Source organism: Mesorhizobium loti (assembly GCA_014189435.1).
GTDB classification, from domain to species: Bacteria; Pseudomonadota; Alphaproteobacteria; order Rhizobiales; family Rhizobiaceae; genus Mesorhizobium; species Mesorhizobium loti_G.
Genome location: CP050293.1, coordinates 924,924 through 1,154,103, shown reverse-complemented (window position 1 = coordinate 1,154,103; position 229,180 = coordinate 924,924). Strand labels below are relative to the sequence as shown.

The 229,180-nt window shown below is 63.8% G+C and carries 213 protein-coding genes and 25 pseudogenes (1 of these 238 running past the window's edge); 111 read left to right on the top strand and 127 right to left on the bottom strand.

Annotated elements, in window-relative coordinates; all coding sequences use genetic code 11:
- Together HB777_05605 and HB777_05600 are read right to left on the bottom strand one after the other, a co-directional pair.
- A protein-coding gene (locus tag HB777_05605; protein ID QND63435.1) for a hypothetical protein crosses the window boundary here: on the bottom strand, window positions 1-101 show its 5' portion. It extends 340 nt beyond the left edge of the window; 101 of the gene's 441 nt are visible here — the first part of the coding sequence; the start codon lies at window positions 99-101; its stop codon lies beyond the left edge, outside the window.
- The gene (locus HB777_05600; GenBank protein ID QND63434.1) at window positions 98-352 is read right to left on the bottom strand and encodes a hypothetical protein; all 255 of its coding nucleotides are present in this window, start codon (window positions 350-352) and stop codon (window positions 98-100) included. Before HB777_05600 ends, HB777_05605 begins: the two co-directional genes overlap by 4 nt.
- Window positions 353-565: 213 nt before the next feature.
- Here HB777_05600 and HB777_05595 point away from each other — a divergent pair.
- Window positions 566-1,310: pseudogene (locus HB777_05595) on the top strand (helix-turn-helix transcriptional regulator).
- Window positions 1,311-1,325: 15 nt separating this feature from the next.
- Here the strand turns inward: HB777_05595 and HB777_05590 are convergent.
- The gene (locus tag HB777_05590; protein QND63433.1) at window positions 1,326-1,997 is read right to left on the bottom strand and encodes a GntR family transcriptional regulator; all 672 of its coding nucleotides are present in this window, start codon (window positions 1,995-1,997) and stop codon (window positions 1,326-1,328) included.
- Window positions 1,998-2,138: 141 nt separating this feature from the next.
- Between HB777_05590 and HB777_05585 the strand changes: the two genes are divergently transcribed.
- From HB777_05585 to HB777_05530, 12 genes and pseudogenes are all read left to right on the top strand, one after another.
- Window positions 2,139-2,726, top strand: coding sequence for an amino acid synthesis family protein (locus tag HB777_05585; GenBank protein QND63432.1), 588 nt, complete (start codon window positions 2,139-2,141; stop codon window positions 2,724-2,726).
- Complete coding sequence (locus HB777_05580; protein QND63431.1) at window positions 2,719-4,503, top strand: alpha/beta fold hydrolase; 1,785 nt, start codon at window positions 2,719-2,721, stop codon at window positions 4,501-4,503. Before HB777_05585 ends, HB777_05580 begins: the two co-directional genes overlap by 8 nt.
- Window positions 4,504-4,508: 5 nt before the next feature.
- Window positions 4,509-5,567 carry an LLM class flavin-dependent oxidoreductase gene (locus tag HB777_05575; protein QND63430.1) on the top strand — a complete coding sequence of 353 codons (1,059 nt, stop codon included), beginning with the start codon at window positions 4,509-4,511 and terminating at the stop codon, window positions 5,565-5,567.
- On the top strand, window positions 5,564-7,042 hold the full coding sequence (locus tag HB777_05570) for an aldehyde dehydrogenase (protein QND63429.1): 1,479 nt from the start codon (window positions 5,564-5,566) through the stop codon (window positions 7,040-7,042). Before HB777_05575 ends, HB777_05570 begins: the two co-directional genes overlap by 4 nt.
- A gap of 83 nt (window positions 7,043-7,125) precedes the next feature.
- On the top strand, window positions 7,126-8,145 hold the full coding sequence (locus HB777_05565) for an ABC transporter substrate-binding protein (GenBank protein QND63428.1): 1,020 nt from the start codon (window positions 7,126-7,128) through the stop codon (window positions 8,143-8,145).
- Window positions 8,146-8,215: 70 nt separating this feature from the next.
- Window positions 8,216-9,076 carry an ABC transporter permease gene (locus HB777_05560; protein ID QND63427.1) on the top strand — a complete coding sequence of 287 codons (861 nt, stop codon included), beginning with the start codon at window positions 8,216-8,218 and terminating at the stop codon, window positions 9,074-9,076.
- A 1-nt stretch (window position 9,077) separates the two neighbouring features.
- A complete protein-coding gene (locus HB777_05555; GenBank protein QND63426.1) occupies window positions 9,078-9,878 on the top strand; it encodes an ABC transporter permease in 801 nt (266 codons plus the stop codon).
- Window positions 9,875-10,951, top strand: coding sequence for an ABC transporter ATP-binding protein (locus HB777_05550; GenBank protein QND63425.1), 1,077 nt, complete (start codon window positions 9,875-9,877; stop codon window positions 10,949-10,951). Before HB777_05555 ends, HB777_05550 begins: the two co-directional genes overlap by 4 nt.
- A gap of 302 nt (window positions 10,952-11,253) precedes the next feature.
- Window positions 11,254-13,239: an acyltransferase gene (locus HB777_05545; GenBank protein ID QND63424.1), complete on the top strand. Its 1,986-nt coding sequence runs from the start codon at window positions 11,254-11,256 to the stop codon at window positions 13,237-13,239.
- A 172-nt stretch (window positions 13,240-13,411) separates the two neighbouring features.
- Entirely contained in the window at window positions 13,412-13,597 is a 186-nt protein-coding gene (locus HB777_05540; protein QND68667.1) for a type II toxin-antitoxin system Phd/YefM family antitoxin, read from the top strand.
- A gap of 84 nt (window positions 13,598-13,681) precedes the next feature.
- Window positions 13,682-14,318, top strand: a pseudogene (locus HB777_05535) (DUF4433 domain-containing protein).
- 13 nt (window positions 14,319-14,331) lie between these two features.
- The gene (locus HB777_05530) at window positions 14,332-15,366 is read left to right on the top strand and encodes a macro domain-containing protein (protein ID QND68666.1); all 1,035 of its coding nucleotides are present in this window, start codon (window positions 14,332-14,334) and stop codon (window positions 15,364-15,366) included.
- Between the two features lie 91 nt (window positions 15,367-15,457).
- Here the strand turns inward: HB777_05530 and HB777_05525 are convergent, their stop codons facing one another.
- A complete protein-coding gene (locus tag HB777_05525; GenBank protein ID QND63423.1) occupies window positions 15,458-16,051 on the bottom strand; it encodes a hypothetical protein in 594 nt (197 codons plus the stop codon).
- Window positions 16,052-16,422: 371 nt separating this feature from the next.
- On the opposite strand from HB777_05525, the gene HB777_05520 reads away from it, so the two are divergent.
- Both HB777_05520 and HB777_05515 read left to right on the top strand, forming a co-directional pair.
- A complete protein-coding gene (locus tag HB777_05520; GenBank protein QND63422.1) occupies window positions 16,423-16,704 on the top strand; it encodes a DUF982 domain-containing protein in 282 nt (93 codons plus the stop codon).
- 108 nt (window positions 16,705-16,812) lie between these two features.
- Window positions 16,813-17,121 (top strand): DUF982 domain-containing protein, encoded by a 309-nt coding sequence (locus tag HB777_05515; protein ID QND68665.1) that lies wholly within the window; start codon window positions 16,813-16,815, stop codon window positions 17,119-17,121.
- Between the two features lie 296 nt (window positions 17,122-17,417).
- Here the strand turns inward: HB777_05515 and HB777_05510 are convergent, their stop codons facing one another.
- Together HB777_05510 and HB777_05505 are read right to left on the bottom strand one after the other, a co-directional pair.
- Window positions 17,418-18,095 carry a GcrA cell cycle regulator gene (locus HB777_05510; GenBank protein ID QND63421.1) on the bottom strand — a complete coding sequence of 226 codons (678 nt, stop codon included), beginning with the start codon at window positions 18,093-18,095 and terminating at the stop codon, window positions 17,418-17,420.
- Between the two features lie 110 nt (window positions 18,096-18,205).
- Entirely contained in the window at window positions 18,206-18,622 is a 417-nt protein-coding gene (locus HB777_05505) for a hypothetical protein (GenBank protein ID QND68664.1), read from the bottom strand.
- 74 nt (window positions 18,623-18,696) lie between these two features.
- Between HB777_05505 and HB777_05500 the strand changes: the two genes are divergently transcribed.
- A complete protein-coding gene (locus HB777_05500; GenBank protein ID QND63420.1) occupies window positions 18,697-19,401 on the top strand; it encodes a helix-turn-helix transcriptional regulator in 705 nt (234 codons plus the stop codon).
- A 270-nt stretch (window positions 19,402-19,671) separates the two neighbouring features.
- Here HB777_05500 and HB777_05495 read toward each other — a convergent pair whose 3' ends face one another.
- Complete coding sequence (locus HB777_05495; protein QND63419.1) at window positions 19,672-19,974, bottom strand: hypothetical protein; 303 nt, start codon at window positions 19,972-19,974, stop codon at window positions 19,672-19,674.
- Between the two features lie 186 nt (window positions 19,975-20,160).
- Between HB777_05495 and HB777_05490 the strand changes: the two genes are divergently transcribed.
- Window positions 20,161-20,523, top strand: coding sequence for a hypothetical protein (locus tag HB777_05490; GenBank protein QND63418.1), 363 nt, complete (start codon window positions 20,161-20,163; stop codon window positions 20,521-20,523).
- 388 nt (window positions 20,524-20,911) lie between these two features.
- Here the strand turns inward: HB777_05490 and HB777_05485 are convergent, their stop codons facing one another.
- The 5 genes from HB777_05485 to HB777_05465 form a co-directional block, all read right to left on the bottom strand.
- Window positions 20,912-21,928 carry an ABC transporter permease gene (locus HB777_05485; protein ID QND63417.1) on the bottom strand — a complete coding sequence of 339 codons (1,017 nt, stop codon included), beginning with the start codon at window positions 21,926-21,928 and terminating at the stop codon, window positions 20,912-20,914.
- Entirely contained in the window at window positions 21,925-23,487 is a 1,563-nt protein-coding gene (locus HB777_05480; protein ID QND63416.1) for a sugar ABC transporter ATP-binding protein, read from the bottom strand. The genes HB777_05485 and HB777_05480 overlap by 4 nt, the downstream gene beginning before the upstream one ends.
- Before the next feature lie 237 nt (window positions 23,488-23,724).
- A complete protein-coding gene (locus HB777_05475; protein QND63415.1) occupies window positions 23,725-24,672 on the bottom strand; it encodes a substrate-binding domain-containing protein in 948 nt (315 codons plus the stop codon).
- A gap of 290 nt (window positions 24,673-24,962) precedes the next feature.
- The gene (locus tag HB777_05470) at window positions 24,963-26,879 is read right to left on the bottom strand and encodes a diguanylate cyclase (protein ID QND63414.1); all 1,917 of its coding nucleotides are present in this window, start codon (window positions 26,877-26,879) and stop codon (window positions 24,963-24,965) included.
- 137 nt (window positions 26,880-27,016) lie between these two features.
- Window positions 27,017-27,580 carry a dienelactone hydrolase family protein gene (locus tag HB777_05465; protein QND63413.1) on the bottom strand — a complete coding sequence of 188 codons (564 nt, stop codon included), beginning with the start codon at window positions 27,578-27,580 and terminating at the stop codon, window positions 27,017-27,019.
- 127 nt (window positions 27,581-27,707) lie between these two features.
- Here HB777_05465 and HB777_05460 point away from each other — a divergent pair, with 127 nt between their 5' ends.
- On the top strand, window positions 27,708-28,406 hold the full coding sequence (locus tag HB777_05460) for a RibD family protein (protein QND63412.1): 699 nt from the start codon (window positions 27,708-27,710) through the stop codon (window positions 28,404-28,406).
- An 82-nt stretch (window positions 28,407-28,488) separates the two neighbouring features.
- On the opposite strand, the gene HB777_05455 is transcribed toward HB777_05460, so the two are convergent.
- On the bottom strand, window positions 28,489-29,379 hold the full coding sequence (locus tag HB777_05455) for an SDR family oxidoreductase (protein QND63411.1): 891 nt from the start codon (window positions 29,377-29,379) through the stop codon (window positions 28,489-28,491).
- Window positions 29,380-29,457: 78 nt separating this feature from the next.
- Here HB777_05455 and HB777_05450 point away from each other — a divergent pair, with 78 nt between their 5' ends.
- Window positions 29,458-30,303: a helix-turn-helix domain-containing protein gene (locus tag HB777_05450; protein ID QND63410.1), complete on the top strand. Its 846-nt coding sequence runs from the start codon at window positions 29,458-29,460 to the stop codon at window positions 30,301-30,303.
- Window positions 30,304-30,314: 11 nt separating this feature from the next.
- Here HB777_05450 and HB777_05445 read toward each other — a convergent pair whose 3' ends face one another.
- On the bottom strand, window positions 30,315-30,761 hold the full coding sequence (locus HB777_05445; GenBank protein ID QND63409.1) for an SRPBCC domain-containing protein: 447 nt from the start codon (window positions 30,759-30,761) through the stop codon (window positions 30,315-30,317).
- A gap of 160 nt (window positions 30,762-30,921) precedes the next feature.
- On the opposite strand from HB777_05445, the gene HB777_05440 reads away from it, so the two are divergent.
- The 4 genes from HB777_05440 (at window position 30,922) to HB777_05425 (ending at window position 34,317) form a co-directional block, all read left to right on the top strand.
- The gene (locus tag HB777_05440) at window positions 30,922-31,674 is read left to right on the top strand and encodes an rRNA pseudouridine synthase (GenBank protein QND63408.1); all 753 of its coding nucleotides are present in this window, start codon (window positions 30,922-30,924) and stop codon (window positions 31,672-31,674) included.
- 327 nt (window positions 31,675-32,001) lie between these two features.
- Window positions 32,002-32,748 carry an SDR family NAD(P)-dependent oxidoreductase gene (locus tag HB777_05435; GenBank protein ID QND63407.1) on the top strand — a complete coding sequence of 249 codons (747 nt, stop codon included), beginning with the start codon at window positions 32,002-32,004 and terminating at the stop codon, window positions 32,746-32,748.
- A 42-nt stretch (window positions 32,749-32,790) separates the two neighbouring features.
- Window positions 32,791-33,837 (top strand): RNA polymerase subunit sigma-70, encoded by a 1,047-nt coding sequence (locus HB777_05430; GenBank protein ID QND63406.1) that lies wholly within the window; start codon window positions 32,791-32,793, stop codon window positions 33,835-33,837.
- Between the two features lie 78 nt (window positions 33,838-33,915).
- Window positions 33,916-34,317 carry a VOC family protein gene (locus HB777_05425; GenBank protein QND63405.1) on the top strand — a complete coding sequence of 134 codons (402 nt, stop codon included), beginning with the start codon at window positions 33,916-33,918 and terminating at the stop codon, window positions 34,315-34,317.
- Between the two features lie 162 nt (window positions 34,318-34,479).
- Here HB777_05425 and HB777_05420 read toward each other — a convergent pair whose 3' ends face one another.
- Window positions 34,480-35,061 (bottom strand): histidine phosphatase family protein, encoded by a 582-nt coding sequence (locus HB777_05420; protein QND63404.1) that lies wholly within the window; start codon window positions 35,059-35,061, stop codon window positions 34,480-34,482.
- Window positions 35,062-35,266: 205 nt separating this feature from the next.
- Between HB777_05420 and HB777_05415 the strand changes: the two genes are divergently transcribed.
- From HB777_05415 to HB777_05405, 3 genes are all read left to right on the top strand, one after another.
- On the top strand, window positions 35,267-35,716 hold the full coding sequence (locus HB777_05415) for a universal stress protein (GenBank protein ID QND63403.1): 450 nt from the start codon (window positions 35,267-35,269) through the stop codon (window positions 35,714-35,716).
- Window positions 35,717-35,822: 106 nt separating this feature from the next.
- A complete protein-coding gene (locus HB777_05410) occupies window positions 35,823-36,098 on the top strand; it encodes a DUF1778 domain-containing protein (protein QND63402.1) in 276 nt (91 codons plus the stop codon).
- Window positions 36,095-36,613: a GNAT family N-acetyltransferase gene (locus tag HB777_05405; GenBank protein ID QND63401.1), complete on the top strand. Its 519-nt coding sequence runs from the start codon at window positions 36,095-36,097 to the stop codon at window positions 36,611-36,613. Before HB777_05410 ends, HB777_05405 begins: the two co-directional genes overlap by 4 nt.
- Window positions 36,614-36,627: 14 nt before the next feature.
- Here HB777_05405 and HB777_05400 read toward each other — a convergent pair whose 3' ends face one another.
- Together HB777_05400 and HB777_05395 are read right to left on the bottom strand one after the other, a co-directional pair.
- Window positions 36,628-37,377, bottom strand: coding sequence for a sulfite exporter TauE/SafE family protein (locus HB777_05400; protein QND63400.1), 750 nt, complete (start codon window positions 37,375-37,377; stop codon window positions 36,628-36,630).
- Window positions 37,378-37,398: 21 nt separating this feature from the next.
- Complete coding sequence (locus tag HB777_05395) at window positions 37,399-37,602, bottom strand: hypothetical protein (GenBank protein QND63399.1); 204 nt, start codon at window positions 37,600-37,602, stop codon at window positions 37,399-37,401.
- Window positions 37,603-37,738: 136 nt separating this feature from the next.
- Between HB777_05395 and HB777_05390 the strand changes: the two genes are divergently transcribed.
- Window positions 37,739-38,614, top strand: a complete 876-nt coding sequence (locus tag HB777_05390) for a LysR family transcriptional regulator (GenBank protein QND63398.1) — start codon at window positions 37,739-37,741, stop codon at window positions 38,612-38,614.
- 42 nt (window positions 38,615-38,656) lie between these two features.
- On the opposite strand, the pseudogene HB777_05385 reads toward HB777_05390, so the two are convergent.
- Window positions 38,657-39,567, bottom strand: a pseudogene (locus HB777_05385) (AraC family transcriptional regulator).
- A gap of 93 nt (window positions 39,568-39,660) precedes the next feature.
- Between HB777_05385 and HB777_05380 the strand changes: the two are divergent.
- The 9 genes and pseudogenes from HB777_05380 to HB777_05340 all read left to right on the top strand — a co-directional run bounded on the left by HB777_05380 (window position 39,661) and on the right by HB777_05340 (window position 48,321).
- Window positions 39,661-40,398: an SDR family oxidoreductase gene (locus tag HB777_05380; protein ID QND63397.1), complete on the top strand. Its 738-nt coding sequence runs from the start codon at window positions 39,661-39,663 to the stop codon at window positions 40,396-40,398.
- A 111-nt stretch (window positions 40,399-40,509) separates the two neighbouring features.
- Window positions 40,510-41,010 carry an Lrp/AsnC family transcriptional regulator gene (locus HB777_05375; protein QND63396.1) on the top strand — a complete coding sequence of 167 codons (501 nt, stop codon included), beginning with the start codon at window positions 40,510-40,512 and terminating at the stop codon, window positions 41,008-41,010.
- Window positions 41,007-42,170 carry a saccharopine dehydrogenase family protein gene (locus tag HB777_05370; protein QND63395.1) on the top strand — a complete coding sequence of 388 codons (1,164 nt, stop codon included), beginning with the start codon at window positions 41,007-41,009 and terminating at the stop codon, window positions 42,168-42,170. The genes HB777_05375 and HB777_05370 overlap by 4 nt, the downstream gene beginning before the upstream one ends.
- 104 nt (window positions 42,171-42,274) lie before the next feature.
- On the top strand, window positions 42,275-43,063 hold the full coding sequence (locus tag HB777_05365) for an amino acid ABC transporter substrate-binding protein (protein QND63394.1): 789 nt from the start codon (window positions 42,275-42,277) through the stop codon (window positions 43,061-43,063).
- 105 nt (window positions 43,064-43,168) lie between these two features.
- A complete protein-coding gene (locus HB777_05360) occupies window positions 43,169-43,840 on the top strand; it encodes an amino acid ABC transporter permease (GenBank protein QND63393.1) in 672 nt (223 codons plus the stop codon).
- Window positions 43,837-44,511 (top strand): amino acid ABC transporter permease, encoded by a 675-nt coding sequence (locus HB777_05355; protein QND63392.1) that lies wholly within the window; start codon window positions 43,837-43,839, stop codon window positions 44,509-44,511. Before HB777_05360 ends, HB777_05355 begins: the two co-directional genes overlap by 4 nt.
- A 41-nt stretch (window positions 44,512-44,552) precedes the next feature.
- Window positions 44,553-45,281, top strand: a complete 729-nt coding sequence (locus tag HB777_05350; protein QND68663.1) for an amino acid ABC transporter ATP-binding protein — start codon at window positions 44,553-44,555, stop codon at window positions 45,279-45,281.
- Between the two features lie 630 nt (window positions 45,282-45,911).
- Window positions 45,912-48,089, top strand: a complete 2,178-nt coding sequence (locus HB777_05345; GenBank protein ID QND63391.1) for a S8 family serine peptidase — start codon at window positions 45,912-45,914, stop codon at window positions 48,087-48,089.
- 127 nt (window positions 48,090-48,216) lie between these two features.
- Window positions 48,217-48,321: pseudogene (locus HB777_05340) on the top strand (polar amino acid ABC transporter ATP-binding protein).
- Between the two features lie 23 nt (window positions 48,322-48,344).
- On the opposite strand, the gene HB777_05335 reads toward HB777_05340, so the two are convergent.
- From HB777_05335 to HB777_05275, 13 genes are all read right to left on the bottom strand, one after another.
- On the bottom strand, window positions 48,345-48,860 hold the full coding sequence (locus HB777_05335; GenBank protein QND63390.1) for a GNAT family N-acetyltransferase: 516 nt from the start codon (window positions 48,858-48,860) through the stop codon (window positions 48,345-48,347).
- A 27-nt stretch (window positions 48,861-48,887) separates the two neighbouring features.
- Window positions 48,888-50,129: an arsenite efflux MFS transporter ArsK gene (arsK, locus tag HB777_05330; GenBank protein ID QND63389.1), complete on the bottom strand. Its 1,242-nt coding sequence runs from the start codon at window positions 50,127-50,129 to the stop codon at window positions 48,888-48,890.
- On the bottom strand, window positions 50,122-51,552 hold the full coding sequence (locus tag HB777_05325) for an NAD(P)-binding domain-containing protein (GenBank protein QND63388.1): 1,431 nt from the start codon (window positions 51,550-51,552) through the stop codon (window positions 50,122-50,124). The genes arsK and HB777_05325 overlap by 8 nt, the downstream gene beginning before the upstream one ends.
- A gap of 43 nt (window positions 51,553-51,595) precedes the next feature.
- The gene (locus HB777_05320; protein QND63387.1) at window positions 51,596-51,916 is read right to left on the bottom strand and encodes a helix-turn-helix transcriptional regulator; all 321 of its coding nucleotides are present in this window, start codon (window positions 51,914-51,916) and stop codon (window positions 51,596-51,598) included.
- 63 nt (window positions 51,917-51,979) lie between these two features.
- A complete protein-coding gene (arsC, locus tag HB777_05315; protein QND63386.1) occupies window positions 51,980-52,402 on the bottom strand; it encodes an arsenate reductase (glutaredoxin) in 423 nt (140 codons plus the stop codon).
- Window positions 52,399-53,085, bottom strand: coding sequence for an aquaporin family protein (locus HB777_05310; protein ID QND63385.1), 687 nt, complete (start codon window positions 53,083-53,085; stop codon window positions 52,399-52,401). The genes arsC and HB777_05310 overlap by 4 nt, the downstream gene beginning before the upstream one ends.
- Window positions 53,086-53,090: 5 nt before the next feature.
- Window positions 53,091-53,597: an arsenate reductase ArsC gene (locus HB777_05305; GenBank protein ID QND63384.1), complete on the bottom strand. Its 507-nt coding sequence runs from the start codon at window positions 53,595-53,597 to the stop codon at window positions 53,091-53,093.
- A 16-nt stretch (window positions 53,598-53,613) separates the two neighbouring features.
- The gene (locus HB777_05300; protein ID QND63383.1) at window positions 53,614-53,946 is read right to left on the bottom strand and encodes a helix-turn-helix transcriptional regulator; all 333 of its coding nucleotides are present in this window, start codon (window positions 53,944-53,946) and stop codon (window positions 53,614-53,616) included.
- Window positions 53,947-54,020: 74 nt separating this feature from the next.
- Window positions 54,021-54,719: an RES family NAD+ phosphorylase gene (locus HB777_05295; GenBank protein QND63382.1), complete on the bottom strand. Its 699-nt coding sequence runs from the start codon at window positions 54,717-54,719 to the stop codon at window positions 54,021-54,023.
- The gene (locus HB777_05290) at window positions 54,713-55,123 is read right to left on the bottom strand and encodes a DUF2384 domain-containing protein (protein QND63381.1); all 411 of its coding nucleotides are present in this window, start codon (window positions 55,121-55,123) and stop codon (window positions 54,713-54,715) included. Before HB777_05290 ends, HB777_05295 begins: the two co-directional genes overlap by 7 nt.
- A gap of 306 nt (window positions 55,124-55,429) precedes the next feature.
- Complete coding sequence (locus tag HB777_05285; GenBank protein ID QND63380.1) at window positions 55,430-56,863, bottom strand: aldehyde dehydrogenase family protein; 1,434 nt, start codon at window positions 56,861-56,863, stop codon at window positions 55,430-55,432.
- A 142-nt stretch (window positions 56,864-57,005) separates the two neighbouring features.
- The gene (locus HB777_05280; GenBank protein QND63379.1) at window positions 57,006-57,389 is read right to left on the bottom strand and encodes an ACT domain-containing protein; all 384 of its coding nucleotides are present in this window, start codon (window positions 57,387-57,389) and stop codon (window positions 57,006-57,008) included.
- Between the two features lie 15 nt (window positions 57,390-57,404).
- Window positions 57,405-57,884, bottom strand: coding sequence for a GNAT family N-acetyltransferase (locus HB777_05275; protein ID QND63378.1), 480 nt, complete (start codon window positions 57,882-57,884; stop codon window positions 57,405-57,407).
- Window positions 57,885-58,201: 317 nt separating this feature from the next.
- On the opposite strand from HB777_05275, the gene HB777_05270 reads away from it, so the two are divergent.
- The gene (locus tag HB777_05270) at window positions 58,202-58,792 is read left to right on the top strand and encodes a cation transporter (protein ID QND63377.1); all 591 of its coding nucleotides are present in this window, start codon (window positions 58,202-58,204) and stop codon (window positions 58,790-58,792) included.
- A 148-nt stretch (window positions 58,793-58,940) separates the two neighbouring features.
- Here HB777_05270 and HB777_05265 read toward each other — a convergent pair whose 3' ends face one another.
- From HB777_05265 to HB777_05245, 5 genes are all read right to left on the bottom strand, one after another.
- Complete coding sequence (locus HB777_05265; GenBank protein ID QND68662.1) at window positions 58,941-59,510, bottom strand: flavodoxin; 570 nt, start codon at window positions 59,508-59,510, stop codon at window positions 58,941-58,943.
- A gap of 61 nt (window positions 59,511-59,571) precedes the next feature.
- Window positions 59,572-60,561 (bottom strand): aldo/keto reductase, encoded by a 990-nt coding sequence (locus tag HB777_05260; GenBank protein QND63376.1) that lies wholly within the window; start codon window positions 60,559-60,561, stop codon window positions 59,572-59,574.
- Window positions 60,562-60,576: 15 nt separating this feature from the next.
- Window positions 60,577-61,572, bottom strand: a complete 996-nt coding sequence (locus HB777_05255) for an aldo/keto reductase (GenBank protein ID QND63375.1) — start codon at window positions 61,570-61,572, stop codon at window positions 60,577-60,579.
- Between the two features lie 50 nt (window positions 61,573-61,622).
- On the bottom strand, window positions 61,623-63,035 hold the full coding sequence (locus HB777_05250) for an MFS transporter (GenBank protein QND63374.1): 1,413 nt from the start codon (window positions 63,033-63,035) through the stop codon (window positions 61,623-61,625).
- 17 nt (window positions 63,036-63,052) lie between these two features.
- On the bottom strand, window positions 63,053-63,448 hold the full coding sequence (locus tag HB777_05245; GenBank protein QND63373.1) for a cupin domain-containing protein: 396 nt from the start codon (window positions 63,446-63,448) through the stop codon (window positions 63,053-63,055).
- A gap of 155 nt (window positions 63,449-63,603) precedes the next feature.
- Between HB777_05245 and HB777_05240 the strand changes: the two genes are divergently transcribed.
- The 6 genes from HB777_05240 (at window position 63,604) to HB777_05215 (ending at window position 71,253) form a co-directional block, all read left to right on the top strand.
- Window positions 63,604-64,503: a LysR family transcriptional regulator gene (locus tag HB777_05240; protein QND63372.1), complete on the top strand. Its 900-nt coding sequence runs from the start codon at window positions 63,604-63,606 to the stop codon at window positions 64,501-64,503.
- 221 nt (window positions 64,504-64,724) lie between these two features.
- Window positions 64,725-65,717: a carbon-nitrogen hydrolase family protein gene (locus HB777_05235; protein ID QND63371.1), complete on the top strand. Its 993-nt coding sequence runs from the start codon at window positions 64,725-64,727 to the stop codon at window positions 65,715-65,717.
- A 188-nt stretch (window positions 65,718-65,905) separates the two neighbouring features.
- Window positions 65,906-68,230 (top strand): hypothetical protein, encoded by a 2,325-nt coding sequence (locus HB777_05230; protein QND63370.1) that lies wholly within the window; start codon window positions 65,906-65,908, stop codon window positions 68,228-68,230.
- A 166-nt stretch (window positions 68,231-68,396) separates the two neighbouring features.
- A complete protein-coding gene (locus HB777_05225; GenBank protein QND63369.1) occupies window positions 68,397-68,783 on the top strand; it encodes a SnoaL-like domain-containing protein in 387 nt (128 codons plus the stop codon).
- Between the two features lie 142 nt (window positions 68,784-68,925).
- On the top strand, window positions 68,926-69,981 hold the full coding sequence (locus tag HB777_05220) for a YeiH family putative sulfate export transporter (GenBank protein QND63368.1): 1,056 nt from the start codon (window positions 68,926-68,928) through the stop codon (window positions 69,979-69,981).
- Between the two features lie 210 nt (window positions 69,982-70,191).
- Complete coding sequence (locus HB777_05215; protein ID QND63367.1) at window positions 70,192-71,253, top strand: dienelactone hydrolase; 1,062 nt, start codon at window positions 70,192-70,194, stop codon at window positions 71,251-71,253.
- 49 nt (window positions 71,254-71,302) lie between these two features.
- Here HB777_05215 and HB777_05210 read toward each other — a convergent pair whose 3' ends face one another.
- The 3 genes from HB777_05210 to HB777_05200 all read right to left on the bottom strand — a co-directional run bounded on the left by HB777_05210 (window position 71,303) and on the right by HB777_05200 (window position 73,550).
- On the bottom strand, window positions 71,303-71,800 hold the full coding sequence (locus HB777_05210) for a GAF domain-containing protein (protein QND63366.1): 498 nt from the start codon (window positions 71,798-71,800) through the stop codon (window positions 71,303-71,305).
- Window positions 71,801-71,978: 178 nt separating this feature from the next.
- A complete protein-coding gene (locus tag HB777_05205; protein ID QND63365.1) occupies window positions 71,979-72,293 on the bottom strand; it encodes a GYD domain-containing protein in 315 nt (104 codons plus the stop codon).
- Between the two features lie 378 nt (window positions 72,294-72,671).
- On the bottom strand, window positions 72,672-73,550 hold the full coding sequence (locus HB777_05200) for an AraC family transcriptional regulator (protein QND68661.1): 879 nt from the start codon (window positions 73,548-73,550) through the stop codon (window positions 72,672-72,674).
- Window positions 73,551-73,765: 215 nt separating this feature from the next.
- On the opposite strand from HB777_05200, the gene HB777_05195 reads away from it, so the two are divergent.
- The 3 genes from HB777_05195 to HB777_05185 are packed head-to-tail and all read left to right on the top strand — an operon-like array spanning window position 73,766 to window position 75,425.
- On the top strand, window positions 73,766-74,512 hold the full coding sequence (locus HB777_05195; protein ID QND63364.1) for an SDR family oxidoreductase: 747 nt from the start codon (window positions 73,766-73,768) through the stop codon (window positions 74,510-74,512).
- A 31-nt stretch (window positions 74,513-74,543) separates the two neighbouring features.
- Entirely contained in the window at window positions 74,544-74,843 is a 300-nt protein-coding gene (locus HB777_05190; GenBank protein QND63363.1) for a hypothetical protein, read from the top strand.
- Window positions 74,844-74,855: 12 nt separating this feature from the next.
- Window positions 74,856-75,425, top strand: coding sequence for a DNA-3-methyladenine glycosylase I (locus HB777_05185; GenBank protein QND63362.1), 570 nt, complete (start codon window positions 74,856-74,858; stop codon window positions 75,423-75,425).
- 19 nt (window positions 75,426-75,444) lie between these two features.
- Here the strand turns inward: HB777_05185 and HB777_05180 are convergent, their stop codons facing one another.
- The 3 genes from HB777_05180 to HB777_05170 form a co-directional block, all read right to left on the bottom strand.
- A complete protein-coding gene (locus HB777_05180; GenBank protein QND63361.1) occupies window positions 75,445-75,603 on the bottom strand; it encodes a hypothetical protein in 159 nt (52 codons plus the stop codon).
- Window positions 75,604-75,751: 148 nt separating this feature from the next.
- The gene (groL, locus tag HB777_05175; protein ID QND63360.1) at window positions 75,752-77,383 is read right to left on the bottom strand and encodes a chaperonin GroEL; all 1,632 of its coding nucleotides are present in this window, start codon (window positions 77,381-77,383) and stop codon (window positions 75,752-75,754) included.
- Between the two features lie 99 nt (window positions 77,384-77,482).
- Window positions 77,483-77,812: a co-chaperone GroES gene (locus HB777_05170; GenBank protein QND63359.1), complete on the bottom strand. Its 330-nt coding sequence runs from the start codon at window positions 77,810-77,812 to the stop codon at window positions 77,483-77,485.
- A 249-nt stretch (window positions 77,813-78,061) separates the two neighbouring features.
- Between HB777_05170 and HB777_05165 the strand changes: the two genes are divergently transcribed.
- Together HB777_05165 and HB777_05160 are read left to right on the top strand one after the other, a co-directional pair.
- Window positions 78,062-78,316 carry a hypothetical protein gene (locus tag HB777_05165; protein QND63358.1) on the top strand — a complete coding sequence of 85 codons (255 nt, stop codon included), beginning with the start codon at window positions 78,062-78,064 and terminating at the stop codon, window positions 78,314-78,316.
- The gene (locus HB777_05160; protein ID QND63357.1) at window positions 78,313-78,579 is read left to right on the top strand and encodes a DUF1488 domain-containing protein; all 267 of its coding nucleotides are present in this window, start codon (window positions 78,313-78,315) and stop codon (window positions 78,577-78,579) included. The genes HB777_05165 and HB777_05160 overlap by 4 nt, the downstream gene beginning before the upstream one ends.
- A gap of 31 nt (window positions 78,580-78,610) precedes the next feature.
- Here HB777_05160 and HB777_05155 read toward each other — a convergent pair.
- From HB777_05155 to HB777_05140, 4 genes and pseudogenes are all read right to left on the bottom strand, one after another.
- Window positions 78,611-78,833: pseudogene (locus HB777_05155) on the bottom strand (hypothetical protein).
- 52 nt (window positions 78,834-78,885) lie between these two features.
- Window positions 78,886-79,077, bottom strand: a complete 192-nt coding sequence (locus HB777_05150) for a hypothetical protein (GenBank protein ID QND63356.1) — start codon at window positions 79,075-79,077, stop codon at window positions 78,886-78,888.
- Between the two features lie 5 nt (window positions 79,078-79,082).
- Complete coding sequence (locus tag HB777_05145) at window positions 79,083-79,289, bottom strand: hypothetical protein (GenBank protein ID QND63355.1); 207 nt, start codon at window positions 79,287-79,289, stop codon at window positions 79,083-79,085.
- 170 nt (window positions 79,290-79,459) lie between these two features.
- On the bottom strand, window positions 79,460-80,536 hold the full coding sequence (locus tag HB777_05140) for a sensor domain-containing diguanylate cyclase (protein ID QND63354.1): 1,077 nt from the start codon (window positions 80,534-80,536) through the stop codon (window positions 79,460-79,462).
- A gap of 634 nt (window positions 80,537-81,170) precedes the next feature.
- On the opposite strand from HB777_05140, the gene HB777_05135 reads away from it, so the two are divergent.
- The 5 genes from HB777_05135 to HB777_05115 all read left to right on the top strand — a co-directional run bounded on the left by HB777_05135 (window position 81,171) and on the right by HB777_05115 (window position 87,636).
- Window positions 81,171-82,214: a LacI family transcriptional regulator gene (locus HB777_05135; protein ID QND63353.1), complete on the top strand. Its 1,044-nt coding sequence runs from the start codon at window positions 81,171-81,173 to the stop codon at window positions 82,212-82,214.
- Window positions 82,215-82,277: 63 nt separating this feature from the next.
- Window positions 82,278-83,525 (top strand): sugar ABC transporter substrate-binding protein, encoded by a 1,248-nt coding sequence (locus HB777_05130; protein QND63352.1) that lies wholly within the window; start codon window positions 82,278-82,280, stop codon window positions 83,523-83,525.
- A gap of 333 nt (window positions 83,526-83,858) precedes the next feature.
- Complete coding sequence (locus HB777_05125) at window positions 83,859-84,785, top strand: sugar ABC transporter permease (protein ID QND63351.1); 927 nt, start codon at window positions 83,859-83,861, stop codon at window positions 84,783-84,785.
- A complete protein-coding gene (locus HB777_05120; GenBank protein ID QND63350.1) occupies window positions 84,785-85,642 on the top strand; it encodes a carbohydrate ABC transporter permease in 858 nt (285 codons plus the stop codon). Before HB777_05125 ends, HB777_05120 begins: the two co-directional genes overlap by 1 nt.
- Before the next feature lie 14 nt (window positions 85,643-85,656).
- On the top strand, window positions 85,657-87,636 hold the full coding sequence (locus tag HB777_05115) for a glycoside hydrolase family 127 protein (GenBank protein QND63349.1): 1,980 nt from the start codon (window positions 85,657-85,659) through the stop codon (window positions 87,634-87,636).
- Here the strand turns inward: HB777_05115 and HB777_05110 are convergent.
- The 3 genes from HB777_05110 to HB777_05100 all read right to left on the bottom strand — a co-directional run bounded on the left by HB777_05110 (window position 87,576) and on the right by HB777_05100 (window position 90,748).
- Window positions 87,576-88,781, bottom strand: coding sequence for an acyltransferase (locus tag HB777_05110; GenBank protein QND63348.1), 1,206 nt, complete (start codon window positions 88,779-88,781; stop codon window positions 87,576-87,578). The two genes, HB777_05115 and HB777_05110, sit on opposite strands and share 61 nt — an antisense overlap.
- Before the next feature lie 226 nt (window positions 88,782-89,007).
- On the bottom strand, window positions 89,008-89,727 hold the full coding sequence (locus HB777_05105; GenBank protein QND63347.1) for a gamma-glutamylcyclotransferase: 720 nt from the start codon (window positions 89,725-89,727) through the stop codon (window positions 89,008-89,010).
- Between the two features lie 130 nt (window positions 89,728-89,857).
- Window positions 89,858-90,748, bottom strand: coding sequence for an AraC family transcriptional regulator (locus tag HB777_05100; protein QND63346.1), 891 nt, complete (start codon window positions 90,746-90,748; stop codon window positions 89,858-89,860).
- Between the two features lie 139 nt (window positions 90,749-90,887).
- Between HB777_05100 and HB777_05095 the strand changes: the two genes are divergently transcribed.
- The 7 genes from HB777_05095 (at window position 90,888) to HB777_05065 (ending at window position 97,749) form a co-directional block, all read left to right on the top strand.
- A complete protein-coding gene (locus tag HB777_05095) occupies window positions 90,888-91,652 on the top strand; it encodes a phytanoyl-CoA dioxygenase family protein (protein ID QND63345.1) in 765 nt (254 codons plus the stop codon).
- A 231-nt stretch (window positions 91,653-91,883) separates the two neighbouring features.
- Window positions 91,884-92,906, top strand: a complete 1,023-nt coding sequence (locus HB777_05090; protein QND63344.1) for an ABC transporter permease — start codon at window positions 91,884-91,886, stop codon at window positions 92,904-92,906.
- Window positions 92,907-92,951: 45 nt separating this feature from the next.
- Window positions 92,952-93,920, top strand: coding sequence for a substrate-binding domain-containing protein (locus HB777_05085; protein ID QND63343.1), 969 nt, complete (start codon window positions 92,952-92,954; stop codon window positions 93,918-93,920).
- A gap of 59 nt (window positions 93,921-93,979) precedes the next feature.
- On the top strand, window positions 93,980-95,497 hold the full coding sequence (locus tag HB777_05080) for a sugar ABC transporter ATP-binding protein (GenBank protein QND63342.1): 1,518 nt from the start codon (window positions 93,980-93,982) through the stop codon (window positions 95,495-95,497).
- Between the two features lie 11 nt (window positions 95,498-95,508).
- Window positions 95,509-96,459: a ribokinase gene (locus tag HB777_05075; protein QND63341.1), complete on the top strand. Its 951-nt coding sequence runs from the start codon at window positions 95,509-95,511 to the stop codon at window positions 96,457-96,459.
- The gene (rbsD, locus tag HB777_05070) at window positions 96,456-96,917 is read left to right on the top strand and encodes a D-ribose pyranase (protein QND63340.1); all 462 of its coding nucleotides are present in this window, start codon (window positions 96,456-96,458) and stop codon (window positions 96,915-96,917) included. Before HB777_05075 ends, rbsD begins: the two co-directional genes overlap by 4 nt.
- Window position 96,918: 1 nt before the next feature.
- The gene (locus HB777_05065; protein ID QND63339.1) at window positions 96,919-97,749 is read left to right on the top strand and encodes a ketopantoate hydroxymethyltransferase; all 831 of its coding nucleotides are present in this window, start codon (window positions 96,919-96,921) and stop codon (window positions 97,747-97,749) included.
- A gap of 30 nt (window positions 97,750-97,779) precedes the next feature.
- Here the strand turns inward: HB777_05065 and HB777_05060 are convergent, their stop codons facing one another.
- Entirely contained in the window at window positions 97,780-98,688 is a 909-nt protein-coding gene (locus tag HB777_05060) for a LysR family transcriptional regulator (protein QND63338.1), read from the bottom strand.
- Window positions 98,689-98,824: 136 nt separating this feature from the next.
- Between HB777_05060 and HB777_05055 the strand changes: the two genes are divergently transcribed.
- The 3 genes and pseudogenes from HB777_05055 (at window position 98,825) to HB777_05045 (ending at window position 102,212) form a co-directional block, all read left to right on the top strand.
- Window positions 98,825-100,015 carry an MFS transporter gene (locus HB777_05055; GenBank protein ID QND68660.1) on the top strand — a complete coding sequence of 397 codons (1,191 nt, stop codon included), beginning with the start codon at window positions 98,825-98,827 and terminating at the stop codon, window positions 100,013-100,015.
- A gap of 113 nt (window positions 100,016-100,128) precedes the next feature.
- Window positions 100,129-100,821 (top strand): DUF2270 domain-containing protein, encoded by a 693-nt coding sequence (locus HB777_05050; protein ID QND63337.1) that lies wholly within the window; start codon window positions 100,129-100,131, stop codon window positions 100,819-100,821.
- 158 nt (window positions 100,822-100,979) lie between these two features.
- Window positions 100,980-102,212 (top strand): annotated as a pseudogene (locus HB777_05045) (DUF763 domain-containing protein).
- Between the two features lie 163 nt (window positions 102,213-102,375).
- On the opposite strand, the gene HB777_05040 reads toward HB777_05045, so the two are convergent.
- The 7 genes from HB777_05040 to HB777_05010 form a co-directional block, all read right to left on the bottom strand.
- Window positions 102,376-102,519: a hypothetical protein gene (locus HB777_05040; GenBank protein QND63336.1), complete on the bottom strand. Its 144-nt coding sequence runs from the start codon at window positions 102,517-102,519 to the stop codon at window positions 102,376-102,378.
- 260 nt (window positions 102,520-102,779) lie between these two features.
- Window positions 102,780-103,472 carry an ABC transporter ATP-binding protein gene (locus tag HB777_05035; protein QND63335.1) on the bottom strand — a complete coding sequence of 231 codons (693 nt, stop codon included), beginning with the start codon at window positions 103,470-103,472 and terminating at the stop codon, window positions 102,780-102,782.
- Window positions 103,469-105,184, bottom strand: coding sequence for a branched-chain amino acid ABC transporter ATP-binding protein/permease (locus HB777_05030; GenBank protein ID QND63334.1), 1,716 nt, complete (start codon window positions 105,182-105,184; stop codon window positions 103,469-103,471). Before HB777_05030 ends, HB777_05035 begins: the two co-directional genes overlap by 4 nt.
- Window positions 105,171-106,040, bottom strand: coding sequence for a branched-chain amino acid ABC transporter permease (locus tag HB777_05025; GenBank protein ID QND63333.1), 870 nt, complete (start codon window positions 106,038-106,040; stop codon window positions 105,171-105,173). The genes HB777_05030 and HB777_05025 overlap by 14 nt, the downstream gene beginning before the upstream one ends.
- 151 nt (window positions 106,041-106,191) lie before the next feature.
- Window positions 106,192-107,376: an ABC transporter substrate-binding protein gene (locus HB777_05020; protein QND63332.1), complete on the bottom strand. Its 1,185-nt coding sequence runs from the start codon at window positions 107,374-107,376 to the stop codon at window positions 106,192-106,194.
- A 38-nt stretch (window positions 107,377-107,414) separates the two neighbouring features.
- Complete coding sequence (locus HB777_05015) at window positions 107,415-108,494, bottom strand: GTP-binding protein (protein ID QND63331.1); 1,080 nt, start codon at window positions 108,492-108,494, stop codon at window positions 107,415-107,417.
- Window positions 108,481-110,145: an amidohydrolase gene (locus HB777_05010; protein QND63330.1), complete on the bottom strand. Its 1,665-nt coding sequence runs from the start codon at window positions 110,143-110,145 to the stop codon at window positions 108,481-108,483. The genes HB777_05015 and HB777_05010 overlap by 14 nt, the downstream gene beginning before the upstream one ends.
- A 217-nt stretch (window positions 110,146-110,362) precedes the next feature.
- Between HB777_05010 and HB777_05005 the strand changes: the two genes are divergently transcribed.
- The 8 genes and pseudogenes from HB777_05005 to HB777_04970 all read left to right on the top strand — a co-directional run bounded on the left by HB777_05005 (window position 110,363) and on the right by HB777_04970 (window position 116,265).
- Window positions 110,363-111,139: an IclR family transcriptional regulator gene (locus HB777_05005; protein QND63329.1), complete on the top strand. Its 777-nt coding sequence runs from the start codon at window positions 110,363-110,365 to the stop codon at window positions 111,137-111,139.
- A 266-nt stretch (window positions 111,140-111,405) separates the two neighbouring features.
- Window positions 111,406-111,849, top strand: coding sequence for an SRPBCC family protein (locus tag HB777_05000; GenBank protein ID QND63328.1), 444 nt, complete (start codon window positions 111,406-111,408; stop codon window positions 111,847-111,849).
- Window positions 111,850-111,975: 126 nt separating this feature from the next.
- Entirely contained in the window at window positions 111,976-113,124 is a 1,149-nt protein-coding gene (locus HB777_04995; protein QND63327.1) for an amidohydrolase, read from the top strand.
- Between the two features lie 80 nt (window positions 113,125-113,204).
- A pseudogene (locus HB777_04990) lies at window positions 113,205-113,401 on the top strand (DUF599 family protein).
- On the top strand, window positions 113,398-114,447 hold the full coding sequence (locus tag HB777_04985; protein ID QND63326.1) for a malate/lactate/ureidoglycolate dehydrogenase: 1,050 nt from the start codon (window positions 113,398-113,400) through the stop codon (window positions 114,445-114,447). Before HB777_04990 ends, HB777_04985 begins: the two are co-directional and overlap by 4 nt.
- A 297-nt stretch (window positions 114,448-114,744) precedes the next feature.
- Window positions 114,745-115,227 (top strand): VOC family protein, encoded by a 483-nt coding sequence (locus HB777_04980; GenBank protein QND63325.1) that lies wholly within the window; start codon window positions 114,745-114,747, stop codon window positions 115,225-115,227.
- An 83-nt stretch (window positions 115,228-115,310) separates the two neighbouring features.
- A complete protein-coding gene (locus HB777_04975; protein ID QND63324.1) occupies window positions 115,311-115,574 on the top strand; it encodes a hypothetical protein in 264 nt (87 codons plus the stop codon).
- Between the two features lie 55 nt (window positions 115,575-115,629).
- Complete coding sequence (locus tag HB777_04970) at window positions 115,630-116,265, top strand: outer membrane lipoprotein carrier protein LolA (GenBank protein ID QND63323.1); 636 nt, start codon at window positions 115,630-115,632, stop codon at window positions 116,263-116,265.
- 713 nt (window positions 116,266-116,978) lie between these two features.
- On the opposite strand, the gene HB777_04965 is transcribed toward HB777_04970, so the two are convergent.
- Both HB777_04965 and HB777_04960 read right to left on the bottom strand, forming a co-directional pair.
- Window positions 116,979-117,980, bottom strand: coding sequence for an NADP-dependent oxidoreductase (locus tag HB777_04965; protein ID QND68659.1), 1,002 nt, complete (start codon window positions 117,978-117,980; stop codon window positions 116,979-116,981).
- A gap of 67 nt (window positions 117,981-118,047) precedes the next feature.
- Window positions 118,048-118,863 carry an oxidoreductase gene (locus tag HB777_04960; GenBank protein ID QND63322.1) on the bottom strand — a complete coding sequence of 272 codons (816 nt, stop codon included), beginning with the start codon at window positions 118,861-118,863 and terminating at the stop codon, window positions 118,048-118,050.
- 103 nt (window positions 118,864-118,966) lie between these two features.
- Between HB777_04960 and HB777_04955 the strand changes: the two genes are divergently transcribed.
- On the top strand, window positions 118,967-119,533 hold the full coding sequence (locus tag HB777_04955; protein ID QND63321.1) for a TetR family transcriptional regulator: 567 nt from the start codon (window positions 118,967-118,969) through the stop codon (window positions 119,531-119,533).
- 128 nt (window positions 119,534-119,661) lie between these two features.
- Here the strand turns inward: HB777_04955 and HB777_04950 are convergent, their stop codons facing one another.
- Both HB777_04950 and HB777_04945 read right to left on the bottom strand, forming a co-directional pair.
- Window positions 119,662-120,597, bottom strand: coding sequence for a sigma-70 family RNA polymerase sigma factor (locus tag HB777_04950; GenBank protein QND63320.1), 936 nt, complete (start codon window positions 120,595-120,597; stop codon window positions 119,662-119,664).
- Entirely contained in the window at window positions 120,594-121,352 is a 759-nt protein-coding gene (locus HB777_04945; protein QND63319.1) for an SDR family oxidoreductase, read from the bottom strand. Before HB777_04945 ends, HB777_04950 begins: the two co-directional genes overlap by 4 nt.
- Window positions 121,353-121,483: 131 nt before the next feature.
- On the opposite strand from HB777_04945, the gene HB777_04940 reads away from it, so the two are divergent.
- The gene (locus HB777_04940; protein ID QND63318.1) at window positions 121,484-121,756 is read left to right on the top strand and encodes a hypothetical protein; all 273 of its coding nucleotides are present in this window, start codon (window positions 121,484-121,486) and stop codon (window positions 121,754-121,756) included.
- Window positions 121,757-121,834: 78 nt separating this feature from the next.
- On the opposite strand, the gene HB777_04935 is transcribed toward HB777_04940, so the two are convergent.
- Both HB777_04935 and HB777_04930 read right to left on the bottom strand, forming a co-directional pair.
- Complete coding sequence (locus tag HB777_04935) at window positions 121,835-122,032, bottom strand: hypothetical protein (GenBank protein QND63317.1); 198 nt, start codon at window positions 122,030-122,032, stop codon at window positions 121,835-121,837.
- Between the two features lie 121 nt (window positions 122,033-122,153).
- Window positions 122,154-122,405, bottom strand: coding sequence for a hypothetical protein (locus tag HB777_04930; protein ID QND63316.1), 252 nt, complete (start codon window positions 122,403-122,405; stop codon window positions 122,154-122,156).
- Window positions 122,406-122,817: 412 nt separating this feature from the next.
- On the opposite strand from HB777_04930, the gene HB777_04925 reads away from it, so the two are divergent.
- From HB777_04925 to HB777_04910, 4 genes are all read left to right on the top strand, one after another.
- Window positions 122,818-123,822: a substrate-binding domain-containing protein gene (locus tag HB777_04925; protein ID QND63315.1), complete on the top strand. Its 1,005-nt coding sequence runs from the start codon at window positions 122,818-122,820 to the stop codon at window positions 123,820-123,822.
- Window positions 123,819-124,820: an ABC transporter permease gene (locus tag HB777_04920; GenBank protein ID QND63314.1), complete on the top strand. Its 1,002-nt coding sequence runs from the start codon at window positions 123,819-123,821 to the stop codon at window positions 124,818-124,820. The genes HB777_04925 and HB777_04920 overlap by 4 nt, the downstream gene beginning before the upstream one ends.
- Window positions 124,817-125,581 carry a sugar ABC transporter ATP-binding protein gene (locus HB777_04915; protein QND63313.1) on the top strand — a complete coding sequence of 255 codons (765 nt, stop codon included), beginning with the start codon at window positions 124,817-124,819 and terminating at the stop codon, window positions 125,579-125,581. Before HB777_04920 ends, HB777_04915 begins: the two co-directional genes overlap by 4 nt.
- A 63-nt stretch (window positions 125,582-125,644) precedes the next feature.
- Window positions 125,645-126,730: a Gfo/Idh/MocA family oxidoreductase gene (locus HB777_04910; GenBank protein QND63312.1), complete on the top strand. Its 1,086-nt coding sequence runs from the start codon at window positions 125,645-125,647 to the stop codon at window positions 126,728-126,730.
- Between the two features lie 69 nt (window positions 126,731-126,799).
- On the opposite strand, the gene HB777_04905 is transcribed toward HB777_04910, so the two are convergent.
- The gene (locus HB777_04905; GenBank protein QND68658.1) at window positions 126,800-127,075 is read right to left on the bottom strand and encodes a hypothetical protein; all 276 of its coding nucleotides are present in this window, start codon (window positions 127,073-127,075) and stop codon (window positions 126,800-126,802) included.
- A 147-nt stretch (window positions 127,076-127,222) separates the two neighbouring features.
- Between HB777_04905 and HB777_04900 the strand changes: the two genes are divergently transcribed.
- Window positions 127,223-129,244 (top strand): amidase, encoded by a 2,022-nt coding sequence (locus HB777_04900; GenBank protein QND63311.1) that lies wholly within the window; start codon window positions 127,223-127,225, stop codon window positions 129,242-129,244.
- A gap of 372 nt (window positions 129,245-129,616) precedes the next feature.
- On the opposite strand, the gene HB777_04895 is transcribed toward HB777_04900, so the two are convergent.
- The 8 genes and pseudogenes from HB777_04895 to HB777_04860 all read right to left on the bottom strand — a co-directional run bounded on the left by HB777_04895 (window position 129,617) and on the right by HB777_04860 (window position 138,577).
- The gene (locus tag HB777_04895; GenBank protein ID QND63310.1) at window positions 129,617-131,110 is read right to left on the bottom strand and encodes an aldehyde dehydrogenase family protein; all 1,494 of its coding nucleotides are present in this window, start codon (window positions 131,108-131,110) and stop codon (window positions 129,617-129,619) included.
- A 17-nt stretch (window positions 131,111-131,127) separates the two neighbouring features.
- The gene (locus tag HB777_04890; GenBank protein ID QND63309.1) at window positions 131,128-131,772 is read right to left on the bottom strand and encodes a hypothetical protein; all 645 of its coding nucleotides are present in this window, start codon (window positions 131,770-131,772) and stop codon (window positions 131,128-131,130) included.
- A 41-nt stretch (window positions 131,773-131,813) separates the two neighbouring features.
- Window positions 131,814-132,836: an LLM class flavin-dependent oxidoreductase gene (locus tag HB777_04885; GenBank protein ID QND68657.1), complete on the bottom strand. Its 1,023-nt coding sequence runs from the start codon at window positions 132,834-132,836 to the stop codon at window positions 131,814-131,816.
- Window positions 132,837-132,906: 70 nt separating this feature from the next.
- Entirely contained in the window at window positions 132,907-133,794 is an 888-nt protein-coding gene (locus tag HB777_04880; protein QND63308.1) for an ABC transporter permease, read from the bottom strand.
- Window positions 133,791-134,750: an ABC transporter permease gene (locus HB777_04875; protein QND63307.1), complete on the bottom strand. Its 960-nt coding sequence runs from the start codon at window positions 134,748-134,750 to the stop codon at window positions 133,791-133,793. The genes HB777_04880 and HB777_04875 overlap by 4 nt, the downstream gene beginning before the upstream one ends.
- 7 nt (window positions 134,751-134,757) lie before the next feature.
- A complete protein-coding gene (locus HB777_04870; protein ID QND63306.1) occupies window positions 134,758-136,395 on the bottom strand; it encodes an ABC transporter substrate-binding protein in 1,638 nt (545 codons plus the stop codon).
- A 33-nt stretch (window positions 136,396-136,428) separates the two neighbouring features.
- A pseudogene (locus HB777_04865) lies at window positions 136,429-137,204 on the bottom strand (DUF427 domain-containing protein).
- Window positions 137,205-137,218: 14 nt separating this feature from the next.
- Window positions 137,219-138,577 carry an LLM class flavin-dependent oxidoreductase gene (locus HB777_04860; protein ID QND63305.1) on the bottom strand — a complete coding sequence of 453 codons (1,359 nt, stop codon included), beginning with the start codon at window positions 138,575-138,577 and terminating at the stop codon, window positions 137,219-137,221.
- A 189-nt stretch (window positions 138,578-138,766) separates the two neighbouring features.
- On the opposite strand from HB777_04860, the gene HB777_04855 reads away from it, so the two are divergent.
- The 4 genes from HB777_04855 (at window position 138,767) to HB777_04840 (ending at window position 145,233) form a co-directional block, all read left to right on the top strand.
- A complete protein-coding gene (locus tag HB777_04855; protein ID QND63304.1) occupies window positions 138,767-140,575 on the top strand; it encodes an ABC transporter ATP-binding protein in 1,809 nt (602 codons plus the stop codon).
- A gap of 199 nt (window positions 140,576-140,774) precedes the next feature.
- A complete protein-coding gene (locus HB777_04850) occupies window positions 140,775-141,197 on the top strand; it encodes a hypothetical protein (GenBank protein ID QND63303.1) in 423 nt (140 codons plus the stop codon).
- Window positions 141,198-141,481: 284 nt separating this feature from the next.
- The gene (locus tag HB777_04845) at window positions 141,482-143,341 is read left to right on the top strand and encodes an ABC transporter ATP-binding protein (GenBank protein ID QND63302.1); all 1,860 of its coding nucleotides are present in this window, start codon (window positions 141,482-141,484) and stop codon (window positions 143,339-143,341) included.
- Window positions 143,341-145,233: an ABC transporter ATP-binding protein gene (locus tag HB777_04840; GenBank protein QND63301.1), complete on the top strand. Its 1,893-nt coding sequence runs from the start codon at window positions 143,341-143,343 to the stop codon at window positions 145,231-145,233. Before HB777_04845 ends, HB777_04840 begins: the two co-directional genes overlap by 1 nt.
- A gap of 26 nt (window positions 145,234-145,259) precedes the next feature.
- Here HB777_04840 and HB777_04835 read toward each other — a convergent pair.
- The 8 genes and pseudogenes from HB777_04835 to HB777_04800 all read right to left on the bottom strand — a co-directional run bounded on the left by HB777_04835 (window position 145,260) and on the right by HB777_04800 (window position 153,661).
- Window positions 145,260-146,037: pseudogene (locus HB777_04835) on the bottom strand (ABC transporter ATP-binding protein).
- A gap of 10 nt (window positions 146,038-146,047) precedes the next feature.
- Window positions 146,048-146,857: an ABC transporter permease gene (locus HB777_04830; GenBank protein QND68656.1), complete on the bottom strand. Its 810-nt coding sequence runs from the start codon at window positions 146,855-146,857 to the stop codon at window positions 146,048-146,050.
- Window positions 146,858-146,939: 82 nt separating this feature from the next.
- Window positions 146,940-147,947, bottom strand: coding sequence for an ABC transporter substrate-binding protein (locus HB777_04825; protein QND68655.1), 1,008 nt, complete (start codon window positions 147,945-147,947; stop codon window positions 146,940-146,942).
- 200 nt (window positions 147,948-148,147) lie between these two features.
- Window positions 148,148-149,446: a hypothetical protein gene (locus tag HB777_04820; protein ID QND63300.1), complete on the bottom strand. Its 1,299-nt coding sequence runs from the start codon at window positions 149,444-149,446 to the stop codon at window positions 148,148-148,150.
- Window positions 149,447-149,555: 109 nt separating this feature from the next.
- A complete protein-coding gene (hutC, locus tag HB777_04815; protein ID QND63299.1) occupies window positions 149,556-150,287 on the bottom strand; it encodes a histidine utilization repressor in 732 nt (243 codons plus the stop codon).
- Window positions 150,288-150,319: 32 nt separating this feature from the next.
- Window positions 150,320-151,345: an alcohol dehydrogenase catalytic domain-containing protein gene (locus tag HB777_04810; protein QND63298.1), complete on the bottom strand. Its 1,026-nt coding sequence runs from the start codon at window positions 151,343-151,345 to the stop codon at window positions 150,320-150,322.
- Window positions 151,346-151,360: 15 nt separating this feature from the next.
- Window positions 151,361-152,683 (bottom strand): histidinol dehydrogenase, encoded by a 1,323-nt coding sequence (gene hisD, locus HB777_04805; GenBank protein ID QND63297.1) that lies wholly within the window; start codon window positions 152,681-152,683, stop codon window positions 151,361-151,363.
- A 204-nt stretch (window positions 152,684-152,887) separates the two neighbouring features.
- The gene (locus tag HB777_04800; protein QND63296.1) at window positions 152,888-153,661 is read right to left on the bottom strand and encodes a 3-oxoacyl-ACP reductase FabG; all 774 of its coding nucleotides are present in this window, start codon (window positions 153,659-153,661) and stop codon (window positions 152,888-152,890) included.
- 148 nt (window positions 153,662-153,809) lie between these two features.
- On the opposite strand from HB777_04800, the gene HB777_04795 reads away from it, so the two are divergent.
- Window positions 153,810-154,895 (top strand): histidinol-phosphate transaminase, encoded by a 1,086-nt coding sequence (locus tag HB777_04795; GenBank protein ID QND68654.1) that lies wholly within the window; start codon window positions 153,810-153,812, stop codon window positions 154,893-154,895.
- A 143-nt stretch (window positions 154,896-155,038) separates the two neighbouring features.
- Here the strand turns inward: HB777_04795 and HB777_04790 are convergent, their stop codons facing one another.
- The 5 genes and pseudogenes from HB777_04790 to HB777_04770 all read right to left on the bottom strand — a co-directional run bounded on the left by HB777_04790 (window position 155,039) and on the right by HB777_04770 (window position 160,415).
- Window positions 155,039-155,722 (bottom strand): SGNH/GDSL hydrolase family protein, encoded by a 684-nt coding sequence (locus tag HB777_04790; protein QND63295.1) that lies wholly within the window; start codon window positions 155,720-155,722, stop codon window positions 155,039-155,041.
- 91 nt (window positions 155,723-155,813) lie between these two features.
- Window positions 155,814-156,767 (bottom strand): ABC transporter permease, encoded by a 954-nt coding sequence (locus tag HB777_04785; GenBank protein ID QND63294.1) that lies wholly within the window; start codon window positions 156,765-156,767, stop codon window positions 155,814-155,816.
- Between the two features lie 3 nt (window positions 156,768-156,770).
- Window positions 156,771-157,733 carry an ABC transporter permease gene (locus HB777_04780; protein QND63293.1) on the bottom strand — a complete coding sequence of 321 codons (963 nt, stop codon included), beginning with the start codon at window positions 157,731-157,733 and terminating at the stop codon, window positions 156,771-156,773.
- Between the two features lie 8 nt (window positions 157,734-157,741).
- A pseudogene (locus tag HB777_04775) lies at window positions 157,742-159,254 on the bottom strand (sugar ABC transporter ATP-binding protein).
- Between the two features lie 81 nt (window positions 159,255-159,335).
- Entirely contained in the window at window positions 159,336-160,415 is a 1,080-nt protein-coding gene (locus HB777_04770; protein ID QND63292.1) for an ABC transporter substrate-binding protein, read from the bottom strand.
- A 344-nt stretch (window positions 160,416-160,759) separates the two neighbouring features.
- Between HB777_04770 and HB777_04765 the strand changes: the two genes are divergently transcribed.
- The 9 genes from HB777_04765 to HB777_04725 all read left to right on the top strand — a co-directional run bounded on the left by HB777_04765 (window position 160,760) and on the right by HB777_04725 (window position 169,100).
- Window positions 160,760-161,410 carry an SGNH/GDSL hydrolase family protein gene (locus HB777_04765; protein ID QND63291.1) on the top strand — a complete coding sequence of 217 codons (651 nt, stop codon included), beginning with the start codon at window positions 160,760-160,762 and terminating at the stop codon, window positions 161,408-161,410.
- Window positions 161,411-161,467: 57 nt separating this feature from the next.
- On the top strand, window positions 161,468-162,562 hold the full coding sequence (locus HB777_04760; protein ID QND68653.1) for an ROK family protein: 1,095 nt from the start codon (window positions 161,468-161,470) through the stop codon (window positions 162,560-162,562).
- A 143-nt stretch (window positions 162,563-162,705) separates the two neighbouring features.
- Entirely contained in the window at window positions 162,706-163,398 is a 693-nt protein-coding gene (locus HB777_04755; protein QND63290.1) for a helix-turn-helix domain-containing protein, read from the top strand.
- 3 nt (window positions 163,399-163,401) lie between these two features.
- Window positions 163,402-164,481, top strand: coding sequence for an extracellular solute-binding protein (locus tag HB777_04750; protein QND63289.1), 1,080 nt, complete (start codon window positions 163,402-163,404; stop codon window positions 164,479-164,481).
- Window positions 164,482-164,505: 24 nt separating this feature from the next.
- Complete coding sequence (locus HB777_04745) at window positions 164,506-165,414, top strand: ABC transporter permease (GenBank protein ID QND63288.1); 909 nt, start codon at window positions 164,506-164,508, stop codon at window positions 165,412-165,414.
- An 11-nt stretch (window positions 165,415-165,425) separates the two neighbouring features.
- Window positions 165,426-166,214 carry an ABC transporter permease gene (locus tag HB777_04740; protein ID QND63287.1) on the top strand — a complete coding sequence of 263 codons (789 nt, stop codon included), beginning with the start codon at window positions 165,426-165,428 and terminating at the stop codon, window positions 166,212-166,214.
- A gap of 1 nt (window position 166,215) precedes the next feature.
- Window positions 166,216-167,322, top strand: a complete 1,107-nt coding sequence (locus HB777_04735) for an ABC transporter ATP-binding protein (protein ID QND63286.1) — start codon at window positions 166,216-166,218, stop codon at window positions 167,320-167,322.
- Window positions 167,323-167,351: 29 nt separating this feature from the next.
- Window positions 167,352-168,734, top strand: coding sequence for an FAD-dependent oxidoreductase (locus HB777_04730; GenBank protein QND63285.1), 1,383 nt, complete (start codon window positions 167,352-167,354; stop codon window positions 168,732-168,734).
- 9 nt (window positions 168,735-168,743) lie between these two features.
- On the top strand, window positions 168,744-169,100 hold the full coding sequence (locus HB777_04725) for a DUF861 domain-containing protein (protein QND63284.1): 357 nt from the start codon (window positions 168,744-168,746) through the stop codon (window positions 169,098-169,100).
- A 250-nt stretch (window positions 169,101-169,350) separates the two neighbouring features.
- On the opposite strand, the gene HB777_04720 is transcribed toward HB777_04725, so the two are convergent.
- From HB777_04720 to HB777_04675, 10 genes and pseudogenes are all read right to left on the bottom strand, one after another.
- Window positions 169,351-169,608, bottom strand: coding sequence for a BrnA antitoxin family protein (locus tag HB777_04720; GenBank protein ID QND63283.1), 258 nt, complete (start codon window positions 169,606-169,608; stop codon window positions 169,351-169,353).
- Window positions 169,609-169,977: 369 nt separating this feature from the next.
- Window positions 169,978-172,826 (bottom strand): annotated as a pseudogene (locus HB777_04715) (molybdopterin-dependent oxidoreductase).
- Window positions 172,827-172,829: 3 nt separating this feature from the next.
- Window positions 172,830-173,159: a nitrite reductase small subunit NirD gene (gene nirD, locus HB777_04710; protein ID QND63282.1), complete on the bottom strand. Its 330-nt coding sequence runs from the start codon at window positions 173,157-173,159 to the stop codon at window positions 172,830-172,832.
- A 5-nt stretch (window positions 173,160-173,164) separates the two neighbouring features.
- Window positions 173,165-175,614: pseudogene (locus tag HB777_04705) on the bottom strand (NAD(P)/FAD-dependent oxidoreductase).
- 4 nt (window positions 175,615-175,618) lie between these two features.
- Window positions 175,619-176,416, bottom strand: a complete 798-nt coding sequence (locus HB777_04700; protein QND63281.1) for an ABC transporter ATP-binding protein — start codon at window positions 176,414-176,416, stop codon at window positions 175,619-175,621.
- 10 nt (window positions 176,417-176,426) lie between these two features.
- Window positions 176,427-177,317: a nitrate ABC transporter permease gene (ntrB, locus tag HB777_04695; protein QND63280.1), complete on the bottom strand. Its 891-nt coding sequence runs from the start codon at window positions 177,315-177,317 to the stop codon at window positions 176,427-176,429.
- A gap of 70 nt (window positions 177,318-177,387) precedes the next feature.
- Complete coding sequence (locus HB777_04690) at window positions 177,388-178,704, bottom strand: ABC transporter substrate-binding protein (protein ID QND63279.1); 1,317 nt, start codon at window positions 178,702-178,704, stop codon at window positions 177,388-177,390.
- A gap of 353 nt (window positions 178,705-179,057) precedes the next feature.
- Entirely contained in the window at window positions 179,058-180,296 is a 1,239-nt protein-coding gene (locus HB777_04685) for an ABC transporter substrate-binding protein (GenBank protein ID QND63278.1), read from the bottom strand.
- A 2-nt stretch (window positions 180,297-180,298) separates the two neighbouring features.
- Window positions 180,299-180,901 carry an ANTAR domain-containing response regulator gene (locus HB777_04680; GenBank protein QND63277.1) on the bottom strand — a complete coding sequence of 201 codons (603 nt, stop codon included), beginning with the start codon at window positions 180,899-180,901 and terminating at the stop codon, window positions 180,299-180,301.
- Between the two features lie 84 nt (window positions 180,902-180,985).
- Entirely contained in the window at window positions 180,986-183,055 is a 2,070-nt protein-coding gene (locus tag HB777_04675; GenBank protein ID QND63276.1) for an NADH:flavin oxidoreductase, read from the bottom strand.
- Window positions 183,056-183,331: 276 nt separating this feature from the next.
- On the opposite strand from HB777_04675, the gene argE reads away from it, so the two are divergent.
- Window positions 183,332-184,498, top strand: a complete 1,167-nt coding sequence (argE, locus tag HB777_04670) for an acetylornithine deacetylase (GenBank protein QND63275.1) — start codon at window positions 183,332-183,334, stop codon at window positions 184,496-184,498.
- A gap of 39 nt (window positions 184,499-184,537) precedes the next feature.
- Here the strand turns inward: argE and HB777_04665 are convergent, their stop codons facing one another.
- From HB777_04665 to HB777_04625, 9 genes are all read right to left on the bottom strand, one after another.
- Window positions 184,538-185,494: a LysR family transcriptional regulator gene (locus HB777_04665; protein ID QND63274.1), complete on the bottom strand. Its 957-nt coding sequence runs from the start codon at window positions 185,492-185,494 to the stop codon at window positions 184,538-184,540.
- A 151-nt stretch (window positions 185,495-185,645) separates the two neighbouring features.
- Complete coding sequence (locus HB777_04660; GenBank protein QND63273.1) at window positions 185,646-187,136, bottom strand: aldehyde dehydrogenase; 1,491 nt, start codon at window positions 187,134-187,136, stop codon at window positions 185,646-185,648.
- 21 nt (window positions 187,137-187,157) lie between these two features.
- Window positions 187,158-187,832, bottom strand: a complete 675-nt coding sequence (locus tag HB777_04655; protein QND63272.1) for a DUF1028 domain-containing protein — start codon at window positions 187,830-187,832, stop codon at window positions 187,158-187,160.
- Between the two features lie 5 nt (window positions 187,833-187,837).
- Window positions 187,838-188,254 carry a RidA family protein gene (locus tag HB777_04650; GenBank protein ID QND63271.1) on the bottom strand — a complete coding sequence of 139 codons (417 nt, stop codon included), beginning with the start codon at window positions 188,252-188,254 and terminating at the stop codon, window positions 187,838-187,840.
- A gap of 55 nt (window positions 188,255-188,309) precedes the next feature.
- Window positions 188,310-189,584 (bottom strand): NAD(P)-binding domain-containing protein, encoded by a 1,275-nt coding sequence (locus tag HB777_04645; GenBank protein QND63270.1) that lies wholly within the window; start codon window positions 189,582-189,584, stop codon window positions 188,310-188,312.
- Window positions 189,585-189,786: 202 nt separating this feature from the next.
- On the bottom strand, window positions 189,787-190,488 hold the full coding sequence (locus tag HB777_04640; protein ID QND63269.1) for an ABC transporter ATP-binding protein: 702 nt from the start codon (window positions 190,486-190,488) through the stop codon (window positions 189,787-189,789).
- Complete coding sequence (locus HB777_04635) at window positions 190,481-191,233, bottom strand: ABC transporter ATP-binding protein (GenBank protein QND68652.1); 753 nt, start codon at window positions 191,231-191,233, stop codon at window positions 190,481-190,483. Before HB777_04635 ends, HB777_04640 begins: the two co-directional genes overlap by 8 nt.
- A 29-nt stretch (window positions 191,234-191,262) precedes the next feature.
- Window positions 191,263-192,438 (bottom strand): branched-chain amino acid ABC transporter permease, encoded by a 1,176-nt coding sequence (locus tag HB777_04630; protein QND63268.1) that lies wholly within the window; start codon window positions 192,436-192,438, stop codon window positions 191,263-191,265.
- Window position 192,439: 1 nt separating this feature from the next.
- Complete coding sequence (locus HB777_04625) at window positions 192,440-193,357, bottom strand: branched-chain amino acid ABC transporter permease (GenBank protein QND63267.1); 918 nt, start codon at window positions 193,355-193,357, stop codon at window positions 192,440-192,442.
- Window positions 193,358-193,549: 192 nt separating this feature from the next.
- Between HB777_04625 and HB777_04620 the strand changes: the two genes are divergently transcribed.
- The 6 genes from HB777_04620 (at window position 193,550) to HB777_04595 (ending at window position 200,359) form a co-directional block, all read left to right on the top strand.
- A complete protein-coding gene (locus HB777_04620; GenBank protein ID QND63266.1) occupies window positions 193,550-194,680 on the top strand; it encodes a branched-chain amino acid ABC transporter substrate-binding protein in 1,131 nt (376 codons plus the stop codon).
- On the top strand, window positions 194,604-195,863 hold the full coding sequence (locus tag HB777_04615; protein QND63265.1) for an ABC transporter ATP-binding protein: 1,260 nt from the start codon (window positions 194,604-194,606) through the stop codon (window positions 195,861-195,863). Before HB777_04620 ends, HB777_04615 begins: the two co-directional genes overlap by 77 nt.
- Window positions 195,860-196,759 carry an ABC transporter permease gene (locus HB777_04610; GenBank protein QND63264.1) on the top strand — a complete coding sequence of 300 codons (900 nt, stop codon included), beginning with the start codon at window positions 195,860-195,862 and terminating at the stop codon, window positions 196,757-196,759. Before HB777_04615 ends, HB777_04610 begins: the two co-directional genes overlap by 4 nt.
- On the top strand, window positions 196,756-197,544 hold the full coding sequence (locus HB777_04605) for an ABC transporter permease (protein QND63263.1): 789 nt from the start codon (window positions 196,756-196,758) through the stop codon (window positions 197,542-197,544). The genes HB777_04610 and HB777_04605 overlap by 4 nt, the downstream gene beginning before the upstream one ends.
- A 103-nt stretch (window positions 197,545-197,647) precedes the next feature.
- Window positions 197,648-198,685, top strand: coding sequence for an extracellular solute-binding protein (locus tag HB777_04600; GenBank protein QND63262.1), 1,038 nt, complete (start codon window positions 197,648-197,650; stop codon window positions 198,683-198,685).
- Window positions 198,686-198,739: 54 nt separating this feature from the next.
- Complete coding sequence (locus HB777_04595) at window positions 198,740-200,359, top strand: alcohol dehydrogenase (protein ID QND63261.1); 1,620 nt, start codon at window positions 198,740-198,742, stop codon at window positions 200,357-200,359.
- 44 nt (window positions 200,360-200,403) lie between these two features.
- Here the strand turns inward: HB777_04595 and HB777_04590 are convergent, their stop codons facing one another.
- The 17 genes and pseudogenes from HB777_04590 to HB777_04510 all read right to left on the bottom strand — a co-directional run bounded on the left by HB777_04590 (window position 200,404) and on the right by HB777_04510 (window position 212,263).
- On the bottom strand, window positions 200,404-201,708 hold the full coding sequence (locus tag HB777_04590) for an HlyD family type I secretion periplasmic adaptor subunit (GenBank protein QND63260.1): 1,305 nt from the start codon (window positions 201,706-201,708) through the stop codon (window positions 200,404-200,406).
- Entirely contained in the window at window positions 201,708-203,453 is a 1,746-nt protein-coding gene (locus HB777_04585) for a type I secretion system permease/ATPase (GenBank protein ID QND63259.1), read from the bottom strand. Before HB777_04585 ends, HB777_04590 begins: the two co-directional genes overlap by 1 nt.
- 28 nt (window positions 203,454-203,481) lie before the next feature.
- On the bottom strand, window positions 203,482-204,327 hold the full coding sequence (locus HB777_04580) for a hypothetical protein (GenBank protein ID QND68651.1): 846 nt from the start codon (window positions 204,325-204,327) through the stop codon (window positions 203,482-203,484).
- 99 nt (window positions 204,328-204,426) lie between these two features.
- A pseudogene (locus HB777_04575) lies at window positions 204,427-204,801 on the bottom strand (hypothetical protein).
- A 39-nt stretch (window positions 204,802-204,840) separates the two neighbouring features.
- Window positions 204,841-205,206: pseudogene (locus HB777_04570) on the bottom strand (hypothetical protein).
- Between the two features lie 12 nt (window positions 205,207-205,218).
- Window positions 205,219-205,545: pseudogene (locus HB777_04565) on the bottom strand (hypothetical protein).
- Between the two features lie 9 nt (window positions 205,546-205,554).
- Window positions 205,555-205,713, bottom strand: a pseudogene (locus HB777_04560) (hypothetical protein).
- A 66-nt stretch (window positions 205,714-205,779) separates the two neighbouring features.
- Window positions 205,780-206,040 (bottom strand): annotated as a pseudogene (locus HB777_04555) (hypothetical protein).
- A 177-nt stretch (window positions 206,041-206,217) separates the two neighbouring features.
- Window positions 206,218-206,337 (bottom strand): annotated as a pseudogene (locus HB777_04550) (hypothetical protein).
- Between the two features lie 12 nt (window positions 206,338-206,349).
- Window positions 206,350-206,679, bottom strand: a pseudogene (locus HB777_04545) (hypothetical protein).
- A 24-nt stretch (window positions 206,680-206,703) separates the two neighbouring features.
- Window positions 206,704-207,096, bottom strand: a pseudogene (locus tag HB777_04540) (hypothetical protein).
- 60 nt (window positions 207,097-207,156) lie between these two features.
- Window positions 207,157-207,582 (bottom strand): annotated as a pseudogene (locus HB777_04535) (hypothetical protein).
- A 3-nt stretch (window positions 207,583-207,585) separates the two neighbouring features.
- A pseudogene (locus HB777_04530) lies at window positions 207,586-208,131 on the bottom strand (hypothetical protein).
- A 252-nt stretch (window positions 208,132-208,383) separates the two neighbouring features.
- Window positions 208,384-208,782 (bottom strand): annotated as a pseudogene (locus tag HB777_04525) (hypothetical protein).
- A 120-nt stretch (window positions 208,783-208,902) separates the two neighbouring features.
- Window positions 208,903-209,505 (bottom strand): annotated as a pseudogene (locus HB777_04520) (hypothetical protein).
- A gap of 216 nt (window positions 209,506-209,721) precedes the next feature.
- Window positions 209,722-211,986 (bottom strand): annotated as a pseudogene (locus HB777_04515) (hypothetical protein).
- Window positions 211,949-212,263: a hypothetical protein gene (locus tag HB777_04510; GenBank protein QND63258.1), complete on the bottom strand. Its 315-nt coding sequence runs from the start codon at window positions 212,261-212,263 to the stop codon at window positions 211,949-211,951. The pseudogene HB777_04515 and the gene HB777_04510 overlap by 38 nt, the downstream one beginning before the upstream one ends.
- A gap of 687 nt (window positions 212,264-212,950) precedes the next feature.
- On the opposite strand from HB777_04510, the gene HB777_04505 reads away from it, so the two are divergent.
- From HB777_04505 to HB777_04465, 9 genes are all read left to right on the top strand, one after another.
- Window positions 212,951-214,000 carry a PilN domain-containing protein gene (locus tag HB777_04505; GenBank protein QND63257.1) on the top strand — a complete coding sequence of 350 codons (1,050 nt, stop codon included), beginning with the start codon at window positions 212,951-212,953 and terminating at the stop codon, window positions 213,998-214,000.
- 2 nt (window positions 214,001-214,002) lie between these two features.
- Window positions 214,003-214,602 carry a general secretion pathway protein GspM gene (locus tag HB777_04500; GenBank protein ID QND63256.1) on the top strand — a complete coding sequence of 200 codons (600 nt, stop codon included), beginning with the start codon at window positions 214,003-214,005 and terminating at the stop codon, window positions 214,600-214,602.
- Window positions 214,599-215,165 (top strand): hypothetical protein, encoded by a 567-nt coding sequence (locus HB777_04495; GenBank protein ID QND63255.1) that lies wholly within the window; start codon window positions 214,599-214,601, stop codon window positions 215,163-215,165. Before HB777_04500 ends, HB777_04495 begins: the two co-directional genes overlap by 4 nt.
- On the top strand, window positions 215,162-216,082 hold the full coding sequence (locus tag HB777_04490; protein QND63254.1) for a general secretion pathway protein GspK: 921 nt from the start codon (window positions 215,162-215,164) through the stop codon (window positions 216,080-216,082). Before HB777_04495 ends, HB777_04490 begins: the two co-directional genes overlap by 4 nt.
- Window positions 216,079-217,722, top strand: a complete 1,644-nt coding sequence (locus HB777_04485; protein ID QND63253.1) for a type II/IV secretion system protein — start codon at window positions 216,079-216,081, stop codon at window positions 217,720-217,722. Before HB777_04490 ends, HB777_04485 begins: the two co-directional genes overlap by 4 nt.
- Window positions 217,722-218,939, top strand: coding sequence for a type II secretion system F family protein (locus HB777_04480; GenBank protein ID QND63252.1), 1,218 nt, complete (start codon window positions 217,722-217,724; stop codon window positions 218,937-218,939). Before HB777_04485 ends, HB777_04480 begins: the two co-directional genes overlap by 1 nt.
- The gene (locus HB777_04475) at window positions 218,936-219,409 is read left to right on the top strand and encodes a prepilin-type N-terminal cleavage/methylation domain-containing protein (protein ID QND63251.1); all 474 of its coding nucleotides are present in this window, start codon (window positions 218,936-218,938) and stop codon (window positions 219,407-219,409) included. Before HB777_04480 ends, HB777_04475 begins: the two co-directional genes overlap by 4 nt.
- Complete coding sequence (locus HB777_04470) at window positions 219,406-219,765, top strand: prepilin-type N-terminal cleavage/methylation domain-containing protein (GenBank protein ID QND63250.1); 360 nt, start codon at window positions 219,406-219,408, stop codon at window positions 219,763-219,765. The genes HB777_04475 and HB777_04470 overlap by 4 nt, the downstream gene beginning before the upstream one ends.
- 62 nt (window positions 219,766-219,827) lie before the next feature.
- Window positions 219,828-220,502: a general secretion pathway protein GspJ gene (locus HB777_04465; protein ID QND68650.1), complete on the top strand. Its 675-nt coding sequence runs from the start codon at window positions 219,828-219,830 to the stop codon at window positions 220,500-220,502.
- 10 nt (window positions 220,503-220,512) lie between these two features.
- Here the strand turns inward: HB777_04465 and gspG are convergent, their stop codons facing one another.
- The 6 genes from gspG to HB777_04435 form a co-directional block, all read right to left on the bottom strand.
- On the bottom strand, window positions 220,513-220,983 hold the full coding sequence (gene gspG / locus HB777_04460; GenBank protein ID QND63249.1) for a type II secretion system major pseudopilin GspG: 471 nt from the start codon (window positions 220,981-220,983) through the stop codon (window positions 220,513-220,515).
- Window positions 220,983-221,477: a prepilin peptidase gene (locus tag HB777_04455; GenBank protein QND63248.1), complete on the bottom strand. Its 495-nt coding sequence runs from the start codon at window positions 221,475-221,477 to the stop codon at window positions 220,983-220,985. Before HB777_04455 ends, gspG begins: the two co-directional genes overlap by 1 nt.
- A complete protein-coding gene (gene gspD, locus HB777_04450; GenBank protein ID QND63247.1) occupies window positions 221,474-223,597 on the bottom strand; it encodes a type II secretion system secretin GspD in 2,124 nt (707 codons plus the stop codon). The genes HB777_04455 and gspD overlap by 4 nt, the downstream gene beginning before the upstream one ends.
- 270 nt (window positions 223,598-223,867) lie before the next feature.
- Window positions 223,868-224,131, bottom strand: coding sequence for a hypothetical protein (locus HB777_04445; protein QND68649.1), 264 nt, complete (start codon window positions 224,129-224,131; stop codon window positions 223,868-223,870).
- 385 nt (window positions 224,132-224,516) lie between these two features.
- The gene (locus HB777_04440) at window positions 224,517-225,743 is read right to left on the bottom strand and encodes an FAD-binding oxidoreductase (protein ID QND68648.1); all 1,227 of its coding nucleotides are present in this window, start codon (window positions 225,741-225,743) and stop codon (window positions 224,517-224,519) included.
- A gap of 7 nt (window positions 225,744-225,750) precedes the next feature.
- Window positions 225,751-226,515, bottom strand: coding sequence for an HpcH/HpaI aldolase/citrate lyase family protein (locus HB777_04435; protein ID QND63246.1), 765 nt, complete (start codon window positions 226,513-226,515; stop codon window positions 225,751-225,753).
- Between the two features lie 118 nt (window positions 226,516-226,633).
- Here HB777_04435 and HB777_04430 point away from each other — a divergent pair, with 118 nt between their 5' ends.
- Genes HB777_04430 through HB777_04420 form a run of 3 tightly spaced genes read left to right on the top strand, consistent with a single transcriptional unit; the run spans window position 226,634 to window position 229,140 of the window.
- Entirely contained in the window at window positions 226,634-227,524 is an 891-nt protein-coding gene (locus tag HB777_04430; GenBank protein QND63245.1) for a 2-hydroxy-3-oxopropionate reductase, read from the top strand.
- 4 nt (window positions 227,525-227,528) lie between these two features.
- Window positions 227,529-228,341, top strand: coding sequence for a shikimate dehydrogenase (locus HB777_04425; protein QND63244.1), 813 nt, complete (start codon window positions 227,529-227,531; stop codon window positions 228,339-228,341).
- On the top strand, window positions 228,334-229,140 hold the full coding sequence (locus HB777_04420; protein ID QND63243.1) for an SDR family oxidoreductase: 807 nt from the start codon (window positions 228,334-228,336) through the stop codon (window positions 229,138-229,140). The genes HB777_04425 and HB777_04420 overlap by 8 nt, the downstream gene beginning before the upstream one ends.
- Window positions 229,141-229,180 lie beyond the last annotated feature (40 nt).

Sequence of the window (229,180 nt, the reverse complement as noted above, 5' to 3'; positions counted from 1 at the left end):
GCGTCGTATCCGTCTGGCAGACCCGAGCGCAGTTTGACATATTTGTAAGGGATGGAGACGGCGTGTTTGCTGCCGGCGCGAAGTCTGGGAAACAGGCTCAAGAGGCACGCTTGGCTCGCGGCGTCGGGCTCCCCGTGGCCGGGCTGTCCGATACCCTGGCCTCCCGACCAATCGGCAACCCGGCATGCTCCAGGCTTGCGAGCTTGCATTTCGTCTGTTCGGCTGCCGCTCCGACAAGGCAATCGATGGCGAACATGGCACCGGCATGGTCGCTCGCCGCGACCGCCTGGCGTATCTTGCACAATTGCGCCTGCGTGTAGTCCAGAAGCTCGACCAGGTCGGTATGATCCAAACCGCCCTCCATCATACGATGTCGAGTGGCCGATGGGAGGTCGCTCTTGGTATCGAAATACGCCCATTCACACGGCTTGCATAGCAGGACCGTACGAAATCGTACAATTTGTGTATTGTCCGAAGGTCCATCTTCGCACCGCCGCCACGGCATGCAAAATATATTAGCTATAGCTTGGATAATGGTTCGTACGTCAGTCGCGGGGGCGATGTCGTGCCTATTCGCGAGAATCTCGCCGCCAATCTCAGGCGGCTGATCCAGCGCCACGCTTCCGTGAGCGCGGTGTGCCGTGAGCTTGGCATCAACCGCACCCAGTTCGAACGCTACCTGCAAGGCAAGGCCATTCCCAACAAGGCCACCGCTAGGCTGATCTGCGATTACTTCAAGATCGACGAGAATGAGCTGTACCGTGAACCTGCTGCCGGAGCAGTCGGGGACGACGGCCACGCATCGCTGCGCCAGACGCTGTATGAGAACATGGTGCGTCCCCCCTCGCCCGCCATCGCCGGCGGCACCTATTTCACCTATTTTTCGATCCCCGACCGCCCCGACCTTCTGATGCGCTCGGTCACCTTCGTGCGGCGCGAGGCCGAGCTGGTCACCTTCAGGCGGGTGACGCGGTGGGCCCCGGGCGACGGACAGGGCGGAGCGAGGGTGCCCGGCAACCATTACGGCGTGGCGATCTCACGCCTGAACTGGATCTATTTCAGCGGCATCAACCGCCGCCAGACCAGCGAACCCTCGATCATGACCGTGCAGTGGGCCCCCCATCTCTGAGCCGGTTCTGGTCGGCCGGGCGATCGTCCTGACCGGATCGGGGCCAGCCTTCGTATCGGTCATCATGCGCCAGGACGTCACCAGGATCAGTATGAGACGGGCGATGCAGATGGCGCATGTCGTCAGGCTCGACGACCCCGGCGTCGATCAGCTGGTGGCCAGTCTCGCGCGTGAGGCTTGATACACAGGTCGCGGATCAGCCAAGGCGAAGCGTGTTGCGCGCGATCTGCCAGGCGGATTCGACATGCCGCCTGGCCGCCGCCTCCGCCTCGTCCGGCTTGCGCGACCGGATGGCATCCATGATTTCGGTCATTTCGGCGATCGCCGGCTCGCGGCGGTTTTCCGACGCGATGGTCATCGAGCGGAGCTGGTTGATGCGCACATTCAGCCCGGTCACGATTTCCCAGGCAATCTGCTTGTCGGCCGCCCCGAACAGCGTTTCGTAGAACTTGGTCGTCGCCCGCATCACCTCGACCGGCGCGCCTGATGCCCAGGCGTCGAGCAGGTTCGTCAAGGCCGCATCGAGCGAGGCGATCTGCGCATCGGTGGCCGACAGGGCGCAAGTCCGCGCCGCGATCCCCTCCAGCAGCGCGCGCAATTCATAAATTTCATCGGTGCGGCCGAGATCCGGCTTGGCGACGGCCGGCCCATGACCCGGGATCATCTGCACCAGCCCTTCCGCCTCCAACTGCCGCAACACCTCGCGCACCACGGAACGGCTCACCCCGAGCTGATCGCAAAGCGGCCGCTCGACCAGCCTTTCACCAGGCTGGAAGTGGAAGCCCATGATCGCATCGCGCATGCGTTCCAGCGCCAGCGTCCGCAACGTCTTGGCGGAACGGTCGATCCGCAGCGTGTCGTCTGACATTTTCTCTCTGCCTCCTCGCGCCGCCACAAAACAGATTCCACAGCCGATTGACAAGGTTCTTGGCGCTCCATAGCATGGTATACCATAAGACGATACAGGGATGATGGCGCCGCACAGCACCATCGCGACCAAGGACTGCTGATGAAACCGACCATTCGAAAGACCGTCACCTACATCGAGAACACGCTTATCGAGGGCGGCAAGGCCGCACCCAGGCCGTTGCGCCTGATCGGCGTTGCCGCGGTGCTGACCAACCCCTGGGCCGGCCGCGGTTTCACCGACGATTTGTCTCCGGAGATCCGCGCCGTCGCTCCCGTGCTCGGCGAGCTGCTGACGCGCGAGATCATCGCCGTCGCCGGTTCTGGCGAAGCGATCGAAGGCTACGGCAAGGCCGCCATCTGCGGCACGGCGGGCGAGATCGAGCATGCATCGGCGCTGATCCACACGCTGCATTTCGGCAACCACTATCGCCGCGCGGTCGGCGCCAAGACCTATCTCGCCTTCACCAATCTACGTGGCGGGCCGAACACGCCGATCATGATCCCGCTGATGGACAAGAACGACGAGGGCCGCCGCTCCCACTATCTGACCGTGCATTTCCAGATCGGCGATGCGCCTGCCCCCGACGAACTGGTGGTGGCGCTTGGCGCTTCGATCGGCGGCCGCCCGCATCACCGTATCGGCGACCGCTATCAGGACCTCAAGGAGGTGGGAGACCTGCATGGCTGATGTCGCCGCCCCCGCCTGGGTCCGCAACACGGCGCCGGACGGCACCGGCTTCATCCGCGCCGGCTCCGGCGCGCCGGTTCTGCTCATCCACGGCGTCGGCATGAACGCGGCGATCTGGCGCGATCAGATTGCGGCGATGAAAGACCGCCACGACCTGATCGCCATCGACATGCTCGGTCACGGCGTTTCACCCCTGCCGCCGGAAAATGCCGCCCTGTCGGATTTCGCTGAGCAGGCGCTGCGCCTGTTCGACCATCTCGGCCTCGCCTCGGTGTCGATCGTCGGCCATTCGATGGGCGCACTCGTCGCCCTGGAAATCGCCCTTCGCGCGCCGTCGCGCGTGCGCTCCATCGTCTGCCTCAACGCTGTCTTCCGCCGCCCCGAAGCCCTGGCGCGGGCCGTGCGCGAGCGCGCGGCGGCCCTCGGCTCGCATGGCGATCCGTCCGCCATTGCGGCAACGCTTGCCCGCTGGTTCGGCGACCCGCTGCCGCAGAGCCTGGCCAGCGCCGCCGCAAACGCACGCGCGGCCCTTGAAGGCGTCGACCCGCAAGGTTACGCGCGCACCTATCGCCTCTTTGCCCATGCCGATGCCGAGCATGCCGATGCCCTGGCCGGGCTGGCCGCACCAGCGCTGTTCATGACCGGGTCCGACGACGGCAATTCGACCCCTTCCATGTCGGCGGCGATGGCGAGGCTCGCGCCGCACGGCCAATGCCTGGTGCTTGGCGGAGAAAGGCACATGATGGCAATGGCTTCACCCGAAAAAGTGACTCACCACATCAGCGCCTTTCTCGATGCCGAAGCCGCGACGCCTCAGGCCGATCCCGCCTTCGACAGCGGCGAATTCCGGCGCGCGCTCGGCTCCTTCCTGACCGGCGTCACCATCGTCACCACGGTCAGTGCGGAAGGCGAGCCGCGCGGCTTCACCGCCAACTCCTTCACCTCGGTCTCGCTCGAACCGCCGCTGGTGCTGGTCTGCATCGCCAAGAAGGCGCTGGGACACAGCGCCTTCTCGACATCGAAGGGCTTTGCCATCAACATCCTGTCGGAGAGCCAGAAAGCCCATTCCGGCATCTTTGCCTCCAAGGCCGCCGACAAGTTCGCGAGCGTGACCTGGCAACCGGGCCAGACCGGCAATCCGTTGATCGACGGTTCCGTCGCGGTGTTCGATTGCGCCATGCAGCAGCTGGTCGACGCCGGCGATCACTCGATCCTGATCGGCCGCGTCCGCGATTTCAGCCACAACGGAGCACAGCCGCTCGGCTATTGCCGGGGCACCTATGTGACGCCCGGCCTCAGCCAGGAGGCTCTGGCGGCCGCACCTCATGGGACCGAAGTCGGCGCCATTCTCGAAAATGAAGGCCGCGTGCTGTTCTTCGAAACACCGGACGGTTTCCACGAATTGCCGGCAGGTCGCGGGCTGGGCTCGCCAAAAGATGCCCGCAGCCTCAAAGGATGCCTTGCCGCCAAGGCTGTCGATGCACAGCTCGGCTTCCTATTTGCGGTGTGGGACGACGCCGCCGATACGTCGCGTTCGCACGTCTACTACCGGGGATCGGTCACTGCCCCCAGTCCCGGCGATCGCCAGACCCGGCTTGTCGACATAGAGCAGATAACCGATCTCAGGATCGCCGATCCGGCGGTACGGTCGATGCTTGCCCGCTATGTTCGCGAACGCACGGAAGATGCATTCGGCGTCTATGTCGGCAACGAGGTCGAAGGCGAAGTCCGGCCGCTCGCCAAGCCTTCGCCAGTTCTTCTGTCCGGCCGCGGGTGACGCTGATGAAATTCTCGTTGTTCGTCCACATGGAGCGTTCGGATCTGGCCAAGCCGCATTCCGAGCTTGTCGGTGAGCTGGAAGAGCTGGTCGTGCAGGCCGAAGAGGCAGGCTTCGAGACCGCCTGGATCGGCGAGCATCACGGCATGGAATTCACCATCTCGCCGAACCCGTTCATCAACATCGCCTGGCTCGCCGCCAAGACCAGACGCATCCGGCTCGGCACAGGAACCATCGTCGCGCCGTTCTGGCACCCGATCAAGCTTGCCGGCGAAGCGGCGATGGCCGACGTCATCTCCGGCGGCCGACTCGACATCGGCATTGCGCGCGGCGCCTACGCTTACGAATACCAGCGGCTGTTCCCCGGTCTGGAAGCATGGGGCGCCGGCCAGCGCATGCGCGAGATGGTGCCGGCGATCCGCGGCCTGTGGGATGGCGATTTCGAACTCTCCGGCGAGTTCTGGTCGTTTCCCTCGACCACCTCGTCGCCCAAGCCGCTGCAAAGGCCCTATCCGCCGATCTGGGTGGCCGCGCGCGATCCGAACTCGCACGACTTCGCGGTCGCCAGCAAATGCAATGTGCAGGTGACGCCGCTGGCCTCGGGCGATGGCGAGGTGACCAGCCTGATGGAGCGCTTCAACACCGCCTGTGCAGCCAACCCCGAAATAGCGCGGCCGGAAATCATGCTGCTGATGCATACATTCGTTGCCGAGGACGCCGCCGATGCCGATCGCCTGGCGCAGGACCTGTCGCAATTCTACTGCCAGTTCGGCGCCTGGTTCCAGAACAAGAAGCCGGTGCGCCAGGGCATATTGGAGCCGCTGACCGAGGCCGAGATCGCGGCCATGCCGCACTATGCGCCCGACAAGATCCGGCAGAATCTCGTCATCGGCGAAGCCGACGAGGTGATCGCCCGGCTGAAGGCCTATGAGGCGCTCGGCTACGACCAATATTCGATATGGATCGACAGCGGCTTGTCTCACCAGCGCAAGAAGAAATCGCTGCAGCTCTTCATCGACAGGGTGATGCCGGCTTTTGCCGAACCGAAAGCGGGATCGCGATGAGCGCCGCTCAATTCAGGAACTATATTGACGGCAGCTTCGAGGACGCGGCAGCGAGCTTCGACAGCATCGATCCGTCGACCGGTGCGGCATGGGCAAAAATGCCCGCCGCATCGGTTGATGACGTCGACCGCGCCGTCGAGGCCGCTCACCTTGCGCTGCGCTCCGGCCCATGGGCGGCGATGACCGCAACGGCGCGCGGCAAGCTCCTGGTGCGGCTCGGCGACCTTGTCGTCGCCAATGCCGACCGGCTGGCGGAACTCGAGACGCGCGACACCGGCAAGATCATCCGCGAGACCCGCGCCCAGATCGCCTATGTCGGCGATTACTACCGCTATTATGGCGGGCTGGCCGACAAGCACGAAGGCGCGTTCGTCCCCATCGACAAGGCGGATATGGAAGTGACGATCCGGCCCGAACCGATCGGCGTCGTCGCCGCTGTTGTGCCGTGGAATTCGCAACTCTTCCTGTCCGCCGTCAAGCTCGGCCCGGCGCTTGCCGCAGGCTGCACCGTCGTCCTCAAGGCATCGGAAGATGGCCCCGCCCCGCTGCTCGCCTTCGCCGAACTCGTCCATGAGGCCGGCTTTCCCGCTGGCAGTGTCAACATCCTGACCGGCTTCGGCCATGATTGCGGCCACCGCCTGACCAGTCATCCGCTCGTCGCCCGCGTCGCCTTCACCGGCGGCCCGGCAACCGCCCGCCAGATCGTCAGGAACACGGCTGAAAATCTCGCCTACACGACGCTCGAACTGGGCGGCAAAAGCCCGGTCGTGGTGTTTGCCGATGCCGATCTCGACAGTGCCGCCAACGCCGTCGTCGCCGGCATTTTCGCCGCCACCGGCCAGAGCTGCGTCGCCGGTTCGCGCCTGCTGGTCGAGCGTTGCGTGAAGGACGAATTCCTCGCCAGGCTCAAGCTCAAGGCCGAAGCGATCCGGATCGGCGACCCGCGGGATCCCGCAACCGAAATGGGGCCGCTGGCCACCGCGCGCCAGCGCGACTGGATCGAGAAGATCGTTGCGGCAAGCCTTGCCGCGGGTGGGCGGCTGGTCACCGGCGGCGAACGGCCTGCCGGCCGCGAAAGCGGCCTCTATTACGCACCGACGATCATCGATGCCAATGACAACACCGGCCTGCCCTGTGTGCGCGAGGAGCTGTTCGGTCCGGTGCTGAGCGTGCTCGCCTTCGGTACGGAAGCCGAGGCGCTCGCGCTCGCCAACGACACGCCGTTCGGCTTGGCGTCCGGCGTCTTCACCACCAATCTCGCCAAAGCCCACCGCATGGCGCGCGGCATCCATGCCGGCGTGGTCTGGATCAACACCTATCGGGCCGTCTCGCCGCTGGTTCCGTTTGGCGGCTATGGCCAGTCGGGCCTCGGCCGCGAAGGCGGCATGGACGCGATCCGCGACTACACGCGTTCGAAATCTGTGTGGATACGCACTTCGGACGACCCGATTCCCGATCCTTTCGTCATGCGGTAGCCGCCGCTGGCCGGGGAAATGCGATCAAGGCGAAAACGCCGGTCGCAAACAGCAAACAACGAAAACAAACAGAGGAGAACGACATGAAACTGATCACCGCCGGCATTCTGGCCGGATTTCTCGCAACGACACTTCTGGCAACGACGGCAGCAAGGGCCGAGGACATGGTGTTCACTTCCTGGGGCGGGACGACCCAGGAAGCGCAGACCAAATCCTGGGCCGAACCGTTCACCGCCGCATCCGGCATCAAGGTCATGCAGGACGGTCCGACCGACTACGGCAAGCTGAAGGCGATGGTCGACGCCGGCAGCGTCAACTGGGATGTCGTCGACGTCGAGATGGATTTCGCCATCAAGGCGGCCAAGGATGGGCTGCTCGAGCCGATCGACTTCGCCGCCGTGCCGAAGGCCGATCTCGATCCGCGCTTCACCACCGATCATGCCGTCGGCAGCTTCTACTATTCCTTCGTGCTTGCCTGGAACAAGGGCGCCGTTTCGGGCGAACCGGCCGGCTGGGCCGACATGTTCGACACCAAGAAATTCCCGGGCAAGCGGACCTTCTACAAATGGTCGGCGCCCGGCGTCATCGAGATCGCGCTGCTCGCCGATGGCGTGCCGGCCGACAAGCTCTATCCGCTGGATCTCGACCGCGCCTTCAAGAAGCTCGATACCATCAAGTCGGACATCGTCTGGTGGGGCGGCGGCGCGGAGTCGCAGCAATTGATCGCGTCCGGCGAAGCGACCTTCGGCCAGCTGTGGAACGGCCGCGTCTTCGCGCTGGAGAAGGACGGCGCCGATGTCGGCGTCTCCTGGAACCAGAACCTGACCGCGGCCGACGTCCTGGTGGTGCCGAAGGGCGCCAAGAACAAGGACGCCGCGATGAAGTTCCTCGCCGCGGCGAGCAGCCCGGCCGGCCAGGCGAAGTTCGCCGAAGCCAGCGGCTATGCGCCCATCAACACCAAGGCCAAGGCCGAGATGCCCGCCGATGTGGTGAAGGGGCTGCCGGACGCCCATGTCGACGGACAGATCAACCTCGACATGAACTACTGGGCCGAGCACCGCGACGAGATCGCCACGCGCTGGTATGCCTGGCAGGCGAAATAAGCCTGCTCCTTGAACAGCAATCGACGAGGCGGCGCGCGCCGTCTCGTCCCGTAGCCCCCGGTCCGCTGCCATGTCGGTCGAAACACGCCAGAGCCTACCAGGATTTCGGATGCCGGCAGGCTTCAACGGCCTGCTGCCGGCGCTGGTCCTGATCGTGCTGTTCTTCGTCGTCCCGGTCCTCGCCCTGCTCTTGCGCAGCGTCACCGAGCCCGAGCCCGGCCTGCAGAACTACGCTGCACTGCTGGGTGACGGCACCTATGCGCGGGTGTTCTTCAACACTTTTCTGGTTGCCTCGGTGGTCACAGCAGTCACCGTCCTCGTCGCCTTTCCGGTTGCCTGGATGCTGGCGATCATGCCCTCGGCACTGGCCTCGATCGTCTTCGGCGTCATCATCCTGTCGATGTGGACCAATCTCCTGACCCGCACCTATGCCTGGATGGTGCTGCTGCAGCGCACCGGCGTCATCAACCGGACGCTGATGGCCACCGGGATCATCAACCAGCCGCTGCCGCTCATCAACAACCTCACCGGCGTCACCATCGGCATGGTCTACATCATGCTGCCCTTCATGATCCTGCCGCTGGTCGGCACGCTGCGCGCGATCGATCCGATGACGCTGCGCGCGGCGGCATTATGCGGCGCCAGTCCCTTCCAGGCCTTCCGCCGCATCCTGCTGCCGCTGTCGCTGCCCGGCATCGCCGCCGGCGGCCTGATGGTGTTCGTCATGTCGCTCGGCTACTTCGTCACACCGGCGCTGCTCGGCGGCACATCGAACATGATGCTGGCCGAAATGATCGCGCAGATGATCCAGTCACTGCTCAACTGGGGGCTGGGCAGTGCGGCCGCCTTCATCCTGCTTGTCGTCACCATGGCGCTCTACGCGCTGCAGCTACACCTCGTCGGCGCCAGGCGCATGAGTGGAGGCGCCTGAGATGCTGCTCGACTATGACCGCATGGGCTGGCTGAAAATTGCCCTGCTCGGCTTCACAGCACTGGTTGCCGGCTTTCTCCTGTTGCCGGTGGTCTTCATCGTCCTGCTCTCCTTCGGCTCGTCGCGCTGGCTGGCCTTTCCGCCGCCTGGCTGGACACTCAAATGGTATCAGGAACTGTTTGCCGATCCGGCCTGGCTCGACGCCGCGCTGACCAGCGCCAAAATCGCCACCATGACGGCGATCCTGTCCGTGGTGATCGGCCTTCTCGCTTCCTTCGCTTTGGTTCGCGGCAGTTTCCGGGGGCGTGAGATCCTGCGCGGCCTGCTGCTGACGCCGATGGTGCTGCCCGTCGTCGTCTTCGCTATCGCCATCTACGCCTTCTTCCTGCGCCTTGGCCTCGGCGGCACCACGATCGGCTTTGTCATCGCCCACACTGTGCTGGCCCTGCCCTTCGCCATCATCCCGATCGCCACGGCGCTGGAAGGCTTCGACAAGTCGATCGAGGACGCGGCCATCGTCTGCGGCGCCAGCCCGCTCGAGGCCAGGCTCAGGATCACCTTGCCGTCGATCCGCATCGGCATCTTTTCCGCCGCGATCTTTTCCTTCCTTGCCTCCTGGGACGAAGTCGTGGTGGCGATCTTCATGGCGAGCCCCAGCCTACAAACCCTGCCCGTCAAGATCTGGGGCAGCCTGCGCTCGGATCTGAGCCCGGTGATCGCCGCCGCCTCCAGCCTGCTGGTCGGGCTGACGCTGGCCCTGATGGTGGTGACGGCGCTGCTGCAGCGAAAGGTCAAGACATGACCCAGCCCTTCCTCTCCATCCGCAATCTGCGCAAGGCGTTCGGCGCCATCACCGCCGTGCACGACGTCACCCTCGATATACCCAAAGGCGAGTTCCTGACCTTCCTCGGGCCTTCAGGCTCGGGAAAGTCGACGACGCTCTACGCCATCGCCGGCTTTCAGGATCCGAGTTCCGGCAATGTCGAGCTGGAAGGAAAGTCGCTGCTTGCAGTGCCTTCGCACAAGCGCAACATCGGCATGGTCTTCCAGCGCTACACGCTGTTTCCGCACCTGACTGTGGCCGAGAACGTCGCCTTCCCGCTGCGGGTTCGCCGCCGGCCGGAGGCCGAGGTGAAGAAGAAGGTCGCCGACATGCTGGCCCTGGTGCGGCTGGAAAGCTTCGCCCAGCGCTTGCCGGGCGCCCTGTCCGGCGGCCAGCAGCAACGCGTGGCACTGGCCCGGGCGCTGGCCTACGATCCGCCGATCCTTTTGATGGACGAGCCGCTGTCGGCGCTCGACAAGAAATTGCGCGAGGAAATCCAGGGCGAGATCCGCCGCATCCATCGCGCGACCGGTGTCACCATCCTCTACGTCACCCACGACCAGGAGGAAGCGCTGCATCTGTCGGACCGGATCGCGCTGTTTAGGGACGGCCGCATCGAGCAGACCGGCAGCGGCGAAGACCTGTATCTGCGGCCGGCCACCGATTTCGTCGCCGGCTTCATCGGCAATTCGAACTTCCTCGCCGCCGAACATCTCGCCACCAAGGATGGCACGGCAACGATCCGGCTGGCCGACGGTTCGGTCGTCGCCGGCGTCAGGGCCAACGGCACGTTCGGCAACGGCCAGAAGACCAGGCTGATGATCCGGCCGGAAGCTTTTGGCATGGAGCGGAGCCCGGCGAGCGCGGAGCTCAACGTCGAGATCGTCGATGTCGCCTTCTATGGCGAGCGCCGGCGCATCGTCGCGCGTACCGCGGGTGGCGAGGGGGTCGACATCAGGCCGACTTCCGCCGCCATGCAGGCGCAGGACCTGACGCCTTGCAGCCGGCAGGTCTTTTTCGATCCGGCGGCGGCGTTCCTGTTTCCCGCCTGACGTGCCGGTTGATTGATTGGCTGGAGCGGATCGGAGCGGCCTGGAAGGCACTGACGCCGGACGGCCAGACCGCGATGATGAAGGCCTGCGAAGACGAGGCCAAGGACGCCAAGAGGCATCGCCGTGGCCACCCTGTCAAGCTGTGGCCAAGAACGTTTTGGTGAACCTCGCCAAACCGGACCGTCTCCTCTCCGGCACCGTCCCATTCTGGTCATGTTGCACTGCGATAGATTTGTTGCGTTGCGACATCAGCCCGCCCGGCCGACATTGGCAACGGGTCGGGCTTACACGAAGGAGCCTCCGTGGCAGCATCGTTCCGGCCGGACATACAGGGATTGCGCGCGCTCGCCGTCGGCGGCGTCGTCGCCTACCATTTCGGCCTCACAGCACTCCCCGGCGGCTTTGCCGGCGTCGACATCTTCTTCGTCATCTCCGGCTGGCTGATCACAACCCACCTCATGCAGGAGATCGGCGACACCGGCCGGCTCGATCTCTGGCGCTTCTATGCCAGGCGCGCCCGGCGGCTTTTGCCGGCAGCCTTGTTCGTCATCCTGGCGACGCTGGCCGCCGGCTATTTCATCCTGGCGCCGCAGGAGCAGGCGCTCTATTCGCGCGGCGCCATGTTCGCGTCCGCCTATGCCATCAATCTGTGGCTGCTGCGCTGGTCGTTCGACTATTTCGCCGCTGATGCCACCGCCAATCCCTTCATCCACTTCTGGTCGCTGTCGGTGGAGGAGCAGTTCTATCTGGCCTGGCCAGCGCTGCTTTTGCTGGCTGCCTGGCTGCGTCCGGGCCGGCGCATGGCCGTGGCGGTGATCGGCGTCGCCGGCCTCGCCTCCTTCGCCGCCTGCCTGTGGCTGACCAGCGCAGCACCGGCGTGGGCCTTCTATTTCTCGCCGCTGCGCGCCTGGGAGTTCGCCGCCGGCGGCCTGGCGACCCTGGCCCCAATGGCTGTCCTGCAGCACCGCGCCTGGCTGCGGCCAGTCCTTGGCTGGCTCGGCCTGGCGCTGATCGCGGCGGCCTATCTCTGGCTGAGCGAAGACCTGCCCTTCCCCGGCTGGTATGCGCTGCTGCCGGTGGCCGGCACCGTGCTGGTGCTGCTGAGCGGCGTGGGCCCAGAGCAGACCAAGGGGCGGACCGGCAGGCCAGCCCTTGGCCCAACCGCCGCTCTGTCGCTGCCGCCTTTGCAATGGATCGGCATGCTCTCCTATTCGCTCTATCTCTGGCACTGGCCGGTCATCGTCTATGCCGGGATGCTGGCACCGGATCTCACCGTGCCGCAGCGCCTTGGCTGCGGCGTGCTGGCGCTGGCGCTGTCGGCGTTCACCTATCACCTCATCGAGAACCCGGCGCGGCGCGGCGCCTGGCTGACGGCTGGCGTCCGCGCCTTTCCTGCAATTGCCCTGGCTCCCGCCGTTGCCCTGACGGGTGCCGGCGTGGCGGTCGCCTATGCCAATGCACATCTGGCCCAGCACAACATCGGCCCCGAGCAGCGCGGCATCGAGCAGGCGGCCGAAAAACCCTCCATCGCGCGCGCGCTCGACAAGAGTTGCCTGGCCGACTTCCAAACGGTGACGCCAAAACCCTGCACGTTCGGCGCGGCGGATGCCGCCCACACCATCGTGCTGTTCGGCGATTCGCATGCCGACCACTGGTCGACGCCGCTGATCGAAGCGGCCAGGCGCAACGACACCAAGGTGGTCACCTACCTCAAATCATCATGCCGCGCCTCGCGGCTCTCCACCTTCAACACCGTGCTGAAGCGCGACTACACCGAATGCGACGCCTGGCGCGAGCAGGCCATATCAGAGATCATCCGCGCCAAGCCACGCCTGGTGGTGATCTCGGAATTCTCCATCGGCAATCTAACGCGCGACATGCCCGCCGCCGGCCGCAAGGCCGAGACCACGCGCTGGCAGGCAGGCCTGCGCTCGACCTTGCAGGCCTTCAGCCGGGCCGGCGTCGAGACGGCCGTCATCCGCGACACGCCGATCAACGCCAGCTTCGCCGACTCTTGCGTGGCGCGCGCTTTGTGGTGGCGCGAAGCACCCTCGCCGCACTGCGACACGCCAAGGGCCGAAGCCGCCAACGACAGCACCGCCGCCACCGAGCGCGCAGTGGTGACAAGCGTGCCCGACACGCTCTATGTCGACCTCACCAACCACTTCTGCGGCCCGACATCCTGCCACGTCGTCATCGGCGGCAAACTGGCGTTTCGTGACAGGCATCATCTGGCGACGGCCTTTGCCGAGACACTGGAGGGGCCGTTGGAGCGGGCGCTGTTTTAGAGAATTTCCTCGATGGATGAGTAATTGGGGGACCACAAGCTGGCTCCCATTCCATGCCGGCAGACTGCTTTTACGACATCTGTGCAAACTCAAGATGAACCTCGTGCAGGTTCAATTGATAAATGGGCCAAAATGGCCAAAAGTGCACTATGATTCGGATAGAGAACTAGCCATGCCCAGCATGTCCGCCAAGGAAGCCAAATACGGTTTCGGGCAATTGATCGATCTCGCGCGAGCGAAACCAGTCGTGGTTGAAAAGCATGGTCGCTCGGTCGTAGTCGTGCTGGCCATCGAGGAATACAAACGGCTTCGCGAAACCGGCAATTTGACCTCCGCACCTATGGATGCTGAGCGTTAGGCCTATCGCGAAGCGGAGAAGAATGTGTGGCATGAGTAACGACGACATCAATCGGATTCCGAATGAGGAGAGCGCCGACTGACAATGCCCGTTCCCGCGCAGCCCAAGATCTATCACATCGTTCATGTCGACAATCTTGCGTCGATCGTGAAGGATGGGTTTCTCTGGCCAGACGCAGTGATGGTGAAACGGCAAGGTGCGGCTGTCATCGGCAACAATGAGATCAAGATGGACCGGCTTCACCTTCCGGTGGACTGCCATGCGGGAACATGCGTTGGCGATTACGTCCCCCTTCTACCTCTGCCCGCGTTCGGTGATGCTCTATGTGATTTCCAGGCGCAACAGTCCCAACGTCGCCTATCGCGATGGGCAAGGACCAGTGGTGCACCTGATGGCAGACATGCGCGAAGTGGTGGAGTGGGCGTCGGAGGTCGACAGGAAGTGGGCCTTCACCGACATCAACGCGGCCAACCGAGCTGCCGACTTCTATGACGATCTGGCGCGGCTCGATCAATTGAACTGGGACGCGATTGCCACGAGGCAGTGGATGTCCTGCCGCGACCACAAGATGGCGGAATTTCTGATGCATGAAGGCTTTCCATGGAAACTGATCCGTGGGATCGGCGTGCAGTCGGAAAAGATCGGTGCCCGAGCCATGGCCGCATTCGGTGCAAACACGCATCGTCCGCCTGTCAAAGTAAAGCAGGACTGGTACTATTGAGAGAGAGATGGCGATGATCGAATTCAGGACCGGCGACATCTTGAGGGCGGACGCGGAAGCGCTCGTCAATACGGTCAACTGCGTCGGCATCATGGGCCGCGGTATTGCCCTTCAGTTCAAGAATGATTTTCCGGAGAACTTCAAGGCTTACGAGGCCGCTTGCGTGCGCGAAGAAGTGCAGCCAGGCAAGATGTTCGTCTTCGAAACCCGAACACTGACCAACCCGAAATTCATCATCAATTTCCCGACGAAGCGCCACTGGCGTGGCAAAAGCCGAATGGAGGATATCGACTCCGGACTCAAAGCCCTTGTCGAGGAGATTCGCAAGCGAGGCATCCATTCGATTGCCATCCCGCCACTCGGCAGCGGCCTCGGTGGGCTAAAATGGAGCGACGTGCGTCCGCGCATCGAGGATGCGTTACGCGGCATCAGCGATCTGAATGTCATCGTTTATGAGCCAACCAGCGCGCCCGTCACCACAAAGTCGCGCGAAGTGCCAAACATGACGGCAGGTCGCGCCGCGCTCGTCGTTCTGATGCACAGATATTTGGGCGGGTTGATGGACCCGTTCGTGACACTGCTCGAAGTCCACAAACTCATGTATTTCATGCAGGAAGCAGGCGAACCCCTTCGCCTTCAGTACACTAAAGCTCCTTACGGTCCATACGCCGAGAATCTGCGGCACGTCTTGCGTTCGGTCGAGGGCCACCTCGTTTCCGGTTACGCCGATGGCGGCGACGCACCCGACAAGCAGATTGAGTTGGTTCCAGGCGCCGTGAAGGACGCCGAGGCATTCCTTGCAGAACAGCGTGAGACGGTCGCCCGCTTTGATCGTGTTGGAGAACTTGTAGAAGGTTTCGAGACGCCTTTCGGCCTTGAACTACTTGCAACCGTTCATTGGGTCGTTAGGAACGAAAAAGCGGGAAGCGCTGAGGATGCGACGGCGAAGGTCCATACGTGGAGCGAGCGCAAGAAACACTTCTCGCGGCGGCAGATCGGAATCGCCTTCGAGACACTTCGCGCGAAGGGGTGGTTAGCGGCTGTATGACGACAGAGACCTCAGAGAAGGGACTCAAGGCTCATTAACGCGTTCCATCACACCACGAAGATCGGCAAAACCGTTCTGCGTGTCCCACCCCTCACCTCCTCATCATCATCCCATAATGCACCGCCAACAGATCCAGCCCGACCTTCAGCAGCTTCGTCACCACATCGCGCCCCTCGCCCGTCTGCTCCGCGACGCCCTTGATCGACCCTTCCGCGCAGCAGACTTGTCGCACCACGGCGGCCACCTCCCAATGGCCTAGCGCCCTGGTGGCGGCGGCGTGCGCGCGGCCGGCGTCCAGCACGCTGTCGGCGATGCCGCCGCCGTGGCGGCCGCCGTCGACGCGCTCGCTCCAGCGCATCGGCTTGACATCAGCCTGCTGGCTGCAGCGGAAATCCTCGCGGTAGCGCAGGCCGGCTTCGCGCTGCTGGCGCGACAGCGAGGTGATGCCGATGAGCGGGTCGATCGTGCGTACCCGCACGATGCCGCCGGTGGATGTAAAGCCGTCATTCGACACCTCGTAGACGCGCCTCGCTTCAGACGTGCCGGCGGCCAGCCGCTTGCGGCCGAAGGCGTCGTCCCTGAGCGCGAAATCATGGCCGACCTCGCGGCGGATGCGCACCTGTTCGGCCTCACCCTTCGGCAGCTTCGGGGCCTGGGGTTTTGCGGGTTTGGTTTTCCTGGGCATGGGGTGGGGTCCTCGGTTGGGGTGTTGGTGATGGCGTGTTGGGTTGGGGTGGGAGGCTGGCAAGGTGGCGATCCTTCGCGCCCCCCTCTGCCCTGCCGGGCATCTCCCCCACGAGGGGGAGATTGGCAGCTTTGCCCTCGCCGCCCTTCCTGTCACGTTGGCGATTGGCGAAAGCGGCAAGGCATCCGATCTCCCCCCATGTGGGGGAGATGGCCGGCAGGCCAGAGGGGGGCGCTGTCCCGCCGACCTATCAATGAAATCGTCGCCTCTTCGCCGCTGCAAGAGCATCGTTGCAACCCCGCATCCAGGCCAATGGAACCAGCGCGAATTTTCGACGTTATGCGGCGTCCACGGACACGGGAGAGATGCCGATGACAGCCTTCATGCCGGTTACCCTGCGCTTTTGCGACAACACAACCATGCTGGTCGCCTCGGTGGCCGAGGCCGCCAGGGCGCTGAGCCAGCAATGGCCCGACAAGACAGCACCCGGCTATATCGAAGCGGCCCGACTGGTTGCGCTCGCCGTCGACGGCACCTGCGCCCAGCGCATCGCCTTCGAGGCCCTCACCAAGGCGGCCAGGCAACAAAACATGGTGGTGGCGAAGCCCAAAAGCCGCGCTCATGGCTGGCTGGACGCCGTGGCCGGTTCGTGACAGGCGCGCGCCGGCCGAAAAATTGATGCAACCGCCCGCCGGCGCGACGCGTTTAGGAAGGCGGTAGGTAGAGCCGCGCGCAGAGCGAAGGTGAACGCCGTGGGTACGATGAAGACCGGAGTACCGCTCAAGATAGAGATGGACGGGCAGATCGAAGAGATCGACAGCGTCAGCGACGCCGCCGATTTCTTGCAGCGCTGGCCGCTCGAGCGACGCGGCCATGTCTACCGCAGCGCGCTCAGCGCCTGCAGTGCGGCAATCGCCGCGCAGATTTCCGAAGCCGACGCCATAAAAGTGTTCACCGGCTTTGCCCGTGTGTCCGACATACTGGTGGCCGAAAGCGGGCCGGCCATGACGCTCGAGGCCAGGACCGTGCAAAGCCGCATGCCCAAACAGGGCCGGCAGGCGCCGAAATAGGGTTGCGGTGGTTTTGTTTCGGGCTGCATGCATGACACGTCCTCGTGGCTATTCATTCGCCTTCGTATCGCGCGCTGCGCCAGCGCAGCAGGCGAAGGGCTAGGCGTCGCCGCTGACGCCCCCCTCTCCCCGTCTCTAGACGGGGAGAGGGTAAGGGTGAGGGGCAGCGCCAACGCTTCGGCAAGTGGCTTCAAAATCCTTCCGGCGTGGGCCATCGCGAGACTAGCCACGTCAGCGCCGCCCCTCATCCGCCTGCCGGCACCTTCTCCCCGCATCGAGACGGGAGAAGGAATGCCTCACCCCGCTTCGAAAACTCGCCTCTGGAAGCGTGCCTGGTGGTAGGTGCAATAGCTTTTCAGCGCCCTGGTGCGCATGCCGCAGCACAGCATGTCGGCGCCCGGCCGGCTGCCTGGAGCGTCGTTCTCGGGGTCTTCTTCCAGCGTCAGGTCCAGCGGCGCGCGGCAGCGCCCAAACAGACAGTCGATGAAGCGCATCGCCACGCCATGCGGCTGGCGGCCGACGGGCGTGCGCGGCAACACCGGGACTTTGAAACGATAGGCCTCGCCATCTGCGATCAGCACGCCCACTTCACGCACGAACAGGCGCGGCGGCAGCCAGGCCGGCGAAGGGTCGCGCTTGGTGGCCGCCTTGCGCATGCCGGTGACAGTGAGCATGGCGTCGATCCTGCCGGCGGCCGGCCTGGCGCTCGCCTTACCCTGCGCCGGCACGCCGTTCGCCCGCTTGCACACCGTACGCTTGCGGGCACCCCGCTTGGCGCTGACAGGCGTCCCCTTGCCGTTGGCAAAGCCGATCGCGCCCAGCATCGCGTTGCGGTGCACGATGCCGATAATGGCATTGCGCGACACCGGGCTGCCGCGCAACGCGCTGAACGCGGCGGCAATCCTGGAGGCGGAAAGCCCCTCCTTCAGCCAGCGGGCGATCTCCTGCAATTCCGCGCCGGTATAGCTTTCCATGTCCAGGCTCCATCCAAGGTTCTGCCTTCGGCCGCGCGCCGTCGGGCAAGCGTCAGGCCGGGTGGCCGGGCAGTCAGGGTTGTGTGGTTCGAGGGCCGGCAGGCGCCGGCTCAGCCGGGGCGGGTTTGCAGCCCGGCCAGTTCAACGAAGCGCGAAAGCCGCTCCTCGGCCGTCTTTCTGTCGGGCGCGGAAACCGCCCTGCCCGTCCGCCTGTCGAACAGGATGACGATGCCGTCTTCGGTGCGGATGCATGACCGGGCAGGCAAGCCGGCGCCATGCCGATCGAATTGGGGCCGATCGAATTGGGGGCCGGAGCCGCTGGGAGCGGCGGCTCCGGCCGTTCCGGTCGCCGGGGATGGGCGGACCGGACCCGGGGCTGGTGCCTTGAAGCACTGAGCCTCGGGCTTCACCCCGGCCGGGGAGGAGGACGGCCGGAGCGGAAGGGAATGGGTGGCGGCCTTTGCCGCCGGATGCGCCTCGCGTGAGGCGGGCGCCCTTGCGCCTTCAAAGCTGGACAGGTTTTGCATGACCATATATAAGCATAACTCAAAAATAGATGCAAGCCATTCTTTCATAGACGAGAGCCGCTTTCATCGCTCACATGGGCGCCATGGCAAAAACGGAACTGTCGATCAAGGTCGGGGCGGCGATCCGCAAGGCGCGCAAGCAGCGCGGCCTGGTCATGCGCCACATTGCCGAGCACAACGACACCGATGTCGCCGCCGTCGGCAATTGGGAAACCGGCCGCAATCTGCCCAAGACCGAGAACCTCCTGAAGACCGCCGCCTTCCTGCGCGTCGATCCGGTGGCGCTCGGCCAAGGGCAGGTCGTCTTCCTCGACGATGCCGGACCGGTCGCCGACGCCGAGATCGTCACCGATGCCGGTCCGCTGCCCGCCGGGTCGATGGATATCGAGGTGCTGGGCGCGGCCGTCGGCGGCGACGATGGCGATTTCACATTCAATGGCGAGCCGGCAGGTTATGTCCAGCGCCCACCGGGCGTGCGCAGCCTGCCAAAGGTCTTCGCGCTGCACGTGCTCTCGGATTCCATGGTGCCGCGCTACGAGCCTGGCGACCTGATCTACTGCGGCGGCCGCGACGCCGTGCCCGGCGACCATGTGGTGATCGAGACGTTTCCGGAAGAAAACGAGCGCAACGGCAAGGCCTTCATCAAGAAGCTGGTCAAACGAACCGCCGCCGAGCTGGTCGTCGAGCAATACAATCCGCCGAAGACGCTGACCTTCAACCGCTACGCGATAAAGCATGTCTGGCGGGTGATTCCGCTGAAGGAATTGCTGGGGTATTGAAGAGCGCTGCTTCCCTTCTCCCCTTGTTGTGGGAGAAGGTGGATCGGCGCGCCAGCGCCGAGACGGATGAGAGGTGCGTGACGGAATGAGGCGCAGAAGATCTTGCGCTCTTCACCTCGTTAAAACCACCTCAAGATGCACCACGGTGTGACGTCGGCGTTCCCTGGAACACCCCTCATCCGTCTTGGCGCTGCGCGCCAATCCACCTTCTCCCACTTTCCCGATACTGCGCAACGGGCCCACAAGGGGAGAAGGCGGAACCCACCCCCTTCAAGCTCGCCGCGACCCCTCCAGCGGCACTTCGCGGTCATTCAGCATCTGCGCTTCGCTGCGCACGCGCTGGCGTTCGTCGATGAACGCCGCCTGGATCGTGACGGTCGCGCCCGGTAGGCCATCGGCACGGCAGGCCGAGCAGACGATGCGGCCTGACAAGGCGGCCAACGGCGTATTGCCCGTTACCCCGAACCGCTTCAGCTGATCGGGCCGCCACCACCGGTTGCGGCCGCAATCGGCGCACTCGACCGAGATCGAGACGACATGCGCGATCACTGCTTCCTTGCCCGGCAACGCCATCGCCCCTCCCTCTCTTTTGTTCCTGATTTGTTCACATATTCCTGTGTTTCGCGCCGGGAGTCGAGTCGCAGTTTTCAAACACGCCCAAAAGTTTTTCTTCTACCAATTTTTGAGTTATGCTTACATAATCTTGCAAATGTGAGTCGGGGCGCGCGAACGCGCCGCCGCGTCGAGCCGGGAGTGACGATGGACGCCGCCGATTTCGCCCGCGCCTGCGGTTACACCGGCGACAGCCCTGCCTTGCTTGAAGCCTTCGAGGCGATCCGCCGCAACGGCATCCACCACGCCCGCCTGGATCATTTCCGGCGCAAGGCTGTCATCGACGAGCTGAAACAGTCGCAGGCGCTGTTCCTGGCGGCGATCGCCCCGGCGCTGTCAGCCGAGGAAGCCATCGAGGACGCAGCCCGCTTCGTCGCCTGCTGGCGCAACATGCCGCGCTGGCGCCAGGAGCGGCGCCTGCCCGACCTTGTCAGGGCCAAGCAGCAGCGGCTCGTGGCGCGCTACTTCCGCCGCCATGGCCACAGGCTCTGGGCAAGGGAAGCGGCGTGAGGGCTGGACCAGCCTTTTGCGGGTTCCATCAGCCATTTTTTCTTTCTAGACTGCATCCGGGTGGCTGATCGTTCGACGTGCATAGTTTGGAATGTTCAAGACTGCCCGCTCGTTCTCTCACGATGCCACCCGCCCCAGCCTTTCTGGCGAAGCATGATTGTTTTGCAAGGAATGGTGTGGGCTCTCCTGTCGATGACAGAGCGAGGCGCCCCCCCTCTGTCCTACCGGACATCTCCCCCACACGGGGGGAGATTGGATGTCATGACTGCTTTCGCCAATTTTCAACGTTGAAGGGAAAGCGGCGAGGACGAAGCTGCCAATCTCCCCCCTCGTGGGGGAGATGTCCGGCAGGACAGAGGGGGGTGCCTGGGCGCGGACCTCTCTCCCCTCACCTTCTCACCCGCGACTTCAGCCACCGATCAAATGCCACCGCCAGGATCAGAATGAGCCCAATGACGATACTTTGCGTGTAGGACGACACATTGTTGAATTGCAGTCCGTTCTGCAGCACGCCGATGAGCGCTGCGCCCACCACCGTGCCGCCGACCGAGCCGATGCCGCCGAACAGCGAGGTGCCGCCGATGACGACGGCCGAAATGACAGTCAGCTCGTAGCCGATGCCGGCCACCGCTTCCGAGGAGTTGAGCCGTGCCGACAGCACGAAGGCCGCAAGCCCGGCGAAGAAGCCGACGATGACATAGACCGAGACCAGGATGCGGTCGACGCGCAGGCCCGACAGCCGTGCCGCTTCGGCATTGCCGCCGACGGCATAGACGGCGCGGCCATAGCGTGTGTAGCGCAGCACGATGTGGCACAGGATGGCGGCCACCGCGAAGATCAGCGCCGGCACCGGCACCGGGCCGATCAGCCCGGTGCCGAACCAACGCATCGAGGCGTCGAAGCCCGAGATCGGGCCGCCATTGGAGATGGTCAGCGTCAATCCGCGAAACACCGTCAGCCCGCCCAGCGTGACGACGAAGGGCGGCACTTTCAGCCGCGTGATGACAAGCCCCTGCACACCGCCGGCGGCAGCGCCGACCACGACGGCGGCCAAAAGGGCAGCAAACCAGCCGAACCCTTGCGTTCCGGAGGTCGACAGCGACAGCGTGTTGGCGGTGCCGCCCTTGGCCACCACGGCGGCGACCATGCCGCAGAAGGCGAGTAGCGAGCCGACCGACAGGTCGATGCCGGCGGTGAGGATGACGAAGGTCATGCCGAGCGCGATCAGCCCGGTGATCGAGATCTGCCTTGTGATGTTGAACAGGTTGATCGGGTCCATGAAGCTCGGCTTCAGCACCGTGAAGACGACGATCAGCGCCACCAGGAACAGCAGCGGTCCAAAGCTCATCAGCAGCCGCGCGAAATTGATGCCGCCGCGCTGGTCCTGTTCCCCGGCCACGCTCATGGTGTCTCCTTGCGGTCGAGTGCCATCAGTTCCATCAGTCTTTCCTCGTTTGCCTCGACGCCCGGCATCTGGCCGGTGATGCGTCCGCGGCGCATGGTGACGATGCGGTCCGACACCGCCAGCACCTCGGGCAGTTCGGACGAGATCATCATCACCGCAATGCCGCGTGCCGCAAGCTGCACCAGGATCTGGTGTACTTCCGTCTTGGCGCCGACATCGACGCCGCGCGTCGGCTCGTCGACGATCAGCACCTTAGGATCGCGCGCCAGCCAGCGCGCCAGGATCACCTTTTGCTGGTTGCCGCCGGACAGGCCCTCTATCGCCTGCTCGGCGGAGGCCATGCGGATCGACAGCATTTTCCTGAAGCCGGCGAGCGCATCGCGCTCGCGCCGTTCGGCCATGAAGCCGAAGCCGTTGCTGAAGCTGCCCAGCGAAGCGACGGAAAAATTCGGCAGGATACCCAACGCGGCAAAGATCGCTTGGTGCTTGCGGTCCTCCGGCACAAGGCCGATGCCGAGCGCAATGGCATCGGCGGGCGATGCGGGGGCGATTTGTTTGCCGTCGAGCATGATGGTTCCGGCAGCGATCCGGTCGGCGCCGAAGATGGCGCGTGCCAGTTCCGTGCGGCCCGAGCCGACGAGACCGGCAACGCCGAGGATTTCACCAGCCTTGAGGTCGATGTCGACGCCGTCGAGCACGATGGCGTGCGGCGCCTCCGGGTCGCGCACGGTGCGCAAGCCGCGCACCGACAGCACGACATCGCCGGCCACCGCGCGCTGCGCCGGCCGCGCATAGAGTTCGGACGCGGCACGCCCGACCATCTTCTCGATGATTTTCGGCAGTGCGATCGGTCCGCCCTCGCGGTCGAGATGGCCGGCAAGCCTGCCGTCGCGCAGCACCGTCATGCGGTCGCAGATGGCGGAGGCCTCTTCCAGCCGGTGGGTGACGAACATGATGGCGACCTTGTCCTTGCGCAGCCGGTCCATGATCGACAGCAGCCGCTGCACCTCGGTTTCGGTCAGCGCCGAGGTCGGCTCGTCCATGATGATCAGCCGGCTTTTCAGCGACAGCGCGCGCGCGATCTCGACCAGCTGCTGTTCGGCGACAGACAGTGCCGACACCGGCGTCATCGGATCGATGGAGAGGCCGACGCGGGCGATGATCGCGCGGGACTCTTGCTCCATGCGCCTCCAACTCACCAGCCCGAGCGGACCGACCGGCGCGCGGCCTATAAAAATATTCTCCGCCACCGTCAGCGTCGGGATCAGGCTGAGCTCCTGGTAGATGGTGACGATGCCGAGCCGCTTGGCATCCTGCGGGCTGGACGGGTGATAGTCGGCACCGTCGAAAATGATATGCCCGCTCGACGGCGGCATGACGCCCGACAGGATCTTCAGCAGCGTCGATTTGCCGGCGCCGTTTTCACCAAGCAGGCCGAGGATTTCGCCGGGTCGGATGTCGAGCGAAACGTCGCTCAGCGCCGTCACGCCGGCGAAATGCTTGGTGATGCCCTCGACGGCAAGCAGGACGGGTGATGGCGATGCGGCTTCAGCTGGCAAGGGTTGCTCCCGGATTGCGGCAGGCCGCGGGATAGCGCCCCCCTCTGTCCTGCCGGACATCTCCCCCACGCGGGGGAGATTGGACCACACGCCGGCCTTCGCCAATCTCAAACGTTGCAAGAAAGGCGTGGTCAAAGAAGCTGCCGATCTCCCCCCTCGTGGGGGAGATGTCCGGCAGGACAGAGGGGGGCGCGACGGAACGCGACCTCCACCCGTCATGCGCCCAGCTTTCACAACCTACTTCGTCTCGCCAATCCGCTCCGCCTTCTCCAGATTGTCCTTGCCGATGACGATCGGCGTCAGCAGCACCAGCTTCTCCTTCGGCTCCGTCTTGTCCTTGGCAAAGGCGACCGCGATGCGAACCGCCGTGCGCGACTGCTCGCCGGGGAACTGCTCCACGGTGCCGGCAAGCTTGCCGTCGCGGATAGCGACCAGAGCTTCCGGCAGCGCGTCGAAGCCGTAGATCTTCACATCGGTGAAGTTGCGCGCCGCGCAGGCTTCCATGGCGCCCAGCGCCATGTCGTCATTGGCGCAAACGATGGCGTCCGGCTTGCCGTTGGCGGCAAGGCCGGCCTCGGTCACCGATAGCGCTTCGGCGCGGGCGAAGTTGGCGGTCTGCTCGAAGACGATCTGGTACTTGTCCTTCAAGGGATCGAGCACATTGTGCACGCCCTTGTTGCGGTCGATCGCCGGGCCGGCACCGGGCTGGCCCTGCAGATGGAACAGCTTGGCGCCATTGGGGAACGCCGCCACCACGGCGTTGGCCTCCGCCTCGCCGCCCTTCACATTGTCGGCGCCGACATGGGCGAGGATGCCCTCGACGCCGTCGACGCGGCGGTCGATCGTCACCACGGGAACGCCTGCCTTGACAGCTTCCTCGATGGCCGGCGCCAGCGCGTTGACGTCGAGCGGCGAGATGACGATGGCGTTGACCTTCTGCACCAGGGCGGCCTCGATGTCGGCGGTCTGCTTGGTCGCCGAGTTCTGGCCGTCGCTTTCGGTCAGATTGACGCCTTGCGTGGCGGCTTCCGCCTTGATCTCGTTCAGCATGTGCACGAAGAACGGAAAGCCGAGACTGGGCACCGAGCCCAGTATGGTGAGCTTGTCCTCGGCGAACGCCGAAGGTGCGGCCAGCATCATCGCGCTCGCGGCCACGGACGTCATCAGGAATTCACGTCTGTTCATGGTTGATCCTCCTCCACAAGAACGCACGCCCCGGAAACCGGGACGGTTTCAGGAAGGATCATGCGTCGGTTCAAAGTGTTGGAGCATCCTCCTTGCGCGGGACAGCGCATGCCGCTCCAGCTGATCGCCGTTGCAAAAACTGCCTCCCATCGGCATCAGCAAATGGATGCTAACCCAGGGTCAACCATTTGTGCAACATCGATATAACAGAGCTGCCGGGCAAATTATCGGAATTGTCGGATTTTTGGATTGCGGGCACGGGCGTCACTACCGGAGGCTTCCCGTCCTGCTCACGGACGGCGTCGTGTGGCCGTCGCGTGCGGCTCGCTGACATGCGGGCGCCAGCCGTGGACCCGGTCCCGCCCGGCGGCCTTGGCGCCGTAGAGTGCCTCATCGGCACGCCTGAGCAGATCGGCAATCTCGATCGCGGCTCCGGGACCAAAAGTCCCCACCCCAATGCTGACCGTGACGATGCCTTTTTCGCTGCCGGCGTGTGCAAGCTTGAGGTCGCGAACCTTGCCTCTGAGGTTCTCGGCGATCACGAATGCGCCGCGCGCATCGGTTTCAGGCAGGATGAGCGCGAACTCCTCGCCCCCATAGCGGGCGGCCGCATCGGCTGGCCGCCGGGCCGTGGCCTTGATGCAGCCGCTTACGGCGCGCAGGCATTCGTCACCGGCCGGGTGGCCGTAATGATCGTTGAACCGCTTGAACCAGTCGACGTCGATGATCAGCAGGCTGAGTGGCGCCATGCTCCGCTTGCCGCGTGCGTATTCGCGCGCCAGCGCTTCATCGAAGGCCCGGCGCGTCAGCAGTTCGGTCAGGCCGTCACGGTTGGCCAGCAGGTTCAGCTTCTCGTTGGCCGCCATCAACTCAGCCTCGACATGCTTGGCCTCGGTGATGTCGGAATAGACGCTGAGGCTGCCGCCACTGCTGGTCGGCCTCGTCCTGACGTCGAGCCAGCGCCCGTCGGAAAGCCTGATCTCCTGGCGGTTGCTGGGGCGCCTCCGCGACGCCACAATGCCGCCGATCCAATCCTCGATCCTGTCCGGCGGCACGGCCTGTTCGCCGCGCGTGGCCGAGATGCGCAGGATATCGCGATAATCGGCGCCGGGCACGCGGATGTCGGCCGTCTGCGGAAACATGGCAATGTACTGGGCGTTGCTGAGCACCAGCTTGCCATCCTCGTCGAACATCACCAGGCCGTCGGCCATATGCGTCAGGGCGTCCGCTAGTCGGACCCGGCTTTCAGCCAGTTCGTCCTCCAGTTGCTTGCGCGTGGTGATGTCGCGATTGTGCGTGATCAGCCCGACGATGGTTCCGCTCTGATCCCGGAACGGCGCTTTCAGTGTCGACAGCCAGCCGTCGGGTCCGTCTTCGTGATGAAGGCGCTGCTCGATGGTGGAGGGTACGCCCGCCGCGAGAATGGCGAGCTCGTCCTCATGAAATTTCCGGGCGGTTTCCTGCGGATAGAAATCGAAGTCGCTCTTGCCGATCAGCGCCTTGGCATCCACGGCCCGCATCAGCCTTGCGGTGGCCGGATTTGCGGCGATGAACCGGCCCTCCAGATCCTTGACATTGAGGCAATCGGGCAGCGCCTCGACGACCGCCTTGTAGATGCGCCGCGATTGCAGTGCCTCAATGCGGCGGCGTTCCTGGTAGAGCGCAAGCCCCGACAGCATGATCGAAAGAAAGATCAGCAGCGACGTCGGCAGCGCCACTTGCGGCAGCACCGCCTGCATGATCTCCCGTGGCAGGGCGAGCAGGCCGAGCAGCGAGCTGGTGGCGGCCGTTGCGGCCAGGATCAGGATGTCGACGCGGCCGGGCGCGCGGCCGCGCAGGGCGATATGGCCGGCAATGCCGATCAAGGTAGCGATCGAGATCCCCATGGTGCCGGCGAACACGCCGATGCCGCCTTCATGGAAACGGAACGCAACGGCGGCCAGCCCGGCGATGACACAGGCCACGGGACCGCCGAAGAAGCCCGCCAGCGCGATCATCGTGCCGCGCAGATCGACGAAGAGGCCAGGCTGCAACTGCATCGGCGTCAGCATCAGGGTAACGGCGCCGGCGCCCATCAGCAGGCCGAAAGCCGTCGCCCGCGTCAAAGCCGCCCTGCGGTCCAGCCACACATGGGTGTGGATCCAGACGGAAACGAACATCGCTACAACGGCGAGATTGGCCAGCAATTCGGACCAGGGTGAACCCATGCTTCACGCGTCCATTGGTGCGTCGGCCACAGGCGACGCGGCCCTTGTGGATACGCCCCGCAAGAAAACAAAGGGTTACGGCGCGGGTTTGCATTGTTCCCATTGCAAGGATCCCGACCGGAAACCTCGCGCCAGTCTCAATCCAGGAACGCCAGCACACGCTGCCAAAGCAGCGCAGCGGCTGTGTCGTTGTAGTCGGGCAGAGCAGGATCCGAGAAATAATGTCCCGAGTTTGGATAGCGGAAGATCCGCACACCAGTTCGCGCGGCCTCGGCTGCGTGCTGCCAAGCGCGGACATCCGGCTCGGGGAAGAACGGATCGGTGTCGGCGACATGCAATTGAACCGGCAGGCCCGGCCGGATGTTCGCAGGCACGGTTGCCAGCCCATGCAGCAGCAGCACCTTGGCCGCCAACGGCCGCGAGGCCCAGACTGACGCGACCACGCCCGCACCCATCGAAATCCCCGCCAGCACCGTATCGCCAGGCGTCGCGGCCAGGGCATCGCGCGCCCTTTGGCAAATGACGTCCCAGCCGATCCATGCCTTGATCGCGAAGCCTTCCTCGAGATCGTCCGTCGTCACACCCGCATAGAGGTCCGGTAGCGTAACGGCGTGACCGGCGGCGCCCAGCTTTCGCGCAAGATGCCGCTCGTTCTCGCGCAGCCCGAGGACCGAATGAAACAGGACTATGGTCGCTGACATCCGGTCATGCTACCTGCCGGCGCATCCCGCCTCAACGGCCTGGGCACGTCATGAGGCGTCAGGCTTCCAATCTCCCGTCGTGGCACTACCTTGGACAGGACCCAAGGCACTCGACTGGAGAACCTGCATGAAACCGCAAATCATCTGCCATATGCTGGCATCCCTTGACGGCAGCCTCCACCCCAGCCGCTACACCACGAGCCCCGATGGCACCAGGGCCGAGTGGTCAAGCCTCTATGAGCAGATCCACAACGACCTTGCGGGCGACGCTTGGATCGTCGGGCGCGTCACCATGGCCGAGATGAGCAAGGCCGGCGCGCATCCGCCGGCCAATACCGGCAAGGTCGACCGGCCCTATCATGTCGCGCAAAGGGATGCGGGCACTTATGCCGTCGCGCTCGATGCCTCGGGCAAGCTTCACTTTTCCAAACCCGACATCGGCGGCGATCATGTCGTAGTGCTGCTTGGGCGTGACGTTGCCGACAGCCACCTGGCCGAGCTCGCCGCCGACGGCGTGTCCTATATCGTCGCGGAAACGGCGGACATGGATCTCACCGCGATGCTCGAGGTGCTCGGGCATGAACTCGGCATCCGCCGCCTGCTGCTCGAAGGCGGCGCCGGCATCAACGGTTCTTTCCTCGCGGCCGGGCTTGTCGATGAGCTGAGCCTTCTCGTTGCACCCGCGATCGATGGGCGCGCGGCAAACCAGGCCTTCGTCGAGTTCGGCGAGAGCGGCCTGGCGGGCAAGACGCAGTTGTCCCTGAAGAGCTGCGCGGCGCTGGCGCATGGGCTCGTCCATCTGCGCTATGCAGTTACTCCTGGATGATGCGCTCGTAAAAAAAGGGCCGGCAATCTGACTGAGATTACCGGCTCTGTATCGTCCGCTTCAGCGCCGATGCTTCAGCCCGTCAAGCGGCGTATCGCATGGCGTCGAGATCGGCGATCAGCGTCGGGCCGGTCGGGTGCCAGCCCAGCCGCACCTGGGTCAGTGCGCTGGAGGCCGGCAGATCCATCGGCGCGAACATTGCCATCCAGCCGAAATGCTCCGCCGCCTTTTCCGGCGCGATGGAAACGACCGGCAATTTCAGGCCCCGGCCAAGCGCCTCGGCGATTGCACGCACCTCGACACCTTCCTCGCCGACCGCGTGATAGCGCGCGCCCGGCTGCCGCTTTTCCACGGCGAGCCGGTAAAGCCGCGCCGCGTCGAGGAGATGGCCCGCGGAGTAGCGATTGCGGCCTTCGCCGACATAGGCCGAGACGCCTTTTTCACGCGCGATCTCGATGAGCGGCGAGATGAGGCCCTGCTTGACCGGGTTGTGGACCTGCGGCAGGCGCACCACCGAGACATTGATGCCGGCGTCCAGCAAGGCATTGCCGGCCAGCTCGGAGGCAATGCGCGGATTGGGATGGCTGGCGTTGAAGACGTCCTCGATCGCCAACTGGCCATGCCCGGGGCTGCCCATGCCGACGCCGGAGGTGATCACCAGCGGCCGGTCGGAGCCGGCCAATGCCTGGCCGAGGGCTGCGATGACGCGCTTGTCCTTTTCGCAATTTTCGACAAACCGCGAAAAGTCATGGTCGAAGGCCGTGTGGATCACGGCCTCCGCCTTGGCCGCGCCGGCGCGCAAGGTCTCGGGCTCTTCGAGGGTTCCCCGGTGCACCTCGGCACCCGCGGCGGCCAGCGCCTCGGCGCCGGCGTCGGAGCGGGTCACGCCGACCACCTGATGGCCTGCCTTGATGAGTTCGGGAACCAGCGCCGAACCGATGAAACCGGTCGCGCCGGTGAGAAAGATACGCATGCAAAATCTCCTGCACAGTTGCCTGCGTAATATTGCTGGTCTATTATTCTATTAAAGTAGTGACCTTATCATGGTATAATGACTAACAGGATGCCCTCCAATTCCACCGGCTCATTGGCAGCGTTCCTGAAAGACCGGCGCACCCGGCTCGATCCGGCGTCCTTCGGCTTTTCGGGCCGCCGACGCACGCCGGGACTGCGCCGGGAAGAGGTCGCCCAGCGCGCCAACATCAGCCCGACCTGGTACACATGGCTGGAACAGGGCCGAGGCGGTGCGCCCTCGGCCGATGTCCTGAACCGCATCGCCAAGGGGCTGCTGCTGACCGAGGCCGAACGCGAACATCTCTTCATGCTCGGGCTGGGGCGTCCACCCGAGGTCCGCTACAGGGGCGTCGAGGGCGTCAGCCCCCGGCTGCAGCGCCTCATCGACACGCTCGATGCCAGCCCCGCCATAGTCAGGACCGCCACCTGGGATGTCGTTGCCTGGAACCGCGCCGCGAGGGTCGTGCTGACCGACTACAGCACCCTGCCCGAGGGCGAGCGCAACATCCTGCGCTTCATGTTCCTCAGTCCCCACATCCGCGCCAGGCAGCACGACTGGCAAAACCTGGCCCGTTTCGTGGTGGGCGCATTCCGTGCCGATGCCGCGCGCGCCGGCGCGGTCTCCGAGGTCGCCCAGCTCGTCGACGAGCTGTGCAGCGCCAGCCCCGAGTTTGCCGCCCTGTGGCGGGCAAACGACGTGCTCAGCCACGGCGACGGGACAAAGCGCCTGAAGCACCCGGAACTCGGCGACATCGAGCTGGAATATTCGGGGTTCGCGGTCGACGGCCGGCCGGATCTGAGCCTCACCGTCTACAATCCGGTCGACAGCGCCGTCGCCGACCGTATTCGCGCGCTGGTTCTCGTCCGACACCCCAAAAAGTAAGACGCCCGCCCTCAAGCGCGCTCGCAGACCGCCTTCAGGATCTGCAAGGTCGGACCCCAGTAGAGATTGGCATGCGGACGGATCGCCGGTTCGGCGAAGTCGCTGAGCGTCAGCGTCAACAGCGTTCCGCCATCCGCCGGCGCCAGATCGAAGCTGACCACTGTGTGGTTCTCGGGCACGTCCGCCAGACGCGAGGCCGACAATGTGCTCCAGTAGCTGTATGCGAAGCTCTTTTCCGGCTCAAAAGCGCGGAGGGTGCCATGGTTCTCGAACGGCATTCCGTGCAGCAGTCCGCGCATCACGATCGGACCGCCGGCATGCCCTTGCAGGCTGACGGTCAACTCCTCGTCGGACATCCATTGCGGGATCATTTCCGGCGTCGTCAGTATCCGCCAGACCTTGGCCGGCTCGGCACCGATGATGACGGTCTTGATGATCGGCGCGGCAGACTCACTCATGCGGAGAAGATTATCGCGGATGCCACGGCGACAATATCGCCATTCCAGGCGGTGCGGATGCCGCCATTGCCCCCTTGCCCTGCGTACGAAGGCAGCAGCACGGCTTGCGAAGCCATCGCGGCCCGTGGCATCTGTCGGCTCCACCAGCACAGACGGCACCATGACACCACGGCAGACACGACAAAGCGGCAGGCAGGCGGCGCCCGGCGTCAGCCTGAACCGGGCGCTGTCGAAGCTTGGCCTGTGCTCACGCGCGCAGGCCGAGGTGCTGATCGTCGAAGGCCGCGTGCGCGTCGGCGGCAAGGTGGTGCGCGATGCAGCCCTGCGCGTCGACCTCAACCGCGACCGCATCGTCGTCGACGACAGGCCGGTGGTTGCCGAGCGCAAGGTCTATCTCATCCTCAACAAGCCGCGCGGGCTGGTTACCACCCGCGACGACCCGCAACAGCGCGACACCGTCTATGCCTGCCTGGAAGGGCTCGATTTGCCCTTCGTCTCGCCGGTCGGCCGCCTCGACAAGGCCAGCGAAGGCCTGCTGTTGATGACCAACGACACCCGGTTTGCCAACCGGCTGATGGATCCGGCCTCGCATCTGCCCAAGACCTATCATGTACAGATCGGCACGGTGCCGGATGAGACGATGCTGGACAAATTCCGCGCCGGCGTGACCGTCGACGGCGAGACCCTGACCGCCAGCTCGATCGACCTTTTGCGCAGCGGCGGCCGCACCGCCTGGCTGGAGATCGTGCTCGACGAAGGCCGCAATCGCCACATCCGCCGCCTGCTCGCTGCGCACGGCATCGAAGTCAAGCGCCTCATCCGGATCGCCATCGGCCGCCTGCCGCTCGGCGACCTCGCCAAGGGCACGGCGCGTCATTTGACGCCGGAGGAACTGGCGCTGCTGAGCGGGTAAGCGAACGGGCTCAAGGTAGCGTTCTGCGGCGCCCCCCTCTGTCCTGCCGGACATCTCCCCCACACGGGGGAGATTGGCCGTCATCACGGCCTTCGCCAATCTTCGACGTTGCAGGTTGCAGGAGGAGAGCCGGCGACCAAACTGCCGATCTCCCCCCTCGTGGGGGAGATGTCCGGCAGGACAGAGGGGGGCGCCACAGAACTCGGCGGTGGGTTCTTAAGAGCGCCGCAGAAAAAACTTTCGCACCACACCGATGATTTCCCCTCGCCCGCGCTGTCCTGATCAACAGGCGCTGGAATCCTCCGGGCCGGAAAAGCGAGGTGATCCATGGGATCGTTGCAAGGTCAAAATGTCGTTGTTGTCGGAGGCAGCCGGGGTGTCGGCCGCTCGATCGTGGAAGCCGCCTTCAGCGAGGGGGCGGCGGTGCTCGCCGTCGCCCGCGGCGCGGCCGATTTGAAGGAGCTCTCCTGGGAGATACCAGGCGTCAAGACACTTGCCGCCGACGCCACGCAGGACACTGCACCCGATGCGGTGTTCGCCGCCCTGCAGCCGGACGTTCTGGTGATCTGCGCCGGGGCACTGGCCCCGTCCGCGCCTATCCCGGAACAAAGCTGGGAGGACTTTTCCGCAAACTGGGACATGGACGTCAAGGCATCCTTCCTGTTCTGCAGGGCGGCCCTCCAGGGCCGGCTGAAGACGGGCAGCCGGGTGGTGCTGATCTCCAGTGGCGCGGCACTCAGCGGCGGGCCGCCGAATTCCGGCGGCTATTCCGGCGCCAAGCGCATGCAGATGTTTCTTGCCGGCCATAGCCAGAAGGAAGCGGACCGGCTGGGCCTTGGCCTGCGCTTCATGGCGCTGGTGCCGATGCGCATCATGGCCGGCACCGGTGTCGGCCAGAGCGGCATCGATAGCGTCTCGGCCTATCTCGGCATCAGCCCGTCGGATTTCCTCGCCAGTATGGCCGACGTGCAGACACCGGCCGATGTCGGGCATGCCGTGGTCGCGCTCGCCGGCGGCAAGCTGCAAGGCGTCTCCTTCGCGGTCAGCGGCAGCGGTCTTGCGGCGGCGGCATGAGACGCGCAGGATGCCAGCCGAAATCAGCACCGCAGGCCCGCTATGACTGATGCTCCCGGCCCGCTTGAGCCCCAAGGCCGGACAAGCCAGCCGATCCTCGATCGGCTGGCCTTCGAGCGCCTGACGACGGCCCACCGCCGCGAACTCAGGCTGCACTGCTACCGGATGATGGGCTCGCTGCACGAGGCCGACGACCTCGTGCAGGAGACGTTCCTGAAAGCCTGGCGCGGCCGCTCGCAATTCGACGGGCGCGGCTCGCCGCGCGGCTGGCTCTACACGATCGCCACCAACAGCTGCCTCAACGCCATCAAGGCGAGGTCGTCAGTGCATCGCATTCTCGAGCAGCCGGGACGCCCGCCGACCGAGGGGCGCGCGGCCGGCGGGCCCGCCATTGAGCTCTCCTGGCTGGAGCCCTACCCGGACGCCGAACTGCCGGATCTCGTCGACGGCGCGCCCGGCCCGGACGCGCGCTACGAAACCCGCGAAGCCGTACAGCTCGCCTTCGTCGCCGCGATCCAGCTTCTGCCGCCAAGGCAGCGCGCCGCCCTTTTGCTGTGCGACGTGCTGGGCTGGTCGGCGCTCGAGACGGCGCATTTGCTAGGCGGCTCCACCGCCTCGATCAACAGCGCCCTGCAACGCGCCCGCGCGACGCTGGCGATGCATTATCCGCAGGGACGCCCCCCGCAGCGCGAGCGGCCCAGCAGCGAGGAGAGCCTGCTGCTCGAACGCTACATGCAGGCCTGGCAAGCCGCCAATCTCGACGGCCTCATCGAGCTGCTGCGCGAGGACGCAACCTACCACATGCCGCCATGGCTGGACTGGTATCAGGGGCGCGAGGCGATCCGGGCTTTCTTCAAGACTGTCTGGGGCAATTTCGCCGGCTACCATGCGGTCGCGACGAGAGCCAACGGCCAGCCCGCTTTCGCGGTCTACGCACGCCGCCATCAGGAGCCCGAATGGCGCGCGCAATCTTTGCATGTCATCGAACTGGCCGGTGGCCGGATCGCCTCGCTGACGGTCTATGTCGGCCCGCTCGGGGCCGAACTGTTCCCTGCCTTCGGTCTGCCGGCAGTTTGGCCCACCTCCTGACAGGAAGCTGTCAGGAGGCTTGGCCTATAACGCGATTATGGAGCCCGGCAGCGGCCCCGGCAATCAGGGAACAAAGCAATGAATTTCGTCTCCGTCCGCATCATCACGTCAGACGTCCAGCGTCTCGTGCACTTCTACGGTGAGATCACCGGCATGCCCGTGACGGTGTACACGGAAGACTTCGCTGAACTGGCGACACCGGCCTGCACGCTGGCGATCGGCAGCACGCGCACCTTGATGCTGTTCGGCGGCGACATCGCCCGCCCCGCCGATAACCGCACAGCCATCATCGAATTCCGCGTCGGCGACGTCGATGCGGAATTCGCCAGGCTCTCGGACGTCCTCAGGGATGTCACCGTGCAGAAGCCGACCACCATGCCCTGGGGCAACCGCTCGCTGCTGTTTCGCGATCCCGATGGCAATCTGGTGAATTTCTTCACGCCGGTGACGGCGGAAGCGATCAGGAAATTCGACAAGTAGGAGGCGGGCGCGCGGGTTCAAATCCGCGCAGTACCAGACATCCGGGATTGGCCGAAGCCTCCCCGCGTTCGTCATCCACGGGCGGAACAAGGAGCGTAGCGACGCAGCGCAGACCCGAGGATGACGAAGCGACGGCCGCGCCGAGCCGGCGCTACCGCCGGCCTATTTCTGGTTCCATTTGCGAATGACCGGCTCGCTCAGATCATGCTCGTAGCCGAGCACGCTGACGCTGGCCGTATCGAGCACGAACAGCGCGCCGCCCTCGGGCGGCAGGCCGATCCAGCGCGCCGCCAGCACGCGCAGAAAATGTGCGCTGGAAAACACCAGCATGTCAGCATTGGCCTTGCGTAATCCGTCGATAATCTTGTCCGCCCGCGCGCCGACATCAGCCGCCATCTCGCCCTTCGGACAGCCGTCGCGAAACACATTCCAGCCGGGGCGCTCGGCCAGGATCTGCTTTGTCGTCAGCCCCTCATAGGCGCCGTAGTCCCATTCCTGCAGATCGTCGTTCTTGACGCTCTGCGCGCCGAAGCCGGCCAGCACGCTGGTGTTGTAGGCGCGCTGCGACGGGCTCGACCACACCGCCGAAAACGACAGGCCCTTGAGCCTATCCGCAACACCCCGCGCCGCGGCTTCACCAACCGGCGTCAACGGCATGTCGGTGCGGCCGGTATGCTGCCCCGAAAGGCTCCACGCCGTCTCACCGTGCCGGACCAGATGGATTTGGGGATACGCGCTGCTCATGGGATGCCTTTCGATGTCGCCGGCACCTTAAGCGACGATGCGGCAAAGGGGAATCCGCTTGGTACAAAACTGCGTGGCCGCCTGGCCTTGATCCGCGCCGAGCTGGCCCTGTGATCGGCCCGATGCCGCAACTATATCAGGGTCAGCCTCTCCAAGGCTCCCCGCCCTCAAGGGCATTGGCCCTTGCACAACAGGTCATGTCATCATGTACAAACATCTGCTTATTGCCACCGACGGATCGGAACTGGCCGACAAGGGCGTTGCCCACGGCCTGACGCTGGCCAAGGGCCTCGGCGCCTCCGTTACTTTCATCACCGTCTCAGAACAATTCCCGATCTTCGCCTGGGGCGGCGCCATGGCTGGCTATGCCGCCGGCGATGAACTGGCCGCCTATCAGGAAGAAGCGCGCAAATACGCCAAGGAAGTTCTCGACAAGAGCAAGGCATCGGCGGACGCCGCCGGCGTCTCCGCGGAGGTCGTGCATGTCGAGGACAAGCGGCCCGCCGAAGCCATCTTGGAGCTGTCGCAGGCCCTGGGCTGCGACCTGATCGTCATGGCCTCGCATGGCCGCCGCGGACTGGGCAAACTGCTTCTCGGCAGCCAGACGGCGGAAGTGCTGTCCTACACCGCTATCCCCGTGCTGGTGGTGCGGTAATGGATTGACCCGGCGCGCTCGTCATATGCCCGTAAGGTCAATGCGAGGGGATTCATGTTGTACGGATTCAATCCGTACTGTATGATAAAGGGCAAAGGAGATACCTATGCCCCGTAATGTCAGTGACAACGGTCGAATTGATTTCCGGATTCCACCCGAAGCGAAAGCCGTGATCGCACGTGCGGCGGCCTTGTCGAATGTCGGCCTGACCGAGTTCGTTACGCGCTCCGCACTGCGTGACGCCCAGGCTGCGATCGAACGAGCTGAACATCTTGCGCTGTCGGAACGGGACAGCCTGCGCATCCTCGACCTGCTTGAAAACCCGCCCTCCCCGACCAACCGCCTTATCCGCGCCGCCAAGGCCGGTCAGACCCTCGCGTGAACTCCGTCACGTGGCAAGAAGTGCCGATCGGTAAACAGCATAACCGTGCCGCCTTCGACTGTGGCGACGCGGACCTCAACACCTATTTGCAGCGCTTCGCGCGTCAAAGCCATGAAAGCGGTGGCGCGAAAACTTTCGTCGCTGTGCCGGCGCAAGATCCTTCGCACATTCTCGGGTTCTATTCTCTCAGCCCGGCTTCGATCGACTTTGCCCGGACCCCGGCAATCGCCAGACGCGGCCTTGGCCGCTATGACGTGCCGGTCTACCGTCTAGGTCGGCTCGCAGTGGATCGTACGATACAAGGCCGCGGCCTCGGCGGCGGTTTGCTGCTCGCCGCCGGGAGGCGCTGTATGGCAGTCGCGGAGGAAGTCGGCGGCGTTGCCTTGCTTATCGATGCCAAAGGTGACCAAGCCGCACACTGGTATGAGGGTTACGGTCAGGTCCGTCTCGCTGACTCGCCGTTATCCCTGGTCCTGCCTTTCGCAACGATCGCCAAGGCGATAGCTGCGATCTGAACGCCTGCCGCAAGCTATAGAATACCGTCTGCCGAGAGATACACCCCCAGCGCCAGCAGCCCGATGAAGAACACCGTGCGGAAGGTCTCGATGCTCATCCTCTGGCGTAGCGCCTGGCCGGCGAACATGCCGGCCAGCGCCGGCGCAAGGGCTGCGATCGACCCCGCAAGTTGCGCCGTCGGCGATGCCAGGGCGCCGGTCCTGAACAGCCCGATGGCAAGCGCCGCCGTCGACACGGTGAAGGACAGGCCGAGCGCCTGGATCAGGTCTTCTTTCTCCAGCCGCAGCGATTGCAGATAGGGCACCGCCGGGATGACGAAGACGCCGGTCGCGCCGGTGACCAGCCCGGTCGCCGCGCCGACCAGCGGTGACATCAAGGCCTCGTGGCGCGCCGGCGTGGTGAAGCCGGCCTTGGCCAGGCCGAGGATGGCATAGAGCACCAGCGCCAGGCCCAACCCCGCCGAGGCCACGCCCGTATGCGCGCCGGTCAGCAGGCCGGCGCCGGCAACGGTGCCGAGCACGATTCCGGCCATCATCGTCCATAGCCGCTTGCACAGGCCGCCGAAAGAAGGCCCCGTCAGCAATTGCCAGAGATTGGTGACCAGCGACGGGATCAACAGCGAAGCGGCGGCCTGGGCCGGCGGCATCGTCACCGCCAGCAATCCCATCGCAACGGTCGGCAGCCCCATGCCGACGACGCCTTTGACGAAACCGGCGGCGAGGAACACGGCGCCGATCCAGGCGAGGGAGACGGCGCTCAGCATGATCGCATCCTCAGGGCGGGATCAGTCATGCAGCAGCATGTCCGTCGCGTCGGCCTCTGGCATCGGCTTTGCCGGCGCGGCTTCGCGGCTGGTGGGTGCAACCGTGGCCGCGCACCCCCGCAGGCCTGGCTCCGCGCGCGCCATGGCAAGGCACGCCACGGCAATGGCCAACACGATCGCCGTGCTGTCGAGGATGCCAAGCCGGCCTGATGTTCGTTCGTTCATCACACTTCTCCTTCGAAACTGTTTGACGAACATCTCGGCCGATCACAATGTGGAAATTGCGCTGCCAGCCTTCGGCCAGGGCGAAGGCTGGAAAGCCTACCGTCTCCCCGGGCGCCAATCTTCACAGGAGCAAAGAATGCGCTTCGATCTGGTCGATCTCAGGCTGTTCCTGCTGGTGGCCGAGTGCGGCAGCATCACCCATGGGGCCGAGCTTGCCGGGCTGGCCCTGGCGTCGGCCAGCGCCCGCATCAAAGGCATGGAGGAACGGCTCGGCACGCCGCTGCTGGAGCGCCGCCGCCGTGGCGTGGTGCCGACGGCCGCCGGACAAGCGCTGCTGCATCATGCGCGCGCCGTGCAGAACCAGATCGAGGCGATGACCGGCGACCTCGCCGCCTATGCCACAGGCTTGCGCGCCCACGTCCGGCTGCTGGCCAACACCGCCGCCGCCGGCGAGCTGCTGCGCGACATCCTGCCAGCTTTCCTGGTCGCTCACCCCGGCATCGACATCGATCTCGAGGAGCGGCCCAGCCACGAGATCGCTGAGGCCGTGGCCAGCGGTGCGGCCGATCTCGGCATCGCCGCGACCTGGGCCGGCCTGTCGCATCTCGAACAGAAACCGTTCTTCATCGACCGGCTGGTGGTGATCGCCGCGCGGAACTGGCCCGACTTCGCCGGCTTGCGCACCATCAGCCTCACCGAAATTCTCGGCGAATCCTTCGTTGGCCTCAGCACCGGCCACGCGCTGCAGGAGCACATCACTCGCCAGGCCGCCCGCCTTGGCGGCCATCTGCATTTTCGCATCCGCGTGCCCGGCCTCGACAATGTCTGCCGGCTCGTCGCGCAAGGCGCCGGCATCGCCATCGTGCCGGAAAGTGCCGCACGCCGCTCGGCGCGGACGCTGCGCATACTGCGGCTGACCGACGACTGGGCGACGCGCCAGCTCAACCTCTGCGCCCGCAACTTCGACGAGCTGACGCCGCAGGCGAAGCTGCTGGCCGCCGCGCTGGCCTGAGCTTGGCAGCCCAACAACCGGCCAGCCGGGCACAGGTCGATCTTATTTCGTTTTTTCAGCCTGCCAGAGCCGTTTCGGCGAATGTCCGAAGACGCGTTTGAACGCATTGCCGAAGGCGCTTTCGGATGCGTAACCAAGCGATTGCGCCAAGCCACCAACCGAAGTCCCGGATCGACGCATGGCTTCCCGAGCGCGATGCATCCGCCAGCGCGTCAAATAGTCGAGCGGTGCCACGTCGACCAATTCCCTGAAGCGGCGCGCAAAGCCTGAGCGCGACATGCCAACAGCGGTGGCAAGCTCATTGACGGTCCAGCCACGGCCGGGATCATTGTGGATCAGGCCGAGGGCAGCGCCAATGCGTCGGTCGGTCAATGCGCCGACCCAGCCCGCGCTGCCGATGCCTTCCTTGGCGATATAAGCCCGCAATGCCTGCACAAGCAGGATGTCGCCCAGGCGACGTGTCATCAGCGTCGAGCCCATCAATGCCGCATCGAGTTCTTCGTCGAGCACCGCCAGCGAGCCGCGCAGGATCGTCGCTGCCCGATCGCCTCCGGGGATGTGCATGAACTTGGGAAGGGCATCAAGCAGCAGCTGCGCGTTGCCGCCCTCGAACACGAAGCTCCCCCGACCAGTGCCGTTTCATTGCCGCCGTGACGGGCGACGTTCGAACGCTCCCAGTCGAAGAACGACATCCCGTCTTCGGGCTTCATGGAAAGATCATTGGCGATCACATAGGCGGGGGCGTTGGCCAGCAGAAAGGTATCGCCGGCGCTGAGTGCAAAAGGTTGCTCGTCCGGCAATTTGATCCAGCACCGGCCTCGAAGGAGCGCTACGAACTTCAGCGCGGGTTTTTCCGGAAAACGAAACGACCATCGCCCGCCCGCCTCGAGACGCGTACAGCGCGCGCTCGCGATCTCGAGAAGCAAAAACACATCGGACAAGGGATCGATCATTGCAGGATTGGACGATCTCGACGAAATCATGGAGTTTCCATCATAGATAATCCAACTGCCTTTCACAATATTACATCGTGAAAGGAGACAATCATGTCTGGAATAAAAGGAAAAGTCATCGCAATCACCGGTGCAAGCAGCGGCATAGGGGAGGCAACCGCGCTCCTGCTGGCCGAGCGTGGGGCCAAGATGGTGCTCGGGGCACGGCGCGCCTATCGTCTTGAGGCGCTCGTCAACCGTATCGAGAGCGCGGGCGGCGAGGCAGCCTTCCTCGCGATGGACGTGAAGAACCGTGAGGATCTCACGAAGCTCGTCGCTCTTGCCTGCGACAAGTTCGGCAAGATCGATGTTCTGGTCAACAATGCGGGCATCGGCCCGAACTCCCTGCTCGATGAACTGCGCGTCGAGGACTGGGAGGAGATGATCGACATCAACATAAAGGGACCGCTCTACGGCATCGCCGCAGCCTTGCCGGTGTTTCGCAGCCAGGGCTTTGGCCACTTCGTCAACATCCTCTCGACGGCGGGACCGATCATCAAGCCGACGATGGCGGTCTATGCCGGGACAAAGAATGCGGTTCGGGCGATCGCCGAAGGCTTGCGACTTGAAGCTGGCCCCAAGCTGCGCGTGACGAACATATCGCCGGGCTTCGTCCAGACGAACTTCGCGGACTCGATGACCAATCCTGAGATCAGGGCGGAGATCGAAGAGCGCATGGGCGAAATCGCCATCACCCCCGATGCGATCAGCCGCGCGATCGCCTTCGCGATGGAGCAACCGGCCGAGGTCGATGTGAGCGAGATCGTTATTCGACCCACAGCGCAGGCCTGATCGCGCATCGCGGCAACTCTCTCTTGCTGTTTTCAAAAAATACCCATACTGTCTTTTCATATAAGAAAGAAAAATCGCCAAACTTTTTTCCTTTTGTGAAAGACGGGGACTTTGCGGGAACATCTCGATCTGACCGATCGGCGGCTGGTCAAACAGCTGTCGCAGGACGCGCAGCCGGGCATCAACCGCCTCGCCGAGATATTGGCGATTTCGGTACCGACGGTGCGCACGCGGCTGCGCAATCTGCTCGACCGCAACCTGGTCAAGATCGTCGGCCTCTTGAACCTTACCGAGCGGCCCGAGCTGATCTCAGCCATTGTCGGCATCAACGCCCAGGGGCGCGGCCGGGCCCGCGAACTGGCGCAGCGCATTTCCGAACTGCCCTTCGTCAACTCGGCTTCGGTGGTCACCGGGCGTTTCGACATCATCGTCGACGTAACGGTGGCCGGTGACGTCGCCGACCTCTATCGCGTCACCAGCGAGCTGATCCCGGGCGCCGGCGAGCCCGGCGAAGTCGTGCGCAGCGAGACCTTCGTCGTCATGGCGTCCTGCAACAAATGGGTCAGCCTGCCGGAAGGCTGCTGGTCGGACGACCGCAAGGAGCCGGCATGAAGATCGCGGTACTCGGCGGCCTCGGCCTGCAAGGCCGGGCGGCAATCGCCGATCTCGTCGCCAGCGATGGCGTCGAGGAGATTGTCTGCGTGGACACCGCAGCGGACGGCCCTGCCCGGCTTGCCGGCCTGACTGACCTTGCCCGTGTGCGCTTCGTCGTGCCTGAAGGCCCGATCGGCCCGGCGCTGGTCAGCGTGCTTGATGAGGTCGACGCCGTCATCGACCTGTTGCCGCAGCCATTGATGCGCGAGGCGGTTCAGGCCGCGATCGCCACACGCACGCCGCTGGTCACCACCAATTACGCCAAGTCGATCGCCGATCTGGCGCCAGAGGCGCAACAGGCCGGCGTCTCGATCATGACCGAATGCGGGCTCGACCCCGGCATCGACCTCGTGCTCTACGCGCGTGCCGCAAGGCAGTTCTCTTCGATTTCTTCGATCGATTCCTATTGCGGCGGCATCCCCGAACCGAAGGCGATGGCCAAGCCGCTGTGCTACAAGGTGAGTTGGAATTTCGACATGGTCCTGGTCAGCCAGAACCGTGACAGCGTGATGGTCGAGGACGGGAAACGCGTCGCTGTACCGGCCGGCCAGCAGCACGACAACCCTTTCATCCACGAGATCGAGGTCGCGGGCCTCGGCAAGCTCGAAGCCTTCCCCAATGGCGATGCGCTGCACTATGTCGAGATGCTGGACGCCGCCAAGGGGCTGCGCCGCTCCGGCCGCTACACGCTGCGCTGGCCGGGATGGTCGGCCTTCTGGGCACCGCTGAAGGAGCTCGGTTTCCTCTCCGAAGACAAGGTGCCCGGCACCTCCAACAGCCCGCGCGAATTCCTCGGCCGGCTGCTTGGGCCGCAATTGCAATATGGCCCCGGCGAAAAGGACCTTTGCGTGATGCGCAATGTCTTTTCTGGCCTTGAAGGCGGCCGCGCCAAGACGGTGACATCGGACCTGATCATCGAGCGCGACCTGGCTTCGGGCCTGTTCGGCATGAGCCTCGGTGTCGGCTACCCCGCCAGCATCGTGGCGCAGATGCTCGCGCGGCGCGAGATCACCAAACCCGGCCTTTTGAATCCACTGCTCGATGTGCCCGACATCAGCTTCTTCGACGAACTGGCCAGGCGCGGCATCAAGGTTGCCGAGACGGTGGCCTGGGACTGAGGATTTTCGAACGGTGGCTGCCGCCGGCAACGGCGCTGCCGCTCAAAAAGCACCCCAAAGGGTGAAAAACAACGTGGAACAATAAAACAAGGAGGAATACCGAAATGAAGATTGCCAGACTTTTCATCGCCGGACTTGCGCTCGCCGGGCTCACCGCCACGGCCAGCGCCGGAACGCTGGACGACATCACCAAGCGCGGCGAACTGCGCGTCGCCGTGCAGACCCAAGGCCCGCCCTTCTCGCTGGTCGGCGCCAATGGCGAACGCACCGGCAGTTCGGTGGAACTCGCCGAACTGATGGCCAAGGAAATGGGCGTCAAAATCACCTTCCTCGACTTCGACTGGGATGGGCTGATCCCGGCGCTGCTGTCGGGCAAGGCCGATCTTCTGGTCGCCGACATGACGCCGACGCTGGCGCGCGGCATGAAGGTCGCCTTCACCACGCCTTACATGTACACGGGCAGCACCGTCTTCACCAAGGCCGACAGCAAGGTCAAGACCACCGAGGACTGCAAGGCCAAGGGCACCAAGATCGCCGTGTTGCTCGGCGCCACCGGCGAAAAGGAAGCCAAGAACGCGTTCCCTGACGCTGATATCAAGAGCTACAAGGGCGGCGGTCCGCTGCTGCTCGACGCCGTCAACAACGGCCAGGCCGATTGCGGCGTCAACGACGTCTCGGCGGTCAAGGGCCAGTCGACCGCCTATCCGGCCGGCACTTTCACCATCATGCCGGACCTCCTGTCGAAGGAGCCGCTTGCCTTCGCCACGCGCTATGACGAGCCGGACCTGCTGGTCTGGATGAACCTGTTCCTCAACCAGGTCAGCATCGACGGCCGCCTGCAGAAGAACCTCGACTACTGGGTCAATTCCGACGCCTGGAAGAAGGATCACTAAGCAGCGATAAAACCCAGGCGGTTCGCGCGCGTCTTGAACGCCGCGAAACCGCCTGGAATTTCGCTTCATCCGTCGTTTCCTGCACTCTGGGGATTTCACCCAACGATGCTCGAAAATTTCAGCTTCCGCACCATCATCGAATATCTGCCACTGTTCGGGCAGGGCCTGGTCACGACCGTCTGGCTGTCGGCGCTGTCCTTTGTCGGCGCGCTCATCGTCGGCATCGTGCTTTGCGCCATGAACCTGCAGCGCGGCTGGCTGTTTCGCGCGCCGGCCAAGGCCTATATCGATGCCGTGCGCGCCACACCCTTGCTGGCGCAACTCTATTTCCTTTATTTCGGCCTGCCCCGGCTCGGCTTCGTCCTGCCGGAGCTGGTCGTCGGTATCCTGGCGCTGTCGCTGAACAGCGGCGCCTATATCGCCGAGATCATCCGTGCCGGCATCCTGTCGATCCCGCGCGGCCAGGTCGAAGCCAGCGTCGCCTCGGGCATGACCTATGTCCAGCGCATGCGCCTTGTCGTCCTGCCGCAAGCCTTCAAGGTGACGATCCCGCCATTGCTCGGCCAGGCGATCGTGCTGGTCAAGGATTCCGCCCTTTTATCGCTGATCTCGGTGTCCGAACTGACGCGCGCCGGCCAGCTACTCGCCTCCGACCGCTTCATGCCGGCGGAAGGTTTCCTCACCATCGCCGCCTTCTATCTGCTGCTTTATTACTGCCTGAAGGGACTGGCTGGCCTCTCCAGCCGCTGGCTCGGCACAGCGGGGGCGCGCACATGATCTGGCAACAGCTGCAAAGCCTCGCCGGCTCCTATCCGCTGGCTCTGCGCGGCCTCGGCATGACCGTGGTGCTGTCGCTGATCAGCCTGGTGCTCGGCACTCTGCTCGGCTTCGGTCTCGGCATCCTGCGCACCGGCGGCAACCGGCTGATCTCGGGCTTGATCGGGGCCTGGGTCGATCTCATCCGCGGCACGCCATTCCTGGTGCAGATCTTCCTGATCTTCTTCATCCTGCCGGAGTTCGGCATCGAGCTCGACGCCTTCACCGCCGGCATCATCGCACTGACCAATCTGGCCGCCTGCTTCATCTGCGAAATCGTCGTGGCCGGCATCCGCTCGGTGCCCACCGGCCAGGTCGAGGCAGCGCTGGCGTCCGGCCTGTCGCGCTGGCAGCGCATGCGCCAGGTGGTGCTGCCGCAGGCGATGCGCATCGTGCTGCCGCCACTGGTCGGGCAGTATGTGCTGCTGATCAAGGATTCTTCTGTCGTCTCCGCCATCGGCCTCACCGACCTCACCCGCGTCGGCTGGCTGGTGGTGCAGCGTGTGCCCAACGGCCTGCTGGTCTTCTTCCTCGTCGGCGTCGGCTATTTCATCGTCTGCTATCCCCTGATCATGCTGGCCCGCCGGCTCGAACGGCGCATGGGTGCCGCGCATGGCGAGGTGCAGTTGTGACAGCCACTCCCAAAGGGCCAACATCGATGACCAAAACCGGCATGATCGACTTTCGCGGCGTCAACAAATGGTTCGGCTCGCTCAACGTGCTGAAGGACATCACGCTCAGCGTCGAACCGAAAGAAGTGGTCGTCGTCTGCGGCCCGAGCGGCTCGGGCAAGAGCACGCTGATCCGCTGCGTCAACGGCCTGGAGGCGATCAAGGACGGCGACCTCGTCGTCGACGGCCAACGCCTCGGCGATCCCGCCACCAACATGACGCAGCTGCGCACCGAGATCGGCTTCGTCTTCCAGTCGTTCAACCTCTATCCACACAAGACCGCGCTTGAGAATGTGACGCTCGCACCCATCCATGTCCGCAAGATCCCGCGCACTGAAGCCGAAAAGGCCGGGCGCGAATTGCTGGCCAAGGTTGGCCTCGCCGACAAGGTCAATGCCTATCCGGCACAACTCTCCGGCGGCCAGCAGCAGCGCGTGGCGATCGCGCGTTGCCTCGGCATGCGGCCCAAGATCATGTTGTTCGACGAGCCGACCTCGGCACTCGACCCCGAGATGATTTCCGAAGTGCTCGACGTCATGGTGGCCGTTGCCGAGGAAGGCATGACCATGATGGTGGTGACGCACGAGATGGGCTTTGCCCGCAAGGTCGCCCAGCGCGTGGTGTTCATGGACGCCGGCGCCATCGTCGAAAGCGGCACGCCGGAAGAATTCTTCTCGCACCCCAAGACCGACCGCAGCCGCGCTTTCCTGAGCAAGATTCTGCGGCATTGAAGTAATACCGCAACGCCAGGGGGTATCGTGGATCCCGACCTATGCTTCGGGTGCGAAGTGGCGCCTCCGCTGGCTAACGCTTGAAACAACGCCCCAATCCTAGAGTTAAATCTCTTTCTCACGGCCTATTTGAGGATTAGTTTTGCCATTTGAATAATAGTTACCGTTGATCGAAAATAGAGCTTAATGGCATATAATAAATAATCCAAGAATACTGATTTAATAATTGAATATTAGATATTACATTGTAATTGTATTACAAATACTGAAAAGATATCGGCAGAAAGAAACCTTACCTTCACAAATGAATCTAAACGAAAATATCATCGAAAATATTTGATGCCAGCCATTGCGCGGGCCATAAAATGAAGAAAATATGTGACTGGGGAATTGGCGAGGGGGCATGAAATGTCTCTGACATCTCGGGCAATTGCAGCCTGCGTTTTTCAGGCCATCAGGAACGCTCTGTCTGCCTGCAAAAGCGAAAGGCGCTGGCGGATGCCGATCCCACGACTCCGCCCAGCCGGGCACGGCCGATATCGGGATCAACACGACGGTGGTCGCCTGCACGTTGGCATCACCGAAACAATGAAACGCCCTCCGCCCGCTCTGCCACGGGGAGTGCCGATCGTGCCGCGGACAATTCTCAACGTTACGGTGGTCTTGCTGCTCGCAGTACCGTTCGCGCATGCCGCCGAGCCCGCTGGGGAGTTGCTTCTGGAGATCGACGGCTCAGGACTGACCCAGAAAACAGCGGAGTTCATAGGCACCTATGGTGCTTTGTCGGCATATGCGCCCGACGCAGATTCAACCTTGAAATCGATTGTCGAGAGCCAATGCGGCGACGCCCCAAGCGAGTATATCTGGGCGCTTCGGGTTGCGAACAAAAAACCGGATTTGACCTACGAGAGCGTTTTGGAAAAGGGCGAGTTGCTGGATTTGCCACCCTGCCCGCCTCGCACGACGGGATCACTCGTTGCCCGCGTCGTCAAGGACGGGGATCGGATCTGGGACTATTATACCGAATTCGGCAAAGACAAGCTGGCTTTCGGAGCGGGAGCGGAGACCATCGCGAAAATCGATTCTCCGTTCCAAAGTACATTCCCCACGTCGCCGCGCGCCAGCGATCCAGAGCTCGAAACGGCCTTAACAGGCATCGGCCTTCAGGTTAAGTCATTCAACGAGTTGGTCAAAACGCTTCCGTTGCAAACACCCTACAAGATTGACGTGATGAGCGACTCTGAGATCACTTACTCGGACGTCATCAAGGCGATCAACCCAAGAATCACGTCCCTGGACAAGATCGCCAAGGATCAGGTTATTATCGTCCCCGAAAGTACCAAGCAGGAATACAGCCTGCCGCTGGCGCGAGCCGAGGATGGGGAGCAGCTCGCTTCGCTCGGTCCCGAAGGCCTATCGGCGATGACTGGAACCGAGATAAGCCAAGCCAGCCGATCCGATGGCTTTGTTTTTTTCAACGCGGTGACCAGCACCAGTTGCACCCGGCTGCCCGATGTCGACCCGCAATACAACAATGTCGTTCAGGGAATCTTGGAAGAGAACTGGCAAAAGGCCGGTCCAGACAACAGGGTTCACCCCAACATCGCCATAGTCGATTCCGGGATTTACGATCCGGAGGAACTGCCGGGCTCGCCTCAGATCGTCAAACCGATCGATCCGACAAGTTCGGTGATCTATCGCAGCCGGGGACCATCGGATTTCGAGCCCTTCCCGCTCATGAAGGACAGGATGCATGGAACGAATGTGGCCGTTTTGGCACTCGGCGGCGCGCAGTTGGCAGGGATTGCCCAACAGATAGGCTATAAATTCGCGCTGCACCCCTTCAAGGCTTTCTTGCAGGGAAAGGCTCCTGTCCTTACGGCGGACAATAAAGTCATCATCAAGGACAATCAGGTTCAGTACACGGTATACTGGCAGCCGGATCGCGATTCCATCATGAACGCGATCGTCTACAGCGACGATCACATCGTTAATCTCAGTTTTGGCCGCGACCAGAAATTCGTGGAAATGGCCAATGAAGAGAGTTCCCTGTCATCGACCCTGTTCGTTGTCGCCTCGGGAAATGCCGGCTCGCCGCTCGACGATGATCCCCTCTATCCCGGCAGGAACGGCGGCCTGACCTCGCCTAACGTATTGACGGTAGCTTCGGTGGACGGCGACGGAAAACTATCCAGCTTTTCCAACTGGAGCTCGACCTATGTCGATATCGCCGCGCCGGGATGTCGTGTGCCGTCGCTTTCTTTCAGCCCGGAAATCAAGAAATTCTTCGACGAAAAAGTATCCGGGACGTCCTTCAGCGCACCGCAAGTGACGTGGACAGCGGCGGCAATTCGATCAGTCAGGCCTTTCGACAAGGCGGCGGCCCTCAAGATTCGGCTGCTCGCCGGCGCCGATGTCGTCCCTGCACTCACGGACAAGATCGTCGAGGGGCGCGTTCTGAACATCGTCAAGGCGCTTTCCCTTTGGGAAGACGTAATTGAAGTAAAATCGGCCGATGGCACCCGCAAGATTTTTCGCGGCAAGCTGACCGATACGAAGTCCGCGGGTACCTTCTGCAGCGGACCGGACATTGCCGATGGGCGGACGATCCTCAAGGTCGTTCAGCATTTTGACGGCCGAAACACCGTTCCTGATCAAAACCGGATTTATGTCGAGGATGCTTCCGGCGTCATTCGTGGAAAGAACTGCGCTGCGAAGGATTTCGCTCTGCACGTTCTGAATTCCGACAACACCACCAGCGAAATACCCGGCTCGCAGGTCATCGATGTTACGTATTCCTGGCAGTAAATAGGCTTGGTTCACTTTGGCTTAGTCGCCGTCTCTTGGGCGGTTCGACGATGGCAGCATCGACGGCCAATCGCCGATCACGGGCACCGATGGCCGAGCCTTGTCGCCGAGGGGAGGCACGACCATGATGGACGCCGGCGCCATCGTCGAAAGCGGCACGCCCGACGAGTTCTTCTCGCACCCGAAGACCGACCGCAGCCGCGCTTTCCTGAGCAAGATTCTCAGGCATTGAGGCATGGGCGGGCGTAGAGGTCGTCAGTCGACGAACTTCATGAAATAGACCGAACTTCTCGGGTGCCCAAAAGGATCGACGAAATGCCGGGGAACGACACCGATTTCCTGCCAGCCCAGACGGCGGTACAGGCGCTCGCTGTCGCTTCCTTGCGCGGTATCGAGCAGGAGCAGCGAGCGCTGCAAACGCGTGGCCTGCTCTTCGGCGGCATACATCAACGCCGCGCCGATGCCCCGATGTTGAAAGTCGCGGTGCACAAGCAGCTTGAAGATTTCCGCGCGATGCGGCGCGTTGGGCTCGGGTGAGAGATAGAGCTGGACCGTGCCGGCGACCTCACCGTTGATCATGGCGCAAAAAAGCAAGCGTTCGCCGTCGGCGATCGACGTGAATATGCTGTGCCAGTAGGCCAGCGCGGCCTCCCTTCCGAAGGGCAGCACGAATCCGACCAGCGCGCCGCGCTCCACGCTGTCGCGAAGGATTTCGGCAAGGCGGTTCAAATGCCTCGAGGCTTGCTTCGCATCGGGAATCAGGATGTCCACTGGCCCTGCCACCGCGCATGTCATGATTCAGGCCGCCTCTTCCGAATTTCCGCCAATCGCGACCGCAACCCGGCCGCCACGTCGTCTGAGCAGCGCGATGGCGAGGAAGGCGAACACGCCGCTCGCGGCGACGACCGCCAGCACCCACAGCGAACTGGCGACGGATGTCCGCGCCATCATGAAGGCAAGCGCGAACGGCGCGAAGGCCGAGGTGAACTGGCGGGCAGCGCTCGCCCATCCCAGCCGCGCGCCATAGCCTTCGCGGCCGAAGAGTTCGAGCGGCAAGGTGCCGCCGACGATGCTGGTGAGGCCGGAACCGAGGCCGAACAGGAACACGAACAGGAAGGCGCCGGGCAGCCATGGCGTGGTCAGCAGCAGCGCGCACAGCCCGGCCGTGAGCAGCAAGGCTGCAATGACGGCGAGATGCGTCTGCTGCAGGCGCCCGCCAAACAACATGTTGATCAACCGGCTGGCGACCTGCGCCGGCCCGAACAGGGTCGAAACGAAGAGACCCGCGGTACCGAGCCCCAGCGCCGTCGTCAGCGGCACCATGTGAATGAGGATCGCCGACAGCACGAAGCCCTCGGTGGCGAACCCCGCCAGCATGAGCAGGAATGCGGCTCGACCGCGCCGCGCATCGAGCGGCGCGCCCGCGTCAGGAGCCGGCCCGCGCTCCTGGCTCGCGGCCGTCGCGTGACGGCGCGACAGGCGCATCAGCCAGGCGTGGATCGGCAGGCAGAGGCCGAGATTGAGCGCGGCGAACAAGAGATAGACTTCGCGCCATGTGAGATGCGCATGCAACGCCGAGGTCAGCGGCCAGAACAGGGTCGAGGCAAACCCGGCGATCAGCGTCAGGTGGGTGATGCTGCGTTGCGGTCGGGGAACCCCTATCTGCACGATCGCCACGAAGGCGGCGCTGTAGAGGACAAAGCTGGAGGCCAGCTCCATCGCCAGCAATGCGAGAGCGAAGCTCACGCGGCCGGGCGCGACGGCGCACAGCGCCAGCGCCACCGCTGCCGCGACCGAGCCGACGGTCATGATGCGGCCGGCGCCGAAGCGGTCGGCCCATCGCCCGGCCGTCGGCGCGAACAGGCTGCCGGCAAACAGCGAGGCGGACAGGGCTGCGAATACCCAGCCTTCCGTCAGGCCGAACTCCCTGGCCATTGCCGGCGCCAGGATCGAGAAGCTGTAATAGAGCGTGCCGTAGCCGATGATCTGGGTCAGCCCGAGCGCCCAGATCGCCTTGCGCAGGACGGACCGGTCAGGCATCGACGCTGGCCGCCATCGTCTCGCGCGCCTCGGTGCTGGCCGGCGTGGCTGCGCAGCCGCAGCCCGACGCGCCCACTGCCTTGGCGTCCGCATCCCTGACGCAGCAGGCATCGACGTTGGCGGGTGCAGGTCCGCCGCAGCAGCCGGCGCTTTCCAGTGCCGTCACGACACCGACGGCGCTGCATACGCCGGTCTCCGGCAGCACCAGCCGCACTTCGCGGGCAGCGGCATGGTCTCCGGCAATGTCGGCGACCACCGAGCGGACCTGCTCGTAGCCGGTCGCCATTAGGAAGGTCGGGGCGCGGCCATAGGATTTCGAGCCGACGATGGTGAAGCCGGGTTCGGGATGGGAGAGTTCCGTGATCCCATGCGCGGGAACTGTACCGCACGAATGAAAATTCGGATCGATCAGCGGCGCCAGCGCCGGCGGCGCTTCGACGGCGGGATCGAGCGCGATGCGGATTTCACCGAGGAACGACAGATCGGGCCGAAAGCCAGTGGTGACGACGATGCGGTCGACGGCAAGGCCGAACGGTTTGCCGGCCAGGCTGGCGTCGACGGCGAGCCCCTCGCCCTGCGTTGCGATACCGTTGACGGCGAAAGGCGCCAGCATGTTCAGCCGGCCATCCGTCATCGCCTGCCTGGCGGCCAGCCCAAGCGCGCCGCGTTCCGGCAACTGGTCGTTCAGCCCGCCGCCTAGCAATCTGTCGACGCTGGCATGGCGCAGCGCCCAGAAGATCTCGGTGCCAGGAGCCGCGTCCTGCAGCTCCATCAGCGCCAGGGCGACGTTGATGGCGGAGTGCCCGCCGCCGATGACCAGGACGCGCTTGCCCGCATAGTCTTCTCTCGCCTTGCCGACCACGTCGGGAATGCCATAGGCGATGCGCGCCGACGCCGCGCCTTCGCCGGGAACCGGCAGCCCGTCGACGCCGATCGGGTTTGGCCGCCACCATGTTCCGGAGGCGTCGATGACGGCACGCGCGAGAACACGGTGCTCGCCGCCGGCATCGCGATAGCGGATGACGAAGGGCGCATCCTTGCGGCCGTCATTGGCGACCTTGTCATGACCCTGACGGGTGATCGCGGTGACCACGGCGCCAAGCTTCAAATTGGCGGCGATCTCGGGAAGCCGGCCAAGCGGCGCCAGATAATCGCGCACGATCTCGCCGCCCGTCGGCAGGCCTTGGCTGTCCGGCGCCGTCCAGCCGGAGCGGTCGAGCAGCGCCCGCGCCGCTGCGTCGATGTTGTATTCCCATGGCGAAAACACCCGCACATGGCCCCATTCGAGCAGTGCCGCACCCACGCTTTCACCACGCTCCAGGATCAGTGGGCGGATGCCGCGCTCGACCAGATGCGCCGCGGCAGCCAGCCCGACCGGGCCGGCACCGATCACCGCGACGGGAAGATTTGCCATCATGTCCATAGGTTCGATCCTTCCGGTATCTTCGAATTACAAGCGCAAAAAGTCAGGCCAGTGCTTTGCCGACGGCCGGCGCGCAAGTGGCGTCGGCGCAGCACTCGTCGGCGAGATAGCCGATCAGCGCATTCATGCCGGGATAGTTGGCGCGGCAGATCAGCGTCGTCGCTTGCCGCTCCTGCGTCACAAGGCCGGTGTCGACCAGCCGCTTGAGGTGATGCGACAGCGTCGAGGACGGAATGTCGAGCTTGCCCTGGACACTGCCGACCGCAAGCCCGTCATCACCGGCGCGCACAAGGATGCGATAGAGCTGAAGCCGCGTCGGATTGCCGAGCGCTTCAAGCTGGGCGGCTGCTTTTTCGAGTTTCATGGAAATAGGCTATGCGACACTTTTCGCGCCGTCAACTCAATTTCGAAAATTACGGAAATAGCGTCAGACGACCCGCTTGTCTGGTGTGTAAATGACCACCTCGCCATCCTCCTTGGTGAACGCGCCGATCTCCGGGTTGGGCAGGATATCCAGCACCTTTTCCGACGGCCGTGCCAGGACGACGCCGAGCGGGCTGACCACGATCGGCCGGTTGATCAGGATCGGATGCGCCAGCATGAAATCGAGGATCTCCTCGTCGGACCATTTCGGGTCGGCAAGCCCGAGTTCGGCATAGGGCGTGCCCTTCTCGCGCAGCAGGTCGCGCGGCGTCATGTCCATCGCGGCGATCAGCTCGACCAGCCTTTCGCACGACGGCGGCGTCTTCAGATATTCGATCACCTCCGGCTCCTCGCCCGACTGGCGGATCATGGCCAGCGTGTTGCGCGAGGTGCCGCAATCGGGGTTGTGGTAGATGGTTATGGTCATTGCGTGGCCTTCATCTGTTTGATCGGTTTCGCTTCGGCAACCAGCCAGCCCGCCAGCGCCATGGCCAGCAGCGCGCCCAGCAATTCGGCGGCAATAAAGCCCGGCAGGTCGACCGGACGGATGCCCGCGAATGTGTCTGAGAATGCCCGCGCAATAGCGACGGCCGGGTTGGCGAAGGACGTGGACGCGGTGAACCAGTAGGCCGCGATGATATACAGCCCGACCAGCCACGGGATCGACTCCGGGCGAGCGCGCAGGCCGGCAAGAATGGTGAAGACCAGGCCAAAGGTGGCGACAATTTCGGCGACCCATTGCCCGTTTCCGGTCCGCACGGTTTGGGATATCTGAACAACCGGCAGTTCAAACATGGCGTGCGCGAGCAGCGTGCCGGCGATGCCGCCGGCAATCTGGGCCAGGACATATGTCACGGCCGCGCTTGTCTCGATTTCCCGCTTCAAAGCAAAGACCAGCGTCACCGCCGGGTTGAAGTGAGCCCCGGAGATCGGCCCGAGGATCGTGATCAGCACCACCAGGATGGCGCCTGTCGGAATGGTATTCCCGAGCAGCGCCAGCGCGGCATCATGCGTCAGGCGGTCAGCCATGATTCCAGAGCCAACCACAGTCGCGACGAGCATTGCCGTGCCGAGAGCCTCTGCGGCGACGCGTCGGGTAAGGTCAACCATGACGCCTAACCGGCTTTCGGAAGATTACGGCCGATCTCGTCCAGGCGCTTCTGCAAGGCCAGCTTGTCGACCATGTTCATGGGCAGGCTGACGAAGATCGAGATGCGGTTGTTGAGCATGCGGTAGGCTTCGGCAAAGGCCAGATGCTTTTCGGCCTCGGTGCCCTCCACGTCAGCCGGATCAGGCACGCCCCAATGCGCGGTCATCGGCTGTCCCGGCCACACCGGACAGGATTCGTTGGCGGCGTTGTCGCAAACCGTGAAAACGAAATTCATCTCGGGCGCGCCGGGAACCGCAAACTTTTCCCAGTCCTTCGAACGGGCAAAGGACGTGTCGTAATTGAGGTTCTCCAGAAGCTGGAGTGTGTAGGGATGGACCTGCCCCTTGGGATGCGACCCGGCCGAATAGGCCTTGAACTTGCCGGCCCCGATACGGTTCAGAATCGCTTCGGCGATGATCGACCGTGCCGAATTGCCGGTGCAGAGAAAAAGAACGTTATATGGCTCGCTCATGGCATGAGCCTCCCTTCTAGCATTTGCAGGTTACCGCCTGGATCACAGGCTGGCACAGCTCCGGCGCGCCATTGCAGCAATCTTCCATCAGATAGGCCAGCAGGTCGCGCAAGCCGGTCATGTCGGCGACGTAGCGCACGATCCTTCCGTCGCGTTCGGGGCGGATCAGCCCGGCATGGGCGAGCACCTTCAGATGCGCCGACATGGTGTTCTGGACCGTGTCCAGCCTTGTCGCGATTTCGCCGGCCGGAATGCCTTCCGGCCCGGCGCGCACGAGCAGCCGGAAAACATCCAGCCGCGTCTCCTGGCCAAGTGCGGCCAGCGCGCCCAAACTGTCTTTCTTATCCATATATCCGAATCCTTGGATTTATGGATTCCTGGATATCGGCTTCCCCACGATCTGTAAAGCGTGTCCGCCCGCCGTCAGGTGACGGCCAGCACCTTTCCCGTATCGTGCTGGCGCACGAAGTCCACACGGGCGCCGTCCCAATGGTAGCTATAGTGCCGGCCCTGCACCGGAACGGTGATGACATCGGGCCAGAACATGCCGATGCAGCCGCCGCCCGGCATGCGCACGCTGGTCCACGCCAGCCCGTCGCTGCCGGCGGCCCGCAGCGCACGCCCTTCCGCCTGCGAGGCGGTGTAGTCGTCCGGGTCGAGCACACCGGGAACGGCATTCACGTCATCGAGGCTGCGGTCGACGCTGCCGATCAGGACGCGGAAATCCGCTGTCCAGCCCGGCCCCTCATTGGTGGCGCCCATGAATTTCTGATGGTGGTGGATGGTCTCTGCCAGCGCCACCTCTTCGCTGTCACCGGCATAATAGATCCCGTAGCTGCCATCCGAGAAGCGGCCTGGCCGCAGCGTCGAACAATGCACGAAGGGCGCCATCACGAAGCTCGCGCCGGGGCCGGAGACCCGCCGGCCGGCCGACACCTTGCCAAGGTCGCCGATCTCGAACCTTATGCGCGGGTTGGTTTTCGCCTCGACGGCGGCCAGCGCTTCCCAGTCGCGCGGATCGGCAATGTCCTCGAAGAGGTCGATGGGCGGATGGATGGAGCGGATGAGGCGGAAGGTTTGGTGCCAGTCGACGCGGCGACGGACCGCAAGCCCACTCACCATGCACCACGCTCCGCATCGAGCCATTCCCGCATCGCCGAGAGATCGGAGATTTCGCCGCGCAACATCAGGTCGAGAGCCGACTGGCCGCCGAAGGCGGCATTGGGCTTGCGGATCCAGGCGTAGCCCCGCGCCGGCTCCGTGAACAGATAGCGCAGGCCCTTGTGGATGCCCATCAGGTGCGCCATGCGGGTGCGCAGGTCGCGGTCGATCCGCCCGATGCCGCCCTCCTTCCAACGCGCCCAGGTGCGCGCCGATATGCCGCCGAGCAGGATGCAGGCCTCCAGGTCGGTGAGGTTCCAAGCCTTGAACAGGTTGACCGTGGTGCGCGCCAGCGCGCCAGCCTCGTCATCGGTGATGACGCTTCCAACCGTGGCCGGTGTCGCGACAATGGACTGAAGCTGCATTTTAGTGCCTCGCTATTGGCAGATATATAGCATGTATTTGCCAATTGGCAAGACAAGTCCAGCCGCACCTTGATGGGAAGAGGATGGCGGGACGTAGCAAGGCTTGGGTTCCTCGCCCCCACGGAGGCGGGGGAGAGGTGGCTCGGCGAAGCCGAGACGGAGCGGGGAATGGCTCGGCTTTGAAAGACATTCAGCGGAACCTCGCCAGCGTCGCAGGCCCCCTCTCCGACCGCTTCGCGGCCACCTCTCCCCCGCTTTGCGGGGGCGAGGAACCCAGGTCCTGGAAGGTCGCTGCCAGTACCCCGTTTACTCCGCCGCCTCATATCCGGCGATACCCTTGATCTCGAGGAAATCCTCGAGCCCATATTCGGCATATTCGCGGCCGTTGCCCGACTGCTTGTAGCCGCCGAACGGCAGGCCGGCGTCCCACTGGGGATAGTTGATGTAGACATTGCCGGTGCGCATGCGCGCCGCCACTTCGCGCGCCTTCTTCATATCCTTGGCCTGGATGTAGGAGGCGAGGCCATAGACCGTGTCGTTGGCGGTTTCGATCACCTCCTCGACGCTGTCATAGGGCATGATCGCCAGCACCGGCCCGAAGACCTCTTCGCGCGCGATGCGCATGTCGTGGGTGACGTCGGCGAACACCGTCGGCCTGACGTAATAGCCGCGGTTGAGTTCGGCCGGCCGGCCGGGGCCGCCCGCGACCAGCGTCGCACCCTCGTCGATGCCGGCCTGGATCAGCTCCTGGATCTTGTCGAACTGGACCTGGCTGACGACCGGGCCAAGCTTGGTGCCGGCGGCGTCGGCGGGGCCGACGGTGAATTTTTCCGCCGCCGCCTTGGCATAGCCGGCCGCCTCGTCATGGCGGTCGCGCGGCACGAACATGCGCGTCGGCGCGTTGCAGGACTGGCCACTGTTGCTGAAGCAGCCGGCGACGCCCTTGCTGACGGCGCTTGCGAGGTCGACATCCCCGAACAGGATGTTGGCCGACTTGCCGCCAAGCTCCTGATGCACGCGCTTGACCGTGTCGGCGGCGGCCTTGGCCACCAGGATGCCGGCGCGGGTCGAACCGGTGAACGACATCATGTCGATGTCGGGGTGGCTGGACAGCGCCTGGCCGACGCCGGGACCGTCGCCGTTGACGAGGTTGAAGACGCCCTTCGGCACGCCGGCCTCATCGAGGATTTCGGCGAAGATGATGGCGTTGAGCGGCGCGATCTCCGACGGCTTGAGCACCATGGTGCAGCCGGCGGCGAGTGCGGGACCGACCTTGCAGGTGATCTGGTTCAGCGGCCAGTTCCACGGCGTGATCAGGCCGACGACGCCGATCGGCTCCTTGACCACCAGATGGTTGCCCTTGACGTGGCGGAATTCGAAACTCTTCAGCACGTCGGCCATTTTCTGCAGATGCGCAAGGCCGATGCCGACCTGGCTGTCCAAGGCCATCTGGCGCGGCGCGCCCATCTCGCGCGACACGGCAACAGCAAGATCGCCGCTGCGCTTCTTGTAGACAGCGATGATGCGGTTCAAGAGTTCGAGCCGCTCGCCGACCTCGGTGAAACCAAAGCTGTTGAAGGCGCGCTTGGCGGCGGCCACCGCCTTGTCGACATCGGCCTTGGAGCCGAGCGAGATCTGCGCGAAGGCATCCTCATTCGAGGGGTCGATGACGTCCAATGTGTTGGGCACAACAGGATCGACCCACGCGCCATCGATATAGAACTGCAGATTGTGTGACATGGTTTTCTCCTTGGGATGCACCGCATGGCCGTGCCGGCCGTCATATGTGGCTGGAGATAACGATGCACAAACGCCGCTGTCAAACGCAACCCCCGAAGTGGTTGAGCCAGTGCGCGAGTCATTGAGCCAGAGCGAGGCTGGACTACAGCAAAATATGCCCGGCCTCGACCAGAAACCGCCTCGCCGCGGCCTGATCCGTCGCTTTCACCAACAGATGGTCGCCATCGAAAGTGGACACCATGAAGATGCCCAACCCGTTTTCCGACAACGGCCTGATGATCGACAGCACGATACCGGTTTCATCGAAGGCGAACGGCCCCTCGAGTTTGAAGGCCACCCAGTCGATATCCTGCTTGATGGCATGCGGCACGCGTTCCTGCAGGCAAACGATCGAAAGCTCGTCGTCGGTCCTTGTGATGCTGACGAAGCCTGGCCCGTCCGCCCAACCGGGAATGGCCTCGCCCGCCTCCAGCCGGGAAACCGCGTAAAGCCCCGAGAGTTGCCTAAGCCTGACGCTGATGGCCATTGTCGAACTCCTGCCTCAGATTGCCGGTGATCCCGCGAGCCTCTTGCTCATATAGACCGTCATGCCGCCCATGAACGGCTCTTCCCGATCGATGACATAGCCATGCTTCTTGTAAAGCGACACATTGGCCTCGAAGGCGCCATTGGTCAGCAGTCGAAGCTCGTGACGGCCCGCTTCGATTGCCTTGCGCTCGGCCAGCTCTAGCAGCAGCCGGCCGATCCCCCTGCCCTGCGCCTGCGGTGCGACGCAGACATTCTCAATCCAAAGGTGGTCCTCGGCCAGGATGGTTTCGATCATGCCGACAATCTGATCGCCCTCAATGGCGACATCGAACGGATGCTCGGCAATGGCCTTGTCGTAGTCGGCGCGCATCGGCATCGGCTCGCGGCCGATTACCGGCACCCATTTGGCATAGGCGGCCCGCACGATATCCCTGATCGCGGCGGCGTCAGCAGGCTCGGCCGGCCGAAACCGGATGAAAGAATTATTGGTCATCAAAGTGCTCCAGACATGAAAAACCCCGCCGGCGGATGTCGCGGGCGGGGCTGGAAACGAACGAACCGGATCTATCGTGCCGGTCTTTGTCGTCGCGCAATCAGTCTGCCGCTCCGCACTGTGCAGGGGCGGCGTCGCTTGGCGATGTCTGGCGCGAAAACGAACATGGCGCCAAGCTGAAGCACGAAGCGCGGCGCGTCAAGGCGCCGCTCGATCGATAGTGTCTCGCATCGGCAACGCGGTTCTGGTCCTCGCACCCGCTGGGCATGGAATCGCTATATGCTTTGTGCCAACGGCAATTGATCGATGGACAAAATATGACAGGGACGCTGAACAAAGCGGTGCGGATGGTTGCCATCCTGAACCTGGCCTATTTCGGGATCGAGTTTGCCGTAGCCGTTTGGATCGGATCTGTATCGCTGTTCGCGGACAGCATCGATTTTCTGGAAGATGCATCCGTCAATCTGCTGATCATGGTCGCGTTGGGCTGGACCGTCCGCAATCGAGCGCGGCTCGGAATGGCGTTGGCCGGGGTACTTCTGATCCCGGCTTTGGCGACCCTTTGGACGGCTTGGGAGAAGTTCAACATTCCAATTCCGCCAGCGCCCGTTCCGCTAACGCTTACCGCCGCTGGCGCGATCCTCATTAACCTGTCGTGCGCGCTCATGCTCGCTCGCTATCGCCACCACAGCGGCAGCCTTACCCACGCAGCCTTCCTGTCGGCGCGCAACGATGTCCTGGCCAATGTGGCAATCATTGCCGCCGGCCTGGTCACGGCATTTGTGTGGAACTCGGCCTGGCCGGATATTGTCATTGGCCTTGCAATCGCCGTCCTGAATGCGGACGCTGCCCGCGAGGTTTTCACGGCCGCAAGACGCGAGTTCGCAGAAAGCCAAATCCCAAGCTGAGATACTGCCATCCGATCCGGGCACGATCCTTGTGCCCTCAATACTCCTGCGCCGTCGGCCGCAACAGGATTACATGTGGCCGCTCTCTGGGTCTTCATGTGCGGCAGCGCGGCTGCGATGCCATAGAGCACGCCCTTAATGTGGTGGCTCAGCCGGGCACTTCGACCCTGCCGAGCCAGCGTGTGACCTGTTCCAGCGTCTCGCGCTCCTGGTCGCACTGCTTGGAAAAACCTTCGATGAGCCTCGCCGCCGGCGCATGGTCGGCGAGGACCTTCAGGCTCTGCCCGATTCCGTAGCCGCCATGGGTGATGAACGGCACCAATGTCTTGCCGGACAGATCGTGTGTCGCAAGGAAGGAGCGGATCACCGAAGGCGCGGTCATGCCCCAGATCGGAAATCCGAGGAACACTGTCTGGTAGGATCCGATGTCGGGCACCGTGGCAGCGAGCGGCGGCTCGAACCCAGACTCCCGCTGCTGCTCTGCCACCGCGACCTGCTGCTTGTAGTCTTCCGGATAGGGATCGACGGTCCGGATCTCGAAAATGTCCGCTCCGAGAGCCCGGCTGATCTGGCGCGCGATGACGCGCGTGTTGCCGGTTCGGGTGTAGTACGCCACCAGAACCTTGGCGCTGCCCGCTTGCCGCGCGTTCGACGCGGCGGCGGGCAGGCTCGATCCGGCACCCAATCCAGCACCCAGTGGCAATGCAAGCGCGGTCATAAGCGCACCTCGTCTTGAGAACAGGCCCGACTGGCTCATCTCGCTCTCCTTGGCGCCGGGCTCAGCGATCGATCCTTGCCGCCTGTTGCGGGGAGTAGCGCTCTCCCTGCACGGCAATTGCCGAGACCGCATTTTCGATGTCGGTAAGATCGTCCGCCGTCAGCGCAACCGCCGCCGATCCTATGTTCTCCTCGAGGCGATTGAGCTTCGTGGTGCCGGGGATCGGAACGATCCAGGGTTTCCGAGCCAGCAGCCAGGCGAGTGCGACCTGTGCTGGTGTCGCCTTCTTCTCGGCTGCGATCGCGACGATTGCGTCGACCAGCGCCTGGTTCGCCCGCCTGGCCTCCGCCGCAAAACGCGGCACAGTGTTGCGGAAGTCGCTGCTGTCGAACGTCGTGTTGGCGCTGATGGCGCCGGTGAGGAAGCCCTTGCCCAGCGGACTAAAGGGCACAAAGCCGATCCCCAGTTCTTCGAGGACCGGCAAGATCGCTTCCTCGGGTTCACGCCACCAGAGCGAATATTCGCTTTGAAGTGCTGCGACCGGCTGCACCGCATGCGCGCGACGGATCGTGCGCACGCCCGCCTCGGAGAGGCCGAAATGCTTTACCTTGCCCTGCAGGATCAGGTCCTTCACCGTGCCCGCCACCTCTTCGATGGGCACGACGGGATCGACGCGGTGCTGGTAGAGAAGGTCGATGCGGTCGGTCCTCAGCCGCTTGAGCGAGGCCTCGACGACGTCGCGAATATGCTCTGGCCGGCTGTCCATGCCATCGTGTCCGGCCGTACCGGCGATGTCGATGCCGAACTTGGTGGCGATCACCACCTGGTCGCGGATTGGCTGCAGCGCCTCACCGACGACCTCCTCGTTCGTGAACGGTCCATAGACTTCCGCGGTGTCGAAGAAGGTGATGCCGCGCTCGAACGCCGCCCGGATCAGGCGGACTGCATCCGGCGTCTGCATCGGTGCCCCGTAGGACTGGCTCATCCCCATGCAGCCCAGCCCGATGGCCGACACTTCGAGGCCACTTGTACCAAGTGTGCGCTTTTGCATTGTTGTTCTCCTTTCCTAGCGGTTCGTCATGTCCAGCACCGCTTGCGGCAAGCGAGCGCCCTTCAAGGTGATCTGCGAGGCAGCCTGGTCGATATCTTTGAGTTCCTCCGGCGCAAGCGCGATGGCGACAGATCCGAGGTTCTCCTCCAGACGATGCAGCTTGGTGGTGCCGGGGATCGGAACGATCCATGGCTTCTGAGCAATCAGCCAGGCAAGCGCGATCTGCGCCGGGGTTGCGCCCTTTGCTGCCGCCACGTTGCGTAGCAGGTCGACCAGCGCCACATTCGCCTTCAGCGCCTCGGGCGCGAAGCGGGGAACACTGGCGCGGAAGTCGGTGCTGGCAAACGTCGTGTTCGCATCCATCTTGCCGGCCAGAAAGCCTGCCCCCAGCGGGCTGAACGGAACGAAACCGATGCCGAGTTCCTCCAGTGTTGGCAGGATCTCCGCCTCGGGTCCCCGATACCACAGTGAATATTCGCTCTGCACTGCGGTAACGGGGTGGACAGCGTGAGCGCGCCGAATGGTCTGCGCTCCAGCTTCGGAGAGCCCGAAATGCTTGACCTTGCCTTCCGCGATCAGCTCCTTCACCGCGCCCGCGACATCCTCGATTTGCACATTCGGATCAACGCGGTGCTGATAAAAGATGTCGATGCGATCGGTCCTGAGGCGCTTCAGTGAAGCTTCCGCGACCGCCCTGATATGATCCGGCCTGCTGTTCAGGCCGCCGCTGCGCTGGCCCGTCTCAAGATTGACGTCGAAGCCGAACTTCGTGGCAATCACCACTCTGTCCCGCAACGGCGCCAGCGCTTCGCCGACCAATTCCTCATTGACAAAGGGGCCGTAGGCCTCCGCCGTGTCGAACAGGGTGACGCCTTGATCCACGGCTGTCCGTATGAGCGAGATCATATCGCCCCTCACGGCCGGCGGCCCGTAGACCGAGGTCATGCCCATGCAGCCGAGTCCGAGAGCCGAGACTTCGAGACCGCTGGTTCCAAGTGTGCGCTTTTGCATTGTTGTTCTCCTTTCGATTCCTGTTGAGGCTGTCGCCCCATGTCCGGCACTCAGGCGTTCGCGCCGCTCGCAACCACTTGCGCCGACTTGCGGGGTCGCACGATCAGGGCACAGACGAGCAGCAGCGCGAGCGCCAGCATGGCGGAGCCGGCGGTGAGCGCGGTGCCGACGCGGTAGGCAAGCAGCTCCCGGCCATCGAGCGCCCCGGCGCCCACGGCCGCCACCGCAACAAGCACGCCGAGGCCGAGCGAATTGCCGAGCTGGTGGGCGACGTTGACGACGCCCGAGGCAGCGCCGGCATCCTCAGGCGCCACGCCGGCAATGCCCGATGTGGTGAGCGGGCTGAGCGCCATGCCTTGGCCGGCGCCGATCAGCACCATCGGCAGCGCGACACCGGTCAGGTAGCCGGTGTCGAACGAGACGCGGCTCAGCCAGGACATCCCCAGCAGGCACAGCGTGAGGCCACAGGCGAGCAGCCGGCCATTGCCGAACCTATGGGTCAGTTGAGGCACGACCATCGCCACCGCGAAATTGACCATAGTCATCGGCAGGAAGGCCATGCCGGTCAGCGATGCCTGGTAGTTGAGCACCCCTTGCAGATACTGCGTGGTGAAGAAAAAGAAGCCAATCATGGCGCCCAGGAACAGGATGCGGGCGGCATAGGCGCCCGCGCGCTCGCGGCTGGCAAACAGCCGCAACGGCATGATCGGCTGCTTTGCGTTCCACTCGTTGACGACGAAGACGCCAAGCAGCAGCACGGCGCCCGCCAGCGACGCGATCGTGCCGGCGTTTGCCCAGCCAGTGTCGGCCGAGCGGATGAAGCCGTAGACAAGGGCCGTCATGCCAACGGTCGAGGTCAGGGCGCCGACGATGTCGAGGTTTCCCGGGCGTCGCTCGCTCTCCACGATATAGCGCCGCGCGGCGACGATCATGGCGATGCCGATGGGCAGATTGATGAAGAAGCCAATACGCCAGGAGATCCAGTCGGCAAGCACGCCGCCCAGCACCAGGCCGACGCTTGCCGCGACACCGGCCACCGCGCTGTAGTAGGACACGGCGCGAGTGCGTTCGGAGCCCTCGGCGAAGGTGGTCTGCAGGAGTGCCAGCGTCGACGGCGCCAGGATGGCGGCGCCAAGGCCCTGGATGGCCCGCGCGCTGATCATCCAGGCCGCTGATTGTGCAGCACCGATCGCCAGCGAGGCGAGCGTGAACAGAGCCAGACCGACGATGAGCATCAGCCTACGGCCCAGAATGTCGCCCGCCCGTGCCCCCAGCAGCAGGAAGCCGCCGAAGGTCAACGTATAGGCGCTCTGCACCCATGCCAGCCCGGCATCCGTGAAGCCGAGACCCTGATGGATCCTGGGCAAGCCGGTGAGCACGATCGAGGTATCGAGCACGATCATCACGTAGCTGACGAGGATGATCGCCAGGATGGCCGTCTTGTGCGGTGCGGGCGTGGACATTCTGCTGGCTCCGGCGTTCAGGCCTGGTACTGCGCTTCGCTGACATGCTCCATCCAGTCGACCGCCTTGCCGTCGAGCGCTTCCTGGATGGCGATGTGGGTCATGGCGGTGGTGGGTCCCGCGCCATGCCAGTGCTTCTCGCCCTGCTCGAAGCGGACCACGTCGCCGGGCCGGATCTCCTCGACCGGGCCGCCCTCGCGCTGCACGCGGCCGCAGCCGGCGGTGACGATCAGCAGCTGGCCGAGCGGATGGGTGTGCCAGGCGGTGCGCGCACCGGGCTCGAAGGTGACGGCGTTGCCCGCCGCACGGGTCGGTGCGATGGCTTGGAACAGCGGGTCGATGCGCACCGTGCCGGTGAACCAATCGCCCGAGCCCTTGCCGGAGGCTTGAGAGCCGCTTCGCTTGATATCCATGGTTTTGTTCCTTTTCCACGCCGGGCCAGACCCGGCCATTGGCTTCAAGGCCGCCGGCTTTCGGGCCGCCGAGTTGTGATGATGCCAATTTAGGGCCTGCGATTGCCCATGATTAGCTGCTATAACCGGCATGTACTTATGAGAAGGGCTCATGAATGCCGCGAGACAATCTGAACGAGCTGACCGCCTTCCTGGCCGTCGCGCGCGAAGAGAGCTTCACCAGGGCGGCGGCAAAGCTCGGCGTTTCCCAATCGGCGCTCAGCCATACGGTGCGGACGCTGGAGGAGCGGCTGGGCGTGAGGCTTCTGACCCGCACCACGCGCAGCGTCTCGCCGACGGAGGCCGGCGACCGCCTGGCCCGCACCATCGGGCCGAGGCTCGACGAGATCGAGACCGAACTCGCCGCGCTCAGCGCCTTGCGCGAAAAACCCGCCGGCACCATCCGCATCACCGCCGGAGAGCATGCCGCCGATGCGATCCTGTGGCCGGCGATATCAAGGCTGTTGCCGGACTATCCCGACATCAGGATAGAGATCATCGTCGATTACGGCCTGACCGACATCGTTGCCGAGCGCTATGACGCCGGCGTGCGGCTGGGCGAACAGGTGGCGCGCGACATGATCGCGGTGCGCATCGGCCCCGACATGCGCATGGCGGTGGTCGGCTCGCCGGCCTATTTCGCCACGCGGCCGAAGCCGCGCGTGCCGCAGGACCTGACCGCCCACAATTGCATCAATCTGCGGCTGCCGACCTATGGCGGGCTCTATGCCTGGGAGTTCGAGAAGGCTGGGCGCGAGCTGAAGGTGCGGGTCGAAGGCCAGCTGGTGTTCAACACAGCCGCATTGCGCATGAATGCGGTGCTCGCCGGATTGGGGCTCGCCTATCTGCCCGAGGACCAAGCGCGCACGCGGCTTGCCTCTGGCGAACTGGTGCGGGTGCTCGCCGACTGGTGCGCGCCCTTCCCCGGCTACCACCTCTATTACCCCAGCCGCCGGCAGGCGACGCCAGCCTTCTCGCTGCTGGTCGACGCCTTGCGCTACCGGGACAAGATGTGAGCTTCGACGGGCCAGGATCTATTGCTTGCCTGGTTGACGAAGCAGCACCGCATCGGCATCATTCTCCACGGCGTGGCCTGCGCCGAACCTCCAGGGACCGTCCCCAGCACGGTCTTTCAACGGAGGCAAAGGGGCTTTCCAGTCTCAGGCCGCTGTCTTGGTCCGACCGTTTCGGATGTGGTTGCTGGGGAACGCCATCCGGGACGTGAAAGGCCATGACAATGACCCAAAACGCAAATTTCAAACGTCGTGTGCGGGCTCGCGCTGCCAGGACAGGCGAGTCCTACACGGCTGCTCTCAGGCATTTTCACCGCGGCGCGCCGGACGATCCGGCGCCCGAAGTGAGATCGGTGCGATTGGCCGTGGCGCAAAGCACCGTCCATGACGACCCGCGCGACATCGGCAAACTGCGCGACAGCGGGCTGGAGATGCGTCGCCTGATGCGGGAGGCCCGGCAGGCGGGCGCGAGACTGCTGCACTTTCCCGAAGGCGCGACCTGCTCTCCCAACAAGCGCATCATGTCGGCCAGCGGTCGCGAACATATCGGGCCGGCCGATTGGAGCCGGTTCGAATGGACGGTCCTGCGCGAGGAACTGGAGGCGACGTCAGCACTTGCGCGCGAGCTTGGACTGTGGACGGTCTTCGGTTCGGTGCATCGGCTCAGCGGGCCTCGCCGGCCGCACAACAGCCTCTATGTCGTCTCCGATCGCGGCGAGCTGGTGACGCGCTATGACGAGCGCATGCTGTCGAACACCAAGATCTCCTTCATGTACACGCCGGGTTCGATCCCCATGACGTTCGAGGTCGACGGGCTCCGCTTCGGCTGCACGCTCGGCATGGAAGCGCATTTTCCCGAGATTTTCATCGACTATGAGAAACTCGATGTCGACTGTGTCCTGTTCTCGACAGTCACTCCCACCGGCGGCCCGGCTTTCGCCGTCGAAATGCAGGGACACGCGGCAAGCAACCACTACTGGGCGAGTTTCTCCGTCCCCGCGCAACACAGCCTGACCGCGCCTTCGGGGATCGTTGCCCCCGGCGGTCAATGGGCCGCGCAATGTCCAGCCGATGGAACCGCCGCGATTGCCGTCGCCGATATCGACAACAACCCGGCTGACCCGGCCCGGCCATGGCGGCGAACCGCGCGGACGGGAATCTACCAGCCGCATCTGGTGGAAGACGACCAGCGCAGCAACGATCGCGGTATATTCTAATTGCCCAGAAGTGTTGTCGGTTCGGCATAACGACGTTCATGAAAATAAAGACCTGAAGCACTTCGCATGATTGCGTTTCGACGCGACGTGCTTCAGAGCGACTTCCACGGCCTCCGCGGTATTCTCCCGCACCACTTCATGCTAGGCTTCCGTCAGGGCATGTGACTGGTGAAGCGCGGAGCGGGCGGATGATCGGGCGTGTTGCATTGAGCTTGCTGGCCGGGTTGTGCCTGGCGCTCGCTGGTTCCCCGCCGCTTGCGGCACAGGAGCGCGAGACGGTACGGGTCGCCACCTTCAACGCCTATCTGCTGTCGCCGATCTTCAAATGCGGCAACCCGCAATTCGTCGATTGCCTACGGCAGATCCGCGGCCAGACGAAAGCGCAGGCCGGCAGGTTGGCTGACGCGATCCTCGCCGATCCCACCCGATTCGACATCATCGCCATCAACGAGGCCTGGGACGAGGACGCCAAGGAGGTGCTGGTCGCGCGGTTGCGCGGCCAGTATCCGCGTTTCGTGCGCAAGATCGACGCCGATCTGATCAAATTCAGCGGCGGCTCACTGTCATCGGCGCTGGCCAGCCTGGGTGTGGGCGTGGCGACCGGCGTCTACCAACTGCCGATAAACAAGATCAATGGCGAGGACAGCGGCCTGATGCTGTTTGCCACCGACCAATTCAGCTTCACCCAGTTGCCTGACGAGACCTACAAATGGGGTTCCCGTGACGGCGAGTCCCTCGAAGGCGACACCAGGAATGTCGGCTTCACCCTTTTCAAGAGCTGTGGCGGGCTCGACTGCCTGTCGGGCAAGGGCGCGGCCATCGTGCGACTTGGTCACCCGTCGGGCCATCACTACACCATCGTTTTCACCCATATGCAGGCCGACTATTTCGACAAGACGCCGCCGCAACTCAACGCCGTGGCGCGCAACGGCCAGTTCCAGCAGATCGAGGACATGATCAAGACGACGCTGTCCGGGCTGTCGCCGGACGAGCGCCGGCAAGAGCGCGTGTTGATGATGGGCGATCTCAATATCCCGTTGTTCCACCCGCCGGCGGGTGAATGGGCGCGCCGCTTCGCGACAGCGGGCAGCTACTTCACCGACAATTTCTATGACGCCTGGGCGCGTACCAATTCGCCAGCCGATCGCGGCATTTCCAACTACATCGACGCCGAGCGCTACGACTACATACTGGCATCGCCCAAACGCTATCAAAGCGGCGGCGCCGAAGGGCCGATCTGCGTCCAGCACATGACCGTCCCGACCGATTTCCAAGACCTGGAAAGCGATCACAACATGGTCACCGCCGATCTCAATCTCGGCTTCTTCTTCTGCCACCCGCAGATCGCCTTCAATGTGACGCTGGAGAAGGCGCAGGTGCCGCAGGGCGACCCGCCGCTCGAGGAGCAGTTGATCAACATCATCGACGGCGTCGACAAGACACAAATCCGCTATCAGGGTGCCATGCAGTGGTTCCATGTCGTCAGGCCCGACGCCGGCACCTATTCGATCGGCCTCAATTTGCAGAACCTCGACATGGACATCTACCTGCCGGGCAATATGACGACGCCGATCTCGCGCTATTACCGCGACCCCAAGGTGATCACCGTCGGCGAGGACCGCATGTTCATGCAGACCTTCGCCCTGCCGCGCGAATTCTACATCCGCATCAGCAACAAGGACCGGTTTTTCACCGGCACCTATTCGCTGCTGGTGCACCGCCACAACTGTGCAACCAAAGAGGAGGCCTGCCTCCTGCAGCCGGGCGAAGCACCGCAGCGCGCCACTTTCAACGCGGCCGGCAGCCTGTTCGGCAACCAGAAGGAAGCCTGGTATGCCTTCGATGTCGTCGGCCAGACCGACAGCGGCGCCGACCAGACGGTAACGCTCACCGCCCGTGGAGTGCCCGATCGCGACATCTATCAGGTGGAACTGGATGGCTTCGACGATCCGCATGGCCCGCCGCCACCGATCGCCAAGAACGGCACCACTTACACCATCGCCGGCCCGATGGGGGCCGGCACGACTGGCTATCTCATCATCCGCCAGACCGAGCAGACTCCCTTCAACGTTACGGTTTCCGCCGCCATGGAAACCACGGTGCGCAACCTGGAACTCAAGGCGCTGGTCTGCGAGGACGAAACCAATCCCGAACTCGGCTCAGACGATATCTACACCGAGCTCAAACTGGATGGCGCGGTTACACGCTATCCGCTTGGCGGCGAGTTCGAATATGACTGCGACGATTCCGCCGCGCAAAAGAACTGGCCGGGCGATTTCGGCTTTCCATCCAGCGTGACCTTTGCCAACCAGGCCAGCCTGAAGATCGTCGAAAAAGACGGCAGCAGCCCGAACGACCCGAGCCTTGTCGGCACGTTTCCAGATCTGGCGTCCGGCGCCACCTTCATCGATGGCTACATCAGGCCGATGTTGTGGCACTTCGACGGCGGCCGTTACCGGCTGAACTACGAACTGCGCCTACGCCGCAACGAGCCGGTCAAGGACGCGCCATAGAGCAGTTCCGAGAACAAGTATGAGACGGTTTTCCGTCCGCAATTGCTTCAAGAGCTTTGGGTCGGTTGCCGGTGGACGGCCCTGCACCTGCCGATAGAACGCGATCCATCTGGACTGCATCCGAAGCCGTTCTATCTTCTCGCGCATTCACACCGGAGCAATCGCCGTGACCGACACCGATCTTACCGACACCTATCTCGGCTACATCGCTTGCCTCAACAATCAGGATTGGCGGCACCTGCACCGGTTCGTTCATGATGAGGTGCACTACAATGGCGACCGGGTCGGGCTGGCCGGGTATCGCAAGATGCTGGAGCGGGATTTTTCCGAGATTCCGGACCTCTATTTCGACATCCAGCTGCTGATCTCGGATACGCCCTTCATAGCCAGCCGGCTCCAGTTCAACTGCACGCCGATCGGAACCTTCTTCGGCCTGCCCATCAACGGCCGGAAAGTCTCCTTCAGCGAGAACGTCTTTTATGAATTTCTCGACGGCAGGATCAGGCATGTCTGGTCGGTGATCGACAAGGCAGCGATCGAAGCGCAGCTTTGATCAAGTCAGCCAGAAGGCGACGTCTGCGCAGCCAGCGTCTGGCCAATCGTTCGTAAAAATCGATCGTTCTAACGATAATAATTCGTTGGAAAGATTGGTATAGGAATGACATTCTCCCAGTGTACCCGCCTGGAGCATTGCATTGTCTTCCGTTTCCCACTTCGCGAACGATATTCCGAAAAGCGCATTTCCTACCGATCTGGCGCAAGCGCGAAAAACCCTCAACTGGAATGGTATCGTCCCCGGCATCGTCCTTGTCGCGATGATCACCGCCGTCGCCTTCTCGGCCCGCAACGTCTCCGGCTTCGCGCTATTCAGCCCAATGATCCTCGCGGTGGTCGCCGGCATGATCTACTCCAACGTGCTCGGCACGCCCGCCCATGCCAAGGCCGGCATCGCATTCTCGCAAAAGCGCCTGCTGCGCTTCGCCATCGTACTGCTCGGCTTCCAGCTGACGCTGGGCCAGGTCGTCTCCATCGGCACTGGCGGCGTCGGCATTGTCGCGGCGACGCTTGGCGCCACTTTCGTCTTCACCATCACGCTCGGCCGGCTGATCGGTGTTGACGCCAAGCTGGCGCAGCTGATCGCCGCCGGCACCTCGATCTGCGGCGCCTCGGCCATCGTCGCCACCAACATCGTCACCGATGCGCGCGACGAGGACGTCACCTACGCCGTCGCCTCGATCACTTTGTTCGGCACCGTCGCCATGCTCGGCTTCCCGCTCATGGCGCCCATGCTCGGCCTCGACCAGCACGCTTTCGGCCTGTGGGCCGGCGCTTCGATCCATGAGGTGGCGCAAGTCATCGGCGCCGGTTTCCAGAACGGCACGCAGTCCGGCGAGATCGCCACTGTCGCCAAGCTGACCCGCGTCGCCATGCTGGCTCCGATGGTCGTAGCACTTGGCCTGATGGCGCGCCGCAAGAGCGGCGACCACTCGGCGGCAAAGCCGCCCATGCCATGGTTCGTCGCCGCCTTCGTCGCCGTCGTGGCACTGAACAGCCTGGTCACGGTTCCGGCCGAGGTGAAGTCGGCAATGGCGCTCGCCACCACCATCATGCTGACCATGGGACTGGCCGCCATGGGCCTGCAGGCCGACATTTCGCAGCTGCGTTCCCGCGGCCTGCGCCCGCTGGCGCTCGCCTTCTCGGCCTTCCTGTTTATCGGCTGCTTCAGTCTGATGCTGGTGAAGTTCGCCTGAGCATAATTCCAGGAGCCCAGTGAGTGGCTGAACCCGGCAGCCCCGTTCCGCACTGAACGGACCTCAATCGCGATAAAGGACGTCCTCGATCGCGATCGAGGACGCCGGCTTTGCTCCGATGCGCTGATATCGCTGTGTCAACGCAGCAACCGAACCGCGATCCGCCCAGAAGCTGAAGCTCCCTCCAGCCTTGGGCGCACGCGTTCGACAATGGAGATCTCGATGAAATTCTGGACCATGCTTTGCACCGTCCTTGTCTCGACAATGCTGATGCAACACGCGGCCGACGCCGGCGGCAATGTCGGCATTCGTCAGCTTCCTGCCCTATCCAACGAGCGCGGCATCGATCTCGATGTGACGGTCTGGTATCCGGCGCAACCGGGCGGTGCGATGGTTTTATCAGGCGACACCGCGCTTTTCGTCGGAACGGCCGCCATGCGCGACGCGCCCGTATCAGGCGGAAAATTTCCGCTCATCCTGCTTTCTCATGGCGCCGGCCTGGCCGGCAACCCGCAAGCCCTGAGCTGGATTGCAACGCCCTTGGCCAGGCAGGGATTTGTCGTCGCCGCCCCCACACATCCGGGAAATACGGGGAAAAACAAATCCGCCGCCGAGACGATGAAGCTCTGGCTGCGGCCCGCCGATCTCACGGCAACCCTGACCGCTATGGAGAAGGACGCCTTTCTCACAAAGCATCTCGAGCAAGGCAAAGTGGGCGTGCTTGGTCTTTCCATGGGCGGCAACACCGCGCTGGCGATAGCCGGCGCCCGCATCGACCCGAAATTGCTGGCGGCCTATTGCGATACGGATGCGCTCAATGCTTCTCTTTGCGAGTGGGTCAGGCAAAGCGGCGTCGATCTGCACGCCATGGATCTGCAGGCCGCCGGCCGTGACAACAGGGACGAGCGCATTCGCTTCGCCATGGCGATCGATCCCGCCCCTTCCGATGTCTTTGACGCCAAGAGCTTCGCCGGCATCGGCATTCCCGTCGATATCGTTAATCTTGGCCGACCGGGAAAGATCCCCGCGACCGCGGACGCATCCGGGATCGCAAAAGCGATTTCAAAGGCAAGCTATGCAACGATCGAGGATGCAAGCCACTACAGCATGTTTGGCGAGTGCAAACCCGACGCCGCCGGCATCATCATATCCGAGGAGATAGGCGACCCGGTGTGTGATGATGGCGGTGGCCGATCACGCGGGGAAATCCACGCGCAACTGATCGATATGGCGACCGCGGCGTTCAATCGCGCGCTGAAGGTTGGGCCGTAGGTTTGCAGGCCATAGAACTCGACGCAGACGCTTATCTTAGCGCCGCGCCTCAGTCCTCGAAGGAACTCGCCGCGGCGTAGATCGCCGCCAGCGTCTCGATGCCGGCCTGATCGGCCTTGTCGAAGCGGCCTGGCAGCGGGCTGTCGAGATCGAGCACGCCGAAGACGCCTTCATCGTCCTCGAGCAGCACCACCAGTTCCGAGCACGAATCGGCGTCGCAGGCGATATGGCCGGGAAAATCATGCACGTCCTTGATCAGCATCGAGGTGCCGAGTTCGACCGCCGTTCCGCACACGCCTTTGCCGACGGCGATGCGCACGCAGGCCGGCTTGCCCTGGAACGGCCCGAGCACCATTTCCTCGTCCGACTGCAGGAAATAGAACCCCGCCCAGTTGAGGTCCGGCACCATCTGGAAGATCAGCGCCGCGGTGTTGGCGGCGTTGGCGATCGAATCGCGCTCGCCCTCCAGCAGCGCCTTAAGCTGGGTGGCGAGGTCGCGGTAGAAGGCGGCCTTGTCCGACGTGTCGATGGCCTTGGCCGCAAACATGAACTTGTCTCCGTATCGAGAATCGCGGTTTCGTTTCCGCAAGCTCTCTGCACCAAACGACCACCGGACGATACTAGCGTGAATTCCGGTCGCCGCGAAAGTCGGGAGAAGATATCCTGTCCGAAACTCGGCAGCACGGCATCGAACCGTGCTGCCTTGATCAAGAAAAGCAAGGCCATCAGCCGGCGGGTTTGTACGCGCCGGCAGCCTTGTTGGCGGCAGCGAGCACTGCCTTCATGTCGAGTTCCTCCAGGACAACCATCTCGGTCAGCGAGCCGCTCGCTCGCACCGCAAGGGACATGCCTATCCCCGCCGACTGGTCCGGCACCTCGCCATTGACGACGACGTCATAGATGCCGCGCGTGAACATCACGCTGGTCACCTTGCCGCCAACGCTTTCAAAAAGCGCCTTGACCGCAGCCTGCCTGTCCGAGCCTTGCATCAATCCTTTGGCGGCATGAGGCGCATAGTTTGCCAAAATAGTCACTTTCATGGGTATTTCCTCCAAATGTCATTGTCTCGTGGCTGCTCCATAATTCGAGCGACACGGAGCGATTTATTTTTCGGAACAATCGCAGGCGCCCTTGGACGCGTTGGCGACCAAGGCCCACTGCCGGATGAATATGCGCTGAAGCTAATATAATGACAATACCGGACAGGCTGATAGCAGCCACCTGGATTGCGGAGGTGATCTGGCTGGGTCACGGCTCGGACAGGCATCCGGCTCGGGCCGGAAAGTGGCGGCGGCGCCGCACATTCACATCGGGCGTTTGGGCTCGCTCTTTGGCTGAGCAGCCGTATCGGAATCGGATTTCTTGTGCTTGTAAGCGGCAATCCTGCGAAAACCGGCAGAAGCGCGTTCAACCGATCGTCAGAACCCGCGTGCCGGCTCCAGGCTTTCCGCCACATCGCGCAGCGGCGGCCGGCCGTAGAGCCGGCTGTATTCGCGGCTGAACTGCGACGGACTCTGGTAGCCGACGCTGTAGCCGGCCGAGCCGACATCCAGGCGCTCGCTCAGCATCAGGCGCCGCGCTTCGTGCAGGCGCAGCTGCTTCTGGTATTGCATTGGCGTCATCGCCGTGACCGCCTTGAAGTGGTGATGCAGCGAGGACGGGCTCATGCCGACATGCTGCGCCAGGTCCTCGATGCGCAACGGCCGCGTGAAATTTAGCCGCAGCCAGGCGATGGCCTGCGCAATCCTGTTTGTCGGCGTTTCGAGCATCGCGATCTGCAGCAGCGCCGGACCAAAGGGTCCGGTCGCCACCCGGTAGAGGATCTCCTGCTCGATCAGCGGCGCCATCGCGGGAATATCCCGCGGCCGATCGAGCAGGCGCAGCAGCCGCAAAACCGCATCGAGCAGGTCGGGCGGCGCCTTGTTGACCGCCACTGCCCGCATCTCGTCCGAAGCGAGCGCGGAATTTGCGCTGTCGATCCGGCCAAAAAGCTCTTTCAGCCGCTCCAGCTCTATCCGCATCCCCAGGCCAAGGTTCGGCACGTCCGGGCTCGCCTCCGTCACCCGAGAGACGACCGGCAGGTCGAGCGAGACCACCAGATAGTCGCCAACGCCATAGCGATGGACATCGGGGCCGAGCGTCAGGCTCTTGGCGCCCTGCACCACCAGCGCAAAGCAGGGCCACTGCGCTGTGTGGACGCTCTTGTCGGTCGAGGACCGCCGGCTGAGGAACAGCGTGTCTATCGCCGTCGCGCACTCCTCGTCCTGCGCCGTGAAACGGGCGATGATCGATGCCATCTCGCCATAGGGATCGCGCGCCGATGTCAAAAGGATATCGTCGAAACTGTCATGGCACCGATCATATCCGATCCTGCAAGCCAGGCCAGCGGCGGCGGTCGAGCTTTGCAGGATCGTGCATGAATCTTGCAGGATCGCGATAACGGTTCACAGGCGCCGCGTCGCATAACGCCGCCAATGGGAGCTCGGCTCCCAACCAGCAGGCGGAGCCTTTCATGACAAACTCACCCAACTCATCGGCCAGCAAGGTCGTGCTGATCACCGGCGCCTCGAGCGGCATCGGCGAGGCCACCGCTCGCCACCTCGCGGCGAGCAGCCACCGGATCGTGCTCGGCGCTCGACGGACAGACCGGATCGCCGCGATCGCGCGGGACATCGAGCAAGCAGGCGGACAGGCCTTTTCTCGGGAGCTCGACGTGACCGATCTCGACAGCGTCAAGGCCTTCGCCGCCGCTGCCCATGAGCGCCACGGCCGGATCGACGTGCTGGTCAACAATGCCGGCGTGATGCCGTTGTCGTTCATGGCGGAGTTGCGCGTCGACGACTGGAACCGGATGATCGACGTCAATTTGCGTGGCGTGCTCAATGGCATCGCCGCCGTTCTTCCGATCATGAGCGAGCAGAAATCCGGCCACATCATCAACGTCGCGTCTGTCTCCGGGCACCGGGTCGATCCGACGGCCGCCGTCTACAGCGCCACCAAATTCGCGGTCAGGGCGCTCTCGGAAGGGCTGCGGCAGGAAAGCCGGGATCTGCGGGTGACGGTCGTCAGCCCCGGCCTCACCCGCACCGAACTATTTGACGGCATCGCCAATCCGCAAGTCGAGGCCGGCGCCCGCGCCATGCTGGATCAGGCCTCGATTCCGCCCAGCGCCATTGCCGAGGCGATCGGCTTTGCCATCGGCCAGCCGGATGGTGTCGACGTCAACGAACTGATCGTGCGCCCGACGGCGCAGGGCTGAGCACCGTGAACCCTGCCAATGGAGAGATGACATGACAGAGGCAATCGAAGTGACGACCTTCAGGCTCAATGGCCAATCCTGCACACAATTCGTCGCCGCCAACGCCGATATCGACGCCTGGCTGCGGCGTCAGCCGGGCTTTCTGTCGCGCCGGATTGCCGAGCGTGACGACGGCACCATTGTCGACGTGCTGGTCTGGGCTTCAGTCGAGGCCGGCAGAAACGCTGCAAGCGGCATCATGACCGAGATGGGGCACTCGCCGGTGCATGCCATGATCGACCAGCGTAGCGTGGACTGGACCGTGGCGCCGGTTCGCCACCGTATCGTGTGACGGAGAACCGCGATGGACAATCATGCACATCATCGTTGCGGCTGGGCGCAGGGCGACCCGCTGATGCGCGCCTATCACGACGAGGAATGGGGCGTTCCGCAGCGCGATCCCCGCACGCTGTGGGAAATGCTGATGCTGGAAGGGTTCCAGGCCGGCCTTGCCTGGATCATCGTGCTCAGGAAACGCGAGGCCTTTCGCGCCGCCTTCGCCGACTTCGATCCAGTGAAGGTCGCGCGCTTCGGCGCGGCCGATATCGAACGGCTGATGGCCGACCCCGGCATCATCCGCGCTCGCGCCAAGATCGAAGCGACGATCCGGGGCGCAGAGATTTTCTGCGAGATGACGGAGCGCGGCGAGAGTTTTGCAGACTTCTGCTGGTCCTTCACCGACGGCAAAATTGTGGCAAGCGACGGCCGTGGCTGGATCGCGTCATCGCCGCTGTCGGAGCGGATTTCCAAGGAGATGAAGCGGCGCGGCTTCAAGTTCGTCGGCCCGACCATCGTCTATGCCTGGATGCAGGCGGTCGGCATCGTCAACGACCACGCGGCCAGCTGCTTCCGGCGATCGGAGGTAGGGCTCTGATTGCGGCAGCGCCGCAGCCTCACATCGGGCGTTTGGGTTCGCTCTTTGCTGGCGTTGCCGTGTCGGAATCGGATTTCTTGTGCTTGTCGGCGGCAATCCTGCGGATGCGGTCGAAGCGGCTTTCCTCGGTTTTTTCGGTCGTGACGACCGTCTCTGGCTTCCGCACGAACGTGATCATGGATCCGTCTCCTGGGCTAGAGGCCTGCACGCCGGGAGAAAATACCCCCGGCGGTAGTTATCCAGGCTCCAATGAAGAGCCGGCGTGGCTAATTCAGGTCAGGCCCGAAGGTGGCTTCATGAAGCCACCTTCGCAGGCCGGCTAAATCTTAGTAGCCGCCCATGCCGCCACCGCCACCGCCCGCAGGTGCTGCATCCTTGGCCGGAATGTCGGTGATCATCGCTTCGGCGGTGATCAGAAGGGCCGCGATCGAGCCGGCATCCTGCAGTGCGGTGCGCACCACTTTCGCCGGGTCGACGATGCCGGCCTTGATCATGTCGACATAGGTCTCGTTCTGGGCGTCAAAGCCCTGATTGTGGTCCTTGCTGTCGGTGAGCTTGCCGACGACAACAGAGCCTTCGACGCCGGAATTCTCGGCGATCTGGCGGATAGGCGCTTCGAGCGCCCGAAGCACGATCGTGATGCCGGCCGTCACATCGTCATTGGCGCCGGTCAGGCCGCCAAGCACCGAGCGGGCACGCAGCAGAGCGACGCCGCCGCCGGGCACGATGCCTTCTTCAACCGCGGCGCGCGTTGCGTTCAGCGCGTCGTCGATGCGGTCCTTCTTTTCCTTGACTTCCGACTCGGTGACGCCACCGACACGGATGACGGCAACACCGCCGGAGAGCTTGGCCAGCCGCTCCTGCAGCTTTTCCTTGTCGTAGTCGGAGGTCGTCTCCTCGATCTGGCCCTTGATCTGGGCGACGCGCGCCTGGATCGTCGCCTTGGTGCCGGCGCCGTCGATGATGGTGGTGGTGTCCTTTTCGATCAGCACGCGCTTGGCACGGCCGAGCATCTCGATGGTGACGTTTTCAAGCTTGATGCCGAGGTCCTCGGAGATCATCTGGCCCGATGTCAGCACGGCGATGTCTTCCAGCATCGCCTTGCGGCGATCGCCGAAGCCCGGCGCCTTGACGGCCGCGACCTTGAGGCCGCCGCGCAGCTTGTTGACGACCAGCGTCGCCAGAGCCTCGCCCTCGACGTCCTCGGAGATGATCAGCAGCGGCCTGCCGCTCTGCACCACCGCCTCGAGGATCGGCAGCATCGCCTGCAGATTGCCGAGCTTCTTCTCGTGGATGAGGATGTAGGGCTCTTCCAGCTCGACGCGCATCTTGTCGGCATTGGTGACGAAATACGGGCTGAGATAGCCGCGGTCGAACTGCATGCCTTCGACGACGTCGAGCTCGGTCTCGGCGGTCTTGGCTTCCTCGACGGTGATGACGCCGTCATTGCCGACCTTGTCCATCGCTTTGGCGATCATCTCGCCGACGCTGGCATCGCCATTGGCGGCGATGGTGCCGACCTGTGCGATCTCGGCCGACGACTTGACCTTCTTGGCGCGCGCCTGGATTTCCTTGACCACGGCGGAAACCGCCTGGTCGATGCCGCGCTTGAGGTCCATCGGGTTCATGCCGGCGGCGACCAGCTTGGCGCCTTCGCGCAGGATCGAAGCGGCCAGCACGGTTGCGGTGGTGGTGCCGTCACCGGCGAGGTCGTTGGTCTTCGAGGCCACTTCGCGCACCATCTGCGCGCCCATGTTCTCGAACTTGTCGGCAAGCTCGATTTCCTTGGCGACGGTGACGCCGTCCTTGGTGATGCGCGGCGCGCCATAGGCCTTGTCGATGATGACGTTGCGGCCCTTGGGGCCGAGCGTGACCTTCACCGCATTGGTGAGGATCTCGACGCCGCGCAGCATGCGGTCGCGCGCATCGGTGGAGAATTTGATTTCCTTGGCAGACATGATTTTTATCCAGTTCGGTTGAGGAAGGCAGAGCCCTGCCCTCCATGATCAAAGCCCGGAGTGTCCCTTGCGCATCCCGAAGGACACGCAGCGCTCCTATCAGGCGGCCTTCTTGGCAGGCACGGTCTTCTCGACGCCCGTTTTGTCGATAACGCCCATGATGTCGGCTTCCTTCATGATCAGAAGGTCCTCGCCGTCGATCTTGACCTCGGTGCCCGACCATTTGCCGAACAGGATGAAGTCGCCGGCCTTGACGTCGAGTGCAATCAGCGCGCCGTTTTCGTCGCGTGCACCCGGGCCGACGGCGATGACTTCGCCTTCCTGCGGCTTTTCCTTGGCATTGTCGGGGATGATGATGCCGCCCTTGGATTTGATATCGCCTTCAGCGCGACGAATGACGACGCGGTCGTGGAGTGGCCGAAATTTCATGGGAACTTCTTTCTGGGGCCGGCACAGGCGGCCACGCCCGTCCTTTATAGACGCGTTGGCACTCGATAGATAGGAGTGCCAAAAATTATTCGCGGGCCAGATTAAATATTCAAAAGTATTATTTCGGCCAGCCGTTTCGTGCTATCCGCAGAGTGTCAAATAATTCAAAAGATTGAATTTTGCCGATCGAGTGCCTATTTATCGGACAAGTTCACTTTCACGATTTCAGGCGCAAGGGAGATTTCTTCGATGGCTGAAGGCAATCAGACGATCATGGAAAAAGCTGAAGCCCGCTTTGTCGACAAGCAGAAAAAGACAGCGGAGAAAAACAAGGCCACCGCCGAATACATGTCCGAGGCAAGAGCCCGGGAGATCAAGACGGCAAGGCTGAGGGAGCTGCGGCTGGCCAAGGAAGAGGCCGACCGCGTCGCCGAAGCCTTGAACCCGACGCCGAAGAAGAAGCGGGTGACCAAGAAGGCCGCCGCGACGGAGGTCAAGACATGAGCCTCACCTTCCCCAACCGCAGCCGCAGCTATGACGAAGCCGGCAAGCGCATCCGTTTCGTCGGCCATGACGGCATGTTCCAGATCTCCTTCTCGGTCGCTGCCGACGCCATGGCCAAGATGCGGCCGGGAACCGCGGCCGATGAGGCCGGTTACCTCCAGACATTCGACACCGAGAGCAGCGCCATCCGCGAGGTGGCGTCGAAGGCCTACGACCGCACCCACAAGAGCATGTATGTGCTGACGGCAGCCGACTTCGGCTGATCAGCCCAATGCATGTCGCTCAAAACGAAGATTAAAGGTCCATCTCCTCGACCATCGCGCGTATCTTCGCAGCCTTTTCAAAATGGTCGAGGCGGTGGGTTCTGATCCACCATTCGGCGGCTTCCATCAGGAGTTCGGGGTCGTCGTTCCTGTTGGCGAAAAACGCATAGAACGACACGCCGACACCGGTCCCCTTTTTCGGAAATCTTGCGGTCGCAGACCTCCAGTATCTTCTGCTTCAGGCTGGCTCTCACGGGAATCCCTTGATTTGCGGTGCGGCAGGCTTCTGTCGGCGGCCGATACTGATCAGGCCTTGCGCTCGGCCCGTTCGCGGCGTTTGACGTCGCGGACATTCATCTGCACGACCATGTCCTCGGCCTCACGCGGGCCCATCCCGACCATCACCTTTTGCCGGACCACGGCAGGCTGGCCGGTGAAGACGTCGATGATGCTCCAGCTCTGGGGAAGCTCCATGCGCAGCGTGTAGCGGTTGGCCATGTCGATCAGCCCTGCATCATGAAAAACACGGCGCCCAGGATCAGCACCGTCCAGGCGATGACCGACAATTTCAGCACCATGCCGCCATGCACAGTCAGAAGCTCCCGCAGGCGCGGCACGACACCTGCCGACGAGACCGGCGCCACGGCCAGGGCGACAGGCGCCTTGAGGCCAAGTTTTCCAAAGACAGGCAGCAGCGACGGTTCACGCACGAAAATGACCTCGAATGTCGGGAAGAGCGAAGCAAGGACGCTTACGTCTTTTCCATAGCACTCTTTTCGCGAGCGCCCTGCATGCCAAATGCAAATGGGCGCCACCGACTGCATTGGAAGATGCGCGGGCCAGGCCGCCGAGAGGCAGTACGACAAACAGCCTCCAGCCCTCACGCCGCGGCGCTGCGGCCTCTCACGCCGGCTTGCGCCTTGAAGATGCGGAACGTGTTGCGCCCTGCCGCCTTGGCGGCATAGAGCGCGGTGTCGGCCTGCGTGAACAGATCGCAAGGCGCGCCCGCTTCGGTGAAGGCGATGCCGACCGAAGCGCCGAGCCCGAGCGAGTGGCCGCAGGCGGCGACCGGCTTGCCCATCGCCTCGATGATGCGTCGCGCCAGGCCCGAGACGGCGCCACGGTCGAGATGCGGCCCAACCAGCACCGCGAACTCGTCACCGCCGACGCGCGCCACCAGATCGGCTTCGGCGCAGCCGCCGGCAAGCCGCTTTGCTGCTTCTTTCAGGCATTCGTCGCCGACGACATGGCCGAACGTATCGTTGACGGCCTTGAAGCCGTCGAGGTCGACCAAGAGCAGCGCGCCGAGCGGGCGGCCCTCGTCCGCATGCGCCAGCCGCTCCTGGAACCGGCCGCGATTGGCCAGCCCCGTCATGACGTCATATTCGGCGAGATAGCGCATCCGGTCCGACAGGATCTTCTCTTCGGTGATGTCCTGCTTCATGCCGAAGATGCGCACGGGAATGCCATCCTCGCACTCGACGGTGGCCGTAATGCGGATCCAGCGGCTGCGGCCGGCGCAAGTGGTGATCTCGGCATCGAGATTGAAGCCGCTGCGTTCGGCGATCGCGCGGCCGCGCAACGTGTCCAGCGCCTTGCGGGACTCCGCCGGGTAGCACTTGATGATCTCCGAACGATCGAGCGCCGAGCCACGCGGCAGGTCGAACAGATCATAGACCACATCGGTCCATGCCAACTGCTCGCCGGGCAGACTGCATTCCCACACGCCGAGGCGCGCGGCGACCGAGGCGCGGTCGAAGATCTTGCGGCTGTGCGCCAGCGAAAGCTCCTGGCTGGCGATCAATGCCGCCTGCGCCGCGAGCTCCGTCTTGAGCCGGGCGATGGTGGCGGCGTTACGGCGTCGTTCGTCGGTGCCTTGCGTGGCCGCCGTCGCGCCGGCGCGCGGCGCGGCACCCGGCCGCGCCGCGCCTTTCGGACTGTAGGGCGTATCGGACATGGCGAGGCTCTGCTGTCTTGGCGGGAGACCACCATGGCGCGCAAGCGATTAACACTTCGCTGACAATCAGTGGTTCCTCGCCCCCACGGGAGTGGCTACGGCATGCACACATTTCCAAGCAGCTGGTCTTTGGCGATAGCGTGCATGGCAGCTTGGCGTATGCATTGTCTTATGCTGCGCTGGTCGACCCCCACTCCGTCTCGGCTTCGCCGAGCCACCTCTCCCCCGATCGACGGGGTAGAGGAAAGGCGCCAAGCTTTTTGCCGTCAACGCTCGTCCAGCAACGCTCCCTTCCTTTCCCTCCGGAGGGGGAAGGTGGCGCTGCGAAGCAGCGACGGATTGGGGGAACCACGGGGCAATCAAGCTCGGGCCGATCAGTCTCGCAGTCACAGAAGATGTGTGCATAGCGTAGACGGGAGTGGGGGCGAGGAACCCGAGCCTTGCCAATCCCTGACCTTTCTCTCCACCAACGGAACTCCAAACCACTTTTCCCCTTGAACGACCACCCGATCTGGCCTAGCCTCGACATGAGAAAAGGTTTTTCCAACAGCCTTGACAAGGATTGGCCGCGCAGTCGGCCATTTTTTCAGGCCCTAAGAGAAAACCTTTTCCCAAACTAAGGATTCGCGGCGCGATGGCATCGGACGATCAGCCTGTTCCAGTCTTTTCCAAGCCAGTCACCTTGCGTGACGTGGCCGCGCAGGCCGGCGTCAGCGTCGCCACCGCCTCGAAGGCGCTCAACGACCAGGGGCGGATGACCGCCGAGACGCGCGAGCGTATCCGCGAGACGGCCCGGCGTCTCGGCTTCCGGCCCAACAGCTTGGCGCAGAGCCTGCTGAGAAGACGCAGCTTCACTGTCGGCCTGCTCACCAACGATACCTATGGCCGCTTCTCGCTGCCGCTGATGTCGGGCATTTCGGACGCGCTGGTCGACAATGGCGTCTCGGTGTTCCTGTGCAATGTCGAGGAAGATCCGCGGCTGGGCCAGATGCATGTCGACGCCATGCTCGACAAGCGCGTCGACGGCATCATCGCCACCGGCAAGCGCATCGACCGCCATCTGCCCGTCGACCTCTCCAATCTTCGCGTCCCGGTGATCTATGCCTTCACGCAGCCCGATCCCGACGCCATCGCCTTCGTCTCGGACGATGCCGACGGCGCCCGGCTGGCGGTCGAGCATTTCTGTCGGCTGGGCCGCAAGCACATCGCCCATGTCACCGGACCGGCGAGCTTTGCCGTGGTGCATGCCCGCGCCCAGGCTTACCGCGACGTGCTCATCGAAAACGGCCTGCCGGTCACCGAACCGCTGCTCGGCTCCTGGTCGGAAGCCTGGGGCCACGAAGCGGTGGCGCGGCTGTTCGACGGCAACCGTGAAAAGCCGGATGCCGTCTTCTGCGGCAACGACCAGATCGCGCGCGGCGTCATCGATGCTCTGCGCGAACGCGGCCTCAGCGTTCCCGGCGATGTCGGCGTCATCGGTTTCGACAATTGGGAGATCGTGGCCGAGGCAACACGCCCGCCGCTGACCTCTGTCGACATGAACCTGGTCGCGCTCGGCCGCGAGGCCGGGTTGACCCTGCTTTCGCTGGTCGGCGGCAAGCCCGCCGCGCCGGGCATTCGAAAACTGCCGTGCCGGCTGGTGGTGCGGCAGTCATGCGGCCATCCGCTGGATGGCTGAAGACGAAGCGCCGCGTGATCGGCGCCAAGCCGCGGAGCGCGGCCAACCCTGGAGGAGGAGAACATGAGGAACCTGATTGCCAAACTGGCCCTGGCCGCTGCCGTTCTGGGCAGTGGTCTCGGCACTGCCGCCGCCGAGACGGCCAACATCTGGGTGCGCGCCGACGGCTCGAATTTCATGCCGAGGATCGTCGATGCCTACAACAAGGGGCACACCAACCAGGTCAAGCTGGACATCATCCCCAATGCCGAGATCATCCCGAAATATGGCGCCGCCGCCGCCGGCGGCACGGCGCCCGACGCGCTGTCGCTCGACTTGATCTACACGCCTTCCTTCGCCGCCGCCGGCCAGTTGGAGGACATCACCGACTGGGCCAAGTCCCTGCCCTATTTCGCCAGCCTGTCGCCGGCGCATGTGAAGACCGGCACCTACAAGGACCACATATACGGCCTGCCCTTCTCCGCCGACGCCTCGGTGCTGATCTGGAACAAGAAGCTGTTCAAGCAGGCCGGCCTCGACCCTGAAAAAGGCCCGGCCAACTGGGCCGAGATCGCGGCCGACGCCGAGAAGGTCAACGCGCTCGGCGGCAACATTAAGGGCTTCTACTTCTCTGGCAATTGCGGCGGCTGCAACATCTTCACCTTCACGCCGCTGATCTGGGCGTCGGGTGGCGACATCCTCTCGCAGGACGGCTCCAAGGCGACACTGGACAGCCCGCAACTGCGTGGCGCCATCGATCTCTACCGCTCGATGGTCAAGAAGGATCTGGTGCCGGCAGGCGCGCAGACCGACACCGGCGCCAACTTCTTTGCCGCCTTCGCCGCCGGCAATATCGGCATCTCGCCGTCCGGCGCCTTCGCCATCGGCGCGCTCAACACCCAGTATCCCGATATCGACTACGGCGTCACCTTCCTGCCGGGCAAGGATAGCGGCTGGTCGTCCTTTGCCGGTGGCGACAATTTCGTCGTCACCAAGGGCACCACGAAACTGCCCGTGGTGAAGGAGTTCCTCGACTTCGCCTATTCGCTCGAGGGCCAGACCATCCTCGCCAAATACGGCAGCCTGCCGGTGCGCGGCGACATCGCCAAGGAGGCGCTGAAGGATCTCGACCCGCGCTACCAGATCGCCGCCGAAGCCATGGCCAAGGGCCGCACGCCCTATTCGGTGGTGTTCAACGATCTGATCAACTCCGCCAACGGGCCATGGACGCAGATGATCAATGAGGTCTTCTTCGGCGACGATGTCGACGGCGCCATCGCGAACGCACAAGAGACGATGCAATCGATCATCGACCAGGCGCCGCAGAAATAGCGGACGCCTGCCGGCCGCCCGCCTGTCTCCCTGGGCGGGTGGCCGGCTACCTCCCCCTGGAGCGGAGGAGGACATCGCATCCGTCAATGCAGGGCTATTCTACATGGAAGCTTTGAGACATCCGCTCGGCCTATCCAGCTTGGGTTCCTCGCCCCCGCGAAGTGGGGGAGCGGTGGCTCGGCGAAGCCGAGACGGAGAGGCGGACTGCGCCCTACGAGAGCCCCCTCTCCGTCCGCTTCGCGGCCACCTCTCCCCCGCCTCTGGCGGGGGCGAGGAACCTAAGCTGGAACCCCCTCCCCACAAAGGGGACGGTAGAGCAAGAGCAGAGCAGCCATGACGACCATCACAACCACCACCGCACCACCGCGCGCCAGAAAACTGGTCGGCGCCAGCCGCCAGCAATGGATCGGCCTGCTTTATGTCGCGCCGGCTGTCGCACTGGTCGTCGTCTTCTTCCTGATTCCGCTCGGCATGACGGCGTGGATGTCGCTGCACAACTGGCCCTTGATGGGCGAGCACAGCTATATCGGCCTCGGCAATTATGTCGCCATTCTGCGCGACACCAGGTTCTGGAACGCGCTGCGCTTCACCGCCTATTACACCGTGATCGTCACCATCGCGATCTTCGTGGTGGCGTTTCCGCTGGCGCTGTTCGTCGAACGGCCGCGGCCGCTGACCAACCTCTACCGCACCATGTTCTTCATGCCGGCGGTGGTCGGCTTTGCTTCGGCCAGCCTGCTCTGGTCATGGCTGCTGAACGTCGATTCCGGCCTCTTCAGCCCGGCCGCCTACGATCTCGGCCTGATCGACAAGAAATTCAACCTTTTGGCTACCTTCCAGCCGGCCTTCTGGTCGATCATCGCCATGGTCGTCTGGAAGGTCGCCGGTTTCACCATGATCATCCTGATGGCCGGCCTGCAATCGATCCCGCAGGACCTGCAGGAGGCGGCCGTTATCGACGGCGCCGGTCCGTTCGCCAGGTTCAGGGCCATCACCCTGCCGCTGATGCGCCGCACCCTGGCGCTGGCGCTGATCCTGTCGGTCGCCGGCTCGATCCTCGCCTTCGACCAGTTCTACATCATCCTGCGCGGTGGCCCACGCAACCAGACGCTGACGGCGGTCTACTGGATCTTCAACCAGTCCTTCGTCTCGTTCAAGCTCGGCTATGGTGCCGCGCTCTCGATGGTGCTGCTCGTCGTCCTCGTGGCGCTCAGCCTCGTCCAGCTGTGGCTGCTGCGCAAGCCGGAGGGACTCGACTGATGGCGCAGGCCGCCTCCCGCAACCGCCGGCTCCTGGCCCGCATCGGCGAGCATTCGACCGGCATCATCGCCTCGGTGCTGTTTGCGGCGCCGATCGTGTGGGCGGTGCTGTCGGCCTTCAAGCCGGCACAGGAAGCACGCCTGCCGCCGCTGCCGCCCTGGCCGACATCGGGCTTCTCGCTGGAGAACTATGCCACGCTCAACAGCTTCGGCGACGGGCTCTGGGTCTCGGCGCAAAACAGCATCTATGTCTCGGTGATGACCGTGGTGCTGTCGGTCGCCGTCAGCGTGCTGGCCGGCTACGGCTTTTCGCGGTTCCGCTTTCCGTTCAAGGACCTGTTCTTCATCCTCATCCTGTCGACGATCATGATCCCGTTCCAGTCGATCCTGACGCCGATCTTCCTGGTGCTGACCAAGCTTGGCCTGCACAACACGCTGACCGGCCTGGTCGGCGTCTATGTGACGCTGCAGCTGCCGTTCTCGATCTTCATGATGCGCAACGCCTTCGACGCGGTGCCGCGCGAGATCGAGGAGGCCGCCCGCATGGACGGCGCCGGCAATCTTACAATGCTTTGGAAAGTCATGCTGCCGCTGGTTTGGCCGGGCGTCGTCACCATCGCGCTGTTTGCCTTCCTCGGCGCCTGGAACGAATTCCTCGCCGCCCTCGTGCTGATGACCGACCAGTCCAAATTCACGCTGCCGGTGATGATGACCGCACTGCAGTCGGGCCGCTTCGGCGCCATCGACTGGGGCGCGGTGCAGGCGGGCGTCACCGTGATGATGGTGCCGTGCCTGATCCTGTTCCTCGCTTTGCAGCGCTTCTACATCCGCGGCCTGATGGCCGGGGCCGTCAAATAGAATGGAGTAAGTTCATGACCGCATCGCCATCCGTAAAATCGACCAAGCCCAAGCTCGCCTTCCGCCCGTTGCCGGTGCCGCAGGTCGACGTGCACGGCTTCTGGGGCGATCGCGCCGACGCGGTCGCGACGCGCACTGCCGACATCCTGTATGAGCGCTGCGTCGAGGCCCGCATGCTGGAGCAGATCGATCCGGACCGGCCCTCGCCCGGCATCGTCATCCCCTTCCACTCGCCCTCTCCCGACGAAGCCGACCGCCAGGGCGCGGAATTCACGGGATCGACGGTGACCACGCAGATGTTCTGGGATTCCGATCTCGGCAAGACGATCGAGACCGCGGCCTATTCACTCTACCGGCGCAAGAATCCCGAACTGGAGAAGAAGATCGATGCTGTCATCGACATGTACGGCAGACTGCAGCAGGACGACGGCTATCTCTCCAGCTGGTACCAGCGCATCCAGCCCGGCAAGCGTTGGACCAACCTGCGCGACTGCCACGAACTCTACTGCGCCGGCCATCTGATCGAGGGCGCGGTCGCCTACTACCAGGCGACGGGAAAACGCAAGCTGCTCGACATCATGAGCCGCTATGCCGACCATATCGCTTCGGTGCTCGGCCCCGAGCCCGGCAAGAAGAAAGGCTACTGCGGCCATGAGGAGGTCGAGCTGGCGCTGGTCAAGCTGGCGCGGGTGACCGGCGAACGGAAATACATGGATCTGGCGAAGTACTTCATCGACCAGCGCGGCCAGCAACCGCATTATTTCGACGAAGAGGCGCGCGCCCGCGGCGCCGACCCGAAGACCTATCATTTCAAGACCTATGAATACAGCCAGTCGCACATTCCGGTGCGCGAACAGGACAAGGTCGTCGGCCATGCGGTGCGGGCGATGTACCTCTATTCGGGCATGGCCGACATCGCCACCGAATATGGCGACGACACGCTGCGGGTGGCGCTTGACCGGTTGTGGGACGACCTCACCACGAAAAGCCTCTACATCACCGGCGGGCTCGGCCCGTCGGCGCACAATGAGGGTTTCACCAGCGATTACGACCTGCCCAATGAGAGCGCCTATGCCGAGACCTGTGCCGCCGTCGGCCTGGTGTTCTGGGCAAGCCGCATGCTCGGCATGGGGCCGAACGCCCGCTACGCCGACATGATGGAACGCGCCCTCTACAACGGCTCGATCTCCGGCCTGTCGCTCGACGGCTCACTGTTCTTCTACGAGAACCCGTTGGAAAGCCGGGGCAAGCACAACCGCTGGAAATGGCACCGCTGCCCCTGCTGCCCACCCAATATCGGGCGCATGGTCGCCTCGATCGGCAGCTATTTCTACAGCCTGGCGGACGATGCGCTGGCCGTCCATCTCTATGGCGACTCGACCGCCCGTTTCGACATATCAGGCACACCGGTGAGCCTGACGCAGGTCAGCCGCTATCCCTGGGACGGCGCCGTCGACATCACGCTCGAGCCGCAGGCGCCGGTCGAGTTCACGCTGCACCTGCGCATCCCGGCCTGGAGCGCCGCCGCCGAGCTGAAGATCAATGACGAGGCGGTCAAGCTGGCCGATATCACCAGCGATGGCTACGCCGCGATCAAGCGGACATGGCAAAAAGGCGACCGGCTGCGGCTCGATCTCGAAATGCCGATCGAGCGACTCTACGCCAACCCGCAGGTGCGCCAGGATGCCGGCCGCGTCGCGCTGTCGCGCGGCCCGCTGATCTACTGCGTCGAAGCGACCGACAATGAAAGCCAGCCGCATCGCCTGTCCCTGCCGAGGACGGCCAGCGTCGAAGCCCGGCATCGGCCGGAGCTTCTCGGCGGCGTGGTGACGCTGTCGGCTACGGCACTTGCCGATGCCGCCGACGGCTGGCAAAGCGGGCTCTACAGGCCCGAGCCGCCAGCCACTGCGCAGACGCGCCTGACCGCCATTCCCTATTTCGCCTGGGACAACCGCGAGCCCGGCGAAATGCTGGTGTGGCTCAGGGACGGGTGAACGATGTTTGGTGTATCGGCTGTGGCAACAACCGATCGAATCCCAGTCTCGATTGTTTCCGCGGTTTCGGGCTTTTGGGCCACATAGCGCCGGCGCAGGCGCAGGAATGGCGCCTCGACGCAGGTGTAGCTGAGATAGCCGATCGGGATCATCGCCATGAAGCACAGTGCGGACCAGAAGCATGCGACGTAGAAATTGCTGATGCTCATGACATTCGTGTCTATGAACGCCGCCAATTGCATGACGAAGAACAGGTGCAGAAGATAGATCGAATAGCTGTAGGCCCCCGCCTTCTCCAGGATCTTGAACGGCAGGCTTGTTCGCTTCTTGGAAAAGCTCGTGTCGTAATAGGCGATACCGAACGAATAGGCCGCAGCCTCCAGGGTTGGCAGAATGATCCATATCCAATGGGGCGACGAAAAACGTCCCAGTAGGTAAAATCCGCCGGCGGCATCGAACCACCAGAAGAACCCCGAGAATGCCATGAGAACGGCCAGCGCCAGCCAGTGGCGGTTCTTCGCGTGGGCACGCAGGTGGAAGGCAAGTATGCCGGCCAGGAACTGATCCGCATGCCCTATGATGGTAAAGGACGCTGCCGACTGCACCTCGCCGATCTGCACATACAGCACGGACCTCAGCACAATGGCTGCCGCGATGAACAGTAAAGGCGCGAACACAAACCGCCTGGATGCCATCAGCAAGAACGGCAGCAACAGGTAGAAGTGCGCTTCGATCGTTACCGACCAGCCTCCATTCGAAAGGGTGGGAAGAAGAACCCCCTCGCCAACGCCGGTGAAATACTCATCCAGGGACTGGCCGGCCAGGTACCTGCGGCAAGCCTCGATGCATATCATCACCAGCAGAAGCGGAAGCAACCTGAGTGCCCTGTTGGCAAAGAAGGGCAGGTAGTCGATCTGTTTTCCATCAAGCAGCTTGGCGAACAGATAGCCGGAAAGCGCCATGAACAGTGAAACGCCGGTATGCCCTTCATCGAGAAAACTGAAGACAGGAAGAGCCGGCACGAAGCCATAAGGCACCGGGCCTTCAGGAGACGCATGAAGGAAATGCCAGGTGAAGACCAGGAAAGCCGCCAGGCCCCGAATATGATCCAGCGCTGGATAATGTTCTCCGGTGGAGGATCTCATAGGTGGCCCACGCGCACCGTGTCCCCAGCCGGTGTTCAAGTCATCGTTGGGATAGGACTATTTTCAATTCATTAAATTCTCACTACTTCGACTTCCGAAATCAGAGCTTTGCTTCGCAAAGTGCTTTGGCCTCAAGCATCTTTGGCCTGAAGCGCGTCGCGTCTGAATGGATCAGGCGACCTGCTTCAGGTCTTTGTTTTTATGCCTGTCGCACTCCAAACCGAGGTCACTTTTGGGCGACATGCATTAGGATTTCCTCGGCCACCAACGCCTGCAATTCCCACAGATTGCGGTCGCGGATGCCGCAGGCTTCGAGGTGGCGGATGGTCTCGAACAGATATTCCGCGCCCGAGCCCCAATGGCCGACGGCCGTGGCCAGAGTCGCCGCGATCGCCTGCTTGTCGAGCTTGCCGGCATAACGCGGATTGGCCGGATCGACGACGAAGCCGAGCGCGCGGCATGAGCCGCCTTCGGTTCTGACCTGCAGCCAGCGCGGCACGTTGACGGCGGGCAGGATGGTCATCTCGCGGCGCAGCAGCGCTTCGAGGTTGGCCGCAATCGGTTCCGCGATCTCGAACACCATGCCCTGGCACTGGCCGCCACGATCGAGCGCCATCATCAGGCCGGGCTGCTCGACGGTGCCACGAAAACGCTGCACCGTGAAGCAGAACGACCGGTGCCAGCCCGTCGCCACCGCGCGTTCGCCACCTCTCACCTCGCCGACGGGTTTCCACAGCAGCGAGCCATAGGCAAACAGTTTCACAGGCCCGGCTGGAGCCGTGGCCAGCACCTCGTCGCGGATGCGCGCATAGTCGGCGTCGGTCATGTAGACCATGCCCGGCGTCGGCCCGGCATCCTCGACCGCGCGCATGGTGCGGGCAACGAGGTCCTCGGTCAGCGCCATCGGCGCCCTGCGCGGCGATACGGTGGTAATCGGCTTGTTCATTCTCGCACCCCAGGCATCGCCGCCATGTTGCCCAAGGCAAGGAGATTCTCAAGGGACGACCGGACGCGCGGACTAAAACCCTGAACGGCCACGCCCAACCGCCTGAAAGGATTCGTAAGTATCGACTATCCTACCGCCCCGGCGCCGCGCTCAATTCGCTGCGCCGCCAGGCGGCCGGCGAGATGCCCACCGAACGTTTGAACTCGCGCCCGAAATGATAGACGTCGCAGAAGCCGCAGGCCTCGGCAACTTCGGCCAGCGGCTGGTCGCCTTGCACCAGCAGCGACTGCGCCTGCATCAGCCGCTCGCGCATCAGCCACTGGTGCGGGCTGGTGCGCAGATGTTTCTGGAACAGCCGCCTTATCTGCGAGGCGCCGAGGCCGGTGACAGTGGCGAGATCCGATGCCGTCCAGGCGGAGCCGGGCGCGGTGCGCATCGCGTCGAGTGCGGCGGCAAGCGGCTTCGGCAGATCGTCATTGCCGGCGCCGTTCACCGCGCGGTCGACCAGAAGCAGGAATTCGGCGACCAGCTGGTTGAGGCGCAGGTCGAGCCCGGCGTCACGTCGCCGCAACGCCGCGAACAGTCGCTCGAACCACGGCGCCGGACCGGTGCCTTCCGTAAATACGGTCCGCAATATCCCTTCGCCAAACAATTTGCGCCGCAGGATGGCCGGATCGGGCCCGTCGAGCCTGAACCAGAGCAAGGTCCAGGGATCGGCCGGATCGGCCGCGTGCACATGCGGCGCCTCGTTGGCCATCCACACCAGCTGGTTGGCACGCACCTCCAGCCTTTGCCCCAGCGTCTCCACGAAACCCCGGCCCGACAGGCAATAGAGGATGTCCTGTCCGGGATAGACGGGCCGTTCGATGCGGTAATCGGGTGCGGCGGCGACCTTGCCGGCGCGCAGCACGCTGAACGCCGTGCGTGTCCATCCGGCCGCCGGCACATAGTGGAAACTCTCGAGAACCGACGTCTTTGCCATGATGCGCGTTTTATACAAAATGAGTGCCTTGCTGTCCATTTTGTTCGCTGTCCGGCGTCGCTATGGTCGCTCTCAAGAGGACGGGATTTCGGCGGCAGAGGCCGGATCCCCCGAGTTTTGCGGGCTTGCCAGGCGCCTTGCGCTGGCAGCGGCCCCGACAGACCAGGGAGGCAAGACGATGTTGGCGATGACCAAGCAGGAAACCGAGCTCTATGCCCGCGACGGGTACATTATCCGCAGGGGGCTGCTGAGCGTCGCGGAAGTGGAGGATTTCCGTGACCACGCCCGCAAGCAGCTCGAGGCCGAGAACAAGAGCGGCGCCGTGATGGCCAAGGGCGACAAGGAGGGCAAGACCACCCTTCTGAAGATGTGGACCAAGGCCGAAGACGACAAATACGGTCTTCTGGCCCGCGACGAGCGCATGGTCGATCTGGCCGAGGCCGCCGTCGGCAAGCCGATCTACCTCTACAGCCACAAGATGACGATGAAGCAGCCCAACGAGGGCGGCGCCTGGGAATGGCACCAGGATTTCGGCTACTGGTACAATTACGGCTGCCTGGCGCCGGAGATGATGAGCATCTATGTCGCGCTCGACAAGGCGACCCGCGAGAACGGCTGCCTGCAGGTGCTGAAAGGCACGCACAAGCTCGGCCGTCTCAATCACATCCGGGAGAACGACCAGACCAATGTCGAGCAGGAGCACCTGGATGCGGCGCTGAAGCGCTTCGAGCACATCTATGTCGAGATGGAAGCCGGCGACGCGCTGATCTTCGACGGCAATCTGCTGCACCGCTCCGATGCCAACCGTTCGGACACCTATCGCTGGGGCTACATCTGTTCCTACAACGCGGTCGAGAACGCGCCGTTCAAGAAGGTGCGCGACTACGGAAATTTTGACGAGATGCACAAGGTGCCGGCCGGCTCCTTCCGCAAGGCGTCCTGACGCTGCAAACACAGGGCATGGGCGGTCAGCCCCCGCCCCGGCCATGATCCAGGGAGCCGGCACCGGATTCCCGAAAAATCATGACCAAACAGGGAGATAGAGCCTGATCCTGAATCAATTCGGGACCGGCTCTGAAGCAACGGCCCGCGCACGAGCTCGGCTCGGGTCGATGAAACGGAGGAGTGGCCACGCTGGTGAGGACCGGCGGGCCACGCGCAGGGAGGATGCTGTATGGCCGATGCGGTCAGGACCGGCGCGCGCGCGCCAGCCACGGACCGGTTCACGATGGCGCGGCTGTTGCGGGCGCGCGAGGCAGGCGTGTTCATCGCGCTGCTCGTGCTGTGCCTGTTCCTGTCCTTCGCCACCGATGGATTCCTGACTTCGCTGAACCTGCTCAATGTCGGGCGCCAGATCTCCTTGCTCGGGATCATGGCGGTCGGCATGACGTTTGTGCTGATCGCCGGCGAGGTCGACCTGTCGGTCGGCTCGACCTACGCGTTCTCAGGCCTTGCCACCGGCATGCTGATCATTGCCGGCTGGGCGCTGCTGCCGGCGATCGGTGTCGGCTTGCTCACCGGCGTCGCCATCGGCCTCATCAACGGCGTGCTTTCCACCTATGGCCGCCTGCCCTCGCTGATCGCCACGCTCGGCATGCTGTCCATCGTGCGTGGTGCGGCCCTCATCCTGACCAACGGCCAGCCGGTGACCGTCAACGCTCGCAACGGCGCACTGCCCGAGGTTCTGCAGACCTTCTCCTTCATCGGCCAGGGCTACCTGTTCACCATCATCCCGATGCAGCTGGTGTTCTTCGTCATCGTCGCCGTGCTGGCCTGGATCGTGCTGTCCTTCTCCAATTTCGGCTTTCGGGTCTATGCCGTCGGCGGCAGCGCCAAGGCCGCGCGTGTCTCCGGCATCTCCGTCAACAAGGTCAAGATATCAGCCTTCATCCTGATGGGCGTGCTCGCCGCCCTCGCCGGCATTCTGGGCCTGGCCTTCCTGCCCTCCAGCCAGGCCGGGCGCACCGGGCTCGGCCTGGAGCTCGACGTCATCGCCGCCACCATCGTCGGCGGCGCCTCGCTGTCGGGCGGCGAAGGCACCATCCTCGGCACCATTCTGGGCGTGCTGATCATCGGCGTCATGCGCAACGGCCTGGTGCTGCTGGGCGTGTCGCCCTTCGTGCAGGAACTGATGATCGGCCTGGTCATCATCATCGCGGTCGGCATCGACAAATGGAGCACGCGCCGAACGGGTTAAGTGCAGAAAACAGAAGCAATCAGAACCAAAAAGGGAGGACTATCCATGAACATCAGACACGTCATTCTCGCAGCCACGCTCGGTCTGTTTCCGCTGTCGGCGCACGCCGAATCCAAGCTCGCCGATTTTACGCTGGCGCCTCGCATCAAGGCCAAGATCGATGCCGGCCAGCCGCTCGACATCTACGTTTCCTACCATGACGTCTCCAACGAATTCGCGCCGTTCATGAAGGCCGGCGTCGAGCGCGCCGCCAAGGAGGACAAGGTCGGCGCCCAGTTCATCGGTCCGGTCGGCGCCGATGCCGACGGCCAGATCTCGGAGATCGAGACGCTGATGGGCAAGATGGACGGGCTGGCGATCTCCTCCGTCTCCACCGACGCGTTGGCGCCGGTGATCGACCGCGTCATCGCCGCCGGCATCCCGGTCGTCACCTTCAACACAGACAACCCGGAGAGCAAGCGCCTGGCCTTCGCCGGCCAGGATCTCGTCCAGTCCGGCCGCGAGGCCGGCAAGCTGATGGCCAAGGTACTGGGCGGCAAGGGCAAGGTGATGATCACCACCATCGACGCCGCCGCGCAGTGGTCGCTCGACCGCGAGAAGGGCGCGCGTGAGGCGCTGAAGGCCGAATCCGGCATCGAGGTGGTCTCGACGCTCAACACCGGTACCGACCCGCAGAAGATCTATGCGGCGATCGAGAACGCCATGCTCGCCAATCCGTCGATATCAGGCGTCTTGTCGCTCGAATGCTGCTCGACACCCGCCGCAGGCACCTGGGTGGAACGCAACAAGGCCGCCGACAAGGTCAAGGTGGTCGGCTTCGACCTGCTCGACCAGACGGTGCAGCTGGTCCAGGACGGCAATGTGAATGCGACGATCGACCAGGCGCCGGAGAAGCAGGGCTTTGCCGCGGTCGACCTGATCGTGCAGTTCCTCAAGGGCCAGCCTATCAACAATGTCGACACCGGCGTCGGCATCTACACCAAGGAAAACATCGCCGAGGTGGCCAAGAAGTAACAAGCCCGCGTGAAGCGGCTGCCGGCCTTTGCCGGCAGCCGCTCGGCGCCAGCCAGCCAATGACAGAGCAACAGACCCCTGCCCCCATCGTCGAGATCTCCGGACTGACCAAGCGGTTCCCCGGCGTGCTGGCGCTCGACCGCATTTCCGTCGGCTTCCGCGCCGGCGAGGTGCATGCCGTCATCGGCGAGAACGGCGCCGGCAAATCGACGCTCATGAACATCCTGGCCGGCGACCTGCAGCCGGACGGCGGCGAAATCCGCATCGACGGCAGCCGCGCCACCATTGCCTCGCCGCTGGCCAGCCGCGCCGCCGGCATCACCGTGGTCTACCAGGAACTGGCGCTCTGCCCGACGCTGACCATCGCCGAGAACATCATGATGTCGGACATGGCGGCGCGCTCGCCGCTGTCCTTCGTGCCGCGCGACCAGATGCGGCGCGAGGCGCGCGCGGCACTGACGCGTCTCGGCATGAGCGCGCTCGATCCAGACACCAGAGTCTCACGCCTGTCGGTGGCCGAGATGCAACTGGTCGAGATCGCCGGCGCCATCCGCCAGCGCGCCCGCGTGCTGGTGCTCGACGAACCCAATTCGGCGCTGTCCAAGCGCGAAAGCGAGCGGCTGTTCGAGATCGTCAAGCAATTGCGCGGCGAAGGCGTCACCGTCATCTACGTCTCGCATCATCTCAAGGAAGTGCTCGATCTTGCCGACCGCGTCACCGTGATGCGCGACGGCCGCACCATCGAGACCATCCACAATGACGGCGTGTCGGAAGACCGGCTGATCCGCGCCATGGTCGGCCGCGATCTCGACACGGCGGCGCAATGGTCGCTGCAACCGGAAGCGCGCTCGGATGACGCGGCAATCGTGCTGTCTGTCGAAAAACTGACCGCGCCGGGGCTGGACAGGCTGAGTTTTCATGCCCGCGCCGGCGAAATCCTCGGCATTGGCGGCCTGCCGGATTCCGGCAAGGACATGCTGGGCGAAGCGCTGTTCGGCCTGTGCCAGCGCAGCGGCCGCGTCACCATAGACGGCAAGGAATTGCGCGCCGCCGACCCGCAAGCCTCGATCCGCAACGGCATGGCGCTGGTGCCGGCCGACCGGCGCGGCGCCGGTGCGCTGTTGTCGATGAGCGTCGCCAACAATGTCGTCTCAGCCTCGCTGCCGCGCTTCTCGATGGCCGGCTTCATGCGGCGTGGTGCCGTGCGCCGCGAGGCCCGCGCACAGGTCGCCCGGCTCGACGCGCGCATTTCACATCTGAGCCAAAAGCTGGCCACCTTGTCGGGCGGCAACCAGCAGAAAATCATCCTCGGGCGCAGCCTGGTCACCAACCCGCGCGTGCTGGTGCTGCACGAGCCGACGCGCGGCGTCGATGTCGGCGCCAAGGCCGAGATCTACGCCATTTTGCGCGGCATCGCCGGCGAAGGCGTGGCCGTGGTGATGATCTCGTCGGAGATCCCCGAGTTGATCATGAACGCCGAACGCGTTCTGGTGCTGCGCAATGGCGGCATATCGGGCGAGCTGACCGGAGCCGGCATCAACGAGGAAGCGATCCTGGCGCGCGCCATGGCGTCCTGAACGAGGCATTGATGAGCACACCCAGAATTACCATCGTCGGCAGTTTCGCGGTCGGCCTGACCATGCGGGCGCCAAAACTGCCGATCTTCGGCGAGACGATGCTCGGCACCGATTTCGACATGGGCGCCGGCGGCAAGGGCTCCAACCAGGCGGTGGCCACCGCAAGGCTGGGCGCACGTTCTGCGCTGGTCGCCATCATCGGCACCGACAAGCTGGCCGGCATCGCCACCGACCTCTATGCCGCCGAGGGCGTCGATGCGAGCCTGGTCACGACGAGAACCGAACGCGCCACCGGCGTCGGCTTCATCATCCTCAACGACAAGGGTGAGAACTTCATCATCCTCGACATGGGCGCCAACGAGCTGATGGATGCCGCGACCGTCGACGCGGCCGAAGAGCGCATCGCGCAAAGCGATGTCGTCATGACCGTGCTTGAAGTGCCGATCGCGGCCGCCGCCCGCGCCATGCAGCTTGGCCGCAAGCATGGCGCCCGCACCATCCTCAATCCGGCGCCGGCGCGCCAGCTTCCCGACACCATATTCGCCAATGTCGATTACCTCACCCCCAACGAGAGCGAATTGCGCATCCTGCTCGGTCTGCCGGCCGACGATCCGCGCTCCTCGCGCGAACTCGCCGGCGAACTCCGCCGCCGCGGCATGCGCAACGTGGTGGTCACCTTAGGCCGCAGCGGCGCGCTGATCCTCACCGACGAGCTCGACGTCATGGTGCCGGCCGTGCAGGTCGCCGTGGTCGACACCACCGGCGCCGGCGACGCGTTCAACTCCGGCTTCGCGGTGGCGCTGGCCGAAGGCCGCGACATCGTCGACGCGGTGCGCTTCGGCGTCGTCTGCGGCGGCATCGCCTGCACAAGGCTCGGCGTCATTCCGGGCCTGCCCGAGCGGGCACAGGCCGACGCGCTCTACGCCGAAGCAATGAAGACAACTTGGAAGGAAACGAGATGAACCGAAACCGGCTGCTCAACGCCGAACTGTCGCATGCCATCGCCTCGATGGGCCATGGCGATTTAATGATCGTCTGCGATGCGGGCTTTCCGATCCCGTCGAGCGCCTGGCGCATCGACCTTGCCATTTCGCCCGACGTGCCCGACCTCGAAACCGTGCTGGCGCCGATCGCCGCCAACCTGATCGCCGAGCGCGTCGGTTATGCCGACACGCTGCCGGTGCACAACGCGCCGCTGCTGGCCAAGCTGAAGCGGCTGTTTCCCGACGCCGATTTCGAGACCACGACGCACGAGACCATCCTCGGTGAGATGGCGGCCAAGGCCAAGGTCATCGTGCGCACCGGCGCCTTCGATCCGTGGGGCAACATCCTGCTCTATTCCGGCGTCGACGTGCCGGCCTGGTTCTCCAAGCCCGGCGTCGTCGCGCCCGACTACTATGCCAAGAAGCTGAAGGGCTGAGATGCCGCGCATCTTCGACTTCGGCGGCCGCGAGGTCGAGCGCAGCGTGACGGTCGCGAGCCTGAGGGCGCTCAAGGGCAGCGGCCGGCATGCCGCCCAGGTGACGGCCGAAACCGCCGAAGAGGCAGCGGCGGCCGAGGCCGCCGGCATCGAGATGGTGGTCTGCCGCGCCGCCAACGTGCCCCGCGTGCGCGAGGGATCGCGCCGTGTCTTCGTCACCGCCGCGCTCGGCTTCGCTGACGCGGTGACATCGGACGAAATCCTGCGCACCGCCTTCTCCGCCATCACATCGGGCGCCGACGCCGTCATCACCGGGCGCGGTCTCGATACCGTGCGTATGCTCGCCAACGAACAGATCCCCGTCATGGGCCATCTCGGCTTCGTGCCGCGCAAATCCACCTGGGTCGGCGGCATCAGGGCCGTCGGCAAAACATCAGCCGAGGCGCTCGACTTGTGGGACCGTTTTCGCCGGCTGGAAGACGCCGGTGCCTTCGCCGTCGAATGCGAGATCATCGCGGCGCAGGTGATGGCCGAGATCAACCGCCGCACCTCGCTGGTCACCGTGTCGCTCGGCTCGGGCACTAAGGCCGATGTAATCTTCCTGTTCACCTCGGACATTTGCGGCGAGAGCGCCCGCCTGCCCCGCCATGCGCGCGCCTGGGGCAATCTGGCCGTGTTGCAGCAAGCCGTCAGGGACGCGCGCGTCGAAGCGTTGTCGGGCTTCCGCAACGAAGTCGCCGGCGGCAGCTATCCCGCCGACGCCGAAGTCGCCGGCATCGAACAGACCGAACTTGACGATTTTCGCGAGCGGCTTGAGGCGGAACGAGATTAGACGGTCCCAGGGCGGACCATCCTCGCCACTCTACGACACCAGCGGCATCGGCACCTCGAGCCCTTCGATCAGCGCGTCGCGAAACAGCGCGATCGGGCGGCTCAGCCGTCCGGCCGGCGGGCGGTGCAGCAGCCATGCGCGCACTTGCGGCTTGAAGTCGGGGCAGTCGATCACCTCGACCGCATCGCGCCAGCGGCTGTCGGCGAAGGCGCCCGGCGTAACGATGCCGATGCCGTGGCCGCGCGCCACCAGCGACATTCTGAGGTCGACGCTGAGCGCCTCCACCCCGACCTGGAACGGCAGCCTGAGGGCGTCGAAACTCTGGCGGATGAAAGCGCGAAAACCACAGCCGTTTTCGTTCATCACCCAGGCAAAGCGCGACAGCGAGGCTAGATCGGCGGGCTTCGGCACACCGAGGCCGGGTGATGCGACCAGCAGCACCGACTGCACGCCGAGATCGTCGCAGACCAGTTCGTCGGGTGGCGCCAAACCCTCGGCGAGGCAGACCGCCACCGCGTCGAGTTCGCTGCGCGCCACCTGCTCCACCAGCCTCGGCGACCAACCGGAGGTGATGCGCAGGGTCAGCTGCGGAAAGGCAGCGCGCAGGCTGTCGAGCGGCAGCGCCAGGGCGGCATCGGAGAGATAGGGCATGATGCCCAGGCGGAACTCGCCCTTGACCTCGCCTTGCGGCGACACGCCGGCCCTAAGATCCTCGAGCGAACGCAGCACGCGCCGGCCATGCTCATAGGCCTCGCGGCCGGAGGCGGTCGGCTTCAACGGCTTCGACTGGCGGTCGAGCAGCGCTGTCGCCAGCCCGTCCTCAAGGTTCTGGATGCGCCGCGTCACGCCCGGCTGGGTAAGGTTGAGCCTTGCCGAGGCGCCGACGATCGAGCCGGTCTCCACCACGGCGATGAAGGCTTCGAGGTCATGGATATTCATGCGCATCTCGCATAATCATTATCGAATTGATTGAATTGTAGCATGATAATGCTTTGGCATAAAGTCCTCGCACGATATGCAAATCCTTGAGGACGTTATGCTCGATACCCCAGTGCTCGATACCAATGACGGCCGGATGGCCGGGCCGGCTGCGACCATCACCGGCCCACAGACGCTGCTGTTTGCCACCGCCGTCGGCATCATCGTCACCAACCTGTTCGCCCCGCAGACGCTGGTCGGCCTGATCGGGCCATCGCTCGGCGCCGGTGCCGCGAGCGTCGGCTTCGTCGCCATGGCCACCCTGCTCGGCTATGCCGCCGGCCTGTTCTTCCTGGTGCCGCTCGCCGACCTTGCCGAAAACCGCACCCTGATCCTGCGCATGCTGGCCGCGGCGGCATTGGCGGCTGGCGTCGCCACGATGGCGCCCACCGCCGTCTCGCTGCTGATCGTCCTGTTCGTCCTCGGCGCCGCCTGCTCGGCCATCCAGATCCTGGTGCCGATCGCCGCCTCGATGGCGCCGCCCGGCGAGGCCGGTCGCGTGATCGGTGATGTCATGAGCGGGCTGATGGTCGGCATCCTTTTGGCGCGGCCGCTGGCCAGCCTGATCGCCGATGCCTGGGGCTGGCGAGCCTTTTACGGACTCAGCGCCGCGGCCCTGGTCGTACTGGCTTGCGTGCTTGCCTTCGCCTTGCCCCGTCGGCGCCCGGCAGTGCGATCGTCCTATGGCGCGCTGATCGCTTCGCTGTTCGACCTGCTGCGCGACGAGCCGGTGCTGCGGCGCCGCGCGCTGACGGCGGCGCTGGTGATGGCAGCCTTCAGCCTGTTCTGGACGGCGGTGGCGCTACGCCTCGCCCAGCCGCCTTTCGACCTCGGCCAGCGCGGCATCGCGCTGTTCGCACTGGTCGGTGCCGGGGGTGCTGTGGTCACGCCCCTGTTCGGCCGCGCCGGCGACCGCGGCTGGACGCGCCCGGCGACCATCGCCTGCCATCTCGTGCTGATCGGCGCGGTGGCACTTGCGGCCTGGGCCGGCTCGGCTGAATCCGGAACCGGATGGTCGCTGGTGCTGATGGGCGCCAGCGCCGTGCTGCTCGACATCGGCGTCACCGGCGACCAGACGCTCGGCCGCCGCGCCGTCAACCTGCTGCAGCCGAACGCGCGCGGCCGTCTCAACGGCCTGTTCGTCGGCATCTTCTTCATCGGCGGCGCCGTCGGCTCGATGCTCGCCGGCATCGCCTGGGCCTGGGGTGGCTGGCCCGAGGTCTGCGCCATCGCCGCCGCCTTCGGCTTTGCCGCCCTGCTGGTCGACTGGATCGCCGGGCCGGAGTGACCGGCCGGAACCAGGCCTGCGAACCCCGCCATCATGTCGAGATTCCCTTGGCCGTGCCTAACGCTACGGAACGAGATCAAATCTGATGCGTTCTATGTGGTTGGGAGGGAGCCATGAACGATACGCCGGCAACGCCCATCGGCAGGCCGCTTTCGTCGGGCGAACTGGTCACCGTGATGTCGCATTTCCACCGCGCCGAGATTGCTCGCATGGCCGGTTGGCGCGACCGCCTCGACCGTACGAGCAATTGGGCAATCACCGTTGTCGCCGCCATGCTGTCGGTGTCGCTGTCGACGGCCAGTGCCCATCACGGCGTGCTGCTTTTCGCCATGCTGCTGGTGCTCCTTTTGTTGTGGATCGAGGCGCGCCGCTACCGCTTCTTCGATGTCTATCGCGCCCGTGTGCGCCAGTTCGAGCGCCACTATTTCGCTCAGATCTTCTCGCCGCAGCCGGACTTCGCTTCTGACTGGCTGCTGATTGTCGGCGAAAGCCTGCGCGCGCCGAAATTCCTGGTCTCGCAAAGGGTGGCATTGGCGCGGCGTTTGCGCCGCAACTACCTGCACATGATGCTGATCCTGCTCCTCGCCTGGATCCTCAAACTGTCGACGCCGAGCCTGATCGATCAAGCTGTGCCGCCCGGCTTTGTCGGCACATTGCGCGAGGCCGTCAGCGCCGCCGCCCTCGGTCCCATTCCGGGTGCAGCCATTGTCGCCGTGGTTGCGCTCCTCTACGCCGGCCTCCTGGCGGCTGCCTTCCTGACGCCTGGCGACGACGGCGAACTCTCCTTCGGCGACGTCCATGTTTAGAAAGAAGCGGTTGAAGAAAATCATTGTCAGACAATGAGATAAAGCCCCGACCTGATTCAGTTCCGAATGGGTGTTTGCGCATCCGCTTTGCAAATCGTCGCCCCGATGCCATTTCTATCCGAGGCTGCCGGGGACCGACTCACCGGCCGGAGGTATCAGTGACGCAGCGAAGCGGCAGCGCCGACCTGCCGCTGCATGGCGGGCGGGTTCCGAAATGGCTGGGCGATCGCATGACGCGCCTGGGCGCGGTGCTGTGCGAAGCCATCATCCACCACTATGGCCGCGACGAGTTGCTGCGCCGGCTGGCACATCCGTTCTGGTTCCAGTCCTTCGGTGCGGTGATGGGCATGGACTGGCATTCCTCCGGCATCACCACCAGCGTCATCGGCGCGCTGAAGCGCGGGCTGACACCGCTGTCGGGCGAACTCGGCATCCATGTCTGCGGCGGGCGCGGCACCCATTCGCGCAAGACGCCGCATGAACTCGAGGCGATCGGCGAGCGTGTCGGCTTCGACGGCAAGGCTCTGGCCACGGCCAGCCGGCTGGTCGCCAAGGTCGACAGCGCCGCCGTGCAGGACGGCTTCGATCTCTATCTGCACGGCTTCATCGTCACCGACGACAGCCATTGGGTGGTCGTCCAGCAAGGCATGAACGGCGACAGCAAACTGGCGCGCCGCTACCACTGGCTCTCGGAAGGCCTGAAAAGTTTTGTCGACGAGCCGCATGCGGCAATCGAGGGCGAGCGGCAGGGCGAGATCGTCAACCTCACCGATCACCGCGCCGAGGCCTCGCGCAGCGGCCAGCTGGATCTGTTGCGCCAACTCGGTCCAGACAGGATCGTGCACGAGTTTGCGGCCATCGAACCGTCGGCAAGGCCGCAATCCGCGCAGCCGATGCTGCCCAATCTGATCATGCCCGCCCATCATGATGTGCGCGAAAGCAATATCGTCATGCGCCGCCTGCACGGCAACATTTCCGCGGCGATCGAAAGCGGCCCGGCGGACTTTCCCGAACTGCTGCTGGTGCCCGGCGTCGGCGCGCGAACGGTGCGAGCGCTGGCGATGGTGGCCGAGGTCGTGCATGGCGCGCCGTGCCGCTTCTCCGACCCAGCGCGGTTCTCACTGGCGCATGGCGGCAAGGACCGGCATCCCTTTCCGGTGCCGCTGAAAGTCTATGACGAGACCATCGCGGTGATGAAATCGGCGGTCCGCAAGGCAAAGCTCGGCAATGAGGAGGAGCTTGGCGCCCTGCAACGGCTTGACGGCCAGTCGCGACGGCTGGAGCGCTACGTCACCGGGCCGAGCCTGAAGGAGATCGTCGCCGGTGAGTTCGACCGGTCGCACCAACTCGGCGGCCGCAGCGTCTTCGGCTGGGAACCGCCTCCCGCCGACGCCCCGGCGCCGTCCCAAGACTTTGTCAGTGACGATTTTGCCGGCAGCCCCAAAGACATAGGCGTCAAGCGACATTAGTGGATGGTTTGCACCACCGGCCCTAGAGCAATTCCAGGAAAAGTGTGAAACGGTTTTCCGTCCGGAATTGCGTCGAAACAAAGGGTTAGATGCCGAAAAACTGCTTGCCGATCATGTAGCCCAGCACCGCCGCGACAAGCGGGAACAGAGCTGGTGCGGCCTTGCTGAACATAGAGGCTTTGGCATCCTTTGGCGGCATGTAACGTGCGTTGCCGAGATTCTTGGTCATGGCTTGCCTTAGGTTCGGAATGATCATTAGCAGATGCTGATTAACGCATGGCCGCATTAACGGCCCAATAGGAAATCAGCTCGGATCAGATACAAATGCTAATGATCGGGGCGTGGGCCGGCAAAGAATGTGCTGCCCTGTTCAGCGGCGCTGAAAGAGATCCAGCATGACTGGCGCGCGTTGTTTCGCGCCAAGCGGGAAAAGACCGTTCTTGAACAAGAAGATGGCGTCGGACCTCGATTCAACGAATGAACGCCGTCCTATCCGCCGAGATAGAGCCGGTGCAATTCGTCCGGCGACTTGAGCAACTTCATGCAGTCGCCATCATGGACGACGCGGCCTCGGCGCATGACATAGGCGCGGTTGCCAATCGACAGCGCGAGGGCGGCGAACTGCTCGACCAGCAGCACCGCAAGTCCGTTGTCCGCAAGCTTGCGGACAGCCGTCATCAGCCGGGTGACGATAACCGGCGCCAGACCCGCCGACATCTCGTCGATCAACAGCACCTTGGGCCGCGTCAGCAAGGCGCGCGCGATGACCAGCATCTGCTGCTCGCCGCCCGACAGCAGGCTGGCCCTGACCGTGCGGCGCTGCACCAGCTCTGGGAACAGCGCATAGGCTTCGGCGATGTCGGCGGCCGGATGCAGACTGACCTTGAGGTTCTCTTCGGTCGTCAATTGCCGGAACACCGTGCGTCCCTGCTCGACATGGGCAAGTCCTTCGCGCGAGCGCACGCCCGGCCGGGCCTTGTGGATGTCGCGGCCATCGATGGCAATCGAGCCGCCGGCGACCGGGATGATGCCCGACAGACCTTCGAGCAGCGTCGTCTTGCCAGCACCATTGGCGCCGAGCACGACGCTGATGGCGCCGCTTTCGACCGATATGTCGACCGCCGACACGACGGGCAATTCGCTGCGGTTGATCGACAGGTTGGATACGACGAGCTTGCTCATGCGGCCACGCTCTCTTCCTCGATGCCGAGATAGGCTTTCTTCACCGAACCCTGATCGAGCACCTTGGCCGGCGGGCCGGATGCGATGACGCGGCCGAAGTCAAGCACGGTGACATCAGAGCACACCGCCCGCACCAGATCCATGTCGTGTTCGACCAGCAGCACCGCCGAGCCGAACAGTTTTGGAATCTCGGCGATGCGTTGCCCGAGCCGCACGGTCTCCTCATGCGACTGACCGGCGGCCGGCTCGTCGAGCAGCACCACAGCCGGGCGCGCCGCGACCACCCCGGCGACGTCGAGCAAGCGCCTGGTGCCGGCGTCGACCGAGACAACAAGCGTCTCCGGATCGGGACAATCCAGCCAGCCGAGGATCGCTTTTGTCTCGCTCGCCGACAGGCCCTTGGCGGCCAGCGCCAGATAGCCGCCGACGGTGAGTTCCGGCGCAATGCGGTTGGTCTGCCATGTGCGGCGCACACCCTCGCGGGCGCGCAGATGCGCCGGCATCCCTTCGAGCGGCTTGCCGCCGAGCGTGATGCTGCCCTCGTATCTCGACAGGAAACCGGCGACGGCGTCGATGAAGGTCGACTTGCCGGCGCCGTTGGGGCCGATCAGCCCGGCGACGGTGCCGGCGGCCACCGTCAGGCTGACGCCGTCGAGCGCCACGACGCTGCCATAGCGCACCGTGAGCTTGTCGATGCTAAGCGCGGGGCCAGCCGGGCGCACAACCGCCGCCGGCAGGTCGCTTGCCGGCACTGAGGCGGCCACCTTCACGCGCGCCGGCAACAGTTTGCGCAATTGCCGACGAAAGGTCTCGCTCATCGTCTCGCCCGTCGACAGCGCCTGCGTGGCGCCGATGGCAAACAGCACATTGCCGATGTCCTGCGGCAGGTCGAGCCGGCGCAGGATTTCCGGGAACATGACGACCAGCAGGCCGCCGATGATGGCGCCTTCGGCGAAATGCGCGCCGGTCATCACCGCCACGGCATACAAGGAAAGCGACTGCATCATGCTGAAGTTTTCCGAGACCAGCGTGCCGAGATAGCCGGCCAGCAGCCCACCCGAAATGCCGGCGACGAAGGCTGAGATGGCGAAGGCCGACAGCTTGGCGGTGGCGATGCTGACGCCATGCGCGGCCGCGGCGCGTTCGGAGTGCCGCACCGCCAGCCAGGAGGCGCCGAGCCGAGAGCGGCTGAGGAATTCCAGCGCGACCGCGATGACCACGTAAAACAGCAGAACGAAGACGAAATAGCCCTCGTCGCTGTCGAACAGCTCCGGCCGCGGCACCTGCAGGAAGTCGGTCTGGCCGGGATAGGTCATGGTCGCCAGGATGGTGTCGAAAGCGGTGGCGAAGGACAGCGTGACGATGGCAAGGTTGATGCCGCGCAGCCTGAGCGCCGGCAGGCCGATGGCAACCCCGAGCGGCACCGCCGCCATCCCGCCGATGAAGATCCAGACGGCCAGGCCGCCCGGCGCCTCGGTAAGGTTGAGATAGCCGACGGTCCAGGCGCCGACGCCGGCAAACGACATCTGGCAAAGCGCGATCATGCCGGTGCGGCCGGCAACCAGGCCAAGGCTCTGCAGCGCCACGCCGGTGATCAGCACCGAGGTGGCCAAAAACACCCAGTAGGACGGCAGCAGCCCGGCGATGATGCCGCCGAGGAGGATCGCCGCGACGACGACCACCATGGATGCCCGAATGCTAGCGCGCTTCATCCCAGCGGGCCTCCCGTTGCGACCACAAGAGAACGGCAAGCACGACCAGGAACGGGATGGCGCTGCGGTACTGGCTGATGCTGTCGACCGAACTTGCCATGCCTTCGACGAGGCCAAGCACGATGCCGCCGGCCAGCGTCCGCCAAAAACTGCGGAACAGGCCGACAAGGGCCGCGGCCAGCGCCGGTACGGCCAGCAGGCTGAGCGTCATGAAATTCGGCGAGCGCTGCGGCGCGATGATCATCAGCGCGAAGGTGGTGAAAGCGCCGGTCATGCCCCAGACCAGCAGCGACAAAAGCTGCACCCTGATGCCGAGCAGTTCGGCCGCCATCGGCCGGTCGGCCAGGGCGCGCAGATTGAGCCCGACCTTGGTGTTGTTGAGGAACAGGTCGGCGAGGATGGTGAACAGCGCCGCCAGCCCGATCGTCAGCACCGAAGCGATCGTCACCTCGACGCCGGCCATACGGAAGGCGGAGCCGGGAAACAGCTCGGGCATGTTGTGCGGATGCTGGCCGCCGGTGAGCCGCAGCCCGATGGCGATGATGCCGACCAGCAGCGCCACGGTGACCGCCGCCTTGGTCGAAGCGCTGGCCTCGCCAAACCATCTGGTCATGATGTAACCGATCAGAACGCCGACCACCGTGCCGGCCGCTATACCGGCGACCACCGACGGCCAGATCGGGAAACCGGCTTCGTAGAGCGCGATAAGCACGAAGGTTCCGGCCGTGCCGATCGCGGCGCCGGTGAAATTGACCACGGCGACCAGCCGGTAGGTGAAGACGGCGCAGACGCCGAGCAGGGCATAGGTGCCTCCGGCTGTCAGCCCCGCCACGGCGGATGTGAGCAATGCGTTCATCAGATATCCTGGATTGGAAAATGAGCGGCGGGTCCGCCGCCCTGTAGAGGCCAGCGCCGCCCCTCAATGCTGGCCGGACGCTCTCCCCGTATGGAGACAAAGAGAGGTCCGGTCGGCCGATGAGGGGCGGCGCCAACGCCCGGGAGGATGCTCACTTGGCCTGCGGCAGCACGACCCAGTCCGGCGTCTCGACCGTCCAGGCGCCCTTTTCCAGCTTCATCACCTTGGTCGCCTGCATCGGCGAGTGGACCTTGGCGGTGCCGAAAACGTAAGCGCTGCCGGACAGCGGATTGGCGATCGGCTGCATCTCGTGCAACGCCTTGGTCACGCTCTCGCGCGTCACCTCGCCGTCAATCGACGCCACCACCTTGAGGAACAACTGGGCGGCGAGATAGCCGCCTTGCGAGAAGGCGGTCAGCGGCCGGCCGGCCTTCTGCATGTCGGCGGCCCATTGCGCGTTGGCGGCCGAGCTCTTCTCGGTGAAGGGTTCCCATTCGGTGCCGACATAGATCGGCTGCCTGGTGTCGGCGAGCGCCGAGGCGACCTGCTCGGTATAGCCCGGCGCCAGGAACAGCCAGTTGATGCCGGTGATCTTCTGCGCGTCGACGGTCTTGATCAGCTGCACCACTTGCGGCTCGACCTGGTTGGTCAGCACCGCGTCGCAGCCGGCATCGCGCGCCTTGATGACATAGGGCGTCAGGTCGCCCTGGAAGGGCAGTGTCAGGTCGATGAGATGGATCTTCTTGCCGGAAATCTTTTCCCAGTTCTCGATCGCCTTCTTGTAGGCTTCCCGGGTGCCGCCGATGATAATGAAGAAGGCGCACAGCTTCTCGCTCTTCAGTTGGTTGGTGGCGTACCAGGCCATCGCCGTCGACAGCGTGTAGGGGCCGACATTGACCGGCGCCACATTGGGCGAGGAGAAGCAGGCGGCATCGACACCGAGGCCCTGCACCGACAGGATCTTCTTGCGGCTGTAGGTGGCGGAATTGACGGCGCAGTCGAGCAGGCTGCCCGAGCCGACCAGCGCCACTGCCTCCTTGTTGTCGATCAGATCGCGCGCGGCCTGCGCGGCAACCGCCGGGTCGGCCTTGTCGTCGGCGATCGTGTAGTCGATCTTGCAGCCATTGATGCCGCCGGCGGCATTGACGGCATCGAAGGCCGCCTGGGTCGCCTTGGGCACTTCACTGAAATCGGCGGGACCGGTGATGGTCGACACCGCGCCGACCTTGATCGTTCCGTCCTTGCAGGTCGGGCCGGCGGCGGACGCCGTCCCGGCCATCGCACCAAGGCTCAATCCGGCAAAAACTGCCGCGAGCAGGCTGGATTTCCATTGCATGTCAGTCACTCCCCTGTTTTTCCTGATTCATTTTCTGATCATGCGGCGGCGCGCGTTGGCGCCCTGATGCTGGCGGCGTCGATGGAAGCGAATTTCGTCAACGTGCGCGCGATCGTCTCGCGCTCGATATCGCGCACGATGAACACCAGCCGCGTGCGCCGGTCGGCCGACGGCCAGGCATCGAGCCGCACCGGCGGGTGGAAGACATGCTGCACGCCATGCAGGACGAGCGGCTGCTCCGGCTGGTCGGTGACATGCACAAGCCCCTTGAGGCGCAGCAGGTCCTCGCCCTTCAGCGCTGAGACATAATCGAGCCAGCGCGCGAAGGCCGTCCACTCGACCGGTTCGTCGATGACGAAGCTGTATGACTGGATGCCGTGATGGGCGTGACCATGGGCATGGTCATGTGCGTGATCGTGGGCACAGTCCGCGCCGCACGCCTGCTCCGCGGCCGGCCTATCCAGCCAGGCGGCCATCCCTTGGGGATCGCCAAGATGCTTGATATCCATGATGTCGAAATCGGCCTCGCCATTATGCGCCAGGCTTTGCCCCGCTGTCGGCGCGAGGACGGCCAGCCGGCGCTGCAATTCGCTTAAGTGCTCCGCTGAAACCAGATCGGTCTTGGTGACCAGAAGCCGGTCTGCGACCGCGACCTGCTTGGCCGCTTCCGCATGCCGGTCGAGCGTCGACCCGCCATTGACCGCATCGACCGTGGTGACGACGCCGGCGACAAAATAGCGGCCGGCAAGTTCCGGCTCGGCCATCAGCGTGTGCAGGATCGGTGCGGGATCGGCCAACCCCGTCGTCTCGATGACGACATGGGTCAGGTCAGGCACTTCGCCGGCGCGGCTGCGCCGGTCGAGCTCCTTCAGCGTCGCCACCAGATCGCCGCGCACCGTGCAGCAGACGCAGCCATTGTCGAGCAGCGTGAATTGCTCTTCGCTCGCCTCGATCAGCAGATGGTCGAGGCCGATGGCGCCGAACTCGTTGATGATGACGGCGGCCCCGGCAAGCGACGGCCGGCGCAGGAGGCGGTTGAGCACCGTGGTCTTGCCCGAGCCGAGAAAGCCGGTGAGGATCGTCACCGGAATGGCGAGGAGAGGATCAGCTCCGCTCATAGACCACCCTCCCCTCGAACCAGGTGGTCAGCACCTTGGTGTCGGCGATGTCGTCGGCCGGTATGTCGAGCACGTTGCGGTCGAGTTTTATGAAGTCGGCCGACTTGCCGATCTCGATCGAGCCGACCGTGTCGGCAAGGCCGATGGCGCGGGCCGAGTTGATGGTGAAGATTTCGAGCGCAGTCGCGACATCCAGCGCCTGCTCCGGCCAAAGGGCTGCGCCCTTGAATTCACCGCTCGGGTTGCGGCGCGTCACCAGTCCCTCGATGCCGTCCCAGGGATCGGGGTTGGGCATGACCGGCCAGTCCGAACCACCGGCCAGCAGCGCGCCGGCCTCGAGCAGATCCTTGTTGGGCCAGAAACGCAGCGCGCGCGCCTCGCCCATCGTCTGCTTGTGGCCTTCGAGGAAGCTGGTCGGATACCACAGGAACGGCGACAGATCGGCGGCGACGCCAAGCTCGGCGAAGCGGGCAATGTCATCGGGCGCGATGTAGCTGGCATGCGCGATGTGGTGGACCAGCTTGGTCGGGCCGTTGAACGAGCGCACGACGTCGATGGCGTCGAGCGCCTGGCTGACGGCGGCGTCACCGGCGCAGTGGATTTTGACGCCGAGCCCAAGCTTTTCGCATTTGCCGACCCAGCGGATCAGGTCCGGCACGGTGACGATGGTCGAGCCGCGAAAGCAGCAGCCGAGGATCGGATCGTCCGTATACGGCTCGTGGAAGGCGGCGGTGCGCGCGCCCGGCACACCGTCGAGGAACACCTTGACGAAATCCGGTCTCGCATGGGCGCTGCGATACTGGTCGCGCAGCGCGATCAGCTCGTCGCCGGCGATGCCGAACATGAAGGACGGCTCGACCGCCGGCATCGCCGATACCGACCACGCGGTCAGCTCGCCGCGATCGTCGAGACCCTTCAGTGCGGCCAGGATCGGCTGCATGGCGGCAGCGTCGAGGAAGGCGGTGACACCATAGGAGTTGAGTGTGGCGATCGACTGCGCCATCGCCGCCCGGTCCATCTCCTCGGTATAGTGGCCGGATCTGGCGATGGTGCTCTCGACGATGCCGGCGGCGGATTCGATCATCATGCCGGTTGGCGCCCCGGTGGCCGGATCGCGGCCGATCGACCCCTTTTCCGGATCCGGCGTGTCGGCGGAAACGCCGGCCAGACGCAGCGCCGGCGAGTTGATCCAGCGGTTGTGGTAGGTGTCGTCGCGCAGCATCACAGGCCGGCCCTGGCTGGCCATGTCGAGCGCCGCCAGCGCCTCCAGCGTGTTCAGCTTCGGCAAGAGGTCGCTGCCCCACTGACCACCGATGATCCACGATGTTTCCGGTACCTTGGCGGCTGCCTCGGCGACGCGCGCGATCAGCGTCTCGAAGCTGGCGGTCGGCGGGAAGCGCAGTTCGAACAGCTCCGCCTGGCCGCCCATCATCAGATGCGCATGCACGTCGACAATGCCCGGCATCAGCATGGCGCCTTGGAGGTCGACAATGCGCGTCTCCGGACCCGTCAGGTCCGCAATCGCATCCGCCTCGCCCACCGCCACGATGCGCCCGCTTTTGACAGCCACCGACGAGGCCCATGGCCGCTGGCGATCCAGCGTGTAGATGCGGCCATTGGTCAGAACCAGATCGGCACTTCTCTCGGGCATTTCGTCTCTCTCCTCACGTCGCCGCCGGTTGCGCCCGGCTCTACGGCGATTTCGGCATTGCGCGCATCGCCTTGCGCGGCCGCAATCCATCTTGTTTTTTGCGTTCCCGTCCTGGTTCATCATATGAACCGGTGTTTTGTATGTTATAGCCAGACTGCAAGGCGCAAGCGCCGCTGTCAAGTTAATTCACACGCTAAGTATCTCGGAGATTTCCGCAATGAGCACGGTCGGCAAGGCGATTTCGCTGCTGGAGCATTTCACGCTGAAGGAGCCGGAAATCGGCCTCTCCGACATTGCCCGCAAGTCGGGCCTCGACAAGGCCACGGCGCGGCGCCTGCTGGTGGCGCTGGCCGAGCACCGGCTGATCGAGCAGGAACCGCTCAGCCGCCGCTACCGTCTCGGCGCCGGCCTGTCGCGGCTCGCCCGCATGCGCGACGCGCATCTGCCCTTCGTGCGCGTCGCGGCACCCTTCGTGCGGGAACTGGCGCTGGAAACCGGTGAGACCGTGCATCTGTCGGAGTTCAGTGCCGGCGCGCTGCTTACCGTGCATGTCGAGCTTTCGGCCAAAGCCAACCGCGTCAGCGTCGATGTCGGCCAGATCCTGCCGCTGCACGGCACGGCTTCCGGCATCGCCTTCCTCGCCTTCTCGCGCCCGCAGACGATGGAGGCCTGTTTCGGCAAGCCGCTGACCGCCTTCACCCCCCACACCATGACCAGCCGCGACAAGGTGATGGGCGCCGTGCGGTTGGCCTCAACGCGTGGCTATTCGCGCAGCGCCCAGGGCTATGAGGAAGGCGTGCACTCGGTCGCCGCACCCATCCTTGGCTCCGATGGGTTTCCCCTCGGCACGCTGGCCGTGGCTTCGCCGGTATCGCGCATCGACGACGCCATTGCCGACAGCCAGGGACAGGCCGCGTGCGAGGCCGGCCGCAAGATCTCTGCCCACCTCACCGGCGAACAGTGGCATGCGTCTGTCCCGTTGCGGCAGAGATAATGATCATATTAAATTCCTGAACGTTGCATCGGGGCATGTCCCCGCGCCACAATCCCGCGACAAGACGGGAAAGCTGTTTTGGAGGAGGAAACAAATGCACGCTGCCCCCCATCATGTGAGCGTCGCCGACGGCGAGGCCCACCGAGGCTGAGGGCGGTGATGCATTGAGGGGACAAATCTTTAGAAAAAACCGAGGCCTTTGTCGGATCGGCCAAGCCTCGTTCGTCCTTGGGGTACCGAATGGCAATCATGAAAGGACTTAGGATATGCCCGGCACCGTACGTTTGCATCGCGTTGTGACGACCAGCCCGGAGAAGGTCTATCGCGCCTTCGTTGAAGCGGATGCGCTGGCCAAGTGGCTTCCACCGAACGGCTTCACCTGCACGGTCCATCACCTGGAGGCAAAGGTCGGCGGCACGTTCAAGATGTCCTTCCGCAACTTCACCACCGGCGACAGCCATTCCTTCGGCGGCGAGTATCTCGAACTCGTTCCGGCCGAGCGGCTGCTCTATACCGACAGGTTCGACGATCCCAATCTGCCCGGCGAGATCCGGGTGACCGTAGTCTTGAAAAAAGTGTCGGTCGGCACCGAAATCGACATCACCCAGGCCGGCATTCCGGACGTCATCCCGGTCGAGGCCTGCTATCTCGGCTGGCAGGAATCGCTCAGAAACCTGGCAAAGCTCGTCGAACCCGAGATCAATCAATAGGCTTTCTGGCCCGCTCAAGCCTGAAACTTGGACTGTGGCGGGGGCTGCCATTTATCGCTAGCAATTCATCATCGCGTTTGGACGCGCCGGGCGCGTGTCGTGAAGAATGCAGCGGAGGCTAAAGGCATGACCCTGACCAACCGAGACATTGTCGAGTTGACCGCGTGGCGGCGCCAGTTGCACCAGAACCCGGAAATCTCGAATGAGGAGGAGAAGACGGCAAAAGAGGTCGTCGACTTCCTCGCCGACACAGGACCGGACAAGGTGCTGACCGGATTGGGCGGACACGGCGTCGCGGCTATATACGACAGCGGCAAAGCGGGGCCGACGGTGCTGTTCCGTTCGGAACTCGATGCCTTGCCGATCGAAGAACTGTCGGGCGTACCGCATGCCTCGCGCGTGCCGGGCAAGTCGCATATGTGCGGCCATGACGGACACACCGCGATCCTGGCATCACTTGGCCGCCAGTTGGGGCGCGAAAGGCCTGCGAGCGGCCGCGTCGTGCTGATGTTCCAGCCAGCGGAAGAAACCGGCAATGGCGCGGCCGGCGTCGTCGCCGATCCCCGCTTCGGCGAGATCGCGCCGGATTTCGCTTTCTCGCTGCACAATCTGCCCGGCGTGCCGTTGGGCGAAGTGCGGCTCAAGACCGGCGTGGTCAACTGCGCTTCACGCGGCATGCGCATCGTGCTGGAGGGCAAGACCGCGCATTCGTCCATGCCCGAGACCGGCACCTCGCCGATGCTGGCGATCAGCCAGCTGATGCCGGCACTGCCCGCGCTCGGCAGCGGAACCTTCGCCGACGACGATTTTTCCATGGTGACCGTCACCCATGCCGCGATGGGCGAAGCTGTGTTCGGCATCGCGCCGGCTCACGCCGAGGTTTGGGCGACGCTGCGCACCCGCCGCGACGAGCGCATGGCAAACCTGTGCGCCACCGCTGAGGCGCTGGTCACCAAGATCGCCGGCCAGCATGGTCTTTCTGCGCGTTGGGACTATCACGAGATCTTCGTCGCCAGCGTCAACGCTCCGGACGCGGTGGAGCATCTGCAACGCGCGCTCCAGGAAGAGGGCGTCGTGCACGGTGAAGAAGCCCTGCCGATGCGCGCTTCGGAGGATTTCGGCCTGTTCGGCCACAGCGCCTCGTCGGCGATGTTCTTCCTCGGTGCCGGCGAGCGGCACCCTGCATTGCACAATCCCGACTATGACTTTCCCGACGACCTGATCCCGGTCGGGTCCAAGATATTCATGCGGACAGCGCGCAATCTTCTGGGGTGACTCCATCCTGGATCAGTTCCGACTCAGAAAACCCGCTGCCGATGGACCATTCGCAGCTGGCCCAGCACATGCGGCGCGGGTTGCACACGACGCGTTCGTTCGAATTCGCGTGCCAGCATTTCAACCGCGGCCAACGCTCGTTCTTCCTCGCACTCGGAAATCTCGGCTGCTTCGTCAGCCGGTGGGTGCTGTCGTGACCACGGCCATGGTTGTCATCGTGAGCTGTCGCAGGCAATTTGCGTCACGCTTGGAAGGGCATGGAGGGGAGAGAACATGATTATCGACCACGCGCGACTGCTTACGTTCGCAACCCGCATCGTCGCCGCCGGCGGCAGCAAACCTGACGAAGCGGCCATCGTTGCCGAACATCTGGTGGAGGCCAACCTGCGCGGCCATGACAGCCATGGCGTCGGGATGCTGGTCGCCTATGTCCGCGACTGCGAGGCCGGTACGCTCAAGGTTAACCAGAAGCCGGAAATCGTCTCCGACACTGGTACGATCTCGGTATGGGACGCGCATGCCGGCTACGGCCAGGTGGTCGCCAGTCAGGCGGTCGAATGGGCGATCGAATCGGCCAGGAAGCATGGCGTCGCGGTCAATGGATTGCGCAACGCGCATCACATCGGTCGCGTCGGCACCTATGGCGAGATTGCCGCGCGTGCGGGCATGGTGGCGCTGCACTTCGTCAACGTCGCGTCAGGCCCGCCACCGGTGGCGCCGTTTCGCGGACGCGAGGGGCGTTTCCTGACCAACCCGGTCTGCATCGCTATTCCTGGCACAGCCAGCAACGAACCGATCCTGCTCGATTTCGCCACCAGCCGTGTCGCACTTGGAAAGGTGCGGGTGGCGCACAATGCCGGCAAGCCAATGCTCGACGGCGCATTGCTCGATCATGACGGCCAGCCAACGACCGATCCGTCCGTGATGTACACCGAGCCACGCGGCGTGATATTGCCGTTCGGCGATCACAAGGGCTCCGGCCTCGCGCTGGTGTGCGAACTCCTCGCTGGCGCCATTGTCGGATCGGCGAGCGTATCGACCAGTGTGCCGCCGGAGCGCGGCATCATCAATGGCATGCTAAGCATCGTTATCGATCCCAGCCGACTGTCCTCACGCGAGAGCATGCTGGCCGAAATCGACGCCATGATCGGCTGGGTGAAGTCGGCCAAGCCTTCCGACCCAGACCTCCCGGTTCTGGTTGCCGGCGAGCCCGAACGCATCGCGCGGGCCGACCGCATCGCCAACGGCATCGACGTCGAGGATGAGACGTGGAACCAGTTGACGGCGATCGCCGAAAGCTACCAGATTTCGCTCGATCACTGAATCAATGGTTGCTGAGACGCGCCACGAAAATCCTGCGGATGCGGCCGATGCCGCTTGAAGTACTGGACCTCACGCTCGTGCTTCTCGGCGGCCTCGCGCGATTTGAACGTTCTGCGCTTGTGGGTTTTGGGTCGACCTTCCGGCCGGTTCCGTCACCCATTTGGGCTGCGACGCGAAGTGACCGGCAGCGCTTGGCGACTTGCTTCCACCAGGGTGGCGAGAAACGGTTGGCGACCTATGTCGATGTGGGTGGGACACAAGGACGGAAATCAGGCCTCAGATCGAAAGGAACACGCAATGCCAAAGACGCCAAAGAACACGATTTGCCTCTGGTTCGACAAGGACGCCGAGGCTGCGGCTCGCTTCTACGCAGAGACCTTTCCCGACACCAAAATGGGCGCCGTTCACCGTGCGCCGAGTGATTTTCCGTCCGGCAAGAAGGGCGACGTGTTGACGGTCGAATTCACCGTTGCCGGGATTCCTTGCATCGGATTGAACGGCGGCTCCGCGTTCAAGCAAAGCGAGGCCTTCTCGTTCCAGATCGCCACCGACGATCAGCAGGAAACCGACCGCTACTGGAGTGCCATTGTCGGCAATGGCGGCCAGGAGAGCGCCTGCGGCTGGTGCAAGGACAAATGGGGCGTGTCCTGGCAAATCACGCCGCGCACGCTGACCGAGGCGATGGCAGCCGGCGGCGACGAAGCCAGGCGCGCGTTTGATGCGATGATGGAGATGAAGAAGATCGACGTCGCGGCGATCGACGCTGCCCGGCGCGGCTGACGCTCGACAGGCAGGGGTCGATGGATCGAAAAACTCAGTGGTGCATTTAAGCTTCGGCTAATAATGGCCTCTGGAGAGAACCAATGAAGAAGACGCTGCTCATTTTGAGCCTACTCATTCCGCTCGCGGCATGCTCCCGCACCGAACAAGGCGCTGCCGTCGGCGGCTTGGGTGGCGCAGCCATAGGCGCCGCAGTGGCCGGAGACCCTGTGCAAGGGGCCGTTGTTGGCGGTGCGGTCGGAGCGATAGCCGGGGCGGTCATCGGGCACGCCAGCGAAGCCGGCCAGTGCAGATATCGCGATCGGCATGGCCGAGTTTACATTGCACGGTGCCCGGACGGCTACTGATCTCAAGGCGCGTGATCTCTTTCGATCAGGCGCCTGCTCGGGGTAGGATAAGTGAATGGCATGTAAGATCAAAAAACTGCTGGGTTTCTGGTTCGCCGTTGTCAGCGCGGCTGCGATAAATGTTGGACTTACGACCGCGATCTCGGCCGCGCCTGTAGAAGCGAAGACGATTGCCGATCACTTCTCATCGGTAAAGTCCATGTCCGGGGACTTCGTCCAGTCGGGCCCAAAAGCGGAAAAGACCAGCGGCAGGTTTTTTCTCCAACGCCCGGGCAAGATTCGGTTCAACTATGCAGGCCAATCAGGGGTCAGCGTAATTGCAGATGGCAAATCCTTGGTGGTTTACAATAAGAAGCTCAAGACATCGCGGCTTTATGCGCTTTCGAAGACGCCGCTTAAGCTGCTGCTCGACAACAAGGTCGACTTCTCTGGCCGTCGCCTCAAAAGCATCAGAGACGACGGCGCTCAAATTATCATTAAGCTGGCTGACAGGTCAGCCTTCGGCAATTCGAACATCACTATGGTGTTTGACAGGAAATCGCTCGATCTACGCAGATGGAGCCTTACCGATGAAAGGGGCCTCACTACGACGGTCACGATATTCAATGTGAAGCAGGGCGTTCGCGCTCCCACGGGTACCTTCACTATCGACTATGCGGCAAACCGTGAATTCAACACCACAACGAAATAGCGGGCGGATCGCCACCATTGGTAGGCCGCGAGTCGGAGGTCATCCGGTCAAAGCCTGGCAGGCATCGTCACAATCGCAGCGACAGCTTTGTAGGCGCGATTGGATCGCGCCGCCTGCCACGGCGGCGCCCGCCATCGCCGGAACCAATCCGATCAGCGGCGGTTTACTCAATGAAGGGACCGGAACTCCAAAAGGACTCTGGACAAATGATTGAAATTCATAGCATCGAAACCGCCAATGCCAGACTGCGCATAAAAAGAGCTGAGAACTCTCTAAAGCGCGCGAATGACTTGCTAGATGAGGAAGGTGGCGTCGCCCTTAATCTCGCGTTGTGCGGACGGATAAGGGTCGCGCAAAGGCGCCTCCTCGAGGCCAAAGCACGCCTGACGACGATCGATCCCACCAGGACGAATTGATCCACGACGATCGCGATCTTCGACCTACTGTGAGAAACGGCGAGGTCTATCATGCCGCGGGGCTCGCGATGCTTGAGCAGCATATGCTGAGAACATCGAGCGCCCGGATGCCTCCGCGCAGACAGTCGAGCAAGCGCTGGCCAGGTTAGCGGCAATCGGCAATTGCCTCGGGCCCGCGTCGCCAGGGCATATGCCTAAGGCGGCCAAGCCAAGCAGCGTGCCGGTGCCGCTGACCATCGTCATCATCAGCGCAGCATCCAATAAGGTCGAACACCGGCCCGACATCGAACAGGGATGCTATTTGACCTTGATGACCACCTTGCCCTTGGCACGCCCTGTTTCGACGTAAGCCAGAGCCTCATTGGTCGCTTCGAAGGGAAAGACCCGATCGACAACCGGGCGGATCGCTCCGGATTCGATAAGGGAGGTGATCTTGCCCAGTTGCTCGCCCTGCGCCCACATGAAAAGGAACGAGAACTTCACGCCACGGCGCTTGGCTTTGGCCCGAATAGCGCGGCTAAGCAGGCGCAGCACCAGCCTCAGCACCACGTTCAGCCCCTTTTCCCGCGCAAATTCGGGATCAGGGGGACCGGAGATGGAGATGAGCTTGCCACCCGGTTTCAGCACATTCAGGGATTTTTCAAGCGTCTTGGCGTCCTGGCTATTCACCACGACGTCGTAGCCCGACAGGACTTTTTCGAAGTCATCTTTCCTGTAGTCGACGACGACATCGGCGCCGAGCCCCCTGACCAGACCGGCGCTCGCCGCGCTTGCGGTGGTCGCAACGGTCGCGCCGAGATGCTTTGCCAGTTGGATGGCGAATGTCCCCACGCCGCCGGAACCGGCCTGGATGAACACCTTCTGTCCTTTCCTCAGATTGGCCCTATCGATGAGCGCCTGCCAGGCGGTCAGGCCGACCAGCGGGATCGAGGCCGCCTCCTCCATGCTGAGGTTCACAGGCTTCAAGGCCACGTCGGCTTCATCCATGGCGATGAACTCGGCGAACGTCCCGATCCGGCCATCGCGCGGCCGCGCATAGACGTCGTCGCCGAGTTTGAATTTGCGGACTTTCGATCCCACGCGGACAACCCTCCCGGCTACGTCGTGACCCAGGATGAAGGGCCGGCGATAGGGAAGGATCAGCTTGAACTCTCCGGTTTTGACCTTGGAATCGAGCAGGTTCACCGCCGCGGCGTGAACCTCGACCAGGACATCGCTGTCCCCGAGCTCCGGCTCCGGCATCTCAGCCAGCCGCAGAGTGCCCTTCTTGCTATATTTATCGACGACGAATGCCTTCATGGCAGTGACTTTCTGAACGTGATTTTGGTGTGTCGCATGCGCGTGAAATCCTCCACCCCTCGGTTGTTCAAACCGGCAGGCGGAACTGCTTGCGCAGGCTCTTGTCGAATATCCCCGCCGGGGCAAAGCGGCGCAGCAGGCTGACCTGGCGCGCTGCCTTGCCTGCGGTGTAGCGCCGTCGCGGACGGGCATCGGTCGCCGCCTTGACGACCACCGCCGCCACCACCTCCGGAAGGTCGGCTACAGGCATCACATCGCGAAGGAGCGCTTCGAGCCCGGCTCGAGCCTGATCGTATTCCTTCAACAGCGAATCCGGCTGGATTCCGTTCTGGTCGAAGACGGTCCGCACGAATGCCGGCTCGATGACCGAGACGCGAATATTGAACGCACGAACCTCGTGGTCGAGCGATTCCGAATAGCCCTCGAGCGCGTGCTTGACCGCCGAATAGTGCGCTGAATACGGTGCCGGCACGAGTCCCAGCACCGAGCCTATATTGACGATGCGCCCTTCGCCACGCCGCCGCATCGACGGTAACACCGCATTGGTCATGCGGATGACGCCGAACAGATTGACGTCGAACAGGGCCTGCACCTGTGCGATGGAGAATTCCTCGGCGCCCCCAAGCAGGCCGACGCCGGCATTGTTGACCAAGAGGTCGATCCTGCCGGTCTGCGAGAGCACCGTCGAAACGAGTGCCGCGACGGCCTCACCGTCGGTCACGTCGCAAACCAGCATGGTCACTCCGTCCGGGCCGTTGCCGGCCTTGCGGCGGCTGGTTCCGAAGACAGTGAACCCTGCCCGTGCCAGGGCCTCGGCGCTGGCGCGGCCGATGCCCGAGGAGGCGCCAGTCACAACAGCGGTTTTCCCGGTATTCGTTTTCATTTCGTGCTCCAAACTCATGGGGGCTGGCTTTTTCGCACCCTTTGAATTACACTCATAATATCAAATTATGACCATAATGCAATAGCAGAAAGGAATGGCAGCCATGCGCTACGAAAAGGGCCGGAAGGACGCCTCGCGCGGCCGGATCATGGAGGTCGCCGCCGACCGTTTTCGCGGTGACGGCATAGCCGCGTCCGGACTGGCGACCATCATGATCGACGCCGGGCTGACGAACGGCGCCTTCTATCCGCACTTTCAATCCAAGGCGGAGCTTGTGCGCGAGAGCGTGGCGGCGGCCATGGAGCTTCAGGCGCAGCAGCTGGCGAAAGCCTTGGCCTCGGGGGGCGTGGAGGTAGCCATAGAGGCGTATCTTTCGGCTGAGCACCGGGACAGTCCCGAAAAAGGCTGCGCGTCAGCGGCGCTGCTGCCGGAGATCGCGCGCCAGCCGCCTGAAACGCGCGAAGTCTACACTGACCGCTTGCTGGCCCTGGCGCACCAGTTGGCGGAAGCGCTACCGCGGACCAAGGATCCGGAAGGCGTGGCGCTGGCTGTCTTTGCGACGCTTATCGGCACGCTCCAACTGGCTCGCGCCGTCAAAGGGACGGAATTGTCGGATCGCATCCTCGCAGCGGGAAAAGATGCGGCGCGGACGCTGATCGAGCAGCGCTAAGGCCGCGCCACCCATGGGCACGCAAAGGACATCCTCAGACGGTGCGACGCCCAAAACTCCGCATCGGCCCTTTCGGCAGGAACAGCATCGCCAGGATGATGGTCGGATGCGCGCCGGGTCGTCACTCCTCAGTGCCCGGTGCCGCGACCGAACGATCCGGCGTCCCTCGCCAGCACCAGTTCGGCATCGTCGGCGACATAGCTGACATAGCGGTAGTCGCGGATGACGCTGATCCGCCCTTCCCGCCACGCCAGCCACATGAAATGATGTGGCTTCGGATCGGCCTGGTGTTCGAACACCGCGATCACCTCGCGGCCTTCGAGCCATGCCGGCGTCAGCCATACGCGATCGCTCCTGGCGTAGATCGTGAAGAACATACCGACGTCGGCGGCGCCCGAGCGCGGCGGGTGCAAGGACTGATGAAGTCTGACGTCGTCGGCAAGCAGCGCGCGCAAGCCGTCCCAGTCGCGCTGGTTGAACAGGGTCGCATAGCGGACCACGGCGGCGGATGCGATGCGTGCATCGGCAAGCGGATTGGCCTGGGCATTGATCTCCCGAAGCCGGGCGCGGGCGCGCGCCAGATGCCCCTTCACCGCATCGACCGTGATGCCAAGCAGGGTGGCGATCTCGGCCAGCGGCTCGTCGAGCACATCTCTGAGGATGACGACGCTGCGCTGGAGCACCGGAAGCTCGGCGAAGCGCGACACGGCGGTTTCCACGGCCTGCCTGCGCATCAGCGTCTCCACCGGGTCGGCCTTGGTGTCGTCCGCAATCTCAAGCGCCGCCTCGATCGGCTCGGCGATGCGGATCGCGCGGCTGCGCAGCAGGTCCAGCGCGCGGTTGTGGGCGATGCGGAACAGCCACGGTCTGAGCTGCGGCACTTCGCACAGTTCGTCCAAGGCAACGAAGGCCCGCGCAAACGTGTCCTGCACGACATCCTCGCCGTCGATGACCGACCCCATCAGCCGCGCGCAATAGCGGTGCAGCTCCGGCCGCAGCGCGGCGGCAAGGGCAAGCAGCCCTTCCTGACGGTCGCGGTCCACGGCAGGTTTTCGCTCGCTCAAGCCGCTGCGCCCTCCATCACGATCACGCCCGCATCGCCGCTGAGGCCGAAGACGACGCCCTCGGCATATTGCGGGTCTTCCAGCACCGAAACCACCCTGTCGCCGAACGCCCGGGGTGGCATCGGCGCGCCGAAGCGGGTGACGAATTGTTCCGGCGTGATGCCTATCGAGCCGGCATAGGCGCCGGCCGCGACATCGCCGGTTCCGGTGCCGAGGATCATCTGCCGCGGCGCGATCGCCTGGAAGCGGATGCCGAGCTTCTTCTCCTGCGCAACGCCATTGGCATATTTGGCCATGAACCACAGCATGCGCTTGGAGCCGGCATAGCCTCCCGACATCTGCGATCCGGTAACGGCAGCACCGCTCGACCCCACCAGCACCCGGCTGCCCGGCTTGAGCGGCAGGTTGAGCGCCGCCTGCAGCCAGTAGAGCCCGGCCTTGACGTCGGTCTCCCAGGCAATGGAGAAATCCTCCCATTTCAGCTGATCCAACCGCCCCATCCGGGGCGTAGCACCGGCGTTCAGCACCACTATGTCAGGACGAACCTCGCCAAGAATGCGATAGGCCGCGTCCTTGTCGGTGACGTCGGCTGAGATGGTGGCGACCCCGAGCCGCGCCCCGACCACCTCCAGCGCCTCGGCGCCACGGGCAACGACGGTCACCTCGGCACCACGCTCGACCAGCGCTTCGACCAATCCGAGGCCAAGCCCACGGCTGCCACCCGTGACCACGATTTTTTTGTTCCTGAGGCTCATCGACCCTGCTCCATAGCTTCACTGTAGCTAGGACGTTTGAGGAGAGGGAAAAGAGTCAGGTTGCAGCGAGATTCTTAGGTCCACGACTTGTGCACTGAGGCTCTCATCGGTATCGGCGGAGCTGCGAATCTGTGTTAAGCCGCCGCCTAACCAACCAAAGGACGACACCTGTGAGCGAACTGACCGTGGCTGAGGCGACCGAAAATATCTATGCTTCGCTCCGAGCGGACAATGCCGACATCGACGCGCATATCGCGGCGCTTAAGGCGGCGCTGACACGAGAGGGGATAAAACAGGCGGCGTTCGATCCGACCAAGTTGGCGCAGAACAACCGCTCGGGCCGCAAGTTGATGCAGGCTTATTTTCGGCAGCGCGGCGTGAGCGTGAGGTTTTCGGACGAGTAGAGGCCCGCTCGTGGCGCATTTCTGACATTGACCGAATCCGACACGGCATCGGCTCTGGCTGCCAGATCGATGGCGGTCCTAAATATCGAGAGCGACCATCATGCCGCGGACTTCCGCCATTTCGAGCAGAAGATCCTGCAGTCTTTCATCCAGCGCGGCACCGGTCAGCGACAGGAGCTCGGTGATGCTCTCTCTCATCGATATGACGGCGGCGCCTGTCTTCTCGGCGAGCAGCCGCCCGATGGCCGCTCGGATCAGGTCGTCCTGATCAGACATTGCTTCACCTCCCAACGCTCCACAACCTCCCCTTGCTTCCCATGCCTCACCGCCGCTTTCGACGACAGAGCGTGATTTTCCTTACGGTATGATTTTTTGATGCGATATCGGCTGGCTTTGCTCATGCCAGCAGGTCGTCTGAAAGCGACCGATCGCTTTCATCGGTCCGCCAGTCGTTCAACGCCGACAAGGATGGCAGCAGCGAAAAATCGCCGGGCTGGACGGTCCCTATCGCTGCAAGCAGCGTCAGCGGCACTTCGTGCCGGTAAAGCCCGATGCACGCACGGCCTTCGACCGTTGCCGGCAATTCCGTGAATGTATCGAAAATCGAGAATGTGCCTGTTGGCTCTTCCAGGATTTCGAAACGCTCCATCCCCAAATCTCCCCCTTGCACAAAAGTAGCGACCAACGCCGATACCCCCAAAAGGTTCCCTCCGCGCGGTATTTTTTCGCGTCTTGGTTGTAGCGCATATCGGCTGGCCAGTCATGCCGTAGGGCTGCACAGTCAAAATCGCTGCGCACCATTTTAAATCTTGACGCGTGTCAATTTTTTCTAAAACATGCGGAAACGCTGGCAAGGCATCGGCCGGCGCTCTGGGAGGAGCAATGCCTGACATCGAAGAGCGCCCGGACGGGGGCTGCGACCCGCACACCACAAAGCGGACAGCAACCTATGGACGGATCGTCGCGCCAAGCGCCGGGGTCGCTTGCGCACCGTCGGACATTGCAGTCGCCGGACAGCGACATTGATGCATCCCATAAAACAATCAGGAGGAGGAAAAACCATGCGCGTGTTCAATTGCCTGAAACTCGGCACGAGCCTGCTTGGCGCCGGCATGCTTGCAACCATCGTCTCAGTGCCCGTCCACGCCGAGGATGCGGCGAAAGTCGCGGCCATCGTCAAAGGCCTCGACAACCCGTTCTTCCAGACCATGCAGAAGGGCATCGAGGAGCAGGCCAAGGCGAACGGCGTCAATGTCAGCGTCCAGGCCGCCGCCAATATGGGTGACGCAACCGGCCAGGCCGACCGCCTGACCGCCATGGCCATGCAGGATTTTGATTGCTATCTGGTCAACCCGATCAGTGTCTCCAACCTCGTCCAGGCGCTGGTGCCGGTCGCCCAGAAAAAGAAGCCGATCGTCAACATCGACTCGACCATCGACCCCGAACAGGCCAAGGCCGCCGGCTTTGCCGTCTCGACCTATATCGGCACCGACAATGTCGCCGCCGGCGCGCTGGCCGGCGAAGAGATGCTGAAGCTGGTGCCGAAGGGCTCCAAGGTGGCGCTGGTCGCCGGCATCGTCGGTGATGTCGGCTCCAACGCCCGCATCAAGGGCTTCAAGCAGGCCGTCGAAGGCAAGCTCGAAGTCGTGGTGATGGTGAGCGCCGACTGGGACCGTGAAAAGGCGTTGACCGCCGCCACCGATATCCTCGCCGCCCATCCCGACCTCGCCGGCTTCTTCGCCGCCAACGACATCATGGCGCTCGGCGTCGAACGCGCCGTGCAGACCTCCGGCAAGGACGTCAAGGTGATCGGCCTCGACGGCATCGTCGATGCGCTGAAATCGATTGCCGCGGGCGAACTCACCGCCACCGTTGCCCAATATCCCTATGTCGTCGGCGCCATGGGCCTCGAAGCCTGTGCGGTCGCGGCCAAGGGCAAGGAACTGCCCGCCAACGTGCCGGCGCCTGTGTTGTTGATCAACAAGGACAATGCCGAGGCCTCACTGAAGAACTTTCCGCGTCCCGGCGGCGACTATCCCGATCCCTTCCGCGAGATGTTGAAGTGAGCACACCAGCAGACAACGCGCCCGCCGCCCATTCGGCGGGTGCGGAGGAGAGCCGTCCCTCCCTGGCGGCTCTCCTCCTCGATCCCTCCTTCTGGGCCGACTGGGCATCCGTCGTCGGCCTGGTCGGCCTCGTCATCGTCTTCGGCATCGCCCAGCCGGTCTTTCTCAGCGTCGCCAACCTGCAGGCGCTGCTGCTGGCGGCGGCGATCCTGGTCGTGCTGTCGATCGGCCAGACATTCGTCGTCGCCACCTCGGGCATCGACCTGTCGCTCGCGGCAGCCGTCATGCTCGGCGCCATTATCCTGGGCCTCGTCAACGCCGCCGGCTACGGCATCTTCATCGCCTGCGTGCTCGCGGTTCTCGCCACCAGCGCGGTCGGCTTCCTCAACGGGCTGATCATCACGGCCGGCAAGATCCCCGATTTCGTGGTGACGCTCGGCACGCTGTCGGGCATCACCGGCCTTGGTCTCATATTGTCGGGCGGCGAGCCGACCATGGTCGGCTCGACCTTCTTGCTCAGGCTCGCCTCCGGCTCCTTCGGGCCGTTCGGTTATCCGGTGTGGGTGGCGATCGCGGCCGTCATCGTGGCGCACATCGCGCTCTATCACACGCGCTTCGGCGTGCATCTGCTGGCGACCGGCGGCCAGACCGAAAGTGCCGGCGCGCTCGGCATCCGCACCGATCGGGTCAAGATCGCCGCCTATACAATCTCGGGCTTCTGCGCCGGCATCGCGGCCATTCTTCTGGTCGCCCGCATCGGCTCGGCCGAACCGCAGATCAACACCAGTCTGCTGCTCAATTCGGTGGCCGCGGTGGTGCTGGGCGGCGTCAGCCTGTTCGGCGGCCGTGCCAGCATTCTTGGGCCGGCGATCGGCGCGCTGATGCTCACCGCGCTGGTCAACGGCCTGACCTTGCTCAACGTGTCGGCCTTCTATCAACCGCTTGCCGTGGGCGCCATCGTGGTGCTGGCGGCGCTGATCATGCGGTATCAGAAATGAGCGCTCCCCATCACATCCCCGCCACCGAGGCGATCATCGCCTGTGAAGGGCTGAGCAAGCATTTCGGCGGCATCCGCGCCTTCACCGACGTCGCCTTCCAGGCTCGTCGCGGTGAGGTCACCGCCGTCATCGGCGACAATGGCGCCGGCAAGTCGACGCTGATCCGCAGCCTCGTCGGCGTGCACCAGCCCGACGCCGGCAATTTGTTCTTCGACGGAAGGGCGCGGCCCTTCGCCAATCCCGACGAGGCGCGCAAGGCCGGCATCGAGACCGTGCACCAGAACCTGGCGCTGATCGACGAACTGACGGTGGCGCAGAACCTGTTCCTCAACCGCGAGATCGTGCGCCGCATCGGTCCCTTCGCTTTCCTCGACCGCAAGGCGATGAAACGCGAGGCCCGCTCCATGCTGTCGCGCCTGTCGATCAACGTGCCGTCGATCAACCAGCGAGTTCGGCGCCTGTCGGGCGGCCAGCGGCAGGCGATCTCGATCTGCCGCGCCGTCGGCTCCGGCGCCAAGCTGGTGGTGATGGACGAACCGACAGCGGCGCTCGGCGTGCAGGAGACGGCCAATGTCGAGGCTCTGATCCGGCGCCTGCGCGAACAATCGGTCTCAGTCATCCTGGTCAGCCACAATTTCGATCAGGTCCGCCGCCTGTCCGACCAGATCTGGGTGATGCGGGCCGGAAAGATGGCGGCGACCGTGCGCGCCTCGGAAACGTCAGGCAACGAACTCGTCGCGCTGGTCACCGGCGCGGCCTGATCGGTCAATCAACAGCTGGCCGTCCAGGCCAGTCCGATACTTGAAATCAAAGGGAGTTTGCGAGTGGCACCAATTCGTGTCGGGCTTGTCGGTCTTGGAGAGGTCGCGCAGTCGATCCATCTGCCGGTGCTGAGCGATCAGCGCGACCGCTGGGTGATCGCGGGCGTGTATGACGTGTCGCCGAGCCTGGTGGCGCTGTGCACCTCGCAACATCCGACGGCAAAGGCCTTCGAGACGGCCGAGGCGCTGATCGCTTCACCCGACATCGACGCGGTGTTCGTGCTGTCGTCCGACGACACCCACAGCCGCTTCGTTCGCGCGGCGATCAAAGCCGACAAACACATCCTGCTGGAAAAGCCCGCCTGCCTGACGGTGCGCGAGATCGACGATCTGCTGGCGCTGATGCCGGGTTACAAGAAAACCCTGTTCGTTGGCTATATGCGCCGATACGCGCCGGCCTATCTGGCGGCAAGGGACGAGCTGCCGGCGTACGCCGACATCACCCATGTCCGCATCTTCGACCTGATCTCGGAGGGCCGGCATTTCCTCAAGAAGAGCCAGAACGTCCTCTATCCCAGGGATATCGACCCTGCCCTGCTGGAGCGTGGCGCCAAGGAACGCGATGCACTGATCCGCGAGGTGGTCGGCGCCGACGCACCGGCCGATCTGGTGCGCGCCTATCGTGGGCTGACGGCGCTCTCCTCACACCACATTTCGGCGATGCGCGGGCTGATCGGCGAGCCGGCGCGCGTGCTGGCCGCGCACCGCACCAACGGCGGCGCCAATACCAGCATCACTTTCGACTATGGTCATTTCGCTTGCCTGTATGACGCTGTCGTCGACGATCTCGGCCTGTTCGACGCCATGATCGAGGTGCGCTCCAACACCAGGCGCGTGCGCATCATCTACGACACGCCCTACATCCGCAGCCTGCCGACCCGGCTGGAAGTCACCGACGCTGGCCCGCTCGGCCCGGTGACGCAGACCTTCGGCCCGCTCTACGGCGACGCCTTCTCCAACGAACTGGAGATTTTCCACCGCCACATCACCGAAGGCACCAAGCCGCTGACCGACCTCGCCGATTCCCGCCGCGACCTGGCGTTGATGGCCGAGATCATCGAGCGGATGAAGGAGGGTGGCGGGCGCTGAGGTATAACCTACTGCCCTACTGCCCTACTGCCCTACTGCCCTACTGCCCTACTGCCCTACTGCCCTACTTCACTTCCCACAGTGATGATCGTTGATCTTGTTCAACGCATTCGCGTCCGGTCCAACGCGATTGTAGGAGCAGGGTCCGGCCGCCGTCGTGAACAGCTGCTGATCATAGTAGCGCGGGCCGCCGAACAAGAAGTTGATGAGATCCTCATCAGCCGGAACGTAGCGTTCGGGTTGGACCCGGCGGTCGTGATGCCGGTCGCCAGCAAAGGCCGGGGCGCAAAGGCTCGAGCCCGTTGCCAAAGCGAGAGCTAGGATCGCAACGCATTTCGTGGTCATCGGCAACACCCTCCTGGCCATTCCTGAATTACACCATACATCCAAAATCGCCAGCCGGACAAAAGTTCCAACGAAGCGCGATAGGCTCTTGCCGAAGCCTGCGGCCTCGCTCATCCATAGGATTTTAACGCCAGCCTGGAACCAGCGATGACCGATGCCAGCCTTCATCTCGTCGAGGCGACGATCGACCAACTGCGCCGCGCGCTCGAGGGCGGCACCGTCACCAGCGTCGAGCTGGTCGGGGCGTATCTCAGGCGCATTGGGCATTTCGACCGCCACGGCATCAGCCTCAACGCTGTCCCGGTACTCAACCCTGACATGTTCGAGGAGGCCGCCGCCTCCGACCAGCGGCGCCGCAACGGCGCTGTGCTCGGACCGCTCGACGGCATCCCCTACACCGCCAAGGACAGCTATAAGGTTTCAGGTCTGACCGTGGCCGCCGGCTCGCCTGCCTTCGAGCATCTCATTGCCAACGAGGACGCCTTCACCATCGCCCGGCTGCGCGCCGGCGGCGCCGTGCTGATCGGCCTGACCAACATGCCGCCCATGGCCAATGGCGGCATGCAGCGCGGCGTGTATGGCCGCGCCGAAAGCCCCTACAATGCCGACTTCCTCACCGCCGCCTTCGCATCGGGCTCGTCCAACGGCTCCGGCACGGCGACGGCGGCCAGCTTCTGCGCCTTCGGGCTTGGCGAGGAAACCTGGTCGTCCGGCCGCGCGCCGGCCACCAACAATGCGCTGGTCGCCTACACGCCGTCGCGCGGTGTCATCTCCGTGCGCGGCAACTGGCCCTTGGTGCCGACCATGGATGTCGTGGTGCCGCACACGCGCAGCGTGGCCGACATGCTCGAACTGCTCGACGTCATCGTCGCCGAGGACCCCGAGACGCGCGGCGATTTCTGGCGCGCGCAGCCCTGGGTCAAGCTACCGAAAAGCGCCGATGTGCGGCCGCCACGCTATACCGATCTCAAACTGGCGGGATCGTTGAAAGGCAGGCGCCTAGGCGTGCCCAGAATGTATATCGGCCGCGACAGCGAGGCGGACAACCCGATCGAAACCCGCGCCTCGGTGCTTGCCCTGTGGGAGCAAGCAGCGGTCGATCTCAGGCGCCTTGGCGCCGAGGTGATCGAGGTCGATTTTCCCATCGTCTCCAACTATGAGCGCGACCGACCCGGCGCGCACAGCATGGTCGAGCGCGGACTGGTGCCGCAGGACTTCGCCGACCGCGAACTCTGGGAACTTTGCATCTGGGGCTGGGACGACTTTTTGCGCGCCAATGCCGACCCGGCTTTGCCCGATCTCGTTTCGGTCGACGGCCCAAAAATCTTCCCGCAGCCGCCGGGCACGCTGCCCGACCGCTATGAGGGCGGCTTCGACCTGAGGGAGTATGTCGAGCGGGCGAGAGCGGGCGTCACGTCCGTCCTGGACATTCCGACGCTAGAGGACGGCTTGAAGGGGCTGGAGGCGACAAGGCGGATCGATTTCGAGGACTGGCTGGACACGCAAGGCATCGACGCCGTGGTGCTGCCCGCCGCCGCCGATGTCGGCCCGGCCGATGCCGACATCAACGAGACATCCGCTGCGCTGGCCTGGCGCAACGGCACCTGGGTCGCCAACGGCAATCTGGTCTGGCGCCATTTCGGCATCCCCACCGTCACCGTGCCGATGGGAACCATGGCCGACATCGGCATGCCGGTCGGCCTCATTTTTGCTGGCAAGGCCTACAACGACGAAAGGCTGCTGCGCATGGCCGGCGACTACGAACGCTCCACGCAGCGCCGCACCCGCCCGCCGCGCACGCCGGAACTGGCCGATGATGTGTTTGCGAGCCGCCCCGCCCGAGCCGACGACGGCAAGGCGCCTGCGCTCACCATCACGCTTGCCGCCGAGACGCGAGCTTCCGGAGGTCAAGACGAGATCGTCATCACGCTCGACCTGCCCAGGGAGGCAGCCGAGGCGGCCAGCATCCAGGTGCATGTCAACGGAGAGGCCGTCGCGGTGCAGCGGAGCAGCCAGCGCTTCAGCGGACGTGCGCTCGTTCCGGCTGCCGAGCATCAGCGGCTGCACAGCGTCTGGCGCAGTCCGTATGGCTCGATCGTGACGGCGGTGGTGCGGCTTGAGGATGGGCGGACGGCTGGCGCTTATGCGGTCACTGGCGGCATCGGGTGAGGGAAGCCTAGTTTCGAAGCCCCCACAGCTTCGTCATTCTAGGGCGGAGCAAGGAGCGAAGCGACGCGGCGCAGACCCTAGGATCCATGCCGTGACTGAGACCAAAGAGTGCACCGGTCAAGAATTGTCGTCAGCACCGATCGCCCGCTACGTCGACGTGCCTTGCCCATGCCACGATAGCGACCCAAACTTCTGCACCGTTGCATCGCTCAATAGTCGCGGCATGGATCCTAGGGTCTCCGCGACGTCGCTACGCTCCTGCTTCGCCCTAGGATGACGAAGGCATGGGGACTTGTCGATAATCGCGAAGGTTGGGGGTTGGCATCGCTAACCTTCACAATTCGCGCAGGAGCAAAGTCTCCAAACGGTCTCTCAATCCGTCCGGATCCACACGCCTTTGGTGTTGAGATACTCGTCGAGGTGCTCCGCCCCACCTTCACGCCCGTAGCCGCTCATCTTGTAGCCGCCGAAGGGCACCGCTGGGTCGATCGCGTGGTAGGTGTTGACCCAGACCGAACCAGCGCGCAGGCGGTTGGCCAGTTGATGCGCCTTGCCGAGGTCGCGGGTGAACACGCCGGCGCCCAGCCCGTAGGGTGTGTCGTTGCCGCGCCGCACCACCTCGTCCAGCGTGTCGAACGGCAGCGCCGAGATGACCGGGCCGAAGATTTCTTCTCGGGCGATGCGCATGTCGTCGGTGACACCGGAAAAGACGCTCGGCGCGATGAAGTTGCCGGCGCCCAGCGCGCCTTCGGTGATGCGGTTGCCGCCGGTGACCAGCCGGGCACCCTGTCTGGTGCCGTCTTCGATGAAACCGGTGACGCGTTCGAGCTGCCTGGGTGAAATCAGCGGCCCGATCTCGGTCTCCGGGTCGGCGCCGTCGCCGATCCTGAGCTTTGCTGCATAGGCCGAGACCCGCTCGACGAACTCCTCGTAGATTGGCCGCTCGACGAACAGCCGCGAGCCGGCGATGCAGATCTGGCCGGAATTGGCGAACACCGACATCGCCGCGATCGGCACGGCGCGTTCGAGATCGGCGTCGGCGCAGACGATGACCGGCGACTTGCCGCCGAGCTCCAGCGAAACGCGCTTCATGTTGCCGGCCGAGGCGCGCAGGATGTTCTGGCCGGTGACTGTCGAGCCGGTGAAGACGATCTTGTCGACATCCATATGGGCGGCAAGCGGTGCTCCGGCCTCCGCACCCGTGCCGGTGACGACGTTGACGACGCCGGCCGGCACGCCGGCCTCCATCATCAGCGCGCCGATCAAGAGCGGCGTCAGCGGCGCTTCCTCGGAAGGCTTAAGCACGATGGTGCAGCCGGTCGCCAGCGCCGGGCCGATCTTCCAGATCGATGCAGCGGTCGGCGCATTCCACGGAATGATCGCGCCGACCACACCGACCGGCTCCTTGCGCGTGTAGGAGATGATCTCGCCCGGCAGCGAATTGCCGATCGTGTGGCCATGGATCGACGTCGCCATGCCGGCGTAGAAGCGCAGCATGCCAAGCACGCGATTCTTGTTGGCCAGTGTGCGCACGATAGGCATGCCCATATCCGTGGTGTCGGAAAGCGCGATCTCTTCCCAGTGGCGCTCCATCAGGTCGGCGATCTTCAGCAGCAGCACCTGGCGCTCATAGGGCTTGAACCGGCTCCACGGTCCGTCGAAGGCGCGCCGGGCCGCCGCCACGGCGAGGTCGATATCGCCTGAATCGGAGAGCGGCACGGTGCCGATCACGGCGCCGGTCGCCGGGTTGCGCGTCTCGAAGGTCCGGCCACCGAGCGCGTCGCACCAGGCGCCATCGATCAGCATCTTGCGGTGCCGGCCATCGATGGGCGTGTGCGGCGGCAAGTCTCTCACCGGTACGGTCATGCTCGTGTCCTCAGAACCTAGCGGGCGGCCCAGATGAGACCCCGTTCGACAATCAAGGCCATTTCCGGGACCGCGAACTCGTCGGCATTGTGTCCGAGAGCGCTGTAGAAGACCTTTCCGGCCCCGTAGCGACGCTTCCAGACGACCGGCATGACAACGCCGCCTATCCCCGGGAAATGCGCGTCGGTGAAAATGGTCGTGGCCAGCACCTCGTTGCTCGGGTCGACATGCATGTAATACTGCTCCGACCGGTAGGCGAAATCACTGACGCCTTTTGTGATCGGATCATCCGGTCTGGTGATGGCGACCGTGTAGTCGATGATATCGCCGGGATGCGCGACCCATTGGCCGCCGGTCATGAACTGATAGTCGGGCTCGTTGCGAAAACTGTCGCCCATCGTGCCATGGAAACCGCCGAGCCCGCTTCCCCCGCGAACGGCAAGCGTCAGGTTCTGCAACTCGGTCTTCTCGATCGTCGACATCGTGATGACAGGCACGATGAGATCGAAGGAAGCAAGCGCCGGATCGGCGAACATCTCTGTGCCTTGGCCAAGCGTGACGTCGAACCCGTTCCGCTCAAGCAGGTTCCGAACGATATTCGCGCTCTGCTCCGGCGTATGGCCCTCCCAGCCGCCCCAGGCGATCAAGGCTTTCTTTGGCATGGTGTACCTCCCTGGAGCACTCCGCCTCGATCGATCCGGCGTCAACGCCAGCCCAGCGCCGGCGCGACATGGGTCAGGATCGCCTCGATGACATGCGCATTGTAGTCGACGCCGAGCTGGTTCGGAACGGTGAGCAGCAGCGTATCGGCCTCGGCGATCGCCTCGTCCTGCGCCAATTCCTTGATCAGCACATCCGGCTCGGCGGCATAGCTGCGCCCGAAGATCGCCTTGGTGTTCTCCTCGATGAAGCCGATCTGGTCGCGGCTCTCATTGCCGCGCCCGAAATAGGCACGGTCGCGATCGTCGACCAGCGCGAAGATGCTGCGGCTGACCGAGACGCGCGGCTCGCGCTTGTGGCCGGCCGCCTTCCAGGCCGCGCGATAGATGCGGATCTGCTCGGCCTGCTGGATATGGAACGGCTTGCCGCTCTCGTCGAATTTGAGCGTCGAGCTTTGCAGGTTCATGCCAAGCTTCGCCGCCCATTCCGACGTCGCGTTGGTGGCCGCGCCCCACCAGATCCGCTCGCGCAAGCCCTCCGAATGCGGCTCGAGGCGCAAGAGGCCGGGCGGATTGGGAAACATCGGCCGCGGATTGGGCTGTGCGAACCCCTCGCCGCGCAGCGTCTCGAGGAAGACCTCGGCGTGATGCCGCGCCATGTCGGCGTCGCTTTTGCCTTCCGGCGGCGCGTAGCCGAAATAGCGCCAGCCATCGATCACCTGCTCCGGCGAGCCACGGCTGATGCCGAGCTGCAGGCGGCCTCCGGCGATGATGTCGGCCGCACCCGCATCCTCGGCCATGTAGAGCGGATTCTCATAGCGCATGTCGATGACCGCGGTGCCGATCTCGATGCGGCTGGTCTTGGCGCCGACGGCCGCCAGCAGCGGAAACGGCGAAGCGAGCTGGCGGGCGAAGTGATGCACGCGGAAATAGGCGCCATCCGCGCCAAGCTGCTCGGCGGCGACGGCCAGATCGATGGACTGCAAAAGCGCATCCGATGCCGAGCGCACTTGCGATTGCGACGAGGGCGTCCAGTGCCCGAACGACAGGAAACCGATTTTCTTCATAGCCATGCGATATAAGGATGCGCGTCAGGCTTCAATGCAAAAGAGATTTTTCGACACGCCCGATCAAGGCTCATGCATCGCTGTTTTCGAAGGCGCCGATGCCTTGTGCGATCAGGTTGGTCGCCATGACCAACGAGACGATTGCCGCGGAATTGAAGACGACGACCCACCATTTGCCGCCGGTCAGGAAGCCATAGCCATCGGCGACGGCCAGCCCCCAATCTGCCGATGGCGGCTGGATGCCGAGGCCGAGAAAGCTCAGCGTCGCGATCGAAAAGAACGCGTAGCCCAACCTTGTCACGAGCTCGATCAGGATCGTTTCCCTGATGTTGGGCAGGATCTCCAGGAACATGATGGCAAGCGGCCCCTCACCGCCGAGCCGGGCGGCGCTGACATAGTCGCGCTCCTTCTGCTCGCGCACGGCGGCGCGAACGGTGCGCGCCACCAGCGGCGCGTAGGCGATGCCGATCACCAGGATGACGGTCAGGTTCGACGGGCCGATCGCCACCAGCGTCATGGTGACGAGAACGATGAACGGAAACGCCATCAGTGTATCGAGCAGCCGCGCCCCGATGGCATCGACCAGGCCGTCGAAATAGCCAAGCACCAGGCCGATGATGCTGCCGGCGGCGACGCCCGCCAGCGTCGCCAGCGGCGCAACCAGCAAGATGTCGCGCGACCCGACGACAATGCGGGACAGCACATCGCGGCCGAGCTGATCGGTCCCGAACCAGTGCAGAGCGTCGGGCGGCGTCAGCATGGCGAGGAAATCCTCGGCATAGGGATCGTAGGGAACGAAGAGGTTGCCTGCCATTGCGCACACGACCCAGAACAGCAGCAGCAGCGATCCGACCACGACCGATGGGGGCAGTGCGGCGAAAGCCTTGCAAATTCTGCGCACTGCCGGAAAGCCGGCGACAGCGCGCCTCGGGGCGGGAAACTCCGCCAGATCCGTCATGGCGAGGTCCGGCGGCGTTGCCGCGGATCGAGCAGCGCCAGCACGAGGTCGCCTGCCGCCGCCGACAGCACGAAGATCGCCGCCATCACCAGCACGCCGGCCTCGAGCATCGGGAAATCGCGGGCCTTGGCCGCATTCAGGACCAGATTGCCGAGCCCCTGGATGCCGAACAGCGCCTCGATCACGACCAGCCCGCCAAGCATGTAGCCGGTCTGGGTCGCAAGTACCGCAATGGTCGGCGTCAGCGCATTGCGCAGCACGTGCCGAAAGATGATCTCGCGCCGCTCGAGCCCTTTCAGGACGGCGGTGCGCGTGTAATCGGCGGCAATCGCCTCGATCACCCCTGCCCGCGTCATCCGGGCGATATAGCCGGCAAGGTTCAGCACCAGCGGCAGCGCCGGCAGGATCAGATAATAGCCATGCGTCCAGAAGCCCGCGGCATCGGGCGCAACGCCGGAGATCGGGAACCAGTTCAGCCACAGACCGAAAACGATGAGCAGCATCAGGCCGGAGACAAAGTCCGGAACGATGCCGAAGGAAACGCCCGCCATGACGATCAGCCGGTCGATCAAGCGGCCGGCATTGAGACCGGCGATGACGCCGGCGCCAACCCCGAGCGGAACGAGAAAGAGCAGGATAATGCTGGCAAGGGCGGCAGAGCGCTTGAGGCTTTCCAGCACGAACGGCGCCACCGGCCCGCGCATCGACAGCGAGGTGCCGAAGTCACCGGTCACCGCCTTGCTGAACCAGAGCCAGTACTGGACGAAAACCGGCTGGTCGGCGCCGAGCCGCTTGTTCAGTTCCGCCACCGCCTGAGCGTCGGCAAACGGCCCGAGCATCACGCGGCCGACATCGCCGGGCAGAACCTGCCCGGCGAAGAACACCAGGATGCTGACCAGCCACAGCGTGAGGAGGAGTGTGCCCACACGCGCTGATAGAATGCGGCCGGTCAGCATGTGGCGATCATGCCTGGACGAAGGAAACGCGGTCGAGCAGCAGATGCGAAATCGCGGTGAAGCGCACGCCCTCGACCTTGGAGCTGACGATCCGGCTGTATTGCGAGAAGTAGCTGATGATCGCCGGCGTCTCGTCGAGCAGCAAGGTCTGGATCTTGCCGGCAGCGAGGCGCTGCGCCTGGAGGTCGCGCGCCTTCGAGTAGTCGAGCAGCAGCGCATCATAGGCCGGGTTGTTGAAATGCGCCGCGTTCCAGGCTCCCGAACTCTTCAGCGTCGCGTTGAGGAAGATGTCGGGCGTGCCGCGATGGCCGTAGTCGGTGATGCCGAGCACCGAATCCAGCCAGGGCGAGCTGCCGAAGGTCGCCGAGCCGTAATAGGCATCCTGCGGCAGGACATTGAGCTTGACGTCGATGCCGGCCTTCTTGGCGAAGTTCTGGATGATCACCGCATAGTCGGGAATGTCATAGGCGCGCTCGGTGGTCAGCGTCACCTCGAAGCCGTTGGGCACACCCGCCTCGCCAAGCAGGCGCTTGGCCTCGGCAATGTCCTGCTTGCGCTGCGGCACCGATGAATCGGCCGAGGGGAAGATCGGCGCGAACGGGGTGTCGTTGCCGACGATGGCGCGGCCCTTCAGCAGTCCCTTGACGATCGCCTCGCGGTCGATGGTGAGCGCCAGCGCGCGGCGGATGCGCTTGTCGGTGAACGGCGCCTGGTCGGTCCTGAGATGCACCTGGTCATGCGAGCTTGCCTGCACGCTCAGCAGCTTGAAATTGGGATTGCCTTCGATCGCCAGCTCCAGGCGCGTCGTGCTCGGGATGACGTCGAGCTGGCCGGCCTGCAGCGCAAGAACCTGCGCCTGCTCGTCGTCGAAGAACTTGATCTCGACCCGATCGGGCAGCGCCTTGTCGCCCCAGTAATCCTCATTGCGCACGAAGCTGGCGCCCTGCTTGGGACGGAAGGATTCGAGCTTGAACGGGCCGGTGCCGTTGAAGTTCTTCTCGAAATCGCCGGCATAGTCGGCCGGCAGGATGACCGCATTGTAGACGTCGGACGAGACATAGAAGGGGAAGTTGCTATTGGGACCATCGAGATCGAAGGCGACCGTCTCGTCGTCGACCAGCTTGGCGCCGCCCTTGGACAAGATGCCCTTGTAGGCGGACAAGGCCGACGAGCCGCTGGCCGGATCGACCAACCGCTCGAAGCTCGCCACAACGTCTTTGGCGGTGACCGCGCGGCCATCGTGGAATTTCACGCCTGGCCGCAATTTGAAGGTCCAGCGGCTGGCCGTCTCGTTGGCTTCCCAGGACAGAGCGAGCTTCGGCTGCAGCCCGTCCTTCGGATCGTCGAGGATCAGATACTCGCCGACCTGGCTGATCACCCCGATGCTGGCCGGATCGGTGACCGAAACCGGATCGATCGCCTTGGTCGGCTGGCCGAGCCCGACACGGACCGTGCCGCCAGCAGCGGCCGCAGCGCGTGCGCCTCCCAGCCCCTGCGAGGCGGCAAAGCCGGTCAGGCCGAGCAATGCTGCGTATTTCAGGAGATCGCGGCGCTTGAGAAAACCGCCCTGATATTCGTCGACGGCGACATTCCAGATGCCCCCCGACAGGTTGCGAACTGCGTCGATATCTCTGCGTTTGGTCATGTTAAACCCCTGCTCTGAAATGAAGATTGAAATCTATGCGACGGGTTCGCCGTCGAGATGGATGCGGTCGACGGCCTGCGGATAGAAGGCGATGAGGCCCTTGATCTTGGGCATTTCCTCGATGGGATCGCGGTAGCTCCAGGCGATGTCCGGGCGCACCGAACCGTCGCGCAGCAGGCCGGACCAGTAGGAGGCGATGCCCTTGTAGGGACATCGCGTCGTCGTGACGGACGCCCTCAGCCGCTCCAGCCGGATGTCTTCCGCGGGCAGATAGAAACGCGTCGGCAGATGCGTCTCGAACAGCAGCACCGGGCGATGGCTGTCGGCGATCGGCTCGCCGTCGAACCAGATTTGCACATGGCTCGAGCTTTGCAGCACGTCGATGCGTGCATACGGGTCCCGCGCATGGACGAAGACTTCCTCTTCCTCCTCGAACCACTGGTCGACGGCCTTCCAGGTGAAGGCTATGCGCCCGGCCAGCGGCGACAGGTTTTCATCCGGCGGCGACACGAAGGACCACGCTGCGTTGGCGCTCCGCCTGTCGCCGCTGTCGATATCCCAATAGGCGGTCTCGCCACCGACCGGATGCGGCTCACGATGCAGCGAAGGCTTCAGCACCGATGGGTCGACCGCTGACGGCGGGAAGAAATAGATCGGCAGGAAGTGATCCAGCGCAGCACCAGCACGTTGCGGCTGTCGGCAATGGTGCGGCCGCCGAATTTGACGCGCACGCGCTTGGGGCTGTGCAGGACATTGACCAGCTGCGGAGCGGTCGCTTCGCGCGGCTGCAATCTTGGTGCGACGGTCATGATTGGTCTCCCCGTCAGGACACGGCGCGCGCATTGTCGCGCTGCTCGGCGAAGCGGTTGGCGGGCCGCGCCAGGCCGAAACGGTCGCGCAGCGTTCCCGGCGCGTATTCGGTCGGGAACACGCCACGGCGCTGCAGCTCCGGCACAACCTGTTCGGCGAAGTTCACCCAGTCCTCGGGCAGCAGCGGGAACATCAGGTTGAAGCCGTCGGCGGCACCCGAAACGAACCAGTCCTGCAACTGGTCGGCGATCTGTACCGGCGTGCCGGCGACGGTCGGCACCGAACCGCTGTTGGCGAGCTTGCGGGCGATCTCGCGCAGGCTGAGATTCTGCTTCGTCCACTGCTTGACCCGGTTGAGCGAGGTGCGCCCGCCATTGAACGTGCTCTCGTCCGGCAGCGGCGGCAGCGGCCCGTCCGGCGGGAACAGCGACAGGTCCAGCCCGCTCCAGCTCGACAGAAGGTCGATGCCCACTTGGTCGGGCAGTAATGTCTGCAGGTACTCCTGCTTCTCCCGCCCTTCCGCTTCCGAGCCGGCGACGATCGGCAGGATGCCGGGCAGGATCTTGAAGCTCTCCGGCCGCCTGCCGTGGCGGGCGAGACGCTCGTTGATATCCTGGCGATATTTGATGCCGTCTTCCTTCGTGCTGTAGATGGCGAAATGCGCATCGGCCTGGGCGGTGGCAAAGTTCTTGCCGTCCTCGGACGAGCCCGCCTGGACGATCAGCGGATGGCCCTGCGGTGGCCGTGAGACGTTGAGCGGTCCGCGCACCTTGAAATGCTTGCCCTTGTGATCGATTGCGTGGACCTTGTCGGGGTCGGCGAAATAGCCCGACGCCTTGTCGATCAGCAGCGCCTCGTCTTCCCAGCTGTCCCACAGCCCCTTGACGATATCGAGGAATTCGGCCGCGCGCTCATAGCGGAACGCATGCTCGATATTGCCGTCGCGGCCAAAATTGCGCGCCTCCTCGTCCATCGCCGAGGTGACGACGTTCCACGACGCCCTGCCCTTGCTGATATGGTCGAGCGAGGCGAACATGCGCGCCACATTGTAGGGCTCGCTGTAGGAGCTCGACGCCGTGGTGATCAGGCCGATATGCTTGGTCACGCCGGCCAGCGCCGACAGCAGCGTCAGCGGTTCGAGGCGGGCATTGGCATAGTGGGCGACGCCGCTCTTCACCGAATCCCAGATCGACACGTGGTCGGCGACGAAGATGGTGTCGATCCTGGCGCGCTCGGCCGCCTGCACAAGATCGCGGTAGAATTCGAAGTCCAGCACTTCCCGGCCCGGTGCCCGCGGATGCCGCCACGACATCCGATGATCGCCCTGCGGGTTGAAGAAAAAAGCGCTGAGGATCATATGGTCTCGAGCCATGAAGGCCTCCTTCCAGATCTGCTCCGGAGACCGTCGCGCTGCCTCAGCAAGCGGCGACAATCTCTGCTGATGCGAGAAAGGTAGATTGCGCTCCGGCTTAATCCGAGTAATTTTATAGAGATAATGCATTGCGAAAGCGGAAGCGATTGCCCTCGATGGCGGCGCTGGAAGAAAGTGGTTTCAAGTCCCATGTCCTCCTCGGTTCTGAACGTAGACCAGCTGTCCATCGCCTATGACGGGCGCAAGGGATCGCATCCCGCCGTCAGCGGCGTGTCGCTGCACATTGGCGAAGGCGAAGCGCTCGGCCTGGTCGGCGAGTCCGGATCGGGCAAAAGCTCGGTGGCGCTCGCCATATTGCGATATCTGCCGAAGAACGCCCACCTCGCGGCGTCAGCGCTGGAATTCCAGGGCCGGGAAATCCGCGACCTTTCCGCCGAGCAGCTGCGCCAGCTCAGGGGAAATCACATCGCGGCCGTCTACCAGCACCCGGGCGCGGCGCTCAATCCAAGCATGACGATCGGCCGCCAGATCACCGAGACGATCATGCGCCACCGCCCGGTTCGCCTCGACGAAGCGCGCGACCGTGCCGCCGAACTGCTGGGCCGTGTCCGCGTCACCCATCCGGAGCGGGTTTTGGAGCTCTATCCGCACGAACTCTCTGGCGGCATGCAGCAGCGCGCCAACATCGCCATTGCGATTGCGCTCGATCCATCGCTGCTGGTGCTGGACGAGCCGACGACGGCGCTCGACGCCAGCGTCCAGTCCGAGATCATCGCCATCCTGCATGACCTGCGCAAGGATCACAAAACCAGCATCCTTTTGATCAGCCACGACATCCACATGATCCGCCGCTCCTGCGACCGGGTGGCGGTGATGCAGGCGGGCACGGTCGTCGAAAGCGGCGCCGCCGGCGATGTCTTCGACAACCCCTCCCACGCCTACACCAAGGCGCTCATCGCCTCGATCCCGGCGCTCAACTACACCAAGCGGGATGGAAGACTGGCTGAGGCGGACGGCCTGCCGTCGCCCCAGTCTGTCCGGGCCGAGGATGCCGGCGCACCAACAGAACGCCGGATCGCGATCGCCTGCAAGGGCATCAGCCACGCCTTCGGCGGCCAGCCAGTGCTGCACGGCATCGATCTCGACATCGGCCAGGGCGAAACCTTCGGGCTGATCGGCGAGTCCGGTTCCGGCAAGTCGACCCTGGCACGGATCGTTACCGGCCTGCAGACGCCTGACGCCGGATCGGTCGAGCTGTTCGGCAGGACGGTCGCGCCGCGCGTTGAGAAGAGAAACCTTGCCGAACGGCGCGACGTGCAGATGGTCTTCCAGTCGCCGGATCGCACGCTCAACCCACGCCAGCGGATAGGCCGCATCCTCGGCCGCCCGCTGCGCCGGCTCGCCGGCCTGCGCCGCAGCGAGGTGAGAGCCCGCGTCAGCGACCTGCTGGCCTCGGTTCGCCTCGCCGGCACTACCGCCGAGCAGAAATCGCGCTCGCTGTCCGGCGGCCAACGACAACGGGCGGCCATCGCACGCGCCTTCGCCGGCGTGCCGAAGGTCGTCGTGCTCGACGAACCCACCTCCGCGCTCGACGTCTCCGTCCAGGCGACCGTCCTCAACCTGCTCAACGACCTGCAGCGCGACAAGGACACCACTTACCTTTTCATCAGTCACGACCTCCGGGTGGTGCGCTACATGGCTGACCGGATCGGCGTGCTCTATCGCGGCCGCCTCGTCGAAACCGGCTCATCCGACCAGATTTTTCGCGGCCCTAACCACCCCTACACAGCCCTGATTCTGGCAGCGTCCTCCGATGAGGCCGAGCCGAAACTATCCGCTCCAGCCGGGATCGAGGCAGCCGGCATTCCGCACACGGGATGCGCCTTCGCCGACCGCTGCCCCCTGGTCCTGCCCGAGTGCCGAAAGGCGGAACCACCCGCCATGGAGGTCGCAGCCGGCCACCGGATCGCGTGCTGGCGGCACGGCCAGGGTTTGTAGGCGGATCACCGGCAGTCCGAAGGCCCGCAGCGGCAGGGCGGCAAGCAAATCGTCGATGAATGGAACCTCTCCGACGGCTGCTGCGAAGTTCATGCCGCCATGCCGGGATTGGGTGCTTCCTCGCATACAATTACATTCGATTGTGCTAATATACAGCAGTCATGCACATTCGTTCGTGACGAACATGTGGGAGGATGCGATGAAAACCATGAATCGCAGGTCTGCAATTGCTCTCGGTGTGACGGCTGCCGCGATAACGCCTCTGTTCACCCTGGTGGCGTCCGCGAAGGTCAAGAAATACGGCCCGAAGGAAGGCAAGGAGATTGCGCCCGGTGTCAGAGTGGTTGAGGTCAGCACCGGCAACTCCGACATTCCCGCCTACAAGAGCATCGCGATTGTCGACGTGGTGTTTCAGCCCGGAGCACACGCGCCTCAAATGATGATGGACAACGACATGGTATGCACCATTACATCAGGCGCATTCACCATCAAGAAAGTAGACAAGGAATTCAAGCTCAAGACAGGTGACATGTACACCTGCTCCAAGGGCAAGACAGACGAGGCGACGAATACAAGCAAGGAGGTCGGCGTGCATCGTATCGCCGTGCTGATACCTGCCTAGCAGACCGCATTCCGGCCGGATGGAAGGTCGCACGCCGTCCGGCCGTCGCTTGCGTACAGCCGGGTTGCTGGCCTCGTCCGGCCAACGCCCTTCAGCAAGATCGGCAGGATCCCGCCGCTGGTGCCAGCCGGGTCGCAGTCGCATGCTCGCTTTCCGTTCAGGCACAGTGCGATACCGGAATTGGCTCTTGAACGGCCAACTCGGACACGCGTAACATCGCCCCATCTGAATTGAGTCTGCTTTATTAGTCCGGACTAACCTCCGGATTGGTTTGGATATTTCCCTTGAACACGCAAGCAATCGGCGGCGCGCCGGAGCGCGGCAAATCGTTTGCCCATGTGGCGGAAGCCTCCTGGGGCAAGGGCCTCAGCACCTTGCTCCGCATCGTGCGCATGACACTGCGCCATCCCTGGCAGGTCGCCATCACCATCGTCTCGACTTTCATCGCCGCGACGCTGCAGCTTTTCATTCCGCGCCTGCTGGGACGCGCCATCGACCAGGCGCAGGGCGTGATGGCCGCGGGCGCCGGCACTGCCGCGGAGCAGGCGCTGTGGACCACGGCGCTGACGCTGCTCGTCGTCAGCATCCTGCGCGGTCTCTTCACCATGGCGCAGAACTACTATGGCGAGGCCGTCGGCCACCGCACCGGCTATGAACTGCGCCTGGCTTTCTACGAGAAGATCCAGCGCCTGAGCTTCGCCTACCACGACAGGGTCCACACCGGCGACTTGATCACGCTCGGCCTGCTCGATCTCGACGGCGTGCGCATGTTCTTTTCAACCGGCATCCTGCGCGTGGTGCTGCTCGGCGTGCTGATCGGCGTCGGCGCCTATCTCTTGATCAGCACCGATCTCGTGCTCGGGCTGCTCAGCCTGAGCTTCGTGCCGTTCGTCGCCTGGCGGTCCTCGGTCACCCAGCTGGCATTGCGCAGCACCTGGCTGACGTTGCAGGAGCGCCTCTCGGTGCTGAGCCGGGTGATGGATGAGAACCTCGGTGGCATCCGCGTCGTGCGGGCCTTCGCGGCACAGCGGCATGAGCTGGAAAAATTCGACCGTGCCAAATTGTCGGCGCTTGAGCTCGCCAATCAGCGCGTCGACATCCGCGTCTCGAACACCAGCGCCATGAACTTCTCGTTCCTGGCCGCCATGGGCCTGGTGCTCTGGTTCGGCGGCCAGAAGGTGATCGCGGGCCAGATCAGCGTCGGTACGCTGGCCCAGTTCCTCACCTTCATGACCATCCTGCAGATGCCGGTGCGCCAGCTCGGCCTGATGGTCAACTCCTTCGCGCGCGCCTCGACCTGCGGCACAAGGCTGTTCGAATTGCTCGACGCCGAGCTCGACATCGAGGACGCGCCCGATGCCAAGGACCTCGTCGTGACCGACGGCGTGCTGCGCTTCGACAATGTCGGCTTCCGCTACGAGGGCGCGGGCGACCGGCCGACGCTGTCGGGCATCTCCTTCGAGGCAAGGTCCGGCGAGACCATCGGCATCGTTGGTCCGCCGGGCAGCGGCAAGTCGACCATCGCGCACCTGATCCCGCGCTTCTACGACGTCACCTCGGGCAAGATCACCATCGACGGCCAGGACATCCGTGCGGCGACGCTGCAATCGCTGCGCAAGGCCGTCGGCGTCGTGCAGCAGGACGCGTTCCTGTTCACCACCTCGATCGAAAACAACATCGCCTACGGCAATCCCTGGGCGCGCGAGACGCGCATCGGGCAGGCCGCCGAGTACGCCCAGCTGCACAACTACATCATCGGGCTCCCGGCGGGTTACACCACGGTCGTCGGCGAACGCGGCGCGTCGCTTTCCGGCGGCCAGCGGCAGCGCCTGACCATCGCGCGCAGCCTGATGCTGCGGCCATCGGTGCTGGTCTTCGATGATTCCACCGCGGCAATCGACGCCGGCACCGAGCAGCGCATCCGGGCGGCGATGAAGCGCTTCGCCAAGGACCGTGTCACGCTGATCATCTCGCACCGGCTGAGCTCGCTGAAGCATGCCGACCAGATCCTGTTCGTCGAAGGCGGTCGGATCGTCGAGCGCGGCACGCATGAGGAATTGCTGGCGCTCGGCGGGCGCTACCGTGCGCTCTACGATTTGCAGCTGCGGCCGGACGATGATCGACCCCTGGTGGGAGCCGCGTGATGTCGACACAGAGCGACGACGAGAAGGAAGACACCAGCGGCCGGCCGACCAAGGCGGTCGTCGGCTCGCATCGCGACGAGGAAGAGGTTTTCGGCAAGGCCTATGATCCGCGCATCATCAGGCGCATCTGGAGCTTCGTGAAGCCATATCAGAGCCGGATTTTCATCTCGGTCGCCGCGGTGCTGGTGTTCACGCTGACGCAATTGGCGATCCCGCTGGTCATCCGCTACGCCATCGACCACGGCATGACGGCGGGCAGGCTCGACCAGTCGGTGATGATCGCCGCGATCGGTGCTTTCTCAGCGATCATCCTCATCAACTACGGCGCCAGCTATGTGCAGGAAAGCGTCGTCGGCAAGGTGGCCGAGAACGTGCTGTCCGACCTGCGCCGCGCCATGTTCAGCCATCTGCAGCGGGTCTCTTTGAGCTTCATGGACAAGACCGAGGTCGGTCGGCTGATGTCGCGCCTGCAGGGCGACGTCAATTCGATGCAGGAATTCCTCGAAACGTCGGTCATGTCGGTGGGCGACATCGTGCTGTTGTTCGGCATCGTCAGCGTGCTGCTCTGGCTCGATTTCCGGCTCGGCCTGCTGACGCTGTCGACCATGCCGGTGCTGTTCATCGTGCGCCTGTTCTGGCTGCCGCGCGCCAAGGTCGCCTTCATGGCCGCGCACGAGACCAATTCGATCGCCAACGGCGCGCTGGCCGAAGGCATCCATGGCGTGCGCACCGTGCAGAGCCTGGAGCGCCAGCACGTCAATTTCGACCTTTACGACGAGAAGGTTCTGGCCAACCTCAATGCCCATCTGACCTCGGCGAAATACGCGCAGGTGATGGTGCCTATCGTCGACACGCTGACCGGCATCGCCATGGCGACGGTCATCGTCGTCGGCGGTTCGATGGTGCTCTCGCACAGCCTCGACATCGGCGTCATGGTGGCGTTCCTGTTCTACATCCAGCGCTTCTTCGACCCCATCCGCTCGCTGACCATGCAGTACAGCGTCATGCAGCGCGCCATGGCTTCGGGCCAGCGCATCTCCGAAGTGCTCGACGTGCCGGTCGACGTCAGCGACAAACAAGGCGCTATCGCACTGTCGCGCGACATGGACGGCTCGGTCGAGTTCAGGAACGTCACCTTCGGTTATAGGCCAAACCAGCCGGTGCTGAAGAACATCTCCTTTCGCGTCAATCCGGGCGAGACCGTGGCCCTGGTCGGCCCGACCGGGTCGGGCAAGTCCAGCTCGATGGCGCTGGTGCACCGCTTCTACGACGTCTGGTCAGGCGAGGTCCTGGTCGGCGGCCACGACGTGCGTGACCTGACCCAGGATTCGCTCGGCGATCAGGTGGCCATGGTGCTGCAGGAGCCGTTCCTGTTCTCCGGCTCGGTGCTGGAAAACATCCGCTACCACAAGACATCAGCCAGCCGCGAGGAGGTGGTGCGCGCCGCGCAGGCTGTCGGCGCGCACGATTTCATCGAGAACCTGCCCGATGGCTACGATACCGAGCTTGAACAGCGCGGCGGCAATCTCTCGCTCGGCCAGCGCCAACTGATCAGTTTCGCGCGCGCACTGGTGGCGGATGCCAAGATCCTGGTGCTCGACGAAGCCACGGCCAGCATCGATTCCTACACCGAGATGCTGATCCAGAAGGCGCTGATCACCCTGCTGGAAGGCCGCACCGGTCTGGTCATCGCCCACCGTCTGGCCACCATCCGCGGCGCCGACCGCATCATCGTGCTGCAGAACGGCGAGATCGTCGAAAGCGGCAACCACGAACAGCTGATGGCAAGAAAAGGCCTCTACGCCCGCCTCTACACCATGAACTACGCCTCGTTCGACGACATTTCCGAAGGCGAGTTGGAACTGGACGCGGCGGTCGGCAAGGCGACGTGATTGGGCTTAGTGGTGACCGCGGGCGCCTACGCCATTTCAGGGCGTTTTGAACCCTCGCGGATGGCCTTGTGCACGCCGCGCTGCAAATCCATGAATGCAGGGCTTTCCATCACCTCTTCGCGGCGCGGGCGCTCGATATCGACGTTGAAAGTCTGCGTGATGCGTCCCGGGCCGATGCCCATGACGACGATCCGGTCCGACAGATAGACGGCCTCCTCCACATCATGCGTGACAAACAGGACGGTCAACCTGTGTTCCTCCCAGATCTGGGTCAGCAGTTCCTGCATCTGGTGCCGGGTCAAGGCATCGAGCGCGCCGAAGGGCTCGTCCATCAACAGCATCTTGGGCCGATAGGAGAGCGCACGCGCAATGGCGACGCGCTGTTTCGCCTGAGAGCTCAGCCGGATAGCGGTCGGCGCTATCAGCCAGCTTGACGAGTTCGAGATGTTCCAGCGCGATCCTGCGGCAGGTCGCGCGATCGTAACCGGCGGCCTTGAGGGCAAACTCGATGTTCTGCCGCGCCGTGAGCCAGGGTAACAGCGTGTAGGACTGGAAGACGACGCCACGGTCGAGACCCGGCTGCAGGATCGGCGCGCCATCGATGCTGAGATCGCCGGCGTCGAAGTCCTGCAGTCCGGCCACGATCGACAGCAACGTGCTCTTGCCGCAGCCCGACGTGCCGACCAGGGAGACGAACTCGTTGTCGGCAAGATCGAGGTTGATATCGCGCAGCACTTCCGTGCGCCGCTCGCCGGTGCCGAAGCTCTTGTGCAGACCGGCGATCCGCAATTTTGGGGGGCTCATCGGCTGGACCTCATTGCGAGCGGCCCTCTTGCTTGAACAGCACCTTTTCCAGCGCCTTCATCACCTGGTCGGTGATGAGGCCGAGCAGGCCAAGCAGCAGGATGTAGCCGATGATGGTGTTGGTCTGGAAATAGCGCTGCGACACCGTGATGCGATAGCCGAGCCCCGAAGTCGCGGCGACGAGTTCGGCCAGCACCAGCCAGGTCCATGCCCAGCCCAGGCTGATGCGCAGCGTGTCCCAGATGCCCGGCAAGGCGCTGGGCACGACGATGCGCGTCAGGATCTTGCGATCCGGCAGGCCGAGCGTGCGCCCAAGGCCGATGAAATCGGCGGGAACCCGCTTCACATTGTCCATGATCATCAGCACCTGCTGGAAGAAGGTGCCGATGAAGATGATCAGGAACTTCTGCGAATCGCCGGTGCCCGCCCACAGGATGGAGAGCGGCACGAAAGCGACGACCGGCATGTAGCGGATGAAATCCACCAGCGGCTCGATGGCCGCCTCCCAGGAGCGGAAACTGCCGATCAGCACGCCGATCGGTATCGACAGCGCCGAGGCGATGAGGAAGCCGATGGAAATGCGGTACATCGAGGCTTTGAGGTCCAGCCACAACGTGCCGTCGGTCGCGAGCTTGGCGATCTGCGTCGCGACACTGCCCGGCGACGGCAGGAAGATCGGCTTTACCAACCCCAGTCCGGTCGCCGCCCACCAGGCAAGGCCCAGCCCGACAAAGACAGCCACCGCGATCGTCAGGAAGCGCGACCTGGCGATGGGCACGCCGATCCCGGAGGATCGGCGGCGCCTCGCCTGTTTCGCGATGGGGCTTGGCGCGGAGTGCGCCGAGCCTGTTTCCGCGGGACGCTCCCCGGGCATCTGCGTCACCACCGCGATCCGGCCTTGGTCATTCCGCCGCCTTGACGAAGGACGGGTCGATCATCTGCTCCGGCGTCACATCGGCCTGAAGCAGCTTGGCGTTCTTGGCGGCGGCTTCGACATCGGCGAAGGTCTTGGTGGTGAAGTCGCCGGTCAGCGCCGTCTTGTTTTCGGCGAGCGAATAGTAGCGCACGCCGTCAAAGGCGGTGTTGAGGTCCTTGACGTCCGAGCCGACGGCCTTGGCGATGATGGCGCGGCCACCGGGCGTGTCGGCATTGTAGTCCTTGAGCGCCGCATCCCAGCTCTTGATCATGGCCAGCACCTGGCCGGGCCGCGACTTGATCACCTCGTCACGCACCACCAGCACGTCGCTGATCAGGCCCGGATCCTCACCGGCGGTGAACAGCAGCTTGAGGTCCTTGTTCTGCGCCATGGCGACGGTGAGGTACGGTTCGTAAGTCACCGCGACCGGCACCTGGCCGGCGATCAAGGCGCTGCCGGCGTCCGACGCCGGCATCGGAACCGGCTTCACATCGTCGATCGACATGCCGTTCCTGGCGAGCGCGTATTTGAGCAGGATGTCGCTCGTCGTGCCTTCCTCGAAAGCGACCTGCTTGCCCTTGAGGTCCTTGATCGAGGTGACGTCCTTGCCGGCGATGATGGCGTCGGCGGTCATGGAGACGTCGAGCAGCAGCACGATCTTCACCGGCAGGCCGGCCGCAACCATGCCCATCGCCGTGTGGGTGGCGATGTTGGCGGCGTCAAGCTGGCCGCTCGCAAGGGCTGCATTGATGTCCTTGTCCTCGGCGAAATTGACGATCTGGACGTCGCTCAGCCCATTTGTCTTGAACAGGCCCTTGGCCTCGGCGACATGCCACTGGCCATAGCCAAGCCAGGGCTCGATGCCGATCTTGAACGCTCCTGCCTCGGGCGTGGTGGGAATGGCCGCATCGGCCGCGTAGGCTGCCGGGGCGGCGGCGAGCCCGATGGCGGCGGCCATCACGAGCGCGCGAAATTGTCCTGTTAGGTTACGCATCATCTTTGTTCCCCTTGATGATCAGACCGCTTTTTCTAACCCAGGTAGCCGGTCTGGTGAGACTGCGGGTTTCTGCTCTTGCGGCACTGTGCCTCGGCGTCTTACCTGCCACTTCATGGTGAAGTGCGAGGATATTTCAGCGTCAGCGGGAGCGGATGTCAAGGCTAAAATACATACATGCATATACAAGTTGGAGAGACTCAATTTTCACGCTTTTCCGGATCGATCCGGCCGAGGAAATCGGTCACTCGATCGACCCCGGCAACGGGTTCGCTGCCAACCATGACCGCGACTGAAAAGGCAATGAGGGAGGAGACCGGCGTGTGACTGCGCGCGCCGGCCCGCAGGTTCATGACCAGCGTCGGCGACAGGAAAAGGCCTGCCCGCAGCACCGCCCGCCAATCGGCCGGAAGCATGCCGCGCCGTTTGAGCTCCAGCAGCAATGGCCGCCATAGGGCGGTCGCCTTGACCTCCAGCAGATCGCGGCGGACAGGGCTCAGGTCCCAGTCGGTGTCGACATGGAGCAGGTTTCCGTCCAGCCGCGCCTGGGCGCGAAATGCCACGGTCGCGGCCGCCGGATCATAGAGCCAGAACGGGTGGGCGAAGATGTTGTGGAACGTCGCCTTCACCTCCGCCAGCAGCGTCGGGATGTGCGAGCCGGCAAAGGCAGGATCGAAGAAGGACAGTTCCGCCCTCCCCGCCTTCGCCGTGTACCAGACATTGGCGTTGTGGGCGTCACCGTGCGCGACCACGCCGCCTGCGTCGGCAAGCCGGTCCGGCTGCAAGCGCATTGCGGCGGCCTCGAAGAGTTCGCCGACGCTGCTGGCATAGCGCTGGCCGTTGATGACGAATTTCAGCTGGGAGAACCGATCCCAATCCAGTTCCACACCGGGAAAGACAAACAGTTTGCCGACATAGAAATCGGCCAGCCGGCCGCCTAGCGACAAGCGTGTCTCGGTATCGATCAGCCGCTCATGAAACAGCCTGTGGATCGGCTCCGCCGACACCTCCTCGACGGTTACCGGATGCAGCGTCTCGAGATAGACCTCAAGCAGCCTGGCCGACAGGTCGCGCTCGGCAAGAACGGCTTCTCGCCGTTTGCCGGCATCGTCCTGCGCATCCAGTGCGAACAGAACATCCGAGAAGCGCGGATCCGTGCGACGGCGATAGACAAGGATCTGCTCGCCGGGCTGGGCCGACATGTGCACGGGTTGGTCGACCGGTAGGCCGGCGCGCGACAGGATCTCGGCGCGGTAATACTCGCCCGTCATCGCCTCTTCCCGTTCCTCCTGATGGAACTTGAAGAAGTAGGCCTTGCCGTCGTCCTCGAAGAAGCCGTTCAGCAAATTGAGGCTGTATTTGTCGAAGTTGATGCGGACATTGCGGGGGTGCATCTCGAACAGGTCGCCCAGCAGTGCCGCCAGCGCGCTTTGTGCTTCGGCAACATCATGCTGCGCGAGTGCCCGGATCCGCGCCGTGCGGTTGGGTGTCGGCGTCATCTGCCGTCCCCTCTGGCCGGGTCATTCGCCGAGGGCGAAACCATGTTCATCAGTACATGTATATACATTGGCAACGAAACCTCTCCGGCTTGCATTCGCAGCATTGCCGTCAGTTGTTTTTGGACGGGGAATAGCGGCTGCCGAGCGAGTAGCGGCTGCCGGCATAAGTCAGCTTGCTGATCGTCGCCACCACCGCGCCCGTCCATGTCCGGCGGTGCAGGAAAAGGCAGCAGGCGCCGACATCGATGCCCAGATGCCGCGCCGTCTCGGCGTCGGCCGGGATCGCGGAGATGATATGCTCGACCTCGGTCACCGGGGTTTTCTGCATGAGGTAGTCATAGGTCGCCGTCTTCGAAAAATCCTGCTTGTCATAATCGGGGATGAGGCTCGGATTGACGAAACGCTCTTCCAGTTGCACCGGCAGATCGTTCTCGAAATTGACGACGACGGAATGATAGATCGAGACACGCTTTGCGAACTCGAACGAAAGCCCCAGCTCCTTTGTCGGCATGATCGTTTCAAGGACAAGGACTTCGGAGCGATGCGTGTTGCCGCGCTCGACGATCTCGGCTGCGATGTTGTTGATCTCGATCAGCGTCGATTGCGGCCGCGGCGGCGCGATGAAGGTTCCCACACCTTGCAGACGGATCAGGAACCCCGCCGAGGTCAACTCTCTGAGGGCCCGGTGAACCGTCATCCGCGACACGCCGAGCGACGCCACCAGCTCATTTTCGGACGGCAGCTTGCGATCCTTGCCCCACCGGCCCGTTCCGATGTTGGTTAGGATGTAGTCCTTCACCTTCTCGTAAAGGGGGCTGGCCGTGTCGGGCAAAGTGATCATTTCAAAAGTCCTTTCCGGCAATTTATCGGAAATCACGACTGCTCGACAGGTTGCCGCATGCGGATGATTGTTTTCAAGCCGTCGCTTTGCCCCGCCAACAGCCGCTGATAGGCGGCGGGAATGTCATCCAGGCCGATCTCTTGGTCGATCAGCGCCAGCAGCGGCTCGCTCAGTTCACCCAGCATCCGCACGGCCTCGGGCAGTTCGTCGGCAAAGGCGTGGCATCCCAGCAATCCGATCTCACGTTCGACCAATGTGTTCGGATCGATGTCGAGACGGTCATGGAAGATGCCGACCATGGCGACCGTGCCGCCGGGATCGAGAACGCCGAGCAACTGGTTGAGTGCCGCGATGCTGCCCGTCGCCTCAATGGCCGCGAGCAGCGGGGCATTGGCGGTTGCGGCGGCAACGGCATCCCGGTTCAGATCGACGATCGTTGCCCCCGTCACCCGCGCCACGCGGGCGCAGCGGCTCTGGTTGCGGTCGGCGACGAGCACGGTGCCGGCGAAGGTTCGCGACAGCAGCAGCGCGGCAAGACCGCCGATCGGCCCGCAGCCGACGACCAGCACGGAGCCGGCCGTCTTCGGCAGGCGCCGCACCGCATGCAGCGCCACCGCGAGCGGCTCGGCCATCGCCGCGACCCGCTCGTCGAGCCCGGCATCGATGATATGCAAAAGCCGTACGGGCAGCACCGCCTGTTCGGCAAATCCGCCGTCGCAGATCTCCCCCACGAAGCCCAAGGACGCGCAGAGATGTCGCCTGCCGGCGTGGCATTGCGCGCAGTCTCCGCACCAGAAACGGGAATCGGCAACCACCCTGTCGCCGATGGCGACGATGTCGATGCCCGCGCCGATGGCGGTCACCGTGCCGGTCAGCTCATGGCCGGCCGTCGAAGGCGACCGGCTTATCCACTGGCCCGTGCGGAAATTGTGCAGGTCCGAGCCGCAAATGCCGGCGGCGTCGACCCTGAGCTTCACCCAGCCCGCATCCGGCGCGCCCGGCGCGGCGATATCCTCGACGCGCAGATCGCCGGGTCCGTAGAGTCGTGCCGCCTTCATCGCGATCGTGTCCGCTCAGCCGGCGAGATAGCGGTCGCGGATTTCCGAGACCGCGTTCTCATGCGAGCTGAAGCCCTCGTAGCGGGCGAGCCTGCGGGCATGCAGAGCGAGTTCCGGATAGGCCGCCGAGGTGACATAGCCGACCGACGAACGCTTGACGAAATCCGTCACCGAGAGCGGGCCGTAGGTCCGTGCCCAGCGGCTGGTCGGCAGCACCGCATTGGGTCCGAGGACGAAGTTGGCCAGCGTCACCGGCGTGTGCGGACCCATCAGGATTTCGGCCGCCTCGGTGATACGCCCGAGATGCGCGAACGGTTCCTTCGACAGGATCTCGAGGTGCTCGGGCGCATAGTCGTTGATGAAGCGGTAGCTGTCTTCCAGCGACGCCGTCAGCACGATGCCGCCCCGCTTGCCGGTCAGCACCGCGCGCGAGAACTCGACGCGCTGCTCGGTCATCCGCGACCAATGTTCGGGGATTGCAGCCAAGGCGGCCTCGGCGACCTTGCGGCTGTGCGTCACCAGATAGGCCGAGGAATCCGGCCCGTGCTCGGCTTCGATGAGAAGATCAAGCGCGGCAAGGCCGCCATCGACGCTGTCATCGGCAAAGATGATCGCTTCCGATGGGCCGGCCGGAAGGCCGGTGTTGATGACCGACGACAGCACGCTCTTGGCCGCCACCACCCACGGGCTGCCGGGGCCGACGATCTTGAGCGCGGGCTTCACCGTTTCCGTGCCGTAGGCGACGGCGGCAACGGCCTGTGCGCCGCCGCATTTGTACACGGTCCCGACGCCGGCGAGGCGTGCAGCGACGAGCGTTGCCGCGTCCACCGAACCATCCGATGTCGGCGGCGTAACGATGGCGATCTGCGGCACGCCGGCAATCACCGCCGGCACCGACGTCATCATCGTCACCGACGGGAAAGCGCCCTTGCCGCGCGGAACGTAGAGCGCAACGGAGGCGATCGGTGTGTACCGGTCGCCGGCATAGGCGCCCGGCCGGACTTCCTTGAGCCACATCGTTTCCGGCTTCTGCTCCTCATGGAAATGTCTGATGTTGTCGATGCCGAACTGGATGCTCTCGACGACGTCCTTTTCCACCTTGTCGAACGCCGCGTCGAACTCGGCTTCCGACACCTGCAGTTCGCCCTCGGCGACATTGGCCTTGTCGAGTTCCCTGGCGAAGCGGATCAAGGCGGCGTCGCCTTCGTCCTTGACGGCCTGGATGATCGGCCGGACCTTCTCGACGAAGACCGTCAGATCGGCCTCGGCGCGTTTCAGCAGACTGGCGCGCTGGTCGGCATCGATGGATGACAAATCGTGGAAGCTGATGTCGGACATGGCTGCTCGTTCTCCTGGAACTCTTGGAACGCAATGACGGTTGGCGCAGGTCGGCCATTCTGCGGGCCGACAGGCCGACCCGGTACAAGGATCAAAGCCGTCGAGAGGCTTCACTGGGGTAAAAGTATATACATGTATGTATGATGGTCGCCAGCAATTTTTCCATCATCCTTCCGGTCGAAAGTGCCCCGACAAACCGCGTCATCAGATCGAGGCGAGAAAGCCGCCATCGACCGGGATGGACTGGCCGGTTATGTAGGCCGCGGCATCCGAAGCGAGGAACACGGCGATGCCATGCAGGTCATGGAGATCGCCGAAACGGCGCTGCGGGATCTTGGCCAGCATGGAGTGCTGCCAGGCCTCGTTGGCGTAGAACACATCAGTCATCGCCGTCCTGAAATAGCCCGGCGCGATGGCGTTGACCCTTATGCCAAGCTCCGCCCACTCCGCCGCAAGCGCCCGTGTCATGCCGAGCAGGCCCGACTTCGACGAGCCATACGGCACCGCGGTGGGAATGCCGACTTCGGATGTCAGCGAGCACAGGTTGATGATGGCGCCGGGACGGCCGGCGTCCCGCATCCGCCGCGCGGCGGCCTGGGCGCAGAAGAACGCTCCCTTGAGATTCGTGTCGACGATCCTGTCCCACAGCGCCTCGTCGACATCGAGCGAGGCCCGGACTTCCTCTATCCCGGCATTGTTGACGAGAATGTCGAGGCCGCCAAGCAGGCCGGCCGCCTCGTCTGTGGCTGCGCGGCAGCGGCCGACATCGGTGACGTCGAGAGCGATGGCGTGCGCCACCCCGCCGGCGGCGCGGATGGCTGTCGTTGTGTCCTGCAATGAGGCCAGGCTGCGCGCCGTGACCGCGACGTCGGCGCCGGCAGCACTCAGCGCTTCGGCGATGCTGCGCCCGATGCCCCGGCTTGCGCCGGTGACAAGCGCCTTCCTGCCGGAGAGATCGAAGAGAGAAGCGTTGCGCATGTGATCCTCCTTGCCGGTGTCGGTTTCCGCTTCGGCGTCGAGACTATCAGATCAAGTTACATATACAAGCATATACAAACTATTTCAGCTACGCTACGGATGACGAAATCCACCGCAGAGGAGCCCGCCCGTGTCGAAAGCCTCGGATATGGTTCGCACCGAAGTCAACCGCCTTTCGCCCTACAATTCCGGGCTGACCATTGACGAGGTGCAACAACGATACGCGCCGGCCAGGATCGCCAAACTGGGTTCGAACGAAAACCCGCTCGGGCCAAGCCCGTCGCTGGCCACGACGATGCATGCCGGGTCCGAGATGTTCCGCCTCTATCCGGACCCTGCCGGACGCAAGCTGCGCCAGGCGATCGCCGACAAATATGCCGTCACCGAGGACCAGATTATCCTGGGCAACGGTTCCGAAGACCTTCTCTCCGTGATCAGCCGGGCCGTGTTGCGGCCAGGCGACGCCGTCGTCACGCTCTATCCGTCGTTTCCGCTGCATGAGGACTATGCGACGCTTATGGGCGCGACCGTCAAACGCGTTGCCGTCAACGACGATCTCACCATCAATGTCGACGCGCTGATCGACGGGGTGCGCGAACGGCCCCGCATGCTGCTGTTCTCGAACCCGATGAACCCGGTCGGCAGCTGGCTCCCCGGCGGCGACCTGTCAAGGGTTCTGGATGCGGCAGGCGACGAGACGCTGATCGTCATCGATGAGGCCTATGCCGAATATGCCGAGGGCGACGACTATACGTCATCCCTGCCCCACCTGAGCAAGCTCGACCGGCCATGGATCGTGCTGCGGACCTTTTCCAAGGCGTTCGGCCTGGCCGGACTGCGGATCGGCTTCGGCATCGTCGGCGACCCGGAACTGCGCGCGCTGCTCGACCGTGTCCGCACACCCTTCAACGCCAACGCCATGGCCCAGGCCGCCGCACTGGCGGCGCTCGCCGATGATGAACACCTCGCCAGGGTCGTCGCGCTGGCCATGGCGGAACGAGCACGCGTCGAGACTTTCCTCAAGAGCAAGGGGCTCGGCGTCGCCCCCTCCAGGGGCAATTTCCTGTTCTTCAACTGCCGGCAAGATGCCTCCGTCTTCGTCGAGGGCCTGCTGCGCCAAGGCGTCATCGTCAAACCGTGGAAGCAGCAGGGCTTCGACACCTATGTGCGCGTCAGCATCGGCTCGGCATCGGAGAACGACCACTTCATGGCCGTTCTGTCGGAGTTGTTGTGAATGCATTCCAGCCGGCGCCGGGCGCCACATCAATACGGGGCCAAACGCATCGTTCGGCCCCGCATCGATGTGTATCGCCGGAGGAACCTGCGATACACCCGCGCCGTCGGCCTGTGTGCCGCAGGCCGACGGGCGTAGCGGCTTCAGGCGGCGGTGCTGACCTTGCCCGGCTCGAGGATCGACTTGACCTTGTCAGCGACGGCGCGCCCCAGATCGACGTTGTTTGCGGCAGTGAAATGGATGCCGTCGACACCGTCCGTGGTGACGAAATCGCCGGCATTCAGGAAGTCGATCTTCATGAAATCCGCCATCGCCTTGTACTGCCTGGCCAGATCCCTGGACTTTTCATGACCGCCGCCGAACATGCCCTCGAACCACGGATCGGGCATCGGCGTCAGCGGCGGCGGCGCGATGACCAGCGCCTTCGGGGCCGGATAAGGGGTGCCGATGCCGCCGGCGCTGGTCAGGATCTGCCCGACCAGTTTCGCCATTCCATTGGCGATCTCGTAAGGCGTCCGGCGGAAATAGGATTTCGTGTCGTTGGTGCCGAGCATCACGATGACCAGGTCCAGCGGCAGGTGGCTGGCAATGGCCGAAGGCAGATAGTTGGCGCCGTTCAGGCGCGGATCGTTGGGGTCGTCGAGACAGGTCGTGCGCGCGCTCAAGCCTTCTTCGACGATGTGATAGCCGGCTCCGAGTGCTGCCGCCATCACGCCCGTCCAGCGCTGATCATAGGGATAGCGGTAGGTCGGCGACCCTTCCTTGACCGGAACCCAGCCCCAGGTCAGCGAGTCGCCGTAGCACATGATGTTTTTTGGCGGTGACATCCATGTTTCTCCATCTGTTTGCAATTGTCTGAACGCGCGGATCTATCGGTCCCGGCGAACGCGGGGCCGGCTTGCCTTTCGCTGTCTCACGTCAAGGGGTTCGCACGCGCACTCCGTAGAAGATCGCCGCGCCGAGGATGATGACGCCCTGGGCGATGAGCTTGCCGGGCTCGTCGATGCCCAGCACCGTCATCACCACGAACAGCAGCGCAAAGCACAGTGCCCCGAAGAAAGGCCCCCAGACGCCGCCGTCGCCACGACCGAAGACGACGCCGCCAAGGATGGTTGCGGCGACCGCCAGGATCGGCAGGTCGAGACCGACACGGACGCTGCCGACGGCGATCGAACCGGTCTGCACCAGGGCGGCGATGGCCGCGATCAGGCCGGCCAGCGTATGCGCCAGGATGACCGTGCGCTGAACCGGCACGCCGGAGAAATGCGCGGCTTCGGCATTCTCCCCGACTGAGGCGACGTAGCGGCCAAACACGGTCCGCGACAGAAGCAGCCACACCAAGGCGGTCAGCAGGACCCAGAACAGCACCGGCGTCGGAACCGACAGGAACTTCGTGTTGTAGAGGTCGTTGAACAGCTTCGGCACGTCGCCGGGCGGATTGCCGCTCGACAGGAACTGCACCAGCCCGACCAGGATGATGCTGACCGCCAGCGTGACGATGACGGCCGACACCCGACGGACACCGATCATGAAGCCGTTGAACAGGCCTATGACCAGCCCGGTGGCGAGCGCCAGCATAACGAAGAATGGCAGCGACGCGCCGGGGAAACTGCCTGACGAGATGAAATAGTTGATGAGCAGGATGATGCCGCCGCCGGAAAGGTCGATCGACTTCACCCGCATGACGACGAGCTGTCCCAGCACCAGGATACCGAGCGGAACGATCTGCCTGATGAAGATGCCCATGATGTTGAGGTTGAGCATGTTCGGCCGCGCGATCCACAGCGTCGCCAGCAGCACGAGGAAGACAAAATAGGACGGCGGGATGCGAAGCAGACGCCGGGTAATCGGATTTGCGAGAACGGCAGCCATCTTTCAGAGCCCCATCTTCTTGCGCGATTGCAGCCCGACCACCGCCAACAGGATGCCGCCCTTGATCGCGGTCTGGACAAAGGGCGAGACGTTGGCGAGGTTCATGCCATTGGCCAGCAGCGCCATGACCAGCGCGCCGATCACCGTGCCGTGCAGGCCGCCTATGCCGCCGGAGAGCTGGGTGCCTCCAAGGGCTACGGCGGTGACGGTGTCGAGTTCGAAAAGCAGCCCGACATTCGGATCGCCCGACACGATGCGCCCGGCCAGGAAGACACCGGCAACGGCCGCGAAACAGGAACAGACCACATAGGCGAGGATGATGTTGCGACGGTCGGAGACGCCGAAATTGCGGGCAGCACTTTCGGCGCCCGAAGCGATGCCGCCGCCGATCGCAAACAGATGCAGCCCGTATCGCGATCCGTAGAGCAGCTTCCACGCTGCCAGGATCACGACGATGCCCCAGAAAACCGGATAGGGGATGCCGAGGAAACTGCCCGAGACGGCATCGATGACGATCTCCGGCACCGTGCCGCCGGAGACCGGCCGCAAGATGCGCGTGATGCCAAGCACGATGTACTGCGTCGACAGCGTCGCGATGATCGGATGGACGTTGAAGCGGGTGATCGCCAGGCCGTTGATCAGCCCGATGAATGCGGCCAGCAGAAAGACCGCCGGGATCAGCACGATCGCCGGCTGATCGAGCGCCAGCACCGCCGTCGTAAAACTGATGACAGAGCCGACGGATAGATCGAGCCCGCCGATGAGCACGACGACGAGTTGTCCGATCGCCGCGATGATCAGCGGCATCGCCTGGGCAACCAGGTTGAAGAGGTTTTCGGCCGTGGCGAACTGCGTCGTCTCGACGGTCAGCCACAGCGAGATGAGCAAGGCGACCAGCAGCGGCAGGCCCCACAGGCCTTGCCGTGTGTTCCGGCCACTCAGGATGTTGAAAAGCGAACGAACCATGGAGGCCCCTAATGCTGGCGCGTGGAGCCGCCCGTCAGGGCCGCGTCGAGGATTTTGTGCTCGGTCGCCTGCGCTGCCGGCATTTCGGCAACGATGGTGTCGTGATGGACGACATAGATGCGGTCGCAGAGCCCGATCAATTCGATCGTCTCGCGCGACAGCACCAGCACGGCGCCACCCTTGCGGGTGAAATCGCGCAGCAGATGGTAGATCTCGGATTTGGCGCCGATGTCGACGCCGCGGGTCGGCTCCTCGACTAGCAGAAGATCGAGATCGGCGGCCAGATACCGGCCGAGCAGCACCTTTTGCTGATTGCCGCCCGACAGGGAGCCGGCGGGAGCCGATGGACCCGACGCCTTTATGTTCATGACCTCCATCATGCGGGCGATGACGTTTCGATAAGGTCGCGCCGGCGCAAGTTCGGGTCGCCTCGAATGCAATCCGATGGCGATGTTGTGGGCGATCGGCAAAGCGAGGAAGAGCCCCTCTTCCTTGCGGTCCTCGGGAACGAAGCCCACCTTCAGCTGCTGCAAATGGCGAACGCCCGATGATGTAGAGAGTGGCAACTTCAGCACTTTGCCGTTGATGGAGATCGTCCCGGCAAAGGGGTGGTAGCGACCGATCAGCGATCGCAGGAAGCGCTGCTGGCCCTGCCCTTCCAGCCCGGCCAGGGCGACGATCTCGCCCTTGTGCAGCGTCAGCGACAGCGGCCGCGATGCCTCGGTAATCCTGAGGTTCTCGACGCGCAGGATCTCGTCGCCTCTGTCATCAGTGCGATCGGGAAAAAGGTCCTGGAGTTCGCGCCCGACCATCATGGCGATGAGTTCGTCGGTGGTGATTTCGGACACCATCCTGGTGCCGACCAGCGCGCCGTCCTTCAGCACCGTCACCGTGTCGCAGAGCTCGAAGATCTCCTCCATGCGATGCGAGATGTAGACAATGGCCTTTCCCTTATCGCGCAGCCGGCGGATGTTGCGGTTGAGCACGTCGACATCGGCCGCATTGAGCGCCGCCGTCGGTTCATCAAGGATGAGCACGCTGGCGTCCGCCTGGATGCAATGCGCGATCTCGACGAATTGCCGCTCGGCGATCGTCAGGTTGGAAACGAGTTGCGACGGGTCGAGCGTGAGGCCGAGTTCGCCGAGCGCCCTGGCGGTCTGGCTGCTCATCGCGCGATAGTCGATCGAACCGAACCGGGTCGTCGGCTCGCGGCCGAGAAACATGTTCTCCGCGATCGACAGATTGGGCAGCAGCGAATGCTCCTGGAAAACGGTCGAAATGCCGGCGTCCAGCGCGGCGCGTGGCGACTTCAGATCGAGCTTTTCCCCGTTCATGAAGATTTCCCCGGAATCAGGCTGATGCACGCCCGCCAGTATCTTCATCAACGTCGATTTGCCGGCGCCGTTCTCGCCCATCAGGGCGTGAACGCTGCCCGCCTGGAGATCGAGGGAAACGGAGTGGAGCGCCTTGCTCCTCTCCGAACGCCTTCGAAATGTGGGACATCTCGATAAGATTGGTCACGAAACCCTCGAACGAACCGGATTCAACGGATGGAACGGCCCGCGGGGAATGCTTGTCCACTCCCCGCCAGCCACGGCGCCGTTACTTCTTGCCGTAATATTCCTTGAGCTTGTCCTCGGGCAGTTCGCTTGGCCACCAGACGTTGGCGGTCAGGTCGTCGCGATAGTATTTTTTGGCCTTGTCCTGGTCCCATCCGTCGGGGTTGTAGACATAGCGCTTGTAGAGCTGTTGACCCTCGAGCAGCGCGACGGCGGCGCGCACGCCGGCAGCGCCCTGGGCGGGGCTGTATTCCGGAGAGATCGACTTGAAACCATCGGTGATCCACTGGCCGAAATAGCCATTGTTGCCCTCGCCCGAGATCGGCGGAATGGGCGTGCCGAACTGCTTGAAGACATCGACGCAGGCGCGCGTCATGTCGGCGCCCGACGACCAGATGCCGTCGACCTGCGGATTGTTCAGATAGAGCGTTTCGCACAGCTTCTTGGCCTTGTCGTACTGCCAGTCGCCATGCTCCTCGGCGATGATCTGCACATGCGTGCCCTTGAGCGATTCCAGCAGGCCGTTGTAGCGGTTGGTGTCTTCCGGATGGCCGGCCAGGCCACGCAGGACCCAGATCTTGCCATTGTCGCCGACAGTCTTCACCAGCCAGTCGCCCATCACCTTGCCGAAGTGTTCGGCGCCGCCCTGGATCTCTGTGGTGTAGGCGTCGGAATCGATGCGGCCGGTGTGAAGGATGACGGGGATGCCGGCGGCGACCGCCTTGGCGATGCTGGCGTTGGCCGATGTGCTGGTCACCGGCTGAACGATGATCGCGTCGACATGCTGCGCGATCAGGTCCTCGATATCGGCGACCTGTTTCTTCTGGTCGAAGCCGGCATCGAGCAGGATGAACTTCGAGATGCGCTTGTCCTTGGCCGCGGCATTCTCTGCCTCATGCGCCACCTGCACCGTCCAGGTGTTTGCGTTGACGCCGAAGTCGCTCATGCCGATGACCCAGGGCGGGTCCTTCTTGAACGCACCGGCCGCGGTCATGCGCGTGTCGTCGGGGCGCGGTGCTACGCCGTCCATCAGCTTGACGTCTTCCGCATGCGCCAGCGACGTCACGGCAAACGCTGATGCGACGAGCACTCCCAGGCCGACGGTTTTCAGCAATCCTAACATTGAACTCTCCTCCTTATGGTTGCCCCGGCCTACGAATTCGTATGGCCGGCCGTGCGAATGCGCACGGGCCGCGAGACGCTCTCCCAATGCATGCTCGTCGTCACAAACCGACCGATGCACGCAATTCTCCCGCCCCCGAACACAGACGTGTCGAGGTCCAATTTGGGCTGGACGATGATGACGGTCGAGAACTCCTCCGGGCACTTTAGAAGCACAGCGGATTCGGCCTGTCAATAGTTAGTCATGTTGAATGACTATTCTCTTGCTTGCCTTTCACCGCTCCTCTATCCATCATGAATGACGCTCGCCGGCTTCGGCGCGCTGTCAGTTCCGGCGGGAAAAACATGCGATCAGTCTTGTGCTACGGCGACTCCAACACGCACGGCCAGATCCCCGGCAGGGGGCCGCTCGAGCGCTACGGTCCTGAAGAGCGGTGGCCGGGAATACTGCGATCTCAGCTAGGGCCTGACTGGTATGTGATCGAGGAGGGATTGAGCGGCCGGACCACCGTCCACGACGATCCTATCGAGGGCGCCCACAAGAACGGCCGAACCTATCTTCGCCCTTGCCTGCAGAGCCATGCGACGCTCGACCTCGTCATCATCATGCTCGGCACCAACGACCTGAAAATCCGCTTCAACAAGCCGCCGTCGGAAGTGGCCATGGGCATCGGCTGCCTCGTCTACGACATCAAGGAGCTGGCGCCCGGCCCGGGCGGCTCGACGCCCGAGATCATGATCGTGGCGCCGCCGCCGATGCAGGACGACGTCAAGGAATGGAAGTCGATCTTTGCCGGCGCGCCGGAGAAATCGCGCCTGCTCGCGCTTGAGTTCGAGGTTCTGGCGGACTCGCTCGAACTGCATTTTTTCGATGCCGGCTCGGTGGTGTCGTGCAGCGAAGCGGACGGATTTCACATCGATGCCGAGGCGCACAGATTGCTCGGCACCGCACTCGCCCGCGCGGTCGATGCCATCGGCTGGAGCCGCTCGACATGAGCAACCATACCGCCGCGAGGCAACGCGCGCTTACCGACGGGGCGACCCTTGCCTGATATGAGATTCGCACCACCCAATCCGTTGCGCATCGCCGATCGTGCGAGCGGGCTGAATGCATTGAGCGTGCGCAGCTACAATGAGCGGCTGGTGCTGTCGCTGCTGCTTCAGAACGAAGGCATTTCGCGGATGGAAATCGGCGAGAAGACCGGCCTGTCGGCGCAGACGGCCTCGGTCATCGTCCGTTCACTGGAGCAGGAGGGCCTGGTCTCCCAGGGCGAGGCGCAGCGCGGTCGCGTCGGGCCGCCCACCATCCCGCTTTCGCTCAACCCGGAGGGCGCCTATGCGGTTGGCGTCGGCTTCAGCCGGCGCAGGATCGACATCGCGCTCATCGACTTCATCGGCACCGTGCGCTTCCACACGCAGTTGCCGGCGGATGAAGCCAATCCCTTTCCGCAAAGCAGCGAACTGCTGGAGGCGATCAGGCAAGCCATGACGAGCCTGCCGGTCGAGGCGCGCGGCCGCGTCGCCGGCATCGGACTGGCTGTTCCCGACGAAGTCGACGCGATGGCTGCAACCCGCAACGGATCGAGCACGTCGCTCAAGGCCTTGCAGGGTGAGATCGAGGAACAAATCAAGCTGCCGGTTTTCGTGCAGAACGACATCACCGCGGCGGCCGGCGGCGAAAGCATGTTCGGCGTCGCCAAGCCGCTGAACGACTATTTGTTCTTCTATCTCGGAGCAAGGCTGCAGAGCAGGCTCATCCTCAACCACCAGATCTACAAGGGAAACTCCAGCGCCAGCTTCGATCATGGCCTTGTGCGCCTGGAGAGCGAACTGACCAGGCGCGGTCGCCCGTCCGAAATCATCTGGAGCAGCAGCCCTGAGTGGCCCGACCTTGGCGAGGCCTACGGCGCATGGCTGGGGGAATGCTCCAACCGCCTGAAAGCGTCGATCTCCGCGCTGACCCAGTTTGTCGAATTCAGGACGGTCGTCCTGTCCAGCTACGCGCCGCAGAAAATCGCCAAGGCACTGTGCGCCGACATCAGCCAGGAATTCGCCACCATCGAAGCGTTGCCGGCGCGCGTTACCATCAGCCCGAAGGCCGTCGGCGCGGCAAGCCTGCCGTTCAGTTCGCGCTTCATGATCCAGTGATCGGGCCGAACCGGCACGCTGCTCCTGCCGGTCGGCCGATCATGCACCCTCTGCAGGTCCATCAGCGATTTTCAGATGAGCAGGCGAATCCGCTTGCCAGGAGGCATCACTTAATAGCATGTTAAGTGAACCCTGAGATCGCCATGAAGATTGCCGAGGATCACATCCCAGACGACAGCGCCGCGTCCAGCGCGGAAGCGCGCCGCTCGACGGTGCTCGGCGATCGCATCAAGGCCTATCGCACCACGCGACGCCTGACGCTGCGCCAGCTCGGCGACATGATCGGCACCACCGCCAGTTTCCTGAGCCAGCTCGAGCGCGGCCTTTCGGGCGCCAACACCAGCACGCTGATGCTGATCGCCAATGCGCTCGGCATCAGCTTGGCCGACCTTTTCGACGACTGCGAAGTGTCGCCGCACACGGTGCTGACACGCGCCGAGCGGCCGGCGCTGCCGACCAGCGAAGGCTACCGCAAGACGCTGCTGTCGCGCCGGCCAATCCATGAGATGGAAGTCTATTGCGGCGAATTCGCCGTCGGTGGCTCGACCGGCGACGTGCCTTACACGCATGGCAACGCGCACGAGATGTTCCTCGTGCTGCGCGGGCGCGTGCAACTGACGCTCGGAGACGAGAGCTTCATCCTCGAAGAGGGCGACAGCATCGAATACTCGACCTCGACGCCGCACCGAACCATCAATGTCGGCGACACGGTGGCCGAAGTGCTCTGGATCATCGCGCCGCCGACCAGCGGCGCCGTCGACCTCGACCAATATGTAGCCCGGAAAACGCTCGCGCCCGGTCTGCCAAAATCAAACAGCGAGCCATCGGAGGGTTAGAAAATGGGAAGCAGATCAAGATGGGCCGGGTTTGTCGGCGCCGCCGCACTGGCCTTGCTCGCAGCCGCCGCTCACGCACAGAACGCACCGCCGGCCGGGACCGTCGTCGACGGATCGCTGAAGGGCAAGACGCTGACCTTCGTCTCCTATGGCGGCATCTACCAGGACGGCCAGGTCGCCGCGCTCAAGGAGTTCGTCGACAAGAGCGGCGTCAAACTTTTGAACGACGGACCGACCGAAATCGCCAAGCTTCAGGCGCAGGTGGAATCCGGCAATGTGACCTGGGATGTCGTCGATACAGACGATTTTCCGCCCTTCGTGCATTGCGGAAAACTGTTCCAGAAACTCGACCTGACCAAGCTCGACATCTCGCACATCCCGGCCGGACAGGTCGGCGAATGCAGCGTGCCGGCGATGAACTACGGCATGGTCCTGATGTACAAGAATGACAAGTACAAGGACAATCCGCCGAAGGACTGGAAGGATTTCTTCGACACCGTGAAATTCCCCGGCACCCGCGCCATCGATGGCAGCGGCAGCCCGATCGGTGGCCTGATCGAACAGGCCATCCTGGCCGACGGCGGCAAGGTCGACGCCATGACGCCGGCCGACATCGACAAGGGCATCGCCAAGATCAAGGCAATCGGTCCGGACACCATCTTCTGGAAGACCGGCGCCGAATCCCAGCAGCTCGCCGAATCCGGCGAGGCCGACATGATCATCATGTGGACCGGCCGCGCCATGACGGCGGTCAAGAACGGTGCTGCCTACACGCCGGTGTGGAAGGACTGGCTGGTCGTCATGGATCAGCTGACCATCCCGGTCGGCGCCAAGGACACCGACGCCTCCTATGCGTTGATCAATGCCTATCTCGGCAAGAAGTCGCAGGAAATCCTGACCGAGCAGACATCCTACTCGCCGATCAACAACGAGGCACAGCCGAAGGTGGACGCGTCCGTCGGCGCCTTCCTGACCAACACGCCGGACCACGCCAAGCTCGGTTACCAGCAGAACATCAAGTTCTGGGTCGCCAACTTCGCCACCGCGTCCGACAAGTGGACGGCGCTGATGGCCGGCAACTGAGCCGGCTGCCGCTGAGGTGACGGCGTGAGCCAGACATCGCATATGCCGACGGCCGGGGGTGATCATCCCCGGCCGTCAGGTGCCGTGCAGGGGCCGCAACGGCGCCCGCGCCTTGCCGCCTATCCTTCGCTGCTGGCGATGCCGGCCTTGGCTCTGCTCATCGCGGCGATGGGCTATCCCTTGCTGACCGTCACGCTGCGCAGTTTCTCGGACCCGGCCTGGGGCCTGCAGAACTATGTCTGGTTCTTTTCCACGCCGGTGAACGTCACCGTCCTGTGGCGCACCTTTTCCATCGCCGCCTGGGTGACCATTGTCTGCGTCATCGCCGCCTACCCCTACGCCTATCTCATGACGGCCGTTGGGCCGCGCCTGCGGCTGGTCCTCATCCTGTGCGTGCTGGTGCCGTTCTGGGTCAGCGGCGTGGTACGTACCTTGGCCTGGGTCATCCTTTTGCAGGATTCCGGCATCATCAATTCGGTGATCAGGCTGCTCGGCTTCGACGGCGTGAAGCTGATCCGAACGCAGACCGGCGTGGTGATCGGCATGGCGCAAGTGCTGCTGCCGTTCATGATCCTGCCGCTCTATTCGGTCATGCGCGGCATCGATTTGCGCCTCGTCCAGGCGGCGCGCAGCCTCGGCGCGCGGCCGGCGCGCGCCTTCATGCAGATCTATCTGCCGCTGTCGCTGCCTGGTGTTTTCGCCGGCGCCATCATCGTATTCATCCTGTCGCTCGGCTTCTACATCACCCCTGCCCTGCTCGGCGGCCCGCGCAGCACCATGCTGTCGACGCTGGTTCAGAGCCAGGTGCTCAGCCTGCTCAACTGGGGCCGCGGCGGCGCCATGGGCGTCGTGCTGCTGGTCGCGACCTTCGTGCTGCTGGCGCTCGCCGCCCCGCTGATGCGCCAGCGCCACAAGCAGGCGTCCAGATCATGAGGCTGGCGATCATGAGACTGGCACCGTTCCGCATTCTGCTTGGCCTGTTCTGCCTGCTGGTCGCCGTGTGGCTGGTGATGCCGACGCTGGTCATCATCCCGATGTCGTTCAACGAGAAGAAGTCGCTTGCCTTCCCGCCCTCCGGCTTCTCCTGGCAATGGTACGCGAATTTCTTCACCAACCCCGATTGGCTGTCGAGCTTCTTCAATTCGCTCAGGGTCGCGGGCCTCGTCGCCGTCGCCGCCACCCTGATCGGCACGCTGGCGGCGCTTGGCCTCAGCCGCATGAAACATGCCGGCGCCGGCCTGCTGCGCGCCATCCTGATCACGCCGATGATCGTGCCCGGCGTGGTGCTGGCGATCGGCATCTATGCCGTCTACCTCGACTACCAGCTCGTTGGCACCACCACCGGCTTCGTCATCGCGCACACGATGCTGGCAATCCCCTTCGTCATCATCGCCGTGTCGGCGAGCCTCGAAGTCTTCGATGTGCGGCTGGAGACGGCGGCGGCAAGCCTCGGCGCCGACCGCTTCACTGTCTTCCGCACGGTGACCTTGCCGTTGATCGCGCCCGGCATCCTGTCGGGGCTGTTGTTTGCCTTCGTCACCTCCTTCGATGAAATCATCGTCGCGCTGTTCATCACCAGCCCCTACCTGAAGACCTTGCCGGTGCAGATCTTCACCAGCATCACCCGTGACGCCGATCCGACAGTGACGGCGGTCGGAACCATCATCTTCATTGCCACGACGCTGATCATCAGCGCCGGGCTGATCATCAGCTCGAAATCGACGAGGAGTTGAGATGACTGCGAGGGAACGTGGCGCGGCCATCGACATCAAGGGCGCAACCAAGCGCTACGGCAATTTCACCGCGCTCGACGATGTCAGCCTGCATATCGAGCCGGGCGAGTTCATGACGCTGCTCGGCCCCAGCGGCTCGGGCAAGACCACCACGCTCAACGTCGTCGCGGGCTTCACCGACCTCACCTCCGGCGACCTCGCCGTCGGCGGCAAAAGCATCGTCGCGCTGCCGGCGCACAAGCGCAACATCGGCGTCGTCTTCCAGCATTACGCGCTGTTTCCGCACATGACGGTCGGCAAGAACGTCGCCTATCCCCTCACCTTGCGCGGCATGGACAAGCAGGCGCGCGACCGCCAGGTCGCGCGGGCGCTGGACATGGTCAAGATGGCCGATTTCGCGCATCGCTATCCCTCGGAGCTTTCCGGCGGCCAGCAGCAGCGCGTGGCGCTAGCGCGCGCCATCGTCTTCGATCCGCCGCTGCTTTTGATGGACGAGCCGCTTGGCGCGCTCGACAAGAAACTGCGCGAATGGCTGCAGCTGGAAATCAAGCGCATCCACCGCGAACTCGGCACCACCTTCGTCTATGTGACGCATGATCAGGAAGAGGCACTGGTTCTGTCCGACCGCATCGCCGTGTTCAACCAGGGACGTATCGAACAGGTGGGAACCGGCCGCCAGCTCTATGACGAGCCGACGACCCTATTCGTGGCGAAGTTCATCGGCGAATCGACCAGTTTGCGCGGCGAGGCCCAGACGTCCGGAAACGAGACCAGCCTGACCATCGCCGGCCAGAAGATCGTGGCCAACGGCAAGCTTGCCGGCCGGAAACCGGTGGTCCTGCTGCGGCCGGAAAAGCTCTCGCTTGCCGGCACCAACACGCCTCCCGCCGCCGGGCAGAACAGCCTCACCGGTGAGGTCAGCGAGGCGATCTATCTGGGGTCGGGTTCGAAATACCAGGTGACGCTTCGCGACGGCTCGGTGGCCATCGTGCGCTCGTCTCTGGAAGCCACACCGTTCTCGATTGGTGACACGGTCGATCTGCGCTGGTCGGTCGTCGATGCAAAACTTCTTGCCGACGACGACCGCGCCGACATGACGATGACCTGACCGCTCTTTTCCCCGCAGGAATTTTAGACATGGACGCCAAAGTCAACGGCAACGTCTCGTTCTGGTATGCCGACATCGGCCTGCCGGCTTATCGCGCGCCGCTCCCTGGCGACCTCGAAGCCGATGTCTGCATCGTCGGCGCCGGCTACACCGGCCTGTGGACGGCTTATTATCTGAAGAAGGCCGATCCAGCGATCCGCATCGCCATCGTCGAGCGGGAGTTCGCCGGCTTCGGCGCGTCGGGCCGCAATGGCGGCTGGCTGTCCGGCGGCTTCAGCTGGTCACGCGAGAAATATCTGCAGACCTCGACGCGCGGCGCCGTCATCGACATGGAAACCGCCATGCACGGCACGGTCGACGAAGTAATCAAGGTGACCGAGGCCGAAGGCATCGATGCCGACATCCGCCGCGTCGACAATCTGACGGTCGCCACCAACCCGCCGCAGCTCGAACGGATCAACGCTGCCTATGCCGATGCGATCGGCTGGAGCGTGCCGAGCGAACGTGTCAGCCTGATCGGCCAGGCAGAGGCCAAGGCCCGCATCAACATCAAAAATGTGCTTGGCGGCTATGTCCACCACGGCACCGCGCGCGTGCAGCCGGCCAAGCTGGTGCGCGGCCTGTCCGAAGCCGTCGAGCGGCTCGGCGTGCCGATCTACGAGCAGACCACCGTGACCGGCATCGAGAAGGGCAAGGTCACGACGAATCGCGGCACCGTGCGCGCACCGATCATCATCCGCGCCACGGAAGGGTTCACGGCCGGCATACCAGGCAATGAACGGCTCTGGCTGCCACTCAACAGCGCGCAGATCATCACCGAGCCGTTGCCGCAGTCGCTGTGGGACGAGATCGGCTGGCAAGACCACGAGCTTCTGGGCGACGCCGCGCACGCCTATTGCTATGCGCAACGCACAAGGGAAGGCCGCATCACCATGGGCGGACGCGGCGTGCCCTATCGCTACGGCTCGCAAACGGACGTGCGTGGCCAGACGCAGCAGGCGACGATCGAGAGCCTGCACGCCATCCTCACCCGGCTTCTGCCGCAGACAGCCAAGCTTCGCATCGACCACGCCTGGTGCGGTGTGCTCGGCGTGCCGCGCGACTGGTGCACGACGGCAGGGCTCGATCCGCAAACCGGCATCGGCTGGGCCGGCGGCTATGTCGGGCTCGGCGTGTCGAGTTCCAACCTCTCGGGCCGCACGCTGCGCGACCTCATCCTGCGCCGCGACACAGAACTGACCCGCCTGCCTTGGGTCAACCGTCAGGTCAGCAAATGGGAGCCCGAGCCGATGCGCTGGCTCGGTGTCCATTCGATGTATCAGCTCTATCGCGTCGCCGACGAGCGCGAGGAAGCCGGCCTCCAGCACACGTCGAAGCTGGCCGCGATCGCCGACCGCATCACAGGACATTGAGAGACTGCCATGACCGACTTCCAGACCTTCGCCCATCTCGCTTCCATCGATCTCGGCGAGCCCGAGCCCAAGCCGACCTCGATCAGCGGCGATCAGCGCGAAGCGTCGAAGACGCTGTGGACCTCGCCGGACGGCACGCTGGAAGTCGGTGTCTGGGAGTGCACGCCGGGCCGCTTCACCGCATCACGCGAGATCAATTCCGAAACCTGCCATATCGTCTCGGGCCGGGTCTCGCTGCATGGTCCCGATGGCCGCAGCGAGGACGTCGGTCCTGGCGAAATGCTGGTGCTGCCGAAGGGTTGGAACGGCGAATGGACGATCCACGAGAAGACGCGCAAGCTCTATATCCTGCACTTCGAGGCGTGAGCTGACGTCCGCTTCAGCCGAAGCCTCCCCAACGTCGTCATCCCTGGGCGAAGCAGGAGCGAAGCTCCGTCGCGGAGACCCTGGGATCCATTCCGTGACCTTGACCATAGAGTGCAGCGGAGCAGAATTCTGCACCGTAGCAGCGCTCTGAAGTCGCGGCATGGATCCCTTGGGCTGCGGAGCAGCTCCAGGGGTCTGCGCCGCGTCGCTACGCTCCTTGCTCCGCCCGTGGATGACGAAGCAATGGGCTCTACTCGTCGTCCGAACCGCTGGCCGTCGGCTTGCCTTCTATCGCCTGGCGCAAGGCGTCGTTGATGCGGTCTTGCCAGCCGGGCCCATCCTCCTGGAAATGGTCCAGCACGGCGCGGTCGATGCGGATCGAAACGAGCTCCCTGACGCCTGGAGCGGCCGTAGGCTCGCGGACCGGGGCGACCGGCTTCTTCACCGGCTTGAAAGCTGCTTCGGCGGCCGTCATCGGATTTGTCGGTCGGCGCGGGGGATTTGCCATTGGATGACCCTGACTAAGACGATTCGTGCGCGACGCGGCACGCTTGCGCCACCATAGCCCAAGCCGAGCCACAGCGCAGGCCCATTTGGTTGGGGCAATCGCTTCGGACAAATGACAATTTCCGACTTGTGTTGGAGACCACCATTGTCGAAGTCGGCGCCGCCCCTCATCGCCCTGCCGGGCACTTCTCCCCGTATAGTGACGGGGAGAAGGGGGCCAGCCGCACCCTCAGCGCCTTCCTTGCAACGCTGGAGATTGGCGAAACCGTCGATGACAGCGCCCCTCTCCCCGTCACTATACGGGGAGAGGATGCCGGCAGGCAGGTGAGGGGCGGCGCCGGCGCTCGGAAGAGTAACGAACGTGAAATTCTCACTCGGCTGCTTGGAGACTCTGTGCGTCGATGATCACCCTGATTTCAGCGCGGCAGGAGCCGCAATTCGTGCCGGCATGCAGGGCCGCGCCGATTGCCGCGACGCTGTCGCAGCCGCGGCGCACCGCTTCCGCGATCTGGTTGGCGCCGACGCCGAAGCAGGAGCAGACGATGGCGCCGCGGTCGACATCGATTCCGCCCGGCCGCCCGGCCACGATCGCCAGCCTGCCGCGCCGGTCGACATGATCTGCACTCAACTGTTCCGCCGCCCAGCCGCGCGACACTGCGACCGGGCCGGGCGCGACGAACAAGGCGCCTGACAGGTGATCGCCGTCGAAGGCGGCGATGCGATGCTGGCCGGCGTCGCGGTCATGATAGGCTGACATTTCGGCGCCCGGGGACGCTCCGAACAGTGACCCGGCGAAACCGGCCCAATCGATGTCGTCATCGGCAAAGGCCAGTTCCACCCGCCAACCGCCCTTGCATTTGGCCACGGCCCAGTAGGCCGCTGTATCAGGCGCCGGCCTCTGCCGCGTCACCGCAAAGCCGAAGGCTTTAGCAGTGAATTTCTCGATGCGGGCGGCGACATGTTTCAGCGCCGGCTGGCCGGAAATGGGATCGGTCAGTGGCGCGGTCAGCGTGTCGAGCCGGCCCCTTGCCGAAAACTGATCGGTCCAGTGCATCGGTGCGAACAGGCTGCCCTGGCGCTGCCGCGCCGTCACCAGCGCGCGCACCAGCACGTCGCCGCGCGGGCTGGAAACCCGCGCGATGTCGGCGTCGCCGATGCCGAAGTGCTGCGCATCCGCCGGGTGGATTTCGACGAAGGGCTCGGCGATGTGCTGCGAAAGCCGCGGGCTTTTTCCCGTCCGCGTCATGGTGTGCCAATGGTCGCGGATACGGCCGGTGTTGAGGATCAGCGGATAGTCGGGGCTGGTGCGGATTTCCGTGGTGGGACGGATAGCGATGAAGCGCGCCTTGCGGTCGGGTGTGTAGAAATCGCCGTTGGCGAAGAAGCGGGTGTTTTCGCCTTCTGGTTTAAGTCCAGCTTGAACACCCCCCTCTGGCCTGCCGGCCATCTCCCCCGCAAGGGGGAGATTGGCAGCTTTGATGGCCGTATGTCTCCTGCATCGTTGTTGGTAGCTTGCGAAGGCCGTGGTGGCAGCCGATCTCCCCCCCTTGCGGGGGAGATGGCCGGCAGGCCAGAGGGGGTGGCTGGGCTCGGCGCTGGCCATTGGAACGGGGCTAATTCCTCATACCCCTTCGCATCAACCCCGGCATAAGCCCCAATATTGAAATCCCGCGAACCATCATTCTCGAACCCCGATAGCGCGGCGTGCTCGGAAAACACCTCCGCCGGCGACGCATAGGAAAACGCCTCGCCAAACCCCATCCGCTTGCCCACCTCGGCAATGATCCGCCAATCGGGCAACACCTCGCCGGGCACGGGCAAAAAAGCGCGCTGGCGCGACACCCGGCGCTCCGAATTGGTGACCGTGCCATCCTTCTCGCCCCAGGCGGCGGCGGGCAGCCGGACATGGGCGTGGCGGACGGTGTCGGTTTGGGCCAAGACGTCCGACACCACGACGAACGGGCACGCCTTGATCGCCGCTTCGACGGCGCCGGCATCCGGCATCGAATCGACCGGGTTGGTGGCCATGATCCACAGCGCCTTGATGCGCCCGTCGGCCAGCGCCTGGAACATCTCGACCGCCTTCAGGCCGGGCTTTTGGGCGATGGTGGGCGCGTTCCAGAAGCGCTGCACGCGCTCGCGATGGTCTGGGTTTTCGATCTCCATATGGGCGGCCAGCATGTTGGCCATGCCGCCGACTTCGCGCCCGCCCATGGCGTTGGGCTGGCCGGTCACAGAGAACGGCCCGGCCCCAGGCTTGCCGATGCGGCCGGTGGCGAGATGGCAGTTGATGATGGCGTTGACCTTGTCGGTGCCGGACGACGACTGGTTCACCCCCTGGCTGTAGACGGTCACTGTTTTCGGCGTCGCCGCGAACAGGCTGTAGAAACGGCCAAGCTCGTCCTCGCTCAGGCCCGTCGCGGCGGCGACGCCGGCAAGGTCGAGCGCCGATGCCGCGAACAGCGCCTGCCCGAAGCCGGTCGTGTGCGTCGTGATGTAGGCGCGGTCGAGCGCGTTGTGCTGGCCGAGCCAGGCGAGCAGCCCAGTGAACAGGGCGACATCGCCATCCGGCGCGATCGCCAGGTGCATGTCGGCTATGTCAGCGGTCATGGTGCGGCGCGGGTCGACCAGCACGATCTTCATCTCCGGCCGCTTTTCCCTGGCGGCGGCGATGCGCTGGTATAGCACGGGATGGCACCAGGCGAGATTGGAGCCGACGAGCACGATCAGGTCGGCAAGCTCCAGGTCTTCGTAATTTCCCGGCACGGTATCCGAGCCAAAGGCGCGGCGGTGGCCGGCGACCGAGGAAGCCATGCACAGCCGCGAATTGGTGTCGATGTTGGCCGAGCCGACAAAGCCTTTCATCAGCTTGTTGGCGACGTAGTAATCCTCGGTCAGCAACTGGCCGGAGACATAGAAGGCGACCGCATCGGGGCCGTGTTCGGCGATGGTCTGCGAGAAGGTCGAGGCGACGAGGTCGAGTGCCTCGTCCCAGCCGGCGCGCCGACCATGAATCTCGGGATGCAGCAGCCTGCCGTCGAGGTCGATGGTCTCGACCAGTGCCGAGCCCTTGGAGCAGAGCCGGCCGAGATTCGCCGGATGGTCGGGGTCGCCGCGGACGGACACTTGCCCGTCCGCGGCGACCTTCGCCAGCACGCCGCAGCCCACCCCGCAATAGGGGCAGGTGGTCCTCACCTCGCGCGCTGCGTCGATCTCCATGGTTCAGGCCGCGCGGCTGGCCAGCGCTTCCAGCGCAATGAACAGACGCTCGCCCTCGACCCGCACCGGAATGGTGCGCACCGCGCCCTCGTCGGCGCCGAGCGCCTTGCCCGTCTCCAGCGAAATCACCCAATTGTGCAAGGGACAGGTCACCGCCGTGCCGTGCACGATGCCCTGGCTGAGCGGTCCGCCCTTATGCGGACAATGGTCATCGATGGCGTAGACCTGATCGTCCTGGGTACGGAAGACGGCGACCTTGCCTTCCGGGGTGGCGACGCAGCGCGCGCCGCGGCGCGGGATGTCGGAGAGGGAGCCGATGGGGATCCAGTTCATCATGGTCACTCCGCCGCCTGCGCAAAGCCGACCGAGGCCATCGGCCGGAATTCATGCTTGTCCTTGCCGGAAACGCGTTCCGACCACGGATCGACCTGGGCAAATTTCTGGCTGAAGACGAAGCGCTCGTAATAGGCCTTGCGCTTCTCCCCATCGTCCATGATCTGGCGCTTGATCTCGGGGATGCCGATGCGCTTGGCCCATTTGTAGATGCGCTCGAGATAGCGACCCTGCTCGCGGTACATCTGCGTCAGCGCCACGATGTGCTCCAGCGCCTCGTCCTCGGTCTTGACCATGCCGAGCACCTCGGTACCCTTGATGTCGAGGCCGGCGGCCCCAGCAAAATGGATCTCGTAGCCGGAGTCGACGCAGATGACGCCGACATCCTTGCAGGTCGCCTCTGCGCAGTTCCTCGGACAGCCCGACACCGCCATCTTCACCTTGGCCGGCGTCCACGAGCCCCACATGAATTTCTCGATGCGGATGCCGAGGCCCGTCGAATCCTGCGTGCCAAAGCGGCACCAGTCCGAGCCGACGCAGGTCTTCACCGTACGCAAACCCTTGGCATAGGCATGGCCGGAGACGAAGCCGGCCTGGCCGAGATCGGCCCACACCGCCGGCAGGTCCTCCTTGCGGATGCCGAGCATGTCGATGCGCTGGCCGCCGGTGACCTTGACCATCGGGATTTCGAACTTGTCGACGACGTCGGCGATGGCGCGCAGTTCGGCGGCGTTCGTCACCCCGCCCCACATGCGCGGCACCACCGAATAGGTGCCGTCCTTCTGGATGTTGGCGTGGACGCGCTCGTTGATGAAGCGCGACTGGTAGTCGTCGGCGTAGTCGTCCGGCCAGTCGCAGACGAGATAGTAGTTGAGCGCCGGCCGGCATTTGGCGCAGCCGCAGGAGGTCGTCCACTCCAGTTCCTGCATGACGGCGGGAATGGTCTTCAGGCGCTTGGCGATGATCAGCCGGCGCACCTCGTCATGGCCGAGCGTCGTGCAGCCGCACATCGGCTGCACCGCCGCCGGATTGTACTTGTCGCCGATGGTCAGCACCATCAGCTTCTCGACCAGCCCGGTGCAGGAGCCGCACGAGGCCGAGGCCTTGGTGTGGGCGCGCACGTCGTCAAGCGAGGTCAGGCCTTTGCCCGAAATCGCGCCGGTGATCTTTCCCTTGCAAACGCCGTTGCAGCCGCAGATTTCCGCATCATCCGGCAAGGCTGCAACGGCCGCCATAGGGTCCAGCGGGGCACCCCCTGGTAGGATTGGCCGAAGATGAGCGTGTCGCGCATTTCGGATATGTCGGTCTGCTTCTTCTTGAGATCGTTGAACCAGGCGCCGTCCGCCGTCTCGCCATAGAGCACGGTGCCGATGATACGGTCGTCCTTCAGCACAAGGCGCTTGTAGACACCGGCGGCCGCGTCGCGCAGCACGATCTCCTGGCGGTCTTCGCCCTCGGCGAAGTCGCCGAGCGAGAACAGGTCGATGCCGGTGACCTTGAGCTTGGTCGGCGTGTCCATATGGACGAAGGCCGCCGCCTCGTTGCCGGCAAGCTGGCTGGCGGCAACGCGCGCCATCTCGTAGAGCGGTGCCACCAGACCGTAGACCTGGCCGTTGACTTCCGCACATTCGCCGAGCGCGTAGATGTCGGGATCGTTGCTGCGCATGCCGGCGTCGACGACGATGCCCCTGTTAACGGCGATGCCGGCCTGTTTCGCCAGCGCCGAATTCGGCCTGATGCCGACGGCCATCACCACCAGCGTCGCCGGAATGACGGTGCCGTCGGCCAGTTCCACCTGCCCGACCTTGCCGTTGCCTGTGATAGCCTGTGTGTTGGCCTTGGTGATGACCTTGATGCCGCGCTGTTCCACCGCACGCTGCAGCAGATAGCCGGCGGCCGGATCGAGCTGGCGCTCCATCAATGTCGGCATGACATGCAGCACGGTGACGTCCATGCCTTGCGCGTTGAGGCCCGCCGCCGCCTCCAGTCCGAGCAGGCCGCCGCCGATGACCACCGCCTTGGACCGTGACTGGGCGGCGAGCATCATCGCCTGCACATCGTCGAGATCGCGATAGGTCAGCACGCCCGGCAGATCGTGGCCAGGCACCGGAATGATGAACGGCACCGAGCCGGTGGCGATGACGAGCTTGTCATAGGGCTCCGTGACGCCGTGATCGGAGGTGACGGTCTTCGCCGCCCGGTCGATGGCGACTATCTTGTGGCCCTTGTAGAGGGTGATGTTGTTGGCGATGTACCAGCCGTCGCCATGGATGATGATCTCCTCATAGGCCTTCTCGCCCGACAGCACCGGCGACAGCATGATGCGGTCGTAGTTGACGCGCGGCTCGGCGTTGAAGATGGTGACGGTGTAGCGGCCCGGCGCCTGTTCCAAAAGGTGCTCGAGCATGCGCCCGGGGGCCATGCCGTTGCCGATGATGACCAGTCTTTCGCTCATGGTGCTACTCCGCGGCTTCGACGAAGCGGTGGCGTTCGTAGAGGAACTTCAGCACTGCCTCGCGGCAGCGCAGGAAGGTCCGGTCGGAAGAGAGTTCGACGCGCCGGCGCGGCCGCGCCAGCGGCACGGCAAGCACCTCGCCGATGGTCGCCGCCGGGCCGTTGGTCATCATGACGATGCGGTCGGAGAGCAGCACCGCCTCGTCGACATCATGGGTGATCATGATCGTCGTCGAGCCGAGCCTGGAATGGATGTCCATCACCGCGTCCTGAAGATGCGCGCGCGTCAGCGCATCGAGCGCGCCGAACGGCTCGTCGAGCAGCAGGATCTTCGGCTCCATGGCCAGCGCCCGGGCAATGCCGACGCGCTGCTTCATGCCGCCCGATATCTCGGCCGGGCGCTTGTCCTTGGCATGGGCCATCTGCACGAGGTCGAGATTGCGCATGATCCAGTCATGCCGCTCGGCCTTGCTCTTCGAACGACCGAAGACCTTTGCCACGGCCAAGTTGATGTTTTCATAGACGGTCAGCCACGGCAGCAGCGAGTGGTTCTGGAACACAACCGCGCGTTCGGGTCCGGGACTGTCGACCTCCTTGTCCTCGAGCAGCACGGCGCCGGCGGACACTTTGGTCAGCCCGGCGATCAGGTTGAGCAAGGTCGACTTGCCGCAGCCGGAATGGCCGATGATGGAGACGAATTCGCCCTTGTCGATGGTCAGTCGGATGTCCTTCAACACCTCGCTGACCTGGGCACCACGGGTGAAGGATTTGTCGATATGGTCGAGCTTCAGATAGGCCGTCATCGCCCTCTCCTCACTTTGCCGTTGTGCCGCGGGTGACGAAGGCGCCGACCGCCGCGACCAGCCGGTCGAGGCAGAAGCCGGTGACACCGATATAGGCCAGCGCGACGATGATGTCGGGCAGCCGCGACGAGTTCCACGCGTCCCAGATGAAGAAGCCGATGCCGACGCCGCCGGTCAGCATTTCGGCGGCGACGATGGCGAGCCAGGACAGGCCGATGCCGATCCTCAGGCCGGTGAAGATGTAGGGCGCGGCGGCCGGCACCATGATCTTGACGAAGAACTCGAACTGGTTGAGCCGCAGAATGCGCGAGACGTTGCGGTAATCCTCTGGGATGTTGCGCACGCCGACGGCCGTGTTGATGATGATTGGCCAGATCGAGGTGATGAAGATGACGAAGATCGCCGACGGGCTGGAATCGCGGAACGCAGCCAGCGACAGCGGCAACCAGGCCAGCGGCGGCACCGTGCGCAGGATCTGGAACACCGGGTCGAGGCCACGCATCGCCCAGATCGACTGGCCGACCAGCGCGCCGAGCGCGACGCCGATGATCGCCGCCAGGCCGAAACCGATGGCAACGCGCTGCAGCGAGATCAGCACCCGCCAGGCGAGCCCGATATCCTGCGGGCCATTGTCGAAGAACGGATGCGCGATCAGATCATAGGCCTCGTTCCACACCTGGGTCGGCGGCGGCAGGCTCGATGTCGGCGACGAACAGGCGATCTGCCAGACGACCAGCATCAGCGCGATGACGATGATGGGCGGCACCAGCGCGCTCGCCAGTTTGCCGGCGACGGCGAGCGGATCGAAGCGGCGCCGCGCCCTGGCGGTGAAGGCGATGACCGCCGCCGGCTTCGCGGGGAACGCCTTCACTTTTGTGTCCTCGATAGTCTGGATCGACATGTCTGGGAAAAACTCCGTAGGGCAGATAATTCGAGCGACAAACGGCGCAAGGCGCCGTTTGCGCAGAGGTTCAAGCCAATGCCTTGATCTTCAGGCTGTCGAGATAGGCGGACGGGTTGGCGGGATCGAAGATCTTGCCGTCGAAGAAGGTCTCGATGCCGCGCGACGAGGACGCCGGAACATCGGCTGCCGCGACGCCGAGATCCTTGGCCGCCTCGCGCCACAGATCCTCGCGGTTGACCTGATCGACCAGCGCCTTGATGTCGGTGGTCGGCGCGAATTTGCCCCAGCGGATGTTCTCGGCGAGGAACCACGTATCGTGGCTCTTGAACGGATAGGAGACGCCGTCCTTCCAGAACTTCATGTAGAGGTCGGTGCCGTTGGCGACGCGGCCATTGCCGTAGTTGATGTCGCCCTTGAGGCGGCCGATGATGTCGGCGACGGGCACGTTCATCCATTGCCGCTTGCCGATGATGGCGGCCATCTCGTCCTTGTTTTCCTTGGCCTCGCACCATTGCTGGGCTTCCATGACGGCCATCAGGATCGCCTTGGTGGCGTTCGGGTATTTGTCGATGAATTCGGCGCGCAGGCCGAGCGCCTTTTCCGGATGACCCTTCCACAATTCGCCCGTCGTGGCGGCGGTGAAGCCGACGCCCTGGTGGACAAGCTGCTCGTTCCACGGCTCGCCGACGCAGAACACGTCCATGTTGCCGACCTTCATGTTGGCCACCATCTGCGGCGGCGGCACGACGATGGTCGAGACGTCCTTGTCGGGATCGATGCCGCCGGCGGCCAGCCAGTAGCGCAGCCACAGATCATGCGTGCCGCCCGGAAAGGTCATGGCGGCCTTGACGTCCTTGCCGGCCGCCTTCTTGGCGGCAAAGGCGTCCTTCAGCTTCGAGGCGTCGAGGCCGACACCGGTGCCGGCATATTCCTGGGCGACCGAAATGCCCTGGCAGTCATAGTTGAGCCGCGCTACGATCGCCATCGGCATCGGCTGGTTGTTCTGCGTCACCTTGCCGGTGTGCATGAGGTAAGGCAGCGGCGTCAGTATATGGGCGCCGTCGATGCCGTTGGCGGCACCCCCGAGCATCAGATTGTCGCGTGTCGCGCCCCAGGAGGCCTGCTTGAGCACCTCGACATCGGGCATGCCGAACTTGGCGAACAGCCCCTTCTCCTTGGCGATCATCAGCGGTGCCGCATCGGTGAGCGCGATGAAGCCGAGCTTCGCGCCGGTGACTTCCGGAGTGGCCGTGGCGGCATAGGCGCCGGATGGAAAGAGCTTGCGGGCCGCCATGAACAGGCCCGCCGTCATCGCGCTGCTGACCAGAAAATCGCGGCGCGTCATGTCCTTGAGGGTCGTTCCAGTCCTGATCCGTTTCGTCATCGTCGTCTCCGGTTGGGCGCGGCTTGGGATCCGCGTCGTCGATTGCGTGTTGATCAAAACAAAAAAGCCGCCAGCCAGGTCTTCGCGTCCGGGTGACCGGGAGCGCATTGACCTGAGCGGCAGCTTTGCCTGTGGCGCCCGCCATTGGACGCCTGTTCCGTGACCCGCGAAGGGCCTGTCTATGTCAAAGCATGAACCGTGCCAGTTTCGAGAGAGAGGAAAAAGACCAATGAAATCAGCAGTCCGTGCCGGTCACCGACACGCCGGGCCTATAGCGGGCAGGCCAAAGATTGTTCATTAGAGCAATCGTACGCACAATTTTTGTGCAATGCACAAGACTGGCGCGGAAATGATCAGGCCTGGATCTCGGCGGATTCCTGGCCGGCAATGTAGGCGTCGATCTCGTCGGGATCGAAGATCTGGCCGTCGAAGAAACCGTCCGGCCCGAGCACCAAGCCGGCACCGGTCGCACCCACCGCGGTGGCCACACGGAGCGCGCCCTCGACCTTCGAATTGGCGCCGGGAAGTGCGACGCCAAGCGGCTTCAGCGCCGAACGGTAGAGGTCGGGCCGGTAGCAGTCGCGGGCGATGGCAAAGTTTTCCGGCGTGTGCGTCACATGCCCCCAGCGCACCATCTGCGTGTAGAACCACAGCGCATGGCTCTTCCACGGAAAGTTCGCGGCCTTGTCGAAGGGCAGGAAGAAGTCGTCGATCGTCCGCTCCGCGCCGTCGCCGAGTTGCAGACGGCCGGTCAGGATCGGCATCTGGACGGCCGGCGGCAGGCCGAGGAAGCCGGCCTGAGCCATCAAAGCGGCCAACTCGCCATGGTTGGCCGGATCCTGGCACCAGCGCGCCGAGTGATGCAGCGCGCGCAGGAGCGCCGCCAGTGCCTCGGGGTTTTCGTCCGCCCAGGCCTTCCGCACGCCGACCACCTTCTCCGGGCTGTTTCGCCATATCTGCGCCTTGACGGTGACGATATGGCCGGTGCCAGCGGCAACCGCAGCGCTGTTCCAGGGTTCGCCGACGCAGTAGCCATCGATCCGGCCGGCGGCCAGTGCATCGGCCATGAAGGGCGGCGGCACGATGACGATCTCGATCTCGCGCTCAGGATCGATGCCGCAGGCGGCGAGCCAGTAGCGCAGCTCGTAATTGTGCCCGGAATGCGGATGCACGACGGCAAAGCGCAGCGGATCGCCACCGGCCGCAGCGCGCTCGCGGATGAGCGCGCGCAATGCGGCACCGGCGCGCGCGGGATCGAGGTCGGCCGCGGCGCCATGCGCTACCATGCCGGCCCAAGCGGCGTTGGAGACGGTGACGCAATTGCCGCCGAGGCCGAGCGAGAACGGCACGATGGTCTCGGAGGCCAGCGGCGTCAGCCCGAGATTGCAGGCGAGCGGCATTGGTCCCAGCATATGCGCGAGATGGAAGTGGCCGATGGCGATGCGGTCGCGGATGTTGGCCCAGGAGGTCTCGCGGTGCAGCTTAAGATCGATGCCTTCGCGCGCGGCAAAGCCGAGCTCGCCGGCCGCGACCAGCACAGCGCTGTCGAAAAGCGGCATGAAGCCAGCGGTGATCTGGTGCTCGGCGCTCATGCTCATTCGTCCTCCGCCGGTCCCAGCAGCCCGGCTGCAGTCACCAGGCTCTGGGCGATGTCGCCGATCTTGCGGTTCTGGTTCATCGCCGTCTTGCGCAGCAGCGTGTAGGCGGCTTCTTCGCTCAGGCCGCGCGACTTCATCAGGATGCCCTTGGCGCGATCGATCACCTTGCGGCTTTCGAGCTCGCCGCGAACCTCTTCCAGTTCGCGCGCCATGCGCGAAAAGGCGTTGAAGCGGCTCACCGCCATGTCGAGGATCGGCTTGACGCGCTCCTGCCGCATGCCGTCGACGACATAGGCCGAAACGCCGGCATCGACCGCCGCCTCGATCGAGGCCTGGTCGGAGCGATCGACGAACATGGCGATCGGCCGTTTTACGGCGCGCGACAGCTGGAACATGTTTTCCAGCATGTCGCGGTTCGGGTTTTCGAGATCGATGACGATGACGTCCGGCTCTATCTCGGCGATCCGCCGCGCAATGCCGGTCACGTCATGGATGACGGTGACCCGCTCATGGCCGGCCTCGCGCAACCCCGCCTCGATGATCGCGGCGCGGATGCGGTTTTCATCGATCACCAGGACGGCGAGTGCGGTTCGGACCATGCCTGCATTGTGACCAAGCGAGGGAATTGTGCAATGCGGTATGATTGAACAATCCCGACATTCGCTGATCGCGACGACCGACCCCTATTCCGCCGCCAACGCCGTGACCTCGCGGCGGAAGGGCAGTGCGTCGCCGATATCGGCTTCATCCAGCTCGCGGGCGAAGCGGTGGCCGGCGTAGGTTGCCCAGGCGATCGGGCCCGGCGCTTCGGCATCGCCAATGACCTTGATCGAGCGGATGCCGCTGTCGGCCCATTCGCCCCGCCGTGCCTTCAATTCTTGCCAGACACCATCGTCCTGCTGGCGCGACGTCACCAGCACCACGGCGTCAGCAGTGATGTCGCTTCGGGCGCCTGTATAGGCGCAGGCCGTGACAACACCGCCCGCCACGATGCGCGCCACGGTCCGGTTCAGCACGATCTCGACGCCGAGTTCAGCTAGCCGGCGATGGATGGCGCCCTGCTCCAGCGTGTTTCGGGTCCAGTCGGACACATAGGCCGACGGCGTCACCAGCGTCACCTTTGCGCCCTGGCGCGCCGTCAGCTCGGCCAGAACGCCACCCATGTAATAGTGGTCGTCATCGAACAGCACGACAGTGCCGGTCGGCACAGTGCCGCCCATCAGATCGTCGGGCGTGTAGACCGGCATGGCCGGGTCCACCGGCATTGGCACGACATGCGCGCGCGCCACCCCGTCGCGGCGCCATGTCGAGCCGGTGGCAAGCGCAATGTTTTGGAAGCCGAAGGCCAGGATGTCCTCGGCCGACAACCGGCTTTCGAAATAGACGTCGACATTGGACATCTGGCTGAGCTGATACTGGCGATAGTCGCGCACGCGGCCCCATGCCGACAGGCCGGGCAAGCGGCACTCGCGCGCCACGCGGCCGCCAAGCTCGGTGCCGGCTTCGGCAATGGCCACCTGGTAGCCGCGCAGGCCGAGCGCGCGCGCCGCCTCCAGCCCGGCGGGACCGGCGCCGACGATCAGCACGCTGTCGCTGTCGCCCTTGGCCTGCATGCGTTCCGGATGCCAGCCCTTGCGCCACTCCTCCATGAAGGTCGGGTTCTGCGTGCAGCGCGAGATCGACATGGTCATGTCGCCGGTGATGCAGATGTTGCAGCCGATGCATTCGCGGATGTCCTCGATGCGCCCCTCCTCCACCTTCTTCGGCAAGAAGGGATCGGCAATCGACGGCCGCGCGCAGCCGATGAAATCAAGCGTGCCGGACTTGATCATCTTCACCATCACATCCGGCGACGTGAACCGACCGACGCCGACGACCGGCTTCGAGGTCAGCTTCTTGATGCCGGACACCAGGCTCTCCTGCGCGCCCTCCTCCTTGAACCGCGACGGCCCCGAACAATCCTCCCAGGCGCCATGCGCCAGGTCCCAGAGATCGGGCAGGTCGGCATGCATCTCGATCATGTCGCGCACTTCGGAATTGGCGAAGCCAAGCTCGCCGATCATCTCGTCCAGCGACAGCCGAAGCGTCAGGCCGCACGTGTCGCCGATGGCGTCCCTGCCCTCTTCGATCAGCTCGCGCATCAGCCGCGAGCGGTTTTCCAGCGAGCCGCCATATTCGTCCGTACGTTGGTTGGTGGCGGTGGACAGGAAGTGCTGGATGATGCCGAAGCCATGCGCGCCGTAGAGGCACACCAGGTCGAAGCCCGCCAGTTTGGCACGCTTGAAGGCATTGCGGTGCCAGCGGCGCAGGTCGCGTATGTCCTGCTTGTCCATGGCGCGCGCCTGCACCGGATCGTTGGTGAAGGTCCGAATCGGCAAGGCAGACGGCCCGCGCGGCACTTCCTTGGTGTAAAGGTTGGGACCGTTGATGCCTGAATAGGCGAGCTGTATGCCGGCCAGCGCGCCATGCTGGTGCATGGCCTTGGCCATCTTCGCCAGTGCGGGGATATCGGCATCGTCCCACAGCCTGAGCTCGATGAAGGGTGTGATCTCGGAGGTGTGGTGCATCTCGGTCTGCTCGGTGAAGATGACGCCCCAGCCGCCTTCCGACTTGATGCGGCGCATCTCGGCCGCGGCCGAAGGATCGCGATAGCCGCCGCCATTGCAATGCGGCACCTGATAGAAGCGGTTCTTGGCGGTCACCGGACCGATCTTCACGGGCTCGAACAGAATGTCGTAGCGTGGATCGCGCATGGAACGTGCCTTCCTGCCAGCTCAGCCTTGCAACATGCCCGATCAGTGTTTCGAGCCAAGGCGCAAGCCAGCCAGCCCAGTGGGTTGATGCCGTGAGACTATTCATAAGTTGCGGCAAGCGCCGGAAAACAACAGATTTCTTCTGTGCCGATTAGGCCGCGCCTAATCGCACCTACCTGGCTTAGCATCCGGTGAATCCCGGCTGAGCCAAATGCGACTTCAAGGCCGCGGTCGCGCGATGCTAGAAGTGTCGACGGCCAACGAGACACAAGACGCATGGACAGCATCCAGATCCTTGAAAAGCTCATCGCATTCCCGACGGTGAGCCGCGACTCGAACCTCGCCCTCATCGGCTATGTGGCGGACCTGCTGGATGCGCATGGCATTGCTTGCCAAATCATCCACAGCGAGGACGGCCACAAAGCCAATTTGTTTGCCACCATCGGGCCGGCCGGCGCTTCAGGCATCATGCTGTCCGGCCACACCGACGTCGTTCCCGTCGACGGACAGGCCTGGACGCTGCCGCCCTTCGAGATGACGAAACGCGACGGCAAGCTTTACGGACGCGGCGCGGCCGACATGAAGGGTTTTGTGGCCTGCGCGCTCGCGGCCTGCCTCAAGGCCTCGACAATGACGCTGCGGACGCCGCTGCACCTGGCCCTCTCCTACGACGAGGAGATCGGCTGCATCGGCGTGCGCAGCCTGATCGACATGCTGCAAGCGGCCCCGCAGCGGCCGTTGCTGTGCATCGTCGGCGAGCCGACCGACATGCAGGTGGCGACGGGCCACAAGGGCAAACTTGCCGCACGCGCCATCTGCAGGGGACGCGAGGGCCATTCGGCGCTGGCCCCGCTGGCGCTCAACGCCATCCATCTCGGCTGCGATTTCGTCGCCGCCTTGCGCCGCGAGCAGGACCGGCTGGTGCGCGATGGCGCCCGCGACGGCGACTACGACATTGCCTACACGACCGTCCATGTCGGCAAGATCAACGCCGGCGTGGCGATGAACATCGTGCCGAACCTGTGCCAAGTCGACTTCGAGATCCGCAATGTCGCGGCCGACGATCCGCACGAGATCCTCGAGCGCCTGCGCGCGGAGGCCGCGCGCATTGCCACTGATGCCTCGGCCACCGCTCCCGAGGCAGCGATCGACATCGACATCACCAACACCTATCCCGGCCTGGACACGCCAGCCAGTTCGCAGGCCGTCTCCTTCGTCAAATCGCTAACCGGCGCCAACAACACCATCAAGGTTGCCTTCGGCACGGAGGGCGGCCTGTTCAGCCGCGATCTCGGCACGCCGACGGTCGTCTGCGGACCGGGATCGATGGCGCAGGGGCACAAGCCGGACGAATTCGTCAGCGTCGAGCAGATGCGCCGCTGCGACGACATGCTGGAGAAATTGCTGCAGCGGCTTGCCGACCAGCAGCTTCAGCTGGCGTAGCCGGACGGTTCCGATTCCGCTGAATAGCCGAGCCGGGCGCTACTTCTGCGGAACTGCTCCTTGGCCGACGGCCCGCTCGGCGCCGAACACACCTTGCTCGACGACAAAATGCCGGCAGTGGTCGATGAACGCCTGGGCGGTTTGCGTCCGGTGTTCGGAATTGGGCAAGGCGACGCCCATGGTCAGCGGCCGCAGATCACCGTCCAGCGGCACGAAGACCAGCGGCTTGCCGTCCGGCGCCAGCGTGTTGAGCGGCCGCATATTGGCGATGCCGTAGCCGAAACCGTTGGCCACCATGGAGCGCATGACCGCGATATCGCCGGTGCGCTCGGCAATGTTGGGCCGGATCCCCCGCTGGTGGAAAGCCGACAGGAAATATTCGCGGCTGAATGGCAGGTCGAGCAGCACCATCGGCTCGTCGGCCAGTTCCTCCGTCGTGATCGACGCCTTTGCCGCGAAGCGATGCCCTGCCGGCAGCATGACATAGGCCGGCACCAGCATCAGCGGCTCGAAGGTCATGTCCTGCGACAATTCGAGATCGTAGGTCAGGGCAAGGTCGATTTCGCCGCGCTGCAGCATCTCGAGCAATTGCCCCTGATTGCGCTCGAACTGGCGCACGCGCACATCGGGATAGGCGCGCTCGAACCGCATGCGCAGCGCCGGCAGCACGATCTGCGCGAAGGTCAGCAGGCATCCTACCGCCAGCGGGCCGCGCACCTTCTCCGCAAAATCGCCGGCGACGTCATGCAAGGCGTCGGCATCGTTGAGCAGCCGGGCTGCTTCCTTCAGGAAGATGCGGCCGCCGGCGGTGAGCGACAGGCCGTGCGAATGCTTGCGGACAAAAAGCTGGACGCCGAACTCGGTTTCCAGTTGCGCAATGGAGGCCGAAATCGACGGCGGCGACACATTGACCTGTTCGGCCGCCTTGGCGATGGAACCCGCCTCGCCCACGGCGACGAAATATTCCAGCTGTCTGAGCGTGAAGCGTAGCGGCATGGCTGGCTATGTTGCCGGTTTGAGGGCTTCGATCAAGCCTAATGCATGTCGCGCAAAAGTGGCCCCGGTTTTGCGCAAATGACATGCATAGAGCAAAGGCCTAAAGCGCATCGCTTGAATCCGTTCAGTCGCGGTGCGCTTTGGGCGCCCATCAGTATTTGATCCATGTCGTTTTGAGCGCGGTGTACTTGTCGAGCGCATGCAGCGACAGGTCGCGGCCGAAGCCCGATTGCTTGAAGCCGCCGAACGGTGTCATCGGGCTCAGCGCGTCGACGGTGTTGACGGAAACCGTGCCGGCATGGAGCCGGCCGGCGATGCGGTGGGCGCGCGACAGGCTGTCGGTCCACAGCGATGCGGCCAGCCCATAGGGGCTGTCATTGGCGATGCGGATTGCGTCGGCCTCGTCGTCGAAGGCGATGACCGAAAGCACCGGCCCGAAGATCTCGTCGCGGGCGAGCGGATCGGCAGGCGCGACATCGTCGAAGATGGTGGGCTGGACAAAGCTGCCGCGCCCGTTGACCGTGACCAGGTCGCCGCCCACGACCAGGCGCGCGGTTTTCTTGCCGGCTTCGACAAACCGCATGACATTGGCCGCATGGCGGCCATCGACCATAGCGCCCATTTTGGAAGCCGGATCGAGTGGATCGCCGGGCTGCGTGGCCGCCGCACGCTGCACCAGTTTCTCCACGAGAGCATCCTTGACGCCGCGCTGGACGAGCAGGCGTGAGTTGGCGGAGCAGACTTCGCCCTGGTTGAAGAAGATGCCGAACGCCGCCATGTCGGCCGCCGCATCGAGATCCCCGCAGTCGGCAAAGACGAGGTTCGGGCTCTTGCCGCCGGTTTCCAGCCAGACCTGCTTCATGTTCGACTGCCCTGAATACTGCAGGAACATCTTGCCGACGGCAGTCGAACCCGTGAAGGCAAGGCAATCGACATCCATATGACGGCCAAGCGCCTGGCCGGCGGTTTCGCCAAGGCCGGGCACCACATTGAGCACGCCGGCAGGCAGGCCCGCCTCCATCGCAAGCTCAGCCAAAAGCAGGGCCGACAGAGGCGACTGCTCGGCGGGTTTCAGCACCACCGAATTGCCCGCCGCCAGCGCCGGTGCACACTTCCAGGTCGCCATGTCGAGCGGGAAATTCCACGGCACCACCGCGCCGACCACGCCAAGCGGCTCGCGCCGCACCAGCACCAGGTCGCCTTCGCCGGTCGGCGCCACCTCGCCATAGATCTTGTCGATGGCCTCGCCATACCATTGGAAGATCGCTGCCGATCCTGGAATGTCGACCGCGGCCGCGTCCCTGACCAGCTTGCCCATGTCGAGCGATTCGAGCAGCGCCAGTTCATGCAGGTTGTCGCGCAGCAGCTGCGCCAGCCGCAGCAAGACCTCCTTGCGGTGCGCCGGGCTGGTGCGCGACCAGACGCCGGCGTTGAAGCTGCGCCGCGCGGCAGCTACCGCCAGATCGATGTCTTCCTCGCCACAGGACGCCACTTCGGCCAGCACCTCGCCGGTCGCCGGATTGACGCTGGCGAAGGTCCGGCCCGAACGCGCCGCGACCGTCTTGCCATCGATGAACGCCTTGTCGCGAAAGCGGATCGCGGACGCCTTGCCGATCCAGTCCTTGTGGCTGAGTTCGCTCATCGCAGGTGGCCCCTGTCTTGACTATTCGTCGCCCGGCACGCCGTAGCTCGGCGCATCGGATGGGTTGATGGCGCGGGTCACATAGGCATCGAGCTGTGGCTTGTAGAGTTCCCACAGGCTTGCCAGCTGCTCGATCGGGCAGTCGTCGGTCCAGTCGCAGCGCAAATCGGCGACCGGCCACGCAACCTCGCGCACCAGCTTCATGCCGGCGGAATGGACAGGGCCCGCCTCGCCGCCCGCCTTCAGCGCGGCGCGCATGGTCGCGATGAGGCGGTCGCCGAGATGCCCCTCCGACGCCAGGAAGGCTTCGACCATGGCTTGCGGCACGCCGTCATGGGCCAGCATGTTGCCACCGCAGGCGACATTGTCCGCGCGTGCTTCCGCCCAGATGCCAAGCGCCTTCGGCCCGGAATGAATAGCGGTCGTCCCAGCGGCATCGACCGCCAGCACCTGCCGGTATTCGGGATAGGCGCCGGTGCGCTTCAATATGGCAACCGCCTCCGTGGCCGAAGCGCCGCGCGCCAGCAATTCGAGACCGCGCAGCCCCAGCGTCGGATCGGTGACGTTCTGGCTGGCAATGGCGCCGGCGCCCGCCTGCGCATAGGCGCAGCGCGCCGCGACAGCAGGCGACGAGGAGGACACCGCGACCCCGAACATGCCGGTGCGGCTGCACCGCGCGACAATGGAAAAGGTCATCGCAATCAGTCCGGAATTACGGCGGTGCCGTCGATCTCGACCAGCCAGTCCGGCCGGGCCAGGGCTTGCACGACAAGGCCGGTCGAGACCGGATGCACGCCTTTGATGTACTCGCCCATGGTGCGGTAGACCGCCTCGCGATGGCGCACGTCGGTGATGTAGACCACCACCTTGACCAGGTGCTCCATGGTGCCGCCGCACTCCTCGATCAGTTGGCGGATGTTCTGCATGACCTTGTGCGTCTGCTCGACCGGATCGTGGCTGTCGATGTTCTTGGCCGTGTCGAGATCCTGCGGGCACTGGCCACGCAGGTAGACGGTCCTGCCGCCCCGCGTAACGACCGCCTGGCACAGATCATTGTCGAGCTTCTGCTCGGGATAGGTGTCCTTGGTGTTGAACTTGCGAATTCTTGTATGCGCCATCTTGGTCTCCGTCGGATCAGGCTCGAGGTCGGGGCGTCCGTTTCAGGTGCAGTGTCTATGCCACCTTGGTCTCGCGCTTCGCGGACGCATGGTAGGCTAGGTATTTGCGCTGCGTGGAAATATGGTCGGCCACATGCTGCGCGTCGTGCCAGACGCCCCAGATGAAGCTCGATCCCCGCCGCGATTGCCACGGCAAGCCGAGGAAATAGATCCCGGGCTCGGTCGACACACCGCGCTGATGCTTCGGCTTGCCCTTTTCGTCGAACACATCGACCTTCAGCCAGTTGTAATCGACGGTGAATCCCGTTGCCCAGATGATCGAACCTATTCCGGCTTCTGCCAGGTTCAGAGCGAGAATGGGATCGGTCATGCATTGCGGGTCCGGCCCGATCTTGCGCGCCTCGGGCTCCAGGGGAAGGTCGAGGCCGTTGCGGGCAACATAGGCGTCGGCTTCGTCCAGCACCGACATGTAGTTCGCATCACCGCGCGCGATATTCTTGGCCAGATCGGGTGCGAAGGTCATGACGCCGTCCTTGTAGGATTCCGTCCGGCCAACCAGCGTCATCCCTTGCCCGGCAAGACGCCTGAAGTCGATCGTCTGGCCGCCGCGCGCACCGCTCACCGCAATGGTGACATGTTCGGTGCCCGGAGCCGGCGCCTGCGCGTCCCACTTGCCCAAAACGCCCAGCCACCAGCAGAAATCGCGCTCGCGATAGGCGCGCGGCGGGCGATCATGCGGCCCGACCGAGAGGTAGACGCGACGTCCCGCGCGCTGGAGTTCGTCGGCAATCTGCACCCCCGACGACCCCGAGCCGACCACCAGCACCGCACCTTCGGGCAACTGGCCGGGATTGCGATAGGCGCTGGAATGGATCTGCATCGGTCCGGCATTCCCGGGAACGACCGCCGGGATGACGGGATGCTGGAAAGCGCCGGTGGCGGCAACCACGCTCCTGGCCTCGATCGTGCCATCCGAGGTTTCGATCTGGAAGCCGGGACGGCCGTCAAGCCTCTCGACTTTCCTGACCTCCACGCCGCAGCGGATGGGCGCCGCGATCATGTCGGCGTAGGCGACAAAATAATCCGCGACCTTCTCCTTGCCGATAAAGGCGTCGGGACCGGCATCCGGAAATTCCATGCCGGGAAAACGATCATGCCAGGCGGGACCATTGGCAACCAGCGAATCCCATCTTTCGGAGCGCCAGCGTTCGGCGATACGGCTCCGCTCGATGACGAGATGAGGCACCCCGCATTTGCTCAGATGCTCGCTCATGGCCAGCCCCGCCTGGCCGCCGCCAACAACAAGCGTGTCTACTGTTTCGACTGGCATTTCAGCGGCCCTTTCTGGCTCTCCCCGAGAGTTTCTACGGATGCGGCGGAGGTCTGATCGTTGGTTTACTGGAGGGACCGGACAGCGAAAATTACGATTTCATGTGGCAGTGGTTAGCTTGTCCCTAAATGCCGGGAAGCCGAGGTGAAGATGTGAGCGCGGGGCGTGGATCATCACTGTTGAGACAGAGGAAACGGACGGCTCAGAGATAAAGGCTTCTGGCCGCTTTGGATGAGAGCAACTCCTTTGCCGGTCCTTCCTGGGCGACCTTGCCTTTGACCAGGACATAGCCGCGATCGGCGATGCCCAGCCCCATTTCGGCATTCTGTTCGATCAACAGGATGGTCGTGCCTTGGCGATGGATTTCCCTTGTGATCTCGAAATACTCGCCGATGAGCTTCGGCGAGAGGCCGAGCGACGGTTCGTCCATGATCACCAGCTTGGGTTCGCCGATCAGCGCGCGCGCCAGCGCCACCATCGCCTGTTCGCCGCCCGACAAAGTGCCGGCGACCTGGCGCAGGCGCTCCTGGATGCGCGGAAACAGCTTGCACATCTTGTCCAGTTGCGCCGCGAAGTTAGGCCCCCTGCCCGACACCGCGTCATAACCCAGCCGCAAATTTTCGCTCACGGTCAAGCCGGGGAAAAGCCGGCGCCCTTCCGGAACGAGGCCGACACCGAGCGACGCCAGATTTTCCGTGCCGAGCGTCGCCATGTCCTTGCCCATCACCTCGACCTTGCCGCGCTGCGCCCGCACGACGCCGCAGACGGTCATGAAGGTGGTCGTCTTGCCGGCGCCGTTCGGCCCGAGCAGGCAGACCAACTCGCCAGGGCGCACGCTCATCGCCACGCCGCGCAGCATCGGCACAGCACCATAGGCGGTATCGACATCCCTGAGTTCAAGCATGGGCGACCGCCTTCCCGAGATAGGCTTCCTGGACGCGCGGGTCGGCGCGCACCGCCGCGAAGTCGCCCTCGGCTATCTTGCTGCCATAGTCGATGCAGGTGACGTGTTGCGGGAACGCTTCGACCACCCGCATGTCGTGCTCGATCAACACCACCGACAGGGCGGGGTTTTGGGCGCGCAGCCGCATGATGTCGGCCACCAGCGCGTCTGTTTCCGTATCGTCCATGCCGACCGACGGTTCGTCGAGCAGCAAGAGCTTGGGCTGCGAGGCAAGCGCGCGGGCGATTTCCAGCCGCCGCCTGTCGGCCTGCGCCAGCGTGCCCGCCGGCCGGTAGCGCTGTTCGAACAGGTCGCCGGAGCCGAGCTTGAGCAGGGTTTCGGCCTTTTCAACGCAGGCCGCCATCTCGCGGCGCGACGCGCTGGGCCGAAACAGCGCGGTCAGCACGCCGGTCCTGGTGCGGGTGTGCATGCCGATGATGACATTGTCGAGCACGCTGAGGTCGGAGAACAGCCGCGACGACTGGAAGGTGCGGGCGATGCCGCGGTCTACGACTTCGTAGGACGGGCGGCCGGTGATCTCGGCGCCGTCGAACGTCACCCGGCCGGAGGTCGGCCGGTAGACGCCGGTCACGACATTGAACAGCGTCGACTTGCCGGCCCCGTTCGGGCCGATGACGGCGAGCACCGCGCCCTTGTCGATCGACAGGCTGACATCGTTGAGCGCGACCAGGCCGCCGAAGCGCATCGTCAAATTCTCGACCTTGAGAAGCGCGCTCACAGCTCGCCTCCGTAGCGCCGCATGCGTTGCGGGAACAGACCCTGCGGCCGGATCATCAGGAAGCCGATGATGACGACGCCGAAGAACAGCAGGCGGTAGTCGGCGAAGGCGCGCAGTTTCTCGGGCAGGATGGTCAGCAGGAACGCGCCGACGATGACACCGAAAATATTGTCCATGCCGCCGACGATGACCATGGTCATGATGGTGACCGAGACCAGGAAGGTGAAATTGTCGGGGGAAATATAGGACACGTAGAAGGCGTAGATCGTGCCGGCGAAGGCGGCGAGAAAGGCATCGACCGCGAAGGCCAGCACCTTGAACCACGCCACATTGATGCCTTGCGCCTTGGCGGCGATCTCGTCGGCGCGCAGCGCGTTCCAGGCCAGCCCGATGCGCGAGCCGTGCAACCGGTGCGCCGTGACGATGGCGACGACGACCAGCGCCGCCGACAGATAATAGAAGTTCGCCTGGCTCGGCAGTTTCCAGCCGAAGATCACCAGCGGATCGGCAAAGGAATGGCCGAACAGGCTGGGCGCCGGAATGCCGACCAGCCCATTCGGGCCGCCGGTCCAGCTGAAATTGTTCAGCAATTGCTGGACCACGACACCGAAGGCGATGGTGACGAGTGCGAGATAAGTGTCACGCGTGCGCATCGACGGGATGCCGATGATGAAACCGAACAGGGTCGCAGCCAGCGCCGCGACCGGCAGCGTCAGCCAGAAGCTGACGCCGAAATTGATCGCCAGCAGCGCCGACACATAGGCGCCGATGCCGTAAGAAGCGCCGGTGGCGAAGTTCGGAATGTTGGCGCTGCCGAGCTGGAAATTGAGCGCCAGCGCCAGCACGGCATAGAGCTCGGCAACGATCAGCAGATGCAGGATATAGGTGTTCGAGCCGACGAAGAACGGAAAGGCCAGGACGATGACCGCCGCGGTGACCATCGCCACGAGGGGAACCCGGGCAAAGCTCGCCAACGCATAGTCGGCGATCCACGGCAGCCTCTCCAGGAGATAGAAGCCGAGGCCGAGCAAGGCCAGCAGGCCGACCACCTGCCAGCCGCCGTCAACCCTGAGGATGAGGTAGAGGAAAGCGGCCCCGATGAGTTGCGAAGCGACGGCGAAGGCCGTGGCCGCCGCTATGCCCGGCGCGGCAAGTGAAGCACCACGCTCCATGCTAGACTTTCTCCATGACGGTGCGCCCAAGCAGGCCTGCGGGGCGGAAGATGAGCACGGCGATGACCAGCAGGAAGACGAAGACCAGCCGGTAGGAAGCGCCGTCCGGCACGAAGGTCTGCGCCAGCACCTCGATGCCGGCGATGATCAATCCGCCGAGGATAGCTCCCGGCATCGAGCCGAGGCCGCCGATCACGGCGGCGGAGAAGCCGAGCAGGCCGGCCATGACGCCGAAGTCGAACCGTGTGACGCCGGCATAGCTCGCGAACAAAAGCCCGGCGATGGCCCCGATCACTGATGCGATGAAGAAGGTCGCGCGAAAGACGCGTGCATCGCGGATGCCCATCATCCGCGCCACGACCCGGTCCTCCGAGGCCGCCCGGATGCGCAGGCCGAGCGGCGTCATGCGCAGGAAGACAAACAGCATGGCGACCAGCACGACGGTGAGCACCACCACCAGCAGCGCGAACCAGCTGATGGCAACACCGGAGATTTCGAAAGCCATGCCCGACACAAGGCGCGGGAAGGCATGCGGGTTAGATCCCTGCGGATAGAGATGGCGGATCAATTCTCGGATGACGATGCCGAGCGCCACCGTCGCCACCAGCGCCATCATGGCGGGCGCGTCGCGGAAGCGCCGGATCACCACCTTGTCCAGCAGGACACCGATCAAACCGACGGCGAGCACGGCGACCGGAACCGCAAGGACCAGCCAGGCGGGGCTCGAGGCCCCAAGCGCCGTCGCCAGCGCCTGGGCGAGCCCCAGCGTGATGAACGGCGCCGTCATCGCGACATCGCCGTGCGAGAAATGAATGACGTTCAAGACGCCGAAGATCAGGCTGAATCCGATCGCCAGCAAGGCATAGATGCAGCCAAGGGTTATCCAGTTCACCAGTTGCTGGACAAGCAATTCCGCCATGCGGTCCGTCTCTCGATTGAAGCCGATAGGTATCAACCGCCATGCCGGGCGGATAGAACGAATCTCCGAACTCACGAGTCACAATTTCCGAATTTCATCACGGAATACGCGTCCGTACATTGATGATCAGCCGACGATCACGATCGGCCGGGTCGCTACGACGGCGGCAGATAATTCACTTGAGGTGGAACCATGCAAAACAGGCGCAGTGCGCTTATCCGCGTATCGTCAATTCTGGCCGGGTCTCTGTTGGCCATCGCCCTGGGCGCCGCCCAGGCGCAGGCCGACCAGATCAAGCTCGGCTTCATCGGGCCGCTCTCCGGCGGCAACGCCCAGCAGGGTCTCGGCGCCCGCAACGGCTTCCTGCTCGCCATCGAGCAGGCCAATGCCAGCGGCTACCCGCATGAGGTGGAAGGCGTCGTGCTCGATGACGCCTCCGATCCGGCTGTCGGCGTTTCGGCGGCGCAGAAGCTGGTCAACGATCCCGCAGTGGTCGCGGCAACCGGACATTGGAACAGCTCGGTCGCACTGGCGACCATCCCGGTCTTCAACCGCTCGCAGATGCCGTTCATCGTCTGGGGCGCGGTCAGCCCGAAGATCACCGAACAGAATTTCCCGAACGTGACCCGCGTGACACCGACGCTGGTCAACGAGAACAAGCCGCTGGCCGAGGCCATCGCCAAACAAGGCAAGATCAAGAAGATCGCGATCATCTCGGACACCACCGATTACGGCGCGGCCAACACCAAATGGTTCGGCGATTTCTTCAAGGCGGCCGGCGGCGAGATCGTTTCTGCCGATGCCGCGGCTGTCGGCACGACCGATTTCCGCGCCATGCTGACCACCGCGAAGGCAGCGTCGCCTGACGCGGTCTATTTCGGCGGCGTCGTCACAGAAGCAGCATTGGTGCGCAGCCAGATGGCCGACCTCGGCATGGGCAACCTGCCCATGTACGGAATTTCGGGCATCTACGATCCGAAGTTCATCGAGATCGCTGGCGCGGCGGCCGAAGGCACCATTGCCGGAACCCCAGCCGTCCAGTCGAACCCTAAGCTCGAGGAGTTCAACAAGGCCTATGAAACCAAGGCCTTTCCCGATCCTGCCGGCTCCTACGCCAAATATGCCTACGAGGCGACGCAGATCCTGCTCGAAGTCATCAAGGAAAAGGGCCTCGACGACAAGGAAGCGCTGAGCAAAGCCATTCGTGACATCCATCACGACGGCATTCTGGGAGACGTCTCGTTCGATGCGAACGGACAGACCAACATGGCCATCGAGATCGACATGTTCGTCGTGCGCAACGGCAAATGGGAGAAGATGTAACCATCTGACCGACGCCGCGCCGCTCCTGGCGCGCGGCGTCGATCACCTTCATCGCCGAGTTCGCAAAGACCTACGGAGCGCCCAGACCATGAATGACGAGGCCGGCCAGCGCGCACCTCGAAAGGCTGTCGAGATCAAGGGCGTCTCCAAGGTGTTCGGCACCTATCAGGCGCTGAAGCCCGTTTCCTTCGACATCTACGACAATGAGTTCTTCACGCTGCTCGGCCCGAGCGGCTGCGGCAAGACCACCCTGCTGCGCATGATCGCCGGTTTCGAACAGCCGACGGCGGGACAGATCTTCCTGCACGGCTCGGACATACAGGGACTGCCTCCGCACAAGCGACGGGTCAACACCGTCTTCCAGAGCTACGCCCTGTTTCCGCATATGAGCGTCGAACAGAACATCGGCTTCGGGCTCGAAAACCTTGGCTGGTCGAAAGATCGCCGCGACGCGCGCGTCGCCGACATGCTTCGCCTCGTCCATATGGAAGCCTTTGCCCAGCGCAAGCCGCAGCAAATGTCGGGCGGCCAGCGCCAGCGCGTCGCGCTCGCCCGCGCCCTGGCGCCAGAACCGGAAGTGCTGCTTCTCGACGAACCCCTCTCGGCACTCGACCTGAAGCTGCGCCAGGCCATGCGTGACGAACTGCGCATCCTGCAGCGCAAGACCGGTATCACCTTCGTCTTCGTCACCCATGACCAGGAAGAAGCGCTCGACATGTCGGATCGCATCTGCGTTCTCGGCGATGGCGAGATCCAGCAGCTCGGCACGCCGGCGGCGATCTACGAGGAGCCGTCGAACCGCTTCGTCGCCGACTTCATCGGCGAGACCAACTTCCTCGACGCTGAGGTGATTGCCGTGGACGGCGAGCAGGCAACCGTGAAGACGCAGCTCGGCATGACCTTGACGGCCTCGCACAAGAAAGCGGTCGCCGGCCAGAAAGCCTTCATCTCGATACGTCCGGAAAAAATCAGCCTGCCCGCCCAGGACAACCCGATCGCCGTCGATGGCACGATCATGAGCACCAACTATCTCGGCGGCTACACATACTATCTGATTGAAGCGGGCGGCACCAAGCTGCGCATTTCCAAGCGCAACAGCGTCAGCCGCGGCCAGATGTTCGAGATCGGGCAGTCGGTAAAAGTCGGCTTTGCCGCCGAATCCGTGCGGATCCTCGGCGCATGAAGCCATCCAGCAAGAATCCGAACTGGAACATCCTCGGTCTGCTGCCGGCCCATCTCATCATGCTGCTGACGCTGATCATCCCGATCGGCATCATCATCGTCGTGTCGTTCTCGACGCGCGGGCCATACGGCGGGTTCGAATATGCGTTCACCACCGCGCCCTACAAGCAGTTGCTGTTCAACGACGGCTGGACCGGCGAACTGGAGTTCAATCCGCAATATCTCATCGTCGTTGCCAGGACGCTGCTCCTGTCGGCGGTGACGACCTCGATCTGCCTGCTTCTGAGCTTTCCGGTCGCCTACTTCATCGCGCTGCAGCGGCCGGCGATCAAAGTCCTGCTGATCTATCTCGTCACGCTGCCATTCTGGGTTTCGATGATCGTGCGCGTCTATTCCTGGATCATCATCCTCGGCAAGGACGGTGTCATCGAAAAGACCCTTCGCGGTCTCGGCCTCGTCGATCAGATGGACTCCCTGCTGTTCGGCAACACCGCCATGCTGCTTGGTCTCGTCTACAGCTACATTCCGCTGATGATCCTGCCGATCTTCGCCTCGATCGAGAAACTCGACCCCGCGCTCATCGAGGCGTCGCATGATCTCTACGGCAACCGCTTCACCACATTGCGGCGCGTTATCCTGCCCCTCACCCGCCCCGGCATGATCGCCGGGGCGATCCTGGTGTTCGTTCCGAGCCTTGGCGCGGTGCTGGAGCCGACCCTGCTCGGCGGCGGCAAGACGATGATGATGGGCAATCTCATCCAGCTGCAGTTCGGTGGCGCCCGCAACTGGCCGCTCGGCGCCGCAATCGCCATCGTGCTGATGGCCGCGGTCATGGTCTTCCTGATCTTCCAGGGTCTGCGCTCGATGCGCAGCGAAGGGCTGGAGCGCGCCGCATGAGCCCGGACAATGACGTCAGACGCTATCCGGGCTTCGGTCTCTTCAGCGTGGTCTTCTTCGCCTATCTCTATTTGCCCATCGCCGTCGTGGTGTTCTACTCCTTCAATGCGAACCGGATCGTCTCCAATTGGGGCGGCTTCTCCTTGCACTGGTACGCCACCGCTTTGTCCAACGCGAACCTGATGACGGCGGTGAAGACCTCCCTGCTCGTCGCCGCGATCGCCACCGTCGCCTCGACGCTTGTCGCGTTGATGGCGGCATTGGTGCTGGTGCGGGGCCGCAATGTCAGATTCCGCCGCATCTCCGAAGCGGTGGTGAACCTGCCGCTGCTCCTGCCCGAAATCGTCGTGGCGGTCGCGGTTCTGATCCTCTTCTCCGAGGTCGGGCTCGCCAACGGCATGGTGAAACTGATGATCGCGCACACGACCTTCTGCATCCCGTTCGCCTTCCTGCCGATACGCGCGCGCCTGCAGGGGATGGACCTCGATCTGGAGGAAGCGGCCCGCGATCTCTATGCAACCGGCTGGGTCGCCTTTCGTCGCGTCACGTTGCCGCTCATCCTGCCGGGCGTCTTTGCCGGCGCGATGCTCGCCTTCGTCATCTCGATGGACGATTTCATCACCAGCAACCTGTTGAATTCCGGCGGCGCCACCACACTGCCGGTCTACATTTTCTCCCTGATCAAGCAGGGCGTGTCGCCGCAGCTCAACGCAATCTCGACCCTGATCATGGTCGTTTCGGTGGTGCTGGCGACCATGGCCTTCCTGCTCCAGCGGCGGCAGTAGCAGCGGCCTGGTTTTTCCTAATCAGGGCGTCGGGCAATTCGAATTTATCGCACCCGGTGGTTTGTTATCGTCCCCTCGGGAGAACAACAAACAGGGGAATGACATGTCGACAAGAACCAAAATTGCAGCGCTCGCCATGGCCGGCGCCGTGAGCCTCGCCTTCAGCCTGCCGGCTCTGGCCGAGGGCAACCTGGCCATCTACGCATGGGCCGATTCCATCTCGCCCGAGATGGTCGCAAAATTCGAGAAGGAAACCGGCATCAAGGTCACGGTCGACGCCTTCTCCTCCAACGAGGACCTGCTGACCAAGCTGCAGGCCGGCTCGTCGGGCTACGACATCGTTACGCCTTCGCAGCATTTCGTGAAAATCATGATCGACAGCGGGCTGCTCGAGGATTTCGGCGCCAGCTCGATGGCAGCCTACAGCCAGGTCCTGCCGGACTGGCAGAAGCCGTGGTGGGATCCGACCGGCAATCATTCGGTGCCGCTCGCCTTCGGCAATGCCGGCTACACCGTCAACCGCGACCTCTACAAGGGCCCGGTCGACAGCTGGAAGACCTATTTCGAGCCGCCGGCGGAACTGCATGGCAAGATTGCCAGCCTGGCGCAGCCCGACGAAGTCATTCCGGCCGCCGAGAACTATCTCGGCATCAAATATTGCAGCGAAGACCCGCAAGAGATGAAGCGCGTGCTCGATCTCCTGCTGGCGCAGAAGCCATTCGTCGCAGCCTATTCCAGCGACAACATCGAAAACCGCATCGGCAGCGGCGAGGTTGCCGCCCATTTCTGGTGGGACGGCAACACCATGCGGCTTCGCCGCAACGACAAGGCCAATGTCGAATACGCGATGCCGAAGGAAGGTCTGGTTGGCTGGCTGGATTCCTATGTCGTGCCGAAGGGCGCGGCCAATATTGAAAACGCCAAGAAGTTCATCGACTTCATGGCCCAGATCGACAATGCGACGGCGCAATACAACTATTACGGCCACTCTTCGCCGGTGAAGATCGACGAGAGCAAGGCGCTCTACAACAAGGAAAACGCCCCGGAGCTGTTCCCGACCGTTCCCGTCAAGATGGGCCAGGCCTGCTCGCCGGCGGCGCAGGAACTCGTCACCAAGGTCTGGACGCAGCTTCTGCAGTGAGCCGCTCAGCCGGGGCGCGCGCCGCCCCGGCATCTGTTTTCAATGAGGCTGGCCATGCAGACCGAAAATCCTGAGTACGACTACATTGTCATCGGCGCCGGCTCGGCCGGTTGCGTCCTGGCCAATCGTCTGAGCGCCAACCCGTCCAGCAAAGTGTGCCTGATCGAGGCCGGCGGCAGCGACAATCATCTGCGGGTCAAGGTGCCTGCCGGCATCCTCTCGCTCTACGGCAATCCGAACTATGACTACTGCTATGTCGGCGTGCCTCAGCCCAACCTCAACGGCCGCAGCATTCCGGTCAACCGCGGCAAGGCGCTGGGCGGTTCGAGCTCGATCAACTCGATGGTCTATATCAGGGGCGCCGCGCAGGACTATGACGAGTGGTCGCGGCTCGGCTGCGCAGGCTGGGCGTTCAGCGACGTGCTCCCCGTCTTCAAGAAGCTCGAGCGCAACCTGCTTGGCCAGGATCCGCGCTACCACGGCACCAGCGGGGAGTTGCTGGTCGACAACCCGCGCGATCCCAACGTGCTGTCGTCTATGTTCGTCAAGGCCGGCAACAATGCCGGCCTTCCGGCCAACACCGACTTCAATGCCGAAAGCCAGTTCGGCCTCGGCATCTACAATGTCACGCAGGATCGCGGCCAGCGCTTCAGCAGTTTCACCGCCTTCATGCGCCCCGTGCTCGATCGCAAGAATCTCACGATCTTGAGCGAATGCGAGGTCATCGACCTCACGATCGCCGAAGGGCGCGCGACAGGCGCGCGTGTGCGGCACAAGGGCGAACACAAGACGCTGTCTGCCCGCCGTGAGATCGTGCTTTCGGCCGGCGCGATCAATTCACCGAAGATCCTGCTGGCGTCCGGCATCGGCGCCGCGGCCGAGTTGCAGGCGATCGGCATTGAGCCGATTGTCGACCTGCCGGGCGTGGGCAAGAACCTGCAGGACCATGTCGACGGCATGATCACGGTTCGCTCCTCAAGCACCAGGACGCTCGGCCTGTCGCTGCCCAACCTGCCCCGCGTGCTGGCGGCGCCCTTCCAGTATTTTGGTGGCCGCAAGGGCATGCTCACCACCAACTATGTCGAGGCCGGCGGCTTCGCGAAGACGAAATACGCGGACGGCATCGCCGACGTCCAGTTCCATTTCGTGCCCGGCTATCGCAGCCATCGCGGCAGGCTGGTGGAATACGGCCATGGCTATGCCATCCACACCTGCGTGCTCAGGCCCAAAAGCGGCGGCGAACTCAAGCTGTCAGGCCAGGCATCGGGCCGGGATGTGCTGATCGATCATCGCTTCTTCTCAAACGAGGAGGACGCCAGGGTGCTGGTCGAAGGCATCAAGATCGCGCGCCAGATCTTTGCCGCATCCGAGTTCGACGCGATCAGGGGCACCGAGATGCTGCCGGGCAAGGATGTCCGCAGCGATGACGAGATCCTCGCCTATCTGCGCGCCGAAGCGTTGACCGTCTATCACCCCGTGGGGACCTGCAAGATGGGGACGGACGCGATGGCCGTCGTCGATCCGGCAACGCTGAAGGTGCGCGGCATCAGTGGCTTGCGGGTCGCGGATGCGTCCGTGATGCCGAAGCTGATCGGCGGCAACACCAATGCGCCGAGCATGATGATCGGACAGCGGGCCGCGGACATGATCCTGAGCCAGGGATCGTCGCGGTAGCGGAATTCCAGGAAAAGCGCGCAGGGGCCTTTCAGTCGCTGGGCTCACTCTTCCCTGAAAGCACGCTGTATCTGATCGGCCAGCGGCTTTACGAGATAGGACAGCATGGTGCGGCTGCCGGTCGAGAAGAACGCTTCGACGGGCATGCCCGGCGCCAGGGTCAGGCCTTTCAGTTTTTTCAGCTCCGTGCGCGGCAGGCTGACGCGAACCGTGTAGAAAGCCGCGCCGCTTCGCTCGTCGACGCTGAGATCGGCGGAGATTTCGCTGACGCTGCCATTCAGTTCCGGTGTCACGCGCTGATTGAACGCCGAGAGCTTCAGCGCCACGTCCTGACCGAGCGAGAGCTGATCGATGTCCTGCGGCGCGATGCGGGCCTCGACCGTCAGATCGTCGGCCACCGGCACCACGAGCATGATCACCTCACCCGGCGAAATGACGCCGCCGACCGTATGGACAGCAAGCTGGTGAACCACGCCATCCTGCGGACTGCGGATATCGATGCGTTTGAGCTGGTCTTCGGCTGACACCTTGCGTTCGACGAATTCGGATATTTTCCCCTGGACATCGCGAAGCTCGGTTGCAACCTCGCTGCGCAGATCCTGGTCGACCTGGATGATCTGCAACCGGGTCTCGGCGATCCGGCCTCTCGCTTGTGCAATCGATGCGGTCAGTTGCCCGTGTTCGCCATCGAGCCGAACCGCGTCACGCTCCAGCGCCGTCATGCGGTCGATCGAGACGAGCTTCTTGAGCCAGAGCGTGCGGATGCTGTCCAGTTCAGTGCCGATCAGTTTTATTTCCTGGCTCTTGGCCTCCCGTTGTTCGGTGAGCCCCGAGGCCTCCTCGGCAAGCTGCGCGATGCGTTCCTCCAACTGAGCCTTCTGCCCGGCGCGAGCCTGCCGGCGAAACTCGAACAGCGACTGTTCGCCGGCCATGGCGCGCGCAACGGCGGTGTCATCCCGCCGCGAGATCAGCGAGGTTGGGAAGGCGATGTCGGCATGGTCGTCACGCTCGGCTTCGAGACGGGCCAGCCGAGCCTCGAATTCATCGAGGCCCTTGGTGACGATCGCCAGATTGGCGCGGGTGACGGTCTCGTCGAGACGGATCAGCACCTGGCCGGATTTCACGGCATCGCCTTCGCGCGCCAGAATGGCGCCGACGACGCCACCGGTGGGATGCTGCACCTTCTTGACGGCGGAATCGACGACCAGCTTTCCCGGTGCGATCACGGCGCCTGAAAGCTCGGTGACCGCCGCCAGGCTGCCCGCGCCTCCGACGAGAAGGACGCAGGCCGCCACGCCGCCAAGCAAATAGCGCCGGATGGTCCGGTCGATGGTTGGGACCACAGCCATCAGGATGCGCTCTCCTCGGGTGCGGACACGACTTTCAACGGTACGCCACCCGGCCGGGTGACCTTGTTCAAGACTTCGTTCTTCGGCCCAAAGGCCTGGACGCGGCCATTCGCCATCACCAGAACCTGATCGAGGCTTGCCAGCGCGCTCGGCCGATGCGCGACCACGACGGCGATGCCGCCGCGCGCGCGAACCCCCTGGATGGCTTCCGTCAAGGCGGCCTCGCCTTCGGCATCGAGATTGGAATTCGGCTCGTCGAGGATGACGAGGAAGGGGTCGCCATAGAGCGCCCGTGCCAGCGCCACCCTTTGCCGCTGGCCAGCCGAAAGCGCCGAACCGGCTTCACCGATGCGCGTCTCGTAGCCCTCCGGCAAATGCACGACGAGATCGTGAACGCCGGCTGCCCGGGCGGCCGACAAGATCTTGTCCGAAGCGGCCTGAGGTTCGAAACGCGCGATGTTTTCGGCGATGGTGCCGTCGAACAACTGCACATCCTGAGGCAGATAACCGATATGACTGCCGAGCTCTTCCGGCGACCACTGGTCGAGCGTTGCTCCGTCCAGCCTCACGGTTCCACGCATGGGGAGCCATATCCCGGCAATCGCGCGGACCAGTGACGACTTGCCCGAGGCACTCGGACCGACGATGCCGAGCCCGGCGCCCTTCTCCAGCGCAAAGCTGGCATCCTGGACGACAACGCGGCGCTCGCCCGGCGGCGTGACGCTGATGGCTTCGACCTTAAGGGTGGATGTCGGCGCCGGCAGGTCGACACTGGTTGCGGTTTCGGGGAGCAGGGCCAACAACTGGGTCAGCCGGGCCCAGGCCTGGCGGGCATTGACGAAGCCTTTCCAGTGCGCGATCGCCAGTTCGATCGGCGCCAACGCCCGGCCCATCATGATCGAGCTGGCGATCATGATGCCGCCTGTCGCCTCTTGATGGATGACGAGCCAGGCGCCGATCGCCAATATGCCGGACTGCAGCATCATGCGCAGGATCTTCGAGACCGTTCCCAGCGTGCCGGCCAGATCGCTGGCTTTCGCGTTGGTGTCGAGATAGTCGGCGTTGATGCCGGACCAACGCTCGGCGATACGCGAACCAAAGCCCATCGCCTGCAGAACCTCGACATTGCGGCGCGTGGCCTCCGCAAGCGTGTTGCGGGCAGCGGCCTGGCTGTTGGCTCTTTTGGCGGGCTCGCGTGTGCGGGCCTCGGCAAACAAGGTCAGGCCGAACAGAATGACGGCGCCGGCCAGTGCCGTCATGCCGATCCAGAAATGGAAGAGGAAACATATGCCGAGGTAGAGCGGCATCCACGGCAGGTCGAAAAGCGCTGTTGGGCCGACGCTCGACAGAAATGACCGGACCTGATCGAGATCGCGCAGCGACTGCAAGCCATCGCCCGCGAGCTTGGTACGCAAAGGCAGGCGCATAAGGGCGGCATAGACCTGGCCGCTCATGCGCGCGTCCAGCGCCATGCCGATGCGCACAAGCAAACGCGACCGGATGAGCTCGAGCACACCCTGGAAGACGAACAGCGTGCCGGCAAACACCGCCAGCCCGACCAGCGTCGGCACGCTGCGGCCGGGAATGACGCGATCATAGACCTGCAGCATGAAGAACGAGCCGGTCAGCGCCAGGATGTTGACCACGCCGCTCATCAGCGCGATGCCGGAAAAGGCACGGCGAAACGAAGCCAGAACCGCCGCCAGGGTTGTTCGCGGCGGTTCTGAAGGGCGGGACTGCGGCATCGCGTTCAATTGCATTCCAGTTCAGGCATCAGGCGGCGATGAACTGGAAGTCGTCCTGGTGAAGGTTCGCCAACGCGACATTCTTCAAGGTCAGGACATTGCTTGCGTCATGCGTGATCACCGTGTCGGCGCCGACCTGCGCGGCCGCGGCGAGGACCGAGGCGAAGTCGTCGAAGACGGTGTCGGCGAACTGGATGATATCTGGAGAAGCGGCTCCGGCGGTAAAGTCCGTGATGGTATCCACCCCAAAATCCGCGCGGAAGACAAACGTGTCGTTGCCCGATCCACCCGAGAGCAGATCCTGTCCGCCCCGCCCCTCGATGATATCGTTGCCCTGACCGCCGAACAGGCTGTTGGCGGACGCATTTCCGAGAAGGATATCATCGGATGCAGTACCTGTGACGTATCTGATGTTCGTCAGCGTCTGCGTTTCGGTCAGAGCGAACACGGTATCGCTCAAAGGGAAGGTGCCGGAATAGTGCACCACCTGGGCGCCAGGCTGGGCGATCGCATCTTGCAGTGTCGCGGTCGACGACAGTACCTGGCTGGTGACGACCACGTCGAAATCGCCGAGGCGGTTCGAATAATCCGCCCTGTTGAAAATGACGATTTCTTCAATCGTGGCCATTCGACCAAGATCGACCTGCCACCATTCGCCGACGTTGGCCGTTCCGGTGTGGGTCACGGAATTGTGGTTGAAATTTCCATCCGTGTTGCCATCGTTAGCACGGCTGGCATCGCCTCCCCAGCCGGTGGTCTTCTGGCTGGCCGTACCGGTCAGGGCGACATTTTGCCCGTTTTCGAACAGTTGTACCTCGGCCAGAGAGAGATAGTTGCCATTGGTCTGGTAGAGGCGAACGTATTGGCCAACCATGGCAGGATTGTTCACGACTGCGGTTTGAAGTGCCAGATCGACGGATACCGAACCCGAATTGGAGGAATAGCTGACAGTCGTACTAACCTGTTCAAGCAAATCCGCTCTCGTCCAGATCGTCCCATCGGCGAAGACGACCTTGTCTACACCTTGGCCATAGTAATCATTGAGGCTGTCTTTGAGCAGGACCGAACCGCCATCACCGGCACCCGGCGCGCTTTCGGCAATCACCACTGTCACGTCATTGCCGTTGCGAACCAGGCTCACGGCCGAAGGATTGATGTCGCTGAATACCAATTGGTCGTTAGAGCCGCCGTTGGTTCCCTCGGTGATGGTATCCTTGCCATCGCCACGGGCGTAGACATAGGTGTCGTCACCGCCAGCGCCGCTGAGCGTGTCGTTGCCTGCTTTGCCTACCAACCGATCATTGCCGGAAGTGCCGGAAATCGTTTCGGCATTGACCGTGCCATGGATCGACGCGAGACCTGTAAGGATACCGTCCAGACTCCAGTCATTGCCACCCAGGACAGAGCCGTCGTCAAAGACGATCTTTTCGACGCCGCCTTCCTGATCGAGTTGATTGTCCAGCGTGATTGTTTGACCGGTAGCCAGAACGCGCAGGACAACATCGGACAGATCGTTATACGGCCGTTCGAAGCGGACATCCGTCTGGTTGATGCCGTCCAGAATGAGTGTGTCGACATCGGTGCCGGTGGCAACCTCGTTGATCACATCGTTACCGTCACCCAGTGTGTAGGTGTAGCTGTCGTTGCCTGTCTGGCCGACCAGCACGTCATCGCCAAGACCGGCCCGAACGTCGTCGTTGCCGGCAGTTCCGGTGATCGTCTCATTGCCTGCCCCGCCACCGACATGGTCGATATGGGCATTCATATCCGCCCTGGTCCAGATCGTGCCATCGGCGAAGACGATCCTTTCCACACCCTGGTAGGAAGCGTCCTCAAGGCTGTTCTTCAGCAGCACCGAGCCGCCGTCACCGGCACCCGGGGCACTCTCGGCGATCACCACCGTCACGTCGTTGCCGTTGCGTACCAATGAGACAGCAGCCGCATTGATGTCGCTGAACACCAGTTGGTCGTTGGCGCCGTTCCAGGTGTACTCGGTGATGGTGTCGTTGCCGCCGCCGCGGGCGTAGCGGAATGTATCGTTGCCCGCAAATCCCACCAGGACGTCGTCGGCTGTTGTGCTGGTCAGCAGCATGTCGCGCCACTGGGCACGAGCCCAGGTGGTGCCGTTGGCGAAGACGATGGTCTCCACACCCTGATAGGAGGCGTCCTCGAGGCTGTCCTTCAGCAGCACCGAGCCGCCGTCACCGGCACCGGGGGCACTCTCGGCAATCACCACCGTCACGTCGTTGCCGTTGCGCATCAATGAGACGGCAACCGGATTGATGTCGGTGAACACCAGCCGGTCGTTGCTGCCGTTCCACGCATTCTCGGTGATGATGTCGTTGCCGTCGCCACGGGTGTAGACATAAGCGTCATCACCGCCGGCCCCGTTCAGCACGTCATTGCCAGCCTCGCCCTCGATCGTGTCGGCAGTGTTGAAGCCGGCGAAGTTGTCATTGCCGGTCGTGCCGGCCTGATCGAGCAGCGCGACCCGGATATCGGCCCGGGTCCAGGTGGTGCCATTGGCGAAGACGATGGTCTCCACACCCTGATAGGAGGCGTCGTCGAGGCTGTTCTTCAACACCACCGAGCCGGCATCACCCGCACCGGTGGCACTCTCGGCGATCACCAGAGTGACGTCGTTGCCATTGCGCACCAATGAGACGGCAGCCGGATTGATGTCACCGAACACCAGCTTGTCGTTCGAGCCGTTCCAGGCATCCTCGGTGATGGTGTCGTTGCCATCGCCACGGGCGTACAAGTAGGTGTCGTCGCCGCCCGCCCCGTTGATGACGTCGTTGCCTTTCCCTCCGTGCATTATTCCGGAAGCGATCGTGCCGACCAGAACGTCATCGCCATCCGTCGCGGAATCGGACACCGACATTTGCCGGAGAATGTCGGCATTCCAGGTGACGCCATTGTCGAACTCGATGGTTTCAATGCCATACTGGTCGTAGTGGAAGACGCCATTTTGAGAACCCGTAACAGTGAGGCTGCTCGCGTCGCCGGCACCGGGAGCGCTTTCGGCTATCTGAAGCACAAGACTGCCGTTCAGGCGTGAGAAGCTGATTTTCGCCGGATCGACATTGTGCAAGCGGATCCGATCGTTCGAGCCCGTTTCGACTGATGTCTCGAAGATGGCATCATTGCCGTCGCCGCGCGTATAGTCGTACAGATCATTGCCCAAATAGCCGTCGAGCGTGTCGTTACCCAATCCTCCCGACAATGCATCATTGCCCGATCGCCCGTCGAGAACATCGTCACCCGCGCCGCCAACGAGCTGGTTGTCAGCGCCATCGCCATGGATCTCGTCGTTGAACGCCGTTCCGGTGATGTTTTCGAGCCCTCGCAAAGTGGCCACAAGCCGCAAGGTTCCGACCTGCAGCGACGGACCATCGCTTGTCTTCGCCTCGCCCTCGTTTTCGACGAGATCGACGTGGATGGCTGCGCCAAAATTCGCGAATGTCGCCGTATCGGTACCTGCTCCACCGTCGAGAGCGTCGACATCGCCGGGATCGGCAATGGTCAAGGCGAGCGTGTCATTGCCGATATCGCCGAAAATCAGGTCGGCGCCACCCTTTCCGTCGATGAAATCGTTGCCGCGACCACCTTCGATCCGCTGATCAAAGTATGAACCGATGATCGTTTCGTCACCGGTACCCCCTGCAAAGAAGGCGGAGCCTTCCTGAGCCCAGAAGCGTATGTCTTCACGGTTCCAGACGGTACCGTTGGCAAACTCGAAGCGCTCAAGACCTCGACCCATATTTGGCCGGCCCCAGAAAGCCCCTTCATCGGTTATTCTCTGCCCTGTGGGCACAATCGTAATGTAAAGATTGTATCCGTCCGTGGAGAGCGCGACATCTCCTGGATTGATTCCGTTCAATACCAGCGTGTCGGTTTCCTCGAGCGAACGCGATCCATCCACAATCAGATCGTTTCCGTCGCCCAAGCCGTAAATATAGGTATCACTTCCGTTCATGTACCCTGGATTATAGGCTTGCCAACTTTGAGGAGCGGAAACGATAATGTCGTCGCCGATACCGCCAACAAAAGTATCGTCCATGGTATCTTGGCTGCTTTGGAGCGTGTCGTTCGTATCGGTTCCCCGGTACCAGGCTTTGGCCAGCATCGCTGCACGGTCCCATGCCGCGCCATCCGCGAATTCGATACGGTCGATGCCGTGATTCGTACTGCTAAAATTCCAGTAGAACCGTGCGTTCGTGATGGTCTGGCCGGTGACCAGGTCTTTGATGAGAAGATCGTCGCCAGCTCTTGAAAGTTCGACGTCGTTGGAATCAATGTCGATCAACCGCAGCGTGTCGACCTCGGTGGTCGAGTGAGAGCCATCGACGACGAAATCGTTTCCGTCACCGTGGCGGTAAATGAATGTATCGCTGCCATTGCTGAGGCCCCGATCCCATATCTGCCAATACGAAGGGGCGGAAGCAATGACGTCATCCCCCTGCCCGCCATCGAAGGTCTGGTTCCAAACATCGTCGCTTTGGAGAAAATCCCGTGAGCTTGTGCCGCGCAGCCAGGTCGCCTCGGCATGCGACCGCATCTGCGCCCGGTTCCAACTAATGCCGTTGGCGAATTCGATTCGATCGATGCCCGAGCCCGTCGTCCCATCGGCATAGAAAAAATCCTCGCTGGTGATCGTTTCGTTCGTCTCCAGCATCCGTATGACAAGGCTGGTGCCGTTGAAGGACAACTCCACCTGGTCCGGATTGATGTCGGACAAAACCAGCCGGTCTATTTCCGTGAGCGATGCAGCGGAGTCGGAGATAACATCGTTTCCATCCCCCAGGGCGTAAAGGAAAGTATCGTTTCCGGTATCGCTGCCGTTAAACACCGTTCCACGAACGATCCCGGCCTGGATGAAATCGTCGCCCTTGCCGCCGTCGAATATGTCATCCTCGGTGCCCCAGTCCTGCAGCGTGTCCGAGCCGTCTCCGCCAATCAGGTGATCGGTTCCAGCTCCGCCTATCAGTACGTCGTTTCCTTTGCCGCCATAGAGGAGATCGTTGCCATTGCCGCCATTGAGGTAATCGTTGCCGTGGGCGCCTGGAAGAGCAGTAACCCAGACACTCTCATAGGCAGCAAGCGGCTCATCGCCGAAGAGTAGATCATTGCCGTCGCCGCCCAAGATCGAATCATTGCCTCTGCCGCCGACGATTGTGTCACTGCCGCTAAGGCCATTGACTGAATTGTGGCCATCGATAATCCCGGCATACCATGCCCGGTCCATGGATATGACATCGTCGTAGTTTTCGCCGAGATCGAAGCCAGTGATGGCGTCGTGAGGGCCTACCACAGGGGTCCCAAACATTGCCCCCTGATTCCCAAACTCATCCGTAAAATAAGCCCAATCAAGACTCCCGTTTTCAGCGTAATGATACGTCTTTACGAAATGGCGACCAAGATAGTCCTCGCCTGTCTTTTGGAAAATCTGCTCCCTGTTGAGCGTGGTTCCACCGGCAAATGTGATCTGCTCGACACCATATGCCGTCGCTGCCCAATCCTCTACAAGATTGTCCGTATATGCAAAGAAATTGCCGACAGAGATGACTTCGCCAGAGGACCCCACGGTTATCTGCAGGCTATCTCCGTTATACGAAAATTCTACATCGCTGACATAGACATCCGAAAGAATAAGCTTGTCGACGTCAGAAGGATTGTTGACGTTGTCAGCAATATAGTCGCTACCATCCCCTTTTTTCCACACGTATGTGTCAGCTCCGGCACCGCCATCCATGGCGTCGTCGCCGTGGCCGCTGGTGAAGGTATCATTGAGTGCCGAACCGGAAAGGCCGTTGGCCTTGCCGTCCCCGCGGATCCAAGCCTCCTTGACGATCGTCTGCCGGTCCCACACCGCACCGCTTGCAAACTGTATCCTGTCGATACCCCAGCCATGATCGCTCCAGTCGTTCAACTGGCCGGGAGCGCCGCTCTGGTAGAAGAACATCTTGTCGGTGATGACTTCACCGGTCGCCAGGATCTTGATGGTCAGCGCGTTGCCGACACGTGACAGCTCGACATCGGACGGCATCATGTTGGCCAGGACAAGCCTGTCGATCTCCGTCTTGACGCCGCTGGTGTCGTTGATGACGTCGAACCCGTCACCCGCGGCATAGAGGATCGTGTCGTTGCCGGCGCCGATCCTGATTTCGTCGTCGCCCTTGCCGCCCTGCAGAACGTCGTTGAGCGCTGAGTCCTGAACGAGGTTGTCGCGGCCATCGCCGACAGTGGTTGTGTGGCTGCGGATCGCCTCGCGGTCCATCAACGAACCATCGGCAAAGCGTATCTGGTCGATGCCGAGATTCTTCGTGCCCCAGTTGGCGAAGAAATCCTCCGAGACGATCTTCTCGGTCGAGCCCGAAATCTTCAAGATCAGATCGTTGCCGATCCGTTCGAAGGTGAGGTCCGTTGCCGCCAGATTGGTGAGCAGCAAGGTGTCTTTTTCAACCAGCGACGTCGAGCTGTCGCGGATGTAGTCGGTGCCGTCGCCGCGCGTATAGACAAACAGGTCGCTGCCGGCTCCGGAGACCAACAGATCGTCGCCCTTGCCGCCGACAAACACATTGTCGCCATCGGTACGGACCATGCCGTCGGCACTATCCGTTCCAAGCGCTGCTGTTCCGTCGGCGATTTCCGTGGCGATCAGCCGAAGGTCGTGATCGGCGATCGTCGAGAGCACGGTGTTGGCCGTCGTCAGATAGGCGGCGCGATCACCCTCGAAGGCAGCCGACACCACCCCCTCCAGCCCGGCGATCGTCTTGACGAGATAACTTGCCGCCGCCCCGGTCGCCTCCGGCATCATCCCCTTGATGAGGTCGAGCACCATGCCGACATTGCCGGGCGTTTCCGGCGGCTCGGTGCCCGTCGGCCATTCATGCCGGAAGTCGAGCAAGGCATAGAAGAAATAGGGGCTTTCCAGAGCGCCCAGCAAATCGCCGCCTCTGGCGATCGTGCTCCCGGCCGTCTGAGCCAGGAAGGCCGTCAGCATGACGTCGACGATCTGGTCGAAGCTGGCTTCGATGTTGGCCCCGAACTGTTGCGTCGTCGGCGAGGTCGAGAGCTGCTGACCTATATAGAGTTCCTTGTATCCGACGCCGAAGAACTTCTCGACAAAGGCCAGATGCTGGGCGTCGACATACTGCCCGCGCGCGCCCTCGGCGATCCCGTTCACGGACGCCCAGCGCAGCAGCAGATCCTCGAAGGCAGAACGCAACTGCTCCGGCGACAGTGTCGCCGCGGCATCGGTCAGCGCAGTCCAGTCTGCCTTGAACGCGGCATCCTGCGTCGCCATCCAGGCGATCGAATTGATCTGGCCGGACCCCGGCAATTGCGGCAGCTTGTCGACACCTTCGGCCGGCGTGAAGTTGGGCGTGTTGTCGGCGCGCGTGTCCTGACGGTCGGTCTGGAAATAGATGGTCTGCGCGGTGCCGGTCGTGCCGTTCGCCCGCGTGAACAAGGCTTCGTAGCCGACATCATGGCCGGAGTTGGTGCCAACAACATCGGTTCGTGTCAGCGCGATCGAGACGATGCCGGCCTCGGCCAGCGTCATCATCTCGCCGGCGTCTGACACACCATCCTGATCGAGGTCCTGCCAGACCCTGAGCGTGCTGAACACCGCATCGGACGCATCGATCTTGCCGTCGCCATTGGTGTCGAAAGTCTCCAGAACGGCAAAGCCGTCCTGCGTGGACGAGCCGAAGAGTTCGGACACACCGTCGACGGCGCCGTTTCCGTTGGCATCGACAACCAGAATACCGTCATCCGCCGACACCCAGCCGGTGCGCTCGGCAAAGCCGTCGCCGTCATAGTCGAAATGGACCGTGGAGCCATCGAGCGGGGAAAGGTGGATGCCGTCGCCGTTGAGATCAAGGATAAGGGGGTCGTGGAAGATGTTCAGGAGAGGAGAGCCAAATAAATCAAAAAAGCTATAGAACAAACTACCGGAAAACACCGGGAAATCCGCAAACTGGTCGAATAAGTCATCAAAAAAACCAAGCGAGTATCCAAAAAAATCGGTAATTCCGTCCCAATGGTCGTACAAAATTTCGCCAGCAGTATAGAATAATGGCAATGAAGCTATAATAGGCCAGCTCGGAAAAAAGACAACGAGAGCGGCAGCTCCGATTGCGGTCGCCACCATCCCCCAGCCCATTCGATGCACCAGCGCTAGGCTACCATCTATATCTCCAGCATCGATCGCATTGTTAATTTTGATAATGTCTACGGCAACGGAACCGGCGAGCCCCAAGGAACCCGAGACCAGGGAAAGCCGCCCCAACGCCGTCGATACAACTGCACGCTGCGCGGCGGTCGGCGATGCCACAAAATCAACAATGTGGTCCGCAGCAGTTGCCAGAATATCTACAACATCCGCAGTTAACGTGAAGAAATTGATGACGTCAACAGGAACGTTACCGTCTGGAAAATTGTCATTTATGTAATCTTGCTGCCATCCTGTAAAGCTGGCGGTATTTATTTCAGGCACCTTTATCACCCCTAGATCCACCAAAAACATACAATACAGACAGGAAAAGCAATACTACTATTACTCTAACGTCAATCGCTTCAGATGCCTTAATCAATACGGTCGAAGATATCACGTAAAATACCGTTGCCGTTACGTTGACGACAACAGTTCTTTGTTTCCACGTGACAATTATGCAGACTACAATAGTCATTGCAGTAAATGCGAGTAGGTAATCCAAATCAAGCGTTATGCCAAGAATTAACGCCGCTAAAAAAACCGCAACCCACAGTAAAATAACCAATAAATTCAAAGTTTTATTTGTCATTTACGCACAGCAAACCCGCTCGACGCAGTAGCCTGAATAGCAAACAAAGCAAGGAGCCGCCACGATTCACAGGCCGAACCTGCATGGCAGAATCTTCGGAAGCGACACCTTCGATATATCCATGGCGAGCAAGCCCTCTCGCGTTACCACACACAGAGACGACTATGCCAAGCGTGGCGCCCGACACCATGAAACTCTCCGCCGCTTTTCCGGGTTTGAGGCGATGATCGCCGCACTACCCCCGCAAGCAAAATCGGTAACACATCCGTGATGGCCTGTTAAGAGCCCGTGAAGAAACGGGTTAAGAAAATCTTCGCTTTATTCATAAGGAGAATCTAATTTACACTTTGATGTATTGTACATGTATGGATAGTACTCGTATCGGCACGATGGAGCCAGACAACTCCCAACCGAGCCAAGTATTTATGCGGCCTGGCGTCAGCACGGCTATTGGCGCCCCAAAGGGCAGCGGTCTGCCGGATATTTATGCCGAAGGCTGTCGGACAACTCCAGCCTGATTGGCAGTGATGATCGAACCTGGCGAACGGCCGCAGGCCCTCAAGACAACAAAGCTGTGACTAATCGGCCTGCCGTGCTTTCGCAAATATCCGCATCACATCGGCATCTGTAGTAATCTCACCTTGAAAACCTCGGCCGAGAATCAGCCGGGGTGGCGGGCGGCTGGTTGTGGCGACACTCAACGCGCAGGTTCTGGATTTCCTCGACTGGTGGCTCGATGAGCTGCGAGGGGTCTGGACGCGGATTGTTCCCAGGCAAAAGCAATCTTCCACCAGCGACTGGATCGTCACCCTGGCGGATGACGGCATCCGTGCCCGCGAGGCCAATGCGCCGGAGTTCCAATCGATCCCGTTGGCGCTCACCGCATCCTCGGACGAGGTTCTGGCGCTTCTCCAGGGCGGGCCTCGGCGCAAGCGGCCGACCTTCGATATCCGGGTCCTGCCCGGGCTGTTCCTGACCCGGCAACTGGCGGCGCGGCGGCTGCCGCTTCGCCAGGCCCGGGACATGGCCGAGCTCGACCTTCTGGCCACCACGCCGATCGACCCGGCGCAGGTGCATGTCGTCTTCGCCAGGCACGCTGAACAGGACTGCCGCTACCATGTCGTCAAGGCGAAGACGCTTGCCGCCGTGTCGGACGCGGTGCGCCGGGCCGGCGGGTCCGTCCGCAGCCTGTCGCTGTCGCAACCGGACAGCACGCTGCGGGCCGATCCGCTCAGCCTCGCCGCCATCTGGCCACCGACGGCCCGCGACCGGCGCGGCAGAACCGCCTGGGTCGCGGCCTGTTCGGTGCTGGCCGGAGCGGTGCTGGTCACCTTTGCCCATGCGCATTGGCGCAGTTGGCAGGCAGGGGCGGACCTTGACGCGCAGATCGCCGATGCGCAGGTGCTGGCCAAGGCGGCACGCAGCTCGCTGCAGAAGCGCCAGGCCGGCATCGAGCAGATCGAAAAAATCCGCCAGGAAAAGAAGACCACGGCGTCGCTGGTTCGCGTCTGGGCCGAGCTGACGCACCTGCTTCCCGACACGGCCTGGCTGACCGATCTTTCCGCCAAGGGCGACGACCTGACCATTACAGGGTTTTCAGCCTCCGCCGCCGAACTGATCCAGCCGCTCGACGCCTCGCCGCTGTTTTCGGCGCCCGAATTCGCCGCGCCCGTGGTCAGGGTTCCCGGCCAGGACGGCGAGCACTTCACCATTTCGGCAAAGATCGGAGCGCTCTGACGATGCTCTCCGCCATCCTCGACACAAGGCCGCTGGTCCGTCGCCTGATCGCCTTGGCCCTTGCAGCGGTGACGGCCTGTATCTTGGCCTGGGTGGCGTTCGCGGCGCTCGACAGCGTCGCCTCGGCGCAAGCCGGGATCGAGGAAAAGCGCGAGCTTCTCGGCCAGCTGCAGAGCGTGGCGGCCCTGGCCAAGCGCCTCGATAGCGCCGCCAGCCCGGTGGTCGCCGCAAATCCCGAGTTCCTCACCGGCGAGAGCGAAGCGATCATTCGCGGCGGGCTGCAAAAGCGGCTGAATGCGATCGCCGTCGCCAACGGGGTCAGCGTGCTGTCGGCCGGCAATGCACCGGTGCTCAGCGAAGCCGGCGTCGATTTCATCGGCCTGCGGGCCAACCTTTCGGGGCCGCTGGAAGGCATTCACAACGCCGTCCTCGCCATCGAAACCTCGCTGCCGGTGCTGTTCATTCGCGAGGCCACGCTGCGCACGACCGATGTCGGACCGGCTGCAGGACGGACCGGCGATCCCGAGATCTTTGCCGAGATCCTGTTTTACGGCCCGCTGCAAACGCAAGCCGCGCCGCCACCCGGTGGGGTCAAGCCATGACCCGGAAATTCGCCAGCCTGGCGATCGCGGCCATGATTGCGGGCCTCGTCCTGGTCAATGTCGCGCTCTACAGCACGCCGGTCGACACCACGCCGGTCGCCTCCGGGAAAGGGCATGACGGCGCATTGGCATCAGCGGCGGGATCGCTACAGTTTCCCGAAGCCGGCGATTTCAGCGAGACGTTCCAGCGTCCGCTGTTCACGCCGACCCGCCGGAAAATCGTGCCGCCGCCGGCAGCGCCGCAGCCGGTGGAGGTTGCCGTCGCACCCGCCGAGCAGCCGGTACCGCCGCCCGAAGCCGCACCGGCCGCTGCGCCATCGCTTCTGGGCATCAGCAGAAGCGGCGGTGCGGCAAAGGCGCTGCTGCGCGTCGCCGGCAGCGACGCGGCTGTCTGGTACGGCAATGGCGAGACCGTCGATGGCTGGAAGGTGTCGGCGATCGACAAGGATCAGGCCGTGCTCGAGCGGGATGGCAAGGTGGCGCGCATCCTGCTTTATCCGCCGTGGAAGAACCTCCCGCCACCACCACCGCCCCCGCCACCTCCGCCGGTCCCGGAATTATGAGCGACCGCACCTCTCACGACAGGGCAAGCGCAGGCGACGAAAGCGCAAGCAGCGGCTTTTCGCTGGTCGCCGTGCTGGTGTTCATGCTGATCGTCTCAGCGATCGTCGTTCCCTTTGCCGTGACGGCGAAGACGCGGCTGATGATCGCCAACAACGAGGTCGAGCAGGAGCGCCTGTCGCTGCTTGCCGAGGGCCTGGGCAATGTGGTCGCGAGCGAATTGACCGGCGGCTCGGGGACGAAGACATTTGCGCTGGATTCCACGCCGGCGGCGTGCCGGTCGGGTGCGTTCAGTTTCGATGTGCGCGTCCAGGATCATGGCGGGCTGATCGATCTCAATGCCGCCGACGACCATTTGCTGGCGCTCGGTTTTGCGTCGCTCGGCTTCGAGCAGCAGGCGTCGCAAGCGCTGGCCGAGGCCGCGATCCGGTTTCGTGACAACGCCAAGCTGTTCGCCGGCCAGCCCCGGCCCAGAAGCGCCGTCGGGCCGCCGCAAGACAAGCAGGCGCCGTTCGAATCGGTGTCTGAGCTGCAGGAATTCTCGGCACTTGCGTCGGTGCCGCTGCAGGCCCTCCATGCCGCCTTCACGGTCAACTCGAAGCGCGGCACGATCAGCGCCGATCGTGCGCCGAGCCGTCTTCGCGCGGCTCTTGCCACCGGTTCCAGCGCCGCGGTCGTTCAGGCGGCCGAGGCATCGGCCTACACGGTCGACGTGGTCGTCAGACGCGACGGATCCGGGATCACGGGCGAAGCCGGGTTCATCATCGAGAAATCTCCGGTCAGCGACACGGCATTCTGGCGCGTCTCGCGAAGCCCGGCGCGTGACGCCGGCACATTGCCGGCAGTCGCCGGCAGTGCCGGCTGCGAGGTGCTTTTCGGCACCGAGGCGGCACAGCTCCTGCAGGGGTGGAGCTCATGAACGCTCCCGTCCAGCCCCAGGGAATAGAGGCGTTTCTGGCCTTTCTCGAGGGCGAGAAGGTGCTGACCGCGCACGCGGCCCAACGCGCCTTGGGAGCATCGCGGACGTCAGGACACCCGTTCGATACGGTGATGACCGAACTCGGGCTGATCGGCGAGCAGGAGCTTGCCAACAGCCTCAGCCGCTATCTCCAGGCACCGACGCCGGTCGAGATTCCCGAACAGGTCAGCCCCGAAATGCTGGCAAGCGTGCCGCTGGTCTATCTCAGGGAAAACGCCATCCTGCCGCTGCGGATGGATGCCGAGCGGCTGGTTGTCGCCGTCGCCGATCCGTTCTCCTCGGCAACCATCGACGCGCTCGCCTTTCACTATGAGCGGACACTGGCGCTGCGTATCTTGCCAAGGCGCACGATCACCGAATGCATCGATCGCATCGAGCAATCGGCCCTGGCGGCCGTTTCAAATGGCGGCGGCGGTGGCGAGATCCTGGACTTCGGCCCCGACGACCTCGAACGGTTGAAGGATTTTGCCCGCGAGGCGCCGATCGTCCGCTTCGTCGCAGAGACCATCCACAAGGCGGTCGATGCAAGGGCCACCGACATCCACATCGAGCCACTCGAAGATCACGTTCGCATCCGCTTCAGGCATGACGGCATGCTGTCCACCGTCGACACAGCATCGATTGCGATGCTGTCCGGCATCTCCACCCGCATCAAGATCCTGTCGCGGCTCAACATTGCCGAACGGCGCTTGCCGCAGGATGGACGCATGCGCATCGCCGTGCGCGGCCGCGACGTCGACTTGCGCGTCTCGGTCATTCCGTCGATTCACGGCGAAGCCATCGTGCTTCGAATTCTTGACCGCGCCGGCGTCGAATTGAAGCTGGAGAAACTGGGTTTCGACGGTGCCGCGCAAGCCAAGATCCGCTCCATGTCGCAAGCCGCCAACGGCATCGTGCTGATCACCGGGCCGACCGGCAGCGGCAAGACGACGACGCTGTATTCCATACTCGCCGAGCGTTCGCGGCCGGACGTCAAGATCTTCACCGTCGAGGACCCGGTCGAATACCGGATGGCGGGCATCACCCAGCTGCAGGTCAACCCGGCGATCGACCTCGACTTTGCCGCCGCGCTGCGTTCGATCCTGCGGCAGGACCCCGACATCATCCTGCTCGGTGAAATTCGCGATCGCGAGACGGCGCAGGTCGCGGTCCAGGCGGCCCTGACCGGCCACCTGGTGTTTTCGACACTCCACACCAACAGTGCCGCGGGCGCGCTGACGCGGCTTCGCGACATGGGCATCGACGGCTACCTGCTCGGCGCGACGATCAGGGGCGTCATCGCACAGCGGCTGTTGCGCCGTATCTGCCCGACCTGCCACGGCGCGGAACAGACCGGTCCGGCCTGCCGCACCTGCAATGGCTCCGGCTACAGCGGGCGCACGGTGACCTACGAAATGCTGCAGGTGTCGCCGCGCATCGCCGAGCTTATCGACCAGGGTGCCGGCGAGATGGAGATCGGCCGGATTGCCGCCGAGGACGACCTCGTGCCGATGTCGGCCCACGCGACAGCCCTTGCCCGATCACAGGTCACCACGATGGACGAGGTCCGGCGTGTCATCGATCTCGCGGGAGGCGGCTGATGCCGGCCTTTGCCTATCGCGCCTATCTCGTCGACGGCAGCACCGAGACCGGCGTTCTCGATGCGTCGACCAAGCAGGACGCGGCGCGCAAACTGGCGCAGCAGGGCCGCCGTTCCTATCATCTTGCGCCTGTGAACAGCGACAAGCAGCAGCTTCGCCTGCCGGGGCGCAGCGCGCTGACGTTTACCCGCAGGGTCGATCTCGGTCGGCTGTTTTCAGAGCTTTCGGTGCTTCTGAACGCCGGTTTCACCGTCGACCGCGCCTTGCATGCGGTTATTTCAGGCGAAGCCAACGGTCAGCGGCGCCAGCAGCTGCAATCGGTACTCGATCTGACGACCGGCGGTCGGCCGATCGCCGAAGCCTTTGCCGGCCTGCCGGGCATCACCTCCGACGTTGCCGCTCTGCTCGCCAGCGGCGAGCGCAGCGGCAAGATGGCCTATATATGCCAGCGGCTGGCGGACACGTATGAGGCAACGGCCAAGCGCCGTGCGGCAATCATCGAGGCCCTGGCCTATCCCGCCTTCCTGCTGCTGGTCATGAGCGGGGCGCTGGTCATCCTGGCGACGGTCCTGGTGCCGGCCCTGGAACCGATCTTCGAGGGCTCATCCGCCCCAAAACCGTTCACCATGACCATGCTTTCAGCATTCGGCACGGTGTTCCGCGACTATCCGTTCGTGTTCCCGCTGGCGGCGGTCCTCAGCCTGCTTGCCTGGCTTTTCCTGTCCCGGTCCACCGGTGCCAGAAAACGCCTCTCGCATTGGCTGTTGAAGATCCCGCTGATCGGCGCGCTGGTCAGGGATGCGGTGATCGCGCGCTATCTGGAAACGCTTGCGCTGTTGCTCGGCAATGGCGTGGCGATGACCGAGGCGCTTGGCCTGGCCGCCAACGTCTCCAGGCAGAGTTCACTGGCGGCAAGCTTTGCAGCGATCGAAGAAACCGTCGCCAATGGCGCGCGCCTGCATGGCGCGATCGTCAAGGCGGGGATTTTCGACAATGCGACGATGTCGCTGGTCTCGCTCGGCGAAGAGGCCAACGCCCTTCCCGTGGTGCTGGATCGGGCGGCGAAAATGCTTCAGCTGACGCTCACCCGACGCATCGACACGGTGCTAAAGCTGCTGACCCCGGCGCTGACGATTTCACTTGGTTTTCTCGTCGGCAGCCTGGTCATTTCGGTGATGACCACCATCCTCAGCATCAACGATCTGGCGCTGCAATGACAGCCGCGCCGAGAGCCGACGCGCCGGCACATGCAACGGCCGGATTCACCCTGGTCGAAATGCTGGTCGTGCTGGCGATCATGGCCCTCGTCGCGGCCATCGCAGCACCCGGGCTGGTCAGCAACTATCGCACCAAGAACCTGGAGACACTGGCCGGCGAGATCACCATGCGGCTGCGCCTGTCGCGCACGTCGGCGATCGCCACCGCCAGGCCGAAGCAGGTCGTCGTCGATCTCGGCGCCCGCGCCTTCCGTTTTGGCGAGCGGGACACGCTCACGCTGCCGGACGATGTCAAGATGACCGTGACCACTGGCCAAGAGACCATCATTGCCGACCGGCAGACGGTCTTGACCTTCCTTCCCGATGGCAGCGCTTCCGGCATGGACATCGCGCTCGAGCGAAAAGGGCGGACCGCGCGCATCGCGGTCAACTGGCTGACCGGGCTTTCAACCTGGCGCGCACTGCCATGACCGGGCTATCGCCCCAGCCCTCCCCCGAAGACGGATTTTCGATCCTGGAGATGATCGTCGCCATGACCATCCTGGCGCTGGTGCTGGGCATCGCCAGCCAGTCGATCGTGCTGGCGTCCCGCAGCATCACTGCTGCCAAGCGCCAGGTCGAAGCCGCCAGGACAGTTCGTGTGATGCTGGCAGATTACGAAGCCCGGGCGCAAACGACGGCGCAACCTGGCTGGACCCTGAAGACGCGCACGATAGAACTGTCGAAGGCGAAGGTGACTGCCGTGCTCATCGAGAAGGCGGGGGGAGCATTTCCAGGCCAGCCGTTTCTGACTTTCGTGCCCGTGCGGGAGCCGACCCCCAAATGAGCCTGTTCGCTCGCTCGAAGGTCCGCGCCGTCTGCCGGCAGGGACGTCGTTCAGGCGTCCCTCTGGCAGACGCCAGACCATCGTCGGGACCAGCGGCGTTGGTCGAGGGATTTGCGCTCATCGACGTGCTGGTCGGACTGGCCCTGATCGGCGTGATCACATCGCTGATGATGGTCTTCCTCGGCCAGGCCCGGACGATGGTGCGCATCGAGAAGGCAACCGAATTCCAGATGGAGGTCGATGCCGCATCGCGGTTTCTGGAAACCGCGATCAGCCATGCCGAGCCGTTGCCATTGTCGAAATCGTCGCCGGACCAGGTGCTTTATCTCGACGGCGACAGTGCCCGGATCGAATTCAACGCCGTTCAGGCAATCGGCTTCAAATCCTCCGCGCTGCGCGAAATTGCCGTTTCGCTTGGCGGAAGTGCACTGGCCATTGTCCAGAAGACGCGGCGGGGCAGCGGAGCCGGCACGTCGACGCAGAGCGAACCGGTGCGGCTGCTCGGCGGCGTAAGCGCTATAAGATTCGAATATCTCGACGGTTCGGCAGCGTCATCGTGGGTGCCGAGCTGGAATGCGCCGCGCCGCCTGCCCGCCGCCGTGCGCTTCACCGTTTCGGTCCTGCGCGATGGTGCTGCCTATTCGGCAAAAGGTTTTGCCCGCCTCGACCTGGCCAATGCCCAGCAGCTGCCGGGCACAAACGAAACGCAGCGCACGACCGAAACACAGCGCCCATAGAGCAGAAAAATCAGTTGCTGACGTCCTGGTCTTCGCCGGTTCCGTCCGGCTTGCCGTCTTTGCCAAGGCTGCGGATGATCACGCCGCTCGCATCGGCCTTCACCTCGTAGGAATAGGGCCTCCCCCATGGATCCTTCAGGCCGGTCGTTCCCTTGAGATAGGGTCCGTTCCAGCGCGCTTCGCCGGTGGGCGCCGTGACCAGGGCCGAGAGCCCCTCGTCCGCGGTCGGATATTTCGCATTGTCGACATAGTAGAGTTCGAGCGCGCTTTCGATGTTACGGACTTGCGCCTTGGCCGCATTGGTCCTGGCCGAGCCGAGATAGCGCAGCACCTGAGGTGCTGCGAGCGTGGCGATCAAGGCGATGATGGCGAGCACGACCAGAAGCTCGACCAGGGTGAAGCCGCTGTCGCGATCGTCGCGCTCGCTGACAGATTTTCTGGCGCGGCGGGGTTTTTCAGAGGTGAAGCGCAGAGTGATCATCAGAGCAGTCCCATGTCCAAACCTGCAAATTGCTCCAGCGCCCAGCTGCAGCCGAGGCCGATGGCGATGAACGGACCGAAGGCGACACGCGCCTTCGCCGCCGCCGGGCCTGTCGCAACCACCTGCCCCCCGACGAACAGCAGAGCGCTGGCGCTGGCGATGAACAACAACACCGGCAACAGCAGCGGGCTGATCCAGCATGCGGCGGCAGCCAGCATCTTGACGTCGCCGAGGCCGAGGCCAATCCGGCCGGTCATCAGGAAATGGCCGCGCCGGATCGCCCAGGCTGCCGCAAAAGTCGCGGCGGCGAACAGGATGTGCACCGGCAGGCCATCGGTCGCCATCTGATAGGCAAGGCCGATGCCGGCCAGCGCCAGGTTGAGCGCATCCGGGATGATCTGCCGGCGGAAATCGGCGATGGAAATGGCGCAGAGGATGGCCACCAGGGCGATCGTGGCAGCCAGCACGAGGGATGGGTGCGCAGCATCAGTCAATACGCCAGCCTCTTCAGGTCCTGTTGCAGCTTGGTGCCGCCGCGTCGCTTCTGGATCGGCGTCTGCAGGCTGATCTTGCCGCGGAATTCATCCGTCACTTCGCGGGCTTCGTTGATGTCGCGCACGACATGCGGCCTGATGAAGATGATCAGTTCGGTGCGCCCGATACTGTCCGTCTTTTGCTTGAACGCATTGCCGATGATCGGGATATCGCCGAGGATAGGCACTTGCGTGCGATCGACATTGTTGCGCGACTGGATGAGGCCGCCCAGCGCCAAGCTCTCGCCGTCATTGACCAGAACGCGGGTCTGGATCTTGCGCTGCTGGATGGTCGGCGAATCGATGCCGGAGCTGGTCGTCTTGGTGACATTGCTGACCTCCTGCTCGATGTCGAGCATGACCCGGCCGGCATTGTTGATGCGTGGCGTCACCGTCAGGATGACGCCGGTATCCTTCATCTCGACCGAGACCACCGGCGAACTGCCGAGCGTCTGGTCGACCACCTGCCGTGTCGCGATCGGCACCTGGTCGCCGACCTGCAACACCGCTTTCTGGTTGTTCAGTGCCATGATGGTCGGTGCCGAGATAACATTGACGTCGGTGATGCTGGACAGTGCGTTCAGCGTCACCTGGATGTTGTCGGTGGCGTAGCTCCAGTTGAAGCCAGGCAGCGCTGCCGCGGCGACCCCCTTCGCCACGTCGGACACCGAGATCTTCATGCCGCCATTCTCGAAGAACCAGCGCAGGCCGTATTTCAAATCGTCGTTGAGCGTGACTTCGGCGATGACGGCTTCCAGCATGACTTGCGTCGGCAGCACGTCGACCTTGGCCAGGATCTGCTCGATGCGCTCGTAGTCGCGCGCCGTGGTCTGGATCAACAGCGCATTGTTTTCGATATCGGCGACGACCGTGGCGTGGGCGGGCGGCTGTCCATCCGGCATCGGCAGCGAAGGCGACGGCCCGGTCAATGGCACCGGGGTGACGCCATCCGATTGCATGGCGATCGGCGTCTGGTCGGGCGACACATTCGAACCGCCTGAGTCGCCCTCGGTCTTGACCGAGGTGCCGAGGACGGAACTCAACACCGCGGCCAGTTCCTTGGCCGGGCGGTTCTGGATCTGGTAGACGAAAAGCTGGTCCTCGTTGGTCTCGGCCAGTCTGTCGAGCTTGTTGATCCAGGTCGCGGCACGGGCGAGATAGGCCGGGCGCGATGTGATCACCAGAACCGAATTCAGCCTGTCATTGGGGATGAACTGGATGAGTTTCGCGCCCGGCCCTTCCTTGGTGCCGAAGATCGAATCGAGTTCGGCGGCGACCGCCTCCGGCTTGGAGGTTTTCAGCGGATGCAGCGCCACCGACATGCCGCGCATCCAGTCGACGTCGAACACCGAGACCGCTTCTCTGATAGCATTGAGGTCACTGTCATTACCGGCGACGGTGATCAGGTTGCGGGTGGAATCGACCCGCAAGACCGAGCCCTGTCGGGTGATCGGTTCGAGAATGGTCTTCATCTCGTCGGCGGCGATGAACTGCAGCTGCAGCACCTGCACCTTGACGCCGGGACCGGACGGCGAAACCGAGGGCACGCTGACCGGCGGGGTGCTGGACATGATCTCGGCAAGCGGCACGACCTGGTAGGTGCCGGCGCGGTTGGTGATGCCGGCGCCGTTCACCGCGAGCGCCGACTGCAGGATGTCGACCAGCGCATCCTTCGACACCGGCTGCGAGGTCTGCAGCGTCACCGTGCCTTGTACGCGCGGGTCGACGATGTAGTTGAGGTGAAGCGCATCGCCGAGCACGGCCTTGGCCGCCTCGGTGATCGGCGCATTGATCAAATTGAGCTCGAACTGGCCCGAACCATCTGTCGTCACCTTGGTGACGGGGGCGCCGGAGGAGACGAACTGGCCCGAGCCCTGATACTGGGTGCCGTTGAAGCGCTGCGCCTGGCCGGCGGCCGACGTAACCGCGCTGGGTCCGGTGTAGCCCGCCCGCAAGGGCGAGTTCTTGGCGTGCAGGCTGTCGATGGTTTCGGTGAAGAAGTCCTTGCCCGGCGCGGAGGTGCAGCCGGCAATCGCCAGCAACGTGCACAACACGACGCGATGACCAGACCCGATTGCCATACACCTGATTCCCCTGACACCAAGTCTAGGGCTTCTTGCAAGCCGATGTCGGGAATGATGGGGGTCGTTGGAGTCTATCCACAGGGTAGGCGGCGGAGGGCGGACAATGAGTTGCCGGCAAGCGAAGAGCGCCTGCGATTTGGACAGCATGTACAGTGCACAAGACGGCAGCCGTGCGAACATGGCAAAACGTGCACTGTCAGCGTAATTCTTGCCTAGGACGAGTGGGATACTCAGCTGGCCACAATGTGACCAGTTGGATGCTTTTGGTCATTGCCTGATGAATACGCCCGTGTAGGTCTGGCCGGCAAGCGCAACGGTTCCGGCCAAGGTTCCGTCGGGCAGCATCATAAAACTGACGTCCGCACCGTTCGGGAGGCGCCCAAGCTTCAACGTAGTCCCTACAATTTTTCCTGCTCCGGCGGCCTCTCCCGGATTGTTGTCGCCCAGCATTCCCCACGCAAAGGTGACCGTCACATTGCCTTTCGGAGAAATCGTCTGCACAGCGACTTTGGCTTCATCCGTCCCCCCCAATCGTCCAACCCACATGCCCGAAAATGCGGCGTACTGTGTTGGAACGCCCTTCGCAGGGGAAGTGATCGTCACGGATTGATCCATGATTGCGGAGCCAGGAGGAACGGCGGCGGGATCCAAGGCAGGTTGAGGACGAACAGCAACAGAATCTGACGCAGGTTCGAGAGCGGCTGATTGCGGCGCTTCGGGAGCCGATTGGCACGCAGCCAGGGCAAGTGCCGCGAAGCCCAGCATCATGTTCCGCATCAAATTCTCCACCTCGTCCGCAAGCTGTCGGTGGGCAGCAGGCCCGCCGAATTCCACATCATTCTACACCATCGCCCAATGCATTGCGTATAGCACTTTGCATCCGCGCACTGAGCTTGTCGGCAGCGCAAGCACCGGCTCAAATCACGGCTTCTTCCAGGAACGGCTCGTTGCGCTCTATGCGCTCGTAACAGAACGGCGACAGATCGAGCGTCTGGAAAGCCCCGTGGACGATGAGTTCTGAAACGGCCCGACCCACGGCTGGCGACTGTTGCAGCCCGTGCCCCGAGAAGCCGTTGGCGAACATGAAGTTCTTTATCTCGGGGTGGAAGCCGACGATGCCGTTGTGGTCGAGCATGTTGTACTCGTAGTGGCCGGTCCAGCTCGTCTGGACCTTGAGCGCATCGAAGGACGGAATGCGGTGCCAGAGCGCTGGCCAGATGTAGTCGTCGAACTCTTCATGGTGCATTTCAAAGTCGTCATAGTCGGCCGGCCCGTCGCCTTGCGGCGTGTTGCCCGTGAGAAAAAGTTCGCCTTCGGGACGCACGAATGTTCCGGAAAGGTCGATAACATTGGGCATCCGACCGGGGATCGGGTTGGCGCTGGCGAAGACGAAGCTGTAGCGCTTGTAGGGCGCGACCGGGATCGACAGGCCGGCCATGGCGGCGACCTGCTGCGCGCGCGGGCCCGCGGCGTTGACCAATGTTCCGCAGGCAACCGTCTGGCCGGTCGTGAGGCGCACCGAGACGACCCGCCCCTTGGCGACATCCAGCCCTGTCACGGCATTGTCGATATACTCGACGCCGCTGGCGCGGGCGGCCCGGCGGAAACCGTTCATCAGCCCCACGGAATCGAACCAGCCCTCTTCCCGAGCCCCCCAGGAACCGCCGCCGAGATCTTCCACATTGAGCCAGGGGAAGCGATCCTTCAGCGGGCCCGGCTCAAGGAACACCGTGTGAGCCCCAAAACTGCGCTGCAGGTCGACGCGCTCGCGCGCCGCCTCGACGCCATCAGGTGAACAGCAGTAGAGATATCCATGCTCCTTGAAGCCGAGGTCGGGCGCCGGTTCGTCCTTGTAGAAAGGTGCCATACGCTCCTGGAATCCGCGGATGATCTCGATCCCGAACTGGCTGATCTTCACATTGATCGGATTGGAGTATTGCTGCCGGATCGCGCTGGTGGAGAGCGCGGTCGACGAAAACTCGTAGCTCGAGTCGCGTTCGACCACGAGGATCGAGGCGCCGCTGCCCAGCGCCTGGCTCAGCCAGTAGGCGGTCGACGAACCGACGACGGCGCCGCCGACGATGACGATGTCGTAGGCGGTGCGCGATGGCGCTTTATACGGGGGGGATCGGCATGGCTGTATCTCCGGTCTACTGATTGAACGAAGCGACCAAGGCATCCGAGCCCCGCGCCAGCAGGCCGAGGTCGGAACCAACGGCAATCATGGTGAAGCCGTCGGCGAGGTAGCGGTCGGCATCGGTCTTTGCGGGAGCCAGGATCCCGCTGGCCTTGCCTGCCGCTGTTGCTGCCTTGCGCACCGAGGCGATCGCTTCTTGAACGTGTGCAGCCCCGGGATTGCCTATCGCGCCCATATTCGTGGAAAGGTCGCCGGGCCCGACGAACAGCACGTCGACGCCGTCTACCGCCGCGATCTCGGCGGCATTGGCGACGCCTAGTTCATCCTCGATCTGCACGGCGAGAAGCTGCTGCTCACGCGCCTTGGCGTGGTAACCGGCGATGCGGCCGAAGCCGTTGGCACGGTGACCGACCGAGAAGCCGCGAAATCCGCCAGGCGCATAGGTCATGGCCGCCACAATGGCGCGGGCCTGATCGGCCGTCCGCACATTGGGGATCATCAGGCTGCGCGCACCGATATCCAGGGCCTGCTTGATCAGATTGGGATCGTCGGAAGGTAGCCTGACGACGGCCTCGCTGTCGAAGCCGCCCATGACCTGCAACTGGGCCATGATGCTGCGCAGATGGTTGGGGCTATGCTCGCCATCGATCAGCACCCAGCCGGCTCCGGAGCCCGCGACGATCTCTGTGGTGAGGGACGACGCCAGCGAGCACCAGATGCCTATATGGGCCCGGCCGGCCGACACGGCAGCCTTCAGCGTGTTGAGGCGCTCTTGCATTTTGCGGTCAGTCTCCGATGAGCGAAAGGACGTTGAAATTTGTATGATGTCCTATATCATACGGCAGCAATTTGCTACAAGATGCAATGCGCACCAACCTTCGTACAGGGGTTTGAGAATGAAGATCGGGTTCATCGGGCTTGGTGTGATGGGAGCACCGATGGCGCACCATCTCGTTGACGCGGGACATGAGATCTTCACGGTCCTGAACCGCTCCCCTCTGCCGAAGGACCTCAAGGCATCGGTCGTCGCCTCTCCTGGCGATGTGGCGCGGATGTCCGAGATCATCGTCACCATGCTGCCCGACACGCCAGACGTGGAGCGCGTCCTGCTTGGAGCGAACGGCGTCCTGGAGGGGCTGTCGGCCGGCAAGCTGGTCATCGACATGAGCTCGATCAGCCCTATCGCCACCGCGGAGTTCGCAGCGAAACTGCGGCAAGCGGGAGCCGGCTACCTCGACGCCCCGGTCTCGGGCGGTGAGGTCGGCGCCAAGGCGGCGAGCCTCACCATCATGGTCGGCGGGCCGGCTGCCGAGTTCGAGCGCGCGCTGCCGATCTTTCGGACGCTGGGCAAGAACATCACCTTGATCGGCGAGCACAATGGCGCCGGCCAGACCTGCAAGATCGCAAATCAGATCATCGTCGCGCTCAACATAGAGGCCGTGGCGGAAGCGCTCGTCTTTGCCAGCAAGGCCGGCTGCGACCCGGCAAAGGTGCGCGCCGCGCTGATGGGCGGCTTTGCCTCGTCCCGCGTGCTGGAGGTGCATGGCGAGCGCATGATCGCCCGTGCGTTCGCCCCGGGCTTTCGGATGCGGCTTCACCAGAAGGATCTCAACCTCGCGCTCGAAAGCGCCCGCGCGCTTGGCGTCTCGCTGCCGAACACCGCGATGGCGCAGCAACTGATGAACGCCTGCTCGGCCCGACCGGGCGGCGCAGAGGCCGACCACTCGTCCCTCGTCCGGGCGCTGGAGGTCCTCAGCGCCCATGAACTGTCAAAAGAAAAGGAGTGAACAGATGCGCGGAACCGGCAAGGCCGACATCTTCGTGATGCTGGCCCATCCCGTGGCACACGCCAAGAGCCCCGGAATATTCAACGAGATCTTCGAGCAAAAGGGGCTCGACAGCCTCATGGTGCCGTTGAGCTGCCGCCCGGAGGATTTCGAGACCTTCTGGGCCGGCATCACGGCAGCCGAGAACATAAGGGGTGTCATCATCTCGGTGCCCTACAAGGTCGCGGTCTATCACAAATGCTCTGCCGCTCACGACCGCGCCGCGCGGGTGCAGAGCGCCAATTCCGTGCGCCGGCTGCCCGATGGCAGCTGGTACGCCGACAATTTCGACGGCGTCGGCTTTATCGATGGCCTCAAGGCAGGCGGGCATAAGATTGCCGGCCGCCGCATCCTCCAGGTGGGAGCCGGCGGCGCCGGCGCGTCCCTGGCCTATTGTCTCGCCGAAGCCGGCGCCGAGGAGATCCGCCTGGCCGACATCGATACCGGTCGCGCCGAAAAACTGGCGGCGCTTGTTGAGCAGGTCTTCCCGAAATGCCGCATCCAGGTCGGCGAGGCCGAACCTTCGGGCATGCATATGGCCATAAACGCCACGCCGGTCGGCATGCATGCCGGCGACCCGCTGCCGCTGGACGTGAGCCGGCTGACCCTGGACATGACGGTCGTGGACATCATCATGGAGCCCGCCGAGACCGCCCTGCTAAAGGCGGCGAAAGAGATTGGCTGCCGCGTTCAGCCGGGGCGCCCGATGATGGATTTCCAGGTCCGGGCGATGTCCGAATTCTTCGACATCGAAGGCAAGGACCGGGGCAATGGCTGAGACGTCAACGGCCGTCGTCATCGGCGGCACTTCCGGTATCGGACGCGCGATAGCGCTGCGCTTCGCCGAGGACGGCTACCATGTGGTCGTCGCCGGCAGGGATGCGGCGCGGGGCAATGAGGCTGTTGGCGCCTGCGCGGCGGCGGGCGCGCCGCGCGCGCTGTTTGTCCAGACCGATGTCGCCGATCCCGGCTCGGTCGAAGCGCTGGCACAGGCCGTCAGCGCGGCGTTCGGCACGCCTCAAATCGTCGTCAATTGCGCCGGTATCCTGCAGAGCGGCAAGCACGTCCTCGACCAGGATCTGGACGAGGACGAGAGGATGTGGAGGGTGAATTATCGCGGCACCCTGCTGGGTTGCCAGGTCTTCGGCCGGCTGATGTCGGCTGCCGGGCGAGGCGCCATCCTGAATGTCGGCTCGCTTGCCTCTTTCGCGCCGCTGTCCCTGCCTGCCTACACGCCCGGAAAGCATGCCGTTCTGGCCTTGACCCAGATCCTGGCCGCCGAGCTCGGTCCGCACGGGGTGCGGGTGAATGCGGTGGCGCCCGGCTACACGCTTTCCGACGGGCTGAAAGCCAGGATCGCCAAGGGAGAGCGCAACCCCGAAGCCATCCAGGCGACCACCGCGCTGCGCCGCTTCGTCGAGCCGCGCGACGTTGCCGAGGCGGCACTCTTCCTCTGCTCCGACCGAGCCGCGTCGATAACCGGTGTGACCCTGCCCGTCGATGCCGGCTGGCTCGTTCAGGCGCCCTACGCGCAATATTTGCAGGGAAACCCCATCCGCCAGACGCCGGCAATCTGACCCCATCCGGCGGAGGCCGGAAATCTGACCCCATCCGGCG

Coding starts and splice junctions, on each gene's coding strand:
- HB777_05590 (QND63433.1), bottom strand. CDS start 1,997: ATGTCAGACGACACGCTGCGGATCGACCGTTCCGCCAAGACGTTGCGG.
- HB777_05585 (QND63432.1), top strand. CDS start 2,139: ATGAAACCGACCATTCGAAAGACCGTCACCTACATCGAGAACACGCTT.
- HB777_05580 (QND63431.1), top strand. CDS start 2,719: ATGGCTGATGTCGCCGCCCCCGCCTGGGTCCGCAACACGGCGCCGGAC.
- HB777_05575 (QND63430.1), top strand. CDS start 4,509: ATGAAATTCTCGTTGTTCGTCCACATGGAGCGTTCGGATCTGGCCAAG.
- HB777_05570 (QND63429.1), top strand. CDS start 5,564: ATGAGCGCCGCTCAATTCAGGAACTATATTGACGGCAGCTTCGAGGAC.
- HB777_05565 (QND63428.1), top strand. CDS start 7,126: ATGAAACTGATCACCGCCGGCATTCTGGCCGGATTTCTCGCAACGACA.
- HB777_05560 (QND63427.1), top strand. CDS start 8,216: ATGTCGGTCGAAACACGCCAGAGCCTACCAGGATTTCGGATGCCGGCA.
- HB777_05555 (QND63426.1), top strand. CDS start 9,078: ATGCTGCTCGACTATGACCGCATGGGCTGGCTGAAAATTGCCCTGCTC.
- HB777_05550 (QND63425.1), top strand. CDS start 9,875: ATGACCCAGCCCTTCCTCTCCATCCGCAATCTGCGCAAGGCGTTCGGC.
- HB777_05540 (QND68667.1), top strand. CDS start 13,412: ATGCCCAGCATGTCCGCCAAGGAAGCCAAATACGGTTTCGGGCAATTG.
- HB777_05530 (QND68666.1), top strand. CDS start 14,332: ATGATCGAATTCAGGACCGGCGACATCTTGAGGGCGGACGCGGAAGCG.
- HB777_05525 (QND63423.1), bottom strand. CDS start 16,051: ATGCCCAGGAAAACCAAACCCGCAAAACCCCAGGCCCCGAAGCTGCCG.
- HB777_05520 (QND63422.1), top strand. CDS start 16,423: ATGACAGCCTTCATGCCGGTTACCCTGCGCTTTTGCGACAACACAACC.
- HB777_05515 (QND68665.1), top strand. CDS start 16,813: ATGAAGACCGGAGTACCGCTCAAGATAGAGATGGACGGGCAGATCGAA.
- HB777_05510 (QND63421.1), bottom strand. CDS start 18,095: ATGGAAAGCTATACCGGCGCGGAATTGCAGGAGATCGCCCGCTGGCTG.
- HB777_05505 (QND68664.1), bottom strand. CDS start 18,622: ATGCAAAACCTGTCCAGCTTTGAAGGCGCAAGGGCGCCCGCCTCACGC.
- HB777_05500 (QND63420.1), top strand. CDS start 18,697: ATGGGCGCCATGGCAAAAACGGAACTGTCGATCAAGGTCGGGGCGGCG.
- HB777_05495 (QND63419.1), bottom strand. CDS start 19,974: ATGGCGTTGCCGGGCAAGGAAGCAGTGATCGCGCATGTCGTCTCGATC.
- HB777_05490 (QND63418.1), top strand. CDS start 20,161: ATGGACGCCGCCGATTTCGCCCGCGCCTGCGGTTACACCGGCGACAGC.
- HB777_05485 (QND63417.1), bottom strand. CDS start 21,928: ATGAGCGTGGCCGGGGAACAGGACCAGCGCGGCGGCATCAATTTCGCG.
- HB777_05475 (QND63415.1), bottom strand. CDS start 24,672: ATGAACAGACGTGAATTCCTGATGACGTCCGTGGCCGCGAGCGCGATG.
- HB777_05470 (QND63414.1), bottom strand. CDS start 26,879: ATGGGTTCACCCTGGTCCGAATTGCTGGCCAATCTCGCCGTTGTAGCG.
- HB777_05465 (QND63413.1), bottom strand. CDS start 27,580: ATGTCAGCGACCATAGTCCTGTTTCATTCGGTCCTCGGGCTGCGCGAG.
- HB777_05460 (QND63412.1), top strand. CDS start 27,708: ATGAAACCGCAAATCATCTGCCATATGCTGGCATCCCTTGACGGCAGC.
- HB777_05455 (QND63411.1), bottom strand. CDS start 29,379: ATGCGTATCTTTCTCACCGGCGCGACCGGTTTCATCGGTTCGGCGCTG.
- HB777_05450 (QND63410.1), top strand. CDS start 29,458: ATGACTAACAGGATGCCCTCCAATTCCACCGGCTCATTGGCAGCGTTC.
- HB777_05445 (QND63409.1), bottom strand. CDS start 30,761: ATGAGTGAGTCTGCCGCGCCGATCATCAAGACCGTCATCATCGGTGCC.
- HB777_05440 (QND63408.1), top strand. CDS start 30,922: ATGACACCACGGCAGACACGACAAAGCGGCAGGCAGGCGGCGCCCGGC.
- HB777_05435 (QND63407.1), top strand. CDS start 32,002: ATGGGATCGTTGCAAGGTCAAAATGTCGTTGTTGTCGGAGGCAGCCGG.
- HB777_05430 (QND63406.1), top strand. CDS start 32,791: ATGACTGATGCTCCCGGCCCGCTTGAGCCCCAAGGCCGGACAAGCCAG.
- HB777_05425 (QND63405.1), top strand. CDS start 33,916: ATGAATTTCGTCTCCGTCCGCATCATCACGTCAGACGTCCAGCGTCTC.
- HB777_05420 (QND63404.1), bottom strand. CDS start 35,061: ATGAGCAGCGCGTATCCCCAAATCCATCTGGTCCGGCACGGTGAGACG.
- HB777_05415 (QND63403.1), top strand. CDS start 35,267: ATGTACAAACATCTGCTTATTGCCACCGACGGATCGGAACTGGCCGAC.
- HB777_05410 (QND63402.1), top strand. CDS start 35,823: ATGCCCCGTAATGTCAGTGACAACGGTCGAATTGATTTCCGGATTCCA.
- HB777_05400 (QND63400.1), bottom strand. CDS start 37,377: ATGCTGAGCGCCGTCTCCCTCGCCTGGATCGGCGCCGTGTTCCTCGCC.
- HB777_05395 (QND63399.1), bottom strand. CDS start 37,602: ATGAACGAACGAACATCAGGCCGGCTTGGCATCCTCGACAGCACGGCG.
- HB777_05390 (QND63398.1), top strand. CDS start 37,739: ATGCGCTTCGATCTGGTCGATCTCAGGCTGTTCCTGCTGGTGGCCGAG.
- HB777_05380 (QND63397.1), top strand. CDS start 39,661: ATGTCTGGAATAAAAGGAAAAGTCATCGCAATCACCGGTGCAAGCAGC.
- HB777_05370 (QND63395.1), top strand. CDS start 41,007: ATGAAGATCGCGGTACTCGGCGGCCTCGGCCTGCAAGGCCGGGCGGCA.
- HB777_05365 (QND63394.1), top strand. CDS start 42,275: ATGAAGATTGCCAGACTTTTCATCGCCGGACTTGCGCTCGCCGGGCTC.
- HB777_05360 (QND63393.1), top strand. CDS start 43,169: ATGCTCGAAAATTTCAGCTTCCGCACCATCATCGAATATCTGCCACTG.
- HB777_05355 (QND63392.1), top strand. CDS start 43,837: ATGATCTGGCAACAGCTGCAAAGCCTCGCCGGCTCCTATCCGCTGGCT.
- HB777_05350 (QND68663.1), top strand. CDS start 44,553: ATGATCGACTTTCGCGGCGTCAACAAATGGTTCGGCTCGCTCAACGTG.
- arsK (QND63389.1), bottom strand. CDS start 50,129: ATGCCTGACCGGTCCGTCCTGCGCAAGGCGATCTGGGCGCTCGGGCTG.
- HB777_05325 (QND63388.1), bottom strand. CDS start 51,552: ATGGACATGATGGCAAATCTTCCCGTCGCGGTGATCGGTGCCGGCCCG.
- HB777_05320 (QND63387.1), bottom strand. CDS start 51,916: ATGAAACTCGAAAAAGCAGCCGCCCAGCTTGAAGCGCTCGGCAATCCG.
- arsC (QND63386.1), bottom strand. CDS start 52,402: ATGACCATAACCATCTACCACAACCCCGATTGCGGCACCTCGCGCAAC.
- HB777_05310 (QND63385.1), bottom strand. CDS start 53,085: ATGGTTGACCTTACCCGACGCGTCGCCGCAGAGGCTCTCGGCACGGCA.
- HB777_05305 (QND63384.1), bottom strand. CDS start 53,597: ATGAGCGAGCCATATAACGTTCTTTTTCTCTGCACCGGCAATTCGGCA.
- HB777_05300 (QND63383.1), bottom strand. CDS start 53,946: ATGGATAAGAAAGACAGTTTGGGCGCGCTGGCCGCACTTGGCCAGGAG.
- HB777_05295 (QND63382.1), bottom strand. CDS start 54,719: ATGGTGAGTGGGCTTGCGGTCCGTCGCCGCGTCGACTGGCACCAAACC.
- HB777_05290 (QND63381.1), bottom strand. CDS start 55,123: ATGCAGCTTCAGTCCATTGTCGCGACACCGGCCACGGTTGGAAGCGTC.
- HB777_05285 (QND63380.1), bottom strand. CDS start 56,863: ATGTCACACAATCTGCAGTTCTATATCGATGGCGCGTGGGTCGATCCT.
- HB777_05280 (QND63379.1), bottom strand. CDS start 57,389: ATGGCCATCAGCGTCAGGCTTAGGCAACTCTCGGGGCTTTACGCGGTT.
- HB777_05275 (QND63378.1), bottom strand. CDS start 57,884: ATGACCAATAATTCTTTCATCCGGTTTCGGCCGGCCGAGCCTGCTGAC.
- HB777_05270 (QND63377.1), top strand. CDS start 58,202: ATGACAGGGACGCTGAACAAAGCGGTGCGGATGGTTGCCATCCTGAAC.
- HB777_05265 (QND68662.1), bottom strand. CDS start 59,510: ATGACCGCGCTTGCATTGCCACTGGGTGCTGGATTGGGTGCCGGATCG.
- HB777_05260 (QND63376.1), bottom strand. CDS start 60,561: ATGCAAAAGCGCACACTTGGTACAAGTGGCCTCGAAGTGTCGGCCATC.
- HB777_05255 (QND63375.1), bottom strand. CDS start 61,572: ATGCAAAAGCGCACACTTGGAACCAGCGGTCTCGAAGTCTCGGCTCTC.
- HB777_05250 (QND63374.1), bottom strand. CDS start 63,035: ATGTCCACGCCCGCACCGCACAAGACGGCCATCCTGGCGATCATCCTC.
- HB777_05245 (QND63373.1), bottom strand. CDS start 63,448: ATGGATATCAAGCGAAGCGGCTCTCAAGCCTCCGGCAAGGGCTCGGGC.
- HB777_05240 (QND63372.1), top strand. CDS start 63,604: ATGCCGCGAGACAATCTGAACGAGCTGACCGCCTTCCTGGCCGTCGCG.
- HB777_05235 (QND63371.1), top strand. CDS start 64,725: ATGACCCAAAACGCAAATTTCAAACGTCGTGTGCGGGCTCGCGCTGCC.
- HB777_05230 (QND63370.1), top strand. CDS start 65,906: ATGATCGGGCGTGTTGCATTGAGCTTGCTGGCCGGGTTGTGCCTGGCG.
- HB777_05215 (QND63367.1), top strand. CDS start 70,192: ATGGAGATCTCGATGAAATTCTGGACCATGCTTTGCACCGTCCTTGTC.
- HB777_05210 (QND63366.1), bottom strand. CDS start 71,800: ATGTTTGCGGCCAAGGCCATCGACACGTCGGACAAGGCCGCCTTCTAC.
- HB777_05205 (QND63365.1), bottom strand. CDS start 72,293: ATGAAAGTGACTATTTTGGCAAACTATGCGCCTCATGCCGCCAAAGGA.
- HB777_05200 (QND68661.1), bottom strand. CDS start 73,550: ATGGCATCGATCATCGCCCGTTTCACGGCGCAGGACGAGGAGTGCGCG.
- HB777_05195 (QND63364.1), top strand. CDS start 73,766: ATGACAAACTCACCCAACTCATCGGCCAGCAAGGTCGTGCTGATCACC.
- HB777_05190 (QND63363.1), top strand. CDS start 74,544: ATGACAGAGGCAATCGAAGTGACGACCTTCAGGCTCAATGGCCAATCC.
- HB777_05185 (QND63362.1), top strand. CDS start 74,856: ATGGACAATCATGCACATCATCGTTGCGGCTGGGCGCAGGGCGACCCG.
- HB777_05180 (QND63361.1), bottom strand. CDS start 75,603: ATGATCACGTTCGTGCGGAAGCCAGAGACGGTCGTCACGACCGAAAAA.
- groL (QND63360.1), bottom strand. CDS start 77,383: ATGTCTGCCAAGGAAATCAAATTCTCCACCGATGCGCGCGACCGCATG.
- HB777_05170 (QND63359.1), bottom strand. CDS start 77,812: ATGAAATTTCGGCCACTCCACGACCGCGTCGTCATTCGTCGCGCTGAA.
- HB777_05165 (QND63358.1), top strand. CDS start 78,062: ATGGCTGAAGGCAATCAGACGATCATGGAAAAAGCTGAAGCCCGCTTT.
- HB777_05160 (QND63357.1), top strand. CDS start 78,313: ATGAGCCTCACCTTCCCCAACCGCAGCCGCAGCTATGACGAAGCCGGC.
- HB777_05150 (QND63356.1), bottom strand. CDS start 79,077: ATGGCCAACCGCTACACGCTGCGCATGGAGCTTCCCCAGAGCTGGAGC.
- HB777_05140 (QND63354.1), bottom strand. CDS start 80,536: ATGTCCGATACGCCCTACAGTCCGAAAGGCGCGGCGCGGCCGGGTGCC.
- HB777_05135 (QND63353.1), top strand. CDS start 81,171: ATGGCATCGGACGATCAGCCTGTTCCAGTCTTTTCCAAGCCAGTCACC.
- HB777_05130 (QND63352.1), top strand. CDS start 82,278: ATGAGGAACCTGATTGCCAAACTGGCCCTGGCCGCTGCCGTTCTGGGC.
- HB777_05125 (QND63351.1), top strand. CDS start 83,859: ATGACGACCATCACAACCACCACCGCACCACCGCGCGCCAGAAAACTG.
- HB777_05120 (QND63350.1), top strand. CDS start 84,785: ATGGCGCAGGCCGCCTCCCGCAACCGCCGGCTCCTGGCCCGCATCGGC.
- HB777_05115 (QND63349.1), top strand. CDS start 85,657: ATGACCGCATCGCCATCCGTAAAATCGACCAAGCCCAAGCTCGCCTTC.
- HB777_05110 (QND63348.1), bottom strand. CDS start 88,781: ATGAGATCCTCCACCGGAGAACATTATCCAGCGCTGGATCATATTCGG.
- HB777_05105 (QND63347.1), bottom strand. CDS start 89,727: ATGAACAAGCCGATTACCACCGTATCGCCGCGCAGGGCGCCGATGGCG.
- HB777_05100 (QND63346.1), bottom strand. CDS start 90,748: ATGGACAGCAAGGCACTCATTTTGTATAAAACGCGCATCATGGCAAAG.
- HB777_05095 (QND63345.1), top strand. CDS start 90,888: ATGTTGGCGATGACCAAGCAGGAAACCGAGCTCTATGCCCGCGACGGG.
- HB777_05090 (QND63344.1), top strand. CDS start 91,884: ATGGCCGATGCGGTCAGGACCGGCGCGCGCGCGCCAGCCACGGACCGG.
- HB777_05085 (QND63343.1), top strand. CDS start 92,952: ATGAACATCAGACACGTCATTCTCGCAGCCACGCTCGGTCTGTTTCCG.
- HB777_05080 (QND63342.1), top strand. CDS start 93,980: ATGACAGAGCAACAGACCCCTGCCCCCATCGTCGAGATCTCCGGACTG.
- HB777_05075 (QND63341.1), top strand. CDS start 95,509: ATGAGCACACCCAGAATTACCATCGTCGGCAGTTTCGCGGTCGGCCTG.
- rbsD (QND63340.1), top strand. CDS start 96,456: ATGAACCGAAACCGGCTGCTCAACGCCGAACTGTCGCATGCCATCGCC.
- HB777_05065 (QND63339.1), top strand. CDS start 96,919: ATGCCGCGCATCTTCGACTTCGGCGGCCGCGAGGTCGAGCGCAGCGTG.
- HB777_05060 (QND63338.1), bottom strand. CDS start 98,688: ATGAATATCCATGACCTCGAAGCCTTCATCGCCGTGGTGGAGACCGGC.
- HB777_05055 (QND68660.1), top strand. CDS start 98,825: ATGGCCGGGCCGGCTGCGACCATCACCGGCCCACAGACGCTGCTGTTT.
- HB777_05050 (QND63337.1), top strand. CDS start 100,129: ATGAACGATACGCCGGCAACGCCCATCGGCAGGCCGCTTTCGTCGGGC.
- HB777_05040 (QND63336.1), bottom strand. CDS start 102,519: ATGACCAAGAATCTCGGCAACGCACGTTACATGCCGCCAAAGGATGCC.
- HB777_05035 (QND63335.1), bottom strand. CDS start 103,472: ATGAGCAAGCTCGTCGTATCCAACCTGTCGATCAACCGCAGCGAATTG.
- HB777_05030 (QND63334.1), bottom strand. CDS start 105,184: ATGAAGCGCGCTAGCATTCGGGCATCCATGGTGGTCGTCGTCGCGGCG.
- HB777_05025 (QND63333.1), bottom strand. CDS start 106,040: ATGAACGCATTGCTCACATCCGCCGTGGCGGGGCTGACAGCCGGAGGC.
- HB777_05020 (QND63332.1), bottom strand. CDS start 107,376: ATGCAATGGAAATCCAGCCTGCTCGCGGCAGTTTTTGCCGGATTGAGC.
- HB777_05015 (QND63331.1), bottom strand. CDS start 108,494: ATGAGCGGAGCTGATCCTCTCCTCGCCATTCCGGTGACGATCCTCACC.
- HB777_05010 (QND63330.1), bottom strand. CDS start 110,145: ATGCCCGAGAGAAGTGCCGATCTGGTTCTGACCAATGGCCGCATCTAC.
- HB777_05005 (QND63329.1), top strand. CDS start 110,363: ATGAGCACGGTCGGCAAGGCGATTTCGCTGCTGGAGCATTTCACGCTG.
- HB777_05000 (QND63328.1), top strand. CDS start 111,406: ATGCCCGGCACCGTACGTTTGCATCGCGTTGTGACGACCAGCCCGGAG.
- HB777_04995 (QND63327.1), top strand. CDS start 111,976: ATGACCCTGACCAACCGAGACATTGTCGAGTTGACCGCGTGGCGGCGC.
- HB777_04985 (QND63326.1), top strand. CDS start 113,398: ATGATTATCGACCACGCGCGACTGCTTACGTTCGCAACCCGCATCGTC.
- HB777_04980 (QND63325.1), top strand. CDS start 114,745: ATGCCAAAGACGCCAAAGAACACGATTTGCCTCTGGTTCGACAAGGAC.
- HB777_04975 (QND63324.1), top strand. CDS start 115,311: ATGAAGAAGACGCTGCTCATTTTGAGCCTACTCATTCCGCTCGCGGCA.
- HB777_04970 (QND63323.1), top strand. CDS start 115,630: ATGGCATGTAAGATCAAAAAACTGCTGGGTTTCTGGTTCGCCGTTGTC.
- HB777_04965 (QND68659.1), bottom strand. CDS start 117,980: ATGAAGGCATTCGTCGTCGATAAATATAGCAAGAAGGGCACTCTGCGG.
- HB777_04960 (QND63322.1), bottom strand. CDS start 118,863: ATGAAAACGAATACCGGGAAAACCGCTGTTGTGACTGGCGCCTCCTCG.
- HB777_04955 (QND63321.1), top strand. CDS start 118,967: ATGCGCTACGAAAAGGGCCGGAAGGACGCCTCGCGCGGCCGGATCATG.
- HB777_04945 (QND63319.1), bottom strand. CDS start 121,352: ATGAGCCTCAGGAACAAAAAAATCGTGGTCACGGGTGGCAGCCGTGGG.
- HB777_04935 (QND63317.1), bottom strand. CDS start 122,032: ATGTCTGATCAGGACGACCTGATCCGAGCGGCCATCGGGCGGCTGCTC.
- HB777_04930 (QND63316.1), bottom strand. CDS start 122,405: ATGGAGCGTTTCGAAATCCTGGAAGAGCCAACAGGCACATTCTCGATT.
- HB777_04925 (QND63315.1), top strand. CDS start 122,818: ATGCGCGTGTTCAATTGCCTGAAACTCGGCACGAGCCTGCTTGGCGCC.
- HB777_04915 (QND63313.1), top strand. CDS start 124,817: ATGAGCGCTCCCCATCACATCCCCGCCACCGAGGCGATCATCGCCTGT.
- HB777_04905 (QND68658.1), bottom strand. CDS start 127,075: ATGACCACGAAATGCGTTGCGATCCTAGCTCTCGCTTTGGCAACGGGC.
- HB777_04900 (QND63311.1), top strand. CDS start 127,223: ATGACCGATGCCAGCCTTCATCTCGTCGAGGCGACGATCGACCAACTG.
- HB777_04895 (QND63310.1), bottom strand. CDS start 131,110: ATGACCGTACCGGTGAGAGACTTGCCGCCGCACACGCCCATCGATGGC.
- HB777_04890 (QND63309.1), bottom strand. CDS start 131,772: ATGCCAAAGAAAGCCTTGATCGCCTGGGGCGGCTGGGAGGGCCATACG.
- HB777_04885 (QND68657.1), bottom strand. CDS start 132,836: ATGAAGAAAATCGGTTTCCTGTCGTTCGGGCACTGGACGCCCTCGTCG.
- HB777_04880 (QND63308.1), bottom strand. CDS start 133,794: ATGACGGATCTGGCGGAGTTTCCCGCCCCGAGGCGCGCTGTCGCCGGC.
- HB777_04875 (QND63307.1), bottom strand. CDS start 134,750: ATGCTGACCGGCCGCATTCTATCAGCGCGTGTGGGCACACTCCTCCTC.
- HB777_04870 (QND63306.1), bottom strand. CDS start 136,395: ATGACCAAACGCAGAGATATCGACGCAGTTCGCAACCTGTCGGGGGGC.
- HB777_04860 (QND63305.1), bottom strand. CDS start 138,577: ATGGCTCGAGACCATATGATCCTCAGCGCTTTTTTCTTCAACCCGCAG.
- HB777_04855 (QND63304.1), top strand. CDS start 138,767: ATGTCCTCCTCGGTTCTGAACGTAGACCAGCTGTCCATCGCCTATGAC.
- HB777_04850 (QND63303.1), top strand. CDS start 140,775: ATGAAAACCATGAATCGCAGGTCTGCAATTGCTCTCGGTGTGACGGCT.
- HB777_04840 (QND63301.1), top strand. CDS start 143,341: ATGTCGACACAGAGCGACGACGAGAAGGAAGACACCAGCGGCCGGCCG.
- HB777_04825 (QND68655.1), bottom strand. CDS start 147,947: ATGCGTAACCTAACAGGACAATTTCGCGCGCTCGTGATGGCCGCCGCC.
- HB777_04820 (QND63300.1), bottom strand. CDS start 149,446: ATGACGCCGACACCCAACCGCACGGCGCGGATCCGGGCACTCGCGCAG.
- hutC (QND63299.1), bottom strand. CDS start 150,287: ATGATCACTTTGCCCGACACGGCCAGCCCCCTTTACGAGAAGGTGAAG.
- HB777_04810 (QND63298.1), bottom strand. CDS start 151,345: ATGAAGGCGGCACGACTCTACGGACCCGGCGATCTGCGCGTCGAGGAT.
- hisD (QND63297.1), bottom strand. CDS start 152,683: ATGTCCGACATCAGCTTCCACGATTTGTCATCCATCGATGCCGACCAG.
- HB777_04800 (QND63296.1), bottom strand. CDS start 153,661: ATGCGCAACGCTTCTCTCTTCGATCTCTCCGGCAGGAAGGCGCTTGTC.
- HB777_04795 (QND68654.1), top strand. CDS start 153,810: ATGGTTCGCACCGAAGTCAACCGCCTTTCGCCCTACAATTCCGGGCTG.
- HB777_04790 (QND63295.1), bottom strand. CDS start 155,722: ATGTCACCGCCAAAAAACATCATGTGCTACGGCGACTCGCTGACCTGG.
- HB777_04785 (QND63294.1), bottom strand. CDS start 156,767: ATGGCTGCCGTTCTCGCAAATCCGATTACCCGGCGTCTGCTTCGCATC.
- HB777_04780 (QND63293.1), bottom strand. CDS start 157,733: ATGGTTCGTTCGCTTTTCAACATCCTGAGTGGCCGGAACACACGGCAA.
- HB777_04770 (QND63292.1), bottom strand. CDS start 160,415: ATGTTAGGATTGCTGAAAACCGTCGGCCTGGGAGTGCTCGTCGCATCA.
- HB777_04765 (QND63291.1), top strand. CDS start 160,760: ATGCGATCAGTCTTGTGCTACGGCGACTCCAACACGCACGGCCAGATC.
- HB777_04760 (QND68653.1), top strand. CDS start 161,468: ATGAGATTCGCACCACCCAATCCGTTGCGCATCGCCGATCGTGCGAGC.
- HB777_04755 (QND63290.1), top strand. CDS start 162,706: ATGAAGATTGCCGAGGATCACATCCCAGACGACAGCGCCGCGTCCAGC.
- HB777_04750 (QND63289.1), top strand. CDS start 163,402: ATGGGAAGCAGATCAAGATGGGCCGGGTTTGTCGGCGCCGCCGCACTG.
- HB777_04740 (QND63287.1), top strand. CDS start 165,426: ATGAGACTGGCACCGTTCCGCATTCTGCTTGGCCTGTTCTGCCTGCTG.
- HB777_04735 (QND63286.1), top strand. CDS start 166,216: ATGACTGCGAGGGAACGTGGCGCGGCCATCGACATCAAGGGCGCAACC.
- HB777_04730 (QND63285.1), top strand. CDS start 167,352: ATGGACGCCAAAGTCAACGGCAACGTCTCGTTCTGGTATGCCGACATC.
- HB777_04725 (QND63284.1), top strand. CDS start 168,744: ATGACCGACTTCCAGACCTTCGCCCATCTCGCTTCCATCGATCTCGGC.
- HB777_04720 (QND63283.1), bottom strand. CDS start 169,608: ATGGCAAATCCCCCGCGCCGACCGACAAATCCGATGACGGCCGCCGAA.
- nirD (QND63282.1), bottom strand. CDS start 173,159: ATGAACTGGATCCCCATCGGCTCCCTCTCCGACATCCCGCGCCGCGGC.
- HB777_04700 (QND63281.1), bottom strand. CDS start 176,416: ATGACGGCCTATCTGAAGCTCGACCATATCGACAAATCCTTCACCCGT.
- ntrB (QND63280.1), bottom strand. CDS start 177,317: ATGTCGATCCAGACTATCGAGGACACAAAAGTGAAGGCGTTCCCCGCG.
- HB777_04690 (QND63279.1), bottom strand. CDS start 178,704: ATGACGAAACGGATCAGGACTGGAACGACCCTCAAGGACATGACGCGC.
- HB777_04685 (QND63278.1), bottom strand. CDS start 180,296: ATGAGCGCCGAGCACCAGATCACCGCTGGCTTCATGCCGCTTTTCGAC.
- HB777_04680 (QND63277.1), bottom strand. CDS start 180,901: ATGGTCCGAACCGCACTCGCCGTCCTGGTGATCGATGAAAACCGCATC.
- HB777_04675 (QND63276.1), bottom strand. CDS start 183,055: ATGCGCGATCCACGCTACGACATTCTGTTCGAGCCCGTGAAGATCGGT.
- argE (QND63275.1), top strand. CDS start 183,332: ATGGACAGCATCCAGATCCTTGAAAAGCTCATCGCATTCCCGACGGTG.
- HB777_04665 (QND63274.1), bottom strand. CDS start 185,494: ATGCCGCTACGCTTCACGCTCAGACAGCTGGAATATTTCGTCGCCGTG.
- HB777_04660 (QND63273.1), bottom strand. CDS start 187,136: ATGAGCGAACTCAGCCACAAGGACTGGATCGGCAAGGCGTCCGCGATC.
- HB777_04655 (QND63272.1), bottom strand. CDS start 187,832: ATGACCTTTTCCATTGTCGCGCGGTGCAGCCGCACCGGCATGTTCGGG.
- HB777_04650 (QND63271.1), bottom strand. CDS start 188,254: ATGGCGCATACAAGAATTCGCAAGTTCAACACCAAGGACACCTATCCC.
- HB777_04645 (QND63270.1), bottom strand. CDS start 189,584: ATGCCAGTCGAAACAGTAGACACGCTTGTTGTTGGCGGCGGCCAGGCG.
- HB777_04640 (QND63269.1), bottom strand. CDS start 190,488: ATGCTTGAACTCAGGGATGTCGATACCGCCTATGGTGCTGTGCCGATG.
- HB777_04635 (QND68652.1), bottom strand. CDS start 191,233: ATGCGCTTCGGCGGCCTGGTCGCGCTCAACGATGTCAGCCTGTCGATC.
- HB777_04630 (QND63268.1), bottom strand. CDS start 192,438: ATGGAGCGTGGTGCTTCACTTGCCGCGCCGGGCATAGCGGCGGCCACG.
- HB777_04625 (QND63267.1), bottom strand. CDS start 193,357: ATGGCGGAATTGCTTGTCCAGCAACTGGTGAACTGGATAACCCTTGGC.
- HB777_04620 (QND63266.1), top strand. CDS start 193,550: ATGCAAAACAGGCGCAGTGCGCTTATCCGCGTATCGTCAATTCTGGCC.
- HB777_04615 (QND63265.1), top strand. CDS start 194,604: ATGCGAACGGACAGACCAACATGGCCATCGAGATCGACATGTTCGTCG.
- HB777_04610 (QND63264.1), top strand. CDS start 195,860: ATGAAGCCATCCAGCAAGAATCCGAACTGGAACATCCTCGGTCTGCTG.
- HB777_04605 (QND63263.1), top strand. CDS start 196,756: ATGAGCCCGGACAATGACGTCAGACGCTATCCGGGCTTCGGTCTCTTC.
- HB777_04600 (QND63262.1), top strand. CDS start 197,648: ATGTCGACAAGAACCAAAATTGCAGCGCTCGCCATGGCCGGCGCCGTG.
- HB777_04595 (QND63261.1), top strand. CDS start 198,740: ATGCAGACCGAAAATCCTGAGTACGACTACATTGTCATCGGCGCCGGC.
- HB777_04590 (QND63260.1), bottom strand. CDS start 201,708: ATGGCTGTGGTCCCAACCATCGACCGGACCATCCGGCGCTATTTGCTT.
- HB777_04585 (QND63259.1), bottom strand. CDS start 203,453: ATGCCGCAGTCCCGCCCTTCAGAACCGCCGCGAACAACCCTGGCGGCG.
- HB777_04580 (QND68651.1), bottom strand. CDS start 204,327: ATGGTTGGCCAATACGTTCGCCTCTACCAGACCAATGGCAACTATCTC.
- HB777_04510 (QND63258.1), bottom strand. CDS start 212,263: ATGACAAATAAAACTTTGAATTTATTGGTTATTTTACTGTGGGTTGCG.
- HB777_04500 (QND63256.1), top strand. CDS start 214,003: ATGCTCTCCGCCATCCTCGACACAAGGCCGCTGGTCCGTCGCCTGATC.
- HB777_04495 (QND63255.1), top strand. CDS start 214,599: ATGACCCGGAAATTCGCCAGCCTGGCGATCGCGGCCATGATTGCGGGC.
- HB777_04490 (QND63254.1), top strand. CDS start 215,162: ATGAGCGACCGCACCTCTCACGACAGGGCAAGCGCAGGCGACGAAAGC.
- HB777_04485 (QND63253.1), top strand. CDS start 216,079: ATGAACGCTCCCGTCCAGCCCCAGGGAATAGAGGCGTTTCTGGCCTTT.
- HB777_04480 (QND63252.1), top strand. CDS start 217,722: ATGCCGGCCTTTGCCTATCGCGCCTATCTCGTCGACGGCAGCACCGAG.
- HB777_04475 (QND63251.1), top strand. CDS start 218,936: ATGACAGCCGCGCCGAGAGCCGACGCGCCGGCACATGCAACGGCCGGA.
- HB777_04470 (QND63250.1), top strand. CDS start 219,406: ATGACCGGGCTATCGCCCCAGCCCTCCCCCGAAGACGGATTTTCGATC.
- gspG (QND63249.1), bottom strand. CDS start 220,983: ATGATCACTCTGCGCTTCACCTCTGAAAAACCCCGCCGCGCCAGAAAA.
- gspD (QND63247.1), bottom strand. CDS start 223,597: ATGGCAATCGGGTCTGGTCATCGCGTCGTGTTGTGCACGTTGCTGGCG.
- HB777_04435 (QND63246.1), bottom strand. CDS start 226,515: ATGCAAGAGCGCCTCAACACGCTGAAGGCTGCCGTGTCGGCCGGCCGG.
- HB777_04430 (QND63245.1), top strand. CDS start 226,634: ATGAAGATCGGGTTCATCGGGCTTGGTGTGATGGGAGCACCGATGGCG.
- HB777_04425 (QND63244.1), top strand. CDS start 227,529: ATGCGCGGAACCGGCAAGGCCGACATCTTCGTGATGCTGGCCCATCCC.
- HB777_04420 (QND63243.1), top strand. CDS start 228,334: ATGGCTGAGACGTCAACGGCCGTCGTCATCGGCGGCACTTCCGGTATC.